General features: G+C 58.8%; 215 protein-coding genes, 3 tRNA genes, 1 other RNA gene, 7 pseudogenes and 1 other annotated feature (1 of these 227 running past the window's edge). Of the genes and pseudogenes, 127 read left to right on the forward strand and 99 right to left on the reverse strand.

Translation table 11 applies throughout. The features are described 5' to 3' along the window. Positions 1-5: 5 nt before the first annotated feature. Entirely contained in the window at positions 6-464 is a 459-nt protein-coding gene (locus MKR05_RS07360) for a YchJ family protein (protein WP_032428898.1), read from the reverse strand. 112 nt (positions 465-576) lie between these two features. Here MKR05_RS07360 and rssA point away from each other — a divergent pair, with 112 nt between their 5' ends. The 3 genes from rssA (at position 577) to galU (ending at position 3,682) form a co-directional block, all read left to right on the forward strand. Further along, positions 577-1,479, forward strand: a complete 903-nt coding sequence (gene rssA / locus MKR05_RS07365; RefSeq protein WP_004203175.1) for a patatin-like phospholipase RssA — start codon at positions 577-579, stop codon at positions 1,477-1,479. Positions 1,480-1,568: 89 nt separating this feature from the next. Then, complete coding sequence (gene rssB / locus MKR05_RS07370; protein ID WP_032453277.1) at positions 1,569-2,582, forward strand: two-component system response regulator RssB; 1,014 nt, start codon at positions 1,569-1,571, stop codon at positions 2,580-2,582. 197 nt (positions 2,583-2,779) lie between these two features. Continuing rightward, positions 2,780-3,682: a UTP--glucose-1-phosphate uridylyltransferase GalU gene (galU, locus tag MKR05_RS07375; RefSeq protein ID WP_048297758.1), complete on the forward strand. Its 903-nt coding sequence runs from the start codon at positions 2,780-2,782 to the stop codon at positions 3,680-3,682. Between the two features lie 122 nt (positions 3,683-3,804). Here the strand turns inward: galU and hns are convergent, their stop codons facing one another. Continuing rightward, positions 3,805-4,212 (reverse strand): histone-like nucleoid-structuring protein H-NS, encoded by a 408-nt coding sequence (gene hns / locus MKR05_RS07380; RefSeq protein WP_002910103.1) that lies wholly within the window; start codon positions 4,210-4,212, stop codon positions 3,805-3,807. Positions 4,213-4,634: 422 nt separating this feature from the next. Then, entirely contained in the window at positions 4,635-4,766 is a 132-nt protein-coding gene (locus MKR05_RS26965; protein WP_032428897.1) for a hypothetical protein, read from the reverse strand. Positions 4,767-4,773: 7 nt separating this feature from the next. Between MKR05_RS26965 and tdk the strand changes: the two genes are divergently transcribed. Next, a complete protein-coding gene (gene tdk / locus MKR05_RS07390; protein ID WP_032429180.1) occupies positions 4,774-5,391 on the forward strand; it encodes a thymidine kinase in 618 nt (205 codons plus the stop codon). A 146-nt stretch (positions 5,392-5,537) separates the two neighbouring features. Here the strand turns inward: tdk and adhE are convergent, their stop codons facing one another. Further along, a complete protein-coding gene (gene adhE, locus MKR05_RS07395) occupies positions 5,538-8,213 on the reverse strand; it encodes a bifunctional acetaldehyde-CoA/alcohol dehydrogenase (protein WP_023290125.1) in 2,676 nt (891 codons plus the stop codon). Between the two features lie 77 nt (positions 8,214-8,290). On the opposite strand from adhE, the gene MKR05_RS07400 reads away from it, so the two are divergent. The 8 genes from MKR05_RS07400 (at position 8,291) to MKR05_RS07435 (ending at position 16,553) form a co-directional block, all read left to right on the forward strand. Further along, on the forward strand, positions 8,291-8,506 hold the full coding sequence (locus MKR05_RS07400) for a hypothetical protein (protein ID WP_032428896.1): 216 nt from the start codon (positions 8,291-8,293) through the stop codon (positions 8,504-8,506). A 183-nt stretch (positions 8,507-8,689) separates the two neighbouring features. Further along, positions 8,690-9,337, forward strand: a complete 648-nt coding sequence (locus MKR05_RS07405; protein WP_002910095.1) for a YchE family NAAT transporter — start codon at positions 8,690-8,692, stop codon at positions 9,335-9,337. Positions 9,338-10,081: 744 nt separating this feature from the next. Further along, positions 10,082-11,716, forward strand: coding sequence for an oligopeptide ABC transporter substrate-binding protein OppA (gene oppA / locus MKR05_RS07410; RefSeq protein WP_023290124.1), 1,635 nt, complete (start codon positions 10,082-10,084; stop codon positions 11,714-11,716). Positions 11,717-11,801: 85 nt separating this feature from the next. After that, on the forward strand, positions 11,802-12,722 hold the full coding sequence (gene oppB / locus MKR05_RS07415) for an oligopeptide ABC transporter permease OppB (RefSeq protein ID WP_002910089.1): 921 nt from the start codon (positions 11,802-11,804) through the stop codon (positions 12,720-12,722). Positions 12,723-12,736: 14 nt separating this feature from the next. Further along, on the forward strand, positions 12,737-13,645 hold the full coding sequence (gene oppC, locus MKR05_RS07420; protein ID WP_004145396.1) for an oligopeptide ABC transporter permease OppC: 909 nt from the start codon (positions 12,737-12,739) through the stop codon (positions 13,643-13,645). 11 nt (positions 13,646-13,656) lie between these two features. Continuing rightward, entirely contained in the window at positions 13,657-14,670 is a 1,014-nt protein-coding gene (locus MKR05_RS07425; protein ID WP_023290123.1) for an ABC transporter ATP-binding protein, read from the forward strand. Next, positions 14,667-15,671, forward strand: coding sequence for a murein tripeptide/oligopeptide ABC transporter ATP-binding protein OppF (gene oppF / locus MKR05_RS07430; RefSeq protein WP_002910083.1), 1,005 nt, complete (start codon positions 14,667-14,669; stop codon positions 15,669-15,671). Before MKR05_RS07425 ends, oppF begins: the two co-directional genes overlap by 4 nt. Before the next feature lie 54 nt (positions 15,672-15,725). Continuing rightward, the gene (locus tag MKR05_RS07435; protein WP_101866244.1) at positions 15,726-16,553 is read left to right on the forward strand and encodes an ion transporter; all 828 of its coding nucleotides are present in this window, start codon (positions 15,726-15,728) and stop codon (positions 16,551-16,553) included. A 63-nt stretch (positions 16,554-16,616) separates the two neighbouring features. On the opposite strand, the gene MKR05_RS07440 is transcribed toward MKR05_RS07435, so the two are convergent. Next, complete coding sequence (locus MKR05_RS07440; protein ID WP_002910079.1) at positions 16,617-16,946, reverse strand: HI1450 family dsDNA-mimic protein; 330 nt, start codon at positions 16,944-16,946, stop codon at positions 16,617-16,619. 34 nt (positions 16,947-16,980) lie between these two features. After that, a complete protein-coding gene (gene cls, locus MKR05_RS07445) occupies positions 16,981-18,441 on the reverse strand; it encodes a cardiolipin synthase (protein ID WP_023290121.1) in 1,461 nt (486 codons plus the stop codon). Between the two features lie 143 nt (positions 18,442-18,584). Between cls and MKR05_RS07450 the strand changes: the two genes are divergently transcribed. Beyond that, on the forward strand, positions 18,585-18,758 hold the full coding sequence (locus MKR05_RS07450; RefSeq protein ID WP_023290120.1) for a YciY family protein: 174 nt from the start codon (positions 18,585-18,587) through the stop codon (positions 18,756-18,758). 276 nt (positions 18,759-19,034) lie between these two features. Here MKR05_RS07450 and MKR05_RS07455 read toward each other — a convergent pair whose 3' ends face one another. Then, positions 19,035-19,682: a YceI family protein gene (locus MKR05_RS07455; protein WP_165476264.1), complete on the reverse strand. Its 648-nt coding sequence runs from the start codon at positions 19,680-19,682 to the stop codon at positions 19,035-19,037. Positions 19,683-20,366: 684 nt separating this feature from the next. Further along, on the reverse strand, positions 20,367-20,663 hold the full coding sequence (locus MKR05_RS07460; protein WP_002910042.1) for a YciI family protein: 297 nt from the start codon (positions 20,661-20,663) through the stop codon (positions 20,367-20,369). A gap of 210 nt (positions 20,664-20,873) precedes the next feature. Here MKR05_RS07460 and tonB point away from each other — a divergent pair, with 210 nt between their 5' ends. Further along, positions 20,874-21,620, forward strand: a complete 747-nt coding sequence (tonB, locus tag MKR05_RS07465) for a TonB system transport protein TonB (RefSeq protein ID WP_077271430.1) — start codon at positions 20,874-20,876, stop codon at positions 21,618-21,620. A gap of 43 nt (positions 21,621-21,663) precedes the next feature. On the opposite strand, the gene MKR05_RS07470 is transcribed toward tonB, so the two are convergent. From MKR05_RS07470 to pfkB, 3 genes are all read right to left on the reverse strand, one after another. Further along, positions 21,664-22,536 carry a fructosamine kinase family protein gene (locus MKR05_RS07470; RefSeq protein ID WP_072413343.1) on the reverse strand — a complete coding sequence of 291 codons (873 nt, stop codon included), beginning with the start codon at positions 22,534-22,536 and terminating at the stop codon, positions 21,664-21,666. Between the two features lie 105 nt (positions 22,537-22,641). Beyond that, positions 22,642-22,926 carry a type V toxin-antitoxin system endoribonuclease antitoxin GhoS gene (gene ghoS, locus MKR05_RS07475; RefSeq protein WP_023290116.1) on the reverse strand — a complete coding sequence of 95 codons (285 nt, stop codon included), beginning with the start codon at positions 22,924-22,926 and terminating at the stop codon, positions 22,642-22,644. Between the two features lie 93 nt (positions 22,927-23,019). After that, positions 23,020-23,952, reverse strand: a complete 933-nt coding sequence (gene pfkB, locus MKR05_RS07480; protein ID WP_131095994.1) for a 6-phosphofructokinase II — start codon at positions 23,950-23,952, stop codon at positions 23,020-23,022. Positions 23,953-24,307: 355 nt separating this feature from the next. Between pfkB and MKR05_RS07485 the strand changes: the two genes are divergently transcribed. From MKR05_RS07485 to ihfA, 10 genes are all read left to right on the forward strand, one after another. Then, the gene (locus tag MKR05_RS07485) at positions 24,308-25,066 is read left to right on the forward strand and encodes a YdiY family protein (protein WP_004203142.1); all 759 of its coding nucleotides are present in this window, start codon (positions 24,308-24,310) and stop codon (positions 25,064-25,066) included. Between the two features lie 269 nt (positions 25,067-25,335). Further along, positions 25,336-25,569, forward strand: a complete 234-nt coding sequence (locus MKR05_RS07490; protein WP_023290114.1) for a hypothetical protein — start codon at positions 25,336-25,338, stop codon at positions 25,567-25,569. Between the two features lie 431 nt (positions 25,570-26,000). Continuing rightward, positions 26,001-27,929, forward strand: coding sequence for a threonine--tRNA ligase (thrS, locus tag MKR05_RS07495; RefSeq protein ID WP_017900777.1), 1,929 nt, complete (start codon positions 26,001-26,003; stop codon positions 27,927-27,929). A gap of 3 nt (positions 27,930-27,932) precedes the next feature. Then, positions 27,933-28,475: a translation initiation factor IF-3 gene (gene infC / locus MKR05_RS07500; RefSeq protein ID WP_004189469.1), complete on the forward strand. Its 543-nt coding sequence runs from the start codon at positions 27,933-27,935 to the stop codon at positions 28,473-28,475. A 92-nt stretch (positions 28,476-28,567) separates the two neighbouring features. Then, positions 28,568-28,765: a 50S ribosomal protein L35 gene (rpmI, locus tag MKR05_RS07505; RefSeq protein WP_001124225.1), complete on the forward strand. Its 198-nt coding sequence runs from the start codon at positions 28,568-28,570 to the stop codon at positions 28,763-28,765. A gap of 50 nt (positions 28,766-28,815) precedes the next feature. Next, positions 28,816-29,172, forward strand: a complete 357-nt coding sequence (rplT, locus tag MKR05_RS07510) for a 50S ribosomal protein L20 (protein ID WP_000124850.1) — start codon at positions 28,816-28,818, stop codon at positions 29,170-29,172. Positions 29,173-29,290: 118 nt separating this feature from the next. Further along, positions 29,291-29,415, forward strand: a sequence feature (Phe leader region). Beyond that, complete coding sequence (gene pheM, locus MKR05_RS07515; RefSeq protein ID WP_001386830.1) at positions 29,296-29,340, forward strand: pheST operon leader peptide PheM; 45 nt, start codon at positions 29,296-29,298, stop codon at positions 29,338-29,340. Its footprint overlaps the feature before it by 45 nt. 63 nt (positions 29,416-29,478) lie before the next feature. Then, positions 29,479-30,462: a phenylalanine--tRNA ligase subunit alpha gene (pheS, locus tag MKR05_RS07520; RefSeq protein WP_002909105.1), complete on the forward strand. Its 984-nt coding sequence runs from the start codon at positions 29,479-29,481 to the stop codon at positions 30,460-30,462. A gap of 15 nt (positions 30,463-30,477) precedes the next feature. Next, the gene (pheT, locus tag MKR05_RS07525; RefSeq protein ID WP_112201451.1) at positions 30,478-32,865 is read left to right on the forward strand and encodes a phenylalanine--tRNA ligase subunit beta; all 2,388 of its coding nucleotides are present in this window, start codon (positions 30,478-30,480) and stop codon (positions 32,863-32,865) included. 4 nt (positions 32,866-32,869) lie between these two features. Continuing rightward, the gene (gene ihfA, locus MKR05_RS07530; RefSeq protein WP_002909098.1) at positions 32,870-33,169 is read left to right on the forward strand and encodes an integration host factor subunit alpha; all 300 of its coding nucleotides are present in this window, start codon (positions 32,870-32,872) and stop codon (positions 33,167-33,169) included. Positions 33,170-33,221: 52 nt separating this feature from the next. On the opposite strand, the gene MKR05_RS07535 is transcribed toward ihfA, so the two are convergent. The 3 genes from MKR05_RS07535 to MKR05_RS07545 are packed head-to-tail and all read right to left on the reverse strand — an operon-like array spanning position 33,222 to position 35,789. Further along, entirely contained in the window at positions 33,222-33,575 is a 354-nt protein-coding gene (locus MKR05_RS07535; RefSeq protein ID WP_072419980.1) for a RidA family protein, read from the reverse strand. Then, positions 33,572-34,825 carry a D-amino acid dehydrogenase gene (locus MKR05_RS07540; protein ID WP_131095993.1) on the reverse strand — a complete coding sequence of 418 codons (1,254 nt, stop codon included), beginning with the start codon at positions 34,823-34,825 and terminating at the stop codon, positions 33,572-33,574. Before MKR05_RS07540 ends, MKR05_RS07535 begins: the two co-directional genes overlap by 4 nt. Before the next feature lie 49 nt (positions 34,826-34,874). Beyond that, positions 34,875-35,789, reverse strand: coding sequence for a LysR family transcriptional regulator (locus tag MKR05_RS07545; RefSeq protein WP_131095992.1), 915 nt, complete (start codon positions 35,787-35,789; stop codon positions 34,875-34,877). A 276-nt stretch (positions 35,790-36,065) separates the two neighbouring features. On the opposite strand from MKR05_RS07545, the gene MKR05_RS07550 reads away from it, so the two are divergent. After that, entirely contained in the window at positions 36,066-37,499 is a 1,434-nt protein-coding gene (locus MKR05_RS07550; protein WP_131095991.1) for a gluconate:proton symporter, read from the forward strand. 121 nt (positions 37,500-37,620) lie between these two features. Further along, on the forward strand, positions 37,621-38,598 hold the full coding sequence (gene btuC / locus MKR05_RS07555; RefSeq protein ID WP_023290108.1) for a vitamin B12 ABC transporter permease BtuC: 978 nt from the start codon (positions 37,621-37,623) through the stop codon (positions 38,596-38,598). A gap of 45 nt (positions 38,599-38,643) precedes the next feature. Here the strand turns inward: btuC and MKR05_RS07560 are convergent, their stop codons facing one another. Next, positions 38,644-39,444, reverse strand: coding sequence for a MetQ/NlpA family ABC transporter substrate-binding protein (locus MKR05_RS07560; protein ID WP_023290107.1), 801 nt, complete (start codon positions 39,442-39,444; stop codon positions 38,644-38,646). Positions 39,445-39,680: 236 nt separating this feature from the next. Between MKR05_RS07560 and MKR05_RS07565 the strand changes: the two genes are divergently transcribed. The 4 genes from MKR05_RS07565 (at position 39,681) to selO (ending at position 43,083) form a co-directional block, all read left to right on the forward strand. Beyond that, positions 39,681-40,232 (forward strand): glutathione peroxidase, encoded by a 552-nt coding sequence (locus MKR05_RS07565; protein ID WP_004203124.1) that lies wholly within the window; start codon positions 39,681-39,683, stop codon positions 40,230-40,232. Continuing rightward, the gene (btuD, locus tag MKR05_RS07570; protein WP_032453263.1) at positions 40,232-40,981 is read left to right on the forward strand and encodes a vitamin B12 ABC transporter ATP-binding protein BtuD; all 750 of its coding nucleotides are present in this window, start codon (positions 40,232-40,234) and stop codon (positions 40,979-40,981) included. Before MKR05_RS07565 ends, btuD begins: the two co-directional genes overlap by 1 nt. An 81-nt stretch (positions 40,982-41,062) precedes the next feature. Continuing rightward, a complete protein-coding gene (locus MKR05_RS07575) occupies positions 41,063-41,527 on the forward strand; it encodes an NlpC/P60 family protein (protein WP_002909082.1) in 465 nt (154 codons plus the stop codon). 113 nt (positions 41,528-41,640) lie between these two features. Continuing rightward, positions 41,641-43,083, forward strand: coding sequence for a protein adenylyltransferase SelO (selO, locus tag MKR05_RS07580; RefSeq protein WP_131095989.1), 1,443 nt, complete (start codon positions 41,641-41,643; stop codon positions 43,081-43,083). Between the two features lie 29 nt (positions 43,084-43,112). Here selO and hemP read toward each other — a convergent pair whose 3' ends face one another. The 4 genes and pseudogenes from hemP to MKR05_RS07600 all read right to left on the reverse strand — a co-directional run. Continuing rightward, entirely contained in the window at positions 43,113-43,292 is a 180-nt protein-coding gene (gene hemP / locus MKR05_RS07585; protein WP_086076121.1) for a hemin uptake protein HemP, read from the reverse strand. A 155-nt stretch (positions 43,293-43,447) separates the two neighbouring features. After that, positions 43,448-44,494 carry a 3-deoxy-7-phosphoheptulonate synthase AroH gene (gene aroH, locus MKR05_RS07590; RefSeq protein ID WP_032453261.1) on the reverse strand — a complete coding sequence of 349 codons (1,047 nt, stop codon included), beginning with the start codon at positions 44,492-44,494 and terminating at the stop codon, positions 43,448-43,450. A 154-nt stretch (positions 44,495-44,648) separates the two neighbouring features. Then, positions 44,649-45,482 carry a pyruvate, water dikinase regulatory protein gene (locus tag MKR05_RS07595; protein WP_002909061.1) on the reverse strand — a complete coding sequence of 278 codons (834 nt, stop codon included), beginning with the start codon at positions 45,480-45,482 and terminating at the stop codon, positions 44,649-44,651. 147 nt (positions 45,483-45,629) lie between these two features. Then, positions 45,630-45,746, reverse strand: a pseudogene (locus tag MKR05_RS07600) (hypothetical protein); the annotation flags it as partial. A 75-nt stretch (positions 45,747-45,821) separates the two neighbouring features. On the opposite strand from MKR05_RS07600, the gene ppsA reads away from it, so the two are divergent. Further along, the gene (gene ppsA / locus MKR05_RS07605) at positions 45,822-48,200 is read left to right on the forward strand and encodes a phosphoenolpyruvate synthase (RefSeq protein ID WP_004203115.1); all 2,379 of its coding nucleotides are present in this window, start codon (positions 45,822-45,824) and stop codon (positions 48,198-48,200) included. An 86-nt stretch (positions 48,201-48,286) separates the two neighbouring features. Here ppsA and rprA read toward each other — a convergent pair. Together rprA and ydiK are read right to left on the reverse strand one after the other, a co-directional pair. Then, positions 48,287-48,394: antisense sRNA RprA (gene rprA, locus MKR05_RS07610), an RNA gene on the reverse strand. Positions 48,395-48,583: 189 nt separating this feature from the next. Then, on the reverse strand, positions 48,584-49,696 hold the full coding sequence (ydiK, locus tag MKR05_RS07615) for an AI-2E family transporter YdiK (protein WP_107112517.1): 1,113 nt from the start codon (positions 49,694-49,696) through the stop codon (positions 48,584-48,586). A gap of 218 nt (positions 49,697-49,914) precedes the next feature. On the opposite strand from ydiK, the gene MKR05_RS07620 reads away from it, so the two are divergent. The 3 genes from MKR05_RS07620 to MKR05_RS07630 all read left to right on the forward strand — a co-directional run bounded on the left by MKR05_RS07620 (position 49,915) and on the right by MKR05_RS07630 (position 53,830). Then, positions 49,915-52,971: an FAD-binding and (Fe-S)-binding domain-containing protein gene (locus tag MKR05_RS07620; protein ID WP_238875690.1), complete on the forward strand. Its 3,057-nt coding sequence runs from the start codon at positions 49,915-49,917 to the stop codon at positions 52,969-52,971. Further along, positions 52,968-53,378: a 1,4-dihydroxy-2-naphthoyl-CoA hydrolase gene (gene menI / locus MKR05_RS07625; RefSeq protein WP_023290099.1), complete on the forward strand. Its 411-nt coding sequence runs from the start codon at positions 52,968-52,970 to the stop codon at positions 53,376-53,378. Before MKR05_RS07620 ends, menI begins: the two co-directional genes overlap by 4 nt. Before the next feature lie 203 nt (positions 53,379-53,581). Then, positions 53,582-53,830 carry a GlsB/YeaQ/YmgE family stress response membrane protein gene (locus MKR05_RS07630; protein WP_004203110.1) on the forward strand — a complete coding sequence of 83 codons (249 nt, stop codon included), beginning with the start codon at positions 53,582-53,584 and terminating at the stop codon, positions 53,828-53,830. Positions 53,831-53,928: 98 nt separating this feature from the next. On the opposite strand, the gene MKR05_RS07635 is transcribed toward MKR05_RS07630, so the two are convergent. Further along, a complete protein-coding gene (locus MKR05_RS07635) occupies positions 53,929-54,249 on the reverse strand; it encodes a hypothetical protein (protein WP_023290098.1) in 321 nt (106 codons plus the stop codon). A gap of 597 nt (positions 54,250-54,846) precedes the next feature. On the opposite strand from MKR05_RS07635, the gene MKR05_RS07640 reads away from it, so the two are divergent. Together MKR05_RS07640 and MKR05_RS07645 are read left to right on the forward strand one after the other, a co-directional pair. Continuing rightward, complete coding sequence (locus MKR05_RS07640; RefSeq protein ID WP_032453251.1) at positions 54,847-55,827, forward strand: DUF1852 domain-containing protein; 981 nt, start codon at positions 54,847-54,849, stop codon at positions 55,825-55,827. A 23-nt stretch (positions 55,828-55,850) separates the two neighbouring features. After that, positions 55,851-56,882 carry a methionine synthase gene (locus MKR05_RS07645; RefSeq protein WP_023290096.1) on the forward strand — a complete coding sequence of 344 codons (1,032 nt, stop codon included), beginning with the start codon at positions 55,851-55,853 and terminating at the stop codon, positions 56,880-56,882. A 64-nt stretch (positions 56,883-56,946) separates the two neighbouring features. On the opposite strand, the gene MKR05_RS07650 is transcribed toward MKR05_RS07645, so the two are convergent. The 5 genes from MKR05_RS07650 to MKR05_RS07670 all read right to left on the reverse strand — a co-directional run bounded on the left by MKR05_RS07650 (position 56,947) and on the right by MKR05_RS07670 (position 62,056). Continuing rightward, positions 56,947-58,179 (reverse strand): MFS transporter, encoded by a 1,233-nt coding sequence (locus tag MKR05_RS07650; RefSeq protein WP_072421788.1) that lies wholly within the window; start codon positions 58,177-58,179, stop codon positions 56,947-56,949. Positions 58,180-58,190: 11 nt separating this feature from the next. Further along, positions 58,191-58,952: an ABC transporter ATP-binding protein gene (locus MKR05_RS07655; RefSeq protein ID WP_023290094.1), complete on the reverse strand. Its 762-nt coding sequence runs from the start codon at positions 58,950-58,952 to the stop codon at positions 58,191-58,193. Then, the gene (locus MKR05_RS07660; protein ID WP_023290093.1) at positions 58,952-59,989 is read right to left on the reverse strand and encodes an iron ABC transporter permease; all 1,038 of its coding nucleotides are present in this window, start codon (positions 59,987-59,989) and stop codon (positions 58,952-58,954) included. The genes MKR05_RS07655 and MKR05_RS07660 overlap by 1 nt, the downstream gene beginning before the upstream one ends. Next, positions 59,989-60,987, reverse strand: a complete 999-nt coding sequence (locus tag MKR05_RS07665) for an ABC transporter substrate-binding protein (RefSeq protein WP_032453249.1) — start codon at positions 60,985-60,987, stop codon at positions 59,989-59,991. The genes MKR05_RS07660 and MKR05_RS07665 overlap by 1 nt, the downstream gene beginning before the upstream one ends. Before the next feature lie 157 nt (positions 60,988-61,144). Beyond that, entirely contained in the window at positions 61,145-62,056 is a 912-nt protein-coding gene (locus tag MKR05_RS07670; RefSeq protein WP_117128989.1) for a LysR family transcriptional regulator, read from the reverse strand. Positions 62,057-62,152: 96 nt separating this feature from the next. Between MKR05_RS07670 and MKR05_RS07675 the strand changes: the two genes are divergently transcribed. From MKR05_RS07675 to MKR05_RS07690, 4 genes are all read left to right on the forward strand, one after another. Next, positions 62,153-63,148: an NAD-dependent epimerase/dehydratase family protein gene (locus tag MKR05_RS07675; RefSeq protein WP_131095987.1), complete on the forward strand. Its 996-nt coding sequence runs from the start codon at positions 62,153-62,155 to the stop codon at positions 63,146-63,148. Between the two features lie 97 nt (positions 63,149-63,245). After that, positions 63,246-63,860, forward strand: a complete 615-nt coding sequence (locus MKR05_RS07680; protein ID WP_064154446.1) for a TetR/AcrR family transcriptional regulator — start codon at positions 63,246-63,248, stop codon at positions 63,858-63,860. A gap of 74 nt (positions 63,861-63,934) precedes the next feature. Further along, a complete protein-coding gene (locus MKR05_RS07685; RefSeq protein ID WP_131095986.1) occupies positions 63,935-65,044 on the forward strand; it encodes an efflux RND transporter periplasmic adaptor subunit in 1,110 nt (369 codons plus the stop codon). Then, a complete protein-coding gene (locus MKR05_RS07690) occupies positions 65,041-68,142 on the forward strand; it encodes an efflux RND transporter permease subunit (protein ID WP_131095985.1) in 3,102 nt (1,033 codons plus the stop codon). The genes MKR05_RS07685 and MKR05_RS07690 overlap by 4 nt, the downstream gene beginning before the upstream one ends. A gap of 49 nt (positions 68,143-68,191) precedes the next feature. On the opposite strand, the gene lldD is transcribed toward MKR05_RS07690, so the two are convergent. Beyond that, positions 68,192-69,376, reverse strand: coding sequence for an FMN-dependent L-lactate dehydrogenase LldD (gene lldD / locus MKR05_RS07695; protein ID WP_048297731.1), 1,185 nt, complete (start codon positions 69,374-69,376; stop codon positions 68,192-68,194). Between the two features lie 289 nt (positions 69,377-69,665). Continuing rightward, positions 69,666-69,755, reverse strand: a pseudogene (locus tag MKR05_RS07700) (hypothetical protein); the annotation flags it as partial. Between MKR05_RS07700 and MKR05_RS07705 the strand changes: the two are divergent. The 8 genes from MKR05_RS07705 to MKR05_RS07740 all read left to right on the forward strand — a co-directional run bounded on the left by MKR05_RS07705 (position 69,754) and on the right by MKR05_RS07740 (position 77,041). Further along, positions 69,754-69,951 carry a hypothetical protein gene (locus MKR05_RS07705; protein WP_004203090.1) on the forward strand — a complete coding sequence of 66 codons (198 nt, stop codon included), beginning with the start codon at positions 69,754-69,756 and terminating at the stop codon, positions 69,949-69,951. The pseudogene MKR05_RS07700 and the gene MKR05_RS07705 sit on opposite strands and share 2 nt — an antisense overlap. A gap of 479 nt (positions 69,952-70,430) precedes the next feature. Continuing rightward, positions 70,431-70,808, forward strand: a complete 378-nt coding sequence (gene sufA, locus MKR05_RS07710; RefSeq protein ID WP_004143232.1) for a Fe-S cluster assembly scaffold SufA — start codon at positions 70,431-70,433, stop codon at positions 70,806-70,808. A 2-nt stretch (positions 70,809-70,810) separates the two neighbouring features. Continuing rightward, a complete protein-coding gene (gene sufB / locus MKR05_RS07715) occupies positions 70,811-72,298 on the forward strand; it encodes a Fe-S cluster assembly protein SufB (protein ID WP_023290077.1) in 1,488 nt (495 codons plus the stop codon). 16 nt (positions 72,299-72,314) lie between these two features. Beyond that, on the forward strand, positions 72,315-73,061 hold the full coding sequence (gene sufC, locus MKR05_RS07720) for a Fe-S cluster assembly ATPase SufC (RefSeq protein WP_032453238.1): 747 nt from the start codon (positions 72,315-72,317) through the stop codon (positions 73,059-73,061). After that, entirely contained in the window at positions 73,036-74,310 is a 1,275-nt protein-coding gene (sufD, locus tag MKR05_RS07725; RefSeq protein ID WP_131095984.1) for a Fe-S cluster assembly protein SufD, read from the forward strand. The genes sufC and sufD overlap by 26 nt, the downstream gene beginning before the upstream one ends. After that, the gene (gene sufS, locus MKR05_RS07730) at positions 74,307-75,527 is read left to right on the forward strand and encodes a cysteine desulfurase SufS (protein ID WP_044523815.1); all 1,221 of its coding nucleotides are present in this window, start codon (positions 74,307-74,309) and stop codon (positions 75,525-75,527) included. Before sufD ends, sufS begins: the two co-directional genes overlap by 4 nt. 11 nt (positions 75,528-75,538) lie before the next feature. Further along, positions 75,539-75,955, forward strand: coding sequence for a cysteine desulfuration protein SufE (gene sufE / locus MKR05_RS07735; RefSeq protein ID WP_023290073.1), 417 nt, complete (start codon positions 75,539-75,541; stop codon positions 75,953-75,955). A 99-nt stretch (positions 75,956-76,054) separates the two neighbouring features. Further along, positions 76,055-77,041 (forward strand): L,D-transpeptidase family protein, encoded by a 987-nt coding sequence (locus tag MKR05_RS07740; RefSeq protein ID WP_064158386.1) that lies wholly within the window; start codon positions 76,055-76,057, stop codon positions 77,039-77,041. Between the two features lie 61 nt (positions 77,042-77,102). Here MKR05_RS07740 and MKR05_RS07745 read toward each other — a convergent pair whose 3' ends face one another. Both MKR05_RS07745 and pykF read right to left on the reverse strand, forming a co-directional pair. Then, positions 77,103-77,339 carry a major outer membrane lipoprotein gene (locus MKR05_RS07745; protein ID WP_002908860.1) on the reverse strand — a complete coding sequence of 79 codons (237 nt, stop codon included), beginning with the start codon at positions 77,337-77,339 and terminating at the stop codon, positions 77,103-77,105. 313 nt (positions 77,340-77,652) lie between these two features. Beyond that, positions 77,653-79,065: a pyruvate kinase PykF gene (gene pykF, locus MKR05_RS07750; protein WP_023290071.1), complete on the reverse strand. Its 1,413-nt coding sequence runs from the start codon at positions 79,063-79,065 to the stop codon at positions 77,653-77,655. A 137-nt stretch (positions 79,066-79,202) separates the two neighbouring features. Between pykF and MKR05_RS07755 the strand changes: the two genes are divergently transcribed. Next, positions 79,203-79,334 (forward strand): hypothetical protein, encoded by a 132-nt coding sequence (locus MKR05_RS07755; RefSeq protein ID WP_032428887.1) that lies wholly within the window; start codon positions 79,203-79,205, stop codon positions 79,332-79,334. A 236-nt stretch (positions 79,335-79,570) separates the two neighbouring features. Further along, positions 79,571-79,783, forward strand: a complete 213-nt coding sequence (gene fumD, locus MKR05_RS07760) for a fumarate hydratase FumD (protein ID WP_004203074.1) — start codon at positions 79,571-79,573, stop codon at positions 79,781-79,783. 17 nt (positions 79,784-79,800) lie between these two features. On the opposite strand, the gene MKR05_RS07765 is transcribed toward fumD, so the two are convergent. Next, complete coding sequence (locus MKR05_RS07765) at positions 79,801-80,439, reverse strand: TetR/AcrR family transcriptional regulator (RefSeq protein WP_023290070.1); 639 nt, start codon at positions 80,437-80,439, stop codon at positions 79,801-79,803. A 126-nt stretch (positions 80,440-80,565) separates the two neighbouring features. Here MKR05_RS07765 and MKR05_RS07770 point away from each other — a divergent pair, with 126 nt between their 5' ends. The 4 genes from MKR05_RS07770 (at position 80,566) to MKR05_RS07785 (ending at position 85,465) form a co-directional block, all read left to right on the forward strand. Then, positions 80,566-82,419, forward strand: coding sequence for a bifunctional sugar phosphate isomerase/epimerase/4-hydroxyphenylpyruvate dioxygenase family protein (locus MKR05_RS07770; RefSeq protein ID WP_085550993.1), 1,854 nt, complete (start codon positions 80,566-80,568; stop codon positions 82,417-82,419). 71 nt (positions 82,420-82,490) lie between these two features. Beyond that, complete coding sequence (locus tag MKR05_RS07775) at positions 82,491-83,813, forward strand: MFS transporter (RefSeq protein WP_023290068.1); 1,323 nt, start codon at positions 82,491-82,493, stop codon at positions 83,811-83,813. A gap of 15 nt (positions 83,814-83,828) precedes the next feature. Continuing rightward, positions 83,829-84,665: a shikimate dehydrogenase gene (locus tag MKR05_RS07780; RefSeq protein ID WP_032453232.1), complete on the forward strand. Its 837-nt coding sequence runs from the start codon at positions 83,829-83,831 to the stop codon at positions 84,663-84,665. Positions 84,666-84,721: 56 nt separating this feature from the next. Further along, complete coding sequence (locus tag MKR05_RS07785; protein WP_064154457.1) at positions 84,722-85,465, forward strand: substrate-binding domain-containing protein; 744 nt, start codon at positions 84,722-84,724, stop codon at positions 85,463-85,465. Here MKR05_RS07785 and MKR05_RS07790 read toward each other — a convergent pair. From MKR05_RS07790 to MKR05_RS07805, 4 genes are all read right to left on the reverse strand, one after another. After that, entirely contained in the window at positions 85,449-86,198 is a 750-nt protein-coding gene (locus tag MKR05_RS07790) for an ABC transporter ATP-binding protein (RefSeq protein WP_032456241.1), read from the reverse strand. The genes MKR05_RS07785 and MKR05_RS07790 overlap by 17 nt on opposite strands. Then, positions 86,195-87,202: an iron ABC transporter permease gene (locus tag MKR05_RS07795; protein ID WP_004203061.1), complete on the reverse strand. Its 1,008-nt coding sequence runs from the start codon at positions 87,200-87,202 to the stop codon at positions 86,195-86,197. Before MKR05_RS07795 ends, MKR05_RS07790 begins: the two co-directional genes overlap by 4 nt. Further along, positions 87,192-88,250 carry an ABC transporter substrate-binding protein gene (locus MKR05_RS07800; protein ID WP_131095982.1) on the reverse strand — a complete coding sequence of 353 codons (1,059 nt, stop codon included), beginning with the start codon at positions 88,248-88,250 and terminating at the stop codon, positions 87,192-87,194. The genes MKR05_RS07795 and MKR05_RS07800 overlap by 11 nt, the downstream gene beginning before the upstream one ends. 92 nt (positions 88,251-88,342) lie before the next feature. Next, positions 88,343-89,155, reverse strand: a complete 813-nt coding sequence (locus MKR05_RS07805) for a DNA-binding transcriptional regulator (protein WP_087827104.1) — start codon at positions 89,153-89,155, stop codon at positions 88,343-88,345. A gap of 177 nt (positions 89,156-89,332) precedes the next feature. Here MKR05_RS07805 and MKR05_RS07810 point away from each other — a divergent pair, with 177 nt between their 5' ends. From MKR05_RS07810 to MKR05_RS07845, 8 genes are all read left to right on the forward strand, one after another. Then, positions 89,333-90,997, forward strand: a complete 1,665-nt coding sequence (locus MKR05_RS07810; protein ID WP_104467213.1) for a bifunctional 3-(3-hydroxy-phenyl)propionate/3-hydroxycinnamic acid hydroxylase — start codon at positions 89,333-89,335, stop codon at positions 90,995-90,997. Between the two features lies 1 nt (position 90,998). Beyond that, positions 90,999-91,943 carry a 2,3-dihydroxyphenylpropionate/2,3-dihydroxicinnamic acid 1,2-dioxygenase gene (gene mhpB / locus MKR05_RS07815; RefSeq protein ID WP_131095981.1) on the forward strand — a complete coding sequence of 315 codons (945 nt, stop codon included), beginning with the start codon at positions 90,999-91,001 and terminating at the stop codon, positions 91,941-91,943. A 17-nt stretch (positions 91,944-91,960) separates the two neighbouring features. Continuing rightward, complete coding sequence (mhpC, locus tag MKR05_RS07820; RefSeq protein ID WP_048297720.1) at positions 91,961-92,827, forward strand: 2-hydroxy-6-oxonona-2,4-dienedioate hydrolase; 867 nt, start codon at positions 91,961-91,963, stop codon at positions 92,825-92,827. A gap of 9 nt (positions 92,828-92,836) precedes the next feature. Further along, complete coding sequence (mhpD, locus tag MKR05_RS07825; RefSeq protein ID WP_023290062.1) at positions 92,837-93,643, forward strand: 2-keto-4-pentenoate hydratase; 807 nt, start codon at positions 92,837-92,839, stop codon at positions 93,641-93,643. After that, complete coding sequence (gene mhpF, locus MKR05_RS07830) at positions 93,636-94,586, forward strand: acetaldehyde dehydrogenase (RefSeq protein WP_101997024.1); 951 nt, start codon at positions 93,636-93,638, stop codon at positions 94,584-94,586. The genes mhpD and mhpF overlap by 8 nt, the downstream gene beginning before the upstream one ends. Then, entirely contained in the window at positions 94,583-95,599 is a 1,017-nt protein-coding gene (gene mhpE, locus MKR05_RS07835) for a 4-hydroxy-2-oxovalerate aldolase (protein ID WP_101977390.1), read from the forward strand. Before mhpF ends, mhpE begins: the two co-directional genes overlap by 4 nt. A gap of 71 nt (positions 95,600-95,670) precedes the next feature. Then, a complete protein-coding gene (mhpT, locus tag MKR05_RS07840; RefSeq protein ID WP_131095980.1) occupies positions 95,671-96,852 on the forward strand; it encodes a 3-(3-hydroxy-phenyl)propionate transporter MhpT in 1,182 nt (393 codons plus the stop codon). A gap of 102 nt (positions 96,853-96,954) precedes the next feature. Continuing rightward, positions 96,955-97,680 (forward strand): polyphenol oxidase family protein, encoded by a 726-nt coding sequence (locus MKR05_RS07845; RefSeq protein ID WP_131095979.1) that lies wholly within the window; start codon positions 96,955-96,957, stop codon positions 97,678-97,680. A 12-nt stretch (positions 97,681-97,692) separates the two neighbouring features. Here MKR05_RS07845 and MKR05_RS07850 read toward each other — a convergent pair whose 3' ends face one another. Both MKR05_RS07850 and MKR05_RS07855 read right to left on the reverse strand, forming a co-directional pair. Then, complete coding sequence (locus MKR05_RS07850; RefSeq protein ID WP_131095978.1) at positions 97,693-99,273, reverse strand: rhodanese homology domain-containing protein; 1,581 nt, start codon at positions 99,271-99,273, stop codon at positions 97,693-97,695. Positions 99,274-99,278: 5 nt separating this feature from the next. Next, positions 99,279-99,881, reverse strand: coding sequence for a cysteine dioxygenase (locus MKR05_RS07855; protein ID WP_117128979.1), 603 nt, complete (start codon positions 99,879-99,881; stop codon positions 99,279-99,281). A gap of 106 nt (positions 99,882-99,987) precedes the next feature. On the opposite strand from MKR05_RS07855, the gene MKR05_RS07860 reads away from it, so the two are divergent. The 7 genes and pseudogenes from MKR05_RS07860 to MKR05_RS07890 all read left to right on the forward strand — a co-directional run bounded on the left by MKR05_RS07860 (position 99,988) and on the right by MKR05_RS07890 (position 107,031). Then, on the forward strand, positions 99,988-100,881 hold the full coding sequence (locus MKR05_RS07860) for a LysR family transcriptional regulator (protein WP_131095977.1): 894 nt from the start codon (positions 99,988-99,990) through the stop codon (positions 100,879-100,881). Between the two features lie 144 nt (positions 100,882-101,025). Beyond that, positions 101,026-102,121 (forward strand): annotated as a pseudogene (locus MKR05_RS07865) (LLM class flavin-dependent oxidoreductase). Further along, the gene (locus tag MKR05_RS07870) at positions 102,108-103,259 is read left to right on the forward strand and encodes an acyl-CoA dehydrogenase family protein (RefSeq protein ID WP_065881363.1); all 1,152 of its coding nucleotides are present in this window, start codon (positions 102,108-102,110) and stop codon (positions 103,257-103,259) included. Before MKR05_RS07865 ends, MKR05_RS07870 begins: the two are co-directional and overlap by 14 nt. 5 nt (positions 103,260-103,264) lie before the next feature. Then, positions 103,265-104,239, forward strand: a complete 975-nt coding sequence (locus tag MKR05_RS07875) for an ABC transporter substrate-binding protein (protein WP_048335943.1) — start codon at positions 103,265-103,267, stop codon at positions 104,237-104,239. Then, positions 104,236-105,273, forward strand: a complete 1,038-nt coding sequence (locus MKR05_RS07880) for an ABC transporter substrate-binding protein (RefSeq protein ID WP_023290054.1) — start codon at positions 104,236-104,238, stop codon at positions 105,271-105,273. Before MKR05_RS07875 ends, MKR05_RS07880 begins: the two co-directional genes overlap by 4 nt. Then, entirely contained in the window at positions 105,254-106,249 is a 996-nt protein-coding gene (locus MKR05_RS07885; RefSeq protein WP_101996957.1) for an ABC transporter permease, read from the forward strand. The genes MKR05_RS07880 and MKR05_RS07885 overlap by 20 nt, the downstream gene beginning before the upstream one ends. Next, positions 106,243-107,031 (forward strand): ABC transporter ATP-binding protein, encoded by a 789-nt coding sequence (locus MKR05_RS07890; protein WP_060592572.1) that lies wholly within the window; start codon positions 106,243-106,245, stop codon positions 107,029-107,031. The genes MKR05_RS07885 and MKR05_RS07890 overlap by 7 nt, the downstream gene beginning before the upstream one ends. Positions 107,032-107,287: 256 nt before the next feature. Here MKR05_RS07890 and MKR05_RS07895 read toward each other — a convergent pair whose 3' ends face one another. Further along, positions 107,288-109,360 (reverse strand): TonB-dependent siderophore receptor, encoded by a 2,073-nt coding sequence (locus MKR05_RS07895; RefSeq protein WP_101867063.1) that lies wholly within the window; start codon positions 109,358-109,360, stop codon positions 107,288-107,290. A gap of 504 nt (positions 109,361-109,864) precedes the next feature. Here MKR05_RS07895 and MKR05_RS07900 point away from each other — a divergent pair. The 9 genes and pseudogenes from MKR05_RS07900 (at position 109,865) to MKR05_RS07940 (ending at position 117,907) form a co-directional block, all read left to right on the forward strand. Further along, positions 109,865-110,686 carry an ABC transporter ATP-binding protein gene (locus MKR05_RS07900; protein WP_131095976.1) on the forward strand — a complete coding sequence of 274 codons (822 nt, stop codon included), beginning with the start codon at positions 109,865-109,867 and terminating at the stop codon, positions 110,684-110,686. Continuing rightward, positions 110,683-111,708: an iron ABC transporter permease gene (locus tag MKR05_RS07905; RefSeq protein ID WP_101866784.1), complete on the forward strand. Its 1,026-nt coding sequence runs from the start codon at positions 110,683-110,685 to the stop codon at positions 111,706-111,708. Before MKR05_RS07900 ends, MKR05_RS07905 begins: the two co-directional genes overlap by 4 nt. Then, positions 111,705-112,757, forward strand: a complete 1,053-nt coding sequence (locus MKR05_RS07910) for an iron ABC transporter permease (protein WP_048297701.1) — start codon at positions 111,705-111,707, stop codon at positions 112,755-112,757. The genes MKR05_RS07905 and MKR05_RS07910 overlap by 4 nt, the downstream gene beginning before the upstream one ends. Beyond that, complete coding sequence (locus MKR05_RS07915) at positions 112,747-113,724, forward strand: ABC transporter substrate-binding protein (RefSeq protein ID WP_165476265.1); 978 nt, start codon at positions 112,747-112,749, stop codon at positions 113,722-113,724. Before MKR05_RS07910 ends, MKR05_RS07915 begins: the two co-directional genes overlap by 11 nt. Then, positions 113,687-114,623 (forward strand): annotated as a pseudogene (locus MKR05_RS07920) (MurR/RpiR family transcriptional regulator). The gene MKR05_RS07915 and the pseudogene MKR05_RS07920 overlap by 38 nt, the downstream one beginning before the upstream one ends. A 92-nt stretch (positions 114,624-114,715) precedes the next feature. Then, the gene (locus tag MKR05_RS07925; protein ID WP_008804504.1) at positions 114,716-115,483 is read left to right on the forward strand and encodes a basic amino acid ABC transporter substrate-binding protein; all 768 of its coding nucleotides are present in this window, start codon (positions 114,716-114,718) and stop codon (positions 115,481-115,483) included. A 63-nt stretch (positions 115,484-115,546) separates the two neighbouring features. Continuing rightward, a complete protein-coding gene (locus tag MKR05_RS07930) occupies positions 115,547-116,311 on the forward strand; it encodes an amino acid ABC transporter permease (RefSeq protein ID WP_004151161.1) in 765 nt (254 codons plus the stop codon). Then, positions 116,298-117,020, forward strand: coding sequence for an amino acid ABC transporter ATP-binding protein (locus MKR05_RS07935; RefSeq protein ID WP_002908374.1), 723 nt, complete (start codon positions 116,298-116,300; stop codon positions 117,018-117,020). Before MKR05_RS07930 ends, MKR05_RS07935 begins: the two co-directional genes overlap by 14 nt. A 299-nt stretch (positions 117,021-117,319) precedes the next feature. Beyond that, complete coding sequence (locus MKR05_RS07940) at positions 117,320-117,907, forward strand: DUF1062 domain-containing protein (RefSeq protein WP_165476267.1); 588 nt, start codon at positions 117,320-117,322, stop codon at positions 117,905-117,907. A 129-nt stretch (positions 117,908-118,036) separates the two neighbouring features. On the opposite strand, the gene MKR05_RS07945 is transcribed toward MKR05_RS07940, so the two are convergent. The 3 genes from MKR05_RS07945 to MKR05_RS07955 all read right to left on the reverse strand — a co-directional run bounded on the left by MKR05_RS07945 (position 118,037) and on the right by MKR05_RS07955 (position 120,219). Then, a complete protein-coding gene (locus tag MKR05_RS07945; protein ID WP_032453198.1) occupies positions 118,037-118,429 on the reverse strand; it encodes a VOC family protein in 393 nt (130 codons plus the stop codon). 40 nt (positions 118,430-118,469) lie between these two features. Next, complete coding sequence (locus MKR05_RS07950) at positions 118,470-118,904, reverse strand: VOC family protein (protein WP_072413319.1); 435 nt, start codon at positions 118,902-118,904, stop codon at positions 118,470-118,472. A 115-nt stretch (positions 118,905-119,019) separates the two neighbouring features. Further along, entirely contained in the window at positions 119,020-120,219 is a 1,200-nt protein-coding gene (locus tag MKR05_RS07955; protein WP_044523748.1) for an MFS transporter, read from the reverse strand. Between the two features lie 296 nt (positions 120,220-120,515). On the opposite strand from MKR05_RS07955, the gene MKR05_RS07960 reads away from it, so the two are divergent. Beyond that, positions 120,516-121,673: a M20 aminoacylase family protein gene (locus MKR05_RS07960; protein WP_284118130.1), complete on the forward strand. Its 1,158-nt coding sequence runs from the start codon at positions 120,516-120,518 to the stop codon at positions 121,671-121,673. 47 nt (positions 121,674-121,720) lie between these two features. On the opposite strand, the gene fdhF is transcribed toward MKR05_RS07960, so the two are convergent. Both fdhF and MKR05_RS07970 read right to left on the reverse strand, forming a co-directional pair. After that, entirely contained in the window at positions 121,721-123,871 is a 2,151-nt protein-coding gene (gene fdhF, locus MKR05_RS07965; protein WP_023290034.1) for a formate dehydrogenase subunit alpha, read from the reverse strand. A gap of 246 nt (positions 123,872-124,117) precedes the next feature. Continuing rightward, positions 124,118-125,197 carry a malate/lactate/ureidoglycolate dehydrogenase gene (locus MKR05_RS07970; protein ID WP_023290033.1) on the reverse strand — a complete coding sequence of 360 codons (1,080 nt, stop codon included), beginning with the start codon at positions 125,195-125,197 and terminating at the stop codon, positions 124,118-124,120. A gap of 303 nt (positions 125,198-125,500) precedes the next feature. On the opposite strand from MKR05_RS07970, the gene MKR05_RS07975 reads away from it, so the two are divergent. From MKR05_RS07975 to MKR05_RS07985, 3 genes are all read left to right on the forward strand, one after another. Further along, the gene (locus tag MKR05_RS07975; protein ID WP_072421560.1) at positions 125,501-126,589 is read left to right on the forward strand and encodes an ABC transporter substrate-binding protein; all 1,089 of its coding nucleotides are present in this window, start codon (positions 125,501-125,503) and stop codon (positions 126,587-126,589) included. A gap of 74 nt (positions 126,590-126,663) precedes the next feature. Continuing rightward, positions 126,664-128,433 (forward strand): iron ABC transporter permease, encoded by a 1,770-nt coding sequence (locus MKR05_RS07980; protein WP_004189548.1) that lies wholly within the window; start codon positions 126,664-126,666, stop codon positions 128,431-128,433. Beyond that, positions 128,426-129,496, forward strand: coding sequence for an ABC transporter ATP-binding protein (locus tag MKR05_RS07985; protein WP_284118129.1), 1,071 nt, complete (start codon positions 128,426-128,428; stop codon positions 129,494-129,496). Before MKR05_RS07980 ends, MKR05_RS07985 begins: the two co-directional genes overlap by 8 nt. Before the next feature lie 7 nt (positions 129,497-129,503). On the opposite strand, the gene MKR05_RS07990 is transcribed toward MKR05_RS07985, so the two are convergent. Further along, the gene (locus tag MKR05_RS07990) at positions 129,504-129,875 is read right to left on the reverse strand and encodes a VOC family protein (protein ID WP_205425480.1); all 372 of its coding nucleotides are present in this window, start codon (positions 129,873-129,875) and stop codon (positions 129,504-129,506) included. Between the two features lie 501 nt (positions 129,876-130,376). On the opposite strand from MKR05_RS07990, the gene MKR05_RS07995 reads away from it, so the two are divergent. The 12 genes from MKR05_RS07995 (at position 130,377) to ccmI (ending at position 140,886) form a co-directional block, all read left to right on the forward strand. Further along, positions 130,377-131,132 (forward strand): gluconate 2-dehydrogenase subunit 3 family protein, encoded by a 756-nt coding sequence (locus MKR05_RS07995; protein ID WP_004175724.1) that lies wholly within the window; start codon positions 130,377-130,379, stop codon positions 131,130-131,132. A 2-nt stretch (positions 131,133-131,134) separates the two neighbouring features. Then, on the forward strand, positions 131,135-132,919 hold the full coding sequence (locus MKR05_RS08000; protein WP_002908285.1) for a GMC family oxidoreductase: 1,785 nt from the start codon (positions 131,135-131,137) through the stop codon (positions 132,917-132,919). Positions 132,920-132,929: 10 nt separating this feature from the next. Then, a complete protein-coding gene (locus tag MKR05_RS08005) occupies positions 132,930-134,270 on the forward strand; it encodes a cytochrome c (protein WP_205425479.1) in 1,341 nt (446 codons plus the stop codon). A gap of 83 nt (positions 134,271-134,353) precedes the next feature. Further along, positions 134,354-134,977: a cytochrome c biogenesis heme-transporting ATPase CcmA gene (gene ccmA, locus MKR05_RS08010; RefSeq protein ID WP_284118127.1), complete on the forward strand. Its 624-nt coding sequence runs from the start codon at positions 134,354-134,356 to the stop codon at positions 134,975-134,977. Further along, positions 134,974-135,633: a heme exporter protein CcmB gene (ccmB, locus tag MKR05_RS08015; protein WP_284118126.1), complete on the forward strand. Its 660-nt coding sequence runs from the start codon at positions 134,974-134,976 to the stop codon at positions 135,631-135,633. Before ccmA ends, ccmB begins: the two co-directional genes overlap by 4 nt. Before the next feature lie 49 nt (positions 135,634-135,682). Continuing rightward, positions 135,683-136,420: a heme ABC transporter permease gene (locus MKR05_RS08020; protein ID WP_023290025.1), complete on the forward strand. Its 738-nt coding sequence runs from the start codon at positions 135,683-135,685 to the stop codon at positions 136,418-136,420. After that, positions 136,417-136,647: a heme exporter protein CcmD gene (gene ccmD, locus MKR05_RS08025; protein ID WP_048297689.1), complete on the forward strand. Its 231-nt coding sequence runs from the start codon at positions 136,417-136,419 to the stop codon at positions 136,645-136,647. The genes MKR05_RS08020 and ccmD overlap by 4 nt, the downstream gene beginning before the upstream one ends. Then, positions 136,631-137,089 (forward strand): cytochrome c maturation protein CcmE, encoded by a 459-nt coding sequence (gene ccmE, locus MKR05_RS08030; protein ID WP_032453185.1) that lies wholly within the window; start codon positions 136,631-136,633, stop codon positions 137,087-137,089. Before ccmD ends, ccmE begins: the two co-directional genes overlap by 17 nt. Next, the gene (locus MKR05_RS08035) at positions 137,086-139,038 is read left to right on the forward strand and encodes a heme lyase CcmF/NrfE family subunit (protein WP_132133381.1); all 1,953 of its coding nucleotides are present in this window, start codon (positions 137,086-137,088) and stop codon (positions 139,036-139,038) included. Before ccmE ends, MKR05_RS08035 begins: the two co-directional genes overlap by 4 nt. Continuing rightward, complete coding sequence (locus MKR05_RS08040) at positions 139,035-139,589, forward strand: DsbE family thiol:disulfide interchange protein (RefSeq protein WP_032453183.1); 555 nt, start codon at positions 139,035-139,037, stop codon at positions 139,587-139,589. Before MKR05_RS08035 ends, MKR05_RS08040 begins: the two co-directional genes overlap by 4 nt. A gap of 11 nt (positions 139,590-139,600) precedes the next feature. Next, on the forward strand, positions 139,601-140,047 hold the full coding sequence (locus MKR05_RS08045; protein WP_072199226.1) for a cytochrome c-type biogenesis protein: 447 nt from the start codon (positions 139,601-139,603) through the stop codon (positions 140,045-140,047). Then, positions 140,044-140,886: a c-type cytochrome biogenesis protein CcmI gene (gene ccmI / locus MKR05_RS08050; RefSeq protein ID WP_048335929.1), complete on the forward strand. Its 843-nt coding sequence runs from the start codon at positions 140,044-140,046 to the stop codon at positions 140,884-140,886. Before MKR05_RS08045 ends, ccmI begins: the two co-directional genes overlap by 4 nt. Before the next feature lie 1,217 nt (positions 140,887-142,103). Here ccmI and MKR05_RS08055 read toward each other — a convergent pair. Beyond that, positions 142,104-142,328, reverse strand: a complete 225-nt coding sequence (locus tag MKR05_RS08055; RefSeq protein WP_131095972.1) for a hypothetical protein — start codon at positions 142,326-142,328, stop codon at positions 142,104-142,106. Positions 142,329-142,354: 26 nt separating this feature from the next. Here MKR05_RS08055 and MKR05_RS08060 point away from each other — a divergent pair, with 26 nt between their 5' ends. Next, complete coding sequence (locus MKR05_RS08060; RefSeq protein WP_072072792.1) at positions 142,355-142,717, forward strand: TonB family protein; 363 nt, start codon at positions 142,355-142,357, stop codon at positions 142,715-142,717. A gap of 188 nt (positions 142,718-142,905) precedes the next feature. Continuing rightward, positions 142,906-143,841 carry an ATP-grasp fold amidoligase family protein gene (locus tag MKR05_RS08065; RefSeq protein ID WP_023290018.1) on the forward strand — a complete coding sequence of 312 codons (936 nt, stop codon included), beginning with the start codon at positions 142,906-142,908 and terminating at the stop codon, positions 143,839-143,841. On the opposite strand, the gene ccrB is transcribed toward MKR05_RS08065, so the two are convergent. Continuing rightward, positions 143,838-144,899: a HAMP domain-containing histidine kinase CrrB gene (ccrB, locus tag MKR05_RS08070; RefSeq protein ID WP_023290017.1), complete on the reverse strand. Its 1,062-nt coding sequence runs from the start codon at positions 144,897-144,899 to the stop codon at positions 143,838-143,840. The two genes, MKR05_RS08065 and ccrB, sit on opposite strands and share 4 nt — an antisense overlap. Continuing rightward, positions 144,896-145,600 carry a response regulator gene (locus tag MKR05_RS08075; RefSeq protein WP_004151175.1) on the reverse strand — a complete coding sequence of 235 codons (705 nt, stop codon included), beginning with the start codon at positions 145,598-145,600 and terminating at the stop codon, positions 144,896-144,898. The genes ccrB and MKR05_RS08075 overlap by 4 nt, the downstream gene beginning before the upstream one ends. A 252-nt stretch (positions 145,601-145,852) precedes the next feature. Between MKR05_RS08075 and MKR05_RS08080 the strand changes: the two genes are divergently transcribed. From MKR05_RS08080 to MKR05_RS08095, 4 genes are all read left to right on the forward strand, one after another. Beyond that, positions 145,853-146,272 carry a transporter gene (locus MKR05_RS08080; RefSeq protein ID WP_186976555.1) on the forward strand — a complete coding sequence of 140 codons (420 nt, stop codon included), beginning with the start codon at positions 145,853-145,855 and terminating at the stop codon, positions 146,270-146,272. Between the two features lie 229 nt (positions 146,273-146,501). Then, entirely contained in the window at positions 146,502-147,377 is an 876-nt protein-coding gene (locus MKR05_RS08085; protein ID WP_048297681.1) for an ABC transporter six-transmembrane domain-containing protein, read from the forward strand. Between the two features lie 46 nt (positions 147,378-147,423). After that, positions 147,424-150,540 (forward strand): multidrug efflux RND transporter permease subunit KexD, encoded by a 3,117-nt coding sequence (gene kexD, locus MKR05_RS08090; protein WP_284118122.1) that lies wholly within the window; start codon positions 147,424-147,426, stop codon positions 150,538-150,540. Positions 150,541-150,614: 74 nt separating this feature from the next. Next, entirely contained in the window at positions 150,615-151,151 is a 537-nt protein-coding gene (locus tag MKR05_RS08095) for a GNAT family N-acetyltransferase (protein WP_048297679.1), read from the forward strand. Positions 151,152-151,328: 177 nt separating this feature from the next. Here the strand turns inward: MKR05_RS08095 and MKR05_RS08100 are convergent, their stop codons facing one another. The 3 genes from MKR05_RS08100 to budA are packed head-to-tail and all read right to left on the reverse strand — an operon-like array spanning position 151,329 to position 154,591. Further along, positions 151,329-152,099, reverse strand: coding sequence for a (S)-acetoin forming diacetyl reductase (locus MKR05_RS08100; RefSeq protein WP_180265612.1), 771 nt, complete (start codon positions 152,097-152,099; stop codon positions 151,329-151,331). Positions 152,100-152,122: 23 nt separating this feature from the next. Continuing rightward, on the reverse strand, positions 152,123-153,802 hold the full coding sequence (alsS, locus tag MKR05_RS08105; RefSeq protein ID WP_023290012.1) for an acetolactate synthase AlsS: 1,680 nt from the start codon (positions 153,800-153,802) through the stop codon (positions 152,123-152,125). A gap of 9 nt (positions 153,803-153,811) precedes the next feature. Continuing rightward, a complete protein-coding gene (gene budA / locus MKR05_RS08110; RefSeq protein ID WP_002908205.1) occupies positions 153,812-154,591 on the reverse strand; it encodes an acetolactate decarboxylase in 780 nt (259 codons plus the stop codon). Between the two features lie 106 nt (positions 154,592-154,697). On the opposite strand from budA, the gene MKR05_RS08115 reads away from it, so the two are divergent. After that, positions 154,698-155,570, forward strand: coding sequence for a LysR family transcriptional regulator (locus MKR05_RS08115; protein WP_004145376.1), 873 nt, complete (start codon positions 154,698-154,700; stop codon positions 155,568-155,570). Between the two features lie 19 nt (positions 155,571-155,589). On the opposite strand, the gene MKR05_RS08120 is transcribed toward MKR05_RS08115, so the two are convergent. Genes MKR05_RS08120 through MKR05_RS08145 form a run of 6 tightly spaced genes read right to left on the reverse strand, consistent with a single transcriptional unit; the run spans position 155,590 to position 161,314 of the window. After that, positions 155,590-156,360, reverse strand: a complete 771-nt coding sequence (locus MKR05_RS08120) for a 3-hydroxybutyrate dehydrogenase (protein ID WP_023290011.1) — start codon at positions 156,358-156,360, stop codon at positions 155,590-155,592. Positions 156,361-156,383: 23 nt separating this feature from the next. Further along, the gene (locus MKR05_RS08125) at positions 156,384-157,778 is read right to left on the reverse strand and encodes a GntP family permease (RefSeq protein ID WP_197743183.1); all 1,395 of its coding nucleotides are present in this window, start codon (positions 157,776-157,778) and stop codon (positions 156,384-156,386) included. 44 nt (positions 157,779-157,822) lie between these two features. Beyond that, complete coding sequence (locus MKR05_RS08130) at positions 157,823-158,746, reverse strand: 3-hydroxyacyl-CoA dehydrogenase family protein (protein WP_049014245.1); 924 nt, start codon at positions 158,744-158,746, stop codon at positions 157,823-157,825. 11 nt (positions 158,747-158,757) lie between these two features. Continuing rightward, on the reverse strand, positions 158,758-159,939 hold the full coding sequence (locus MKR05_RS08135) for an acetyl-CoA C-acetyltransferase (RefSeq protein ID WP_226327381.1): 1,182 nt from the start codon (positions 159,937-159,939) through the stop codon (positions 158,758-158,760). A gap of 9 nt (positions 159,940-159,948) precedes the next feature. Continuing rightward, the gene (locus MKR05_RS08140; protein ID WP_021312467.1) at positions 159,949-160,605 is read right to left on the reverse strand and encodes a CoA transferase subunit B; all 657 of its coding nucleotides are present in this window, start codon (positions 160,603-160,605) and stop codon (positions 159,949-159,951) included. Position 160,606: 1 nt separating this feature from the next. Next, a complete protein-coding gene (locus MKR05_RS08145) occupies positions 160,607-161,314 on the reverse strand; it encodes a CoA transferase subunit A (protein WP_023290007.1) in 708 nt (235 codons plus the stop codon). 140 nt (positions 161,315-161,454) lie between these two features. On the opposite strand from MKR05_RS08145, the gene MKR05_RS08150 reads away from it, so the two are divergent. Continuing rightward, complete coding sequence (locus MKR05_RS08150; RefSeq protein WP_284118120.1) at positions 161,455-162,345, forward strand: LysR family transcriptional regulator; 891 nt, start codon at positions 161,455-161,457, stop codon at positions 162,343-162,345. Positions 162,346-162,392: 47 nt separating this feature from the next. On the opposite strand, the gene MKR05_RS08155 is transcribed toward MKR05_RS08150, so the two are convergent. Next, positions 162,393-162,533: a hypothetical protein gene (locus MKR05_RS08155; protein ID WP_002908189.1), complete on the reverse strand. Its 141-nt coding sequence runs from the start codon at positions 162,531-162,533 to the stop codon at positions 162,393-162,395. Positions 162,534-162,822: 289 nt separating this feature from the next. Here MKR05_RS08155 and MKR05_RS08160 point away from each other — a divergent pair, with 289 nt between their 5' ends. Beyond that, a complete protein-coding gene (locus MKR05_RS08160) occupies positions 162,823-163,731 on the forward strand; it encodes a DUF535 family protein (RefSeq protein ID WP_044523663.1) in 909 nt (302 codons plus the stop codon). A gap of 60 nt (positions 163,732-163,791) precedes the next feature. On the opposite strand, the gene MKR05_RS08165 is transcribed toward MKR05_RS08160, so the two are convergent. Both MKR05_RS08165 and MKR05_RS08170 read right to left on the reverse strand, forming a co-directional pair. Beyond that, a complete protein-coding gene (locus MKR05_RS08165; RefSeq protein ID WP_064158412.1) occupies positions 163,792-165,009 on the reverse strand; it encodes an MFS transporter in 1,218 nt (405 codons plus the stop codon). 253 nt (positions 165,010-165,262) lie between these two features. Then, the gene (locus MKR05_RS08170) at positions 165,263-165,724 is read right to left on the reverse strand and encodes a helix-turn-helix domain-containing protein (RefSeq protein WP_064158413.1); all 462 of its coding nucleotides are present in this window, start codon (positions 165,722-165,724) and stop codon (positions 165,263-165,265) included. Positions 165,725-165,784: 60 nt separating this feature from the next. On the opposite strand from MKR05_RS08170, the gene MKR05_RS08175 reads away from it, so the two are divergent. The 4 genes and pseudogenes from MKR05_RS08175 (at position 165,785) to chrA (ending at position 169,214) form a co-directional block, all read left to right on the forward strand. Continuing rightward, entirely contained in the window at positions 165,785-166,021 is a 237-nt protein-coding gene (locus MKR05_RS08175) for a tautomerase family protein (RefSeq protein ID WP_004202976.1), read from the forward strand. 198 nt (positions 166,022-166,219) lie between these two features. Then, positions 166,220-167,413 carry an MFS transporter gene (locus MKR05_RS08180; protein ID WP_284118119.1) on the forward strand — a complete coding sequence of 398 codons (1,194 nt, stop codon included), beginning with the start codon at positions 166,220-166,222 and terminating at the stop codon, positions 167,411-167,413. 175 nt (positions 167,414-167,588) lie between these two features. After that, positions 167,589-167,879: pseudogene (locus tag MKR05_RS08185) on the forward strand (chromate resistance protein ChrB domain-containing protein); the annotation flags it as partial. Next, a pseudogene (chrA, locus tag MKR05_RS08190) lies at positions 167,848-169,214 on the forward strand (chromate efflux transporter). The pseudogenes MKR05_RS08185 and chrA, both read left to right, overlap by 32 nt. A gap of 89 nt (positions 169,215-169,303) precedes the next feature. On the opposite strand, the gene MKR05_RS08195 reads toward chrA, so the two are convergent. The 11 genes from MKR05_RS08195 to MKR05_RS08245 all read right to left on the reverse strand — a co-directional run bounded on the left by MKR05_RS08195 (position 169,304) and on the right by MKR05_RS08245 (position 178,631). After that, positions 169,304-169,603, reverse strand: a complete 300-nt coding sequence (locus MKR05_RS08195) for a hypothetical protein (protein WP_109547243.1) — start codon at positions 169,601-169,603, stop codon at positions 169,304-169,306. A gap of 41 nt (positions 169,604-169,644) precedes the next feature. Beyond that, positions 169,645-170,076: a hypothetical protein gene (locus MKR05_RS08200; protein ID WP_032453166.1), complete on the reverse strand. Its 432-nt coding sequence runs from the start codon at positions 170,074-170,076 to the stop codon at positions 169,645-169,647. 1 nt (position 170,077) lies between these two features. Beyond that, positions 170,078-170,554 (reverse strand): hypothetical protein, encoded by a 477-nt coding sequence (locus tag MKR05_RS08205; protein ID WP_109547594.1) that lies wholly within the window; start codon positions 170,552-170,554, stop codon positions 170,078-170,080. A 391-nt stretch (positions 170,555-170,945) separates the two neighbouring features. Beyond that, entirely contained in the window at positions 170,946-172,367 is a 1,422-nt protein-coding gene (locus tag MKR05_RS08210; protein ID WP_284118118.1) for an FAD-binding oxidoreductase, read from the reverse strand. A gap of 26 nt (positions 172,368-172,393) precedes the next feature. After that, complete coding sequence (locus MKR05_RS08215) at positions 172,394-173,209, reverse strand: ABC transporter permease (protein ID WP_023289996.1); 816 nt, start codon at positions 173,207-173,209, stop codon at positions 172,394-172,396. Position 173,210: 1 nt separating this feature from the next. Then, positions 173,211-174,041: an ABC transporter ATP-binding protein gene (locus MKR05_RS08220; protein WP_023289995.1), complete on the reverse strand. Its 831-nt coding sequence runs from the start codon at positions 174,039-174,041 to the stop codon at positions 173,211-173,213. Further along, on the reverse strand, positions 174,038-175,021 hold the full coding sequence (locus MKR05_RS08225; protein WP_048297670.1) for an ABC transporter substrate-binding protein: 984 nt from the start codon (positions 175,019-175,021) through the stop codon (positions 174,038-174,040). The genes MKR05_RS08220 and MKR05_RS08225 overlap by 4 nt, the downstream gene beginning before the upstream one ends. Continuing rightward, positions 175,021-175,902, reverse strand: coding sequence for a creatininase family protein (locus MKR05_RS08230; RefSeq protein ID WP_032453162.1), 882 nt, complete (start codon positions 175,900-175,902; stop codon positions 175,021-175,023). The genes MKR05_RS08225 and MKR05_RS08230 overlap by 1 nt, the downstream gene beginning before the upstream one ends. After that, positions 175,899-176,378 carry a RidA family protein gene (locus MKR05_RS08235; RefSeq protein ID WP_101991779.1) on the reverse strand — a complete coding sequence of 160 codons (480 nt, stop codon included), beginning with the start codon at positions 176,376-176,378 and terminating at the stop codon, positions 175,899-175,901. The genes MKR05_RS08230 and MKR05_RS08235 overlap by 4 nt, the downstream gene beginning before the upstream one ends. Further along, positions 176,368-177,651, reverse strand: a complete 1,284-nt coding sequence (locus tag MKR05_RS08240; RefSeq protein WP_135718772.1) for an amidohydrolase family protein — start codon at positions 177,649-177,651, stop codon at positions 176,368-176,370. Before MKR05_RS08240 ends, MKR05_RS08235 begins: the two co-directional genes overlap by 11 nt. An 11-nt stretch (positions 177,652-177,662) precedes the next feature. Next, positions 177,663-178,631: a PDR/VanB family oxidoreductase gene (locus tag MKR05_RS08245; protein ID WP_065812963.1), complete on the reverse strand. Its 969-nt coding sequence runs from the start codon at positions 178,629-178,631 to the stop codon at positions 177,663-177,665. A gap of 205 nt (positions 178,632-178,836) precedes the next feature. Between MKR05_RS08245 and MKR05_RS08250 the strand changes: the two genes are divergently transcribed. From MKR05_RS08250 to MKR05_RS08265, 4 genes are all read left to right on the forward strand, one after another. Then, positions 178,837-179,736, forward strand: coding sequence for a LysR family transcriptional regulator (locus tag MKR05_RS08250; RefSeq protein WP_004202952.1), 900 nt, complete (start codon positions 178,837-178,839; stop codon positions 179,734-179,736). A gap of 295 nt (positions 179,737-180,031) precedes the next feature. Next, positions 180,032-181,021 (forward strand): ABC transporter substrate-binding protein, encoded by a 990-nt coding sequence (locus tag MKR05_RS08255; RefSeq protein WP_023289990.1) that lies wholly within the window; start codon positions 180,032-180,034, stop codon positions 181,019-181,021. Between the two features lie 11 nt (positions 181,022-181,032). Continuing rightward, entirely contained in the window at positions 181,033-182,451 is a 1,419-nt protein-coding gene (locus MKR05_RS08260) for an amidohydrolase family protein (RefSeq protein ID WP_238875674.1), read from the forward strand. 20 nt (positions 182,452-182,471) lie between these two features. Next, positions 182,472-183,461, forward strand: a complete 990-nt coding sequence (locus MKR05_RS08265; protein ID WP_023289988.1) for an isopenicillin N synthase family oxygenase — start codon at positions 182,472-182,474, stop codon at positions 183,459-183,461. Between the two features lie 15 nt (positions 183,462-183,476). Here the strand turns inward: MKR05_RS08265 and MKR05_RS08270 are convergent, their stop codons facing one another. From MKR05_RS08270 to MKR05_RS08280, 3 genes are all read right to left on the reverse strand, one after another. Next, positions 183,477-184,259: a DeoR/GlpR family DNA-binding transcription regulator gene (locus MKR05_RS08270; RefSeq protein WP_117128954.1), complete on the reverse strand. Its 783-nt coding sequence runs from the start codon at positions 184,257-184,259 to the stop codon at positions 183,477-183,479. A 92-nt stretch (positions 184,260-184,351) separates the two neighbouring features. Further along, positions 184,352-185,689, reverse strand: coding sequence for an aspartate aminotransferase family protein (locus MKR05_RS08275; RefSeq protein ID WP_077272025.1), 1,338 nt, complete (start codon positions 185,687-185,689; stop codon positions 184,352-184,354). Beyond that, positions 185,679-186,734, reverse strand: a complete 1,056-nt coding sequence (locus MKR05_RS08280; protein ID WP_238875673.1) for a phosphotransferase enzyme family protein — start codon at positions 186,732-186,734, stop codon at positions 185,679-185,681. The genes MKR05_RS08275 and MKR05_RS08280 overlap by 11 nt, the downstream gene beginning before the upstream one ends. Before the next feature lie 428 nt (positions 186,735-187,162). Between MKR05_RS08280 and MKR05_RS08285 the strand changes: the two genes are divergently transcribed. From MKR05_RS08285 to MKR05_RS08305, 5 genes are all read left to right on the forward strand, one after another. Next, positions 187,163-187,933: an SDR family oxidoreductase gene (locus MKR05_RS08285; RefSeq protein WP_077255375.1), complete on the forward strand. Its 771-nt coding sequence runs from the start codon at positions 187,163-187,165 to the stop codon at positions 187,931-187,933. 14 nt (positions 187,934-187,947) lie between these two features. After that, on the forward strand, positions 187,948-189,474 hold the full coding sequence (locus MKR05_RS08290; RefSeq protein ID WP_023289983.1) for an APC family permease: 1,527 nt from the start codon (positions 187,948-187,950) through the stop codon (positions 189,472-189,474). Positions 189,475-190,860: 1,386 nt separating this feature from the next. Continuing rightward, positions 190,861-191,820 (forward strand): SIR2 family protein, encoded by a 960-nt coding sequence (locus MKR05_RS08295; RefSeq protein WP_238875672.1) that lies wholly within the window; start codon positions 190,861-190,863, stop codon positions 191,818-191,820. 635 nt (positions 191,821-192,455) lie between these two features. Continuing rightward, complete coding sequence (locus MKR05_RS08300; protein WP_023289981.1) at positions 192,456-193,349, forward strand: hypothetical protein; 894 nt, start codon at positions 192,456-192,458, stop codon at positions 193,347-193,349. A 231-nt stretch (positions 193,350-193,580) separates the two neighbouring features. Continuing rightward, positions 193,581-195,317 (forward strand): LA2681 family HEPN domain-containing protein, encoded by a 1,737-nt coding sequence (locus tag MKR05_RS08305; protein WP_238875671.1) that lies wholly within the window; start codon positions 193,581-193,583, stop codon positions 195,315-195,317. A gap of 335 nt (positions 195,318-195,652) precedes the next feature. On the opposite strand, the gene MKR05_RS08310 is transcribed toward MKR05_RS08305, so the two are convergent. After that, positions 195,653-196,588 (reverse strand): LysR family transcriptional regulator, encoded by a 936-nt coding sequence (locus MKR05_RS08310; protein WP_248569050.1) that lies wholly within the window; start codon positions 196,586-196,588, stop codon positions 195,653-195,655. A gap of 120 nt (positions 196,589-196,708) precedes the next feature. Here MKR05_RS08310 and MKR05_RS08315 point away from each other — a divergent pair, with 120 nt between their 5' ends. From MKR05_RS08315 to MKR05_RS08325, 3 genes and pseudogenes are all read left to right on the forward strand, one after another. Continuing rightward, positions 196,709-198,241 (forward strand): MFS transporter, encoded by a 1,533-nt coding sequence (locus tag MKR05_RS08315; RefSeq protein ID WP_238875669.1) that lies wholly within the window; start codon positions 196,709-196,711, stop codon positions 198,239-198,241. A gap of 159 nt (positions 198,242-198,400) precedes the next feature. After that, a pseudogene (locus MKR05_RS08320) lies at positions 198,401-198,514 on the forward strand (LuxR family transcriptional regulator); the annotation flags it as partial. 822 nt (positions 198,515-199,336) lie between these two features. Then, positions 199,337-199,474, forward strand: coding sequence for a hypothetical protein (locus tag MKR05_RS08325; protein ID WP_229583961.1), 138 nt, complete (start codon positions 199,337-199,339; stop codon positions 199,472-199,474). A gap of 8 nt (positions 199,475-199,482) precedes the next feature. Here MKR05_RS08325 and MKR05_RS08330 read toward each other — a convergent pair whose 3' ends face one another. From MKR05_RS08330 to MKR05_RS08370, 9 genes are all read right to left on the reverse strand, one after another. After that, positions 199,483-199,971, reverse strand: a complete 489-nt coding sequence (locus tag MKR05_RS08330; protein WP_023289975.1) for a DinB family protein — start codon at positions 199,969-199,971, stop codon at positions 199,483-199,485. Positions 199,972-200,088: 117 nt separating this feature from the next. Next, on the reverse strand, positions 200,089-200,619 hold the full coding sequence (locus tag MKR05_RS08335; protein ID WP_044523602.1) for an anti-virulence regulator CigR family protein: 531 nt from the start codon (positions 200,617-200,619) through the stop codon (positions 200,089-200,091). A 367-nt stretch (positions 200,620-200,986) separates the two neighbouring features. Further along, the gene (locus tag MKR05_RS08340; protein ID WP_064154500.1) at positions 200,987-201,958 is read right to left on the reverse strand and encodes an ABC transporter ATP-binding protein; all 972 of its coding nucleotides are present in this window, start codon (positions 201,956-201,958) and stop codon (positions 200,987-200,989) included. After that, positions 201,955-202,935, reverse strand: coding sequence for an ABC transporter ATP-binding protein (locus MKR05_RS08345; RefSeq protein ID WP_072413297.1), 981 nt, complete (start codon positions 202,933-202,935; stop codon positions 201,955-201,957). Before MKR05_RS08345 ends, MKR05_RS08340 begins: the two co-directional genes overlap by 4 nt. Continuing rightward, on the reverse strand, positions 202,932-203,882 hold the full coding sequence (opp4C, locus tag MKR05_RS08350) for an oligopeptide ABC transporter permease (RefSeq protein ID WP_072413296.1): 951 nt from the start codon (positions 203,880-203,882) through the stop codon (positions 202,932-202,934). Before opp4C ends, MKR05_RS08345 begins: the two co-directional genes overlap by 4 nt. Beyond that, positions 203,879-204,838, reverse strand: a complete 960-nt coding sequence (locus tag MKR05_RS08355; RefSeq protein ID WP_008804589.1) for an ABC transporter permease — start codon at positions 204,836-204,838, stop codon at positions 203,879-203,881. The genes opp4C and MKR05_RS08355 overlap by 4 nt, the downstream gene beginning before the upstream one ends. Positions 204,839-204,882: 44 nt before the next feature. Beyond that, positions 204,883-206,586 (reverse strand): ABC transporter substrate-binding protein, encoded by a 1,704-nt coding sequence (locus MKR05_RS08360; protein WP_238875667.1) that lies wholly within the window; start codon positions 206,584-206,586, stop codon positions 204,883-204,885. Between the two features lie 344 nt (positions 206,587-206,930). After that, entirely contained in the window at positions 206,931-207,614 is a 684-nt protein-coding gene (locus MKR05_RS08365; RefSeq protein ID WP_087824061.1) for a CatA-like O-acetyltransferase, family 1, read from the reverse strand. A 31-nt stretch (positions 207,615-207,645) separates the two neighbouring features. Further along, positions 207,646-208,029: a VOC family protein gene (locus tag MKR05_RS08370; RefSeq protein ID WP_238875666.1), complete on the reverse strand. Its 384-nt coding sequence runs from the start codon at positions 208,027-208,029 to the stop codon at positions 207,646-207,648. Between the two features lie 90 nt (positions 208,030-208,119). Between MKR05_RS08370 and MKR05_RS08375 the strand changes: the two genes are divergently transcribed. Next, positions 208,120-208,890, forward strand: a complete 771-nt coding sequence (locus MKR05_RS08375; RefSeq protein WP_032453133.1) for a DeoR/GlpR family DNA-binding transcription regulator — start codon at positions 208,120-208,122, stop codon at positions 208,888-208,890. 3 nt (positions 208,891-208,893) lie between these two features. On the opposite strand, the gene MKR05_RS08380 is transcribed toward MKR05_RS08375, so the two are convergent. Continuing rightward, positions 208,894-209,523 carry a LysE family translocator gene (locus MKR05_RS08380; protein ID WP_032453132.1) on the reverse strand — a complete coding sequence of 210 codons (630 nt, stop codon included), beginning with the start codon at positions 209,521-209,523 and terminating at the stop codon, positions 208,894-208,896. Between the two features lie 249 nt (positions 209,524-209,772). On the opposite strand from MKR05_RS08380, the gene MKR05_RS08385 reads away from it, so the two are divergent. After that, positions 209,773-210,408, forward strand: a complete 636-nt coding sequence (locus MKR05_RS08385) for a carbonic anhydrase (RefSeq protein ID WP_023289965.1) — start codon at positions 209,773-209,775, stop codon at positions 210,406-210,408. Positions 210,409-210,455: 47 nt separating this feature from the next. Here MKR05_RS08385 and MKR05_RS08390 read toward each other — a convergent pair whose 3' ends face one another. From MKR05_RS08390 to MKR05_RS08405, 4 genes are all read right to left on the reverse strand, one after another. Further along, positions 210,456-211,472, reverse strand: coding sequence for an NAD(P)-dependent alcohol dehydrogenase (locus tag MKR05_RS08390; RefSeq protein ID WP_199912730.1), 1,017 nt, complete (start codon positions 211,470-211,472; stop codon positions 210,456-210,458). A 152-nt stretch (positions 211,473-211,624) separates the two neighbouring features. Next, the gene (locus tag MKR05_RS08395) at positions 211,625-211,834 is read right to left on the reverse strand and encodes a YdgH/BhsA/McbA-like domain containing protein (protein WP_004202908.1); all 210 of its coding nucleotides are present in this window, start codon (positions 211,832-211,834) and stop codon (positions 211,625-211,627) included. Between the two features lie 84 nt (positions 211,835-211,918). After that, entirely contained in the window at positions 211,919-212,635 is a 717-nt protein-coding gene (locus tag MKR05_RS08400) for a hypothetical protein (RefSeq protein WP_087824059.1), read from the reverse strand. Between the two features lie 45 nt (positions 212,636-212,680). Then, positions 212,681-213,115 carry a winged helix-turn-helix domain-containing protein gene (locus MKR05_RS08405; protein WP_023289962.1) on the reverse strand — a complete coding sequence of 145 codons (435 nt, stop codon included), beginning with the start codon at positions 213,113-213,115 and terminating at the stop codon, positions 212,681-212,683. Between the two features lie 400 nt (positions 213,116-213,515). Here MKR05_RS08405 and MKR05_RS08410 point away from each other — a divergent pair, with 400 nt between their 5' ends. Next, positions 213,516-213,665 carry a hypothetical protein gene (locus tag MKR05_RS08410; protein ID WP_023289961.1) on the forward strand — a complete coding sequence of 50 codons (150 nt, stop codon included), beginning with the start codon at positions 213,516-213,518 and terminating at the stop codon, positions 213,663-213,665. A gap of 87 nt (positions 213,666-213,752) precedes the next feature. Here MKR05_RS08410 and MKR05_RS08415 read toward each other — a convergent pair whose 3' ends face one another. Together MKR05_RS08415 and MKR05_RS08420 are read right to left on the reverse strand one after the other, a co-directional pair. Beyond that, positions 213,753-214,589 (reverse strand): MBL fold metallo-hydrolase, encoded by an 837-nt coding sequence (locus tag MKR05_RS08415; protein WP_238875665.1) that lies wholly within the window; start codon positions 214,587-214,589, stop codon positions 213,753-213,755. Positions 214,590-214,596: 7 nt separating this feature from the next. Then, positions 214,597-215,112 carry a hypothetical protein gene (locus MKR05_RS08420; RefSeq protein WP_102006352.1) on the reverse strand — a complete coding sequence of 172 codons (516 nt, stop codon included), beginning with the start codon at positions 215,110-215,112 and terminating at the stop codon, positions 214,597-214,599. Between the two features lie 156 nt (positions 215,113-215,268). Here MKR05_RS08420 and MKR05_RS08425 point away from each other — a divergent pair, with 156 nt between their 5' ends. Next, positions 215,269-216,153 carry a LysR substrate-binding domain-containing protein gene (locus MKR05_RS08425; protein WP_044523585.1) on the forward strand — a complete coding sequence of 295 codons (885 nt, stop codon included), beginning with the start codon at positions 215,269-215,271 and terminating at the stop codon, positions 216,151-216,153. Here MKR05_RS08425 and MKR05_RS08430 read toward each other — a convergent pair. Continuing rightward, positions 216,150-217,076, reverse strand: a complete 927-nt coding sequence (locus tag MKR05_RS08430) for an AraC family transcriptional regulator (protein WP_248569049.1) — start codon at positions 217,074-217,076, stop codon at positions 216,150-216,152. The genes MKR05_RS08425 and MKR05_RS08430 overlap by 4 nt on opposite strands. A 98-nt stretch (positions 217,077-217,174) precedes the next feature. Here MKR05_RS08430 and MKR05_RS08435 point away from each other — a divergent pair, with 98 nt between their 5' ends. Further along, a complete protein-coding gene (locus MKR05_RS08435; RefSeq protein WP_032453128.1) occupies positions 217,175-217,927 on the forward strand; it encodes an SDR family oxidoreductase in 753 nt (250 codons plus the stop codon). A gap of 121 nt (positions 217,928-218,048) precedes the next feature. On the opposite strand, the gene MKR05_RS08440 is transcribed toward MKR05_RS08435, so the two are convergent. The 3 genes from MKR05_RS08440 to MKR05_RS08450 form a co-directional block, all read right to left on the reverse strand. Continuing rightward, positions 218,049-218,125 (reverse strand) — tRNA-Val (locus MKR05_RS08440). A gap of 4 nt (positions 218,126-218,129) precedes the next feature. Beyond that, a tRNA-Val gene (locus MKR05_RS08445) sits at positions 218,130-218,206 on the reverse strand. Positions 218,207-218,210: 4 nt separating this feature from the next. Continuing rightward, positions 218,211-218,287, reverse strand: a tRNA-Val gene (locus tag MKR05_RS08450). A gap of 253 nt (positions 218,288-218,540) precedes the next feature. Here MKR05_RS08450 and MKR05_RS08455 point away from each other — a divergent pair. Beyond that, positions 218,541-219,119 (forward strand): TIGR00730 family Rossman fold protein, encoded by a 579-nt coding sequence (locus MKR05_RS08455; RefSeq protein ID WP_117145434.1) that lies wholly within the window; start codon positions 218,541-218,543, stop codon positions 219,117-219,119. Between the two features lie 139 nt (positions 219,120-219,258). Here the strand turns inward: MKR05_RS08455 and asr are convergent, their stop codons facing one another. Both asr and mdtK read right to left on the reverse strand, forming a co-directional pair. After that, a complete protein-coding gene (asr, locus tag MKR05_RS08460) occupies positions 219,259-219,666 on the reverse strand; it encodes an acid resistance repetitive basic protein Asr (protein WP_044523578.1) in 408 nt (135 codons plus the stop codon). Positions 219,667-219,843: 177 nt separating this feature from the next. Then, a complete protein-coding gene (gene mdtK / locus MKR05_RS08465; protein WP_023289948.1) occupies positions 219,844-221,217 on the reverse strand; it encodes an MdtK family multidrug efflux MATE transporter in 1,374 nt (457 codons plus the stop codon). Between the two features lie 229 nt (positions 221,218-221,446). Between mdtK and MKR05_RS08470 the strand changes: the two genes are divergently transcribed. Next, on the forward strand, positions 221,447-222,082 hold the full coding sequence (locus MKR05_RS08470; protein WP_023289947.1) for a riboflavin synthase: 636 nt from the start codon (positions 221,447-221,449) through the stop codon (positions 222,080-222,082). Positions 222,083-222,118: 36 nt separating this feature from the next. Here MKR05_RS08470 and cfa read toward each other — a convergent pair whose 3' ends face one another. Next, positions 222,119-223,267, reverse strand: coding sequence for a cyclopropane fatty acyl phospholipid synthase (gene cfa, locus MKR05_RS08475; RefSeq protein WP_023289946.1), 1,149 nt, complete (start codon positions 223,265-223,267; stop codon positions 222,119-222,121). Between the two features lie 294 nt (positions 223,268-223,561). Beyond that, the gene (gene punC, locus MKR05_RS08480) at positions 223,562-224,743 is read right to left on the reverse strand and encodes a purine nucleoside transporter PunC (RefSeq protein WP_032453123.1); all 1,182 of its coding nucleotides are present in this window, start codon (positions 224,741-224,743) and stop codon (positions 223,562-223,564) included. A gap of 112 nt (positions 224,744-224,855) precedes the next feature. On the opposite strand from punC, the gene punR reads away from it, so the two are divergent. Then, a protein-coding gene (punR, locus tag MKR05_RS08485; RefSeq protein WP_101996387.1) for a DNA-binding transcriptional activator PunR crosses the window boundary here: on the forward strand, positions 224,856-225,208 show its 5' end (the start). Its footprint extends 559 nt past the window's final position; the window shows 353 of its 912 coding nt (coding positions 1-353); the start codon lies at positions 224,856-224,858; its stop codon lies off the right edge, out of view.

The raw sequence follows: 225,208 nt of genomic DNA on the forward strand, positions 1-225,208 counted from the left end.
TAGCGTTACTGGCCGCAGCATTTTTTAAATTTTTTACCTGAACCGCAAGGGCAGGGGTCGTTACGGCCAATCAGCGGCCGTGTCCCGTCGATATAGTACCACTGTCCATTTTCTTTTAAGAATCTGGAACGTTCAATAATGGCGCCCGGGCGGTTATTGTCATTAAAGCGGGCGATAAAGCTGACAAAGCCTTCATTGGCGGCTCGTCCATCATCGCTGGCGAACAGGGTTAAGCCCAGCCATTCGGTGTGGGCAAAGCCTTTCTCCAGTTCGGCGCGAAACTGCTGCGCCTGACAGGACGGATGCCAGGTTTTGATCAGATAGTCGGCATCTTTCATGACGAACGCGCTGTAACGGGAGCGCATAAGCTGTGACGGGCCTGGTGCAAGCTCAGCGCCGGACAGATATCGCTGGCAACATGAGCTATACTCCAGTGCGCTGCCACAGGGGCATAATTGCGACAAAACTGCCTCCATGGAAGAAAGAGTAACGGCGCTTCTACGCCAAAGGGCTTTATGTTAACTGAGCCGTGACAATGTTGCCACGCTCAGAGTGGAAGGATAGTTATCAGTACTAATGAGAAAGCTTAAAATTGGTCTGGCGTTAGGTGCGGGCGCCGCCCGCGGATGGTCGCATATTGGCGTCATCAACGCCCTCCAGCAGGCCGGCATTGAGATTGATATCGTGGCCGGTTGCTCTATCGGTTCGCTGGTAGGGGCGGCGTATGCCTGTAACCGACTCCCGGCCCTTGAGTCCTGGGTCTGCTCTTTCAGTAACTGGGACGTTCTGAAACTGATGGACCTCTCCTGGCGCCGCGGTGGACTACTGCGGGGTGAAAAGGTGTTCAATCATTATCGCCGCATCATGCCCGTGACCGATATCGAACACTGCGAACGGCGATTTGCCGCCGTCGCGACAAATTTAAGCACTGGCCGGGAGCTGTGGTTTACCGAAGGCGATCTGCACTTAGCGATTCGAGCCTCCTGCAGTATGCCGGGGTTAATGTCGCCGGTCAGGCATAACGGTTACTGGCTGGTTGATGGCGCGGTGGTCAATCCGGTTCCCGTATCGCTTACGCGGGCAATGGGGGCGGATATCGTGATTGCCGTGGATTTGCAACATGATGCCCACCTTATGCAGCAGGATTTATTCTCCCTCGAAACGCCGCGGCGGGAAGCCGAAGCGAAGGAGGGGCCATGGCATACTCGTCTGCGCGCACGCTTGACGCAAATGAGTTCCCGCCGTACGGCCGTGACGCCGACGGCGATGGAGATCATGACCACCTCTATCCAGGTCCTGGAGAACCGTCTTAAACGCAATCGTATGGCGGGTGACCCGCCGGATATCCTGTTGCAACCGTACTGTCCGCAAGTCTCGACGCTTGATTTCCATCGCGCCGGCGAGGCGATTACCGCAGGGCAGTTGGCGGTAGAAAAGAAAATGGATGAATTATTACCCTTAGTGCGTACCGCGATTTGACGCACGAGTACCTGACTTAAGCAAATTCTGACAGGCGATAGTGAGAATAGCGTGCCACTATTGAATTATCGTCAGCCAGGGGAGATATCATGACGCAGCCATTGGCGGGAAAACAGATTCTGATAGTTGAAGACGAACCCGTTTTCCGCTCACTCTTGCATGGATGGCTGACCTCGCTGGGAGCAACAACCTTCCAGGCGGAAGATGGCAAGGATGCCCTGCATAAAATGACGGAGGTGCATCCGGACCTGATGATTTGCGACATTTCGATGCCGAGAATGAACGGTCTGGAGCTGGTGGAGACGTTGCGTAATCGCGGCGAGCAGCTACCGATCCTGATGATTTCCGCTACCGAAAACATGGCCGATATAGCCAAAGCGTTGCGGCTTGGCGTTCAGGACGTGTTGTTAAAGCCAGTAAAAGATTTCGATCGCCTGCGCGAAACCGTTTATGCCTGCCTCTATCCTGCGATGTTCAGTTCACGGGTGGAAGAGGAAGAGCGTTTATTTGAGGACTGGGACGCGCTGGTCAGTAATCCCACTGCGGCTTCACGATTACTGCAGGAATTACAGCCGCCGGTGCAGCAGGAAATGTCGCACTGCCGCATTCATTATCGCCAGCTGGTGTCGGCGGATAAACCCGGTCTGGTACTCGATATCGCCCCGCTCTCGGACAATGATTTGGCCTTCTATTGTCTGGATGTCACACGGGCAGGAGATAATGGCGTCCTGGCCGCTTTATTATTGCGCGCGTTGTTCAATGGCTTGCTACAGGAGCAGCTGGCGCATCAGGGACAACGGCTACCAGAAATGGGGAGTCTGCTAAAACAGGTGAATCAGCTCCTGCGTCAGGCAAACCTTCCCGGCCAGTTTCCTTTGTTAGTGGGGTATTACCACAGCGGACTGAAAAATTTAATTCTGGTGTCGGCGGGACTTAATGGCACGCTGAATACCGGTGAGCATCAAATTCAGATTAGCAATGGCGTTCCTTTGGGCACCCTGGGTGATGCTTACCTTAATCAAATTAGTCAACGCTGTACCTCATGGCAGTGCCAAATTTGGGGGGCGGGAGGCCGTTTACGCTTAATGTTGTCTGCGGAGTGAGCAATTGCGTTTATATCTAAGCAGACGGGATTACCCGTTGTCCTTTAGCGGTGGTAACATCGAGCAGTTTTATGCGTAAAAGTCCTAATTCGAGGCTATCGGAAGCTTTTCAGACCAGTGAATACGCGGTTGACTGATATACTCGACACGTTATTTGTAACGAGAAGTTTAAAAAACAAACAGTCCAGGAGATTTCAATGGCTGCCCTTAATTCTAAAGTCAGAAAAGCGGTTATCCCGGTTGCGGGATTAGGCACCAGGATGCTGCCGGCCACCAAAGCGATTCCAAAAGAAATGCTGCCGCTGGTAGATAAGCCGTTAATTCAGTACGTTGTTAATGAATGTATCGCTGCAGGAATTACTGAAATTGTTCTGGTAACGCACTCGTCCAAAAACTCTATCGAAAACCATTTCGATACCAGTTTTGAGCTGGAAGCGATGCTGGAAAAACGTGTGAAACGCCAGCTGCTGGAAGAAGTGCAGTCTATTTGTCCGCCGCACGTAACCATTATGCAAGTTCGTCAGGGCCTGGCAAAAGGTCTGGGACACGCGGTGCTTTGCGCCCATCCGGTGGTGGGTGATGAGCCGGTCGCAGTTATTCTGCCAGACGTTATTCTGGATGAATATGAATCCGATCTGAGCCGCGATAACCTCGCAGAGATGATCTCTCGTTTCGATGAGACCGGCGCCAGCCAGATTATGGTTGAGCCTGTCGACGACGTGACCGCTTACGGTGTCGTTGACTGCAAAGGTGAATCTCTCAAGCCGGGAGAAAGCGTGCCGATGGTTGGCGTGGTCGAGAAGCCAAAAGCTGACGTTGCGCCGTCCAACCTGGCGGTGGTGGGGCGCTATGTCCTCAGCGCCGATATCTGGCCGCTGCTGGCGAAGACTCCTCCGGGTGCCGGTGATGAAATTCAGCTGACTGACGCGATTGATATGCTGATCGAAAAAGAGACGGTCGAAGCTTATCATATGAAAGGCAAGAGCCATGACTGCGGTAATAAGCTTGGCTACATGCAGGCGTTCGTCGAATATGGTATTCGCCACAAAACGCTGGGTGACGATTTTAAAACCTGGCTGGAAACCGCGGTTGCGAAGTAATCCGCAGCGCTGCTGAAAGCACAAAACCGGGAGTCGCAGATGCGCTCCCGGTTTTTTATATCGGCCCCAGGGGCAAAAAAAATCCCGCCGCAGCGGGATTTTTTATATCGTAACAACGGAGATTAGATCAGGAAATCGTCCAGTGATTTACCTTGCTCATCCATTGCTTTTTTGATCACCGCCGGGGTACGGCCCTGGCCGGTCCAGGTTTTTGTTTCGCCGTTTTCGTCGACATAGCTGTATTTAGCCGGACGTGCAGCACGCTTGGTTTTGGTACCGGCTTTAACGGCTGCCATGGTGCTCAGCAGTTCATTCGGATCAATACCGTCAGCGATCAGCATTTCACGGTATTGCTGCAGCTTACGCGTACGTTCTTCAATTTCTGCCGCGGCGGCGTTTTCTTCTTCACGGCGCTCGTTAACAACGACTTCTAATTTTTCCAGCATTTCTTCGAGCGTTTCCAGGGTGCATTCTCTTGCCTGCGCACGAAGAGTACGGATGTTGTTCAAAATTTTAAGTGCTTCGCTCATTGTAGTAATCTCAAACTTATATTGTGGGGTGGTTTGTTGAACTAATAATAGAGCGATAAAATGCGTTGTGCAATAGGGGGGAATGTAAGGAATTCAAAATTACTGGTTATTTGTCGCGAGAATTAATTAATTTAAGTTAAAATTCCCGTGCCGCTTCACATCTTTCATCCTTATAGCGATGAGCAGAAGGTAAGCTAAAACACTGAGACGGTATGCTTTTTCTGAGGTTCGGTGAGAAAAATTATCCTTTACATGGGTAAATAACCCTTGTCAGTATTAGCGCATTTTTGGTTATGAGGCTTAATATAAAACAACGCGCGGCGCCGCTTATAGCCCCATAGGTAACCGCCCTATAAGCACGAAAAGACAATGGTTACCCCGCCAGTAGCGTAACGAGGCGTACAAATAATGGCCCTGAAAATTCAATTCATCCTCTTAATCCTTTGGCTTTGCAGGCTCTTCAGCTGCGATACAATACCCCTGCCGAATGGGCGGCTGTACGCATAAAATATGGTACAATCGCCGCCGCGATAAAACACTTTGATTGGGGTCACGCAGCCGATGGCACAACTTTATTTCTACTACTCTGCAATGAATGCAGGTAAGTCGACCGCTCTGTTGCAATCTTCGTACAATTACCAGGAGCGGGGGATGCGTACCGTCGTTTATACCGCTGAGATTGATGACCGCTTTGGCGCCGGAAAAGTCAGCTCGCGTATCGGTCTCTCCTCGCCGGCCCGATTGTATAATCCACAGACGTCGCTATTTAACGATATTGCCGCAGAGCACAAGCTAAAGCCGATTCACTGCGTGCTGGTGGATGAAAGCCAGTTTCTGACGCGCGAGCAGGTTCATGAGCTGTCTGAAGTTGTCGATACGCTGGATATTCCTGTGCTTTGCTATGGCTTGCGGACAGACTTTCGCGGTGAGCTCTTTACCGGCAGCCAGTATTTACTGGCCTGGTCAGATAAGCTGGTGGAGCTGAAAACCATCTGTTTCTGCGGCCGGAAGGCCAGTATGGTGCTGCGCCTCGATCAGGAGGGGCGTCCTTACAACGAGGGCGAGCAGGTCGTCATCGGCGGCAATGAGCGGTACGTGTCAGTTTGTCGTAAGCATTATAAAGAGGCGCTGAGCGTCGGCTCGTTAACTCAGGTACAAAACCAGCACCGCCCCAGCTAATACGCGCAGAAGCTCGTCCAGGCGCCTGTGGGCGCCTTTTTATTGCCTGCGCTCCATTGGGCCAGCAGGCGTTAAAGCTTGGCTGTCGGTGGGCAAAAAAAAGCCCCGTCAGATGACGGGGCTTGCAGAACGTCTATGCTTGTCGATTAAGCGGATTTTTTCGCTTTTTTCTCAGCTTTCACCGGAGCTGCTTCGGCTTTCGCGGCTGCTTCACCTTCGACGAACTCGCGACCGTAGTAGGTATCCAGCAGGATCTGTTTCAGCTCGGAGATCAGCGGGTAGCGCGGGTTAGCGCCGGTGCACTGGTCATCGAATGCATCTTCGGACAGCTTATCAACGTGGGCCAGGAAGTCAGCTTCCTGAACGCCAGCTTCGCGGATAGATTTCGGAATACCCAGCTCAGCTTTCACGCTTTCCAGCCATGCCAGCAGCTTCTCGATTTTCGCTGCGGTACGGTCGCCCGGTGCGGAGAGACCCAGGTGATCGGCGATTTCAGCGTAGCGACGGCGAGCCTGCGGACGGTCGTACTGGCTGAACGCAGTCTGCTTGGTCGGGTTGTCATTCGCGTTGTAGCGGATAACGTTGCAGATCAGCAGCGCGTTGGCCAGACCGTGCGGAATATGGAACTGGGAACCCAGTTTGTGCGCCATGGAGTGACACACGCCGAGGAAGGCGTTAGCAAACGCGATACCGGCGATGGTGGCGGCACTGTGTACGCGCTCGCGGGCAACCGGGTTCTTGGAACCTTCGTGGTAGGAAGCCGGCAGGTACTCTTTCAGCAGTTTCAGCGCCTGCAGAGCCTGGCCGTCAGAGAACTCAGAAGCCAGCACGGAAACGTAAGCTTCCAGGGCGTGGGTCACGGCATCCAGACCACCGAACGCACACAGCGATTTCGGCATATCCATCACCAGGTTGGCATCGACGATGGCCATATCCGGGGTCAGCGCGTAGTCTGCCAGCGGATATTTCTGACCTGTCGCATCATCGGTCACAACGGCGAACGGCGTAACTTCAGAACCGGTACCGGAGGTGGTAGTGATCGCCACCATCTTGGCTTTAACGCCCATTTTCGGGAACTTGTAGATACGTTTACGGATGTCCATAAAGCGCAGCGCCAGTTCTTCGAAGTGGGTTTCCGGATGTTCGTACATGACCCACATGATTTTTGCCGCATCCATCGGGGAACCGCCGCCCAGCGCGATGATCACGTCTGGTTTAAAGGAGTTCGCCAGGTCGGCGCCTTTACGTACGATGGTCAGCGTCGGGTCAGCTTCAACTTCGAAGAAGACTTCAGTTTCAACACCCGCAGCTTTCAGTACGGAGGTGATCTGATCGGCATAGCCGTTGTTGAACAGGAAGCGGTCAGTCACGATCAGCGCGCGTTTGTGACCATCAGTAATCACTTCATCCAGTGCGATAGGCAGGGAGCCACGACGGAAGTAGATAGATTTCGGAAGTTTGTGCCACAACATGTTTTCAGCTCGCTTAGCAACGGTTTTCTTGTTGATCAGGTGTTTCGGACCAACGTTTTCAGAGATGGAGTTACCACCCCAGGAACCACAACCCAGAGTCAGGGAAGGAGCGAGTTTGAAGTTGTACAGGTCACCGATACCACCCTGAGAAGCCGGGGTGTTGATCAGGATACGCGCAGTTTTCATCATCTGGCCGAAGTAAGCCACGCGAGCCGGCTGGTTATCCTGGTCGGTGTACAGGCAAGAGGTATGACCGATACCGCCCATGGCGACCAGTTTTTCAGCTTTGGTCACGGCGTCTTCGAAATCTTTCGCACGGTACATCGCCAGCGTCGGAGACAGTTTTTCGTGAGCAAACGGCTCGCTTTCGTCAACGTCGGTGACTTCGCCAATCAGAATTTTAGTCGTGGCCGGTACGGTGAAGCCTGCCAGTTCAGCGATTTTCGCCGCAGGCTGACCAACGATAGCGGCGTTCAGCGCGCCATTTTTCAGGATAATGTCCTGAACGGCTTTCAGCTCTTTACCCTGCAGCAGGTAGCCGCCGTGGCTGGCGAAACGTTCGCGAACCGCGTCATAAACGGAATCAACCACCACAACGGACTGCTCAGAAGCACAGATAACGCCGTTATCGAAGGTTTTAGACATCAGAACGGAAGCAACGGCGCGTTTGATGTCAGCCGTTTCATCAATCACCACCGGGGTGTTACCGGCACCTACGCCGATAGCAGGTTTACCGGAGCTGTATGCTGCTTTCACCATGCCTGGACCACCGGTCGCAAGGATCAGGTTGATGTCCGGGTGGTGCATCAGGGCGTTAGACAGCTCAACAGACGGCTGATCGATCCAGCCAATCAGGTCTTTCGGCGCGCCGGCAGCGATGGCAGCCTGCAGGACGATGTCAGCCGCTTTGTTGGTGGCTTCTTTAGCACGCGGGTGCGGAGAGAAAATGATGGCGTTACGCGTCTTCAGGCTGATGAGCGATTTGAAGATGGCTGTTGAAGTCGGGTTAGTGGTCGGTACGATACCGCAGATGATGCCGATAGGTTCAGCGATAGTGATGGTACCAAAGGTGTCGTCTTCTGACAGGACGCCACAGGTTTTTTCGTCTTTATAAGCGTTGTAAATGTATTCGGAAGCGAAGTGGTTTTTGATCACTTTGTCTTCAACGATGCCCATGCCGGATTCGGCAACGGCCATTTTGGCGAGAGGGATTCGAGCATCTGCAGCGGCCAGCGCGGCGGCGCGGAAGATTTTGTCGACTTGTTCTTGAGTGAAACTGGCATATTCACGCTGGGCTTTCTTGACACGCTCAACAAGCGCGTTCAGTTCAGCGATATTAGTAACAGCCATAATGCTCTCCTGATAATGTTAAACTTTTTTAGTAAATCAGTCGCTCGATTCGACATTATAGACAGGCTGTAAACAGCTTGCATGTAAATGTTTATGTAGGAAAATCAGGACGCTGTTTTACCGATTTACTAAAAAAGCTTTCTCTTTTTAACTTTCAGGTACTGCTGCCTTCCACTCTGTTGGTGTCATCAAGATTACTCACTTCTGAGTACAAATTACGTGATTTAGATCAAGTATTGGCACTGCTGATACCTTTCAGCTGGCTGCTTTTTGACCGGTTCGATCAAGTGTAATGGGAGGGTTTTGAAATTAAAAAAACGATTAGCATTAAAACTACAAATAGCTAACATTCGATACATATCACCGGGTTATGCATATTTATAATGAATATTGCATGCAAAAAGCGTATGTTTCGCGCAGTTATTTTATGCTGTTAACAGTCAACCGCCAATTTTGATGATGCTGCGGAGCCCATTGTGACTCAATCACTGTTCGATTTTTCTGCATATTTCAAGTTTTTCATCGGCTTATTTGCCCTGGTTAACCCGGTGGGCATTATTCCGGTGTTCATTAGTATGACCAGCTACCAGCCGGCAGCAGTGCGCAATAAGACCAACCTGACCGCCAACCTGTCGGTGGCGATCATCCTCCTGACGTCACTGTTTCTCGGCGATGGCATTCTGCAGATTTTTGGTATCTCCATTGATTCCTTCCGTATCGCCGGCGGCATCCTGGTGGTGACCATCGCGATGTCGATGATCAGCGGTAAGCTCGGCGAAGATAAGCAGAACAAGCAGGAGAAGTCGGAGACGGCGGTAAGGGAGAGCATCGGCGTCGTTCCTCTCGCGCTACCGTTAATGGCCGGACCGGGGGCAATCAGTTCCACTATCGTATGGGGTACGCGGTATCACTCCTGGGTGCATCTCGTCGGTTTTTCACTGGCGATTGCGGTCTTTGCCCTCTGCTGCTGGGGGATTTTCCGCATGGCGCCATGGCTGGTGCGTCTGCTGGGGCAGACAGGGATTAACGTTATCACCCGTATTATGGGCCTGCTGCTGATGGCTCTCGGCATTGAGTTTATTGTGACGGGGATTAAAGCGCTCTTCCCGGGGCTGCTGAGTTAGTTCGTTGCCACGCAGGCGGGGAGGCTCCCTTCACGCCTGCGCGATTATTAGCAAAACCTATTAACCAGCGCGGAACCGGCGGTAGGAATACTATTTTGCGATATCGCTATTATTTTCATGTTTTTCATTAAGATATGAAATATTTCTCTTAACATTCCCCTCACGTCTCTCCCTCCTGTGATGTTATTTTCTTCACATCATTCTCTGGCGCTTGCTGTCGGATCATCGAAATGATATTAGTAATTTTAACAAGGCTGCAGATGAATGTGCTAAAAAGTAATCTATTGTTAAATTTTTGTACAAAAAATCATCTTGTGGTCGCTGCTCAGTATGATGACTGATGTAAATTTCGTAATAATATGATTAATAAGAATATTTTTGTATCGGCGTATTGTGGCAACCGCTAGTGACGCTGGCAAAGCCGGCAATAAAAGAGAATCCGGTAACATATTTGCAAATTGCATTGGCGGAGGTGTTTACCTTTTGGTACTTTCCGCCGTTATCGTCTGCTGAATTATGCGTGTAAATGAGAATCATTTTTAATCGTCTCATTGCGCCTGAACTGCCCTCCAGCGAGGGGGAACGAATCGACGTTAAGACTGCCGTTCGAGCGGTCGTAATAAATAAGTCGGTGATAGCAATCTGCCAATCGCAAACACTCCTGCGTTGGACAGATCCCGAAAACGGGGAAAAAAACAGGCTGGTTAAAAAACCAGTAATTATAATGACTGGAGTTACAACACAATGACCATCATCACTAAAAAACGTTTGATCGCCGCAGGAGTGCTATCCGCGCTCATGGCTGGCAATATGGCTATGGCAGCGGATGTCCCGGCCGGTGTGCAGCTTTCGGATAAGCAAACGCTGGTGCGAAATAGCGGCGCCGAGCCGCAATCGCTGGACCCGAATAAAATTGAAGGGGTGCCCGAGGCGAATATTAGCCGCGACCTGTTCGAAGGCTTGCTGAATACCTCGCCGAAAGATGGCCACCCGATCCCTGGTGTGGCAGAGAGCTGGGATAATAAAGATTTCAAAGTCTGGACCTTCCATCTGCGTAAAGATGCGAAATGGTCTAACGGCGAGCCGGTTACCGCCCAGGATTTCGTTTATAGCTGGCAGCGTCTGGTAGACCCGAAAACAGCGTCTCCTTATGCCAGCTACCCGCAGTATGGTCATATCCTCAACGTTGATGAAATCATTGACGGCAAGAAAGCCCCAGGCGAGCTGGGCGTAAAAGCCATTGACGACCATACGCTGGAAGTCACCCTCAGCGAGCCGGTACCCTATTTTTACAAACTGCTGGTTAACCCGGCGATGTCTCCAGTCTATAAACCAGCGATTGAAAAGTTTGGCGAGAAGTGGACGCAGCCTGGCAATATCGTCACCAACGGCGCCTACACCCTGAAAGACTGGGTGGTCAACGAACGTATCGTGATGGAGCGCAACCCGCATTACTGGGATAATGCCAAAACCGTTATCAACACCGTCACCTGGCTGCCGACCTCTTCTGAAGTGACCTATGTTAACCGTTATCGCAGCGGTGAACTGGATATGACCTATAACCAGCTGCCGATCGAGCTCTTCCAGAAACTGAAAAAAGAGATCCCGAACGAGCTGCACGTTGACCCGTATCTGTGTACTTATTACTACGAAATTAACAACCAGAAAGCGCCGTTCACCGACGTGCGCGTGCGTACCGCGCTGAAGCTGGGTCTGGATCGCGATATCATTGCCAATAAGGTGAAAGGACAGGGCGATCTGCCGGCCTACGGCTACACCCCGCCGTATACCGATGGCGCGAAGCTGACCGAGCCGGAATGGTTTACCTGGTCGCAGGAAAAACGGAATGAAGAAGCGAAAAAACTGCTGGCCGAAGCCGGCTATAGCGCCGATAAACCGTTGACCTTCAACCTGTTGTATAACACCTCTGATTTGCACAAGAAGCTGGCGATTGCCGCCGCCTCGCTGTGGCGTAAAAACCTGGGCATTGACGTGAAGCTGGTCAACCAGGAGTGGAAGACGTTCCTCGATACCCGTCATCAGGGCACCTATGACGTGGCGCGTGCGGGCTGGTGCGCTGACTATAACGAGCCAACCTCTTTCCTGAACACCATGCTTTCTGACAGCTCAATGAACACTGCGCACTATAAGAGCCCGGCGTTCGACAAAATTATGGCTGAATCCGTAAAAGCATCCGATGAAGCACAGCGCACGGCGGCCTATGCGAAAGCAGAGCAGCAGCTGGATAAAGACAGCGCGATCGTACCGGTCTATTACTATGTTAACGCCCGCCTGGTGAAACCGTGGGTCGGTGGCTACACCGGTAAAGACCCGATGGATAACGTCTATACAAAAGACCTTTACGTTATCAAACATTAATGGCAATACGTGGAGCGGGCCTGTGCTCGCTCCATCGTGTCTTATTTGAGAGCAGTGCAAAGGCACACGCCAGAAGGTACGGGCAATGTTAAAATTTATCTTACGTCGCTGTCTGGAAGCGATTCCGACGCTATTTATTCTTATCACCATCTCATTCTTCATGATGCGTTTGGCTCCGGGAAGTCCTTTTACCGGGGAACGCACGCTACCGCCGGAAGTCATGGCGAATATTGAAGCAAAATACCATTTAAACGACCCCATCATGACGCAGTACTTCAATTACCTGAAGCAGCTGGCGCATGGCGATTTTGGTCCCTCCTTTAAATACAAAGATTATTCGGTCAACGATCTGGTGGCGGCCAGCTTCCCGGTTTCCGCGAAACTGGGCTTCGCCGCCTTTTTGCTGGCGGTAGTGATCGGTGTCGCTGCGGGCGTTATTGCCGCTTTGAAGCAGAATACCCGCTGGGACTATGCGGTGATGGGGGTAGCCATGACCGGCGTGGTTATTCCGAGCTTTGTGGTGGCGCCTCTGCTGGTGATGATCTTTGCCATTACCCTGCACTGGTTGCCGGGCGGAGGCTGGAACGGCGGGGCGCTGAAATTTATGATCCTGCCAATGGTGGCGCTTTCCCTGGCCTATATCGCCAGTATCGCGCGTATTACCCGCGGCTCAATGATTGAAGTGCTGCACTCTAACTTTATCCGCACCGCGCGGGCGAAGGGGCTGCCGATGCGCCGCATTATTTTGCGCCATGCGCTGAAGCCGGCGCTGCTGCCGGTGCTCTCCTATATGGGGCCGGCTTTCGTGGGCATCATTACGGGCTCAATGGTCATTGAAACCATTTACGGCCTGCCGGGGATTGGTCAGCTGTTCGTTAACGGAGCGCTTAACCGCGACTACTCGCTGGTGCTCAGCCTGACGATCCTGGTTGGCGCCCTGACTATCCTGTTCAACGCCATCGTTGACGTGCTGTACGCCGTTATCGATCCGAAGATTCGCTACTGAAGCCGGAGTTCGCCATGATGTTAAGTAAGAAAAATAGCGAGGCGCTGGAAAACTTCAGTGAGAAGCTGGAAGTGGAGGGGCGTAGCCTCTGGCAGGATGCGCGTCGCCGCTTTATGCATAACCGCGCCGCGGTCACCAGCCTGATTATGCTGGTGCTTATTGCGCTGTTCGTGACCTTCGCGCCGATGGTGTCGTCATTCTCCTATTTCGACACCGACTGGGGCATGATGTCTAACGCCCCGGACATGGCCTCTGGCCACTACTTCGGGACCGACTCCTCCGGTCGCGATCTGCTGGTGCGCGTGGCGATCGGCGGGCGTATTTCGCTGATGGTCGGGGTGGCGGCGGCGCTGGTGGCGGTGATCCTCGGCACGCTGTACGGTTCGCTTTCCGGTTATCTCGGCGGCAAAGTGGATTCGGTGATGATGCGTCTGCTGGAGATCCTCAACTCCTTCCCGTTTATGTTCTTCGTTATCCTGCTGGTGACCTTTTTTGGCCAGAATATCCTGTTGATTTTTGTCGCTATCGGCATGGTCTCCTGGCTGGATATGGCGCGTATCGTACGCGGACAGACCTTGAGCCTGAAGCGCAAAGAGTTTATTGAGGCGGCGCAGGTCGGCGGGGTCTCCACAGCGAGCATCGTGCTGCGCCATATCGTTCCTAATGTGCTGGGCGTGGTGGTGGTGTACGCCTCGCTGCTGGTCCCCAGCATGATCCTCTTTGAATCCTTCCTCAGCTTCCTGGGGTTGGGGACGCAGGAGCCGCTCAGCAGCTGGGGGGCATTGCTCAGCGATGGCGCCAACTCAATGGAAGTCTCGCCCTGGCTGCTGCTGTTCCCGGCGGGTTTCCTGGTGGTGACCCTGTTCTGTTTCAACTTTATCGGCGATGGTCTGCGTGATGCCCTCGACCCGAAAGACCGCTAAGGAGCGCTGCCATGACCATGATTGAAACGGCAAAAGCGCCGCAAGCGCAGAGCCACAGCGGCCTGCTGCTGGACGTGAAAGATCTTCGCGTCACCTTTAAAACGCCGGATGGCGATGTCACCGCCGTCAATGATCTGAACTTCACCCTGCAGGCGGGGGAGACGCTCGGTATTGTCGGGGAGTCCGGCTCCGGTAAATCGCAGACCGCCTTCGCCCTGATGGGACTGCTGGCGGCCAACGGCCGAATCGGGGGTTCCGCCACCTTTAACGGTCGGCAAATCCTCAATTTGCCTGAGCGTGAGCTGAATAAACTGCGCGCCGAGCAAATCTCGATGATTTTCCAGGATCCGATGACCTCTCTGAACCCGTATATGCGGGTGGGCGAGCAGTTAATGGAAGTCCTGATGCTGCATAAAGGGCTGAGCAAAGCCGAAGCGTTTGAAGAATCGGTGAAGATGCTCGACGCGGTAAAAATGCCGGAAGCGCGCAAGCGCATGAAGATGTTCCCACATGAATTCTCCGGCGGGATGCGGCAGCGCGTGATGATTGCCATGGCGCTGCTCTGCCGGCCCCGGCTGCTGATTGCCGATGAGCCGACCACCGCCCTGGACGTCACCGTGCAGGCGCAGATCATGACGTTACTGAATGAGCTGAAACGCGAATTTAATACGGCCATCATTATGATCACCCATGACCTCGGAGTGGTGGCGGGGATCTGCGATAAAGTGCTGGTGATGTATGCGGGCCGCACCATGGAGTATGGTCAGGCGCGCGATGTCTTCTATCAGCCGTCTCACCCTTACTCTATTGGGCTGTTGAATGCGGTTCCTCGTCTGGATGCCGAAGGCGATGCGTTGTTGACCATTCCGGGTAACCCGCCAAACCTGCTGCGTTTGCCGAAGGGCTGCCCATTCCAGCCGCGCTGTCCGCACGCAATGGAACAGTGCAGCAGCGCGCCGCCGCTGGAGTCGTTCGCGCCAGGCCGCCTGCGCGCCTGCTTTAAACCGGTGGGGGAGCTGCTATGAACGCCGTAACTGAACAACGAAAAGTCCTGCTCGAAATTGCCGACCTGAAGGTGCATTTCGATATTAAAGATGGCAAACAGTGGTTCTGGCAGCCGTCGAAAACGCTGAAAGCCGTAGATGGCGTGACGCTGCGTCTCTATGAAGGTGAGACCCTCGGCGTAGTGGGGGAGTCCGGCTGCGGTAAATCGACTTTCGCCCGCGCCATTATTGGTCTGGTGAAGGCTACCGATGGCAAAGTGGCCTGGCTGGGTAAAGATCTGCTGGGCATGAAGCAGGAAGAGTGGCGCGACGTGCGCAGCGATATCCAGATGATCTTCCAGGATCCGCTGGCCTCGTTGAACCCGCGTATGACCATCGGAGAAATCATCGCTGAGCCGTTGCGTACCTATCATCCGAAGATGCCGCGTCAGGAAGTGCGCGATCGCGTGAAGGCGATGATGATGAAAGTCGGGCTGCTGCCTAACCTGATCAACCGCTATCCGCACGAGTTCTCTGGCGGTCAGTGTCAGCGCATCGGCATTGCGCGGGCGCTGATCCTCGAGCCGAAGCTGATTATCTGCGACGAGCCGGTGTCCGCGCTTGACGTGTCCATCCAGGCTCAGGTGGTCAACTTGCTGCAGCAGCTGCAGCGTGAAATGGGATTGTCGCTGATATTTATCGCCCACGATCTGGCGGTGGTTAAGCACATCTCCGATCGCGTACTGGTGATGTATCTGGGCCATGCGGTGGAGCTGGGAACCTACGATGAGGTGTACCATAATCCGCTACACCCCTATACCAAAGCGCTGATGTCGGCGGTGCCGATCCCCGATCCGGACCTCGAAAAAACGAAAACCATCCAGCTGCTGGAGGGCGAATTACCCTCGCCGATTAATCCGCCGTCGGGCTGTGTCTTCCGCACCCGCTGTCCGCTCGCCGGACCGGAGTGCGCCAAAACCCGCCCGGTGCTGGAGGGCAGTTTCCGCCATGCGGTTTCCTGCCTTAAGGTAGACCCGTTATAATCTCAGGGGCTGACGCAGGTCAGCCCTTTTTTTTGCGAGGTTAACGAAGTGGGTATGCTTTCTGCCGCTCGCCTGCGGCTTTATCATTTGCTTTTCGATCAAAACCGACGTTCCGGCCGCCGCTTCGAAGGGCTGTGCGGACTTTTTGCCTTGCTCAGCGTGGTGGTGATATTTGTCGAATCGGGGCTGGGCACGCAATATCATCTGACATTAGATGAATGGCATGTTTTCGTCTGGCTGGAGCTGCTGGTGACCGCGGTCTTTACCCTGGAGTATCTGCTGCGTATTGCGACATGGCCCAATCCGCTCCATTACATTTTCAGCTTCTGGGGGTTTATTGACTTAGCGACCATCCTGCCGCTATACGTGATGTGGCTGTGGCCGGAAATTAGCCTCAATTATGTCTTTGCCTGGCGGGCAATGCGGGCGATCCGCGCGTTGCGTATTCTCAAACTGTTGCGCTTTATGCCTTCGCTCAATGTGTTCTGGCGGGCGATTGTCAGCGCTCGCCATCAACTGATCCTGTTCTATTCGTTTATCGCCATTGTGATGGTGATTTTCGGCTCGTTAATGTACCTGATAGAAGGGCCAGAGTATGGTTTTACCACGCTCAACGCTTCGGTCTATTGGGCCATTGTGACCATCACCACCGTCGGCTACGGGGATATTACGCCGCACACGCCGCTGGGCCGCATCCTGGCCTCCATTCTCATCCTGATCGGCTACTCCATTATTGCCATTCCGACCGGGCTTATCACCACCCATATGACCAGCGCCCTGAACCGGCGGCGCCAGCAGCGGGTATGCCCGCAGTGCCAGCAGGGCGACCATGACGATAACGCCCGGTTTTGCCACGCCTGCGGTCATGTCTTACCGAAGTAAACTCTCGGCATAAAAAAAGCCTGCCGGGTGGAACGCGGCAGGCTTTTCACTGGCGGGTCAGCGTTATTCACGCCACAGAATATGACACAGCTTGTGATCTTTCTCGCGGCACAGCAGCACGCGGGCGAAGATATCATTGATTTCCCCGCCGTCGGTATCCGCCAGGCCAATCACCACTTCGGCGAAGAAATCCGGGTTCAGATCGTAATCCACATGCTCTTCCCAGTCTGCGGATGGGTCGAACAGCTCGGCGCCGCCGCGCTCCTCAAACTGCAGGTTAAACAGAATGATGTCCGCCGGGTCGAGGTTATCGGCCGCCAGTTCGAGGAAGATGTCGTATGCCTGCTCAAGCGTTTCGTCTTCGGTCAGGCGGTTGTTTAAATCCATATCCATGATTGCTACTCATTCGGTATCTGATGGGCACGTTTTACAGCAACGGGCTGAAGAAGTAAAACAGTCGCTCGGCGATCCGCTGCCACAGCGGACGTTTTAACCAGAGACGGGCGTCCAGCAGGCGCGAGCGCGAGATATAGTCATCCTGAACCGCCGCCAGATCGCTGCCGAAGCCGGCGTCATCAATGACCAGCGTGATTTCAAAATTGAGCCACAGGCTGCGCATATCCAGATTCACGGTTCCCACCAGGCTCAGTTCGCCATCGACCAGCACGCTTTTGGTATGCAACAGGCCGCCTTCAAACTGGTAAATCTTCACCCCTGCCGCCAGCAGCTCGGTGAAAAAGGCCCGGCTGGCCCAGCCCACCAGCAGCGAATCGTTCTTGCGCGGTAAAATAATACTCACGTCCACGCCGCGCTGGGCGGCGGTACAGATCGCGTGCAGCAGGTCGTCGCTGGGTACGAAGTAGGGCGTGGTCATGATCAAATGCTCTTTCGCCGCGTAGGCGGCGGTGAGCAGCGCCTGATGGATCAGATCTTCCGGAAAGCCCGGACCGGAGGCGATGGTGTGGATGGTATGCCCACTGGCCTCTTCAAACGGCATGATATTGACGTCCGGCGGCGGTGGCAGAATACGCTTTCCGGTCTCGATCTCCCAGTCACAGGAGTAGACGATGCCCATCGAGGTCGCCACTGGGCCTTCCATGCGCGCCATCAGGTCAATCCACTGCCCGACCCCCGAGTCCTGCTTAAAGTAGCGGGGATCGACCAGATTCATGCTGCCGGTGTAGGCGATATAGTTATCGATCATTACCATTTTACGATGTTGGCGCAGGTCCATCCGGCGCAGAAACACACGCATCAGATTGACCTTGAGAGCCTCGACCACTTCAATGCCGGCGTTACGCATCATCGCCGCCCATGGGCTACGGAAAAAGGCCACACTGCCCGCGGAGTCGAGCATTAACCGGCAGTGAACCCCGCGACGGGCGGCGGCCATTAGCGATTCGGCGACGCTGTCGGCCATACCGCCTGGCTGCCAGATATAGAAGACCATCTCTATGTTATGGCGAGCCAGTTGAATATCCCGGATCAGGGCCTGCATGACGTCGTCAGATTCCGTCAGCAACTGCAGCTGGTTGCCTTTTACGCCGCCAATGCCCTGGCGCCGTTCGCAAAGCTTGAACAGGGACTCGGCCACCGGGCTGTTATCTTCGGCAAAGATATGTTTGCAGGCTTTGAGGTCGTTTAACCATTTGGCCGTGGAAGGCCACATCGCCCTCGCGCGTTCTGCCCGCCGCTTACCAAGATGCAGCTCGCCAAAGGAGAGATAGGCGATGATCCCCACCAGCGGCAGGATATAAATGATCAATAACCATGCCATGGCGGACGGCACAGCGCGGCGTTTCATTAGAATTCGTAATGTTACACCGGCGATCAACAGCCAGTACCCCAGAATGACCAGCCAGTTCACCACCGTGTAAAAGGTTGTCATAGATGTAAAATCCTTTTGAATGACGTTATGTGATGAGTTTACGCATCAGTATTTTTCTGGCAAATAAAAACGCAGCGAAAGCGGTGGTCAGTCGCCGGCAGAGGTTTATAATGGGGGCTGTTTTCACTCGTAGAGTCGTTGCAATGAAGCGTAGTAGAACGGAAGTAGGGCGCTGGCGCATGCTGAGACAGGTGAATCGCCGTAAAGCGCGCTGGCTGGAAGCCCAATCACGCCGCAATATGCGGATCCTCGCTATCAGGAAGGGACTGGTGAAACGGCAGCGTCATGCTCTGCTGTTTATCTTCCCCGACTGTTAAACGAGCAGAACAACGGCACCGAACGCGGTGCCGTTGTCGTTTTCCCGCTCTGCGCGGCATTCCCTTTTAACATCGCCAGATCGCCTATTGAAATATCTATGCGATGCCTGTCAGGGTATGAGGGGGATTATCGACAGAACGCCTTTTTCCGCAACAGGCATTCACCGCCGTGTGGAAGTCCGGACAGGGCGTGGGGTCGTCGATCGTTTTTCAATGTCATGCTCACTATCAGGATACCCACCCTGAATAAAACGCACCGCTTTTGCGGGCGTTAATTTATTTGGCATAGGCTTCCGTGGATAACGTGATAGTCACGTTATCACTCACCGCCGGAACATATTTATCAAGCTTGAAGTCTGAACGTTTTATTACCCCTGTGGCATCAAAACCAATGGCCTGTTTTTTCACCATCGGATGCATATCCTGTTTATTCAAAGTGGCATGCAATACAACCGGTTTGGTGATGCCCTTAATGGTCAGGTTACCTTCAACATCATATTTATTGCCGCCTTTACTTTCCACTCGGGTGCTCTGAAAAGTGGCCTCAGGATACGTGTTGACATCGAAGTACTCTTTGCCTAAAAACTCATCCGTTAACGCTTTGACATGAGTGTCAATGGTTTTGACTGGCAGCGTGACGTGCACAGAGGATTGCTCCGGGTTGTCTTTGTCAAAAGACAGTTTCCCTGAAACATCAGAGATATACGCTGTAGGATTAGAGAAGCCAAAATGGTTCCAGGCAATAACAACGGAAGTATGCTGCGGATCCAGGCTATATTCTGTCGCTGCGGCTTGTGACACAGGAATATATAAGGCAAGCAGAGAAAGCAATGCGGTTTTTTTCAGGGTATTCACATAAAAATCCTCATAAGCGTCAGGTACATAAATGGTAGCCCAAAAAAATGCGGCACTTATTGAAAACATTTGTTATTCCCGTTCAAATTTTTTAATCAACCAAAAATCACCCTACAATTACTCTGCGTGAAGTTTACCCGGCGAAATTAATCGACTTTAAAAAATGATCATCTGCAACGTAAATCTGGTTGCGTAGTTTTTAGACGTTCATTCCATATTGATATGTGCCTGTATCAGCGCACTCCGTTTATTTTCAGACGCTTCCAAGCCACCGCGATCCTGAATGCAGTAAGATGGCGATATGGGGTTCCACACCTGAGGAACGGGATATGCATGCTTATTTATTCCAGGCCTTTATATCTGTTGGTCAGCATCTATCTCTCTTTAACGATCTTCTTTCAACTGTATTTTGGATTTACCGGGCGATGTCAGGATGTGCTGGTTGTAAAGCAAGCGCTAAATCCAATGCAAGACCTCTGTTGCAGACTGATTCAATACATTTACAATTCAAAATCATGCCCGGCGTCGACGTTTAGTCAGCAATTTCTATGGCCGCAGAAGGCGAGGTGAGGGTCGATGATGTCGTCGAAGGAGAAGGGATGTGCTCATCTTCCTGGCGTCTCAGGCGGATAACAGCCAACGCTTGCGTGCGGTTAAAAAGGGCGACATTTTAATGTGATGTAGCAAAATGCGCCCTTTCATCTGATGGCCTGGTGCGTTGTTGCCATTAACCAGAAAAAGAAAAGGGTATTTTCAAAATACCTTCTTATATGGTTTAACAGAGACCTGGCGGTAGACGCCGGCGGCGATATACGGATCGTCATTAGCCCAGGCCTGAGCCGCTTCCAGCGATTCAAACTCAGCGATCACCGTTGAGCCGCTGAATCCGGCTGCGCCCGGTTCGTTGCTGTCAACGGCCGGCATTGGCCCGGCGGTAAGCAGCCGACCTTCGTCATGTAAAAGTTGTAGACGCGCAAGGTGCGCGGGGCGAACCGAGAGCCGCTTTTCCAGAGAATCGGCGATATCTTCAGCGTAGATAACGTAAAGCACGGCAAAGCTCCTTATCATTAAACAGGCGAATTACGTTAAGTTAAACGACGATGGACTGCAATGCAAAGATGCGCCCCGGCGTCGAATGCCCCGCCGCCGCGGCTTTTTTCCGCAAATGGTGGCAAAAATTGACTCAGGTTAAGACGGCTTATTGAATATGATTGCTATTTGCATTTAAAATCGGAGCATCATTTTTCAACAGAAACGACTATGAGCGCAATGACCCTTGATTTACCTCGCCGCTTCCCGTGGCCAACGCTGTTATCCGTGGCTATCCACGGTGCCGTTGTGGCGGGGCTGCTTTATACCTCGGTACATCAGGTTATTGAACAGCCTTCCCCGACGCAGCCGATAGAGATCACGATGGTGGCGCCGGCCGATCTTGAGCCGCCCCCGGCGGCGCAACCCGTCGAGCAGCCCGTTGTTGAACCTGAACCGGAGCCGGAGCCTGAGGTGGTCCCGGAGCCGCCGAAAGAGGCGCCGGTGGTGATCCATAAACCAGAACCTAAGCCGAAGCCCAAACCTAAACCGAAGCCCAGGCCGGAGAAAAAGGTTGAGCAGCCGAAGCGGGACGTCAAACCGGCCGCGGAGCCGCGTCCGGCTTCACCGTTTGAAAACAACAATACGACGCCAGCGCGCACCGCGCCGAGCACCTCCACCGCAGCGGCCAAACCCACCGTCACTGCCCCGAGCGGCCCGCGGGCGATCAGCCGCGTTCAGCCGACCTATCCGGCGCGCGCTCAGGCGCTGCGCATTGAAGGAACGGTGCGGGTGAAGTTTGACGTCACGCCTGATGGCCGAATTGATAATCTGCAGATCCTCTCCGCCCAGCCGGCGAATATGTTTGAGCGCGAGGTGAAAAGCGCGATGCGCAGATGGCGTTACGAGCAGGCAAGACCGGGAACCGGCGTGACGATGACCATTAAATTCCGTCTCAACGGCGTCGAGATTAACTGATAATGCAGGGCGGCGGACCGGGGAGGTCCGCCGTAAGCCTTGTCTAACGCGTTTTTTCCATCAAGACATCGTCCAGCGCCTGCTGGACCGTCACCAGGTGCTGACCACCGAACAATATCGCCCGGTTCAGCAGGGTATAAAGCTGGTAGATCGGCTGACGCTCGAGAAAACCAGCCGGCAGCGGTGAGACGGACTGATAGCCGTCATAGATCTGCGGGGGTTGTTCCGGGTGCATCGGCAGCATAGCTAAATCACATTCGCGATCGCCCCAGTAGCAGGCCGGGTCGAAGATGTAGGGGCCATCCGGCCCTAAGGCGCAGTTGCCGGACCACAGGTCCCCGTGTAGCAGCGAAGGTTGCGGCTGATGGTTGGCCAGCCGCTGCTGTACCACATCGACTAAGGTATCGATATCGCCAAAGTGCAACCCTTTCTCCGCCGCCAGCTCCAGCTGCCAGCCGATACGCTGCTCGGCGAAGAACACCGACCAGCGACGTTGCCAGGCGTTGGGCTGCGGCGTGGTGGAAAGATCGTTATCAAAATCCAGACCGAACTGCGGCTGATCGCTCCACTGATGCAGGCGGGCTAACTGCTGGCCAAGCAGGAAAGCGTTATGCGCATCCAGCGGACGGGGAGGGAGGTATTCCATGACCACGAAGCTGTAGTCGCGATCGCTGCCGACGGCAAAGACCTGTGGTACGCGAACAGTTTTGCTTCGCGACAGCAGCTCCAGCTGATCGGCCTCGGCGGTGAAGATAGGCAGGAGTTCCCGTTCGTCGCATTTCACGAAGTAATCTTTGCCGCCGAAACGCAAATGCCAGGCGGAATGGATCTCTCCGCCGGGCAGCTCGGTTTTCAGTTCGATTTCAGCGTCTTCGGTATGCCAATCGCGTAAAAGAGTACTGATTGCTTGCCACATGCTGTCTCTCCCCATGTTTTCCACCATATCATAAGGTTAGCGCATTACTACCGGGTAAACCTGGAACTGACGCACAACTGACGCTTTACGTTGCGCTAAACGCACTTATTGAGCTTTTAACCATTCAGCGAATGTGCTGACGGCGATCTCCGCCGGGCGGCCAAGGGCCGCTTCCGCCAGTCCGGCGCTAAGGGCCTTCACTTCCTCGGCTGCCTGGGCGCTCAGCAGGCCAAAGGTATTGGTGCCCAGCTCATGGGGAGTGCCCTCTTCATCATTGAGCGTCAGTACAAACCCTGCCCGGGTAAAATGGTTGCTGACCTCATTGATCTCCGTTAGCGCCTGTTCGTGGAAGTTCACGCTGACGACCCAGGCGGTAATATCATTGCTCATTTCTACACCCCGTTGTTATGCATGGCCTTTCCAGCATAGACCATCCTGCAAATATCGTGGTTCCCCTCCGCCAGCGCGGAGGGGCAGGGGAGATCAACGCCCGCAGAGATAATCGTAGATTTTTTGCGTATTGGCCTGCGAGCAGAGGCGGGTGCCCTGGTTGATGGTCGCGGCGCTACCGGCGGCGACGCCAAAGCGTACCATGTCTTCGAGGCTGGCGTTCTCCGCCAGACGTAAGGTCATGGCGCCCACCATGCTGTCGCCGGCGCCGACGGTGCTCTGGCTTTTCATTGGCGGCGGCACCACCTGAACACTGCCGCTGGCGTCAACCCCCAACGCCCCCTGCGGACCAAGGGAGACCACCACCCGGTGAACTTTACCGGACCGGATCAACGACTGAGCGGCAAGGCGGACGTCATCGGGCTGGCTCAGATCGCGCTGCACGAGGGCGCTGAGCTCTTTCTGGTTTGGCTTCACTAATTCAATATTGCCGACGTCCAGCGCGGCGGCCAGCGCGTCGCCGGAGCTGTCGATAATGCAGCGCAGGCCCTGCTGTTGCGCATGCTTAACCAGCTGCATCAGATTTTCGACGCTGATTCCTGGCGGCAGACTGCCGCTGATCACCAGCAGAGAGCCGGGATCGATGGTCAGGACTTTCTCTTCCAGACGGCGGAATTCATCGTCTGTCAGCGCGGCGCCGGGCATCACAAAGCGATACTGTTCGCCGCTGGCGGCTACGTGAACGTGCAGGTTCTGTCGCGTCCAGTCGCGGGTTTCGACGGTCTCGACCGGCACCTGCTCATCGGCCAGCAGGGCGGCAAGGTGCTCGCCGGTGGCGCCGCCAATAGGGAAAATGGCGGTGGCTTTCCCGCCGAGAAAGGTCACGGCGCGGGCGACGTTGATCCCGCCGCCGCCGGGTTCAAATACCGGCGCGCTGCAGCGGAGTTTCCCTTCCGGGTAGATCTGCGGGGTCTGGGTGGCGCTATCCAGCGAGGGGGCCAGCGTGAGCGTATAAATTTTGGTCATTCCTTCTCCTCCTTAATACGGCGACTGTACTTTATTTAAGCATGGCACGATGATCCAGGGAGGGAAAGTGCTGTCCCTGAGAGATTTGCAAAGAAGCCTGTATTTTCATTATGAAATAAAGATTGTTTCCGGAGCTGTCTTATTCAAAAAACGAAAGAGTAAGTGATTGCTATGTTATTCGTGCTTTTTTATAATTTGCTACCTTTCTTAGGACCTGCACTCCGCGATCCTCGCGAAAGTTTCCGGGACCCACAGGTCTCTTTTATGTTGTACGGACGCTAAATTCAATGAGCCGGCAAAGTGACGCCTGTTCATCATTTGTACTGTCCTAAAAAATGTATTTTAGAGAGTTATAATGAAGCTTTTAAAGACAGTACCCGCAGCGGTCATGCTGGCGGGGGGGCTTTTTGCGTCTGTTGGCGCAATGGCCGATGATTCTGTATTTACCGTCATGGATGACCCTTCCGCTGCCAAAAAACCGTTCGAAGGAGTGGTCAACGCAGGTTACCTGGCGCAGTCCGGCAACACCAAGAACTCCTCAATGACGGCCGATTCCACCCTGACCTGGTATGGCAATACCACCGCCTGGTCGCTGTGGGGCAACGCCAGCAACACCTCGTCCAACGATGAGCGCTCCTCAGAGAAATATGCTGTCGGTGGCCGTAGCCGCTATAACCTGACCGATATGAACTACGTCTTTGGGCAGGGCAGTTGGCTAACCGACCGCTACAACGGCTACCAGCAGCGCGATGTTCTGACGGCGGGCTATGGTCGTCAAATCCTCAACGGACCAGTGCATAGCCTGCGGTTTGAATTTGGTCCTGGCGTCCGCTATGACGAATACACCGACGGGGATACCGACACTCAGCCGCTGGGTTACGCCTCCGGAACCTGGGCCTGGCAGATGACCGACAACGCCAAATTTACTCAAGGGGTATCGGTGTTTGGCGCCGAGGACACCACGGTCAACTCAGAGAGCGCGTTAAACGTGGCGATTAACGCCCACTTTGCGCTGAAAGTGGCGTACAACGTCACCTGGAACTCGGAGCCGCCTGCGTCTGCGCCGGAGCATACCGATCGCCGGACCTCGCTCTCCCTCGGGTATAAGATGTAATATTTTCAGGCCGGGTTTCCCGGCCTGATCGTTTTAGATTTAACAATAAGTGACATTATTTTTTCTGGCAATTCGTTTTAGTTTTTATAAAAAGAAACGGGCCTCCATCTTTTCTCCATTATTCTCCGTTTGCTGACAAATATTCATTCTATTTGACACGAAAAGCTAAATATTCGACGGACAAATATGTGATCTGGATCTATACTAAGAGTCACTGACCGAATGGCGACATTGTTCGGTCCGTCTTCCGTAATAAGAGAATAAACATCATGAAAAACAGCCAATTTACCATCGCAGCCCTGGCGCTGTGCGTGCTTTCCTTTGGCGCATCAGCCGCCACGCCAGTTCCGCCGTCGGGTAACCAGGACCATACGCAGGTAGGTATCGCCAAAGCAACCGACGTTGAGGCCGGTTCGAATATTGCCCCCGGTTCCCGTAGTACCGGACAATCCATGAGCGATGCCTTTAATGTGCATACGCTGGTAGCAGGCGAGTGGTCTTAATATCGCAGGCTACTGCTTCACGGGCGGACTATTAAGCCGGGTAGAGTGGTACCGGTTTAACGACCCGCGCTAAACATCACGCAGGCAATATCAAGGCGTCTCTTTTAGTTTGTCCGCATAATATCATCCGGCTTCGCTGGTGATTATTTTCGCGTCTTCCTGGCGGATATTCTGCTTTTATCCGCGCGGCTCTTGTTTTCTCCACATTCCGCCATCATTTATGCTATTACGGCTTTAATCACGTACCAATGATGTGTAAACTACTCCCCGGTGTTATCAGCAGGCGGCAGCAGGCGGGAACGATCGCTCCGGTCGTGCTCCTCTTTTCGCAGAGTGAAGCGGGAACTGCGCCTTAACCTGATGATAATGATGATTATATAGTTTTGTATGTGCTCTTTCGTGCGGGGCACCACTGCAAATAAGGACATAAAATGCCTGTAATTACGCTTCCTGATGGCAGCCAACGCCATTTTGATCACGCTGTCAGCCCGATGGACGTCGCGCTGGATATCGGCCCGGGTCTGGCGAAAGCCACCATCGCCGGGCGGGTAAACGGTGAACTGGTAGACGCTTGCGACCCGATTGAAACTGATTCCACCCTCTCTATTATCACGGCTAAAGATGAAGAAGGGCTGGAGATCATTCGTCACTCCTGCGCGCACCTGTTAGGTCATGCCATCAAGCAGCTGTGGCCCAACACCAAAATGGCTATCGGTCCGGTTGTTGATAATGGCTTCTACTATGACGTAGACCTCGACCATACCCTGACTCAGGAAGATATCGACGCGCTCGAAAAACGTATGCATGAGCTCGCCGAGAAAAACTACGATGTCATCAAGAAGAAAGTGAGCTGGCACGAAGCGCGTGAAACCTTCGTGAAGCGCGGCGAAAGCTATAAAGTTTCTATTCTTGACGAAAACATTGCCCATGATGACAAGCCTGGCCTGTATCATCATGAAGAATATATCGATATGTGCCGCGGTCCGCACGTGCCGAACATGCGCTTCTGCCATCACTTCAAGCTGATGAAAACCGCCGGTGCCTACTGGCGCGGCGACAGCAACAATAAAATGTTGCAGCGTATCTACGGCACCGCGTGGGCAGATAAAAAAGCGCTGAATGCTTATCTGCAGCGTCTGGAAGAAGCCGCCAAGCGCGACCACCGTAAAATCGGTAAGCAGCTCGACCTGTATCATATGCAGGAAGAGGCGCCTGGGATGGTGTTCTGGCACAACGACGGCTGGACTATCTTCCGTGAACTGGAAACCTTTGTCCGTTCGAAACTGAAAGAGTATCAGTACCAGGAAGTCAAAGGTCCGTTCATGATGGACCGTGTGCTGTGGGAAAAAACCGGCCACTGGGACAACTACAAAGATGCGATGTTCACCACCTCTTCTGAGAACCGTGAATACTGCATTAAGCCGATGAACTGCCCGGGCCACGTGCAGATCTTCAACCAGGGGCTGAAATCCTACCGCGATCTGCCGCTGCGTATGGCGGAGTTTGGTAGCTGCCACCGTAACGAACCATCAGGCGCGCTGCACGGTCTGATGCGCGTTCGCGGCTTTACCCAGGATGATGCGCATATCTTCTGTACTGAAGATCAGGTTCGCGATGAAGTGAACGCCTGTATTCGTATGGTTTATGATATGTACAGCACCTTTGGCTTCGAGAAGATCGTCGTCAAACTGTCGACTCGCCCGGAAAAACGTATCGGCAGCGACGAGACCTGGGATCGCGCGGAAGCGGATCTGGCGGTGGCGCTGGAAGAAAATAATATCCCATTTGAATATCAACTGGGTGAAGGGGCGTTCTACGGCCCGAAAATTGAATTTACCCTGTATGACTGTCTCGATCGTGCATGGCAGTGCGGTACGGTACAGCTGGACTTCTCTCTGCCGCAGCGTTTAAGCGCCTCCTATGTGGGCGAAAACAACGAGCGTCAGGTGCCGGTCATGATCCACCGTGCGATTCTCGGTTCTCTGGAGCGCTTCATTGGCATCCTGACCGAAGAGTTCGCTGGCTTCTTCCCAACCTGGATTGCACCAGTGCAGGTGGTGGTCATGAATATCACCGATTCTCAGGCTGAATACGTTAACGAATTGACGCGTAAACTACAAAATGCGGGCATTCGTGTAAAAGCAGACTTGAGAAATGAGAAGATTGGCTTTAAAATCCGCGAGCACACTTTACGTCGTGTCCCGTATATGTTGGTCTGTGGCGACAAAGAAGTCGAAGCCGGCAAAGTGGCCGTGCGCACCCGTCGCGGGAAAGACCTCGGCAGCATGGACGTAAATGAAGTGATCGAGAAGCTGCAACAAGAGATTCGCAGCCGCAGTCTTCAACAACTGGAGGAATAAGGTATTAAAGGCGGAAAACGAGTTCAAACGGCACGTCCGAATCGTATCAATGGCGAGATTCGCGCCCAGGAAGTTCGCTTAACAGGTCTGGAAGGTGAGCAGCTGGGTATTGTGAGTCTGAGAGAAGCTATCGAAAAGGCTGAAGAGGCTGGAGTAGATTTAGTTGAAATCAGCCCTAACGCCGAGCCGCCAGTTTGTCGTATCATGGACTACGGCAAGTTCCTTTATGAAAAGAGTAAGTCTTCTAAGGAACAGAAGAAGAAGCAGAAAGTTATCCAGGTTAAGGAAATTAAATTCCGCCCTGGTACTGATGAAGGTGACTATCAGGTAAAACTCCGCAGCCTGATTCGCTTTCTCGAAGATGGCGATAAGGCCAAAATCACGCTGCGTTTCCGCGGTCGTGAGATGGCCCACCAGCAGATCGGTATGGAAGTGCTTAACCGCGTGAAAGACGATCTGGTTGAACTGGCAGTAGTCGAATCCTTCCCAACGAAGATCGAAGGCCGCCAGATGATCATGGTGCTCGCTCCTAAGAAGAAACAGTAAGGCCATCAAGAAACATTTCCGGTGGGCTTCGGCTCACTGGTTTTGTTCGCCTTTGTTTCGTTTATTAACAATGCGAAGTGGAAGTTATTAAAATGCCAAAAATTAAGACCGTACGCGGTGCTGCTAAGCGCTTCAAAAAAACCGGTAAAGGTGGTTTTAAGCACAAGCACGCTAACCTGCGTCACATTCTGACTAAAAAAGCTACCAAGCGTAAACGTCACCTGCGTCCGAAAGCCATGGTTTCCAAAGGCGATCTGGGCCTGGTTATCGCGTGCCTGCCGTACGCATAAGTCGTTAACGTTTAACTTTTTTAACTTAGAATAGATACAGGAGAGCACACATGGCTCGCGTAAAACGTGGTGTAATTGCACGTGCACGTCACAAGAAAATTTTGAAACAAGCTAAAGGCTACTACGGTGCGCGTTCTCGCGTATACCGCGTTGCCTTCCAGGCTGTTATCAAAGCTGGTCAGTACGCTTACCGTGACCGTCGTCAACGTAAACGTCAGTTCCGTCAACTGTGGATTGCACGTATCAACGCAGCAGCACGTCAGAACGGTATTTCTTACAGCAAATTCATCAATGGCCTGAAAAAAGCCTCTGTTGAAATCGACCGTAAGATCCTGGCTGACATCGCCGTATTCGACAAAGTAGCGTTCACCGCTCTGGTCGAAAAAGCGAAAGCAGCTCTGGCATAAGCCAGTTGAAAGAGGGAGCTTGTCTCCCTCTTTTCGTTTCAACACCATCAATACATTGACTTTTATCGGCGCAGGCTTTTCAATACAGGTCTGACGTTTCTTACCAGACAAGGTAATGCAAGCATGAATGCTGCTATTTTCCGCTTCTTTTTTTACTTTAGCACCTGAACTCAGGAGGCTAGCGCGTGAAAGAAGAAACGGAAAACAGCGCCAGAAAGCCTCCCCTGTGGAGGCTTTTTTCGTATATGGATTCGGAATATTAATTTCACTATAACCGGTGTCTGCACCGACATAATGAGGAAAACCATGTCACATCTCGCAGAGCTGGTTGCCAGTGCCAAGGCAGCCATTAACGAGGCATCAGATGTTGCTGCGCTGGACAACGTCCGCGTGGAATACCTGGGTAAGAAAGGGCATCTGACCCTGCAAATGACCACCCTGCGTGAGTTGCCGCCGGAAGAGCGTCCGGCAGCCGGTGCGGTCATCAACGAAGCGAAAGAGCAGGTACAGCAGGCGCTGAACGCGCGCAAAGCCGAACTGGAAGGCGCGGCGCTGAATGCTCGTCTGGCTGCAGAGACCATCGACGTCTCGCTGCCGGGCCGCCGCATTGAGAATGGCGGTCTGCATCCGGTCACCCGCACCATCGACCGTATTGAAAGTTTCTTCGGTGAGCTCGGCTTTACCGTGGCGACGGGCCCGGAAATCGAAGATGATTACCACAACTTCGATGCGCTGAATATCCCGGGCCACCATCCGGCGCGCGCTGACCACGACACTTTCTGGTTCGATGCCACTCGCCTGCTGCGCACCCAGACCTCCGGCGTGCAGATCCGCACCATGGAAAACCAGCAGCCGCCCATCCGTATTATCGCGCCGGGCCGCGTCTATCGTAACGACTACGATCAGACCCACACCCCGATGTTCCACCAGATGGAAGGTCTGATCGTTGATAAAAACATCAGCTTCACCAACCTGAAAGGAACCCTGCACGACTTCCTGAACAACTTCTTTGAAGAAGATCTGCAGGTACGCTTCCGTCCGTCCTACTTCCCGTTCACCGAGCCGTCCGCGGAAGTTGACGTGATGGGTAAAAACGGCAAATGGCTGGAAGTGCTGGGCTGCGGGATGGTGCACCCGAACGTGCTGCGCAACGTGGGTATCGATCCGGAAGTGTACTCCGGCTTCGCCTTCGGCATGGGCATGGAGCGTCTGACCATGCTGCGCTATGGCGTCACCGATCTGCGCGCGTTCTTCGAAAACGATCTGCGTTTCCTCAAACAGTTTAAATAAGGGCAGGACAGAACAATGAAATTCAGTGAACTGTGGTTACGCGAGTGGGTGAACCCGGCGATCGACAGCGAAGCGCTTTCCGATCAGATCACCATGGCGGGCCTCGAAGTGGACGGCGTTGAGCCGGTTGCCGGCAGCTTCAACGACGTCGTTGTCGGTGAAGTAGTGGAGTGCGGTCAGCACCCGAACGCCGACAAACTGCGCGTCACCAAAGTCAACGTCGGCGGCGAACGCCTGCTGGACATCGTCTGCGGCGCGCCAAACTGTCGTCAGGGGCTGAAAGTCGCCGTGGCGACCATCGGCGCCGTGCTGCCGGGCGATTTTAAAATCAAAGCGGCAAAGCTGCGCGGCGAGCCGTCAGAGGGGATGCTGTGCTCCTTCTCCGAGCTGGGCATTTCCGATGATCATAGCGGAATTATCGAGCTGCCGGCGGATGCGCCGATCGGTACCGATATTCGCGAATATCTGAAGCTTGACGATAACACCATCGAAATCAGCGTCACCCCGAACCGCGCCGACTGCCTGGGCATCATCGGCGTCGCGCGCGATGTGGCCGTGCTGAACAAGGCGCCGCTGAACGCGCCGGAAATCACCCCGGTAGCCGCCACCATTGACGATGTGCTGCCGATTCAGGTTGACGCCCCGCAGGCGTGCCCGCGCTATCTGGGCCGCGTGGTGAAAGGCATCAACGTCAAAGCGCCGACGCCGCTGTGGATGAAAGAGAAACTGCGCCGCTGCGGGATCCGCTCCATCGACGCGGTGGTTGACGTGACCAACTATGTGCTGCTTGAGCTGGGCCAGCCGATGCACGCCTTTGACCGCGACCGTATCGAAGGCGGGATCGTGGTGCGCATGGCGAAAGAGGGTGAAACCCTGGTCCTGCTCGATGGCTCCGAAGCGAAGCTCGACAGCGATACCCTGGTCATTGCTGACCACAACAAAGCGCTGGCAATGGGCGGGATCTTCGGCGGGGAACACTCCGGCGTTAACGACGAAACCCAGAACGTACTGCTGGAGTGTGCCTTCTTCAGCCCGCTGTCCATTACCGGCCGCGCGCGCCGTCACGGCCTGCACACCGATGCCTCTCATCGCTATGAGCGCGGCGTCGATCCGGCCCTGCAGTATAAAGCGCTGGAGCGCGCCACGCGTCTGCTGATCGACCTCTGCGGCGGCGAAGCCGGCCCGGTGATCGACGTGACTAACGAAGCGACCCTGCCACAACGCGCCACCATCACTCTGCGTCGTAGCAAACTGGATCGCCTGATTGGCCACCATATCGACGACGCGCAGGTCACTGACATTCTTCAGCGCCTCGGCTGCGAAGTGACGGTGGGCGAGGGCGAATGGCAGGCGGTGGCCCCGAGCTGGCGTTTCGACATGGAGATCGAAGAGGATCTGGTCGAGGAAGTGGCTCGCGTTTATGGCTACAACAACATTCCTGATGAGCCGGTGCAGGCGGGTCTGATCATGGGTACCCACCGTGAAGCCGACCTGTCGCTGAAGCGCGTGAAAACGCTGCTGAATGACAAAGGCTATCAGGAAGTGATCACCTACAGCTTCGTCGACCCGAAAGTCCAGCAGCTGATCCACGCCGGTGAAGAGGCGCTGATCCTGCCAAGCCCGATCTCCAGCGAAATGTCGGCGATGCGCCTGTCGCTGTGGACTGGCCTGCTGGGGACCGTGGTCTACAACCAGAACCGTCAGCAGAGCCGGGTTCGCATCTTTGAGAGCGGTCTGCGCTTTGTGCCGGACACCAATGCGCCGCTGGGCATTCGTCAGGATGTGATGCTGGCCGGGGCGATCTGCGGCAACCGCTACGAAGAGCACTGGACACTGGCGAAAGAGACGGTCGATTTCTATGATCTGAAAGGCGATCTGGAAGCCGTTCTGGATTTAACCGGAAAATTAGCGGATATCGAATTCCGTGCTGAAGCGACCACCGCGCTGCATCCGGGGCAATCCGCAGCGATTTATCTTAAAGGTGAACGCATTGGTTTCATTGGGGTTGTTCATCCTGAGCTGGAACGTAAACTGGATCTGAACGGTCGCACTCTGGTGTTTGAACTGGAGTGGAACAAGCTCGCAGACCGCGTGGTGCCTCAGGCGCGCGACATTTCCCGCTTCCCGGCGAACCGTCGCGACATCGCGGTGCTGGTCGCGGAAAACGTGGCTGCCGCCGATGTTTTAGCCGAATGTAAGAAAGTTGGCGTAAATCAGGTAGTTGGCGTAAACTTATTTGACGTGTACCGTGGTAAAGGTGTGGCGGAAGGGTATAAGAGCCTTGCGATTAGCCTGATCCTGCAGGATACCAGCCGTACACTCGAAGAAGAGGAGATTGCCGCTACCGTTGCCAGATGTGTAGAGGCATTAAAAGAGCGATTCCAGGCATCATTGAGGGATTGAACCTATGGCGCTTACAAAAGCTGAAATGTCAGAATATCTGTTTGATAAGCTTGGGCTTAGCAAGCGGGATGCCAAAGAACTGGTCGAGTTGTTTTTCGAAGAGATCCGTCGTGCTCTGGAAAACGGAGAACAGGTCAAACTCTCCGGGTTCGGCAACTTCGATTTGCGGGATAAAAACCAACGCCCGGGACGTAACCCGAAGACGGGGGAGGATATTCCCATTACAGCCCGGCGCGTGGTGACCTTCAGACCCGGTCAGAAGCTGAAAAGCCGTGTCGAAAACGCGTCGCCTAAAGACAAATAATCTGAACTAATTAAAAAGGCCGCATTGCGGCCTTTTTCTTTTCTGTCGAATCTTACGCTTTAACGGCGGTGAGCATGATCTCCACCAGGATTTCTGGTCGCGCCATCTCCGCCTGCACGGCCGCGCGCGCCGGGCTATGGCCTTCCGGCATCCACTCCACCCACGCCTCATTGAACGCGGCAAAGTCACGCTCGATATTTTTCAGCCAGATCTGCGCGGAGAGAATGTGCCGCTTATCGCTCCCGGCCGCCGCCAGCAGGGCGTCGATTTTCTCCAGCACTTCGCGGGTCTGCAAGGCGATGTCCTCCTCGTTGCTTTTCGGCGTCTGTCCGGAGAGGAACAGCAGATTGCCATACGCAACGCTGGCGGAAAGACGAGGTTGAGGATGATTGCGAATGATTGTCATGCGGTTTGTTTCCATGTTAGACCTTCTAAAGAAATGTCTGGCATCTGATTGTCGATTAACGCGCCCAGCACCACCGCGCTGCCGGCGGCGAGGGTAAAACCGAGGCTGCCCTGGCCGAGATTCATCCACAGGTTGGGGTAGCCGGCGCGTCCAAGTAGCGGTGGCCCGGCTGGCGTTGAGGGGCGCATGCCGGTCCAGGCTTCGGCCTGGTCCAACCCCTCGAGTTCGGGAAAACTGCGGGAGACGATTTTTTTCAGCGCCTGAATGCGGCTCTCGCGCAGTGTGTCGCCGTCGTAGCCGATGTCCACCATCGCCGCGATGCGCAGCTGCTGGCCCAGGCGGGCATAAACGATTTTGTGCCCGTAATCGGTGACGCTGATGTCCGGCGCAATGCCCGCCTGCTGCGGATAGGGAAGGGTCAGGCTGTACCCCTTCAGGGCGCAGAGCGGCACGCGAACGCCCATGTGCCCCAGCAGCGGACCGCTGCCGTTGCCGGCGGCGACGACGTACTCATCGCCGGTGATGGTCCCGCGGCTGGTCTCCAGGGCGCTGACGCGTCCGCCGCGCCTGGCGAGCCGCTGCACCTCACAGTGGGTCAGCAGGCTGAAGCGGCTGCTGGCGGTGAGCTTGTCGATCAGCGCAAGGCAAAATTGATGGCAATCCGCCGTTTCATCCCCCGGCGAATAAATTCCGCCCTGCAGCGAAGGGCTGATATGTTTTAGCGCCGGTTCCAGCTGCAGGCAGGCTTCAGCATTCAGCGCCTGCTGATACTGAGGATCTATCCCTTTTGCCGCTTTAGTAAAATCATATTCCCGGCGATGGATAATTAATTTTCCGCTGCGCCGCCAGTGAAAATCGGCAAGATTATCCTCTTCCCGCCACGACTGCATGACCTGCCGGCTGAGCAGCGACAGACGCAATATATGAGCGCCGTTTATTTTATTGGTCTGGCTATTACAGGCGCGCAGGAACTGCAGCAGCCAGCGCCACTGCTGTAAAGAGATATTGAGACGCATATTGAGCGGCGAATCGGCTTTGCCCATCCATTTTATCCCCTGCAGGGGAACGCCGCTGTCGGCAAGGGGGGCGACGTAGCGGTAACTTAATTGTCCGCCGTTGGCAAAACTGGTGGCGCTGGCCGGTTCGCCGTTGCGCTCCAGTAATTGCACCTGATGGCCGCGCTTAATCAGTTCCCAGGCCGTGGCCAGACCGACCACGCCGCCGCCGATAATGACAATGAGTTTGTTCATAACCCGATATATCCACCGCTGTTTAATTTATCGGGTTATGTCAAAGCATTTACCCTGGCGGCGCAATTGACTTTTTATGGTCAGGGTATAACCGCAGGTTAATCTCCTTGAGCTGCTGGCGCAGGCGCTGGCAGAGAAAATCGACGAATTTTTGCGCCATCGGGCTCAGGGAAACGTCGGCCCGACGCAGCAGGCAGAGGTTAATGGCCATCGGCGGCGTAATGGGATGGATCATCTCGGGAGCCAGGTTGTGCTGGGCAGAAAAGATATCGGTAATGCTGCAGCCCATGCCGCGCTTCACGAACTCGGTGGCCATGTAGTAGGTCTGGACATTCAGCCGGGTAGTGGAAAAGTCGCGACGGGTGGCGATGGCGGCGGAGAGCGAGTGCGGCCCCGGCGAGATCCAGCGCTGCTGGTCGATCTGGCTGATATCCACCACTCCCTGACGATAATGACGGTCGATATAGACCAGCGGCACTTCGGCAATGAGGGTGGTAAGGATCTCTCCCTGCTGCACCGGCTGCAGCGTCAGCGCTAAGTCTATCTCGCGTAAATCCAGTTTTCTGACCAGCGTCTCGGTGTGCTCGGTGGTGAGCGTCATCACCAGGTTGCTGTTTTGCTGATAAAAATCGGTCACCAGCTCCGGCACCAGGCTTAACCCCAGGCTCGGCAGACAGCCTAAGGTGATTTTGGCGCGCGGATCGCGGGCCAGGTTATCGGCCAGCAGGCGCAGGTTATCAAGGTCCTGATAAATAGTCTGCGCTTTTTCGAAAAGTGTGATCGCCTCGCTGGTCGGCAGCAGCTTGCCGCGCACCCGCTGAAACAGGGTAAAGCCCAGCTTCAGTTCGGCGCTTTTTAGCGCTTTGCTGGCCGCTGGCTGGGAGATATTGAGCGATTCCGCCGCCCGTGACAGAGAGCCGCAGGTCATGACGGCATAGAAGATTTCCAGATGACGCAGTTTCATGAACAGTTAACTCAGGGTTATAGCCTACCGATAAAAAGTCATTTTCTACTAACACTAAGTTAACATAAATTTAATCACCAATCAGCGCATTGGTTACATATTGTGCTGCTGGCCCCGCCTGATGGCGGAATAAAACGCTCTCAGAATCGTTTCCTTTGTACCCCACCAGACCCTCAGGCTGCGGCCAATAATGAAAAAGAGGGAGGATATTTTCTGAGCAGGCCCCCATACACCACCTGACCATCATGGTCGGATTGATTGGCATTAAGGAGTGTTATGAGTGAATCAACGCTCGCAGGCAATACGCTTGTCAGACGAAATATCACGCGAAAAAACGTTATTACCGGTCTGTTATTGCTGCTGTTCGTGTTGATTGCGCTGTGGTGCCACGGTCGACCGGGCAGCGAGCTTGGCCTGCTGGGATTTACGCCGCTGGTGGCGTTAGCGATATTATCGCTGATCGGCGTCGATATTGTGCTGGCGGTCATCTCCTCGATTATTATCGCCATGATCATGACCTCGACCGGTCTGCCGGAAATGGGCGCGATGCTGGCGAAGTCCACCGGGTCATTTATTGCCACCGTCGGGCTTATCATTATGCTCGGCGCCGGCGTGGGGGAAGTGGCCACCCGCACCGGCGCGGCGGTTGAACTGGTGAAATTCGTGGTCCACCGTATTGGGCTGTCGAGCCAGACGCGGGTCAAGTTCGGCATTGTGGTGTCATCGATTTTAATTTGCGGTTCGCTGGGCACCATGGCCGGCGGCAATGCGATTATTGTCGCAGTGATTATCCCCGTAGCGGCGGCGGTACGCTTAACGCCGCCGACGGTAGCCGCGCTGATGATGACCGCCGGTTCCGTTGGACTCTTTACCGGGCCCTTCACCCCCAGCACCGTGACGATCCTCAGCCTCGGCGGTCTGAGCTATCCGGATTATCTGCTGTATGTCGGCCTGCCGATGAGCGCCGTCACCCTGTTAGCCGGCTGGATCATGGCCGGACGGATCCAGAAGATGACCGAAGGCAAACTGCGCTATGAGGTCGATCTCTCGGAAAAGCCGCAAGAGGACCTTAGCGCCGCGCAGCAGCGCCGGCGTAAATTAAGCGCGCTGGCTTTCGCCGCGACCATCATCGTGATGGCGGTGGTTGGGGTGGTGATTAAAGCCGGCTTCAGCTTTGCGATTATCGTCATGCTGCTGGTGGCGCTGATGACCGGGCTGGTGGGCGGCCTGCGGCCGACGCAGATCCTGCAGGCGCTGTATCACGGCTGCGGTCGTCTGGTGTGGATGTTTATTCTCTACTGGCTGTATAACCCGATCCTTGAGCTGATGGATGGCCTGCACGCCTATCAGGGGCTGCTGGAGTATACCCAGCCGCTGCTGGAGGGGATCTCCCCGGCCTGGCTGTGCTTTAGCATCTTCGCGTTCAATATAATCGGCCATGTGCCCGGCGCGGCGGTAGCCCAGATGACCTTTACGCATAAAATCTTTGGCCCAATGCTGATGGCCGCCGGCGTGCCGCCGCAGGGGACCACCGCGGTGCTGCTGGCCTCGTCTCAGGTGGACTGGTTCGGGCCGTTTCCCTCATCGGACATGTTCGGCCAGATGGGGCTGGCGCAGTCTACACATCTGAAGTATATGCTCTATAACGGCTGGGCAATCGTGGTGGCGAACATCATTCTCTTCGCGCTGCTGTTTCAGATTCTGGTGTAAAGCGGGATGGTCGACGGGGGGGAGCGTCCTCCGCGTCGACCTTTGGTCGTGAGGTTTTCCTTTTCTCACCGCGACACCCACCGTAAAATCAGCCTCTTGTTCCCACTGCGTAATGGAATCTATGCTGACTCTCGCCCATCTTCAACAGCGCCGCAGCCGGCGTTGGCTCCTTGGTTTAACGCTGTTGCTGCTGGTCACCCTGCTGATCAGCCTGTGCGCGGGGGATCAATGGATCCCGCCCGGCGAGTGGCTCAGCGCCAAAGGTCAGCTGTTTATCTGGCAGATCCGCCTGCCGCGGACCCTGGCGGTGCTGCTGGTGGGGGCGGCGCTGGCGCTCTCCGGGGCGATAATGCAGGCGCTGTTTGAAAATCCGCTGGCGGAACCGGGTCTGCTGGGCGTCTCCAACGGCGCGGGCGTCGGGCTGATTGCCGCCGTCCTGCTGGGTAAAGGCCTGTTACCGGGCTGGGCGCTCGGGCTGTGCGCGATCCTGGGCGCGCTGCTGATCACCTTTATTCTGCTGCGTTTTGCCCGCCGCCATCTTTCCACCAGCCGCCTGCTGCTGGCGGGGGTGGCGCTGGGGATCATCTGCAGCGCCCTGATGACCTGGGCGGTCTACTTCTCCACCTCTTTTGATCTGCGTCAGCTGATGTACTGGATGATGGGCGGGTTTGGCGGCGTCGACTGGCAGCAGCTGTGGCTGATGATAGCCCTCCTGCCAGCGCTCTGCTGGGTCTGTCTGCAGTCGCAACCCCTGAATTTACTGGCGCTGGGCGAAGTCTCCGCCCGTCAGCTCGGGCTGCCGCTGTGGCTGTGGCGTAAGCTGCTGGTGGTGGCGACCGGCTGGATGGTCGGCGTGAGCGTGGCGCTGGCGGGGGCGATTGGCTTTATCGGCCTGGTAATTCCGCACATTCTGCGGCTATGCGGCTTGAGCGATCACCGGGTCTTGCTCCCGGCCTGCATGCTGGCAGGGGCAAGCGCCTTGCTGGGGGCGGATATTATCGCCCGGCTGGCGCTTTCCGCCGCTGAGCTGCCGATTGGCGTGGTGACGGCGACGCTGGGCGCGCCGGTCTTTATCTGGTTGCTGCTGCGCTCGCGGTGACGGGGATAGCGCGACGCCGTCTGCAGGGACGGCGCCGGCTCGGGCTTACCAGCCTTTGATCGCGTCGCCTTTGTAGACTTCCTTCGCTTTTTCCGCGACTTCACTGGTCTGGAAGGCGGCTTTCAGTTCCTGAATTTTCTTGCTGTCCTTGTTATCCTCGCGGGCGACAATCGCATTCACGTAAGGGGAATCTGGTCCCTCCATGAACAGGCCGTCGCGGGCGGCCGACAGGCCCGCCTGGGCGGAGAAGTTGGTGTTAATGATTGACAGGCTGACGTTCGGGTCATCCAGGGTGCGGGTCAGCTGCGGGGTATCCACCTCCACAATTTTCAGCTGTTTCGGGTTGTCGATGATATCCAGCGTGGTGGGTAAATAGCCGACGCCCGGTTTCAGCTTGAGCAGCCCCTGCGCCTGAAGCAGCAGCAGGCTGCGGCCCAGGGTAGTGGTTTCATTAGAGATGGTCACCGTCGCTCCCTCGGGGAGCTCGCTGATATTTTTGATACGATGTGAATAGGCGGCGATAGGGAAGACAAAGGTTTTACCGACCACTGTGAATTTATAGCCGCGCTCTTTCGACTGCGCCTCAAGGTACGGCAGGGTCTGGAAGGCGTTGGCATCCACATCTTTGTTGTTCAGCGCTTCGTTAGGCAGCACATAATCATTGAAGGAGACCACTTCGACGTCGAGGTGATATTTATCCTTCGCCACTTGCTCCACCACTTTCCAGATGGCTTCGTCCGGCCCGGTATTGATAGCGACTTTCACTTTATTATCTTCATCCGGAGAGCAGGCGCTCAGCAGGGCGACAGAGGCGGCGATTAACGCCAGGCTAAACAACTTCTTCATCAACAAAACTCTCTTAAATTAACAAGTAACGAAACCATATTACATTCATGGAACACTGTACACGTAAATAGGTGCATGCCCAATTGAGAGGATTTCATGTTGCCGACGGGCAGCGAAGCGCTGTTACATCATGCGACAACTCGCGGGGATTGGCAGTAGAATGGCGGGCGCTGAATCCGCTACAGTAGATAGGGATCACCTTCACCGGAAACCGGTTTATCCATTGAGGACAGGCTATGCAACATGACATTCTGAATACCGAAGTGACGACCATTGATGGCGAGAAGACCACCCTGGCATCCTTTGCCGGCAAGGTACTGCTGATCGTCAATGTGGCCTCCAAATGCGGCCTGACGCCGCAGTATGAGCAACTGGAGGACCTGCAAAAGCAGTTTGCCGGCGAGGGCTTCAGCGTGCTGGGCTTCCCCTGCAACCAGTTCCTCGGCCAGGAGCCGGGGAGTGAAGAAGAGATTAAGACCTTCTGCAGCACCACCTACGGCGTCACCTTCCCGCTGTTCAGCAAGATTGACGTCAACGGCGAGCATCGCGCACCGCTCTATCAAAAGCTGGTTGCCGCCGCGCCGAAGGCGGTGGCCCCGGAAGGTAGCGGTTTTTATGAGCGGATGGCCAGCAAGGGCCGCGCGCCGCTGTACGTGGACGACATTCTGTGGAATTTCGAAAAATTTCTCGTCGATCGCCAGGGCAACGTCATTCAGCGCTTCTCTCCGGATATGACGCCGGACGATCCGCAGCTGGTGGCGGCGATTAAAGGAGCGCTGGCGAAATAATGTCGTTTCTGATGCAGCTACAGGATGTAGAAGCGGCGGGGCGTCTGGCCCCGTTTTCTGCGGCCTTTCGCGCCGGGGAGATCGTTCACCTGGTGGGGCCGAACGGCGCAGGGAAGAGCACGCTGCTGGCCCGCATGGCGGGGCTGTCCGACGGCCCCGGCACGATTCATTTTAACGGACGGTTGCTTGACGAGTGGCCGGCGACGGAGCTGGCGCGCCGCCGCGGATATCTGTGCCAGCAGCAGACCCCGCCGTTCGCCATGCCGGTGTGGCACTATCTGGCGCTGCACAGGCAGCAGCAGGGCGACAGCGCCCGGGTGAACGATATCGCGGCCAGGCTTGGCCTTGACAATAAGCTGGGCCGTCAGGTCAATCAGCTGTCGGGCGGCGAGTGGCAGCGCGTGCGGCTGGCGGCAGTGATCCTGCAGATCGATCCCTTAAGCAATCCCGCGGGTCAGCTGCTGCTGCTGGATGAGCCGATGAACAGTCTGGATGTGGCCCAGCAGGCGGCGCTGGATCGGCTGTTACGCGAGCTGAGCGCGGCGGGAATCGCGGTGGTGATGAGCAGTCACGATCTCAACCACACTTTGCGCCATGCCGGACAGAGCTGGCTGCTCTGCCAGGGGGAAGCCATCGCCTGCGGGGAGACCGCCGAGGTGCTGAACGAGGAAAATTTAACCGCTGCCTATGCGATCCCGTTCCAGCGCGTGGAGGTGGCCGGTCATATTATGCTCATCGCGTCACAGTAGCACGCAGTTATCTTGTCACTATATTGATAAACAAGCTAAATTATTGCGATAAAGAGACTAGGGACAGAGGGATCATCTGAAATGCGCTTCTGGTTCATGTTGGCGGCGGCGTTAATTTTAGCCGGCTGCAGCAGCCATCGGGCACCGCCGCCGAATCCTCGGCTGGCTGACTCCATTACGGTGGTGGCGAATCTGAACGAGCAGCTGCGCAGCTGGCGCGGCGCACCGTATCGCTACGGCGGCATGACGCCGCGCGGCGTCGACTGCTCCGGCTTTGTGGTGCGCACGTTTCGCGATAAATTTGCCCTCCAGCTGCCGCGCGAAACCCGCGAGCAGGCGGAAATCGGCACCCGTATTGATAAGCGCGATCTGCTGCCCGGCGATCTGGTGTTCTTCAAAACCGGCTCAGGCGAAAGCGGCCTGCACGTCGGCATCTACGATACCGATAACCAGTTTATTCATGCCTCCACCAGTCAGGGCGTCACCCGTTCCTCGCTGGATAACGTCTACTGGAACAAAAAATTCTGGCAGGCGCGGCGTATCTGACGTCATTCAGCGGCCGGAGGGAAGCGAGCGCTTCCCTTTTTTATGCCGATAACCCTGCACTCCGCCCGTGTTAATCCGCTGTTCCAGGCACTACACTGGAGAGAGGAGGAACCATGACCCTTTCTTTTACCACCCACTGGCGGGATGAACTGCCGGACTTTTACACTTCCCTGTCACCGACGCCGCTCGATAACGCCCGACTCATCTGGCGCAACGCTCCGCTGGCGCAACAGCTGGGCGTCCCTGACGCGTTGTTTGCGCCGGAAAGCGGGGCCGGCGTCTGGGGCGGCGAAGCGCTGCTCCCGGGCATGTCACCGCTGGCGCAGGTTTACAGTGGCCATCAGTTTGGCGCCTGGGCCGGCCAGCTGGGCGACGGACGCGGGATCCTGCTCGGTGAGCAGCAGCTGGCGGATGGCCGCCGTTACGACTGGCATCTGAAAGGCGCCGGCCTGACCCCCTATTCACGGATGGGGGACGGCCGCGCCGTGCTGCGCTCGACGATCCGGGAAAGCCTGGCGTCGGAGGCGATGCACGCCCTGGGGATCACGACGACGCGCGCCCTGGCGATGGTCACCAGCGATACCCCGGTCTACCGCGAGCGCGTGGAGCCTGGCGCGATGCTGATGCGGGTGGCCGAGAGCCATGTCCGCTTTGGTCATTTCGAACATTTTTACTATCGTCGCGAGCCGCAGAAGGTTCAGCAGCTGGCCGATTATGTCATTCGTCACCACTGGCCGCAGCTGCAGGATGAAGCGGACAAGTACCTGTTATGGTTCCGTGACGTTGTCACGCGTACCGCGCAGACCATCGCCAGCTGGCAAACCGTGGGCTTTGCCCATGGGGTGATGAATACCGACAACATGTCGATTCTCGGTTTGACCATCGACTACGGGCCGTATGGCTTCCTTGACGATTTTCAGCCGGACTTTATCTGCAACCACTCCGATTACCAGGGGCGCTACAGTTTTGAAAACCAGCCGGCGGTGGGGCTGTGGAATCTGCAGCGTCTGGCCCAGTCGCTGTCGCCGTTTATCAGCGCCGAAGCGCTGAACGCGGCGCTGGATGAGTATCAGCACGCCTTGCTGACCGCCTATGGCCAGCGGATGCGCGACAAACTTGGCCTGTTCACTCAGCAGAAAGGGGATAACGATCTGCTCGACGGTCTGTTTGCCCTGATGATCCGCGAGAGAAGCGACTATACCCGAACGTTCCGCCTGCTGAGCCACAGCGAACAGCTCAGCGCGGCCACGCCGCTGCGCGACGAGTTTATCGACCGTGCGGCATTCGACAGCTGGTTCGCCGGCTATCGCGCGCGGCTTCGTGGTGAACAGGTGGAGGATGCCCAGCGCCAGCAGCGGATGCAGGGCGTCAACCCGGCGCTGGTGTTACGTAACTGGCTGGCGCAGCGGGCGATCGAGCAGGCTGAGGCTGGCGATATGGGGGAGCTGGAGCGTCTGCATGCCGCGCTGGCCGATCCCTTCACCGATCGCGAGGACGACTACGTCCGCCGGCCGCCGGACTGGGGGAAACGTCTGGAAGTCAGCTGCTCGAGCTAACTCGCCTCGCCCCGCTTGCTGCGGGGCAATTATTTGGTCAGGATCAACTTCCCGGCGTGGGTCTGGCGCAGCAGATAGCGCTGGCCGCCATGCTCAATGACTACCCGTCCTTCGCTGCCTAACAGAACCCGACTGCTGATCTGTCTGTCCGTCGCCATGGGATAGGGGGCATTGTCTTTTGGTTTTTCAGCTGTGGCAGTGTTATCCATACGCGTCATAGCTCTCAAAATAAAAATCAAAGCAACAATGATAATCATTATCAATAATGTTGTTTTTGACGGCAAGCGTTATTTATCGTGTTACCGAATTTGGTAGGGGAATGGCAGAAGGGGATCGCCCACCGCAGGCGCGGCGGGCGGAGCGGTCACAGACGGGTGGCCGTGGCGGCCGCCAGTTCGCTCAATAAACGTTCGCTGTCTTCCCAGCTCAGGCAGGGATCGGTGATCGACTGGCCCCAGGCCAGCGGCTGGCCGGGAACCACTTTCTGGGTCCCTTCCTGCAGGAAGCTCTCCGCCATAATGCCGGCGATGGCGGTAGAGCCCGCGCGAATTTGCTGACAGATATCGGCGCACACCTCCAGCTGACGGCGATGCTGCTTCTGGCAGTTGCCATGGCTGAAGTCGACCACCAGCTGCTCCGGCAGATTGAATTCACGCAGCGCCTCGCCGGCGGCGGCGATATCCTCGGCGTGATAGTTCGGCCGTTTGCCGCCGCGCATAATGATATGCCCGTACGGGTTGCCGCTGGTCTGGTAAATCGTCATCTGCCCCTGCTTGTCCGGAGAGAGGAACATATGGCTGGCGCGGGAGGCGCGGATGGCGTCTACGGCGATGCGCGTATTGCCGTCGGTACCGTTTTTAAACCCGACCGGGCAGGAGAGCGCCGAGGCCATTTCACGGTGGATCTGACTTTCCGTGGTGCGCGCCCCGATGGCTCCCCAGCTGATGAGATCGGCGATAAACTGACCGGTCACCATATCGAGAAACTCGGTGGCCGTCGGCACCCCCAGCTCATTAACCTGCAGCAGCAGGCGCCGTGCCAGTTCAATACCGTGGTTGACCCGATAGCTGCCGTTGAGGTCCGGGTCGGAGATTAAGCCTTTCCAGCCCACCACGGTACGGGGTTTTTCAAAGTAGGTGCGCATCACGATCTCCAGCTGCGGCTGGTAGCGCTCGCGCATGGTCTGCAGGCGGCGGGCATACTCCATCGCCGCGTCGGTGTCGTGAATGGAGCAGGGGCCGATAATCACCAGCAGGCGGCGGTCTTCGCCGTTGAGGATTTTTTCAATGCGGCGACGGGAGGCCGAGACGTGGGCGGCCACGTCGGCGGTGACGGGATGGCGCTGGGCCAGCTCCGCGGGCGTTACCAGGCTTTCAATGCGCGCGGTACGCAATTCGTCTGTTTTATTCATTGGGGTCTCAAAAATCTGTTTCTTCGCCAGCGAAAATGCCGGGAAGTGATGCGCATCACGATAAACCAATCCCTGCTTATTGCAAGAGCAGGGCATGATCCTGTATAGGCCACGGGTGATAGCATAAACAAATTTTCAATAATGTACTAGTGTATTAGTACATCCTGCGATTCAGCCCCATGATGTCCATGATTTTTGTCGCTATTTCCTCAACGGAATAGTTGGTGCTGTTCAGGCAGGGAATTTTATTCTTGCGATACAGCGCCTCCACTTCGGTCACTTCCATCCGACACTGGCGCAGCGAAGCGTAGCGGCTGTTCTCCCGGCGCTCCTCGCGGATCGCCGCCAGACGCTCCGGATTGATGGTCAGGCCGAACATCTTATGCTGCAGGGGTTTCAGCGACGCCGGCAGAACCAGATTGTCCATATCGTCGGCGATAAACGGATAGTTGGCGGCGCGAATGCCGTACTGCATAGCGAGGTACAGACTGGTGGGCGTCTTGCCGCAGCGCGACACGCCGAGGAGGATCACCTGCGCCTGGTCAAGGTTGCGCAGCGAGATGCCATCGTCATGGGCGAGGGTGTAATCGATGGCGGCGATGCGCGCATCGTATTTGATCAGGTTCCCGGGGTTCAGGCCGTGGGTGCGGTGGGCCACTGGCGTCGGGTCGAGGTTGAGCTCCTGCTGCAGCGGGGCCACCAGCGCCTGAACGATATCCTGACAAAAGCCCTCGCTTTGCAGAATGATATCGCGGATCTCCGGAATAACGATGGAATAGAACACCAGCGGGCGGATGCCCGTTTGCTGATAAATGGCGTCGATCTGCTCTTTCACCGCCCGCGCGCGGCTGATATTTTCCACAAACGGCAGGGTCACGCTGCTGATGGCGACCGGGAATTGCGACATGACGGCATGCCCCAGCACCTCCGCCGTAATGGCGGTACCGTCAGAAATATAAAATACGTGGCGATCTACAGCACTTTCCATTTTGACCATCCGGTATAATGAGTTTAATTGCCTGAAAGCGGATATTAAATTTAAGCATATCCCTGTTTGATTTGTCTCTTCTTAAAATTGAAACGCTATTTTTGTTTTTTATGAAAAGGGTGGTTCATTTTCTTTTTTTTGCCGTAATTTCCAGCGTTTTTTGTCATAATTCCTAAAAATCATTGAGTTATCTATATCGGGGGAACAGTCCGAAAAAAGAAAAAATAATTTGCTTGAACGATTCACCGTTTTTTTCAGCACCATAAATATGTCAGGATAATCTTGCAGTCGATCGTGAAATTTTTTTCACTGGTATTAAATCACAAAAGGATTGTCTCGATGTCCAACAATGGCTCGTCACCGCTGGTGCTTTGGTATAACCAACTCGGCATGAATGATGTAGACAGAGTTGGGGGCAAAAATGCCTCCCTTGGTGAAATGATTACGAATCTGTCCGGTATGGGTGTGTCCGTACCTAACGGGTTTGCCACCACCGCTGATGCTTTCAATCAGTTCCTGGACCAAAGCGGTGTTAACCAGCGCATTTATGCGCTGCTGGATGAAACCGACATTGACGACGTTTCCGCATTAGCGAAAGCGGGCGCGCAGATCCGACAGTGGATCATCGATACCCCCTTCCAGAGCGAACTGGAAAACGCGATTCGCGATGCTTATGACCTGCTGTCCGCCGATGACGCCGAGGCCTCATTCGCCGTGCGCTCTTCCGCCACCGCGGAAGATATGCCGGACGCCTCCTTCGCCGGGCAGCAAGAGACATTCCTCAACGTGCAGGGCTTTGACGCCGTGCTCGTTGCCGTGAAGCACGTGTTTGCTTCACTGTTTAACGATCGCGCGATCTCCTATCGCGTGCATCAGGGTTACGATCACCGCGGCGTGGCGCTCTCCGCCGGGGTGCAGAGGATGGTCCGCTCCGATCTGGCCTCCTCCGGCGTCATGTTCTCCATCGATACCGAATCCGGCTTTGACCAGGTGGTGTTTATCACCTCGGCGTGGGGTTTGGGCGAGATGGTGGTGCAGGGCGCGGTGAACCCGGACGAATTCTACGTCCACAAACCGACGCTGGCCGCTGGCCGCCCGGCGATCGTGCGCCGCACCATGGGGTCGAAAAAGATCCGCATGGTTTACGCGCCGACTCAAGAGCACGGCAAGCAGGTGCGTATCGAAGATGTGCCGCAGGCGCAGCGCGATATCTTCTCGTTAACCAACGAGGAGGTGCAGGAGCTGGCGAAGCAGGCGGTGCAGATCGAGAAGCACTACGGCCGTCCGATGGATATCGAGTGGGCGAAAGATGGCCACACCGGTAAGCTGTTTATCGTCCAGGCGCGTCCGGAAACCGTGCGTTCCCGCGGCCAGGTGATGGAGCGTTATACCCTCCACGCTCAGGGGCAGATCATCGCCGAAGGGCGCGCCATCGGCCACCGCATTGGCGCCGGTCCGGTGAAGGTGATCCACGATATCAGCGAGATGAACCGCATTGAGCCAGGCGATGTGCTGGTTACCGATATGACCGACCCGGACTGGGAACCGATCATGAAGAAAGCCTCGGCGATCGTCACCAACCGCGGCGGACGTACCTGCCACGCGGCGATCATCGCTCGTGAGCTGGGTATTCCGGCGGTGGTCGGCTGCGGCGATGCCACCGATCGCATTCAGGAAAACCAGAACGTGACCGTCTCCTGCGCCGAAGGCGACACCGGCTATGTCTACGCCGAGCTGCTGGACTTCAGCGTCAAGAGCTCCAGCGTCGGCGACATGCCGGATCTGCCGCTGAAGGTGATGATGAACGTCGGCAACCCGGATCGCGCCTTCGACTTCGCCTGCCTGCCGAACGAAGGCGTGGGTCTGGCGCGGCTGGAATTTATCATCAACCGCATGATTGGCGTTCACCCGCGCGCGCTGCTGGAGTTTGACGACCAGGAGCCGGGCCTGCAGAACGAAATCCGCGAGCTGATGAAAGGCTACGATTCGCCGAGAGAGTTCTACGTTGGCCGCCTGACCGAAGGGATCGCCACCCTTGGCGCCGCTTTCTATCCGAAACGGGTGATTGTGCGCCTCTCTGACTTCAAGTCGAACGAATACGCCAACCTGGTGGGCGGCGAGCGCTATGAGCCGGAAGAAGAGAACCCAATGCTCGGCTTCCGCGGCGCCGGACGCTACGTTTCCGAAAGCTTCCGCGACTGCTTCGCGCTGGAATGTGAAGCGATGAAGCGCGTGCGTAACGACATGGGGCTGACCAACGTCGAAGTGATGGTGCCGTTCGTCCGTACCGTCGCCCAGGCGAAAGCGGTGGTCGAAGAGCTGGAGCGTCAGGGGCTGAAGCGCGGCGAGAACGGGCTGAAGATCATCATGATGTGCGAGATCCCGTCGAACGCGTTGCTGGCCGAGCAGTTCCTCGAGTACTTCGACGGCTTCTCCATCGGCTCGAACGACATGACCCAGCTGGCGCTCGGTCTGGACCGCGACTCCGGTGTGGTCTCTGAGCTGTTTGATGAACGCAACGACGCGGTGAAAGCGCTGCTGTCGATGGCGATCCGCGCGGCGAAGCAGCAGGGTAAATACGTCGGCATCTGCGGCCAGGGGCCGTCTGACCATGAAGATTTCGCCGCCTGGCTGATGGAGGAGGGGATTGATAGCCTGTCCCTCAACCCGGATACCGTGGTGCAAACCTGGTTAGGTCTGGCGGAACTGAATAAATAAGTTCGCCCTGACAGTACAGATCCCCGGCAGCGATGCCGGGGATTTTTTTTGCCGGTGTCAGGCCGCCCGGCGTCGCGATGCGCAGGACAAAAAAAAGCCCATCGTGGGAGATGGGCAAAGACTACACACAGCAATTCGTTGTTTCACTCAGGGGATTTCCATGCTTATAAATCAAGGTGTTGATTTATAACCGTGAGCTAATAGTAGGCAGCGGGGCCTTTGCCGTCGATCAGATTCCTCTCAATAGTTAAATTGTTGTGAAGGACCGGGAGGGTAAAAGCGGGTGCGGGGCATACAAGGCTGGCGTTTTGCCGGCGATCAATTAATTTTGCTTAACAATTGTCCTGGGGCAAGACAGGCGGGTCCCCCCGCCTGACAGGGCATTACTTGCGCCCGGCCTCCAGCTCGCTGAGCTCTTCAAGCACGACATCGGGGTCTTTCGGCGGCGGCGGCACTTCGTGCACCCAGGCGTCATACAGGCGCCAGGAGACGGCCAGCAGCACCGGACCGATAAACAGGCCGATCATGCCGAAGGCGATCAGGCCGCCAATGACGCCGGTAAGAATGAGGATCATCGGCAGGTCGGCGCCCATACGGATAAGCACCGGACGGATAACGTTGTCCATGGTGCCGACCACGCAGCTCCACACCAGCAGCACGGTGCCCCAGGTGGTGTCCCCGCTCCAGTAAAGCCAGATAATCGACGGCACCAGAACCAGCAAAGGCCCGAGCTGGACCAGACAGGTAAAGATCATCACCACGGTCAGCAGGGCGGCGTAGGGCACGCCGGAGATGGCAAGGCCGATCCCGCCCAGCACCGCCTGAGTGAGGGCCGTCACCACCACGCCCAGCGCCACGGCGCGCACGGCCTGGCCGGCCAGCAGCACGGCGGCGTCACCGCGTTTAGCCGCCAGGCGCGTGGCGAAATAGCGAAAACCGTAGGCTACCTGCTCGCCGCGCCAGTAAAGCAGCGCGCTGAATAACAGCATCAGGCCGCAGTAGACCAGCAGCTTGCCGATGTGCGCCGCCTGACCGACAAACCAGCTGGTGGTGGTGCCAATGTAGGGGCGAACCTTGGCCATAATCGCCGAGCCGCCCATATCCAGCAGGCCATGCCAGGCGGCGTAGAGCTTATCGCCGACCAGCGGCACGCTGTTGAGCCAGGCGAAATCCGGCAGCGTCACATTTCCGCTGCTGATGAGTTTGATCAGCGGAACGCTGTTATCCACCAGGCTGTTGACCAGCAGAGCGATAGGAATCACGAATAGCAAAAACAGCAGCAGGGTCATCGCCAGCACCGCCAGCATCCGTTTGCCGAACAGCACGCGCTGCAGACGCAGCAGCACCGGCCAGGTGGCGATCACCACGGTGCCGGCCCAGGCGAAGGACAGAATAAACGGCTGCACAACCCACAGGCAGGATATGATAATCAGGGCCAGGAACAGCACCGACAGCAGTATTTGCGGTATGTCCCGAGGCTGATGGGGGTTATTCATAGAGAATTTTTACCTTTCCAGTCGCGCCAAAAAGCTGGCGCCGCGTAAATCCATGTACTGATAATAATATCAATAATTTTGCCGGGCTGATTTTGCACAGAAAACACGTGGGCGCATATGAAAAAAATGTGATAAAAAGTTGAATGCGCTACGCAAACGTTTAGTTAGCACCAACACAATATTTTCAAACACAACATAGTCAGGCAGGGTCAAGTGTGATGATCCCACAAATTTCTCAGGCGCCAGGGGTAGTTCAACTGGTGCTGAATTTTTTGCAGGTACTGGAGCAACAGGGTTTTACCGGCGATACCGCCACCAGCTATGCCGACAGGCTGACGATGGCCACCGACAACAGCGTCTATCAGCTGTTGCCGGATGCGGTCCTGTTTCCACGTTCCACGGCAGACGTAGCGTTACTGGCGCGGGTCGCCGCCGAACCACGCTTTAAATCGCTGATCTTCACCCCGCGCGGCGGCGGCACCGGCACCAACGGCCAGGCGCTGAACGGCGGAATTATCGTCGATATGTCCCGCTATATGAACCGCATTATTGAAATCAACCCCGAAGAGGGTTGGGTGCGCGTCGAAGCCGGAGTCATCAAAGATCAGCTGAACCAGTTTCTTAAACCCTATGGTTACTTCTTTGCGCCTGAGCTCTCCACCAGCAACCGCGCCACCCTGGGCGGGATGATAAACACCGACGCCTCCGGTCAGGGATCGCTGGTGTATGGTAAAACGTCGGATCACGTGCTTGGCCTGCGGGCGGTGCTGATGGGCGGGGATATCCTCGATACCCAGGCGGTGCCGGTGGCGCTGGCGGAGACGCTTGGCAATACGCCCTCGACGATAGGGCGGATTTACAACACGGTCTACCAGCGCTGCAAGGCGCAGCGCGAGCTAATCATTGATAAGTTTCCCAAACTCAACCGCTTCCTCACCGGATACGATCTGCGCCACGTCTTTAACGATGAGATGAGCGAGTTCGACCTGACCCGTATTTTAACCGGTTCGGAAGGGACGTTGGCGTTTATCACCGAAGCGCGGCTGGATATTACCCGCCTGCCGAAGGTGCGCCGGCTGGTCAACGTCAAATATGACTCCTTTGACTCTGCGCTGCGAAATGCGCCCTTTATGGTGGAGGCCAAGGCCCTGTCGGTGGAGACCGTCGACTCTAAAGTCCTCAATCTGGCGCGCGAGGATATCGTCTGGCACTCGGTGAACGAACTGATCACCGACGTACCGGATAAAGAGATGCTCGGGCTCAATATCGTCGAATTCGCCGGGGATGACGCGGCGCTGATTGACCAGCAGGTCACCACGCTGTGCCAGCGTCTGGACGAGCTGATGGCCCGCAGCGAGGCGGGGGTCATCGGCTGGCAGGTCTGTCACGATCTTGATGGCGTGGAGCGCATCTACGCCATGCGCAAGAAGGCGGTAGGCCTGTTGGGCAATGCCAAAGGCGCCGCCAAGCCGATCCCCTTTGCCGAGGATACCTGCGTCCCGCCCGAACACCTGGCGGATTATATCGTCGAGTTCCGCGCGCTGCTCGACAGCCACGGCCTGAGCTACGGCATGTTTGGCCACGTCGACGCCGGGGTGCTGCACGTGCGCCCGGCGCTGGACATGTGCGATCCGCAGCAGGAGGTGCTGATGAAGCAGATCTCCGACGATGTGGTAGCGCTGACGGCGAAATATGGCGGTCTGCTGTGGGGGGAACATGGCAAAGGCTTCCGCGCCGAGTACAGCCCGGCATTCTTTGGCGAGGCGCTGTACGGCGAGCTGCGGAAGATCAAAGCGGTCTTCGATCCGGATAACCGCCTGAACCCGGGGAAAATTTGTCCGCCGGAAGGGATTGACGCGCCGATGATGAAAGTCGACGCGGTGAAGCGCGGCACCTGGGATCGGCAGATCCCTATCGCGGTGCGCAGCGCCTGGCGCGGGGCGATGGAGTGTAATGGCAACGGGCTGTGCTTCAACTTTGACGTAAAAAGCCCGATGTGTCCGTCGATGAAGGTGACCAACCAGCGCATCCACTCGCCGAAAGGGCGGGCGACGCTGGTCCGCGAATGGCTGCGTCTGCTGGCGGATCGCGGCGTCGATCCCAATCAGCTGGAGAAGGCGCTGCCGGAGCAGGGCGTTAGCCTGCGCTCGCTGGTGGCGCGCACGCGCAACAGCTGGCATGCGCGCAAAGGGGAATATGATTTCTCGCACGAGGTCAAAGAGGCGATGTCCGGCTGTCTGGCCTGCAAAGCCTGTTCGACCCAGTGCCCGATCAAAATCGATGTCCCGGAGTTCCGCTCACGCTTCCTGCAGCTGTACCACAGCCGCTATCTGCGGCCGGTGCGCGATCATCTGGTGGCGTCGGTGGAATCCTATGCGCCGCTGATGGCCCAGGCGCCGAAGACTTTTAACTTCTTCATGAACCAGCCGTGGCTGAAAAAGCTGTCGGAGAAGCATATCGGGATGGTCGATCTGCCGCTGCTCTCGGCGCCGTCGCTGAAGCAGCAGATGGCCGGCCACCGCTCCGCCAACATGACCCTTGAGCAGCTCGAAGCGCTGAGCGCCGAGCAGAAAGCGAAGATGGTGCTGGTGGTACAGGATCCCTTTACCAGCTATTACGACGCCCAGGTGGTGGCTGACTTTATCCGTCTGGTTGAGGCCTTAGGCTATCAGCCGGTGCTGCTGCCGTTCTCGCCAAACGGCAAGGCGCAGCATATCAAAGGATTCCTGACCCGCTTCGCGCGCACCGCGCAGAAAACGGCAGACTTCCTTAACCGCGTGGCGCAGCTGGGTATGCCGCTGGTCGGCGTCGATCCGGCGCTGGTGCTCTGTTACCGCGATGAATATAAGCAAACGCTTGGCGACAAGCGCGGCGATTTTCAGGTGCTGTTAGTCCATGAGTGGTTGCCGAAGGTCCTGACCGCCGACGCCCGTCCCGATCCGGGCGGCGAGCCCTGGTACCTGTTCGGTCACTGTACGGAAGTGACCGCGCTGCCGGCGGCGACGAAGCAGTGGGCAGAGATTTTTGCCCACTTCGGCGCGAAGCTGGAAAATGTCAGCGTCGGGTGCTGCGGGATGGCAGGCACCTATGGTCATGAAGTGAAAAACCATGCCAACTCGCTGGCCATTTACGCGCTCTCCTGGCAGCAGGCGATGCAGCGGCTGCCGCGTAACCGCTGTCTGGTGACGGGCTACTCCTGCCGCAGCCAGGTGAAGCGGATTGAAGGCAGCGGCGTTCGCCACCCGCTGCAGGCGTTACTGGAGATAATCGGATGATTTGGAAACGTCAGGCCACGCTGGAGCAGCTCAACCGGCTCGGTGAGGGAAACATGGTAGGGCTGTTGGATATTCGTTTTGAGACCTTTACCGACGATACGCTGGAGGCCACCATGCCGGTGGATGGCCGCACACAGCAGCCGTTTGGCCTGCTGCACGGCGGGGCGTCGGTGGTGCTGGCGGAGACGCTGGGGTCGGTGGCGGGTTATCTGTGCAGCGAAGGCGAACAGAAGGTGGTGGGGCTGGAGGTTAACGCCAACCACATTCGTTCGGCGCGCGGGGGCCGGGTGCGGGGCGTGTGCAAAGCGCTGCACGTCGGGACTCGCCACCAGGTCTGGCAAATTGAAATCTTCGACGAACAGTCGCGATTATGCTGTTCATCGCGGCTAACCACCGCGGTAATATAAGTCATGACCGGGAGGCGAATAGCCTCCCTTTTTTCAGGGGAATAAGCGGGGGCGGGGCCGCCAGCGCGAAACATGAGGCCAGCAGCGCTACCGCGCGGCGGCAAGAAATTATCTAATAAATAGATTATTACCGATCCAATCTCGTTATATATGCTACTCTTTTCAATACGAAATGCTTAAAGGTAACAAGAGGACGGTTAACCATGGGTATTCTTTCCTGGATCATTTTTGGACTTATTGCCGGTATTTTAGCCAAGTGGATTATGCCGGGGAAAGACGGCGGCGGGTTTATTGTAACCATTATTCTGGGGATCATCGGCGCCGTGGTCGGCGGCTGGATCAGTACCTTCTTTGGTTTTGGCAAAGTCGACGGGTTTAATTTCGGCAGCTTCGTGGTGGCGGTAATCGGTGCGCTGGTCGTGCTGTTTATCTACCGTAAAGTGCGCAGCTAATTTTCAGCATTCTGTTTTATTCAAGCTAACAAAAGCTGCCGCGATAAGCGGCAGCTTTTTTATTATCGCAGGACTCAGGCAAAGCGCCCACGCCAGGGCTATTTCCCGTCGGCATCCTCCGCAACCGGCACCACCTCAACGTGAACTTCGTAGTGCTTCGCCTGACCGGTGGGGATCAGGGCGGTCAGTTTGTTAATGGTTTCCGCCGGCGTATCGGTCGCGACCGTTGCTGAAAACAGCACCGGCTTGCGCGGCGGAAACGGTGGCGGGAACGGCGGTTGGGGGCCATGACCCATCTCCAGCGGAGGACGACCGCCGTTGTCGACAATGGGCGTCGGGGCGTCGGTTTTATCGGCGGCAAACGCGCTGGCGGCGGCCACGGCGGCGATAGCGAACAGGGCAAGGAGAGCTTTTTTCATCTGGTATTCCTCGATTAACAAGTACCAAAAGAGTAGAGGGCGGCGGCAGGCGGGACAATCCCGTGCGGCGCGAATCCTCCGAATCTCCTTTATTCCTCGCGAATGTGAAGGTCAGATGAGAGCGGGTGTCATTGTGTTCGGGAGCCTCTTAATTCAGCAGTACGCTCATAATCAGCAGCACGGCCATGCACATCGACATAATACTGATATCAACAATCATTCTGTACGACAAAAGCTCCAGCTAAACGGGTACGACGGCTATGTTAAGCACGTATTATAGTGGTTAAAGATTGTACCCTGGCATACATTCACAGGACAAACGTTTATTAGCCTGACGTGGCCTGAACAGCCGCCCCTGACCATGGCATCATGACGATACCTCGAGTACACCTGGCGCTTAGCGGACCAACATGAGGATAGCTCATGTTGCAATGAATTTAAGTCGCTTTCCCTCCATCACCGACTCTGGCAAAAATAGACCCATTAACGAATCAACAACATTTACCGGTTGAAGCGCGCCAGGTCTGACTCTGCGTCGCCTGTGGAAAATACTCCGCTTATTCCGCTTTATGCCCGACACCAGGATGGACAATTGCCATGAATAACGAATTTACCTATACGATTAAGCGCAGCCGGTTTGATGAAAATTATAACCCTGCGGAAAATACGCGTATTACCACCAACTTTGCCAATTTGGCCAGAGGGGAGAGCCGTCAGGACAATCTGCGCAATACGTTAATCATGATGAATAACCGGTTTAATACCCTGGCGCACTGGGATAATCCCTACAACGATCGCTATGCGGTGGAACTGGATATTATTTCTGTCGAGATGAATATTGCTCAGGATGCCGCCAGTTTTCCGGTGATAGAGATCCTGCAAACGCATATTGTCGATAAAAAAACCGGTGAGCGCCATGCCGGTATCGTCGGCAATAACTTCTCTTCGTATGTGCGGGATTATGATTTTAGCGTGCTGCTGCTGGAGCATAATAAAGACCAGAACCGCTTCAGCGTGCCCGAAAACTTTGGCGAGCTGCACGGCAATATCTTTAAGGATTTCGTGCAATCCAGCGCCTATAAGACCAGCTTCAGCAAGGCGCCGGTGATTTGTCTGAGCGTATCCAGCAAAGATGTTTACCGTCGCACTGGCAACGAACATCCGGTCCTCGGCATTGAATATGCCCAGGAAGGCGTCTCGCTGACCGAGCGCTATTTCAGCAAAATGGGGCTGCAGGTGCGCTATTTTATGCCAAAACATAGCGTCGCGCCGTTGGCCTTCTATTTTTCCGGCGATCTGCTCAGCGATTACACCAGCCTGGAGCTGATCGCGACCATCAGCACGATGGAGACGTTTCAGAAAATATACCGACCGGAGATCTACAACGCGAATTCTGCGGCGGGGCAATACTATCAGCCCAATCTCAATCACCTGGATCATTCCGTCACCAAAATTGTTTATGACCGGGAAGAGCGCAGCCTGTTGGCGATAGAGCAGGGTAAATTTACACAACAACATTTTATCAACCCGCACAAGACGTTGCTTGAGCAATGGTCTGCTAACTTCGCGCTTTGCTAAACCAAAATAAAAGGCTACTGATTATGAAAACATGGCTTCCGACATCGACCGCCGGCAGTTTACCGAAACCTTCCTGGCTGGCGCAGCCAGAGACCCTGTGGTCGCCCTGGAAACTGTCCAGCGAAGAATTACTGGCCGGCAAGCGCGACGCCCTGCGTTTGTCCCTCGACGACCAGCTGCGGGCCGGGATCGATATTGTCAGCGACGGCGAGCAAACGCGGCAGCACTTTGTCACCACCTTTATTGAGCACCTCAGCGGCGTTGATTTTGCCAAACGCGAGATCGTGAAAATTCGTAACCGCTATGAGGCCAGTGTTCCAACCGTGGTGGGCGCCGTGGAGCGCCAGAAACCGGTCTTCGTTGAGGACGCGCGCTATCTGCGTCAGCTCACCAGCCAGCCGATTAAATGGGCGCTGCCGGGCCCAATGACCATGATCGACACGCTGTATGACAACCACTATAAAAGCCGGGAAAAGCTGGCCTGGGAGTTCGCCAAAATCCTCAATCAGGAAGCGAAAGAGTTAGAGGCCGCCGGGGTCGATATTATTCAGTTCGATGAGCCGGCCTTCAACGTCTTCTTCGATGAGGTGAACGACTGGGGGATCGCCGCGCTGGAACGAGCCACCGAAGGGCTGAAGTGCGAGACGGCGGTGCATATCTGCTACGGCTACGGCATCAAAGCCAATACCGACTGGAAAAAAACGTTGGGCTCTGAGTGGCGTCAGTATGAGGAGGCCTTCCCACAGCTGCAGAAATCGTCCCTCGATATTATCTCTCTCGAGTGCCACAACTCGCGGGTGCCGATGGATCTGCTGGAACTGATCCGCGGTAAAAAGGTGATGGTCGGAGCCATCGATGTGGCCAGCCATGCTATCGAAACCCCGGAAGAGGTGGCCGCTACTCTGCGCAAGGCGCTGGCGTTCGTCGATGCCGACAAGCTCTATCCGTCCACCAACTGCGGTATGGCGCCGCTGCCGCGCCAGGTTGCGACCGGCAAACTGCACGCCTTAAGCGCCGGCGCCGAGATCGTTCGCCGCGAGCTGGCGGCACAATAAGGCGGGCTGGCCTCCGTGCGCTTCCCCCGGTTAACTTCCTGAGCGGGCCGTTGCCCGCTCAGCGTCAGGTTGCCTCCAGCGGGCGGCAGATCGCCCGCAGGGCCACGGCGCTGCACAACGGAAACAGCGCCAGCAGAAGCCAGGGATAGACCGCCTGCGGCGAGGGGGTGAGCGCCTGGTCCAGCATAGGGCCGAGCAGCAAATTCCCGGCTAACACCGCGCACCCCCCCGCCGTGGCGAGCGCCCCGTAGTGGGCGCCCAGCGTCGACTCCTCGGCGAACAGCGGGATCAGGTCCTTGGCTGAGGGCACCAGCAGCATCTGGCCGAGGGTGAGCAGCGTGACAAAGCAGGCCGACGGCAATAATCGCAGCCAGCCTTCGGCGGGCGACGAGGCGGCGAATAACGCCACGCTGACAAAAGAAGCCGACAGCAGCAGAAAGCCCACCGGCAGAATGCGCAGGGCGCCAATACGTCGGGCGAAACGGGCGAGAGGAAGCTGCAGGGTAATAATCAATAGCGAGGCCAGCATAAAAAGCGGCGCCAGATCCTGCTCACGGCCGCCGGCGCGTTGGATCTCCACCGGCAGGGCGAGGTACAGCTGGTTATAGCTCAACAGCCATGAGCTGTAGGCGATAATAAACGCGACAAAGCGCGGCTGACGCAAAGGGGTCCACCACGGCACCCGGCTGCGCGTTTGTGTCCGCTGCCCGTCGGCGGGCAGACAGAAAAAGAGCACCAGCAGCGCCAGAAGAAATAGCCCCGCGCCGGCGAGGGCGATATGCCGAAAGCCGATCCCGCTCAGCAGCCCTCCGGCCACCGGGCCGATAACCGCCCCCAGTTCACCGCACACCGCAAACAGCGCAAACCACTCGGCGCGGCTGCGGTTTCCGTTGGCCTGGCTGCGGGTACCGGTCCGCGCCAGCAGGGCCTCGATCGACGGGGAAAACAGCGCTCCGCCGACGCCGGTCAGGCAGGCGCCGAGGATAATAGGCTCCAGCGTTGTGCCGCACGCCAGCAGCAGATAGCCGGCGACGCGAACCACGCAGCCGGCGAGGATGATCGCCTTAGCGCCATAGCGGTCGGCCAGCGTCCCGCCGATGATAAACATGCCCTGCTGCGAGAAGGTGCGCAGCCCGAGGATCAGGCCGATAAGCCCGCCGGAGAGCAGCATCTCGTCGCGCAGGAAGAGGGCAAGGAAAGGGACGACCGCATAAAAGCCAATATTAAAAACGAACTGGCTTCCCAGTAAAACGGGAGGCCAGAGGGTCGCCGCAGGGCGCAGGGAGAAGAGAGGCATATACGCCAAACCTAAACGATGAAATGAATGTGCTTTTTACCGTGGTACGGGGAGATCTCGATTTTGGTTTTCACCCGGAAAACGTCCCACAGCAGCGCTTCGGACAAAATCTCCTCCGGCGTCCCGCTGGCGAGGATCTGCCCCTGCTGCATCACGATCAGCGAATCGCAGAACATCGCGGCATGATTAAGATCGTGAATGGCCACAATGCTGGTCACCGGCAGCTCGCTGATCAACTGCATCAGCTGCATTTGATGGTGAATATCCAGATGGTTGGTGGGTTCATCCAGCAGGATCTCGCTCGGGTTCTGCGCCAGGGCGCGGGCGATATGCACCCGCTGCCGCTCGCCGCCGGAGAGGCTCAGCCATCCCTGGTCGCTTTTCTCCAGCATCGCCACCCGCTGCAGCGCGGCGGTGACCGCCTCGTCATCCTGAGCGCTCCAGTTTGAGAACGGCGAGTGATGCGGAATACGCCCCAGGCGCACGACGTCGCGCACCCGCATATTGGCCTCGGTCATGCCGTGTTGCTCGACGAACGCCACCCGGCGGGCGAGCTGCTTTTTCGCCATCCTGGCGATGTCCTGGCCGTCGAGGGTGACGCGACCCGCATCCGGGCGGCGCAGGCCCGCGAGAACCCGCAGCAGCGAGGATTTGCCGCAGCCGTTGGGCCCCAGCAGTCCCACCGTTTCGCCGCGCGACACCCGCAGCGAGACCGTGTTGACGATGACCTTTTTGCCTGCCTTCCAGGTGATATTTTCAGCGCAAATACTCATCACTTATTCCTTGAGCGGTAGATAATCACGGCGAAGAAAGGCACCCCAACCAGAGCGGTCACCACCCCGACCGGCAGACTTTGCGGGGCAATCAGCAGGCGCGAGGCAATGTCCGCCAGCACCATCAGGATCGCCCCCGCCAGCGCGCTGGCGATCAGCAACGTCCGGTGCAACGGGCCAAAGAAGAAGCGCATCACGTGGGGCACCACCAGGCCGACAAAGCCGATCGAGCCGGCCATGCTGACGATGGTGGCGGTGATCACCGCCGCAGTAGTGAAGAGGATCAGGCGCACGCGCGGCACGGCAATGCCCAGCGAAGCGGCGGCATCGTCGCCGAAGGTGAACGCGTCCAGCGCCCGGGCATACCACAGGCAGACCGCCAGGCCCGCAAGAACCACCACCAGGACCAGCTGGAATTCGGGCCAGCGGACGCCGCTGAAGCTGCCCAGCAGCCAGAACATCACATCGCGCGCCTGCTGCGCGCTGGCGGAGGTGCTGATGGTGTAGGCCGTGAGGGCGTTAAATAACTGCGAGGCGGCGACGCCCGCCAGGATGGTGCGCTCATTGCCGCCGCGCGCGCCGTTGGTCAGAAAGGCGACAAAGGCGAAGGCGGCGAAGGCTCCGGCAAACGCCCCGGCGGAGAGGGAGATCGCCCCGGCGCCAAGGCCCAGCACCACGATTGATACCGCGCCGGTGGAGGCCCCGGCGGAGACGCCGAGGACGTAGGGCTCCGCGAGGGCGTTCTTCAGGAGGCTTTGCAGCACGGCGCCGCAGATAGCCAGGCCGGCGCCGCAGCAGGCGGCGACCAGGGCGCGGCTGAGGCGGAAATCCCAGATAACGCTCTCGTAGATACGATTGAGAGGCACCGCGGTTAAGCCGGTTTTATTGCTGATAGCGTAAAAGACGTTGTGCAGCGGGATGGGCAGTTCGCCAACGCTGACGCCTACCGCTATCACCAGCGCCAGCGCGAACACTGCCACGACGCACCAGCCGGTGAGCAGCATGCTGCGGCGCGTCTGAAGCACGGCGACGCTCATCAGTTAAGCCCCATTTTTCTCAGCTGTTCGCCCACCTGTTCCGCGCCGTAGAGGGTGCGGATGGTCGGATTCATCGCCTGGCCGTCCATCACCACGATATGGCCTTTTTTCACTGCCTCCAGCTGGCTGACGGCGGGATCGCTTTTGAGGAATTTGATCTTCTCCTCGGCCTTATCCAGCGCCCAGCGGTTACGATCCAGGCTTGAGACCACGATCACGTCCGGGTTGGCGGCAATGATGCTCTCCCAGCTCACCGTGGGCCATTCGGTCTCGGCGGTAATGGCGTTATGTCCGCCCAGCACGCTGGCGATAAAGCCGGAGGCGCTGTTTTTGCCGCCGACATAGGCATCGGCCGACGGCGAGGCGCTGGAGAACCAGAAGACGAAGGAGAGATCTTTTTTGCTTTTACCGAACTCCTGACGCAGGTCGGCTTCACGTTTTTTGAAATCGGCGATCAGCGCCTGGCCACGATCTTCCACGTTGAAAATGCGGGCAAAATCGCTAATTTCCTGATACAGCCAGGTCATGTCCCACAGCTTCTGCCGGCTGCCGTACATATCGCCGGTAGCCTTTTTGGTGGCGCACATCCCCGGCGACACGTAGCTGTTCACGCCGACGGTCGCGAGATCTTCACGCTTGGCGACTTTGCTTTCCGGCCCCAGCAGCAGCGGCAACTGGGCGGGAACGAAATCGGGATTTTGCGCCAGTACGGATTCCAGGCTCGGGATTTCCACCGTCAGGGTTTTAATCTTCGCGTTTTGCTCAGCCAGCTGCGGTAATACCCTGGTCGGCCAGAAGGCGCTGGCCACCACCTGCTTTTGCAGCCCAAGCAGCAGCAGGATTTCGACCGTATTTTGCCCCAGCGCGACCACGCGCTCCGGCGGCCGGGTGAAGGTCTCCTGATAGCCACAGTTTTCAATCGTCAGGGGGTAGGTTGTTGCCAGCGCGGAACTGACGGCGGTGAACATCAAGCCTAACGCGCAGAGGACCTTCTTCATTAAACGCTATCCTTGTAAACAGGCGAGTGGATGACCAGCAAATGGAAGTAATGCAAATGAAACTCATTATTGAGGCGGGGTTTTATACAATGCCGTATTTACAGTGTCAATGAGTGACTATTTCAGCAGGGAAGGAGTTGCCCGCGAGGCGGGTGGCTCAGCGCGCCAGTGGGCCGCGAATATACGCCTGCAACCCCTCGGCGAGGAAATCAAATACTCGCTTACAGGCGGGGCTATGGCGCAGGTCCTCATGCATCACCAGCCAGGTCTCGAGATGCAGAGAAAAGTCGGCCGCCAGCACTCGCCGCAGGGGAATGATGCCGTCGGCAAGGGGCGCCTGGCAGATGCCGATCCCCGCCCCGGCGCGGATCAGGCTCAGCTGGGCGAGGTCGCTATCGGTGCGCATCGCGAAGGCCTCGCGCTGGAAACGGGGGTAGCGCTCAAGCGCCCGGCGAACGAGGGGCGTGGCGCTGTCGAAACCAATCAGCGCGTGACCGTCAAGCTCCTCAGGCGTAGCGGGCCGACCCCGGCGGGTCAGATAGGCATCGGCGGCATGCAGCCCGAGCTCGATCCTGCCGAGACGCCGCGCGATAAGCTGCTCCTGCTGCGGAGCGACCATCCGCACCGCGATATCCGCCTCCCGGTGAAGCAGATCCTGAAACCGATTGGAGAGCATCAGTTCGATGACGATATTCGGGCACGCCTGCCTGAGCCGGGCAATCAGCGGCGGCAGCACCTCGGCGCCGACCACCTCGCTGGCGGCCACGCGCACCACGCCACGCAGATCGGTTCTGTCGCGACTAAAGTTGGCCGCCGTGCGTGCCAGCGCCCGGGCGGTGTTGGCCATCGCCTCGGCGTGCACCCGCAGCGCCAGCGCCGCGTCGGTCGCCAGCAGGCCGGTCTGCGAACGGGTAAATAAGGCCTGGCCGAGGGCGGCTTCCAGCCCGGCGATATGGCGTCCCGCCGTCGGCTGGGTGATGTTCAAAGTGCGCGATGCGCCCGATAAAGAGCCTTCCTGCAGGACGGCGAGAAAGGTTCGGTACCACTCCCAGGGAATAGAGGTATTCATACAAAAATGTATAGCCGCTCGATGATGATATGCAATTTCATTTGATATGAGCCGCAGGTAGGCTGTCAAGCATCCATTAGCGAACGGGGAAAGACGATGAACAGCAGCGGCAAGGTCCTTATTCTGGGAGCAAGCGGGGGCATCGGCGGGGAAGTGGCCCGCCGGCTGGCGGCGGACAACTGGCAGGTTCGGGCGCTGAAGCGCGGCGCCCAGGTGCGCGATCCCGGAGAGGGGATGCAGTGGATAGCCGGCGACGCGCTGGATGCCGGGCAGGTGGCGGCGGCGGCTGCCGGTTGCGACGTGATCGTCCATGCGGTCAATCCGCCGGGCTACCGGCACTGGCGGCAGCAGGTACTGCCTATGCTGCGCAACACCCTGCAGGCTGCCGAACAGCAGCGGGCGTTAGTTGTCCTGCCCGGCACGGTCTATAACTATGGACCGGATGCCTTTCCGCTGATTGCGGAAGAGGCCGCACAACAGCCGGTGACCCGCAAAGGCGCCATCCGGGTGGAGATGGAGCAGGCGCTGGAGGATTATGTGCAGCGCGGCGGCCGGGCGTTGATTGTCCGGGCGGGGGATTTTTTTGGTCCGCGCGCCGGGAATAGCTGGTTTTCCCAGGGGCTGATCAGGCCCGGTCAGCTTCCTGGCGTCATTCGCCGCCCGGGGGCGATCGGCGTGGGGCACCAGTGGGCCTGGCTGCCCGACGTCGCCGCCACCATCGCCGCGCTGCTGGCGCGCAGGCATGAGCTTGAGCCGTTTGCCCGCTTCCATATGCAGGGCCACTGGGACCCGGACGGCAGCGAAATGAGCCAGGCGATCCAGCGGGTGGTCGCCCGCTATGGCGGCAGGGCGATAGTGAAGTCCTTTCCCTGGTGGCTGGTGAAGCTGGCGGCGCCCTTCAATGCTACCCTGCGCGAAATGGTCGAGATGCACTATCTCTGGCGTCTGCCGGTACGTCTGCGCAACGATAAGCTGGTGGCCTTTTTAGGCGCGGAGCCTCATACCCCGCTCGATCGTGCCGTACATATGACGCTGCAAGGCCTGGGCTGTCTGCCCGCCGGCGCGATAAATAATGAGGCGCGTGAGGCGTAACGCGGCGAGAGAGAGGATCAGAGCGGGGCGTTATTGTGACCAAATCATAAAAACGTCACTCGTTGTCAAACGATAGCGATCGCATTAAGCTAAACAAATGACGAAAAATACCCCCACCCCAGCAAGCCGTGGCCCCCTTGACCACAGCGTTCGCGACCAGATTCTTGACGCGGCCATGGCGCACTTTAGTCGCTATGGCTATGAAAAGACCACGGTCACCGATCTCGCCAAAGCAATAGGCTTTTCCAAAGCCTATATCTACAAGTTTTTCGACTCCAAGCAGGCGATTGGCGAGGCAATCTGCGCCAGCCGGCTGGAGAAGATCATGGTGGCCGTCAGCGAGGCCATCGCCGATGCCCCCTCCGCCAGCGAAAAGCTGCGCCGCCTCTTCCGGGCGCTGACCGAGGCCGGCAGTGAACTGTTTTTCGCGGATCGCAAACTGTACGACATCGCCGCCGTCGCGGCGCGTGATAAATGGCCCTCAACGGAGCAGTATGCCGGTCATCTGCAGCAGCTGATTGGTCAAATTCTTGTCGAAGGCCGCCAGGCGGGCGAGTTCGAGCGCAAAACTCCGCTGGATGAGGCGACCCTGGCGGTCTATATGGTGATGTGTCCTTTCATCAACCCGGTGCAGCTGCAATACAATCTCGACACCGCGCCTACCGCGGCGGTGCTGCTTGCCTCCCTCATCCTGAGAAGTCTCTCCCCCTGATTAGTGACTATTGACTTTATTGGTCACTCGCCTGAGAATGCGCTCACCAACCGGTCTTTTCATTAAGGTGACCCATGCTCAGGCTCAACGCCGTCCATTTTGCCGTCTGCCTCCTGCCGTTGGCCCTCACGGGCTGCGGCGAACCTGCCGACCATGACGATCCCCGCACGCGGCCGCCGCTGGTGCGGGTGGCCACCGTCGAGCGCGCGGAGGCCAGCTCGCGAGCCTTTACCGGCGTGGTGGTGGCTCGTACCCAAAGCGACCTCGGCTTCAGGGTGGCGGGAAAAGTCCTTGAACGGCTGGTAGAGACCGGGCAGAGCGTCCGGCGCGGTCAACTGCTGTTGCGCCTGGATCCGGCTGATCTTGCCCTGCAGGCGCAGTCCCAACAGCGGGCGGTCGACGCCGCGCGGGCACGAGCCAAAAAGGCGGCTAACGATCTGGCCCGCTATCGCGGCCTGGTGGCCAGCGGCGCCGTCTCGGCGGCGGAGTTCGATCAGATCAACGCGGCGGCAGAGGCGGCGAGAGCCGACCTCAGCGCGGCCCAGGCGCAGGCAAACGTGGCGCAAAACGCCACCGGCTATGCCGGACTGCTGGCGGATGCTGACGGCGTGGTGGTGGAAACGCTCGCCGAGCCGGGGCAGGTGGTCAGCGCCGGGCAGGTGGTGATCCGCCTGGCGCGAGCGGGGCAGCGCGAAGCGCGGGTGCAGCTTCCGGAGACGCTGCGCCCGGCGGTCGGCAGCGAGGCGCTGGCGACACGCTATGGCAGCGAATCTCAGCCGGTCACCGCAACCCTGCGCCTGCTTTCGGACGCAGCTGACACTGCTACCCGCACCTTTGAAGCGCGTTATGTGCTGAACGGCGCGCTGGCGAACGCCCCGCTGGGGTCTACCGTAACCCTGCGCATCGGCAACGACCAGGGGCCAGGCGAGGTGCTGGAGGTGCCCCTGGCGTCGGTCTACGATCCGGGCAACGGCCCTGGCGTCTGGCGCGTTGCCTCCCGCCCGGCCACCGTCTCCTGGCAACCGGTGACGGTGATCGGCCTGAATGATGAAACGGCGCGGGTGACCGGTCCGCTGAAGCCCGGGGAGCCGATCGTCGCTCTGGGCGCCCATCTTCTGCACCAGGGCGAGACGGTGCGGCTGGCGGAACGACGCGGGCATACTGCCGCCGGGAGCCAGCCATGAGCGACGGACGTTTTAATCTCTCCGCGCTGGCCGTCCGTGAGCGGTCGGTGACCCTGTTTTTGATTATCCTTATTTCGGTCGCCGGGCTGGTGGCCTTCTTCGGGCTCGGGCGGGCGGAAGATCCGCCCTTCACGGTCAAGCAAATGACGGTCATCACCGTCTGGCCGGGCGCCACCGCGCAGGAGATGCAGGATCAGGTCGCCGAGCCGCTGGAGAAACGGCTCCAGGAGCTGAAGTGGTACGATCGCACCGAGACCTATACCCGCCCCGGGATGGCGCTAATCACCTTATCGCTGCAGGATCAGACCCCGCCTTCCGAGGTGCCGGAGCAGTTTTATCAGGCGCGCAAGAAGCTGGGCGATGAGGCGAAAAACCTGCCTGCCGGCGTCTCCGGCCCGATGATGAATGACGAATTCGCCGATGTCACCTTTGCCCTCTTTGCGCTGAAAGCGCGGGGAGAGCCTCCCCGGCAGCTGGTGCGTGACGCCGAAGCCCTGCGCCAGCAGCTGCTGCATGTTCCCGGGGTGAAAAAAGTGAATATTCTCGGCGAACAGGAGGAGCGCATTTATCTCTCGTTTTCTCATGACCGTCTCGCCACCCTGGGGCTCTCGCCGGAGGCGATTTTTGCCGCGCTGAACAATCAGAATGTGCTGACCGCGGCCGGGGCTATCGAGACCCGCGGCGGGCAGATCTTTATCCGCCTCGACGGGGCGTTCGACCGCCTGCAGCAGATCCGCGACACGCCGATAATTGCCGGGGGCAGAACGCTGAAGCTCGCCGATGTCGCCACGGTTGAGCGGGGGTATGAAGATCCCGCCACCTTCCTGATCCGCAATCAGGGCGAACCGGCGCTGCTGCTCGGCGTGGTGATGCGCGAGGGCTGGAATGGACTGGCGCTGGGGAAAGCGCTGGACGCCGAAACGGCCAGCATCAATCAGAGCCTGCCGCTCGGCATGTCGTTGACGAAAGTGACCGATCAGTCGGTGAATATCAGCGCCGCGGTCGATGAGTTCATGATCAAATTCTTTGTCGCCCTGCTGGTGGTGATGGCGGTGTGCTTTGTCAGCATGGGGTGGCGCGTGGGGGTGGTGGTCGCGGCGGCGGTGCCGCTCACCCTGGCCGTAGTGTTTGTGGTGATGGCGGCCACCGGCAAAAACTTCGACCGCATCACCCTCGGGTCACTGATCCTCGCCCTGGGGCTGCTGGTGGATGATGCCATTATCGCCATCGAAATGATGGTGGTCAAAATGGAGGAGGGGTATGACCGCCTCAAAGCCTCGGCTTATGCCTGGAGCCATACCGCGGCGCCGATGCTGGCCGGCACCCTGGTGACGGCGGTGGGCTTTATGCCCAACGGGTTTGCGCAATCCACCGCCGGGGAGTATGCCAGCAATGTGTTCTGGATCGTCGGTATCGCGCTGATTGCCTCCTGGATTGTGGCGGTGATTTTTACCCCCTGGCTGGGCGTGCACCTGCTGCCGGAGAGGAAGTCCGCGGCGGCGGGCCACGCCGCGCTGTACGACACCCCACGCTATCAGCGCTTTCGCCGGCTGCTGACCCGGGTTATCGCCCGCAAATGGCGCGTGGCCGCCGGGGTGGTGGTGCTGTTTATGGTGGCGTTACTGGGAATGAGCGTGGTGAAAAAGCAGTTTTTCCCCACCTCCGATCGCCCGGAAGTGCTGGTTGAGGTGCAGATGCCTTACGGGTCGTCGATTATTCAGACCAGCGCCGCGACGGCGAATATTGAGCGCTGGCTGCAGCAGCAGCCGGAGGCGAAGATTGTCACCAGCTATATCGGCCAGGGCGCGCCGCGCTTTTACCTGGCGATGGCCCCGGAGTTGCCGGACCCCTCCTTTGCCAAACTGGTGGTATTGACCGACGGCCCGGCCTCTCGCGAGGCGCTTAAGCTGCGGCTGCGGGAGGCGGTGGCCAATGGCCTGGCGCCGCAGGCGCGGGTGCGCGTCACGCAGCTGGTTTTTGGTCCTTATTCGCCGTATCCGGTCGCCTGGCGGGTGATGGGGCCCGATCCGCACACCCTGCGCGACATCGCCGATCGGGTGAAATCGGTGCTGCAGGCCAGTCCGCTGATGCGCACCGTCAATAGCGACTGGGGTTCGCGCGTGCCGGTGATGCATTTCAGCCTCAATCAGGACCGGCTGCAGGCGAGTGGGCTCAGCTCCCAGGCCGTCGCCCGGCAGCTGCAGTTCCTGCTGTCAGGGATCCCCATCACCACCGTCCGGGAAGATATTCGCGCCGTGCAGGTCATCGGCCGCGCGGCGGGGGATATCCGTCTGGATCCGGCGAAAATCGCCGATTTCACCCTGGTGGGCAGCGACGGGCAGCGAGTTCCCTTGTCGCAGATCGGTGAAGTCGAGATCAGGATGGAAGAACCCCTGCTCCGTCGTCGCGACCGCACGCCGACCATTACCGTCCGGGGCGATGTCGCGGATAACCTGCAGCCGCCGGATGTCTCCACCGCGCTGATGACGTCGCTGCAGCCCATTATCGACTCCCTGCCGCCGGGGTATCGCATCGAGACGGCGGGGTCAATCGAGGAGTCCGGCAAAGCCACCCGGGCGATGGTGCCGTTATTTCCGATCATGATCGCCCTCACGCTGCTGATCATTATCCTGCAGGTGCGCTCCCTGTCGGCGATGGTCATGGTCTTCCTGACCGCCCCGCTGGGGCTGATTGGCGTGGTGCCGACGCTGCTGCTGTTCAATCAGCCGTTTGGCATCAATGCCCTTGTGGGCCTGATCGCCCTGTCGGGGATCCTGATGCGAAATACGCTGATCCTGATTGGTCAAATCCACCATAACCAGCAGGCGGGGCTCGATCCGTTCCACGCGGTGGTGGAGGCGACGGTGCAGCGAGCCCGTCCGGTTCTGCTGACCGCGCTGGCGGCGATCCTGGCGTTCATTCCGCTGACGCATTCGGTTTTCTGGGGGACGCTCGCCTATACGCTGATTGGCGGGACGCTGGGGGGAACCATCATGACCCTTATCTTCCTGCCGGCCATGTATGCGATCTGGTTCCGCATCCGCCCGGAGCGCCCGGCTGACGCAGCGCAACGGCCGGCGCTGGACCCGCAGGGGTAATTTCCCTTGCCGGGTCAAGGCACGCGGTCAGGCCCGGCCCCGGGCTGCGTCAGGCAGATAAGGATACCGGGACCGCACGGCTGCGCTGTTGATCTTTTTCCAGCCGGTCGAGGCAATCGAGGCTGATGGCCGAGGGGGAGGTGGCGCCGGTGAGGGTCATGGTGACCTTCATATCCTCGGCAAATAAGCGCAGCAGGTGCGCCACGCCCGCTTCGCCCGCGGCGGCCAGGGCATAAATATAGGCCCGACCAAGCAGGACCCCCTTCGCGCCGAGGGCGAGCAGGCGAATAACGTCCACGCCGGAGCGCACTCCGGAGTCGGCAAGGACCGTCAGATCGTCGCCGACTGCCTCCGCCACCCGCGGCAGCGCCCGGGCGGTGGGGATGGCGCCATCGAGCTGTCTGCCGCCGTGATTGGAGACCACAATGCCGTCGGCGCCCAGCCGCACGGCATTGCGCGCATCCTCGGCATCAAGGATCCCTTTGATGATCAGCTTTCCTGGCCAGCTGTCGCGGATCCACTCCAGATCGTGCCAGGCGATGGACGGGTCGAAGTTGTTGCTGATAAACCCCATATAGTCGTCCATGGTCATTTTGTGGCCGGTATAGGCTTCGATATTACCGAACGACAGAGGCCTGCCCGCCAGGCCGACGTTCATTGCCCAGCGCGGGTGGGTGCAGGCCTGAAGATACTGTCGCAAGGTGGCGTGCGGCCCGGACATTCCTGAGCGGTTGTCCCGATACCGTGAGCCGGGGATCGGCATATCGACAGTGAATACCAGGGTTTTCATGCCGGCGGCCCAGGCGCGCTCCAGCGCGTTACGCATGTAGCCGCGATCTTTCAGGACGTACAGCTGGGACCAGAGCGCGCCGCTGGCGTGGCTCGCCACCTCCTCAATGGAGCAGACCGACACGGTGGACAGCGTGTAAGGGATCCCGGCGCGGGAGGCGGCGCGGGCCGCCTGGACTTCGCCGCGGCGGGCATACATGCCGGTGGCGCCGACCGGCCCCAGCGCCACGGGCATCGCCCATGGGGCATCAAGGATGGTGGTGGCCAGCGTCGGTTCACCCGCCCCGCACAGCACGCGCTGGCGAAGAGCGACCGAGGCGAGCTCGGCGGCATTGGCGTTCATGGTATTTTCCGCCACCGCGCCACCGTCAATATAGTCAAAAAGGAAACGGGGCAGACGGCGACGAGCGGCTTCGCGATAATCGCTGGGGGCTGAAACAATCATAATTATATCCTTATGTCTTTTAACCTAAGTGGATGTTCTGCAGGCAAAAAAACTATAGGCTTCTTAAAATCGTTGGGGAAATGAAATATTAGCATCTCAGCCATTCCCTAATGGAATAATCTGGATTCGTCGCTTAAAGGGTTATTTCTTTTTTTGCCTCAGGCACGCGCGTTATTTTTATTTATTTCCGCGACGCGTGAATTCGGCCAAATAAAAGACCCGACGTGGTGCGACAGCGTTATGCGCTATCGCCATAGCAAGGAAGCGTGGTCAACTCGGCGCCTGCCTTTTCCAGCAGGCGTAAAGAAAGTGAATTTGAAATGGAGCAGTGGCTATCTTTTGCTAGCCTTTCTGATGAGGACAGACGGAGCGACACCATGAAAGATAAAGATGAACAAACGGCATTGATTGGCATGGCTATCGGCGCGGCGGTCATTAGCTTAGTGGCGACCCAAAAGCAGATTAATCAGGGGAGTATCGTGGATGAGCTGGTGCGGCTGGGCAGACAGAAGGGGGATGGGGTGGAGGATGAGGTCTTTGTCCAGGCCGCCCGCCTAGTGAGAAAAGGGACCTAGCCAACCGATAGCCTTCCTGACTACCCGTTTCATCGCGGTTTACATCCCCCCGATCGCGGCCACGTCCCCGCCAGGCCGCGACCGCCCCTGCCGAAAGCGTCGCGCCTTGACGCTTTCTTCTCACGCTTTCTCATTCCGCAGGCCAGCGCCTGTTCAGCGCGCATGGCCGCTTAGTGACGTCGTCACTTTTTCCGTTTCTGCGCCAGGGTGAATCAGGAAGGTGGTCTGCTGCTATCGCATAAATCGGTATTTTCGATACATCTTTGCCATTGCGTGCGGTAACAGAACAATATCAGAATAACATATTATAAATCATATGATTAGGTTCGACTTGCGTACCCTGATAATCCCCGGGCAAGGGTCTATGCTTATAAAAAGCGCTAAATGAGGCAATACCCCTGCTGGAGAAGGGTTGAAGTGATAATCATTATCACTAACATGACGGTATGCCTTGATGGCGCCAACCTGGAGGTCTATCGATGGAAGTACAAGCAGGAACCTTTAATCCCGCCGATTTCAGCTGGCAGGGACTGACCATGACGCCGGCCGCTGCCGCGCATATTCGCGATCTGATGCGTAAGCAGCCGGACAAAAAGGGGCTACGGCTGGGTATCAAAACCAGCGGCTGCGCCGGTTTTGGCTATGTGCTCGAAATGATTGCCGAGCCGGCGCCAGACGATCTGCTCTTTGAATCTGACGGCGCGAAGCTGTTTGCGCCGCTGCAGGCGATGCCGTTCATTGACGGCACGGAGCTGGATTACGTCCGGGAAGGTTTAAATGAAATCTTTAAATTTCATAACCCGAAAGCGCAGCACGAGTGCGGCTGCGGCGAAAGTTTTGGGGTGCAGGCGGAGTAACTATGTCGCGTAATACTGAAGCAACAGACGATGTCAAAACCTGGACCGGCGGCCCGCTCAATTATAAAGAGGGCTTTTTCACTCGCCTGCAGACCGATGAGCTGGCCAAAGGCATTAATGAAGAGGTGGTTCGCGCCATCTCCGCCCGCCGCAATGAGCCGCAGTGGATGCTGGAGTTCCGGCTCAATGCCTACCGGGCGTGGCTGGAGATGGAAGAGCCGCACTGGCTGAAGGCGCATTACGATAAGCTGAATTATCAGGATTACAGCTACTATTCCGCCCCCTCCTGCGGCAACTGCGATGAGACCTGCGCCTCCGAGCCCGGCGCGGTGCAGCAGACCGGGGCCAACACCTTCCTTACCAGCGAGGTGGAAGAAGCCTTTAACCAGCTGGGCGTGCCGGTGCGCGAAGGGCGCGAGGTGGCGGTGGACGCGATATTCGACTCGGTGTCGGTGGCGACCACCTACCGTGAAAAGCTGGCGGAGCAGGGGATCATCTTCTGCTCTTTCGGCGAGGCGATCCACGACCATCCGGAACTGGTGAAAAAGTATCTGGGGACCGTGGTGCCGGGCAATGACAACTTCTTTGCCGCGCTGAACGCCGCGGTGGCTTCGGATGGCACCTTTATCTATGTGCCGAAGGGCGTCCGCTGTCCGATGGAGCTGTCGACCTATTTCCGCATCAACGCCGAAAAGACCGGCCAGTTCGAACGTACCATTCTGGTGGCCGATGAAGGCAGCTACGTCAGCTACATTGAGGGCTGCTCGGCGCCGGTGCGCGACAGCTATCAGCTGCACGCCGCGGTGGTGGAAGTCATCATCCATAAAGACGCGGAAGTGAAATACTCCACGGTGCAGAACTGGTTCCCGGGGGATAACAACACCGGCGGGATCCTCAACTTTGTCACCAAACGCGCCCTGTGCGAAGGGGAGAACAGCAAAATGTCATGGACCCAGTCGGAAACCGGCTCGGCCATCACCTGGAAATACCCCAGCTGCATCCTGCGCGGCGATAACTCGATCGGCGAATTCTTTTCGGTGGCGCTGACCAGCGGTCATCAGCAGGCGGACACCGGCACCAAAATGATCCATATCGGCAAGAATACCCGCTCGACCATCATCTCGAAAGGGATCTCCGCCGGACACAGCCAGAACAGCTATCGCGGGCTGGTCAAAATCATGCCGACCGCGACTAACGCCCGCAACTTCACCCAGTGCGATTCGATGCTGATCGGCCCGGACTGCGGGGCGCATACCTTCCCGTATGTGGAATGTCGCAACAACAGCGCCCAGCTGGAGCACGAAGCGACCACCTCGCGGATCGGTGAGGACCAGCTGTTCTACTGCCTGCAGCGCGGGATCAGCGAAGACGATGCCATCTCGATGATCGTCAACGGCTTCTGTAAAGACGTCTTCTCCGAACTGCCGCTGGAGTTCGCCGTCGAAGCGCAAAAATTGCTGGCCATTAGCCTTGAGCATAGCGTCGGCTGATAATTAAGGAAAAAAGATGTTAAGTATTCAAGATTTACACGTCGCCGTCGAAGATAAAGCGATCCTGCGCGGGCTGAACCTTGAGGTGCGTCCGGGGGAGGTCCACGCCATTATGGGGCCGAACGGCTCGGGGAAAAGTACGCTTTCGGCCACCCTGGCCGGGCGCGAAGATTACGAGGTCACTGGCGGCAGCGTCGAGTTTAAGGGCAAAAACCTGCTGGAGCTCGCCCCGGAAGATCGCGCCGGGGAAGGCATCTTTATGGCCTTCCAGTATCCGGTGGAGATCCCCGGCGTCAGCAACCAGTTCTTCCTGCAGACCGCGCTGAATGCCGTGCGCAGCTATCGCGGCCAGGAGCCGCTGGATCGCTTCGACTTTCAGGATTTAATGGAAGAGAAAATCAGGTTGCTGCAGATGCCGGAAGATCTGCTGACCCGTTCGGTGAACGTGGGTTTCTCCGGCGGCGAGAAAAAGCGCAACGACATTCTGCAGATGGCGGTGCTTGAGCCGGAGTTGTGCATTCTCGATGAATCGGATTCCGGGCTGGACATCGATGCCCTGAAAATCGTCTCCCAGGGCGTGAACGCGCTGCGCGACGGCAAACGCGCCTTCATCATCGTCACTCACTATCAGCGCATCCTTGACTATATCAAGCCGGACTATGTCCATGTGCTGTATCAGGGGCGGATTGTGAAGTCGGGGGATTTCACTCTCGTCAAACAGCTGGAGGAGCAGGGCTATGGCTGGCTTACCGAACAGCAGTAATGCGCTGCAGCAGTGGCACCATCTGTTTGAAGCGCAGGGCGACCAGCGTACGCCGGAGGCCAGCCAGCATCTGCAGCAGCTGTTGCGCCTGGGTCTGCCGACGCGCAAGCAGGAGGACTGGAAATACACCCCGCTGGACGCGCTGATTAACGGCCGCTTCGTCGCCGATGAGGAAGCGTCGATCAGCGCCGAACAGCGTGACGCGCTGGCGCTGCCGCTGGACGCCTGGCGACTGGTGTTTATCGACGGTCGCTATCATCCTGAGCTGAGCGACGATCTCGCCGCCAGCGGCGTGGAGGTCAGTGTCGATAACCAGCGCCAGCATCTGCCGGATGCCCTCCAGCCGGAGGTGTTTCTCCATCTGACCGAAAGCCTGGCGCAGACGGTGACCCGCCTGCGCGTGCCGCGCAACCGTCGCCTGGACAAGCCGCTGCTGCTGATGCATATCACCCGCGGCCTGGCCGGCGATGCGCTGAATACCGCCCACTATCGTCACCATCTGGCGCTGGAGAGCGGGGCGGAGGCGACGATTGTCGAGCACTATCTTAGCCTTGATGAGCAACCGCACTTCACCGGCGGGCGGCTGACCATGACGGTGGCGGACAACGCGCGCCTGCAGCACATCAAGCTGGCGTTCGAGAACGCGCACAGCTACCACTTCGCCCATAACGACCTGCTGCTGGGCCGCGACGCCTCGGCTTTCAGCAGCAGTTTCCTGCTCGGCGGTCAGGTGCTGCGTCATCACACCAGCACGCGTCTGGGCGGCGAAAACAGCGACCTGCGTCTTAACTCGCTGGCGATGCCGGTGAAAAATGAGGTCTGCGACAGCCGCACCTGGCTGGACCACCAGGTGGGGTACTGCACCAGCCGCCAGCTGCATAAAACCATTGTCAGCGATAAGGGCCGGGCGGTGTTTAACGGGCTGATCAACGTCGCGCCGCATGCGCTGAAAACCGACGGCCAGATGACCAACAACAATCTGCTGCTCGGGCGGCTGGCGGAGGTCGACACCAAACCGCAGCTGGAGATTTACGCCGATGACGTGAAATGCAGCCACGGGGCGACGGTAGGGCGCATTGACGAAGAACAGCTGTTCTATCTGCGCTCGCGCGGGATTGAACAGCAGGCGGCGCAGCAGATGATCCTCTACGCCTTCGCCGCCGAGCTTACCGAAGCTATCCACAGCGACGCGCTCAGAGAGCAGGTGCTGGCGCGGATTGGAGAGCGTTTGCCGGGAGGCACAGCATGACATTTTCAGTAGAACGGGTTCGCGCCGATTTTCCGGTACTGAGCCGGGAGGTCAACGGCCAGCCGCTGGTCTATCTTGACAGCGCCGCCAGCGCCCAGAAACCGGAGGCGGTGATTGGCGCCGAAGCGGAATTCTATCGCCACGGCTACGCGGCGGTGCATCGTGGGATCCATACCCTCAGCGCGGAAGCCACCGCGCGGATGGAGGCGGTGCGCCAGCAGGCGGCCATCTTCCTTAACGCCGGCTCGGCGGAGGAGCTGGTATTCGTGCGCGGCACCACCGAGGGCATTAACCTGGTGGCCAACAGCTGGGGAAACGCCAACGTCGGCGCCGGGGATAACATCATCATCAGCGAGATGGAGCACCACGCCAACATCGTACCGTGGCAGATGCTCTGCGCCAGGGTAGGGGCTGAGCTGCGGGTGATCCCCCTCAACCCGGACGGCACCCTGCAGCTGGACGTGGTTCCCGGGCTGTTTGACCAGCGTACCCGCCTGCTGGCGATAACCGAAGTCTCCAACGTGCTGGGGACGGAAAACCCGCTGTCGGCGCTGATTGCCCTTGCGCATCAGCATGGCGCGAAAGTGCTGGTGGACGGCGCCCAGGCGGTGATGCACCACCCGGTGGACGTTCAGGCGCTGGGCTGCGATTTTTATGTCTTCTCCGGCCATAAACTGTACGGCCCGACCGGGATCGGCGTGCTCTACGCCCGGGCCGAGCTGCTGCAGACAATGGCGCCATGGGAAGGGGGCGGGTCGATGATCGCCACCGTCAGCCTGACGGAGGGCACCACCTGGAACCAGGCGCCCTGGCGCTTTGAGGCCGGCACGCCGAATACCGGGGGGATCATTGGCCTCGGCGCGGCGCTGAGCTACGTCAGCCAGCTGGGACTGACCCAGATCGCCGAATACGAGCAGACGCTGATGCGCTACGCGCTGGAGGCCCTGCGCGCGGTGCCGGATCTGATCCTCTACGGTCCGGCGCAGCGCAAAGGGGTGATTGCCTTTAACCTCGGCCAGCATCACGCCTATGACGTCGGCAGCTTCCTCGATAACTACGGGATCGCCGTGCGGACCGGGCATCACTGCGCCATGCCGCTGATGGCCCGCTATCAGGTACCGGCCATGTGTCGGGCGTCGCTGGCGATGTACAATACCACGGAAGAGGTGGACCGCCTGGTGGCCGGCCTCCAGCGGATCCACAAACTATTAGGGTAAAGGACGTGACGATGGCGGCATTACCGGACAAAGACAAACTGTTGCGCAATTTTAGCCGTTGCGCCAACTGGGAAGAGAAGTATCTCTATATCATTGAGTTGGGCCAGCGGCTGCCGCCGCTGAGCGCCGAGGAGCACAGCCCGCAGAACATTATTCAGGGCTGTCAAAGCCAGGTGTGGATCGTGATGGCGCAGGATCCTTCCGGCGTTGTCACCCTGCGCGGCGACAGCGATGCGGCGATTGTCAAAGGGCTGATTGCGGTGGTGTTTATCCTTTATGACCGGATGACCGCCCAGGACATCACCGAGTTTGACGTCCGCCCATGGTTTGAAAAAATGGCCCTCACCCAGCATCTTACCCCCTCCCGCTCGCAGGGCCTCGAAGCCATGATCCGCGCGATACGCGCGAAAGCCGCAAATATTAGCTAGAATAAACAGGTAGATTTCATTCTGTTACGTCCGGCAGGGCGCTGCCCCTGCCGCCGTTCAGTCTCCTGGCGTTTTATCAGCGAAAGAAGGAATCTCAGTATGAAACGCAAAACGATGATCGCTTTAGCCCTTCTCGGCGCCCTTGGCGCCACCCCGGCCGCCTGGGCCGTCGATTACCCGCTACCTCCGGCCAACAGCCGGCTGATTGGCCAGAACCAGTACTGGACGGTTCAGGAGAGCGATCGCAACCTGCAGGCGATTGCCCGCCATTTCGATACCGCGGCGATGCTGATCCTTGAAGCCAACGATACCATCGCGCCGGTGCAGCCGAAGCCCGGGACCCAGGTGCTGATCCCTTCTCAGATGCTGCTGCCCGACGTGCCGCGGGAGGGGATTGTCGTCAACCTCGCGGAGCTGCGGCTGTACTACTTCCCGCCGGGAGAGAATCAGGTCCAGGTTTATCCCCTGGGCATCGGCCAGTTAGGGCTGGAAACGCCGGAGATGACCACCCGCGTCGGGCAGAAGATCCCTAACCCGACCTGGACACCGACCGCCGGCATCCGCGCGCGCTCGCTGGAGAAAGGGGTGACGCTCCCGGCGGTGGTGCCGGCCGGGCCGAATAACCCGCTGGGCCGCTATGCGCTGCGTCTGGCCTACGGTAACGGCGAATATCTCATCCACGGGACTAACGCGCCGGACAGCGTTGGGCTGCGCGTCAGCTCGGGCTGTATGCGGATGAACGCCGATGACATCAAGGCGCTGTTCAGTCAGGTGAAAACCGGGACGCCGGTGCGGATCATCAATCAGCCGGTGAAGTTTGCCGTCGAGCCGGATGGTAAACGTTACGTAGAGGTCCACAGGCCGCTGTCGCAGACGGAAGGGGAAAACACCCGGACCATCGCTTACACGCTGCCAGCGGCGTTTCACGCCTTCGCAGAGGATAAAGCGGTGGATGACCTGCAGCTGAAAAAAGCGATGTCGAGAAGGGCGGGCTATCCGGTGGTGGTATCGACGGGGGCGGGTAGCGCGGCGACGTCGCTGTCGGCGCAGAACAGTTCGTCTGACAACAGCCTGCTCACCCAGTAGCCCTCAGCGCGAGGGCAAAAAAAATGGCGCACAGAGTGCGCCATTTTTATTACCAGAACTCTTACTTACGGTAAGAGTGAGCCTGGTTGTCCAGACGCTGGTTAGCGCGAGCTGCGTCGTCTTTAGCAGCCTGAACGTCGGAACGCATTGCGTTCACGTCGTTGCTCAGCTGGTCAACTTTAGCGTTCAGAGTCTGAACGTCAGAAGACAGCTGATCGATTTTAGCATTGCTGGAGCAACCAGCCAGCAGAGTAGAACCCAGGATTACCGCGCCCAGTACCAGTTTAGTACGATTCATTATTAATACCCTCTAGATTGAGTTAATCTCCATGTAGCGTTACAAGTATTACACAAACTTTTTTGGGATGAGAATATTTTTTTTACCTGAACGCACTTATTTTTGATCGTTCGCTCAAAGAAGCATCGAATTGGTCAAAATCGCTGAAAAAGGCGAGTGAAAACAGCACGCTTCCATCGGATTCATCTTAGATAATCTCTTATTAAATAGTAAATTCCGATTTGCATTTTTAATAGGAAGAGCTAGTCGATGAATAAAAAAAAGCGCCCCGAGAGGCGCTTTATTAAAAAAAAACCAATTAACCTGTAAATTATTACAGCACGTGCACGGAAGCGGTATTAGTGGTGCCGCTCGGGACTAATGCGCCAGAGACCATCACCACCACGTCGCCTTTGCGCGCGAGGCCGCTCTTCAGCGCCAGATCTTTACCCAGGTGATAGAAATCATCCGTAGAGGCAATCTCTTCCACCAGCTGCGGCACAACGCCCTTGCTCAGCACCAGCTGGCGAGCAGTGGTTTCGTTGGTGGTCAGCGCCAGGATGGTGGCATCCGGGAAGTATTTGCGCACAGCGCGTGCGGATTTACCGCCCTGGGTGGCGACCACGATCAGCGGCGCTTCCAGTTTCTCAGCGGTTTCTACCGCGCCGCGGCACACCGCTTCGGTGATGCGCAGTTTACGGTTGTCGTTGTTGAAATCCAGACGGCTGGTCATGACGCGGTCGGTACGTTCGCAGATGGTCGCCATGATGGTGACCGCTTCCAGCGGGTATTTACCTTTCGCCGATTCGCCGGACAGCATTACCGCATCGGTGCCGTCGAGGATGGCGTTGGCCACGTCGCCGGCTTCAGCGCGGGTCGGACGCGGGTTTTTGATCATGGAGTCCAGCATCTGGGTCGCGGTGATAACCACTTTGCGCGCGCGGATACATTTTTCGATGATCATTTTCTGCGCGAAGATAACTTCTTCAACCGGGATCTCAACGCCCATGTCGCCACGAGCAACCATGATGCCGTCAGAGGCTTCGAGGATTTCGTCGAAGTTGTTCAGGCCTTCCTGGTTTTCGATTTTGGAGATGATCTGGATGTTTTCGCCGCCGTGGGCTTTCAGGTGCTCACGGATCTCGACGACGTCGGAACGCTTACGGATGAAGGAGGCCGCGACGAAGTCCACGCCCTGTTCGCAACCGAAGATCAGGTCCTGTTTGTCTTTTTCCGCCAGCGCCGGCAGGGCGATAGAGACGCCCGGCAGGTTCACGCCTTTGTTCTCGCCAAGGTCGCCGTTGTTCAGCACTTTACAGATAACTTTGTTACCTTCGATAGCGGTCACTTCCATGCCGATCAGGCCATCGTCCACCAGAACGGTGTTGCCGACGCTCAGGTCAGAGGTGAACCCTTCATAGGTTACCGCAACGATTTCGCTGTTGCCGATGACCGATTTATCGGTGGTGAAGGTGAAAGTCTGGCCCGCTTTCAGGGAGACGTCGTTGCCGCCTTCCAGCTTGATGGTACGAATTTCCGGTCCTTTGGTGTCCAGCAGAATAGCGGCTTTCTTACCGGTTTTGCTCATCACATTGCGCAGGTTCTGGATGCGCTGACCGTGTTCCGCATAGTCACCGTGGGAGAAGTTCAGACGCATCACGTTCATGCCGGCTTCCAGCATTTTGGTCAGCATCTCTTCAGATTCGGTTTTCGGACCGATGGTGCAAACAATTTTGGTCTTTTTCATGACAGTTTTAGTCTTTAAGTTGTGAAGGATATGGAATTCTCGCTCCGCGGGCGCACTGCCGGGGAGCCAAACCTGTATTACGAAAGTTGCTAAGCCACGCCCTAAGGATAGGTGACAACCCCGAAGCGTGCAGAAGAATGTGTGCTGGCGGTTCAGCCCATGAAATGTGGCAAGGTGTTATGCGTTTTATCATGCAGTCCAATGCGCTGAAACCATTCAAGAAAGAATCGAAGCGCATTATACGCTGGCGAAATCAAAAAGGAAAATAAAAACCTCGTTTCAAATTATGGACAAAACGCGTAACAAAACCGGCACGTTATGCATAAAACTATGCAACACATTTTTTCATCAGGCGGGATGAAAAGGGGCGGCGGAAAGGGAATTTTCTCCCGTCATGAGGCGGTAAAATGCGCCATTGAACCGGTAACGGGAGGATGATTTGCGTTGCCGGAAAAATCTATCAATAATGATTTGATTGATAATGAGAAAATGCGAGCCAGACTCAATGGGAAATAAAGCGAAAGACGACGAGCTGTACCAGGAAATGTGCCGCGTGGTGGGCAAAGTGGTGCTGGAAATGCGTGACCTTGGCCAGGAGCCGAAACACATTGTCATCGCCGGCGTGCTGCGCACCTCGCTGGCGAACAGCAAAATCCAGCGTTCACCGCTCACCGAGGAGGCAATGGCGAAGGTCATTCACGCCCTCTCCGGACACTGACGCCTTTCGCCGGCGGGTCAGGAAATCACGAAGCGGACCACCGCCCGGACGGCAATGTCGCAGTGGTGGGCCACCATCGCTTCATCGTCAATGGCGGGCAGCGGATCGTCAAGGTACAGACTGCTGAAGGTGTAGAAATTCGACACCTGATAAAAGCTAAAGCTGCTGATTAACCGGTGCACATCGCGCGCTTCCAGCCCCGCCTGAAAGACCCCCTGCTGCTGGCCGCGCTGCAAAATGTCTTCCAGAATCGACAGGGCGGTACGATTCAGCGGCTTCAGCTCTCCCGAGGTCTTCAGCCACTTGCCGCGCTGCATGTTCTCCATGCAAATCACCCGCATATAGTCCGCGTGGGTGGCGTGATAGCGCACGCTCCAGCGCACCAGCCGCACCAGCGCCTCTACCGGCGGCACATTCTCCAGCCCCAGCTGCTGCTCGGTTTCGCGGATCCGCGCATACACATGCTGCAGCACCTCCTGATAGAGCTGCTCTTTGCTTTTGAAGTAGTAGACCACCATGCGCTTGGTGGTCTGCGCCTCGGTGGCGATCTGCTCCATGCGGGCGCCTGACAGCCCGTGTTCGGCAAAGACGGCGATAGCGGCGCTGAAGATCCGCTCCTTCAGAGATTGTGCTTCATCATGAGCAACGGCGGTCATGGCAACTCCTTTTTCTTGGGTGACAAAAAATACACATAATGATCACAATTTAGCAACCTGGTATGGCGCAAATGAACCAAATGATACATATTCAAGGCTCACGTCAGCTGTTGACCCGAGGACCTTATGCTGCGCTCTATCGCCACCGTTTCGATTTCCGGCACCCTGCCAGAGAAGCTGCACGCTATTGCGGCGGCGGGGTATCAGGGTGTGGAAATTTTCGAGAACGATCTGCTCTATTATACGGGGACGCCGGCGGAAATCCGCCAGCTGGCCGCCGATTTAGGGTTAAAAATCACGCTTTTTCAACCCTTTCGCGATTTTGAAGGCGCCAGCCGGGCGCAGTTTGCGGCCAATATGGCCCGCGCCAGACGCAAATTTGCGCTGATGCGCGAGCTGGGCTGCGACACGCTGCTGCTGTGCAGCAATGTGCAGCCGGATTGCTCGGCGGATAGCGAACTGCAGGTGGCGGACCTGCGGGCGCTGGCCACGCTGGCGGAAGAGGAGGGGATCGCTATCGGCTATGAGGCGCTGGCCTGGGGAACCCATGTGAACCGCTGGCAGCAGGCCTGGGAGCGGGTGCAGCGGGTGGACAGCCCGGCGCTGGGCCTGGTGCTCGACAGCTTCCATATCCTGGCCCGGGGCGACACCCTCGACGCGCTGCCATCGGTGCCGGTGGAGAAAATCACCTTCGTTCAGCTCGCCGATGCGCCGTATATGAAAATGGATCTCCTGGAGTGGAGTCGCCATTTCCGCTGCTTCCCCGGGCAGGGGGAGCTGCCGCTGGAGGCGTTTGCCGAGCAGATCACCCGCTGCGGCTATCGCGGCCCCTGGTCGCTGGAGATCTTTAATGACGGTTTTCGCGCCTCGCCGAACGGCGCGACGGCCAAAGATGGCTATCGTTCGCTGCTGTGGCTGGAGGAGCAGACTCGTCGCCGGCTCCCGGCGTGCGATGCCGATCTGTTTTCACCGCCGCCACCGCCGGTCTGTCACGGGCTGGAGTTTATCGAATTCGCCGCCAGCGTCGCCGAGGCGCAGCGCCTGGGGCAGCACCTGCAGGCGCTGGGTTTTCAGCACGAGGGAAGCCACCGCTCCAAACAGGTCACGCTGTGGCGCAACGGCGGGGCGCGGATCGTGATAAACCATCAGCCGCACAGCTGGGCCGATCACTTTTATCAACGCCACGGGGTATCGCTCTGCGCGATGGCGCTGCGGGTCGACAGCAGTGCGCCGATTGTCGCTCGCGCCCGCGCGCTGGGGTATGCCACCTGGCAGGGCGACGCCGGGCCGAACGAAACGCCGATCCCGGCGATCTGCGCCCCTGACGGCAGCCTGGTCTATCTCATCGATGCCGGGGAGGCGATCTACGAGCGCGACTTTCTCCTGCGCGATGGCGTGACGGTGCGCGAAGATTACCTCGGCATCGACCATCTGGCGCTGGGGATGGAAGCCGACAGCCGCGACAACTGGGTGATGTTCTTCCGCACGGTGTTTGGTTTTACGCTCGAACATGAGCAGACGCTGCCGGATCCCTATGGGCTGGTGCGTAGTCTGGTGGTGCGCAGCCCGCAGGGGGAGATCCGCCTGGCGCTGAATATCTCCCAGAGCCGGGCGACGCAGATCGCCCGCTCGGTCGCCTGCTACCAGGGGGCGGGGCTGCAGCATGCCGCCTTTGCCTGCCGCGATCTGCCGGCCACCTGCGACCAGCTCGCCGCGGTTGCCGATCATGCGCTGCCGATCCCGGCCAATTACTATGACGATCTGCTGGCGCGCTTTGGCGGCGAGCTGGACGTCGGGCAGCTCCAGCGGCGGCAGCTCCTCTACGACCGCGATCCGCAGGGCGGAGCGTTCCTGCATCTGTATACCCGGCCCTTCATCGCCGGGCGCTTCTTCTTTGAATTAACCGAACGACGGGCAGGCTACGCGCTCTATGGCGCGGCGAATGCGGCCGTCCGTCTGGCGGCGATGCAGTATTGTTAGCCTGAATCAAATAGTTCATTATGCCTGAAACACAATAACAACACCCTCTGTACCCGAGACAGGAACCGACTATGAGCTCATATAGCCCTAACCCGACGGCCGCCGCCCAGCCAGCCGTCACCGCGCGCCGCTCCCGGCGGCGCATCGGCATTCTTGCGCTGCTGGCCATCGGCACCATGATCAACTACCTCGATCGCACCGTGCTGGGGATCGCCGCCCCAAAGCTGACCGGTGAGCTGGGGATCGACCCTGCGCTCATGGGGATCCTCTTCTCCGCTTTCGCCTGGACCTACGCTCTGGCGCAGATCCCCGGCGGGCTGTTTCTCGACCGTTTTGGCAACAAAGTGACCTATTTTCTGTCGCTGACCCTGTGGTCGCTGTTTACCCTGTTCCACGGCATGGCGGTGGGGCTGAAGACGCTGCTGCTGTGCCGTTTCGGGCTTGGCGTCAGCGAAGCGCCGTGCTTTCCGGTGAACAGCCGGGTGGTCAGCGCCTGGTTCCCGCAGCAGGAGCGCGCGAAGGCCACGGCGGTGTACACCGTGGGGGAATACCTTGGGCTGGCCTGCTTTGCCCCGCTGCTGTTCTGGATCATGGACGGCTTCGGCTGGCGGGTGCTGTTCGTCAGCGTCGGCGTGGTCGGCATTCTGTTCGCCCTGGTGTGGTGGCGCTGCTACCGCGAACCGCATGAAGACCCTCGTCTCAGCCAGCAGGAGCGCGAGCATATCGAAAACGGCGGCGGCCTGAGCGCCCCAGCCGACCAGCAGGTGGCGTTCAGCTGGCCGCTGGTCCGCCAGCTGCTGAGCAAACGTCAGATCATCGGCGCCAGTATCGGCCAGTTTGCCGGCAATACGGTGCTGGTGTTCTTTCTCACCTGGTTTCCCACCTGGCTGGCCACCGAACGCCATATGCCGTGGCTGAAGGTCGGTTTCTTTTCCATCCTGCCGTTTGTCGCCGCCGCCGGCGGGGTGATGTTTGGCGGCTGGATCTCCGACAAGCTGCTTAAAGCCACCGGGTCGGCCAACCTGGGGCGCAAGCTGCCGATCGTCGCCGGCCTGCTGATGGCCAGCTGCATCATCTCCGCCAACTGGCTGCAGAGCGACCTGGCGGTGATCCTGGTGATGTCGTTTGCCTTTTTTGGCCAGGGGATGGTGGGCCTCGGCTGGACGCTGATCTCCGACATCGCCCCGAAGGGGCTGGGCGGGCTCACCGGCGGCCTGTTCAACTTTTGCGCCAACCTCGCGGGGATCCTCACCCCGCTGGTGATCGGCTTTATCGTCGCCGGGTTCGGCAATTTCTTCTACGCGTTGATCTACATCGGCGGCGCCGCGCTGCTGGGCGTGGCGGCCTATCTGTTTATCCTCGGCGACGTCAAACGTATTGAGTTATCGCAGTAAGCAAAGGAGCAAGGCATGGTGATTAGTGGGAATACGCGGCTGATAGCGCATCTTGGCTATCCGACCGCCAGTTTTAAGGCGCCGATGATCTACAACCCGTGGTTTGTCGACCAGCAGGTGGACGTGAAGGTGGTGCCAATGGGCGTCAGGCCGGAGGACTATGCCGCGTTTATTCCGCCGCTGTTTACGATGACCAATATCATCGGCGCGCTGGTGACGATGCCGCATAAAATCGCCACCTGTGATCTGGTGCAACGCCTGAGCCCGACGGCGGCTATCGCCGGCGCCTGCAACGCCATCCGTCGCGAGGCGGACGGTAGCCTCTCCGGGGACATGTTCGATGGCGACGGCTTTGTGCTGGGCCTGCGCCGTAAGGGATTTCAGCCTGAGGGGACGCGGGCGCTGGTGGTCGGCAGCGGCGGGGTGGGGTCGGCTATCGCCGCCTCCCTTGCGGCTGCAGGGGTCAGCGCCCTGACCCTGTACGATACCCGTCCCGAGGTGGCGCACGCTCTCGCTGGACGGCTGCATCAGCACTATCCACAGCTCGATATCACTCTGATGCAGCACGATCCTGCCGGACACGAGCTGGTGGTCAACGCCACGCCGCTGGGGATGAAGGTCAGCGATCCGCTGCCGCTGGACGTTGACCGTCTGGCGCCAGGCACCTGGGTGGGGGAGGTGGTGATGACCCAGGAGTATACTCCGCTGCTGAGAGCCGCCCAGGCGCGACAGTGCCACATCCAGCGCGGGACCGACATGCTGTTTGAAATGATCCCTGCCTATCTGCGCTTTTTCGACCTGCCGGTAGCCACCCCTGAACAGCTCCGGGCGCTGGCGGAAATTCGCTACTGACGTGGCGGCAAACCGGGTAATATAGCGCTATATTATCCGGTTTATAGCGACGATCTATAATGTCCACTCCTCTCACGCTGCTGGCGGCGGGAAGCCTGAAAAGCGCTTTTCTGCCGCTGGTGGCGTACTTTCAGCAGCAGACTGGCCTGGCGGTCGATGCGCAGTTTGGCCCTGCCGGCCTGCTGCGCGAGCGGATCGAGGCCGGGACCCCGTGCGCGGTTTTTGCTTCCGCCAACGCGGCGCACCCGCAGGCGCTGCTCCAGGCGGGTCTGGCGCAGGAATGCCATGGATTTGCCGGCAATCAGCTTATGCTGACCGCCAGGCGGTCGCGAGACAACGATGGCCTGGACTGGCTGGCGCTGCTCAGTACGCCCCGCCTGCGGCTGGCGACCTCCACGCCGGGATGCGATCCGTCAGGAGATTACACCTGGCAACTGTTTGCCCGAATCGAGGCGCGCTGTCCTGGGTTGGGCAACGCGATGGCCGGGCGGGCGCAGCCGCTGGTCGGCGGCAGAGACTCACTGAGCGTGCCGCCGGGAGAGATAGCCGGCGCGTGGCTCATTCGCCAGAATCTGGCGGATCTGTTTATCGGCTACGCGCACTATGCCCCCGCGCTGGCCGCCTGCGACGATCTGCGTACCCTGACCATCCCGGCAGCGTGGAATATTCGCTGCGATTACCAGTTGGCGCGCCTCAGTGCCGATCCCGCCGCGCTGGCCCTGTATCGCTTTATCCTCGGCGACGTTGGCCAGGGGTATCTCCGGCAGGCGGGTTTTATGCCGTTCAGCGACGCAGAGTAAACCCCGGCGCCAGCAGAGGGGACGCGGACGCGGGATGGTAGATCAGACGTACCGGCAGGCCGTACGCTTGCCGGAGGTGCGTTTCGCTCAGCACTTCGGCAGTCTCGCCCGCCAGCCACTGGCCCTCCGGCAGAAGCAGCAGCGTATGGCTGGCCACCTGTAGCGCATGATTCGGATCATGAGTGGTGAACAGGACGGTGCGCGTCTGGCGGTGAGCGAGGTCGTCGATCAGCTGGAGCACCACCTGCTGGTTACCGAGATCCAGCGCCGAGCAGGGCTCATCCAGCAGGATATTCTGACTGGCGCTGACCAGCGCGCGGGCAATCAGCACCAGCTGCTGCTGGCCGCCGGAGAGCGCGTCGAAGTCATCCCCGGCCAGGGCGGCAATCCCCAGCTGCGCCAGCGCCTGCTCAACCCGCCGGGCATCCTCCTCGTCCGGCTGGGCAAAGAGATCCACGTGCCGGGCGCGGCCCATCAGCACCACATCGCTCACTCGCCAGCGGAAAGCGGGACGAAACGACTGCGGAACCAGGGCGACGCCGCCCTCGCACTGCGCCCGGCCGCTCAGCGGTGGCAGCACGCCGGTCAGGGTATCCAGCAGAGTACTTTTTCCCCGGCCATTGGCGCCCAGCACCGCCCAGATCTCGCCGGGACGGCAGGCCAGCGTGAGCGGGGCGAAGAGCGGCTGACGGTGGCCGTAACGTAGCGCTTCCAGCGACAATGAGCGGTTCATTGGAGCGTATTCCGGCGTCGGGATTGCACCAGCAACAAGGTAAACAGCGGCGCGCCGAGCAGGGCTGTGATGATCCCGATCGGGATCTCCGCCTGCGTCAGCGTGCGCGCCATATCGTCCACCACCAGCATCAGGGCGGCGCCGAGCCAGAAGGCGGCGGGCAGCAGGCGACGATGGTCGGCGCCCACCAGCAGACGGGCGAGGTGCGGGACCACCAGTCCCATCCAGGCGATGCTGCCGCTGACCGCCACTTGCGCTGCCACCAGCACCGCGCAGCAGACCAGCACGGCGCGACGCAGCGCGGCCACCGGAACGCCAAGACTGCGGGCATCGCGCTCCTCCAGCGCCAACAGATTGATTCGCCAGCGCAGCTTCCACAACACCCCGGCGGCCACCGCCATGGGCAGGATCATGAGCAGTACCTTATGCCAGCTGGCGGTTGCGAAGCTGCCGAGCAGCCAGAAGACAATGTTCGGTAACGTCTCTTCGCTGTCGGCGAGGTACTGCATCAGGCTGACCAGCGCGGCGAAGAAGCCGCTGAGGATGATCCCGGACAGAATCAGCCCCAGCGTGCTGTCCCGCCCCTGCAGGGCGGCGAGGGCGTAAATCAGCCCCAGCGCGACGAGGCCAAAGAAAAAGGTCGAGGCCATCATCAGCAGGCCGCCGACGCCCAACAGGATCGCCAGCGTGCCGCCGAAGGCGGAGCCAGAGGTCACTCCGATGATGTGCGGGTCGACCAGCGGGTTCTGGAACACGCCCTGTAAGGTAGCGCCGCACAGCCCCAGCGCGCCCCCGGCCAGCAAAGCTATGACCACGCGCGGCAGGCGAACCGACCAGACGATCTGTCCGATCACCCCTTCGCCTGGTGGGAGATGGATCAGGGTGTGGCCAACGGCGCTCAGGCTTAACGGGAACTGGCCGAAACAGAGAGAGGCGACTGCGATCGCCAGCGTCGCCAGCGCCAGGCTGCCCTGCAACAGCCAGGGACGGTGGTTAGCGGGCATCTGGCGTCCACGCTACGCGGTAAAAGCGTTGATAGTAATCCCTGGCTTTACTGTCCACATCGATGTTCTGGTAACGCGAAGGGTAGAGTTTTTTCGCCATCCACAGCTCGCCCAGCGCCAGGGCCTCCGGCATCGGGTAACCCCAGGCTTTGGCGTACTCCGGCATCAGCCACACGCGGTGATGTTTCACCGCATCGATCGCCTGCCACTGCGGGTCGTTCTCTATCTGTTTGACCACCTGCGGATAACGGTCCTGGACGAAGATCACCTGCGGGTTCCACGCCAGCACCTGCTCCAGCGACACCTGACGGGCGCCTGTTACGCTGGCGGCCGCCACGTTCAGCGCCCCGGCGTGCGCCATCATCAGACCGGTGTATTTGCCGGCGCCGTAGGTATTCAGATCGGGGTTGGCCATATACACCCGCACCCGCTGGTTCTGGGGAATATCGGCCACCGGCGCATTGGCTTGCTTACGCGCCTCAAAGGTGTAGTGAATCAGCGCCTCGGCCTCGGGCTGGCGTTCGACGACCTCGCCGATAAGGCGGATCCCCTCTACCAGTCCGGCGTTATAGGCCTGCTCCTCGTCAGCCATGGTGGGGTTCATTTTACTTTTTTCCCCAGCGGCATCCTGGCGCAGCGAAATGGCCACCACCGGGATCCCGGCCTGTTGGATCTGCGCGATCATCGCCGGCGGCGCATAGTTGGCGACGAAAACCACCTGCGGACGCAGCGCCAGCAGGCTTTCAATATTGACCTGAGTGAGATCGCCCGGGGTCGCCAGTTGCCCGATCTCGGGCATAAAGCGGGCGAACTGCGGCCCGAGCTGTTTCTTCCAGCTGCTTAAGACGCCGACGATATCCTCAGCGGCATGCAGTTGCACCAGCAGGTTGAGCGTCTGATGCTGCAGAGCCACGACGCGGGTGACGTGGTTGGGGAGGGTGACCTGGCGACCCAGCTGGTCGGTGACAGTGCGGTCGGCGAAGGCCTGACCGGTGAACAGGCTGGCGCTGAGCAGCGTCAGGCCCAGCAGTAAGGGGTGTTTTGGCATGATCTGGCCCGAATGGCGTGAAAAATTCGTTGTGTATTAAATTATATAACGACGCCGGGCGCAATGGTTGATCGCGTTTACCCTCACTACGATCAAGGCATTTCGTACCACACTTCTTGATCCTCCATGCGCGCCTCTATCTGGCCCGCCACCCTCTGCAGCGTAGAGAGATGCTTTTGCGCCGCCTGCTCAATGGTCATGGCGCTGGCGATATAGACCAGGTTGAGGCAGCCGATGACCCGCTGCTGGCTGCAGACCGGCACGGCGATAGAGGCGATTTTCTCCTCCTGCCGCCAGCCGCGGAAATTTTCGCCATAGCCGTTCTGGCGGGTGCGGGCGAGGATCGCCGCCAGCCGTTCCGGTTCGCGAGCCAGCTGATACTCCGCTTCCGGACGGGCGGCCAGCATGCTGAGAATGGCGTCGCGCTCCGCGTCGGGGGCAAAGGCCAGCCACGTCAGACCGGAGGCGGTGAGCAGCAGCGGCAGCCGCCGTCCGACCATCGCCCGGTGAAACGACAGCCGACTGAAGCGGTGGGTGGTTTCGCGCACCACCATGGCGTCGACGTCGAGGGTGGTGATATCCGTCGGCCACTGGACCTCGCGCAGCAGTTCCCCGAGCAGCGGCGTGGCGAGGGCAGAAATCCAATGTTCGTCACGAAATCCGTCGCTCAGCTGGCGGACGTTAATGGTCAGACGAAAGCTGTCATCGGAGCGGCTGCGGCGGACAAAACCTTCCTCCTGCAGCGTCTCCAGCAGCCGGCGCACGGTGGTGCGATGCAGGCCGCTAAACTCCGCCAGCAGGCCGGGCGTCGCGCCGCCGTCGAATTTATTTAACAATTTTAATAACAATAAACCCCGGCTTAATCCGCGCACCGTTTTGTACTCAGTGGCCCCATCATCACGCATAAATCCTTCCTTAAAACGCTTTATAAACAGCGATGTGCACCTGGTGCACATTCAGCGATGTTTTGATTGTAGCCGAAAACACCCGCCCTATACTCAGCCCATTATAAAAATACGTTTACACATGATTAACAAATTGCCTGTCAGCCGGGCAGTTTCCGAGTCGTGAGGTCGCTGAGAATGACAACATCTACACCCGATATTCAACCCGCCGTGCAGCATACCGCCCAGGTCGCCATCGCCGGCGCCGGTCCGGTAGGCCTGATGATGGCCAACTACCTTGGCCAGATGGGCATCAGCGTGCTGCTGGTGGAAAAGCTCGACAAACTGATCGATTACCCGCGGGCCATCGGTATTGACGATGAGTCGCTGCGGGCGATGCAGGCGGTGGGGCTGGTGGATGACGTGCTGCCGCACACCACGCCGTGGCACGCCATGCGCTTTCTGACCCCGAAGGGCCGCTGCTTTGCCGACATCCAGCCGATGACCGATGAGTTTGGCTGGTCGCGGCGCAATGCCTTTATTCAGCCGCAGGTGGATGCGGTGATGTATCACGGCCTGCAGCGTTTCCCGCAGGTCCGTTGCCTCTTCTCCCGCGAGGTGGAAGCCTTTAGCCAGAGCAGTGACGGTGTCACGTTAAATATCAAAGGACCGGACGGCGAGCGGGAGACAGTGCGCGCTGACTGGCTGGTGGCCTGCGACGGCGGCGCCAGCTTTATTCGCCGCACGCTGAACGTCCCTTTCGAAGGCAAGACCGCGCCGAACCAGTGGATCGTCATCGATATCGCTAACGATCCGCTGGCCACCCCGCACGTCTACCTGTGCTGCGACCCGGTGCGGCCCTACGTTTCCGCCGCGCTGCCCCACGGCGTGCGCCGCTTTGAATTTATGGTGATGCCCGGGGAAACCGAAGCCCAGCTCAGCGAGCCGCACAATATGCGCCGTCTGCTGAGCAAAGTGCTGCCGGACCCGGATCGCGTCGAGCTGATCCGCCAGCGGGTCTACACCCATAACGCGCGCCTTGCCGAGCGCTTTCGCATTGACCGGGTGCTGCTGGCCGGCGACGCCGCGCACATCATGCCGGTCTGGCAGGGCCAGGGATACAACAGCGGCATGCGTGACGCCTTCAACCTGGCGTGGAAGCTGGCGCTGGTGGTCAACGGCAAAGCGGGAGAGGCGCTGCTTGACAGCTACCAGCAGGAGCGTCGCGACCACGCGAAGGCGATGATTGACCTGTCGGTCACCGCCGGCCACGTGCTGGCGCCGCCGAAGCGCTGGCAGGGCGCGGCGCGCGATGGCCTCTCCTGGCTGCTGAACTACCTGCCGCCGGTGAAACGTTACTTCCTCGAAATGCGCTTTAAGCCGATGCCGCAGTATCGCGAGGGGGCGCTGCTGACCGACGGCGCAGGCAAAGCCTCGCCGGTGGGCAAAATGTTTATTCAACCGCAGGTGACGCTGGAGAACGGCGAGAGTCTCCTGCTCGATGAGGTTATCGGAGCGAATTTCGCCATTATCGGCTGGGGCTGCAACCCGCAGTGGGGGCTCGACGCCGGGCAGATCGCCCGCTGGCGCGCGACAGGGGTGCGCTTTATCCAGGTCGTGCCGGAGGTGCAGATCCATCGCGAGCAGGATAACGCCCCGGGCACGCTGCGGGTGGGGGATAAGCAAAACCGTCTGAAGAGCTGGTTTGCGCAACATAACACCGCCATCGCCGTGGTCAGGCCGGACCGCTTTGTCGCCGCTCTCGCTATCCCGCAAACCCTCGGCGCGCAGCTGACCGCCCTGGCGGAAAAAATGACCCTTGCGGCCGGGGATACCGGCCACGCTGAAGAGAAGGTGGCCTGATATGCATGCCTATTTACACTGTCTGTCGCACACCCCGCTGGTGGGATTCGTTGACCCGGAGCAGGCGGTCCTCGATGAGGTGAACGGGGTGATTGCCGACGCCCGGTGGCGGATCGCTGAATTCGATCCCGAGCTGGTGGTGCTCTTCGCCCCCGATCACTACAACGGTTTTTTCTATGACGTGATGCCGCCGTTCTGCCTGGGCGTCGGCGCCACCGCCATCGGCGACTTCGCCAGCGCCGCCGGCGACCTGCCGGTGCCCACCGAGCTGGCGGAAGCCTGCGCCCACGCCGTGATCAACAGCGGTATCGACCTGGCGGTGTCGTACAACATGCAGGTGGACCATGGCTTCGCCCAGCCGCTGGAGTTTTTGCTGGGTGGGCTGGATCGCCTGCCGGTGCTGCCGGTGTTTATTAACGGCGTCGCCGCGCCGCTGCCGGGTTTTCAACGCACCCGGCTGCTGGGCGAGGCGATGGGCCGCTTCCTCAACACCCTCAATAAGCGGGTGCTGATCCTCGGCTCTGGCGGGCTTTCGCACCAGCCGCCGGTGCCGGAGCTGGCGAAGGCGGACGCCCATCTGCGCGACCGCCTGCTCGGCAGCGGCAAACAGCTGCCGCCGAACGAACGCGAGCTGCGCCAGCAGCGGGTGATCAGCGCCGCCCGGCGGTTTACCGAAGACCAGCGCTCGCTCCATCCCCTCAACCCGGTCTGGGACAACCGCTTTATGAGCCTGCTGGAGCAGGGGCGGCTGAGCGAACTGGACGCGATCGGCAACGACGAGCTGTCGGCGATGGCCGGCAAATCGACGCACGAAATTAAGACCTGGGTGGCCGCCTTTGCCGCGCTATCCGCTTTTGGCCGCTGGCGCAGCGAAGGCCGCTATTACCGGCCGATCCCCGAGTGGATCGCCGGATTCGGCTCGCTGAGCGCCACCACCGAGATTTGATTAACCGGGAGACTAACATGAGCTATCAACCGCAAACCGAAGACGCCACCAGCCGATTCCTCAACGTCGACGAGGGAGGCCGCACGCTGCGCATCCATATCAATGACTGCGGCGACGGGGAAGAGACCGTGGTGATGCTGCACGGCTCCGGGCCGGGGGCCACCGGCTGGGCCAACTTCAGCCGCAACATTGACCCGCTGGTCGAGGCGGGCTATCGCGTGCTGCTCCTGGACTGTCCGGGGTGGGGGAAGAGCGATTCGATTGTCAACAGCGGTTCGCGTTCGGATCTCAACGCCCGCATTTTGAAAAGCGTGGTCGATCAGCTGGGGATCGATAAAGTCCATCTGCTGGGCAACTCGATGGGCGGTCACAGCGCGGTGGCCTTCACCCTGAGCTGGCCGGAGCGGGTGGCGAAGCTGGTGCTGATGGGCGGGGGAACCGGCGGCATGAGCCTGTTCACGCCGATGCCGACGGAAGGCATCAAACTGCTGAACGCCCTGTACCGCGAGCCGACCATTGAAAACCTGAAGAAGATGATGAGCATTTTCGTCTTCGACACCCGTGACCTCACCGACGCGCTGTTCGAGGCGCGGCTGAACAATATGCTGTCGCGCCGCGACCATCTGGACAACTTCGTCAAGAGCCTCGAAGCCAACCCGAAACAATTCCCTGACTTTGGCCCGCGGCTCGGCGAGATCGCTGCGCAAACTCTCATCGTCTGGGGACGCAATGACCGCTTCGTGCCGATGGACGCCGGACTACGCCTGCTCGCCGGGATCGCCGGCTCTGAGCTGCATATTTACCGCGACTGCGGCCACTGGGCGCAGTGGGAACATGCCGACAGTTTTAATCAGCTGGTGCTCAATTTCCTCGCACGGGCTTAAGGAGTGATGATGACTATTTCTCTTGACGCGCTGGCGCAGCAGTTGCGCGACGCCGAACGAACCGGCCAAGCGATCGCCCCGCTGCGCGATATCCTCGGCGTCGACAACGCCGACGCCGCCTACGCTATCCAGCGCCTGAACGTGCAGCACCATGTGGCCCATGGCCGACGGGTGGTGGGCCGCAAGGTAGGCCTGACCCATCCCAAAGTGCAGCAGCAGCTGGGGGTCAACCAGCCGGATTTCGGCACCCTGTTTGCCGACATGTGCTACGGCGACAACGCCGATGTGCCGTTTGGCCGCGTGCTGCAGCCCAAGGTGGAGGCCGAGATCGCCCTGGTGCTGAAACATGATCTGCCCCATGCCGATACCACTTTTGATGAGCTGTATAACGCCATCGAATGGGTGCTGCCGGCGCTGGAGGTGGTGGGCAGCCGCATTCGCGACTGGTCAATCGGCTTTGTCGACACCGTCGCCGATAACGCCTCCTGCGGCCTGTACGTCATCGGCGGCCCGGCGCAGCGACCGGCTGGTCTGGATCTGAAAGCGTGCGCCATGCAGATGACCCGCAACCAGGAGCTGGTCTCCAGCGGCCGGGGCAGCGAGTGCCTGGGGCATCCGCTGAACGCCGCGGTGTGGCTGGCGCGCAAGATGGCCAGCCTCGGAGAACCGCTGCGGGCGGGGGATATCGTGCTGACCGGGGCGTTAGGCCCGATGGTGGCGATTAACGAGGGGGACAGCTTTGTCGCCCATATTGAAGGTATTGGCTCAGTCGCGGCACGCTTCGTCGCCGCCGGAGAAGGACATCGTGATGCGTAAACGTAAAGTCGCCATTATCGGCTCCGGGAATATCGGCACCGATTTAATGATTAAAATTCTGCGCCACGGCCAGCAACTGGAGATGGCGGTGATGGTCGGCATCGATCCGCAGTCGGATGGCCTGGCCCGCGCCCGGCGCATGGGCGTCGCGACCACCCACGAAGGGGTGGGCGGCCTGATGCAGATGGCGGAGTTTGCCGATATCGACTTTGTCTTCGACGCCACCAGCGCCGGCGCGCACGTCAAAAACGATGCCGCGCTGCGCGAAGCGAAGCCAGGGATCCGCGTCATCGACCTGACGCCGGCGGCGATTGGCCCGTACTGCGTGCCGGTGGTCAACCTTGAGGCCAATCTCCACCAGGGAAACGTCAATATGGTGACCTGCGGCGGGCAGGCCACCATCCCGATGGTCGCCGCGGTCTCGCGGGTGGCGAAGGTGCATTACGCGGAGATCGTGGCCTCCATCGCCAGTCGATCCGCCGGGCCGGGGACGCGAGCGAATATTGACGAATTCACTGAAACCACCTCGCAGGCGATTGAAAAGGTCGGCGGCGCGGGCAAGGGCAAGGCGATTATCGTGCTGAACCCGGCGGAGCCGCCGCTGATGATGCGCGATACCGTGTATGTGCTGAGCGAGATGGCGTCCCAGGAGGCGATTGCCGCCTCGATCGCCGAGATGGCGGCTGCGGTGCAGGCTTACGTGCCTGGCTACCGGCTGAAGCAGCAGGTGCAGTTTGAGGTTATCCCCGAGGATAATCCGGTCAACCTGCCCGGCGTGGGCCGTTTTTCCGGACTGAAAACCGCGGTTTACCTCGAAGTGGAAGGGGCGGCGCACTATCTGCCGGCGTACGCCGGCAACCTCGATATTATGACCTCGGCGGCGCTGGCGACGGCGGAGAAAATGGCCGGGGCAATGAACAGCGCGGCGGGAGCGACAGCATGAACGGTAAAAAACTCTACATTTCGGATGTGACGCTGCGCGATGGTATGCATGCGATTCGTCACCAGTATACCCTGGCGCAGGTGCAGCAGATTGCTGGCGCGCTGGATAAGGCGGGGGTGGACTCCATCGAAGTTGCCCACGGCGATGGGCTACAGGGATCGAGCTTCAACTACGGCTTTGGCGCCCACAGCGATATCGCCTGGATTGAAGCGGCGGCGGAGGCGGTCAGCCAGGCGAAAATCGCCACCTTGCTGCTGCCGGGCATCGGCACCCTGCACGACCTGAAAGCCGCGTATCAGGCCGGGGCGCGGGTGGTGCGGGTCGCCACCCACTGCAGCGAAGCGGACGTCGCGGCGCAGCATATTGCCTTTGCCCGCGAGCTGGGGATGGACACCGTCGGTTTTCTGATGATGAGCCATATGATCTCCCCGCAGGCGCTGGCGCAGCAGGCGCTGAAGATGGAATCCTATGGGGCGACCTGCATCTACGTGGTGGATTCCGGCGGGGCGATGAACATGAACGACATTCGCGATCGCTTCCGCGCGCTGAAGGCGGTGCTGAAGCCGGAGACCGCCACCGGGATGCATGCCCACCATAACCTGAGCCTCGGGGTGGCTAACTCTATCGCCGCGGTGGAAGAGGGCTGCGACCGGATCGACGCCAGCCTGGCCGGGATGGGGGCGGGGGCGGGCAATGCGCCGCTGGAGGTGTTTATTGCCGCCGCCGACAAGCTCGGCTGGCGGCATGGCACCGACCTCTACGCGCTGATGAATGCCGCCGACGAGCTGGTGCGGCCGCTGCAGGACCGCCCGGTGCGCGTCGACCGCGAAACGCTGGCGCTGGGCTACGCCGGGGTCTACTCCAGCTTCCTGCGCCACAGCGAAGCGGCAGCGGCGCGCTATGGCCTCAGCGCGGTGGATATTCTCGTCGAGCTGGGCAAACGGCGGATGGTCGGCGGCCAGGAGGATATGATCGTCGACGTCGCGCTGGATCTGCTTAACCGCCAAAAATAACAACGGGCGGCTGACCATGCATCAGCCGCCCATCACCTGCTCCGTTTGTCCGGCTATCGCAAAGGTACCCTATGACCAAGATAACGACCGCAAACTCCTCGCGCCTGGTGGTCACCATCGGGCTCTGTTTTATGGTGGCCCTGATGGAGGGGCTGGATCTGCAGGCGGCGGGGATCGCCGCCGTCGGCATGGCGCAGGCCTTCGCGCTGGATAAAATGCAGATGGGCTGGATCTTCAGCGCCGGGATCCTCGGCCTGCTGCCCGGCATGCTGGCGGACCGCCACGGGCGCAAACGCATCCTGCTGGGCTCGGTGCTGCTGTTTGGCCTGTTCTCGCTGGCCACCGCGGTGGCCTGGAGCTTCCCGACGCTGCTGCTGGCGCGCCTGCTCACCGGCGTCGGGCTGGGGGCGGCATTGCCGAACCTGATTGCCTTAACCTCGGAAGCCGCTGGTCCCCGTTTTCGCGGCCGGGCGGTGAGCCTGATGTACTGCGGGGTACCCATTGGCGCCGCGCTGGCGGCGGCGCTGGGGTTCTCTGGCCTTGCCGCGGCCTGGCAGACCATCTTCTGGATTGGCGGCGTGGTTCCGCTGCTGCTGATCCCGCTGCTGATGCGCTGGCTGCCGGAATCGCAGGCGTTTCAACGCGTGGAGACCAGCGTGCCGCTGCGCACCCTGTTTGCCCCGGGGCATGCCGCCGCCACGCTGCTGCTGTGGCTGGGCTATTTCTTCACTCTGCTGGTGGTCTATATGCTGATCAACTGGCTGCCGATGCTGCTGGTAGGCCAGGGATTCAGCGCCAGCCAGGCGGCGGGAGTGATGTTCTCTCTGCAGATCGGCGCCGCCTGCGGCACCCTGCTGCTGGGCGCGCTGATGGATAAGCTTACTCCGTTGCGTATGTCGCTGCTGATATACAGCGGCATTCTGGCGTCGCTGCTGGCGCTGGGCAGCGCGTCGTCGCTGAGCGGGATGCTGCTGGCGGGGTTTGTCGCCGGGCTGTTCGCCACCGGCGGCCAGAGCGTGCTCTACGCGCTGGCGCCGCTCTTCTATCCCGCGGCGATCCGCGCCACCGGGGTCGGCACCGCCGTGGCGGTGGGACGCCTCGGGGCGATGAGCGGTCCGCTGCTGGCCGGCAAGATGCTGGCCCTCGGCACCGGCACTGTCGGGGTGATGGCGGCCTCAGCGCCGGGCATTGTGCTGGCCGGCGTGGCGGTGTTCTGGCTGATGCATCGCCAGCAGCGCGCGGCCATTGTCTGAAGCCTGTCCGGCGGTCCGGCGAAAAAATGCCGGGCCGCCGCCTTGCCTCTGCGCGTGCCCTGGCCTAAGGTAAGACATCATTCTCTGTCGCTTATCGTCTCTATGGCTTACCGCTCCCGCTTGCTCGACGCTATCCCTGGCATCCGCCACGCGTTTCTCGATGTCCACGAAACCGCCGCCTTTCCCTATGCCGAAATGGCGCCGGTGAAGCTGGTCCATGGCAATGAGGTTCATCATTATCAGCAGCCGCTGCCGACGCGCCCGCATGCCGACGCGGTGTTTACCGCCGTCGCCGGGCAAAAGGTGGGGGTGGTAACCGCCGACTGCCTGCCGATACTGATCGCCTCGCGCGACGGTCGCTTCATCTGCAGCGTGCATGCCGGCTGGCAGGGGCTGGCCAGCGGCATTGTCGACAACAGTCTGGCGACTTTTCGCCAGCAGGGGGCGGCGCTGGCCGATCTGGTCATCGCCGTGGGGCCGCATATTCACCCTTGCTGTTACGAAGTCTCCGCCGGATTTTATCAGCAACTGCTGGACCAGCCCGGCGGTGACCGGGTGGCCCGGCACCGCCAGCGGCTGTTCCATTCCCGTTCTGGCCCGGTCAGCGATCCGCTCAAAGCCGCGGCGCGCGGCAGCGATAATCTGTGGTTTGATCTGCGCGCTTTCGCTGAGGCGATCTTCGCAGAGGCGGGGGTGGCGTCAACGAGCGTTGAATGGCTGGGGAGCTGCACCTATTGCACGCCGCAGTCGCTGGGCTCCTACCGGCGCCGGACCCATTTTCCGGCGCCGAAGAGCTTTCAGTACTCGTGGATCATGCGTGAGACCTGAGTCGCGCTGGCGTTAGATCACCCGAAAACCATGGGTGCCGTCGCGGGCCAGCTGATCCACCAGGCCGTACTCCCACTCCAGATAGGCCTGCATGGCCTCTGCGGAATTATCGGTCCCTTCATAGGGTCGGCGATAGCGATCCCGGCGCTCGACAGCGAGGCCGGCGTCGCCATGGGCCAGCGGCAGACCGGCGGCGATCCACGCCAGCGTCCCGCCGCGCAATACCTGTACCGGTTTACCGGTTAAGGCCGCCACCTCGGGCGCCGCGTAGCGGGCCAGCAGGCTGCTGCCGCAGGTCACCACGTAACGTTGAGCGGGAGGGATCGCTTCCAGGGCCTGGCGCAGCTGCGAGCGCGTCAGCCACCACGCGCCGGGGATATGGCGGGCGATAAAGTTGGCGCTGGTGGTGAAATCGAGCACCACCGTACCGGGGTCGTCCAGCTGTTGCGCCAGCTGCGCCGGGCTTATCTCCGCCGCCTGCGGGGCGGGGGGCACTTCGGCGGCTGGTACCCCGCGCTCGCTCAGCTGGCTGGCCGACAGGGCGTTCAGCCGCGCCGTCTCCCAGCCCATCTGCGCCAGCCACGAGCCGGTTATCGCCGCCCGGACGCCATCGTCATCCAGCAGCACGATTCGCGCCCCTCGTACGCTGGCGAAGTGATCGGTCTCCTGCACCAGCTGGCCGCCTGGCGCGCTCAGGCAGCCAGGATAGTGGCCTGCCGCGTACTCCTCAGGGCTGCGCACATCAAACAGGAAGGTGGTGCGGTCGCTCTGCTGTAGCCAGCGTTGCAGGGTCGCCTCATCAATGACCGCCACCCCGGCCCGTTCGGCGAGATGCGCCACCTCGGCGGCCCGGGCGCCAGAGGCGCGGGCGGAGGGATCGTATTGCCGCTGCTGCTGGTGCGCCAGCGTCTGGCCGGCCAGCGTCCAGCCGATAGTGCCATTGCGCAGGGCATGGACCGGGTTCGGCACGCCGGCGTTGATCAGCGACTGGGTGCCGATGATGCTGCGGGTGCGTCCGGCGCAGTTGACGATCACCGGCGTTTGCGGGGAGGGCGTCAGGCTCTCCACCCGCAGGGCCAGCTCGCCGCCGGGCACGCTGATGCTGCCGGGGATGCTCATGGTCTGGTACTCATCGAAGCGCCGGGCGTCGACGATCACCACCTCCTGCCGGCTGTCGATGAGCGCCTGAACCTCCCGGGCGCTGAGCGACGGCGTGTGACGCACGCTTTCCACCAGCTCGCCAAAGGCTTTACTGGCGGAGTTGACGTCCTGAAACAGCTCGCCGCCGCTGCGGCGCCAGCCGGCGAGACCCTCGGCCAGCAGGGCCACATCCTGATAGCCCCAGGTCCGCAGTCGTTCGACGGCGATCTCCGCCAGCCCTTCGCCATTGTCGTAGACGGTGATCGGGGTGGTGAAGCGCGGTATCCGCCGGCGCACCTCCAGCTCCAGTTTGCTGAGCGGCAGATTGACGGCAAACAGCGGATGAGCGGTGGCGAAATCGGCCTCTTCACGGACGTCGATGAGCGACAGTTCACGACGGTCGAGCAGCGCCTGGCGGATCCCGGCGGCCTGTCGGTAAGCGTAAGTGGACATAATGGTTATCCTTGGTGTTCGCGGGAGGGATCCCAGATGTTGGGCACATGGCGGTTGGCGTAGCCGGAGATAAACGGTTTTTGTTGGCCTTCCGGGGTATACACCGCGCGCTTCACCGCGCCGATGTTGCCGCCGTAAACATGAATGCTGATGGAGACGCGATCCGCCAGCGCATTGCTGACGCGATGAATATCGCCATCGTCAACGGAGACTTTCTCCACCTGACCTGCCTGCAGGAGCGTCGCGGCGCCCAGCGGCCGCGGTATGCCTTCTGCATCCAGCTGGTAGCGTTGATTCTCCTCCGCGCCGCGCAGCATACCAATGGCCCCCCATACCCGGTGGTCATGGATCGGCGTCGCCTGTCCCGGCCCCCAGACGAAGCTGACGATCGAGAAGCGCTCCCCGGAGTCGGCATGCAGCAGATACTGCTGGTAATGGTGCGGGTGCGGCAGGGTGTACTCTTCCGGCAGCCAGTCGTCGTGACGTACCAGCGCCGCCAGCCGTTGGGCCACGGCGTCAAGCAGCGGCGCGGTCTGGTGGTGTTCACGGTGCAGGCGATCAACCTCATGAATAAAATGGCGTAATTTTTCCAGTCGTGGTCCAGTCATGTGCGGTTCCTGTCAGAGGGACTGGTCAAAACGCTAACAGAGGCGTTAATATTATTTAAATGCAATTTACGCATATATTAATATGCAAATTACACATAAGGATCCTATGCGCATCGACGATATTGACGCTCTGCTGGCCACGGTGCAGTTTTCTTCCCTTAATCAGGCGGCGGACTATCTGGGGATCACCCAGTCGGCTATTACCCGGCGCCTGCAGCGTCTGGAGCAGGAGCTGAACGTCACGCTGTTGGCGCGTCAGACCCGCCCGCTGACCCTGACCGCCGCCGGTCAGCGGGTGTACGAGCAGTGCCTGAGCATTAAGCGCGAGACGAAAAAGCTCTACAGCCTGTTGGATCCGCAAGGCGAGCCGCGCGGCGCGCTGCGTCTCGGCGTACCGCAGAGTATCAGCGAGATCGCGCTGCCGGCGGCGCTGGCGGCGCTGAGCCAGCAGTTTCCCGCACTGTCCCCGCAGGTCGCCTGCGGCTGGAGCGGAGAGCTGCAGCGCCGGCTGGAAAACGGCGAACTGGACGGCATGCTGGCGATGGGCCCCGCCCAGCAGACCCTCGCCGAGGGCTACAGCGGGCGGCTGCTGTGTCCCCTGGAGGTGGTGCCGATTGCCGCCCGGCGTCTGAATCTGCGGGCGTCGTCGCTGCGGGAGTGCGTCGAACAGGGCTGGATCCTTAACCCCGACGGCTGTGGACTACGCGCCGGGCTCATCCGCGAGCTGCAAAGCCAGGGTCTGCGCCTGAAGCTTAACGTTGAGAGCGCGGGCGCCCAGCTGCAGATGGCGCTGGTGGCGCAGGGACTGGGGCTGGGGCTGGTGCCGCGGGCGGCGCTGGCGGCCAGCCCGTGGCGTGACGAGCTCGAGGTCGTCAACCTCAGCGACTTTCAGCCTGCGGTGTCGCTGTGGCTGATCCACGCCCGGTATCTGGCAAACTTGCAGTCGCCGCTGACCTTTTTCGCCAGCAAAGTGGTGCAGCAGCTGACAGTATCCGACTGAAAGCACTATGTATTTTTGTTTAATGCCAGTCTTGCATATTAAGATATGATAAAAATGCATTTTGTTCATTAACACACCCTGTATAGGGTAATGACCAGCGCCGCCGTCGCGGCCACTCCATTACCCTGACGCAAGGAGTTGTTCATGAGCATTCAGTTTCTCGGCATGATTGGCCATCGCCTCTCTTCCGAAACGATTGCCCCGGTGGGGCCGATCTTTGACCGCGACTATATCGTTCGCTTTGCGCAAACCCATGAAGCCGCCGGGTTCGATCGCCTGCTGGTGGGTCACTGGTCCGATCAACCCGACGGCTTTCTGGTGACCGCCCTGGCCGGACTGTCGACGCAGAAAATTCAGTACCTGCTGGCCCATCGCCCCGGTTTTGTCTCGCCGACCCTTGCCGCGCGCAAATTCGCCACCCTTGAGCATCTGCTGGGGGGCCGACTGGCGGTGCATATCATCAGCGGCGGCAATGACGCCGAGCAGCGCCGGGACGGCGATTACCTCGATCACGACCAGCGCTATGCCCGCACCGACGCCTTCCTTGACGTCGTACGCCGGGTGTGGACCAGTGAGCAGCCGGCAGATATTCACAACGATTTTTATCAGGCCGAACAGGCCTGGTCAGCCATTCGTCCACTGCAAAAGCCGCACCTTCCCATCTACTTCGGCGGTTCGTCGGAAGCGGCCATCGCTGTCGCCGGCAAACACGCTGACGTCTTCGCCCTGTGGGGCGAGTCGCTGGCGCAAACCGGCGAGACCATCCAGCGCGTGCGCGCCGAAGCGGCGAAACACCAGCGTGATATTGGCTTCAGCGTCTCGTTCCGGCCGATTATCGCCGACAGCGAAGCCGAGGCCTGGGAGAAAGCCGAGCATATCCTGCACGTCGCCACCGAGCAGGCGGCGCAGCGCGGGGGCGGGTTCAAGGCCAAACCGGACAGCATCGGCGCCCAGCGGCTGCGGGCCACCGCCGCGCAGGGCAGAGTGGTGGACAAACGCCTGTGGACCGGCATCGCCCAGCTGGTGGGCGGCGGGCATAACTCCACCGCGCTGGTAGGCACCCCGGAGCAGGTGGCCGATGCGCTGCTCGACTACTACGACCTCGGGGTGCGCAACTTCCTGATCCGCGGATTCGACCCGCTGAACGATGCGGCAGACTACGGCCGGGCGCTGCTGCCGATCGCTCGTGAAAAAGCCGCGCGGCGTGCGGTGGCGGAGCGCGCATCGTGATCCATCCTGAGCGCGACGACTGGGCGCAGCAGCTGACGGCGGTACGCCAACAGATGGCGGAGCAGGCGGCCAGTCTTGACGCCAGCGGCGACTTTCCCTGGCGCAATATCGACCCGCTGCGCGCGGGGGGCTGGTTAAGCCTCGCCGTGCCGCGTGCTTACGGCGGGGCGGGCGCCAGCCTGGCCCAGCTGCAGCAGGCCATCGCCGCCATCGCCTGGGGTGAGCCGGCGACGGCGCTGATCGTCTGCATGCAGTATCTGCACCATTTGCGGCTGGCGGAAAACGACGCCTGGCACGCGCCGCTGCGCCAGCAGGTTTTTCATGATGCCGTCGAACACGGCGGCCTGATCAACAGTCTGCGCGTTGAGCCGGATCTGGGCTCCCCGGCGCGCGGCGGCCTGCCGGACACCGTGGCGAGCCGCCGCGCGGACGGCTGGGACATCAACGGCCATAAAATCTATACCACCGGCATTGAAGGGCTGCGCTGGCTGGCGGTTTGGGCGAGAAGCGATGAGAACCCGCCGCGGGTGGGCACCTGGCTGGTGCCTGGCGACAGCCCGGGGATTAGCGTGGTGAAAAGCTGGGATCACGCCGGGATGCGGGCTACCGGCAGCCATGAGGTGATTTTTCGCCACGTGCGGGTGGCGGCAGAGCATGCGGTGGATGTCTGGCCGGTCGATGCGCCACCCGCCGCTCAGGCGGAACCGTTGCGCCTGTTCGCCAACCGACAGACGGCATTGCTGGCGGCGATCTATGACAGCATCGCCCGCGCCGCTCACGACTGGCTGGTGAGGTGGCTGGCGGGGCGGGTGCCCGCGGGTCTCGGCCATCCGCTTTCCCGCCTGCCGCGGGTGCAGGAGAAGGTCGGGCAGATCGCCGAACTGCTGTTGGTTAACCGCAGCCTGCTGGAGCAGGCCGCTGCGCTGCGCTTTTCCGCCATTGAGGCCAACCTGGCGAAAGTCACTATCACCGACAACGCCATTCAGGCGGTGAATATCGCGCTCGAGCTGACCGGCAATCATGGCCTCAGCCGACAAAACCCGCTGGAACGCCACTACCGCAATGTGCTCTGCGGCCGGGTGCATACCCCGCAGAGCGACAGCGCCTGGCTGGCAGCCGGCCACTTCGTCTTTCAATCACAAGGATAATCACGATGCGTCTATCATTCTCAGGCCGGGTGGCGGCAGCGCTGATGCTGCTGGCGCTGGGCGGTTACGCGACGGCGCAGGAGCGGCTTACCCTGCGCATCGCCGATCAAAAAGGCGGCATGCGTTCGCAGCTGGAGGCGGCCAACGCCCTGCAAAACCTCCCCTACGACATTAAGTGGGCCGAATTTCCGGCCGCCGCGCCGCTGGCGGAAGCCCTTAACGCTGGCGCGGTGGACGCGGGGATCATCGGCGATGCGCCGCTGCTCTTCGCCCTGGCTAACGGCGCGCCGGTAAAAGCGATCGCCGTGGACAAAAGCAACCCGGCGGGGACCGCGGTGCTGGTTTCTCCCGGCAGCGCGATAAAAACCGCCGCCGGGTTAAAAGGCAAGCGCATTGCCACCGGCAAAGGGTCGATTGGCCATTTCGTGGCGCTGAAAGCCCTCGAGCAGGCGGGGATTTCACCGAAGGAGGTGCAGTGGGTGTTCCTCGGTCCGGTGGACGCCAAAGTGGCGCTGCTTAACGGTTCGGTGGACGCCTGGGCGACCTGGGAGCCCTACACCACCCAGATGGTGAAGACCAACGAGGGGCAGATCCTGGTGAGCGGCAAAGGGCTGCTGCCGGGGAATACCTTCCTTGCGGCAACGGATTCAGCGCTTAACGATCCGCAAAAGCGCGCCGCGCTGCAGGATTATCTCCAGCGCCTGGCCGGCGCCGAGCGCTGGGCCTACGCCAATCTCGACAGCTACGGCAAAACGCTGGGGGAGATCATCCGCTTCCCGGCGGAGATCGCCCGCGCGCAGTTTGCCAACCGTCAGTCGCAGTGGCAGCCGCTGGCGGAGGAAACGGTGACCCAGCAGCAGGCGACGGCCGACTTTTATCTCGCCAACGGCCTGATCCGCACCCGGCTGGACGTGAAGCCGACCTTTGACCCCAGCTTTAGCGTGCCCGCCGGGCCGGCCCACGCGGAGGTAACGCCATGACCCCGTCCGCTTTTTCCCGTCGACGTTTTTTACAGCTCAGCGGTGGCCTGGCGCTGGCCGGGGTTTCCCTGCCGCTGTGGGCTCACGATATGGCGGAGATGGCCAGCGGCGATGCTCATCCGGCGCTGCGCCTGCCGCAGCCGTACAAGATCAAGCTGGCGATCAACAAAAGCGCGGTTTGCCTCGCGCCGGTCGCCGTCGCCGAGCAGCAGAAGATTTTCAGTAAATATAACCTCGACGTTGAGTTTGTTAACTTCGGCAACTCCACCGATGTGCTGCTGGAGGCGATCGCTACCGGCAAGGCCGACGCCGGGGTGGGGATGGCGCTGCGCTGGCTGAAGGCGCTGGAGCAGGGCTTTGACGTCAAGCTCACCGCCGGGACCCATGGCGGCTGTCTGAACCTGCTGACGGCCAAAGCGTCGCCGTTCAACGGCCTTGAGAGCCTGAAAGGGCAAACCATCGGCGTCACCGACATGGCCGGGCCGGATAAAAACTTCTTCGCCATCCTGCTTAAGCGCCACGGTATCGATCCGATAAGCGACGTGCAGTGGAAAGTCTACCCGGCGGATCTGCTCAGCGTGGCGCTGGATAAGCGCGAGATCGCCGCCATCAGCGGCAGCGAGCCGTTCAGCTATCGGCTGCTGGAGACCGGCAAGTATCAGCTGATCGCCAGCAATATGACCGGGGACTATGCCAATCTGAGCTGCTGCGTGCTGGGGGTGAGCGGGAGCCTGGCGCGGGATCATAAACCGGCCGCCGCGGCGCTCACCCAGGCAATCCTTGAAGCGCACAGCTATGCCGCCGAACATCCGGAAAGCGTGGCGCAATCTTTCCTCGCCCATGCGCTCAACACCAGTGAAGCGGAGGTAAGCGGCATTCTGCACGGACAGGGGCACGGCCACCACGCGGTGGGGGAGGCGTTCGTGAAAGAGCTGACGCAGTATGCGGTCGACCTGCAGCGGGTGCAGGTGATCAAACCGGGCACCGATCCCCATCAGTTTGCGGAGAGTATCTATGCCAACGTATTCGCCTGAGCAGGCGCTGGCGCGCCCAACCGGCCGCGCGCCGCTGTGGGGAAAAGGGCTGCTGGCCGCCGCGCTGTGGCTGCTGGGCGGTCTGTTCACCCTGGCCTGGCCCGATGCCGGGCGGCGCTGGCCGTTTAGCGAGGGCTGGGCGCTGGCGCAGTTCGCCTTCGGCGGCGGCTTGCTGCTGCTGGCGCTGAGCTATCGCTACTGGCGAGCGCGCGGCGCGCGCGTGCTGCATGCCGGCAAGTGGCTGGCGCTGCTGCCGGTGCTGTTCGCTGCCTGGGAAGGGCTGACCGCCAAGAGCGGCGTGCTGCCGGTGCCGTTTTTCGCGCCGCCGCAGGCGCTGATCGAGGTGCTGTACGACGACTGGCCGCGTCTGCTCGACAGCCTGCTGCACTCCCTGGGGCTGCTGGGGCTTGGGGTGCTGCTCGGCACCAGCAGCGGGTTCGTCACCGGTCTGGCCATTGGCTGGTCGCAACGGATAGGCTACTGGGTCCATCCGGTGTTACGCCTGCTGGGGCCGGTGCCGTCCACCGCGCTGCTGCCGCTGTGCCTGTTTATCTTTCCGTCAAGCTTCGGCGCCAGCGTGTTTTTGATTGCGCTGAGCACCTGGTTCCCGGTCACGGTGCTGACCTGGTCCGGGGTCATCGGCATTGACAAGGCGTGGTACGACGTGGCGCGGACGCTCGGCGCCAGCCAGCGTTTCCTGATCCTGCGGGTAGCGATCCCCGCCGCGCTGCCGAACGTCTTTGTCGGCCTGTTTATGGGGCTTGGCGCGTCGTTTTCGGTGCTGATTGTGGCTGAAATGGTCGGGGTGAAGTCGGGGATCGGCTTCTACCTCCAGTGGGCCCAGGGCTGGGCGGCCTATCCCAATATGTACGCCGCGCTGCTGGTGATGGCCTTGCTGTGCTCCGGCCTGATCAGCGGATTATTTATGCTGCGCGATAAGCTGCTGAGCTGGCAGCGGGGAGGGATGCAATGGTAACCGCGACGTCAGGTTCGCAAACGATAGCGCGCGGCGCGGCGGTATCGATAAACCATCTTCATCACGCGTTTACGCTCGGCAAACAGGCGGTGCCGGTGCTGGAGAATATCAGCCTGCAGCTGCGGCCAGGGGAAAGCGTGGCGCTGCTGGGCCCTTCCGGCTGCGGTAAATCCACCCTGCTGCGGCTGCTGGCCGGGCTGGAAGCCCCGCAGAACGGACAGATGCAGTTCGACGGCGCGCCGCTCGGCGCTCCGGGGCCGGAGCGCATACTGGTGTTTCAGGACCCGACGCTCTATCCCTGGCTGACGGTGCGGCAGAACGTGCTGCTGGGCCCGCAGGCGCAGGGCAAAAGAGGGCTGGAAGCAAAGGCCGACGCGCTGATTGACCGCATCGGTCTGCAGGCCTTCAGCGAAGCGTGGCCGAGGCAGCTGTCAGGGGGGATGGCGCAGCGCGCCGCGCTGGCGCGCGCGCTGTTGAACGAGCCGCGCCTGCTGCTGCTCGACGAGCCGCTGGGCAAGCTGGACTCGCTGACCCGCATCAGCATGCAGCGGGAGCTGATCGCCCTCTGGCAGCAGCAGGGGTATACCAGCCTGCTGGTGACCCACGATATCGAAGAGGCGCTGCTGCTGTGCGAGCGGGTGCTGGTGATGTCGCCGCGTCCGGGGCGGATTATCGCCGAGTTCGCGCTGCCGCTGGCCTTTCCCCGCCACCGCGATAACCCGCAGCTGCTGCAGCATCGTCAGGATATATTGCGCATCCTCGGCCAGGAGGAGGACTGGTAGGGTAAACGCACTCCCCGGTGGCGGCTGCGCCTTACCGGGCCTGCGAGTTCGAGAGGAAGGGGAAGGACCGTAGGCCGGTACAAGCGCAGCGTCGCCCGGCCATGGACATCCGGAACCATGCGCCACGTTTTGCCCGGTGGCGGCTGCGCCTTACCGGGCCTGCGAACTCCACAGAAGGGGAAGGACCGTAGAACGTAGGCCGGTGCAAGCGCAGCGCCGCCCGGCAATGAGCATCCGGCGCGACGCCATGTACGGCTTAAAAATCCATCTTCACCGTGAACTGTACCTCACGCGGATCGCCAATCTGATTGCCGAGGTTATTGGTGCCGATGGAAGAGGTGTAATAGGTCTTATCAAACAGATTCTTCACATTCACCTGCAGCGTCACCGGATACTGCAGCTTCATCTTATAGGCGGCGAACACGTCCGCCACCGCATAGCCCGGTAGATAATAATCCGCGCCGTTGGTGCCGGAGCGCTTGCTGAGCGCATGGCCGCCGCCGCCCACCGTCAGGGTGTTGCTGTTGTAGACGTTATGAATGTCATAGGTCAGGAACAGCGAACCGGTGTGTTTCGGTACGTTCGGCAGCGGTTTCCCGGCGTAATCCGGATCTTCCAGCACTTTGGCGTCGGTGTAGCCGTAGCTGGCGATCACGCTGAGGTTATCGGTGATGGACCCCGCCAGATCCACTTCCACGCCCTGGGAACGCACCTTGCCCGCGGTTTTGGCCACCGTCTCATCGCCAATGCTCTCGGTGTACAGCACATTGCGCTTATGAATATCAAACAGCGCGATATTGGCGGTAATGCCCTCCAGCAGGTCGAATTTGGCGCCCACTTCGTAGGAGGTGGACTCTTCCGGCGGCAGCTCGCCGATATAGCTGGCGATCGACGACTGCGGCATAAACGACTGGGCGACATTGGCGAACAGCGACACGTTCGGCGTCACTTTGTAGACCAGGCCGGCTTTCGGCGTCCATTTCTCATCGCGGCTGTCGGTATTGACGTTAAACGGTCGGCCTTTACCGGCGTACTGGGTGTAATACTGGTAGCGCACGCCGGCGACGGCGATCCAGTTGTTGGTCAGGTACAGCGCGTCCTGCACGTAAGCGGCATAGCTCTCCTGCTGGATCCGCTGATCGCTGTCGGACGCGGAGACGGTATTGCAGGTGTCGAGGGTGCCGTAGACCGGATGATAGATATTAAAGCCTTTCACGTTCTTGCAGCGCAGCATATCGGTGCGCAGCAGATCGTAATTCTCATAGGCGACGCCGGTCAGCAGTTCGTTATAAAAGCCGCCCACCACCACGTTGCCCTGCAGGTCGGCGCGGGTCGAGTGCATCTTCTGCGTGGAGCCATGGGTTCCATCGACCCGGCGGGTCAGGTTGCCGGTCGCCGAATCATAAGCCATTACTCGCGCCTGGTTATCGTTATAGTGATCCTGGCTGTAGCTGTAATCGAAGCGCGCGGTCCAGGCGTCGTTAAGGCGATACTCGGCGTTGAGCTGGGCGAGGTCGGAATAGCCATCGGTAATATTAAACGCTTCATCGAAGCGGGTTTTGCGATCGACGTTCACCGCATGGCCGGTATTCAGATCGAAAATAGTGCCGCGGTCAAAGGGCGCACTGTAGTCGCGGTGCGAATAGGACGCGGTCACCGTCGCCCGGTCGCCAAACCAGGTCAGGGAAGGGGCGATAAAGCGGCTTTTGTTTTTACCGAAATTGCGCCAGTAATCTTCATTCTGATAGTCCCCAATCAGCCGGTACGCCAGATTCGTGCCTTCGATGGGGCCGGTGACGTCGACGCTGCCGGTACCGCCGCCAAAGCTGGTGGACGTCGCGGAAACCGAACCGGAGAACTGCCGCTCAGGACGTTTGGTGATGACGTTGATCAGCCCGCCGGGGTCGAGAATACCGTACAGCGTCGAGGCGGGTCCCTTCAGGACTTCCACCCGTTCGGTGGCGGCGTTAAAGCTGCGCGGCAGAACGGTGCGCAGACCGTTGGTCATGATCGAGCCGTCGCGGTTAGCGCCGAAGCCGCGGCGGGTAAAGGCGTCCTGGGTGCCGCCGAGGGTGTTGGTTTGCACCACGTTGGCGACGTTATACAGCGCCTCGTCGAGCGAGGTGGCGTGCTGATCTTCGAGAACCCGATCGCTGACGGTATTCACCACCTGCGGAATATCCAGCAGCGGCATCGCGGTCAGCGTCGCGGTAGAGGAGCTGAGCGGTTGATAGCCGCTGGTGGCGCTCTGCTGGGCGCCGTCGGCCACCACGGTGATGGTCTCTTCGGCGTCGTTGTTACCTTCCGCCGCGTTATTTTCCGCGGCCATTAATCCCGGTGAGGCTAAAAAAAGAAGCGAAAAAAGCGCCCGCCCTTGCAACGAGGTGAAGGCGACATGGGGTTGAGTCATTATCTTTTTCTCGTGAACGAATCTGCCTTTGCGGTCAGATAAAGCCAATAAAATCATTGCCCTGAATAATAAAAACACGCGATTTAGCGTCTGAACGCGCCTTTCTACGTGTAATTGAGAATCATTCAATCATGAAGGAATGTAGTAGTAAACGTTATAGAAGATAAAAAATCAGCGGCGGGGTACAGGGCGTTTTAAACACCTCCATCAGGGAATATCCTGCGGTTATCTCTTTGATATTATTTTATTTTTATTCTATTGCGTTGGCGCGGCCTCGCTGTAGTCATCGTCCGCGCCAGAAGACGATGGCGACTATTGACTACTACATTCATCCCCGTCATGATCAAAAGAGAATGAGATTTATTTTGATTTGACTGCAGAATGTCCAGCCTCGCCTGGAACGCTGCGGCGCAGGAGCGAGTTATGCCACAGCGGGTGACACCTGCAGAGCAGGGGATCGTACTGGATGCCCTGTCGGCCGGCTACGGCCAGACCCTGATCGTTGACGACATCAACCTGACCATCCCCACCGGCAAAATGACGGTGCTGGCCGGGGCGAACGGCTCCGGCAAATCCACGCTGCTGTCGACCATCGCCAGGATGCTGAAACCGCTCGGCGGCAGCGTGCGTCTGGACGGGCAAGCCATTCATCAGATGCCGACGAAGGCCGTCTCGCGCCAGCTCGGCATCCTGCCGCAATCGCCGCTGACGCCGGAAGGGTTAACGGTTTTCGAACTGGTCTCGCGCGGTCGCTTCCCGTGGCAGGGGCTGATGCGTCAGTGGTCCGACGCCGATGAGCTGGCGGTGGAAGAGGCGCTGCGCTTAACGGGCACCCGCGAGTTCGCTCATCTGCCGGTGGACAGCCTCTCCGGCGGCCAGCGTCAGCGCTGCTGGATCGCCATGGCGCTGGCCCAGCAAACGGCCACGATTCTGCTTGATGAACCGACCACCTGGCTCGACCTGCGCTATCAGGTCGATATTCTCGAACTGCTCCAGACCCTGACCCGCGAGCATGGCCGTACGGTGGTGACGGTGCTCCATGACCTTAACTTTGCCGTCAACTATGCCGATCTGCTGGTATTCCTTAAACAGGGGCGCATCGCCGGGACGATTAGCGACGGTGAAGTCTGTAGCCCTGAGCTGATTAAAGGCGTGTTTGACGTTGACGTGCAGATGTCGATTAACCCGCAAACCGGCAAACCGTTCTTTATGCCGTTTCGCGCCCGCCAGGCGGCGGCACAATGAGCGTGGTTACCCTGCATCCCGCGCGGCGGCGCGCCCGTCCCCGGCTGGCGCTGCTCCTGCTTACGCTGCTGCTTATTGCCGGCTCGCTGGTGCATCTTGGCCTGGGCGCCCGCTGGATCGCCCCGCAGACGGTGCTGCAGGCGCTGCTGGAGTACAACCCGCGTAACTTCGATCAGCGGATAATCGTCGAACTGCGCCTGGTGCGGCTGGCGGCGGCGCTGCTGACCGGCGCGGCGCTCGGCGTCGCCGGGCTGCTGCTGCAGACGGTGATCCGCAACCCGCTGGGCGAGCCGCATATCCTCGGCCTTAACGCCGGCGCGTCGCTGGCGGTGGTGGCGACCTCTGCGCTGGGGCTCTCCTTCGGCGCTTTCCCCGCCGCGCGGCCGCTGACCGCCGCCTGCGGCGCGGCGCTGCTGTTCGGCGGGGTGATGGCGCTGGCCTCTGCCGGTCGCGGCGGAGCGACGCCGCTGCGCATCACGCTGTGCGGGGTAGCGCTGTCGGCGTTTGCGTCGGCGGTGACGGCGGCGATATTAATTCTCGATGAACAAACGCTGCTGGCGATGCGCACCTGGCTGGCGGGCGATCTGGCCGGGCTGAACTGGAGCACGCTGCGGACGGCGCTGGTCCCGGCGCTGATCGGCCTTGGCGTTGCGCTGTTCCTTGCCCCGCGCCTCAACGTGCTGGCGCTGGGGGATAAGGTAGCGCTGGGCCTCGGCGTGAACCTCGTCCAGACCCGGCTGCTGGGCCTGCTGGCGATTGCGCTGCTCTGCGGCGCGGCGGTGGCGGTGGCCGGGCCGATCGGCTTCGTCGGGCTGGTGGTGCCGCACGTGGTGCGCCGTCTGGTGACGGAAGATATCCGCCTGGCGCTGCCCCTGGCGGCGCCGGTGGGGGCGCTGGTGCTGCTCCTGGCGGATATCGCCGCCCGGACGCTGGTCGCCCCTCAGGAGCTGGCCACCGGGGCGATGACCGCCCTGGTGGGCGCGCCGCTGTTTATCTTTATCGCCGCGAGGTTTTTTAAATGATGCGCGCCGTCCATCGGGCCGGCTTTCGGCCGCTGGTTTTCGCTTCCCGCCAGCTGCTGCTGCGCCCGGCGGCGCTTAACATTGCCGCCTTAATGCTGCTGATGCTGCTGGCGCTGGGGCTGTACAGCCTCAGCCGCGGCAGCTATCCGCTGCCCGCGTCGACGCTGGCGCGGGCCCTGCTGGCGCCGCAGGAGATTGGCGAGCAGCCGCGCTTTATTCTGTTTGATATCCGCCTGCCGCGGATCCTGATGGCGCTGCTGTGCGGGGCTATGCTGGGGCTGGCCGGCGCGGCGATGCAGAGCATCACCCGCAACGGGCTGGCCGACCCGGGGCTGATCGGCGTCAAAGAGGGGGCCAGCATCGTGGTCCTGGCGCTGGTGCTGTTTTTCCCGGCGGTAGGCCTGGTCTGGCGGCCGCTGGCGGGAATGGTCGGCGGCGTGGCGGTGGCCCTGCTGGTCCTGACGCTGGCGCGCGATTGCTCGCGACCGCGCTTTATTTTAATTGGCGTCGGCGTCTCCTGGACCCTGGCGGCGGCGGTCGGCATCTTTATGACCACCGCTGACGTTCGCGACGTGCAGACGGCGATGATCTGGCTGGCGGGCAGCCTGCAGGCCGCCACCTGGCCGCTGCTGGCGGTGGCCTTTTGCTGGGCGCTGCCCGGAGCCATCATCCTGTTCTGTACCGCCCGGGCGGCGGACGCGGCGCTGCTGGGCGACCGGACCGCCATCGGCCTTGGGGTGCGTCTGCAGCAGCTCACGCTGCTGCGATTTTTCGCCCCGGTGCTGCTGACCTCGGCCAGTGTCTCCTGCGTCGGCAGCCTGGGCTTTGTTGGCCTGATGGCGCCGCATATGGCGCGTTTTGTGCTGCGCGGCGGCCAGGTATCGCTGCTGAGCGGAAGCGCGCTGATTGGCGCCTTGCTGGTGCTGGTGACCGATACCCTTGGCCGGCTGGCGTTTGCGCCGCTGCAGATCCCGGCGGGGATTGTTATTGCCCTGGTGGGCTGCCCGTTTTTTGTTGTCTTACTCTGGCGTCGCCGCGATGCCCTTTAACCAGGAAGGTATTATGCGTTGGTTCGTCTCATTGCTGCTGTTGCTGACGGGGGCCGTCAGCGCCGCCGACCCACAAACTCAGACTTTTACCGATGATTTAGGCCGCACGGTCACCGTCCCGCTCCATCCGCAGCGTATCGTTTCGATGCACGATCTCGACATTACCATTCCGCTGATTGAGCTCGGGGCGCCGCCCATCGCCAGCCACGGCCGGACGCGGCCGGACGGCAGCCACTATCTGCGCTCCAGCGCCCAGCTCACCGGCGTCGATTTCGACAATAGCGATATCCGCTTTATTGGCACCGCCGATATCGATCTGGAAGCGGTGGCCGCCGCCAGGCCGGATCTGATCATCACCGAGCCCAGCCGTCACGTGTCGGTGGAGCAGCTGGAGAAGATTGCCCCGACGGTGAGCATCGACCATCTGCAGGGCAGCGCCCCGGAGATTTACCGCAAGCTGGCGCAGCTGACCGGCACCCAGCCGCGGCTGGCGATCCTCGAGCGCCGCTATCAGGAGCAAATCAAGCAGCTGAAAGCGATGGTTAACCCGTCGCAGTACAGCGTCTCGGTGATCCAGGCGAACAACGGCAAGGTCACGGTGCATCATTCTTACCACGCGCTGGGCCGGGTGCTGCGCGACGCCGGGTTCCGCTTTCCGCCGTTGATTGAGCGGATCCCCGACGGCCAGCGAATTGACGTCAGCGCGGAACAGCTGCCGGAGCTGGACGCCGATTTTGTCTTCGCCACCTGGCGGTCGGATACCGGCGGTAAGCCGCAGGATGAGCTGCGGGCGATGGAAGGGGTGATGCCCGGCTGGTGCGACTTTATGCGCGCCTGCCGCACCGGGCGCTATATTTTGCTGCCGCGGGAGGAGGTGATCTCCAACTCCTACGCCGCGCTCTCTCTGATGGTGGCCCAGGTGCAGTCGCATATTACCGGCAGGCCGATCCCGGCGCTGGCCAAATGAAAAGCGCGGTGAAAAAAGAGAAGGGGCGGGTCGACCTGTTCGGCGAACGCTATCGCGCCCGGGCGCATCAGCTCTCTCCCCGCCTGCGGGCCGTGGTCAGCTATATCAACGACAACCGCGAGGTGGTGCTGGAGCAGACGGCGATGGAGATCGCCACCGCGACCCAGACCTCTGACGCCACGGTGGTGCGCGCCATCCAGGCGCTGGGCTTCGCCGGGCTGCGCGAGCTTAAGCAGACTATGGAGCGCTGGTTCGGCACCTCGGTCACCTCGGCGGAAAAGATGCGCTCGACGGTCACCGCACTCGCCAGCGACGTCAATTCCAGTATTGATTTTGTGCTTGAAGGGCACCAGCGGGTCTGCGAGGTCCTGTCGCGGGCCGACAACCGCGCGGCGGTGGCCCAGGCGGTGGCGTTGCTCAGCGACGCGCGCCAGGTGGGGATCTTCGGCATCGGCGCCTCGGGGATCCTCGCCGAGTACACCGCCCGGCTGTTCAGCCGCATTGGCCTGCCGGCTTACGTGATGAACCGCACGGGCTTTAGCCTCGCCGAACAGCTTATCGGCCTGCAGCGCGGCGATGTGCTGATCATGATGGGGCAAAAATCCCCCCATCGCGAAGGGATGACCACCCTGCGCGAGGCGAAGCGGCTGGGTATTCCGACCATCCTGCTGACCCAGGCGGTGGACTCGCGCTTCAGTCAGGAGGCGCAGGTGGTGATCGACGTCCCGCGCGGCGGGGACAGTAGCCGGATGCCGCTGCACGGCACGGTGCTGGTCTGTCTGGAGATGATTGTCCTGTCGGTGGCCTCGACCACGCCACAAAAAACGGTGAAATCCCTGAAGCGAATCAACGACCTGCACCGGGCCATCGGTAAATCCGGCGGTAAACGGACCAGTTGATAAGATAATTCACCAGCGGGAAGGTTTCCGGTTGCATACAAAAGTAAGTGTGTGTATTTTTATGCAAAATAAATGCATAAAAAGGATATCTCATGGTTAAGAATTTGCTCAAAGCGTGTTTCATGATGGCCGCGCTGACGGCAGCCGGACAGGCGGCTGCGGAAACCTACACCGTCGGCTCCGGCGGCACCTACCGGCCATTTGAATTTGAAAACAGCCAGAAACAGCTGGAAGGTTTTGATATCGACATCATCAAAGCCATCGCCAAAGCCGAAGGCTTTGACGTCAAACTGGTCAATACCCCATGGGAAGGTATCTTCGCCACGCTGAACACCGGCGACCGCGACATCATCATCTCCGGGATCACCATCACCGATAAACGCAAACAGATGGTCGATTTCTCCGCGCCGTACTTCCCGGCCGAGCAGTCTATCGTCGTCGCCCAGGATTCGCAGGTCGATTCCCTCGCGGCCCTGAAAAACGAGAAGGTCGGGGTGGTGAACTCCAGCACCGGCGATATCGTGGTCTCTGAGGTACTGGGCAAAAACAGCACGGCGATCAAGCGCTTCGACAATACCCCGCTGATGCTCCAGGAGCTGTTCGAGGACGGCGTCAGCGCCGCGGTGGGTGACGTCGGGGTGGTGAAGTACTACATCAAGCAGCACCCGGAGAAGCAGTTCAAGCTGGTGCCGGATGCCAAATTTGAACGCCAGTATTTCGGTATCGCGGTGGCGAAAGGCAACAGCGAACTGCTGGGCAAAATCAACGCCGGTCTGCAGAAGATTGTTGCCGACGGCACTTACGCCAAAATCTATAAAACCTGGTTCGACGACAACGTGCCGACGCTGCCAGCGCAATAACCCACCTTTTTCAGTGACCACGGCTATCGCCCAGGCGATAGCCGTATTTTTTAGGGAAGGACTATGACGGGATTCCGTTGGGAGATCATCGAGGAGTACGGCCCGCTGTTTGTGGACGGCGCCCTGATGACGATTAAATGTACCATTATCTGCGTGATCCTCGGGACGCTGTGGGGGTTAACCCTCGGTCTCGGACGGATGGCGAAGGCCGAGCACGGGCCATGGAAATATATTCTCCGCTACCTGGTGCAGTTTCCGGTGCGCTTTTACGTTAGCGCCTTCCGCGGTACGCCGCTGTTCGTGCAGATCATGGTGGTGCACTTTGCGCTGGTGCCGCTGTTTATTAACCCGCGCGACGGCCTGCTGGTGACCAGCGGCCTGATGAGCGCCGACTTTGCCCGCGAGCTGCGCGCCAGCTACGGGGCGTTCCTCTCCTGCATTGTGGCGATCACCCTTAACGCTGGCGCCTATGTGTCGGAGATTTTCCGCGCCGGCATCCAGTCGATCGACAAAGGGCAGATGGAGGCCTCCCGCGCGCTGGGCATGCCGTGGTGGAAAACCATGCGCAAGGTGATCCTGCCCCAGGCGTTTCGCCGCATTCTGCCGCCGCTGGGCAACAACGCCATCGCCATAGTCAAAGACTCGTCGCTGGCCTCGGCGATAGGCCTGGCCGATCTGGCCTACGCCGCGCGCACCGTCTCCGGCGCCTACGCCACCTACTGGGAACCCTACCTGACCATCTCCCTGGTCTACTGGGTGATCACCTTCCTGCTGGCGCAGCTGGTTAACCGTCTGGAAAAGAGGTTTGGCAAAAGTGATTCACATTAATAACTTACATAAGCGCTTCGGCGACAGCCACGTGCTGCGCGGCATCAGCTGCGACATTAAACCGCAGGAAGTGGTGTGCATCATCGGCCCCTCCGGATCGGGGAAAAGTACCTTTCTGCGCTGTATGAACGCCCTCGAGACGGTCAGCGAAGGCGAGGTGGTGGTCAACGGCTTTGCCGCCCACGACCGCACTACCGACCTCAACAAGATGCGCGAAAGCGTCGGCATGGTGTTCCAGCGCTTTAACCTGTTCCCGCACATGACGGTGCTGGAAAACCTGATTATGGCGCCCATGAATCTGCGCAATATGCCGCGCCAGCAGGCGGTCGACCTGGCGGAAGCCTTGCTGGCGAAGGTGGGCTTAAGCGATAAGCGCGACGCCTGGCCCTCGAGTCTGTCCGGCGGCCAGCAGCAGCGCGTCGCGATTGCCCGCGCGCTGGCGATGAAGCCGTCGATTATGCTGTTCGATGAGCCCACCTCGGCGCTGGATCCGGAGCTGGTGGGCGACGTGCTGGAGGTGATGAAAAACCTCGCCAGCGAGGGGATGACCATGGTGATCGTGACCCACGAAATGGGCTTTGCCCGCGAAGTGGCCGACCGGGTGATCTTCATCGACCAGGGCGTGATTCAGGAAGAGGGCAAGCCGGGGCAGATCTTTAGCGCGCCGAGCAACCCACGCACCGCCGCGTTCCTCAGCAAGGTGCTGTAAACCGAGCGGGCTGGCGCCAGGCCAGCCCGCTGAGTGTTGTCAGATATATTGATGATGTTTTTCATCATCAGTACAAACATTGACTGAACTCATAAATCCCGTGACGACTCCTTTGTTAATCTCCGGGTATCGCTTTGGGCTTCACCAGGAATATAACGTTGGAAATCTTTTTTTAACCCACTGAAAAATAGCGACTAACTATTTTTCATACGCCAAAAATCATGGTCCGTTAATGACGGACTCGGTTTCGTATGGGTTAAAAAAGGTACGTTATGACAGTTACATGGACGGTCACGCCCGTGGGGTATCAGCACATTGCCAAACGCTGCCCCTCCTGCAATGTAAAACGCGACTTCGCCCCTTCCGGCGCCATCCGGGTGAATTCGCAAAAGAAGCTGCTGGATATCTGGAGCATCTATAAATGCACGCACTGCGATTACACCTGGAATATCGCCCTGTTTTCCAGGCTGCACGTCAGCAAGATTAACCGCGAACGGCTTCAGCGTCTGAGGCAGAACGATGCTGCCATGGTTCGCTATTATGCCGCTGACTTCGCGACGCTGAAGCGCAACGGCGCCGAGCCGTCGGGGCAACCTGATTTTCGTATTCAGGAGCATTGGTCGGTCAGGTTGATGGCTTGCCCGCAAATAATGGTGCGCGTTCGGGTCCTTCAGCCTTTTCGCGTCAGCCTGCTATCAATACTGAAAAAGCAGCTCAAGCTGAGTACGGCTGATATCCGGTGGTTGGTCGCGACAGGGCAGATCAAAGGTATTCCAGTAAAACAGCTCAAGACGAAAAAGCTGAGGGAGATGGAATGTCATTTTCAGCTGGCGGCGGAAACGCTGTATGCGCGACGCCGGATTACGTTATCACTTCGCTGTAGATAACTCGTCGGGAAGATAAGCCGTAGCGCTTTAACCGCGGTTTTTCGTTATTCTCAATGAAATCAGGACGGCGAAGTCGGCCGTCCTGAATTACTCATTACTGCCTGAAAAAGGCACTTCCGCAGCAGCCATTCAAGCTGCCGACGCATAATAAACAAACGCCAGCTTATTGCCGTCGGGATCGCGGACGTAGGCGCTGTGAAAGCCGTCGCCATACTGCGGACGGTGACCGGGCGCGCCTTCGTCACGTCCGCCGAGTTGCAGGGCGAGGGCATGCAGTTCCGCAATATGTTCGACGGAGCGGGCGTTAAGCGCCACCATCGTTCCATTGCCCACCCCGGCAGGCTGCTGATCAAAGGGGACGCCCACGCACAGCCCGCAGGTCTGGTTGCCGTTGAAGGTGCCCCATGAGGCGCCTTGTTCGTTACGGCCGGCTTTGGCGTGCCCCAGCAATGCCATTAACGGGTCATAGAACTCGATGGCGCGTGGTAGATCGTTCGTTCCCAGCATAATGTATGAAAACATAGTGTCCTCCTGTTGCGGGCAAAAGGTGACTTTCGCCCGCTTACTGCGTGAAGCGGATGGCAACAGACCCGGCGCTGCGCTCAGCCTCGCCATGGTACACCGCCTCAATATTATTCCCCTGCGGATCCAGCACAAAAGCGGCATAGTAGCCAGAATGATAGTGTCGTTCGCCAGGCGCGCCGTTATCGCGTCCGCCATGGGTCAGCGCCGCATGGTAAAAAGCGTCCACCATGTGGCGATCTCTGGCCTGGAACGCCAGATGGTGGCGCCCAGTCAGTTTCCCGGCGGCCTCCGGGCTGTGGCGTGAGGCCACCACCAGTTCGTCGGCCAGCAAGTATTCATTGGCGCTGGCGATCGCCGGGATCTCCAGCGCCGACAGTACGGCGGTATAGAAGTTTTTGCTTGCCTCAAAGTCTTCGACAACCAGCAGAATATGATCGATCAATCTGCCACGATGTAAGGTATTGCTTTCCATGGAATGTCCTCCTGGCAGGGGGGCCGGCAATGGTTAACAGCAGTGAGCCAGCAAAAACAGGATGCCCTCCGGTAAGGGCCATAAAAAAGGCTGGCGCCAGGCCAGCCCGTCAGGACTACTGCGCGGACTCCGTCGCTTCGTCCATGTCCTCTTCCTGCTCGCTGGCGAGCAGGGTTTTCTCGTTTTTACACAGACACTGGATCAGCAGGAACAGCCCGCCGCTGGCCACCAGGGTGGCGATCAGGCCATCGTAGCCGGTGATGCCGATCAGCATGCCGCTGACTACCGGCCCGGCAACGCTGCCGGCGGACCAGAAAAAGCCGAACAGGGCGTTAATCATAATCAGCTTCTGTCCGCTAAAGGTTTTCCCCGCCCGCACCAGCGACAGGGTATACAGCGCCCCCGCCGCGGCGCCCAGCAGCAGACAAATGGCCATCAGCTGAATGCGTGAGCCGAGCATCAGCGGCAGGGCCAGCAGCGACAGGCTGAAGACCACCGCGCAGGCCAGATGCACGCGGCGAATGCCGACCCGGTCGGCCAGCCAGCCGAGCGGGGTCTGGAACATCGCATCCCCGGTAAGCACCACGGTCACCAGCAGCACCGCCATTCCTTCATTAAGCCCCTTGTCCATGCCGTACAGGGGCAGCAGGGCGAGGATGCTGGCGTCGAAGAAGGCGAAGCAGAAGACCCCGGAGGCCAGTACCGGCAGGAAGGCGCCGAGGCTGCGCCAGCTGGCGCGCTCCCCAAGGCTTTCGCGGGTGCCGGTGGGCAGATGGCGCAGCATCAGCAGGCAGACGGCGGTGACCGCGACGATCGCCATCAGCGCCGAGGCCTGCCAGGCGGGGCCGACGGAGATCAGCAGCGGTCCGGCCAGCTGACAGCCGGTAAAGGCCGAGGCGTAGATGCCGGTGAGGGTGGCGCGCTGGCTGCCCGCCGCGCCGCCGGTGATCCAGCTTTCGCCCAGTACGATAATGACCCCGGAGGCCAGGCCGGTCAGCAGGCGCGGCAGCAGAAGCAGCGTCATATCGGTGGTCATGCATGAGGCGATGGTCGCCAGCGCCAGCAGGATCAGACTGCCGCTCAGCAGTACGCCCATTTCAACGCGCCGGCACAGCGCAGGAGAGAGGAAAGAGGAGATCATCATACCGGCGGGCGGCAGGGCGGCCAGCAGGCCGACGTACAGCGGCGCAACCTGCTGCTGCGCCAGCTCAAGACTGATTAACGGCACCGTATAGCCGGTGATAAATCCCACGAGCGACGCGGCCATGATCATCGCCAGCGTGGGGGCAAGACGATTCTGGTCTGGGTTAAACATTTTATTTCCGATGACGGAGAGGTCAGTAGTGAATCCTTCGGCAAATTGCCGTCCTGAGTTGCATAATAATTAATCGCCTGGCCGTTGTCACCGTTGAAATCACTACCAAAAAAGGTCCGCCCGGCGGCGGCTGGCGTGTACGCCGCGCCGCCGCCGCATTTCGTGACGTTGTCAGCGTGTTAACGACAGGATATAACGGAGGGAGCGGCAGCGACCCGGCGCCGGTGAGCGACGGGGAAAAACGCAACGCATGACCCAATTATTCAGCATTACGCTATGCAGGAAAGGAGTAATACATGGCCGTATCGCCGTCACTGATCGCCGAAGCCACAGGCTGGCGACGTGAGTTTCACGCCGCGCCTGAGCTCGGATATCAGGAGCAGGAGACCTCGCGCCGCGTCGCCGAGCTGCTGGTCTCGTTTGGCCTGCAGGTTCATCGCGGGCTGGCCGGCACCGGCGTCGTGGCGACGCTGGAAAACGGCCCCGGGCCGGTCATCGGCCTGCGCGCCGATATGGACGCCCTGCCGATCACCGAGCTGGGGAGCGTCAGCTACCGTTCGCGCCGCGCCGGGGTAATGCACGCCTGCGGCCACGATGGCCACACCGCGATGCTGCTGGCGGCCGCGGCCCATCTGGCGCAGACCCGCCAGTTCAGCGGTACCGTCCACTTTGTCTTCCAGCCGGCGGAAGAGAACCTTGGCGGCGCGCGCAAAATGGTGGAAGAGGGGTTATTCGAACGCTTCCCGATGGATGCGATTTACGCGCTGCATAACTGGCCGGGGATCCCCCTCGGCGAAGTGGCGCTCAGCGATGGCGCGATGATGGCTTCCCTCGACGCCTTCGAGATCACCCTGCGCGGCAAAAGTTGCCATGCGGCGATGCCGGAGAGCGGGGCCGATCCCATCGTCGCCGCGGCACAGTTGATTATGGCGCTGCAGACCATCCCCTCCCGTCGCCTGTCGCCACAGGATTCCGCGGTGGTCAGCATCACCCAGATAAACGGCGGCGAGGCGATCAACGTCCTGCCGGACACCGTGGTGCTGCGCGGCACCTTCCGCTGCCTGAGCAATCGCGTTCGCGCCCGCGTGCGGGAGCTTATCGAAAGCTATGTGGCCACCCAGCCTCAGGTGTCCGATGTCCGGGGCGAGATTAGCTGGTTTCCCGGGTATCCGGTGACCAAAAACCATGCGCCGCAGGCGCAGCTGCTGCGCGAGGTGGCGGTCGCCACCCTCGGCGCGGAGGTGGTGCGCTGGAACCAGGCGCCGTCGATGGCCTCTGAGGATTTTGCCTGCATGCTGGAGGTCTGTCCGGGGGCCTATTTCTGGATCGGCACCGATGGTGAAACGCCGTCGAAGCCGTTGCATAACGCCAGCTATGACTTTAACGACGCGCTGATTAGCCACGGGGTGGCGATGTGGGTGGCGCTGGTGGAGAAACAGCTGCCGGCGGCGTAACCCGCCGGCAGCGGCAGGAGGGAAGGGAGCGCGCGCGCTCCCTGAGGTCAGACGTCGGCGGCGGCTTTCAGTCGCGCCTTCATGTCGCTGTAGGCGGTCCAGGCATAGCGCTCCGCCCACTGCTGGTCGGCAATCGCTTCCACTTTCACCGCACAGTATTTGGTCTCCGGCGTTTTGGAGATTGGGTCCAGGTTATCCTGGGTCAGCTCATTACAGGCGCCCACCCACCACTGATAGGTCATATAGACCGCGCCCGGGTTGATGCGATCGCTGAGGTCGGCGCGGGTGATGACCTTTCCGCGCCGGGAGCTTACCCACACCAGCTGTTTGTCGGCGATCCCCAGCCGTTGCGCATCCACGGGATTCATCTGCACCCGTCCCGGCTCGTCGGCCAGCGACTGCAGCGCGGCGCAGTTGCCGGTCATCGAGCGGCAGGAGTAGTGCCCCACCTCCCGCACTGTGCAGAGCACCAGCGGCCATTCATCATCCGGACGCTCCGCCGGCGCGCGCCAGGCGGTGGCGAACAGCTGCCCTTTACCTGATGGGGTGTCGAAGCGGTTGTCTTTATACAGCCACGGCGTGCCGGGGTGGTCGAGGGTCGGGCATGGCCACTGAACATGGCCCATATCGCCCATTTTCTCCCAGGTCACGCCGTAGAACAGCGGGCAGAGCTCGCGCATCTCGTCCCAGATCTGCTGGTTGCTCTCATAGTGCATCGGATAGCCCATTTCGCTGGCCAGCAGACTGATGATCTCCCAGTCGCGCTTCACATTCCCCGCCGGCGGGATCGCCTGTTCAAACCGCTGAAACCCGCGGTCGGCGCAGGTGAAGACGCCGCCGTGCTCGCCCCAGGAGGTGGCCGGCAGCAGGACATCGGCAATCTCCGCCGTTTTGGTCATGAAGATATCCTGCACCACCACGAAGTCCAGCGCCTCGATGCCTTTGCGCACCAGGCCGAGGTCGGCTTCGGTCTGCAGCGGATCTTCGCCCATGATGTAGTAGGCTTTGATCTCGCCCGTCAGCGCCTTATGCGGCACCTCGGTGATGCGGGTGCCGACCTGGTCATCCATCTGCGCCGGGTCGATCCCCCAGGCGGCGGCGAATTTCGCCCGCACGGCCGGGTCGGTGACCTCCTGATAGCCGGGGAACAGGTTCGGCAGCACGCCCATATCGCAGGCGCCCTGTACATTGTTTTGCCCACGGACCGGGCCAACGCCGACGTTCGCCCGTCCCAGGTTGCCGGTGAGCAGCGCCAGGCTTGCCAGGCCGCGCACCACGTCCACCGCCTGGCCAAACTGGGTGACCCCCATGCCCCACATAATGGTGGCGGAAGGGGCGGCGGCAAACATGCGCATTGCCTCGCGGATCGCCTGCGCGCTGACCCCGACAATCCCTTCCACTGCTTCCGGGGCGTAATCTTTCACCGCCTCGCGGTAGGCGTCCAGCCCTTCGGTATAGCGTTCGACATAGGCTTTGTTGTACAGCTCTTCTTCCAGCAATACATAGCCGAAGGCGTTCACCAGCGCCATGTTGCTGCCGTTGTTAAGCTGCAGATGACGGTCGGCTATGCGTGCGGTTTCAATGCGTCGCGGATCGCAGACGATGATTTTAGCGCCGTTTTCCCGGGCTTTGATCACCCGGCGGGCGACGATGGGATGGGAGTCGGCGCAGTTGTAGCCAAAGACCAACAGGCACTTCGAGTTTTCGATGTCGCTTATCGAGTTGCTCATCGCCCCGTTGCCCAGCGCCTGCTGCAGCCCGGCGACGGAAGGGCCATGGCAGACGCGGGCGCAGCAGTCGACGTTGTTGGTGTTCAGCACCGCGCGGGCGAACTTTTGCATCACATAGTTGGTTTCGTTGCCGGTGCCGCGCGAGGAGCCGGTGGTCATGATGGCGCGCGGGCCATGCTTCTCTTTGATCTCCCTGAGCTTGCTGGCGGTATAGCGAATCGCCTCCTGCCAGCTGACCGGCGTAAAGGCGCCGCCTTTCTGGTAGCGGATCATTGGTTGTTTAAGACGGGGCGTCAGGAGCTGCGTGTCGTTCAGAAAATCCCAGCCGTAATAGCCTTTCAGGCACAGCTGGTTCTGGTTGGTGACGCCGTCGGCGGCTTCCGCGCGAATGATTTTATTGTTGTCGACAACCAGTTTAAGTTTGCAACCCGCCCCGCAGTAGGGGCACACGCTCGTGATTTTTTTCATCAGTAACAGACCTGTTAACAGTGAACAGAGGATCGCTGTCGCGTCGGGCCCGACGGGCAACGATCGCGGTATCGCCTGGTGGTGATGCGGACGCAGGCCCGCTGCGCTATGCAGGTCTCGTGCCAGATTTTAATATATTGATTTACAATGAAAAATAACAGGAGAAGGATGACGGGAGCGTGACCTCGTCACTAATGACGATGACGCAGGGCGCCGACGTCAGACGCTCTGCAGGGGATAATGCCGCTACGCGAGAGGGCGGCAGCGGGCGATATGCGACTCGCTCAGGCCGACGTCGCGCGCGGCGGCGCAGATTGCCTGCCAGCTGCCCGCATCCAGCGGGATCCCCTCGGCCAGACGCGCTTCGCGGTTGGCGGCCTCCCATTCGCCGGGGGCCAGCACCGGGGCATCGGGATCGTGCGGCGACTGTTTACACCATGCGATAAAGGCCTCCGTCTGCGCCTGGCTGTCCGGGGCATCGAACGCGTCCGGGCGCAGGATCACGGTGGTCATGCAGTTAAAGATGGCGTCGACGCTGGTCTGCAGGCTTTCCTGATGGGTGGTTTGCCCCCCGGAGAGCGCGCCGCCGAGCACTTCGCACAGTGTCGCCAGGGCATAGCCTTTGTGCTGGGCGAAGGTGAGCAGGGCGCCCAGCGGCGAGGTCTGCATCACCGCCGGGTCGGTGGTGGGCAGCCCCTGGGCGTCGATCAGGCAGCCGGGCGCCACGGCTTCTCCTTTGTGCCAGGCGACGCGGGTTTTACCAAAGGCGATGGCGCTGGTGGCGTAGTCCAGCAGCAGCGGCGGATGGCCCGCGCGGGGAAACACCACGCACAGCGGGTTAGTGCCGAAGCGGCTGTCTTTTCCGCGGAACGGGGCGACCATCGGGTCGCCGATCACGCTGACGAAGTGAATGGAGATCAGCCCGGCGGCGGCGCACTGCTCCGCCCAGTAGCCGATGCGTCCGACGTGATGCGCATTGCGCAGGGCGATAGCCGCCATGCCGTGCTGCTTCGCCTTTTCGATGCCTAACTGCATCGCTTCGTGGGCGACCACCTGGCCGAAGCCGGCGTTGCCGTCGAGGGTGACCACGGCGCCGGCGTCTTTGGTGACCGTGGCGTGGCGGTTGAGCTGCAGAAAGCCGCCGGCGTGGGATTTGACATAGCTTGGGATCATCCCGACGCCATGGGAGTCATGCCCGGCCAGGTTGGCGGCGATCAGATGGTCGGCGACCAGCGTCGCTTCTTCTGAGCGGCTGCCGAGATGGGTAAACAGTGAGACGACAAACTGATGCAGATCCGTCGCCAGAAAGCGGTGTCCTGTTGGCACTGATTCTCTCCTGTAGTCTGTTGTTATTTTGTTATGTTTGCCGTTTTATGCTGCGCCGCCCGGCGCAGAAGGTCAAGGGCGGACTCTCCCGGCGACAGGCCACTGCGCCAGCGCCTGCGTTATACGACAGACGATAAAAAACCGGTCCGGGATCGCGTTTTAATTAACGTCATAAACACCACATTTTTAAATTCTGCCACTGTCACAAAAGCCAGAAAAAAGCCAGCCCCGGCGTTGCAAGGGGAGCTGATACCACTATATGTTAAATTTGTGTTTATTAATTGATGATTAAAGGTTGGTATCATGTATAAGAAAATAAGTGGTTTAGTGGTTTCACTGACGGCCGTTTTCGCCTGTGCCGCCTGGGCGGAGGTGCCTGCGGGCTATCCGGCGGATTATCAAAAAACGGTTGATGCCGCCGTCCAAGAGGGCAAGGTGGTGATCTATTCCACAACCGATACCAAAGCGGCCGGGCCGTTAATTAAAGGATTTGAAGCGCAATATCCGGGCGTAAAAGTCGAATATAACGACATGAACAGCACCGAGCTGTATAACCGCTATATCAGCGAGCAGGCCGCCGGGGGCGGCAGCGGGGACGTGGTGTGGAGCTCATCGATGGATACCGCGCTGAAATTAGCCACCGAGTACGCGGAACAATATGCCTCGCCGGAGGTGAAGCAATTACCCGACTGGGCGGTGTGGCAGCAGAAAGCCTATGGCACCACCTACGAGCCGGTGGTATTTATCTATAACAAACGGCTGATCCCGCAGAATGAGGTGCCGGACTCGCACACCGCGCTGGCCAAATTGATCGCCAGCCAGGCCGATAAATTTAAAGGCAAAGTCACCACCTACGATATCGAAAAATCGGGCCTCGGCTTTATGCTGGCGGTCCAGGACAGCCAGGCCGACGCAAACTATTTTACCGACCTGGCGAATATCGCTAAAGGCGGCCTGACGGTGCAGTCTTCCACCGGCACGATGATGGAGCGTGTCTCCTCTGGCGAAAACCTGATCGGCTATAACATTCTTGGCTCCTATGCCGAAGCGCGGGCGAAAAACGATCCCTCTTTAGGCATCGCCTATCCGAAAGATTACGTGCTGGTGCTCTCCCGCGTCTCGTTTATTAGCCAGGAGAGCGAACATCCCAATGCGGCGAAATTGTGGCTGGATTATGTCCTGTCGGAAAAAGGCCAACAGATCCTCGCCAGCCAGGCGGATATTCCCTCTCTTCGTCGCGATATTGAAGGCAAAAATGATATCGACGGCATGACCACGCTGCTGGGCAAAGCGTTAAAACCGATCCCGGTCAACGAAACGCTGCTGGATTATTTACAGCCGCAAAAACGTCTGCAGTTTATTAAACAATGGCGCAGCGCCGCCGCGAAATAATCCTCCCCCGGGGCATCGCCGATGTCCCTTATTCACACCCGGCGGGTTTATTCACCTGACCAAAGGGATGAACCATGAATGTATTACGCAGAAAGTGGCAGGGGCTGCCGCGCGGCGTGGTGGTGTGCATCACGGCGCTGGTGATTTACGTCCCGCTGTTATTTATTGTGGTGCAGAGTTTTCTCTCCGCGCCGTTCTTTTCCCGCTCCAAATCCTGGAGTCTGGAAGCCTTCGCCTTTATTTTTACCGACCCGGATTTTTATCTGGCGTTAAGGTCAGGGTTTATTCTGGCCTTTGGCCTGGTGATTATCGCCATTCCGCTGGGCGGTATTTTGGCCTTTCTGATGGTACGCACCGATTTACCCGGCCGACGGTTCATTGAGCCGCTGATCCTGGTGCCGATCTTCGTCTCGCCGATGGTGCTGGGCTTTGGCTACGTGGTGGCCGCCGGGCCGGTAGGCTTCTTTTCCCAGTGGGCGCAGCAGCTGATCGGCTTTGTGCCGTGGAATATCTACTCGATGTTCAGCATTGTGGTCATCGCCGGCTTAACCCACGTGCCGCACGCCTATCTCTATATCTCCTCGGCGCTGCGCAGCGTCGGCTCGGACGTGGAAGAGGCGGCGCGCACCGTCGGCGCCACGCCGCTGCAGGTGATGACTTCGGTGAGTCTGCCAATGGTGCGGCCCTCCATTCTTTACGCCTGCGTGCTGCTCTTTTTCCTTGGTCTGGAAGTCTTCGGTCTGATGCTGGTGCTGGGCGACCCCGAGGGCAACATGGTGCTGGCGACCTATCTCTACAAGCTGACCAATAAGCTTGGCACCCCCTCCTACCATCTGATGGCGGCGGTGGCGGTGGTGCTGATCTGCATCACCATCCCGCTGGTCATGCTCCAGCGTCGGCTGATGCGCACCGCCAACCGCTTTGTCACCATGAAGGGCAAGGCGTCGCAGGCGCGGGCGCTGCCGCTGGGCAAATGGCGCTGGGTGGCCGGGGCGGTGGTGGTGGCCTGGCTGACGGTGACCATCGGCGTGCCGCTGCTCGGCGTGGCGCTGCGCGCCTTTATCTCCAACTGGGGCGTCGGCGTGTCGCTGTGGGACGAGCTGTCGCTGACGACGTTCCACAATATCTGGCAGCAGCCCAACCTGCTGCGGGCGATCGTCAACTCGATGGCTATCGGCATCGTCGGCGGCGCGCTGGCGGTGATCTGCTATCTGTTTGTCGGCATCGCCATGCACCGCAAAGCGGACAACGTCACCCGCTTTCTTGACTACAGCGTGCTGGTCCCGCGCGCGGTGCCGGGGCTGCTGGCCGGTCTGGCCTTCCTGTGGGTGTTCCTGTTTGTGCCGATGTGGCTCGATCAGTCGCTGAAGCATGGCTGGCTCTCGGCGCTGCCGGTGGCGGACTGGCTGCGGGAGCACCTTATCGTGCAGCTGCGCGCGCTGCGCAATACCATCTTCAGCGTCTGGCTGGCCTACACCGTGGTATGGATGGCCTATGGCCTGCGGCTCATCTCCTCGACGCTGCTGCAGGTGGGACCGGAGCTGGAGGAGGCGGCGCGCAGCACCGGCGCCTCGCGGGGGCAGATCACCCGCCACGTCACCGTCCCGCTGTCGCGCTATGGGCTGATTGGCTCCTGGCTGCTGATGTTTCTGATCTTTGAGCGCGAATATTCCACCGGCGTCTATCTGCTGTCGCCGGGTACCGAAACCATCGGCTCGATGCTGGTGTCGCTGTGGGCGGCGGGGGCCATCGATATCGTCGCGGCGCTCTCCTTTATCAATATTCTGCTGGTGGTGATTGGCCTTGGCATCGCCCTGCGCTTTGGAGTGAAATTACATGATTGAGTTATCGGTTGAAAATCTGCATCTCACCTATGGCGACAACCCGGTGCTGAAAGGCGTGTCGATGACGCTCGGCCGGGGAGAGGTGGTGTCGCTGCTGGGGCCTTCGGGAAGCGGCAAAACCACGCTGCTGCGGGCGGTGGCCGGGCTGGAGAAGCCGACGAGCGGACGGATCGCCATCGGCAACCGCACGGTGTACGACGGCACGCCGCGCAGCGAAATCCCGGCCGAAGAGCGTAACCTCGGCCTGGTGTTCCAGTCCTATGCCCTGTGGCCGCACAAAACGGTGTTCGACAACGTGGCCTATCCGCTGAAGCTGCGTAAAGTCGCCGCCGGGGAGATAAAGGAGCGGGTGCAGGGCGTGCTGGATCAGCTGGGGCTGGGGCATCTTGGCAACCGCCATCCGCACCAGCTCTCCGGCGGCCAACAGCAGCGGGTGGCCATTGGCCGGGCGCTGGTCTACAACCCGCCGGTGATCCTGCTGGATGAGCCGCTCTCTAACCTCGACGCCAAGCTGCGCGAGGAGGCGCGGGTGTTTCTGCGCGAGCTGATCATCAAGCTGGGCCTCTCGGCGCTGATGGTCACCCACGATCAAAATGAAGCGATGGCCATCTCCGATCGTATTCTGCTGCTGAACAATGGCGTCATCGAGCAGCAGGGGACGCCGCAGGAGATGTACGGCAGCCCGGCGACGCTGTTCGCCGCCGAGTTTATGGGCAGCAATAACCGCCTGCACGGCAAGGTGATGGCGCTGGAGAACGGCAGGGCGCGTATCGAAGGCGCCAGCTGGAGCCTGTGGGGGCGAGCGGGCGAGGGGGTCAGCGTCGGCGAGCCGGCGACGGCGGTGATCCGCGTCGAGCGCCTGCGTCTTGACGGCGCGGCGCAGGATAACAGTCTCCAGCTACCGCTGCTGACCAGCATGTACCTCGGCGACCGCTGGGAGTACCTGTTCCGCACCGAGGGCGACGACTTTCCGCTACGCGCCTACGGAACCGCGCTGCGCGATGCTGAACACTGCCATCTGACGCTTCCGGCGGAGGATGTGTGGATTTTTCCGCAGCGGTAACCGTTTGTTAAGACGCCAGATGGCACACGGCTTCAATATTGTGCCCGTCTGGCGCGATCACAAAGGCGGCGTAGTACCCGGCGTGGTAGTTGGGCCGTAACCCCGGCGCGCCGTTGTCCTTTCCTCCGGCGGCCAGCGCCGCCTGCCAGAAAGCGTCTACCTGCTCGCGGCTGTCGGCGCGAAAGGCGATATGCAGCGGCGCAGGGTTGTCCGCACTTTGATAGAGACACAAAGAGACATCGCCGCTGCCGGCCAGCTCTGCGCCGTAGGTCGGCTCGCCTTCATCGACCAGCGTTACGCCAAGCGGGGCCAGAGCCTGTAAAAAGAACGCTTTGCTGGCGGCATAGTCGCTGACGCCGAATTTCACATGATCGAACATCTCTTCTCTTCTCCTGTGGACGGGGTATCGCCAGCCGAACGCGTTAGCCGGGAAATAGATGCAAAATAGTTAACAACGGGTAGTAACTTTTTTAACAGCTCAAAATGTTTAATTATTCCTAATACGAGTATTTACAGACGTTTAATCTGCCATGTACCATAAACAAAAAATAACATTTGTGATACAAGTCACTCTTTTTTGGCGCATGGGTAAGCTCAGCGCGGTGTGAACGCCGCCGGTTTACCGCCTCAAGGTTATGGCAGCACCCTTCTCACGATGACATTCCGGTGAATTTCTCTCCGATTTCCCGCGTTTCGTTGAGAATCGTCTACTATCCAAACGATAACCCTATAAATGATATCGCCTCTGGCGATGTTTTATCCGACTTGCCGGTCCGGGCCAGACGCTAAGCGGTTTAAAAGCGCAATGGTATCGGTTCCAGCACGACATTCACTGGTTTTGTCAGCGACAAAAACAGTAATTTTCAATGACAGGAATGTGATGATGTCGAGCGAGAAAACTAACAATTCCAGGCGTGATTTCCTGGTGAAATCGATGGCGCTGATCCCGACGGTGGTGATCGGCGGCGCGGGAGCAGGGGCCATTGGCGTGGCCACCAGCGCGACCGCGCAGGCGGCCCCCGCTTCAGAGCCAGCCTCCGGGAACACGGCGGCGGCCAGCGACTGGAAGCCGCAGTTCTTCAACGATCGTGAGTGGGCGTTTATCAACGCCGCTGTCGCTCGCTTAATCCCGGCGGATGAACTTGGCCCCGGCGCTAAAGAGGCCGGCGTGCCGGAGTTTATTGACCGCCAGCTCAATACCCCTTACGCCACCGGCTCCATCTGGTATATGCAGGGGCCCTTCAACCCCGACGTGCCGAAAGAGATGGGCTATCAGCTGCCGCTGGTGCCCAAACAGATCTATAACCTCGGGATCGCCGATGCCGAGGCCTGGTGTCAGGACAAGTATCACAAGACCTTTGCTGAACTGAGCAGCGAGCAGCAGGACGAGGCGCTCGGCCTGTGGGAATCGGGCAAAGCCGAGTTCAAACAGCTACCGGCTTCGCTGTTCTTCACCTATCTGCTGCAGAACACCCGCGAAGGCTTCTTCAGCGACCCGATCCATGGCGGTAACAAAGGCATGGTCGGCTGGACGCTGATTAATTTTCCCGGCGCGCGCGCCGACTTTATGGATTGGGTTGAACGGGGCGAACGCTACCCCTTCCCGCCGGTATCAATTAATGGGGAGAGGGCGTAATCATGGCCACCGTATTGAAAAAAACCGATGTCGCGATCGTCGGCTTCGGCTGGGTTGGGGCGATCATGGCCAAAGAGCTGACCGAAGCCGGGCTCAACGTCGTGGCGCTGGAGCGCGGCCCGATGCGCGACACCTGGCCGGACGGCGCCTATCCGCAGGTGATTGATGAGCTGACCTACAACATCCGCCGCAAGCTGTTCCAGGACCTGTCGAAAAGCACCGTCACCATCCGGCATAACACCAGCCAGCAGGCGGTGCCGTATCGCCAGCTGGCGGCCTTCCTGCCGGGTACCGGCGTGGGCGGCGCCGGGCTGCACTGGTCCGGCGTCCATTTCCGCGTCGATCCCATCGAACTGCGGATGCGCAGCCACTATGAAGAGCGCTACGGCAAAAACTTCATTCCCCAGGATATGATCATCCAGGATTTCGGCGTCACCTACGACGAGCTGGAACCGTTCTTCGATAAAGCGGAGAAAGTGTTCGGCACCTCCGGGACCGCCTGGTCGATCAAAGGCAAGGTGGTCGGCAAAGGCCGCGGCGGCAACGCCTTCGCCCCGGACCGCTCAGATGACTTCCCGCTGCCGGCGCAGAAAAACACCTGGTCGGCGCAGCTGTTTGAAAAAGCGGCGCTCGAGGTGGGCTACCATCCCTACAACCTGCCGTCGGCCAACACTTCCGACTCCTATACCAACCCGTACGGCGCGCAGATGGGCCCGTGCAACTTCTGCGGTTTCTGCAGCGGCTACGCCTGCTACATGTACTCCAAAGCCTCGCCGAACGTGAACATTCTGCCGGCGCTGCGCCAGGAAAAACGCTTTGAGCTGCGGACCAACGCCAACGTGCTGAAGGTCAACCTGACCGACGACAAATCCCGTGCCACCGGCGTGACCTACGTCGACGGCCAGGGACGCGAAATGGAGCAGCCGGCGGACCTGGTGATCATCGGCGCCTTCCAGTTCCATAACGTGCACCTGATGCTGCTCTCCGGGATCGGCAAACCCTACAATCCGGAGACCGGCGAAGGGGTGGTGGGGCGTAACTTCGCCTACCAGAACATGACCACCATCAAGGCCATTTTCGACAAAGACACCTACACCAACCCCTTTATCGGCGCGGGCGGCAACGGCGTCGGCGTCGACGACTTCAACGCCGACAACTTCGACCACGGCGCGGCGGGCTTTGTCGGCGGTTCGCCGTTCTGGGTCAACCAGGCCGGGACCAAGCCCATCTCCGGTTTCCCGGTACCGCCGGGCACCCCGGCGTGGGGCAGCAAATGGAAAGCGGCGGTGGCCGATACCTACACCCATCACCTGTCGATGGATGCTCACGGCGCGCACCAGTCCTATCGGCAGAACTACCTCGATCTTGATCCGAACTACAAAAATGTCTTTGGCCAGCCGCTGCTGCGCATGACCTTTGACTGGCAGGAAAACGACATCAAGATGGCGCAGTTTATGTTCGATAAGATGGCGCCGATCGCCAAAGCGATGAAGCCGAAATATATCCTCGGCAGCCCGAAAAACGCCAACAGCCACTTTGATACCACCACCTACCAGACCACCCATATGAACGGCGGGGCGGTGATGGGGGAAGATCCGAAAACCAGCGCCGTTAACCGTTATCTGCAAAGCTGGGACGTGCATAACGTCTTCGTCATCGGCGCCTCCGCTTTCCCGCAGGGGCTGGGCTATAACCCAACCGGCACGGTGGCCGCGCTGGCGTACTGGTCAGCGAAGGCGATCCGCGAGCAGTATCTGAAAAATCCGGGTCCCCTGGTGCAGGCATAAAGGAAGGCAGATGATGAAAATGCAATGGTTATCGGCCCTGGTGCTTGGGGCATTGAGCTGCGCGGCCTTCGCCGAAGAGGCGCCTGCGGACAGCAATCTGATTAAGCAAGGGGAGTATCTGGCGCGGGCGGGGGACTGTGTCGCCTGCCACACCAACGGCAAAGCGGGCAAACCTTTCGCCGGCGGTCTGCCGATGGAGACGCCGATCGGCACCATCTACTCCACCAATATCACGCCGGATAAAGAACACGGCATCGGCGGGTACACCTTCGAAGAGTTCGACGACGCGGTGCGCAAGGGTGTGCGGAAAGACGGTTCCACGCTCTATCCGGCAATGCCGTATCCCTCATTCGCGCGGATCAGTGAAGCGGACATGCGCGCCATGTACGCCTACTTTATGCATGGCGTGGAGCCGGTGAATGTCGCCAACAAGGACACCGACATCCCGTGGCCGCTGTCGATGCGCTGGCCGCTGGCGTTCTGGCGCGGCATCTTCGCCCCGACGCCGAGCGATTTTGTCGCCAACCCGCAGGTTGACCCGGTGCTGGAGCGCGGTCGCTATCTGGTGGAAGGCCTGGGCCACTGCGGCGCCTGTCATACCCCGCGTAGCCTGACGATGCAGGAAAAAGCGCTCAGCGAAAGCGAAGGCGATGATTACCTGGCGGGCAGCAATGCGCCGATTGACGGCTGGGTCGCCTCCAGCCTGCGCGGTGAAAATCGCGACGGTCTGGGGACCTGGAGCGAAGCCGAGCTGGCTGAGTTCCTGAAAACCGGACGTAACGATAAATCGGTGGTCTTCGGCGGCATGAGCGATGTGGTGGAGCACAGTCTGCAGTATCTCTCTGATGACGACATCACCGCCATCGCCCGCTATCTGAAGTCGCTCCCGCCGCGCGGCGGCAAACAGACCCCAGCCCCGGTGGAAGACAGCGTGGCGAAAGATCTGTGGAAGGGTAACGACAGCAAAACCGGCGCCGCGCTGTATGTCGATAACTGCGCCGCCTGCCACCGCACCGACGGCGCGGGCTATCAGCGCGCCTTCCCGTCGCTGAAGGGCAACCCGGTGGTGCAGACCGAAGATGCCACTTCGCTTATCCACATCGTTCTGACCGGGAGCACCACGCCGGCGGTGAAAGATGCGGTCTCCAACCTGACCATGCCGTCATTCGGCTGGCGTCTGGACGACCAGCAGGTGGCGGATGTGGTCAACTTCATCCGCACCAGCTGGGGCAACAACGCGCCGGCGGTCAGCGCCAGCGATGTGGCGAAGGTGCGTAAGGAGACCGCGGCGCGCGATGAGAAGGCGTTAGGCAACGCCGATATCTCGAAGCTGCCGGGGGCCGGACAGTAACCGTCAGGGTTGCGTCGCCCGCGCGGCGCAACCCATACTTAGCCAGGACGTAAAATACTGTCTGAATCAAGGAGTTTGCCTTCATGCTGTATGCAGAGCGACTGACCTGCATCGTTGACGATCGACCGCTGTTTGCGGAGCTGACGCTGTCCCTTGCTGCCGGCGAGCTGCTGCAGGTCGCCGGTGATAACGGCGCGGGGAAAACCTCGCTGCTGCGGATCCTTTGCGGCCTGGCGCGCCCGGAAAGCGGGGTGGTGAGCTGGCAGGGCCAGCCGCTGGCCCAGGTGCGGGAGTCATTTCACCGGCAGCTGCTGTGGCTGGGCCATAAGCCCGGCGTCAACGCGGCGCTGACCGCCGATGAAAACCTGCGTTTCTTCTTTCCGGCCAGCCGCCTTCAGCAGCGGGAAAGCGCCCTCGCCGCCGTCGGCCTGGCGGGCTATGAAGATCTCCCCTTAAGCCAGCTCTCCGCAGGGCAGCAGCGCCGGGTGGCGTTAACCCGCCTGTGGTTAACCGATGCGCCGCTGTGGATCCTCGATGAGCCGTTCACCGCCCTCGACGCCACGGCGATAGAAACCCTGACCCGACGCCTGGAGCAGCACGCCCGGCAGGGGGGAAGCGCGATCCTCACCACCCATCAGCCGCTGCGGCCGCTGGGCTGCCCGTTGCGCACCATGCGCCTCGGCGACGACGGCGGGAGGCGGCAATGATGAGAGCGCTGTTGGCCCGGGAACTGCGCCTGGCGTGGCGCAGCGGGGCGGAGATCCTCAATCCGCTATGGTTCTTTCTGATCGTCATCACCCTGTTTCCGTTCGGCGTCGGCGCCGCGCCGCAGCTGCTGGCGCAGATTGCGCCGGGCGTGGTGTGGGTCGCCGCGCTGCTGGCGGCGCTGCTGGTGATGGATCGGTTGTTTCGCGACGACTGGCAGGACGGTTCCCTGGAGCAACTGATGCTTCTGCCGACGCCGCTGGTGGCGGTGGTGCTGGTGAAGGTGGTCGCTCACTGGATGATGAGCGGCCTGCCGCTGCTGATCGTCTCGCCGCTGGCGGCGCTGCTGCTGGGGATGAACCTGCACGACGCCGGCGTGCTGGCGCTGACCTTGCTGCTTGGCACGCCGACGCTCAGTTTTCTTGGCGCGGTGGGGGTTGGCCTGACCGTCGGCCTGAAGCGCGGCGGCGTCCTGCTGAGCCTGCTGGTGCTGCCGCTGGCGGTGCCGCTGCTGATTTTCGCCACCGCGGCCTGCCAGGCGGCGGCCGCCGGGCTTCCGGTCGGCGGCTATCTGGCGATGCTGGCGGCGTTCTTAACCGCCAGCGCCACCCTGTGCCCGTTCGCCACCGCCGCCTCGCTGCGGCTGACCGTGCAATAATTCGCTGCGCCTGCGGGCGCGGCCATCATAACCGTGTGAGTAAGCGTCTATGTGGAAAGCGTTACATCAACTGGCGATCCCCGAGCGGCTGTACCGCCTGTGCGGATGCTGGATCCCCTGGCTGGCGGCGTTGAGCGCGCTGTTGCTGGTCATCGGCCTGGGGTGGGGCTTTGGCTTCGCCCCGGCGGACTATCAGCAGGGGGAAAGCTACCGGATCATGTATCTTCACGTCCCGGCGGCGATGTGGTCGATGGGGCTGTACCTGGCGATGGCCGTCGCGGCCTTCGTCGGGGTAGTCTGGCAGATCAAAATGGCCGACCTGGCGATCGCCGCCCTGGCGCCGGTGGGGGCGGTCTGCACCCTGGTGGCGCTGGTCAGCGGCGCGGCGTGGGGCAAGCCGATGTGGGGGACCTGGTGGATCTGGGACGCCCGTCTGACCTCGGAACTGGTGCTGCTGTTTCTGTATGCCGGGGTCATCGCCCTGTGGCACGCCTTTGACGACCGCCGCCTGGCCGGGCGCGCGGCGGGGATCCTCGTGCTGGTCGGGGTGGTCAATCTGCCCATCATTCATTACTCGGTTTACTGGTGGAACACCCTGCACCAGGGCTCGACCAACCTGCAGCAAACCATCGACCCGAGCATGCGTCTGCCGCTGCGGATCTGCATTTTTGCTTTCCTCGCGCTGTCGGTCACCCTGACCCTGATGCGCCTGCGTAACCTGATCCTCCAGCTGGAACGTCGTCGGCCGTGGGTGGTGGCGCTGGCTAACAAAGGAGCCGCCCGATGAGCCCCGCTTTTTCTTCGTTCGCCGCCTTCCTGAATATGGGCGGCTATGCCCTGTACGTCTGGCTGGCGGTGGCCGTGGCCATCGCCGCCTTTGGCCTGCTGACGGTTCATACCCTGTGGGCGCGGCGGGCGCTATTCCATGAGGTGCGACGCCAGCAGGCGCGTGAGCGGCGGATCGCGGCCGCTCGCGAACATGACAAGGAGGCCGCGGATGCAAGCGCGTCGTAAAACCCGGCTGTATATCGTGCTGGCGGTGCTCGCCGGCCTTGGGCTGACCGTCAGCCTGACGCTGTACGCCCTGAGCAGCAATATCGATCTGTTCTACACCCCGGGAGAAATTATCTACGGTAAAACGGAAACCCGGGCGCTGCCCCATACCGGGCAGCGCCTGCGGGTGGGAGGCTACGTTCAGCCCGGCTCCCTGCAGCGCGACCCGCAAACCCTCGACGTGCGCTTTAAGCTGTATGACGCCCGCGGGGTCGTGGACGTCAGCTATAAGGGCATTTTGCCGGACCTGTTCCGTGAAGGACAGGGCGTGGTGGCCCAGGGCGTTCTGGACGGCGAGCGGCATATCACCGCTCAGCAGGTGCTGGCCAAGCATGATGAAAATTACACCCCGCCGGAGGTGAAAAACGCCATGACGCCGGCGAAAGCGGAGGCGCAGCCATGATGCCGGAGCTGGGCAACTTTTTATTGTGTCTGGCGGCGGGGCTGGCGCTGCTTCTGAGCGTCTATCCCCTGTGGGGCGCGGCGCGGCAGGACCGGCGGCTGATGGCCCTGGCGCGGCCGCTGGCCTGCGGGCTGTTCGCCTGCATCGGCGGCGCCTTCCTGCTGCTGGTGCACGCCTTTGTGGTCAATGACTTTACCGTCCGCTACGTGGCGGAAAACTCCAACAGCGCGCTGCCGGTGTGGTATCGGGTGGCGGCGACCTGGGGGGCGCACGAGGGCTCGCTGCTGCTGTGGGTCCTGCTGCTCAGCGTCTGGACCTTCGCCGTCGCCCTCTTCAGCCGCCGGATGCCGCTCGACGCCGTCGCCCGGGTGCTGGCGGTGATGGGGATGATCGCCTTTGGGTTCCTGCTGTTCATCCTCTTTACCTCCAACCCGTTCAGCCGCGGCCTGCCGCAGTACCCCATTGACGGCCGCGACCTTAATCCGCTGCTGCAGGATATCGGCATGATTTTTCATCCGCCGATCCTCTATATGGGGTACGTCGGCTTCTCGGTGGCTTTCGCCTTCGCCATCGCCTCGCTGCTAGCGGGGCGGCTGGACACCGCGTGGGCGCGCTGGTCGCGTCCCTGGACCCAGGCGGCGTGGATGTTCCTCACTCTCGGCATCGTGCTGGGCTCGGCGTGGGCCTATTACGAACTGGGCTGGGGCGGCTGGTGGTTCTGGGACCCGGTGGAAAACGCCTCGTTTATGCCGTGGCTGGTAGGGACCGCGCTGCTGCACTCCCTGGCGGTGACCGAGAAGCGCGGCAGCTTCCGCGCCTGGACGGTGCTGCTGGCCATCGCCGCCTTCTCCCTGTGCCTGCTGGGCACCTTCCTGGTGCGCTCTGGCGTGCTGGTCTCGGTGCATGCCTTCGCCTCGGATCCATCGCGCGGGCTGTTTATTCTGGCGCTGCTGATTGTCGCCATCGGCGGGTCGCTGCTGCTGTACGCCCTGAAGGGCGGCAGGGTGCGGGCGCGGGTGGAACATACGCTGTGGTCGCGCGAGTCGTTCCTGCTGGGCAACAATATTTTGCTGATGGCCGCGATGCTGGTGGTGCTCCTCGGAACGCTGCTGCCGCTGGTGCATAAAGAGCTGGGCCTCGGCAGCATCTCCATCGGCGAGCCGTTCTTTAACACCATGTTCACCGCCCTGATGGCGCCGTTTGCGCTGCTGCTGGGGCTGGGACCGCTGATCCGCTGGCGGCGCGATGACGTCGCCAGGCAGATTAAGCGCCTGGTGATCGCCCTGGTGGTGACGTTGTCACTTTCTCTGGCGCTGCCGTGGCTGCTGCAGGATCGTATCACCGCGATGGCGGTCATTGGCCTGATGATGGCCCTGTGGGTGCTGATCTTCGCCCTGATGGAGGTTCACGAACGGGCCACCCATCGCCACGGCTTCTGGCGCGGCCTGCGGACGCTGACCCGCAGCCAGTGGGGGATGGTGCTCGGTCACGTCGGCGTGGCGGTGACCGTTATCGGCATCACCTTTAGCCAGAGCTACAGCGTGGAGCGCGATGTACGGATGCGCCCCGGCGACAGTATCGATATCCACCGCTATCACTTTGTGTTTAACGGCGTGCGCAATATCGTCGGCCCCAACTGGACCGGCGGGGAAGGCATTATTGCCGTGACCCGCAACGGCCGCCCGGAAGCGACGCTGTATGCCGAGAAACGCTTTTATACCGCCAGCCGGATGATGATGACCGAGGCGGCGATCAGCGGCGGGCTGACCCGCGATCTGTACGCCGCGCTGGGGGAAGAACTGAGCGACGGCAGCTGGGCGGTGCGTCTGTACTACAAACCGTTCGTTCGCTGGATCTGGTATGGCGGGGTGCTGATGGCCCTCGGCGGTCTGTGCTGCATGCTCGACCCGCGCTACCGGATGCGTAAGAAACTGCAGGAGGCCTCATGAACCGGAAGCTGCTGTTTATCCCGCTGGTGCTGTTTCTGGCGCTGGCCGCCGCGCTGTTCTGGCAGCTGATGCGTAACGCCGATGGCGACGACCCGACGACCCTCGAGTCGGCGCTGATCGGCAAACCGCTGCCGGAATTTCGCCTTGAAGCGCTGGATACCCCCGGCCAGACGCTGGACCGACGGACGCTGATCGACGGCAAGCCGCTGCTGCTTAACGTCTGGGCCACCTGGTGCCCAACCTGTCGCGCCGAGCATCAGTTTCTCAACGGCCTGGCGCAGCAGGGCGTGCGGGTGGTGGGGATGAACTACAAAGACGATCGGCAGAAGGCGATCAGCTGGCTGCAGCGCCTGGGTAATCCGTACAGGCTGAGCCTGTACGACGGCAACGGCATGCTCGGCCTGGATCTGGGGGTTTATGGCGCGCCGGAGACGTTTCTCATCGACGGTCAGGGCATCATCCGCTGGCGGCACGCCGGCGACCTGAACGACCGGGTGTGGCGCGAGGAGCTCCAGCCGCTGTGGAATCAATACAACCGGGGGGCGGGCTGATGAGAGGTGTCATAGGCATCCTGCTGGCGCTGATGCTGACCGGCCAGGCGTGGGCCGCCATCGATACCTGGCAGTTTAAAGACGAGGCCCAGGAGCAGGCGTTCCGCGAGATCACCTCCCGGCTGCGCTGCCCGAAATGCCAGAACAACAGCATCGCCGACTCGAACGCGATGATTGCCGCCGATATGCGGCAGAAGGTGTACGAGCTGATGCAGCAGGGGAAAACGAAAGGGCAGATCGTTGACTATATGGTGGCCCGCTACGGCAATTTTGTCAGCTACGAGCCGCCGCTGACCGCGGGCACGGTGCTGCTGTGGCTGGGGCCGGGGCTGTTCGTCCTGGCGGGCGCGGGGGTGATTATCGCCCGCGCGCGTCGTCGCGACATTCCTGACGCGGCGCTCAGCGCCGAAGAGCGCCAGCGGCTGGCGGCATTATTGAAAGAAGGAAAAGAACGATGAGCCTGTTGGTGGTTATCGCCGGGCTGTTGCTGGCTGGCGCGCTGGGGCTGCTGTACTTCCCGTGGACGGGCAAAGGGGCGGTGGACCGCGATACCCTCAACCGCGCCCTGTATCAGTCGCGCCTGCAGGAGCTGGCGCAGGAGCGCGGCGAGGACAACCCGGCGCTGGTCGTCGAGCTCCAGCGCACGCTGCTGACGGATATCCCGCCCCAGGCACAGCCTGGCGAACGGCCGCTAAGCCGCTGGGCGCTGTTTCCGGGCGCGCTGCTGCTGGTGGTCCTGAGCCTGGGCCTGTATCTGAAAACCAGCGATATTGGCCAGGTGCTGCTCTGGCAGCAGGCGGAGCGGCATTATCCTGCGCTGCTGCAGCAGGTTAAGGACCCGACCGCGCCGCCGCTGCGTATGGATGAGCTGGCGGAGCTGCGGCTTGGCCTGCGCAGCCATCTGCAGAATACTCCGCACGACCTCGCCGGCTGGCAGCTGCTTGGGCGGCTGGGGCTGTTGTTGAACGATGGCGAGACGGCGATCGGCGCTTTTGGCCGGGCGCATGCGCTGGCGGCGGACGACCCGGCGGCGGCTTTCGATTATGCCAGCGCGCTGGTGCGGGCGGGGGATAGCGGTCAGGTCCGGATGGGCGAGCTGCTGCTGCGCGACCTGCATCAGCGACAGCCGACCAGCCTGCCGGTGCTGGAGATGCTGGCCCTGAGCGCGGTACGTAATGAAGATTACCCCGAAGCCGTGGCGGCCCTGCAGGCGTTGCTGGCCCGGCTGCCGGAAGGGGATGCGCGGCGCGAGGCGATTGTCCGCCAGCTGGCGCAGGCGCAGCAGCAGGCGCAGTAACTGCCCGGCGGCGCTGAACGTGGGGTCTGCCGCGAGGACGGTACGGACAGCCCTGGTTTTGTAGGTCGGGTCAGGCGCAGCCGCCACCCGGCACAAAATCGGCTCCGTGCCCGCTGTCCTTGCCCGGCGGCGCTACGCTTGCGCGGGCCTACGAAGGGCGCGAATAGAGCGCCAAATCGCGGGCAGCCTTTGTAGGCCGGGTAAGCGAAGCGCCACCCGGCAACATGTTGAGCTCGGAGCCTGATACCTTCCCGGCGGCGCTGCGTTAGCGTGGGCCTGGGGATATGAGCTGACGGGAGGCCTTTGTAGGCCGGGTAAGGCGCAGCCGCCACCCGGCAACATGGGGGGCACGGTGCGATATCTTGCCCGGCGGCGGGGGAGACTGTTATCGGTTTTACAGGTTCTCAGCCCGGGGAAAGCGTTTATCACGCGTGACTTCAGCGTAGTTTGCGCTCCCGGTTAGTCTTCTGCGTTATGCCTGGCATGGCGCAGGGAGCGCACAGGGGGCGGCCAGTCGCCGCCGCCCCCTGTACCCCCGGGCTCCGGCCAGCAAAATCGCCGCTACGCGGTCCCTTCGACTTATCCCTGCAGGCTTCGGGTCGGGCCGAGGCAGCGCCCGTGCAAAACACGGCCCTCAGCCCGCATCCATGCGGGCTGCCCCGGCCTTCCGGGAACGTCTCAGCGATTTTGAGGCCGCCAACACCGGCAGTTTCAGCAACCATGGTGAATATAGTAACGACAGGTCGCACGAACCCTGTAGGCCGGGTAAGGCGCAGCCGCCACCCGGCACAAAATCGGCTCCGTGCCCGCTGTCCTTGCCCGGCGGCGCTACGCTTGCGCGGGCCTACGAAGGGCGCGAATAGAGCACCAAATCGCGGGCCGGGTAAGGTGTAGCTGTCACCCGGCAAAAATACGGCACAAGAGCGGCACAAATACGGCCCAACAGCGTAACCGGGATAAGGCGTCACGCATCGCTTTCCGGGGTTCCCTGCTGGCGCTATGCGCAGCCGCTTCCGTGTTAAGCTCCCAGGTGTCGCAGGAATGACTGAAGAATCTCCCCCTTAGCATCAGCAGCAGGTTGCCGCTTAGGCCCCGGAGATCACTCCATTAACGTTGCAAGCGCGGTAGATCCCGAGCACCGGAGTGAAAAAGGATTAGCTGAACGTCTTCAGCGCGGGACGCGAATCCATGCTAATCACCTGAGGGGGTTAGCTCGCTCATGTTCCCCGACGAGCCGGATAGCGCTGCTGACAGCTGGCAAAAGAGTCGTTGATGTAGTCGCTCAGCGCCCACTTGTCCTGATAGCCAAACGTCCTCGGGAATGGATGCAGTACGAAGCGCCAGGTAAGGAGTTCAATGTGATTGCCGCTGAAGACGCGGTGTTCACGGATCATCTCATCTGGTAACCTGTCACGCGCGCCGTTGGTAACGTGAATATTCATGGTTAATTTTGGAACTCAGACGATTAATGAAAACTAGCAGACTATTCACTTTAATTTTGCCATTGTTACTGACACTCTGCGCCGGCACAGAGGCCAGCGCCAGCACACCTTCAGGCAGCATTTCCTCTGCAAACACATCAATTACCACTCGTGATAAGAACGGAAACCTACTGCCGAGTTTCCTGCGGATTCAGTACGATGTTGATTCAGATGGCAGAGTTCAGAATGTAAAGATACTTGAATCGACAACGACTCCGGAGTTGGAACATCAAGTCATTGATAAAATGATTAAAAAATGGCGTTTTGAAAAGGGCAAGCCGGGAATAGCTCAAAGATTAGTCGTCAAGATCCCACCCAAATCAGACGGCGGTCCCGCGAATAAGCAATAAGCACTTTTGAGGATTAATAGCCTGACGCATCATCTACGCCGGTAAAGTCCCCTGGGTGCAAGGAGCGGATAATGGTCCGGATTAATTTCTATTAATAAAGAAGCATGTCGCTCCATATACTCTCCATGATTTGCAAAAAATAAATCAACAAACCTCTGTCAGAATTTTCTTTCTGAACAGGAGGTACTATGAACAAAATAAACTATCAAATCAAATACATTGAATATTTGTTGAGAAAATGCAGAACCATTTTGACTAATGACATTTCATTTCATGCAGACAGGTTAAGAGAAATATCTGGCACATATCCGGATTTACTCAATCCTGTGACGCTTAATGAGAAAATCTGCCATCGCATTTTATTTATCCACAACCCATTTTATACGATGCTTGCTGATAAACTTCTGGTCAGGGAGTATGTTGAGAAAAGAACTAATTTAATCAAGCTTATTCCTTTAGTAGGTGTTTATAACAGAGTTGATGATATTGATTTCGATAAACTACCCCCTAAATTTGTTTTGAAATGCAATCATGATAGTGGAAGCGCGGTCATATGCACGGACAAAACGAATATTGATCCCGCTAAGGTTAAAAGCAGATTAAAACTATCTCTTAAAAAGAACATGTATTATACGACCCGAGAATGGCAGTATAAAAATATACCACCTGTGGTCCTATGCGAAATGTATCTGGATCTATTTTCCAGTAAACACCGGAGTATAACTCCGGAAATGCTAAGAATACATTGCTTTCACGGTGTGGCATGTTTTATCGAGGCAGACTTTACTGACAGCGATGGAAACGAATTCATTAACGTTTATGACAGAGCGTGGAATTTGCAACCCTTTCAGATGGAATACCCAAATACGCCATTGCCGGTTGATGAACCAGAATCATTTCATAAGTCCGTTATTGCCGCCCAGGACTTAGCAAAAGAAATAGACTACTGCCGCGTCGATCTTATGCTAAAAGGAGAAGATATCTATTTCAGCGAAATAACACTAAGCCCCAAAAGAGGCAAACTTAAAATCACCCCATCAATTTGGGACGCCAAAATCGGCAGTATGTGGGATCTGTCTGTTGCTAAAACAAGTTCAATCGAGCCTGTATATTCATGCCCTTAAACAGGCCATGAGAGTTTGAAAAGTGAGCCATTTTCTGGTGTCATACTATAGCTAACGTCTCCGCCGTGGGCGCACATAATGGCTTTAACTACCGACAACCCCAAACCACAGCCCTCTGGATTAATATTTTTGGCGTATTGTCCTCGCTGAAAAGGCTGGAATAAGGACTTCTGGAGTTCTTCAGGAATTCCAGGTCCTTTGTCCTGAACGATAATAAAATTATCGTTTCCTGTAATACCATTCTTTATTAACAGCGTTTGTGATGTGGAATATTTTAAGGCATTGTCAAAAAGAACGGTGAGGCACTGAATAATGCGTAAGGGATCGCAAACGCAATACTGATGGTTAATCTCAGTGACAATTTTGAAATGCTTTTTATCAAAGTCCGGCCAAAAGGTATCAAGCGCATTTGAAATCGTGGACTTGAGATCGACTTCACTCAGCATCAAGGAGTACCCAGCGCCTCCTGACGAACTCACGACGCGGAGATCCTCAATTAAGTTGGTCAGACCTTCAGTTTGTTTAAGAAGGTTCCTGAATAACGACGGTTCTGGTTCGAAAACGCCGTCAACCAGTCCTTGAAGCCTCCCACGTAAGATAGTCACTGGCGTCCGGAGTTCATGAGCAATTGCAGCATTCCATAAATTTCGCTGCGCATCCAGCGTCTGTAACTTTTCAGCCATCTCATTAAAGTCATTGACGAGCCTATTCATCTCTCCCAACTTAGAACTGCTGTTAAATGCTCTGGCACTAAGGTTTCCCTGAGAGATTTGTTTCAGGCTGTATGCGACGTCATTCAGTGGGTTGAATATTCTGGCAGACAGCTTTACGGTAAAGAAAAGTGCAACGACCAGACTGGTAATGGACGCCATCAGAATCCACATCCAGTCAAGGAATGTCATGGCATCTTCACTACCTTCGTTCATTCCACCCGGCAGGTAATAAATCAGGAAACTATAAAATAAGTAGGAACCGAGTATTGCAATGGCAATAATAACAAACGTTAACAACAACATATATGTCAAAATTTGACGACTCAGAATCGTTTCTTTGTTCATTTTTTGTCACCCAACCGGTAGCCTAATCCTCGGATGCTTTCCGGAATGCCCTTCAATCCGGCATGTTCAAGCTTTTTCCGAAGTTTACTCATATGACTGTCTACAGTACGATCCAGCGAGTCTCCCTCAGGTAAACACGCATCGAGTAACTCTTCACGTGAACAGACTTTTCTCGGGTTTCTCGCCAGATAGGTTAAAAGCTTAAACTCAGTGGTGGTTAATACTGGCGTGGAAACTTCACCTTGTGCAGTGATTTCAACGTAAAACTCATCAGGATAAATCGTTAAAAAAGGCGTTCTTAAAGGCCGTGAATGTGTAGACTCTGCAACCGGTCTGGTTCTGCGAAGCACAGCTTCAACCCGGGCAATAACCTCAGATGGATTAAAGGGTTTTATCACATAGTCGTCAGCCCCGAGTCGTAGCCCCATCAGTTTATCAACGTCTTGATCCAGTGCTGTCACCATGATGACCGGTACATTCGTTTCCTTTCTTAACGTGGTGAGAACATTCCAGCCATCGTACACGGGCAGGTGGATGTCCAACAGCAGGAGATCAGGCTTGTTCAGACGGGTAAGATTGATTGCCTGCTCACCGTCTTCAGCTCTTAAGGTTTTCATACCTGCCTTACGTAAATAGCCTGTCAGTATGGCAGCGATGTCATCATCGTCTTCTGCGACGATAATCAGATTGTTGTTGTTCATATTTTCTTCCACAGTGCTGAGGACAACATGCATTTTACCCTGAAAGCACTTTTATCGTCATGCTTAAAGTTCTTTAACTCAATTACAAACATGAATTTTCAATTTGATATTTTTGGACAGATATTTTTTGGAAAAGTTCATCAAGAAATTTTCTTAAAATTTTACCAGCCACGCTCTCCATATTCACTACACATTTTATAAATAATTAATCAACATCGCTAAGTGATAATCTCCAACCAGGTTAAGTGTTGCATGCAATATGTACTTTGTCTTAGGAGGTTTAGGGTGTTGACTAAATGTTTTTTCCGGCGCGAGAATTTGATGGCCTCACTTTTATTTTGCATCGTTTCATATGGGTTGTTATCTACCTGGCTTTACCTTGTGCATTCAATTAATGAAAAAGTAGAATCCACATTACCCTCATCTTTACTGATTCGTGTTTTGATAATCATTACAGCATTATCATTTATCATTCAGAAAAAACCTGGAGTTATTAAAAGCTTCATTGCAATAACATTCGGTCTGATTTTACTGTTTATACACACCATCATTGTATTGCATCTGCTTTTGAATACTTTTCCAGATATTTATGATTTTGTTTTTTATTATGAATTTTTTTTAATGGTTTTCTTTTGCGGACTACCTTTATGCTTATGTATAAGAATGGTTTGATATTATGCAATGTCAACATGATACATAACCTCAGGAGTGAGTACACATATCCTCCATAAAACATCCATTCACGATTGACATCATCACGTTAAACTTAGCCCATTGATTTATGACTGCTCTGTTATGCTGTCTCGTTTCACTTAGCTAAAAAATAAACCAACGGCAGAACCCTTTACACCCAGATGTTTAATACAAATTTATCATGATTCATAAAGGCAACAACAAACCTATGGCCCCCGGGGTTGCTATCTCACTTAAGACACTTGCCTGGCGGTACAGAAAGAAATTGTGCATTACTTTCATGCTGGTTATTGCTGAAAACGTTGCATTCCTGCTCTACCCCGTTCTGGCGGGCATGGCGATAAATGCCATCCTGGGCGGACAGACGTCACATGCGGCCCTTTATGGCCTGATGGTTCTGTTCATGTGGTGCATGGGAGCCACCAGACGTAGTGTCGATACGCGAACGTTTGCACGTATCTACGCAAGTCTTGCTGTGACTGTAGTATTAGCCCAGCGAAAATATTCACTTAATCACTCGACTATTGCTGCGAGAGTCACTCTGTCCCGTGAATTTGTAGATTTCTTCGAGTTGCACCTGCCGGTATTGATCACCTCGATCATTTCCCTTTTCGGCGCAGCAATTATGCTGTTATGGATTGAGTTCTGGACAGGTATAGCCTGTTTGATCATCGTGGGAATACTGATGTGTTTTGTCTCAAGCTATGCCAGCAAAAATGAGACATTCTACAGACGGCTGAATAATCGCCTTGAGAAAGAGGTCGATTATGTTAATAAGGCGTCTTTTAGTGCTCTTAAGCGACATTATGACACACTTGCCCGTCTGCGCGTGGTGTTATCCGACAGAGAGGCAAGGGGATATTTATCAATAGGCCTTCTGGTTTCGGCTCTCTTTTCCATGACCATTATCAGGATGAGCATGGAATCCGGAATTAATGCCGGACATATTTATTCCGTCATGACCTATATGTGGATGTTTGCAACAAGCCTGGATGACGCACCACAACTTCTTGAGAAATTTTCCCAGCTCAGGGATATCGGTAAACGGGTTTCGACAGACGATGAGACCTCTTTATCAGGATAACCATGCTGAACTTTTACCCTTTGTATGTTGACTGGAAGTACACCTGATGCCGCACTTTTTCATTGAGCGCCCCATCTTCGCATGGGTTATTGCCCTGTTTATTGTTCTGACGGGACTGTTGTCCATACCTCGTTTACCGGTTGCGCAATACCCTGAAGTTGCGCCACCCGGTATTATCATTTCAGTGAGTTACCCCGGAGCCAGTCCGGAAGTGATGAACACATCCGTCGTGTCTCTGATCGAGCGTGAAATTGCGAGTGTTGACAATTTACTCTATTTTGAATCTTCCAGTGACACGACAGGGATGGCGTCAATTACGGTAACTTTCAAACCCGGCACCGACATCAAACTTGCCCAGATGGATCTGCAGAACCAAATTAAAATTGTGGAATCCCGCCTGCCGCAGTCGGTCAGACAGAATGGGATAAATGTTGAGGCAGCTAATTCCGGTTTTTTAATGATGGTGGGGTTAAAATCGCCAAACGGAGACTATCAGGAAGCTGACTTAAGCGATTATTTTGCAAGGAATGTTACTGATGAACTCCGTCGCGTACCTGGTGTAGGTAAAGTCCAGCTTTTTGGCGGAGAAAAGGCACTCCGCATATGGCTGGACCCGATGAAATTACACAGCTATGGGCTCTCTGTTACGGATGTATTAAGCGCCATCAGTCAACAAAACGTGATTGTTTCACCGGGCAGAACCGGAGATGAACCCGCGACGAGCAGCCAAGAGGTGACCTATCCAATAACGGTAAAAGGGCAGCTCTCTTCGGTTGAAGAATTTCGCAATATCACGATTAAATCACAGGTCTCAGCCGCCCGGGTGACACTGGCAGACGTTGCCCGCGTGGAATCCGGGTTGCAAAGTTACGCATTTGGCATCCGTGAAAATGGCGTGCCTGCAACGGCAGCCGCCATTCAATTGTCTCCTGGCGCAAATGCGATTAGTACTGCGTCGGGTATCCGCGCGCGGTTAACAGAACTGTCCGGTGTGCTTCCCGCGGGAATGACATTCACCGTGCCTTTCGATACGGCTCCATTTGTAAAGCTATCGATATTGAAGGTAGTTGAGACATTTGTTGAAGCCATGGTTCTGGTCTTTTTCGTGATGCTGCTTTTCCTTCACAAGATACGCTGTACGCTTATTCCTGCGATTGTGGCACCCGTGGCGCTGCTCGGCACATTTACCGTAATGCTATTAAGCGGTTATTCCATCAATATTTTAACCATGTTTGGAATGATACTGGCCATCGGGATTATTGTTGACGATGCTATTGTTGTGGTAGAGAACGTCGAACGACTGATGGAAGACAAAAAAATGTCTCCACAGGATGCAACGCGAGAAGCGATGCGTGAAATTACGCCGGCAATCATTGGTATTACGCTGGTGCTCACTGCGGTGTTTATACCAATGGCCTTTGCCAGCGGTTCTGTGGGTATTATTTATCGACAGTTCAGCATTTCGATGGCGATATCCATTTTACTGTCGGCATTCCTGGCGCTGACGTTAACGCCTGCGCTTTGTGCAACCCTGCTCAAACCACATGGTATTCATCAGGGTAAAAGCAGCGCATTTTCAGCGTGGTTTAACGCTCACTTTCATCGCCTCACTGCGTTTTACGCCACTGGTCTTGGATTTGTACTGAAGCGTACTGGCCGTATGATGATGATCTACGCTGCATTATGTTTGGCATTGTTTGCCGGGCTGTCCTCCTTACCCTCATCATTTTTACCTGATGAAGATCAGGGTTATTTTATGTCCTCAATCCAGCTTCCTTCTGACGCCACGATGCAGCGGACGCTTAAGGTCGTCGATACATTTGAAGAGGAGATCGCTCATCGGCAGGCGGTAGAAAGTAACATTATGATCCTGGGATTTGGTTTCTCAGGGGCAGGCCAAAATTCGGCCATGGCATTCACCACCCTCAAGGACTGGAAACAACGCAAAGGAACCACGGCACAGGAAGAAGCTGACCATATTCAGTCCCAAATGGCAAACGTGCCGGACGCCGTAACAATGAGTCTGCTGCCCCCGGCAATTTCTGATATGGGAACCTCATCCGGGTTCACTTATTATTTACAGGACCGAGGGGGGAAAGGCTATCAGGCACTCAAAAAGGCGGCCGATGAGCTTATTGTACAGGCAAATCATAATCCTCACCTTGCCGATGTCTATATTGATGGACTTGGTGAGGGAACAAGCCTTTCCCTGCATATCGACAGGGAAAAAGCGGAGGCCATGGGGGTATCGTTTGATGAAATAAATCAAACCATTTCCGTTGCAGCAGGTTCCAATTATGTGAATGACTATACCAATAATGGTCGGGTTCAGCAGGTTATCGTCCAGGCGGACGCGCCATACCGGATGCAGCCTGAACAACTTTTGGTTTTGTCTGTCAAAAACCGTCTGGAGCAGATGCTTCCATTATCCACTTTTGTGTCGCTTTCGTGGAATGTTGCACCGCAGCAACTGATACGCTATCAGGGATATCCTGCCATACGCCTAACCGGGAGTGCCGCACAGGGAAAATCGTCAGGTACCGCAATGGCGGCAATGGACAATCTGGCTAAGCACTTACCACCGGGGTTCGCCGGTGAGTGGGCGGGAAGTTCGTTACAGGAAAAAGAGTCTGCATCACAGCTTCCGGGTCTTATTGTGCTCTCGGTACTGGTGGTATTCATGGTGCTGGCTGCTCTTTACGAAAGCTGGTCCATTCCCTTCGCGGTCATGCTCGTTGTTCCTCTGGGGCTGCTCGGCTCTGTGCTGGCCGTATCCGTTACGAATATGACGAATGACGTCTTTTTCAAAGTGGGTCTGATAACCCTGATTGGACTTTCCGCCAAGAATGCGATTCTGATTATCGAGTTCGCGAGACAATTGCTGAAAGAAGGAAAGAGCCTTATTGACGCGACATTGACGGCTGCAAAGCAACGCTTACGGCCAATTCTGATGACATCTCTGGCTTTTACATTAGGTGTTGTTCCGCTGATGCTTGCCAGTGGAGCCAGCGACAGCACACAACATGCGATTGGTACCGGTGTGTTCGGCGGGATGATTAGCGGAACGCTACTGGCCATTTTCTTTGTTCCGGTATTTTTCGTGACGATCACACGATTTACTGGCATGCGAAAAGACAGACCGGGGAATAGCCGGAACGGCTAATCTCTGCCCTGTGTTCCGGCCAGTTTAAAACAGACTTTTGCTGAACTGGCTGGCATTACATTTTCAAGGACATTATGAACATTATTACCACGCAAAGGTTAATCATTCGCCATTTTAAAAAAGAGGATGCGCCAGCACTGTTCGATTACCTCTCTTCACCACGTACTCCTTGCTTTAAGGATGAAAAGTTACATTCACTCGCTGAGGCAGAGGTCGACGTGGCTAAACGAGCCTCTGACCCAGCACAGTATGCCGTTTGTCTAAAAGAAACCGATACCGTAATCGGACATCTTTTTGCGGACAATAGCAACGAGCCAGACAGCAATACCTGGTCAGTAGGCTGGCATTTTAATCAACGTTATGAACATCAGGGATATGCAAGCGAGTCAGTTGCTGCACTGTTTGATTATTTATTTAAAGTAAAAGGTGCCAGACGTTTGTACGCCTGGGTAGAAGTTTACAACCTGGCCTCTCAAAAACTCTGTGAACGTTTGCATATGCGACAGGAAGGTTGTTTTAAAGAGTTTGTCTCCTTTGAAAACGACGATGGTAAGGCAAGGTATGACGACACATACATCTATGCGTTACTGCATAAAGAATGGACGAAGTAGAGGGTGAAGAAAAATACATGCTCCTCGCTCAAAGCAGGCCTTCATCCCAGTCAGATTGCCCACGTCGTGCCAGAGACCTTCAAATATCGTTGCTGCGTTTTGCACGATGCTCACACCCAAACCAAAAAAAGCCCCTGCATATCAGCAGGGGCAAGCCATGTCAGAGCTTATTATTTATTAGTTAAACACCATCCCGCCGTCGATCAGCAATGACTGACCGGTCATATAATCAGAATCCGGGCTGGCAAGATAGGAGACGCAGGCGGCGACATCTTCCGGTTCGGACAGACGACCAAGGGTGATGCGTTTGGCGAACTCGGCGGTACCGTAACCCAGCGGTTTACCGGCAGCTTCGGACACCTGGCGGTCAATTTCGGCCCACATCGGCGTTTTGACGATCCCCGGGCAGTAGCCGTTGACCGTGATGCCCAGCGGCGCGAGGTCGCGAGCGGCGGTCTGGGTTAAGCCGCGTACGGCGAATTTACTGGAGCTATACACCGCCAGCTCTGGGTTGCCGACGTGGCCGGCCTGGGAACAGGCGTTGATGATTTTCCCGCCGTGCCTCTCTTTCTTAAAGGCCTCGACCGCCGCCTGAATGCCCCAGATCACCCCTTTGACGTTGATGTTGTAGACTTTGTCGACAATCTCCGGGGTAATGGACTCGATCGGCGTGGACGGCGCCACGCCGGCGTTGTTGACGATGACGTCGAAGCCGCCCAGCGTTTTGCGCGCCTGTTCGACGGCGGCAAACACCTGATCGCGGTCGGAGACATCCACTTTCACCGCCATGGCGCGGCCGCCGGCCTGGTTGATTTCGGAGGCGACCGCTTTGGCGGTGGCGTCGTTATAATCGGCAATGGCCACGGCAAATCCATCCTTCACCAGACGAAGGGCGATAGCTTTACCAATCCCCTGGCCGGCGCCGGTAACAAGTGCGACTTTTTTCATTTTCCTTTCCTTATTGTGATGACTTACAGAATCTGACTCAGATGCAGCTGACCCATCAGCAGCGGGTTATCGCGATAATCCACCGGGATGGCCACTACCGCCGGGCCGTCGACGTCCATCGCCGCGCGCAGGGTCGGCTCCAGCGCCTCGGCGCTTTCCACGGCAAACCCTTTGGCGCCGAAGGACTCGGCATAGGCTTTAAAATCCATCGGCCCGAACTCGACGCCGGACAGGCGCTGATATTTTTTCTCTTCCTGGATGGCCACCATGTTGTAACCGTTATCGACCCAGATCAGGTGCAGCACGTTGGCTTTCAGGCGGACGGCGGTCTCCAGTTCCATGCTCGACTGCAGGAAACCGCCGTCGCCGGAGACGGAGACCACTTTGCGCTCAGGATTGACCAGCCAGGCGCCGATGGCCCAGGGCAGGGCGACGCCCATGGTCTGCTGGCCGTTGGAGATCATCACCTGACGGGCGCGGAAGCTGTAAAGGTAGCGGGCGATCCAGATATGGAAGCTGCCCATGTCCACGGTCAGCGTGACGTCGCTGTTGACGATATCCTGCATCGCGCGAACGATACGCAGCGGATGCAGGGCAAACTGATTCAGCTGCGCGCCGCGGCGGTCCAGAAGCTCGCGCTGGTGCTGGCGGTCGCGGAGGATCTCCGCCGCCTGTGGGGAGAGCACCAGCCGGCGATCGATATTTTGCGCCAGCTTGCTGAGGGTGCCGGCGATATCGCCCACCAGCTCGACGTCCGGGGTATAGTTGCGTTCTTCATAGGCGGGCAGGACGTCGATATGCACCAGCGTCGCGTTGCCGCTGTTCCACATCGCCGGTTCATATTCCACCGGGCTGTAGCCGATGCAGATCACCAGGTCGGCGAGCTGCAGCAGACGGTCCCCGGCCTGGTTGTTAAACAGCCCGACCCGGCCGGCAAAGCGAGAGAAGTTATCCTGATTTACCGCCCCGGCGGCCTGATAGGTGCTGGTGACCGGAATATGGCTGGCCTCCAGCAAACGGCGTAGCGCCGCGCTGTTTTCCGGCTGGCTGGCCATCAGGCCGAGCAGGAAGATCGGGTTCTTCGCCTGAGCGATAAGCTTCGCCACCTGGTCGATGGCGGCATCCGGCGCGGCGCCCATCTGCGGGGCCCCGCTGGCCGGCAGCACTTTGCCGCTGACCGGGCCATCGACCACATCCTGCGGCAGACTGACGAAAGCGCTGCCCGGGCGGCCCTGCTCGGCGGCGCGGAAGGCGTTGGAGACCACTTCCGCCAGCGCGTCCGGCGCGGTCACCTCGACGGCGTATTTCGTCACTGGGCTGAACATCGCCACCGTATCCATACTCTGGTGGACCTGTTTGGCCTTATCGGCGCGTTTCACCGCGCCGCCCAGGGCCACCACCGGGTCGCCTTCGCTGTTGGCGGTGGCCATACCGGTGATCAGGTTGGAACAGCCCGGACCGGAGGTGACCAGCGCCACGCCCGCTTTACCGGTAATGCGCCCGACGGCGGCGGCCATAAAGGCGGCGTTAGCTTCGTGGCGTACCGGAATAATGCGAATGGAGGAATCCAGCAGTGAGTCGAATACCTTGTCGATTTTGGCGCCAGGGATGCCGAACACCTGACGTACCCCCTGGGCTTCCAGCTGGCTGACGACGAGATCGGCGCCGTGCGCCCACTGGCGTACCGGATACTGTTTGTCCATGTGACCCCCTTAACTTTCTACGGAACGGATGGCGGCATCGAGATTATCGGGATGCAGATTGGCCTGCAGGAACGCGCTGTCGGCGGGCAGGTCGATCATCAGCTTGTGAATTTCGCCGAAGGTCAATACCCCGTGGTCGAGCTGGTAATCCAGCAGGTGACCGCCGCCTTTGCGGTCATCGGTTATAAAGTGCTCGTGATACCCGGCGACGTTGATCCCCTGCATATGCTGCGGGGTACGGAAGCCGACCAGCACCCCTTCGCGCTGGTTAAAGCGGAACACCGGCTGATCGTCGAGGACGTCGGTCATCGCCCGGTACGGCGGCGTCTGGCGCGGCACGGTGCGGGTATGGGCATGGCGGAAATGGCCGTCGATGCGCAGGGCGCAGAACAGGTTGTCAGAGGGGATTTGCTGGTCGATCACCTCGTGCAACTGCTGGCGGCTCACCGGATGGTCGAAGGTTTTCCGGTACTGCGGCTGGAACCAGGTCATCACCGCGAACGGCGTTTTCTGCTCCGGCTGGGCTTTGCGCGCGCTGCCGTCGGCCCGCAGCTGATAGACCTGACTGCTGAAGGCGATCAGCTCCCCGTCCAGCTCATTAAAGGTGCCGAGACCGAAATCGCCGTGCTTCAACAGGTCCGCGATGGTGGTGCTGCCTTCGTAAACCCCGCTCAGCAGGGCGCTCATGAGCGATGTTTGATAGAGCACGCTCTCGGGATGCTGCGCGGAAAACGCCCGCAGGGTTTCGCACAGACTCTCTTCGCAGGTGCATTCAGCAGAATGATTCATATACCACTTCCTCGTTCAACAAATATAAGAAAGGTTAAATAAATGTTGACCCGATTCAGCTCACAGTTCCAATATAGAAACCATGCTGGTTTGAGACGTTTTCGATATGGAACTTCGTTATCTTCGCTATTTTGTCGCCGTCGCCAGGACGCGGCACTTCACCCAGGCCGCCAAGGAACTGGGTATTTCACAGCCTCCGTTAAGTCAGCAAATTCAGCGGCTTGAGCGCGAGGTGGGGACCCCGCTGTTTCGGCGTTTGACCCGCGGGGTGGAGCTCACCGAGGCCGGTGAGTCGTTCTATGAGGATGCCCGCCAGATCCTCGCCATGAGCGATGCGGCGCTGGAGAAGGCCAAGGGCATTGCCCGCGGGATGAACGGCAGCCTGTCGCTAGGCATTACCAGTTCTGATGCTTTCCACCCGCAAATCTTCACGCTGCTGCACCGTTTTCAGCTCGATCACCCCGGGGTGACCCTGCACCAGATGGAAGACAATATGGCCAATCTGATGACCGCCCTGAGCGAGGCCGAGCTGGACATCGCCTTTGTCCGTCTGCCGTGCGAGAGCAGTAAAGCCTTTAATCTGCGGATTATCGATGAGGAGCCGATGGTTATCGCGCTGCCGCGCGACAACCCGCTGGCGACGCAGCCGACCCTGGCCCTGGAGCAGCTGCGCGACGTGGCGCCCATCCTCTTCCCGCGGGAGGTGGCCCCGGGGCTGTATGAGCTGGTGTACAACAGCTGCCTGCGCGCCGGCATCGATATGGAGCGCGCCTGGCAGTCGTCGCAGATTTCGTCATCGCTGAGCATGGTCAATGCCGGGTTCGGCTTCGCGCTGGTCCCGCAGTCGATGACCTGCATTCAACAGCCGAACGTCAGCTATCACCCGCTCAGCGGGGCGCCGCTGAAGACCGATATCGCCATCGCCTGGCGGCGCTTCGAGCGCTCGCGCACGGTGAAACGCTTTCTGGCGATGTTCTGATCGTCGCGACGCCTGCGGTTTACTGCGCCACCCAGCCGCCGTCCATGTTCCACGCCGCGCCGCGCACCTGGGCGGCGGCGTCGCTGCACAGAAACAGCGCCATTTCGCCCAGCTGCTGCGGGGTGACAAACTCCCCGGAGGGCTGTTTTTCCGCCAGCAGCTGCGCGCTGGCCTGCTGCGGGTCGACCCCTTCGGCGATGCGCTTATCGATCTGCTGCTGCACCAGCGGGGTCAGCACCCAGCCGGGGCAGATGGCGTTGCAGGTGATGCCGCTGCGCGCGGTTTCCAGGGCCACGGTTTTGGTCAGGCCGACCACCGCGTGCTTGGCGGCGACATAGGCCGATTTCTCTTTCGACGCCACCAGGCCATGCACTGAGGCAATGTTGATGATGCGCCCCCAGTCGCGCTGGCGCATGCCTGGCAGCGCCAGGCGGGTGGTGTGGAAGACGCTGGAGAGATTGATCGCGATGATGTCGTTCCATTTGTCCACCGGGAACTGCTCCACCGGGGCGACGTGCTGGATACCGGCGTTATTGATCACGATATCGACGCCGCCGAAGGTGCTTTCGGCATAGCGCATCATCGCCTCGATCTGCCCGACGTCGCGCAGGTCGGCGTCGTGATAGCCGGGGATCTTGCCCAGCGCGGCGACTTCAGCCCGGGCGTGGCTGCTGTCGCCGAAGCCATTGAGCACCAGCTGGGCGCCTGCCTGCGCCAGCACTTTGGCGATCCCTAAGCCGATGCCGCTGGTGGAGCCGGTGACCAGCGCCGTTTTACCGTCTAAATTCATTTTATTACTCCTTCAATCTGGTATCAGACAATGCCGGTCACATAGAACGTGGCAATGACAAACAGCACCGCGAGGCTTTTGATCACCGTGATGGCGAAAATGCCGCCGTAGGCCTGGCGATGGCTCAGGCCGGTGATCGCCAGCAGGGTGATCACCGCCCCGTTATGCGGCAGGGTGTCCATGCCGCCGCTGGCCATGGCGGCGACGCGGTGCAGGACCTCCAGCGGAATATTGGCGGCGTGGGCGGCGGCGACAAAGGTTTCGGACATTGCCGCCAGGGCGATGCTCATTCCCCCGGAGGCCGAGCCGGTGATCCCGGCCAGCACCGTGACGCTGATCGCCTCGTTTAACAGCGGATTGGGAATGGCCGCGAGGGCTTTCGACAGCACCAGGAAACCCGGCAGGGCGGCGATAACCGCGCCGAAGCCATACTCAGAGGCGGTGTTCATTGCCGCGAGAATCGCCCCGCCCACCGCCGTCCGGCTCCCCTCCGCCAGCCGGCCGCGAATATTGCGATAGCCGCAGACCAGCACCAGCACAATGCCGGAAAGCAGCGCTGCCTGCACCGCCCAGATGGCGGTGATTTTCCCCACCTCGGTGACGACAGGCTTCGCCAGACCCGGCAGGGTGAGCTCATGGCTGGCGCCGTACCATTGCGGGATCCAGTGGGTAAACAGCAGATTCAGCACCCCCACCAGCAGCAGCGGGGCGATTGCGATCAGCGGATGCGGCAGGTCGATGTCATCCGGGGTCTCCGGCTCATTTTGCAGATCGGTCCCATAGCCTTCGCCGCTGGCCTGCGCTTTGCGGCGCTGGCGCTCCAGCCACAGCAAACCGAAGAGGATAATGAACAGCGAGCCGATAAGCCCCAGCCACGGGGCCGCCCAGGCATTGGTGCCGAAGAAGCTGGTGGGAATAATATTCTGGATCTGCGGCGTGCCGGGCAGGGCGTCCATGGTAAACGAGAACGCGCCGAGGGCGACGGTGGCGGGGATCAGCCGTTTGGGGATCCCGCTCTGGCGAAACAGCTCGGCGGCGAAAGGGTAAACGGCAAAGGCCACCACAAACAGCGACACCCCGCCGTAGGTCAGCAGGGCGCACACCAGCACGATCACCGGGATCGCGTGGCGGCGGCCGAGGATGCGGATGGCGGCGGCGACAATCGACCGTGAGAATCCCGACAGCTCAATCAGCTTGCCGAACACGGCGCCCAGCAGAAACACCGGGAAATAGAGCTTCACAAAGCCGACCATTTTTTCCATAAACAGGCCGGTAAAGGCCGGGCCGACCGCGCCCGGGTCGGTGAGCAGCACCGCGCCGAGGGCGGCGATCGGCGCAAAGAGGATCACGCTGTATCCACGGTAGGCTGCCAGCATCAGTAACGCCAGCGCGGCCAGGGCTATTATCACACTCATCACGACGTCTCACTCTCATTGTTATTGTAGGGGTACAGAACGCGATACTAGGGTTTCAGGGCGAAGCGCAGCTGGTGTTCCCGGCGCGACTGGATGCGCTGGCGCCGCGCCTCGTCCCAGCGGTAAAAGCCTTGCCCGCTGCGGGCGCCGGTGTCGCCTTGCGCCACTTTCTCCGCCACCAGCGACATCATCTCCGTACCGCTGGCCAGCTCTGGCAGCAGGTGCTGGCAGATATCCTGGACCGTCGCCAGGCCGGTCATGTCCGCCGCCTCCAGCGGGCCGACCATCGCATAGCGACGGCCCAGCGAGGCGCGCATCACCTGGTCCACCACCTCCGGGGAAGCGATGCCGCTGTGGACGATGTGCAGCGCTTCGCGCAGCAGGGCGAACTGCAGTCGGTTGCCGACAAAGCCCGGCGCGGCGCGGTTGAGCACCACCGCTTCCAGCGCGCAGCCGGCGCAAAAGTCGCTTACCTGGCGCGCCAGATGGGGCAGCGTGGCGCTCCCGGGCACCACTTCCACCAGCGGGATCAGGTGCGGCGGATGCCAGAAATGGGCGATCAGCAGGCGTTCCGGAAGGCGCATGCCCTGCGCCAGCCGATCCGGCGGCAGGCCGCTGGTGTTGCTGGCGATAATCGCCTCGTCGGCGATCAGCGTTTCCAGTTCGGCATACAGGGCGTGCTTCAGCGCCAGCCGTTCGGGGATCGCTTCAATCAGCAGCGTGGCGTCGGCCAGCGCCTGCAGCGCCGGGGTGGGGGTTAAACGGCTCAGCACGGCGTCGCGGTCGGCGGGATCCTGCTGACCGCTCGCCTCCAGCTCGCGCAGGATCGCCCCGGCCACCGTGGGCACCTCGGCAAGACGTTGCGGATCGGTGTCATACAGGCGGACGGCGTGACCGTGACGGGCGAAATGACAGGCAATGCCGACGCCCATCAGTCCCGCGCCGAGTACCGCCAGGCGTGGTGTAAACATAGTGGCTCCTGTTAACGTTGAAGGGTCATGGCGATGCCCTGGCCGCCGCCGACGCACAGGGTGGCCAGCCCTTTACTGGCGCCCCGGCGCTGCATCTCATGCACCAGGCTGACGAGGATCCGGCAGCCGGAGGCGCCGATGGGATGGCCGAGGGCGATGGCGCCGCCGTTGACGTTGACCTTCTCGCTGTCCCATTCGAGCAGCTGACCGACGGCCAGCGCCTGGACGGCAAAGGCCTCGTTGGCTTCGATAAGATCCACTTCGTCCAGCGTCCAGCCGGCATGCTGCAGCGCTTTGCGGCTGGCGCTCACCGGGCCGATGCCCATCACCGACGGGTCGACCCCGGCGACCGCCGCGCTGACGATGCGCGCCAGCACCGGCAGCCCAAGCTCGCGCGCTTTATCGACGCTCATCAGCAGGACCGCCGCGGCGCCGTCGTTCAGGGATGAGGCATTCCCGGCGGTGACGCTGCCGTCAGCCGGGCGAAACGCCGGGCGCAGCTGGGCCAGCTGCTGCTCGCTGGTCTCCGGGCGCGGTTGTTCATCGTCGGTCACGACACGCGGCGGCTTTTTGCCCTGCGGAACGCTGACCGGGACGATCTCCTCGCGAAAGCGTCCGGCGGCGATAGCGGCCGCCGCTTTGCGCTGGGAGCTGGCGGCGAAGGCGTCCTGGCGCTCGCGGCTGATATCGAAGGCATCGGCGAGGTTCTCGGCGGTAATGCCCATGTGGTAGTCGTTAAAGGCGTCCCACAGGCCGTCCTGGATCATGCTGTCCTGCAGGCTGGCGTGGCCGAAACGCAGGCCGTCGCGGGCGCCGTGCATCAGATAGGGAGCATTGCTCATGCTCTCCTGGCCGCCGGCGATAACGATCCCGGCGTCGCCGCAGCGGATCGCCTGCACCGCCTGCTGAACCGCTTTCAACCCGGAGCCGCACACCAGATTGACGGTGACCGCCGGGGTGTCCACCGGCAGGCCGGCCCGCAGCGCGGTCTGGCGCGCCGGGTTCTGCCCGCAGCCGGCGGTGAGCACCTGGCCGAAAATCAGTTCATCGACCGCCGCGGCGGGCAGCTGGCAGCGTTCAAGCAGGCTGCGCACCACCGTCGCGCCGAGGTCGATGGCGGAAAGCGGGGCGAAGGCGCCGCGAAAGCTGCCGACCGGGGTGCGTACTGCAGCAACAATGGCAATATCGGTCATGGTCTCTCCTTAGCTGAAGCGCATTTCGCGCACGTCGTCGGCGACGATCAGCCGTCCCGCTGTTTTACGCATCACCTCGTCGGGGCTGACCCCCGGAGCCACTTCGCGCAGGACAAACGCCCCGTCGACAATGTCCAGCAGGGCCAGGTCGGTGAGCACCCGGCGAATGCAGCCCACGCCGGTGAGCGGCAGGGTGCACTGCGGCAGCAGTTTGGATTCGCCGTTCTTTGAGGCGTGGGTCATCACCACGATGATGTTCTGCGCGCCGGCCACCAGGTCCATGGCGCCGCCCATCCCCTTAACCATTTTCCCGGGGATCATCCACGAGGCGATATTCCCCGCGACGTCGACCTCAAAGGCGCCAAGAACCGTAAGATCGACGTGGCCGCCGCGGATCATGGCGAACGACTGGGCGGAATCGAAGATCGCCGCCCCGGTTTGCGCGGTGACGGTCTGTTTGCCGGCGTTAATCATGTCGGCGTCGATGGTTTCCTCATCGGGAAATTCGCCCATCCCCAGCAGGCCGTTCTCCGACTGGAGCATCACTTCAATACCGGCGGGGATATAGTTGGCCACCAGCGTCGGGATACCGATCCCGAGGTTAACGTAGTCGCCGTCGCGCAGCTCCTGGGCGACGCGCATCGCCATTTGTTCACGGGTTAGCATCTCAGTGCCCTCCGGCGCGCAGGGTGCGCTGTTCAATACGTTTTTCGAATTGCCCGACGATCAGCCGGTCGACATAGATCCCCGGGGTGTGAATGGCGGAGGGCGGCAGTTCGCCCGGCGGCACGATCTCTTCCACCTCCACCACCGTAATGCGCCCGGCGGTGGCCATCAGCGGGTTGAAATTCTGCGCGGTGTGGCGGTAAACCACGTTGCCGTACCAGTCAGCTTTCCAGCCCTTCACGAGGGCGAAATCGCCGCGAATGGCCTGTTCGAGAATGTAATTTTTACCGTCGAACTGGCGCACCTCTTTGCCTTCGGCGACAGGGGTGCCATAGCCGGTAGCGGTGTAAAAGCCGGGGATCCCGGCGCCGCCGGCGCGGATTTTTTCCGCCAGCGTTCCCTGCGGGGTGAGCTCTACCGCCAGCTCGCCGCTCAGCACCAGCTGTTCAAAAAGCGCGTTTTCCCCGACGTAAGAGGCCACCACTTTGCTGACCTGGCGCGATTCCAGCAGCATGCCGAGACCGAAGCCGTCGACGCCGCAGTTGTTGGAAACCACCGTCAACCCCTGCACCTGGCGGCGCTTCACTTCGGCGATCAAATTTTCGGGTATACCGCACAGGCCGAAGCCGCCGGCGAGCAGCGTCATGCCGTCCGTTAACCCTTCCAGCGCCGCTTCGTAGCTGGCGACGCGTTTATCCAGTCCTGCCATCTTGTCTCTCCTGCCTTGCGATAGCCTTATCATTGGCGCTGGCGACTGATTTGATAATTTTGAATTTGTGACCCACTCATTTGGAAATCTTATTAATTTCCTGTTAACTAATTTCTTTCAATTAGTTAACAGGATGAAAAATGAGAATGAGTGTCAAACAGTTACGCGCGTTTTTAGCGGTAGCTCACACTCTCAATTTCGCCCACGCCAGCGAAAGGCTGAATCTGTCGCAGCCAGCTCTCAGCCTGACCATCAAAGGGTTGGAGGAGGCGCTGGGGGGCGCGCTGCTGCAGCGCAGCACCCGCAAAGTGACCCTCACCCAGGAGGGGGAACTCTTTCTGCCGATGGCCCGTCAGCTGCTGGCCGACTGGGATAACGTCGAGGAGGCGATGCGTCAGAGCTTTACCCTGCAGCGGGGCAAAATCTCGGTCGCCGCGATGCCGTCGTTCGCCGCCAACGTTCTGCCGGAGGCGCTGAAAGCCTTCCGCGACCGCTATGCCGGGGTGAACGTCACGGTACATGACGTGATAAATGAGCAGGTGATCGAGATGGTGCGCGAGGGGCGGGTGGAAATGGGTATCGCTTTCGAGCCATCGCCCAGCTACAACCTGCTGTTTACCCCGCTGGCGGTGGACCGCTTCGTGGCGATCGTTCCCCGGCAATCGCCGCTGGCGAAGAAAAAAAAGCTCACCTGGCAGGAGTTGTTAACCCTCGACTTTATTACCCTCCAGCGCCCTTCGGCGGTGCGCCTGATGCTGGAGGAGGCGCTGGCGCGCAGCGGGCGTCAGCTGGACGTGGCCCTGGAGAGCCATCAGCTGGTGACGGTGGGGAGAATGGTGGCCAGCGGGCTGGGGGGCAGCGCGGTGCCTGCGCTATGTAAAACGCAGATGGCCTCGCTGGGGGCGGTGTGCATTCCGCTTAGCGATCCGCCGATTGAAAAGTGCGTTGGGGCGATTTATGCCGGACATCTGCCGCTGTCGAAGGCGGCGCAGGCGCTGCTGGATACGCTGAAAGGGTTTTTACCCAGCTGAGGCGGGCGGGAGGCAAAAAAAAACCGGCCCGCGGGCCGGTTTGATAATCAGATTTTGCAGGCGTCGCCGCAATCGTCATCGGCAACGATCGCCTGGGCTTTTTTGTCCGCTTCTTCCAGACGCTCCGCGTTGCGCTCTTCCGCTTCATCCAGGCCGCTGAAGACCAGGTTGTCGAGATCAATTTCCATAAGTTACCTATCGTTGCTGGTTTTGGATCAGCGTCAAGTATAGGGTAAAACCGCCCGCGGATGTACCCGCGCTTCGCGCCGAACGCACAGAGCGTTAAGTCGCTGGGCGGCGGGCATCACCTACCATAATTAATCGTTGACAGGATGGCGTTAATTTTAATTATCGTCGGCAGAACAATTTCCTGCCGCAATATTAAATGAAAGGACAACGAAGGTGTAATTAAGCGTTGACGAATATCTTTTATGTTAATATGGCCGCGATTATGGATGAATCTATGGATCTTAATCAATGGGACATACTGTTGCAGGCGCCATCAAAGAATGGCGTAAACATAATAAAGTGATCGGTCAGGTCAAAATAAACTATAAAAAAATTTTACGAAAATGCAGAGAGCTCTCGCTCGCAGGAGGTAAGTACAGAGAATATCAAGGACTTTGCGCCAAATATCAGTGCGCGCGGTTGACCGCCGTAACCCAGGGGCTGGTGCCTTTCGAGGATAAACCCTTTAAGGCCTATCTTAATAAACGGATGTCAAAACGGCGCAAGCTGGATATTGCCCACGGTTCGCTGAATTTTATCGAGAAAACATTTCAGCCGGATGTGCTGCCGCAGCTCTATAACGTGGCGGATTTTGGCCGGGCGATGTTTGCTATTCCTTTGAAAAATGGCGATAAGCTTGACGTTAAGCTGCTGGCGTCGCCGTTTCAGGAGGAGGGTGAACTGATGCTGCAGCTGTTTCTCGGCGACCGTCGCGTCTATAGCGTCTGTTTTTCCTGTACCGACGATGGCCGCGCCTATATCGGCGGTATTCAGGGCGGGAAAGATATCACCAATGAAGAGGTGAAGGCGCTGACCAAAGAGCTGCATGGCGCGCGGCCGAAAAATATCATCATGAGCGTGCTGTATGGTTTCTTAGGCTATTTCAACATCACCACGGTCTACGCGATCGATTCCGATTACCACGTGAAAAGCGATCTGGTGAAAGCCAGTTACTCATCGCTGTGGCTGGAAATGGGCGGTGAGAAACAGGCTCGCGGCTGGTATAAACTGCCGGCGCAAGAGATCAAAAAAAGTATTGAAGAGGTGAAAAGTAAACACCGCAGCCAGTTTATTAAGCGCGAAGGCATTAAAGAGCTGATTCAGCTCGATATGGCCAACGCCCTGCGGCAAATCACCTTGCGTTCGCGGGTGAATTAACGCCTCTTATACGTCAAGCGGACAGCAGGGGGCTGTTGTCCGCCTGACGAAATCCTTTCTTTACTGGCCGCTTTCGCCGACCGGCGGCGACGCGGAGGCGGCGAGCAGCGGGGCGCTGCGCCACCACACCATCAGCCCGACCAGCGCGATAACGCTCAGCACCCCGAAGGCGGTGGCAAAGGAGTAGCGTCCGGCGATAGCGCCGGTTAACGCCGGACTCATTGCCGCCCCGGCCCCCTGCATCAGCATCACCACGCTCTGTCCGGCGTTGACGTGCCCGCTGCCGCGCAGCAGCGAGACGATAAAGCTGGGCACCGCCACCCCCAAAATCCCTGCCGCCAGACCATCAAGAATTTGCACCGGGACCATCATCGCCGGGGCGTCGCTGGAGGCCGCCAGCGCCGCGCGGATGGGCATGATCAGCAGCGCCAGCAGAATGCATCGCCAGTAACCATATTTGTCGATGCTGCCGGCTACCCGAATGGCCACCGGGATCATCACCACCTGCGAAATAATCACCGTGGCGGCGGCAAACAGCCCCGGATTGAGGTGTCCCGGCGCGGCGGCGATCCGCATGCTCAGCATCGGCAACAGCGCGGCGTTGGCGAGATGGAACAGCATCAGGGTCACCCCGGCGATCAGCAGCGGCGTATGGCGGAACAGGATGGCAAACCCAGGCAGAGAGGGCGGGACGGCCGACTCGAGGCCGCGGGCGGCGTCATCGTCGATATCGCTGCCGCGGATCGCCAGCAGGGCGATGAGGGTGAACAGGGTGGTACCGGCCATCAGAATGAAAATGCCGCCGATGCCCCAGTACCAGGCGATGGCCCCGGCAATCAGCGCGGTGAAGAAATTCCCCGCGTGGTTGAAGGCTTCGTTTTTGCCCATCTGGGCGCTAAAGCCGCGCTGTCGGGTCAGCCCAAGGGTGATCCCGGCGATTAACGGTCCGACAAAGGCCGCGCAGATCCCGCTGGCGACTTGCGAAAGGGCCACCACGCTGGTCTTCTGACTGAACCAGAGCAGCAGGGTGGTCAGGGTTATCACCAGGCAGACCACGGCCAGCAGCACGCGCTTATGCCGCGAGGTGTCGGTGATGAAGCCGGCGGGCAGGGTCGCCAGCAGGCCAGCAACGCCGCCGATGGTCATCAACAGGCCGATATCCTCCGCCTGCCAGTGACGCTGGGTGAGAAAGATCCCCAGAAACGGCCCAAGGCCGTCGCGAACGTCGGCGATAAAGAAGCTGGTCAAACATAAAGCCCGCAGTGAACGAAGCGACATTTTCTACCTTTAGCATGAGCGATCCGCGGATCAGCGGCGGACCAGAGCGGTCATGGCGTGCGCCACGGATAATGGCCGGGATCGGACCCGGCAGAGAGCGTCATCCTTTATCGCACCGTTCGATGAAAGCAAAATGTCCCGCTGTCTTCGGGTAACGTGGCAATGCAACATACCTGCTCGTCGCGGCTTCCGCCAGAGGTCTACGAAAGTTCTGTAACGGGGCAACCGCGCCGCAGCCTGCGCCGCGGGGCTATCAGCGTTCGTCTGCTTTAACGATCTGCAGCGCGGCGGGATTCGCCACGCCGCCGCTGGCGGTGACGAACCCCGGATGGACGGCCTCGCCGCTGACGCTATCCACCAGCGCAATATGCGGCGCGCTGTGCAGCACCTGCTGGTGGCCCCATTCCATCAGGGCGAACAGCACCAGCGCCAGGCTACGGCTTTTATCGGTGAGAACATATTCATAGCGCTCGCGAGCCCCCGCTTCCCGGTAGGGGACTTTGCGGAGCAATCCCATTTCGGTCATCGTTTTCAACCGGGTGGTGAGCGTCTGGCGGGTGATATGGGTATGCGTCTGCATCGTTTCAAAGCGCGTCACACCGTAAAACGCCTCGCGGAGGATCAGCAGCACCCAGCGGTCGCCGAGTATTTTGGCTCCTTCCGCCAGGCCGCACAGCTCCGGATCGAGGTAGGGCAGTGATTTATTTTTTGACATCGCGAGATTGACCTTCTACTCTGAGTTTGAATTTTAGACTTAGATGCTAAGGAGCATAGCGTGCCATTTGTTAACGTGCAAACCATTAAAGGGATCATGACCGCGGAACAGAAAAGTGAGCTGCTGCGGCGGATGACCGATCTGCTGGTGGAGATTGAGGGGCAGGGCGATCCGCAGTTCCGCCAGTCGGTATGGATCCGCATTGATGAACATGACCCGGAACAGTGGAGCCTGGGGGGCGTCCAGCCGACGGCCGCGATGATTGCGGCTAAATTCGCCGCGGCGCGGCGCGACTGATCCCCTGAATAAACCGGGCTGCGAAGCCCGCCCCGGCGATCTGGCGCAGAAGAGGAGTCAGATCGCCGGGTAATATTGTTATTCGCTATGGTGCAAAAGCGTATTTTGCGGCTAAGGTAACGGTCAGGGAACCCAACAAACAGGGCGCGATGCCAGACGGCCAGCCTGGCGTCACTCTCACACCGGTGAAAACAACGGATGTCTACAGAACAGATGCTGCCGCTGGCGGCGCAGAACAAAAATATCATCCGCCTGGCCGCCGCTCAGGCGCTGGCCGGCGCCAACTCGGTGGTGTTCTACGCCACCGGCGCTATCGTCGGCAATACCCTCGCCCCCAGCCCGTCGCTGGCCACGCTGCCGATCACCCTGTTTGTGCTGGGGATGGCGGCCTCGATTTTGCCTTTCGGCGCGCTGGCGCGAAAGCGGGGCCGCAAAGCCGCGTTTATGGCCGGTACCGGCGCCGGGGTGGTCACCGGTCTGGCGGCCGCTCTGGCGGTGGTGCTGGGCTCTTTTCTGCTGTTTTGCTTCGCCGCGATGCTCGGCGGCGCCTATGCCGCGGTGGCGCTCAGTTTTCGCTTTGCCGCCACCGACGGCGTCGCTCCGGAACGTCGCGCCCGCGCGCTGTCGCTGGTGATGGGCGGCGGTGTGGCCGCCGGGATCATTGGCCCGATGCTGGTCACCGGCACCATGCACCTCTGGCCGACCCATACCTTTGCCTTCACCTTTCTCGCTCAGGCGCTGGTGGCGGCGCTCGCCGCCATTCTGCTGGCAGGCGTGACGTCGGCAGAGCCCGCGGCGGCCAGCGTGCGCGGAGGGCGGCCGCTGCGCGAGATTATCCGCCAGCCGGGCTTCGCCACCACGGTGTTCAGCGGGGCGGTGGCCTATATGGTGATGAATTTTCTGATGACCGCCGCGCCGCTCTCCATGCATATGCACGGTCTTTCCCAGCAGGCCGCCAACCTCGGGATCCAGTGGCATGTGATGGCGATGTACGGCCCGGGATTTGTCACCGGCCGGTTGATCCAGCGCTTCGGCGCCGTGCGCATGGCGGCGGCGGGATTGCTGATCACCGGCGCGTCGGTGGCGGTCGGTCTCAGCGGCGTCGGGGTATATCATTACTGGCTGTCGCTGATTTTGCTCGGCATCGGCTGGAACTTTGGCTTCACCGGCGCCTCGGCGAAAATCATCGATTTCCACCACCCGGAAGAGAAGACCCAGGTGCAGTCGCTCAACGATTTTCTGGTCTTCGGCGTGATGATCGTGGGTTCGTTTTCGTCCGGCGTTCTGCTCAACGCCTTCGGCTGGAACGCGGTGCTGTGGGGCTCCCTGGTGCCGGTGGGGCTGGCGCTGTTCACCCTGCTGCTGCGCCCTTTATCGCCACCCCGCGCTTAGCGCCAGGTCTGCCGCTGCGCGGGCCGTCTTTTTGCGCTTTTCGCAAATGCGTTGCCGAACTTTATCAAAGCCAGCGCGTGGGAAAACGTCACATACGCGACATGCTGTAGTAATGTCTACTGCATGAGAATGCATCTCCTGACCCTCAACCTGACGATCTCTCAAGCCGCTGAACCCTGAAGAGCACGTCGGCACGCGGGTGACCTTCGACGTTCTGGCCCGACGCAGTGCTCTGGAGGCCGCGATCCCCGATACCCTGGGGCGGCTTATCCACTTCCTGGACGTCGGTGGGGTACCGACCCCGGAGGCGGCGGGAGTGGAGAGTGTGCTTGCAGGGCTGCGGGAAACCATTACGGACGATCACCAACTGCTGGCGGCAGCCTGCTCGCTGTTCGACGGCCTACTGAGATCCTGTGAAATGAGGTCTGGCAATCATGAGCAAAACGGTGGTTCTTCCGCAGAGTGACAGTCCTACCGTCGTCGCCTCCGTCTCCTTCTGGCAGGCATTTCGCTTCTGGCTGAAGCTCGGCTTTATCAGCTTCGGCGGGCCTGCCGGGCAGATCGCCATGATGCACCAGGAGCTGGTGGATAACCGCCGCTGGATCTCGGAAGGACGATTCCTGCACGCGCTCAACTTTTGTATGGTCCTGCCCGGCCCGGAGGCGCAGCAGCTGGCGACCTATATCGGCTGGCTGATGCATAAAACCTGGGGAGGCGTCATCGCCGGGGTGCTGTTTATTTTGCCCTCGCTGGCGTTACTCATCGCGCTGGGTTGGATCTACCTCGTCTGGGGAGATGTCGCGGTGGTGGCGGGGATTTTTTATGGCATCAAACCCGCCGTGGCGGCGATCGTGCTGCAGGCAGCGCACCGCATCGGCTCGCGGGCGCTGAAAAATGGCGCCTACTGGGCCATCGCCGCCGCTGCCTTTGTCGCTATTTTTGCGCTGAACGTTCCTTTTCCGCTGATCGTCCTGACCGCGGCGATCGTCGGGTTTATCGGCGGACGGATGGCGCCGGCGACATTCGGCAAAGCGGACGCCCACCGTGCGCAGAGTCACCCCGGCGGGGCCGCCATCATTGATGACGCGACGCCGATCCCGGCCCATGCCATTTTCAGCTGGCGGCGTACCGCCCAGGTACTGATCGCCGGGATGCTGCTGTGGCTGGTGCCGATGGCCGCTCTGACGCTAATGCTGGGCTGGGCGCATCCGCTGACCCAGATGAGCTGGTTCTTTACCAAAGCCGCGCTGATGACTTTCGGCGGGGCGTATGCCGTCCTGCCTTACGTTTACCAGGGGGCGGTAACCCACTATGGCTGGCTGACCGCAGGGCAGATGATGGACGGCCTCGCCCTTGGGGAATCCACCCCCGGGCCGTTGATCATGGTGGTGACCTTTGTCGGGTTTGTCGGCGGCTACACCAAAGCGGTATTGGGCGTCGATGATGTGCTGCTGGGGGCATTGCGGCGGCGTGCCTGGTGACATGGTTTACCTTTTTGCCCTCGTTTATCTTTATTCTCGCCGGCGGGCCGTTTATTGAAACCACGCATAATAAAGTGGGATTTACCGCGCCGTTGACTGCTATCACCGCCGCGGTGGTGGGCGTTATCCTGAATCTGGCGCTGTTTTTTATCTGGCATAGCGTCTGGGGACCGTCCGGTTTCGACCCATGGTCTGCGGCCATTGCCCTGGGCGCCGCCGGGCTGCTGTTTCGCTATAAGTGGAAGCTGACCTGGGTGCTGGCCGCCGCCGCCGCGGTGGGGCTTATCGTCCATATGGCGGGACTGTCCGGCGCAGGATAAGGTCGGCGTCGGGCTGAGAGAAACGTCGCCAGATGCGGTAGCGGGGAAGAGGCCAGTGCCTGTGCAGGCACTGGTCGGATGGTGAGCACTTATTTATCTACGGGAGGCTCCACCGCGAGCTGCAATTGACAATATTGTTCAACTCCTTCTTTAAGCATCTTAATAATCATTAGCAGCATGGGTAAGTACGGAACGAACTTAACAAGCAGTGAGCCCGTAGATCCGTCAAGCAGCGTCAGCGCGGCATCCACTTTCTTTTTCCATGTTTTGTTATATTCCACGCAAAAATTCTTTATATCGGCTGGCTGCGTTGAACGGGCAATCTGTTCGAGTTCTTCGATGGCGTTGAGTGCCGCTTTTATTTTCTCAATATCAGTTTGTTGTGTCATATTAGCCTCGTAGTAACAGGAGAAAGAGGATTAACTCATTTTTACTTCCAGGTTTGTGGCTTAAAGAAAAGCCACGGTAAGGTGTAATCGTACAGCGCTTTAACCGGCACTACGGATAAGTGGAAATGCTTATCGTGCGGGCTGGCGCCATGGTAATCGCGCCATACCCATGGCTGGACAGAAGCGCTAATAATATGTTTGTTCCAGATAATGTATTTAATTCGTTTGTCTTTGCTGTCGACCAGTGCATTGACAATCGCCTGAGCATCACACCCCTGAGCGGGATCGTGCGTAATATCGATAGCCGTAACCACACCAATATTTCCATCCAACACCTGCGGGTTATGATCCGAGTTGGTGTGGGCATGATGTTCATCACCAATGGTGCCATCGCTGGCCTTATTGCGGTGCGGAGCATATTGATTAATCTGATCTCTGAGTATCAGCAGACTCTTTGCGACACGCCATACCATGTTATTTACCCTCCGGATTGAAACAGGGGTTTGAGCTGACCGGTTCTGCGCCAGGAACCACGTCCTGATAAACCGGAGATGGGGGGAGAGGATCGACTACTGCATCCGCTTTCACGCTGTTGACTTGTTGCTTCTTCAGGTTCTTCACTTGCAAAAGATAATTAAGGATAGCGTTCCAGAACGCAGACCCGCCGCTCGCCATCAAGCCAATACATAATGTCATCAGATCCGGGTGTTTAAAGGCCGAAAAACTGCCGGCGACGAAGGGTTGCGTCAAAAACGCCGTCACAATTCCGGCCACCACCGCTAATAGCTGCAGGGCAGATTTGCGTTTTCCTTCTATGACTGGATCCTGCTTTTCCAGATTAAGCCAGGGAAAATACCCTTTAATAATCTCTACCACTCTTTCCGAGGCGATACTAATGGCGATCAGCATCGTAATGATGTTTTCAAGTTGCGAAGAAATGGCATCGCTCATATCACCCTCACTATTTCTGTGTTGAATAAAAATAAATGACAACGTTTTTAACAAGTGTTTACTGCACAGGAATAATTCCTGGCGGGTAAGTTTCACGGTCATTTTTTATTGTTCAGGTAGGCAAGGGGCAAGTGATAATTTAATGATCGCGAATAATAAACTATTTGCCAGTACCTGCCAGAAATGACAATTTAACTCGAGAGCAATATTGATCCGTGAATTTAACCCGCGATAATAAATTTATCGTCGCTTTTTTGATGAGTATAACGGAGGAAACAGAGACGCCACTCATTCATATGAATGAGTGGCGTAAAAAAACTCGCCGTGCGGGCAGGGGGAAGAGAAACGGGCCCGCTCCGCGTTAGCCTGCACGCGGAGCGGAGCGGGGCGATCAGGTCGCGGGCGTTTCGCGGGTGGCCCGCGCCAGCGGGTTGCTGTCCAGTTCCAGCTGGTCGCGCAGCGCCCAGCCGCGCAGCTTGCCGGGGTTAAGCAATCCCGCGGGGTCGAGAGATTGTTTCACCGCCACCACGTCAGGGCGAATCACCCCTTGTTTGCCGTCCTCAACCTGCAGCACGTGGGGGTTGTTAATTTTGACGTCGTTATCGCGAAATATCTGCATGATCGCGTTGAGACGTTCGGGCGTGGTATAGCGCACCAGCTGCAGACCGCTGGCGGTAAGGTTGCCTTCGATATCGCGCAGAAATTCAATATGGGACATCACCTCCCCGGCGAAATGCTGTTCCATCTGTAAAATTTGCTGTGGATAGCGCTGCGGATCAAACGCGGTCTGCAGATAGGTCAGCGTATTGTCCTCCTTGAGCGCATACAGGGTGGTGTGGTTCCAGCAGTATTCCATTAACGAGCTATTGCGCGCCCGGGCCTCATCGCTGGCCTGACGGATGGCGTTGGCCCCGCGATGGCGCTGTAACAGGCTGGCGCACACGCCTTCGCTCTCTTCGGCGATCAGGCTGATAACCGCATGCTGCCCGGGGCGGTAACGATCGTTGAGGTGGCTAAAATAGTCAGCGATCGGGGTGGCCAGCAGCGCGACCTGGCGCTTCACCAGCCCCGGCGAGCGGACGCAGGCGTTGGCATAGTTCAGGGCATCGGCGAAATCGTCAAACACGTCCAGGCGTTCTATCCACTGGTGCACGGGAGCCAGCGCCAGCTCAACCTCAAGAATGATGCCGTTGGTGCCGTAGGCATGATGCAGCAGCAGCGCTTCGGGTGCCGGGACGGTCAGTACGCGAGGGACCGGCTCGACGGTCATCACTTTGACGCTGAGCACATTGCCGGGCGCCGCCAGCGGCCCATAGTTGATGGAGCCGATGCCGCCGAACCCGCCGCCGTAGAGGCCGCCCAGGCTCGCCAGGCGGTAGGTCGACGGCATACAGCGCAGCTCCCAGCCCGTCGGGCGGGCGGCGGTTTCGATGTCCGCCAGGCGAATGCCGGCCTGGGCCCTCACCGTGCCGTTGCCGAGGGCGACGATCTGGTTGAGCCCGGTCATATCCACCAGCATCCCTCCTTCGAGAGGGACCAGCTGTCCATAGTTGCCGGTGGCGCTGCCGCGCAAGGTCAGCGGCAGCTGATGCTGCGCACAGGCGGCGACCAGCTGGCGCAGCTCCTCTTCATCGCGCGGGCGAACCACCGCGTCCGCCTGTTTTCCCGCCAGCTGCTCGGCGAGTACCGGACTGAACCAGTGAAAATCGCGGGAAAGCCGTTTGAGTTTCGCCGGCTGCAGGGTCCACTCCAGCGCCGGGAGTGCCTGCTGGATCGCCGCGACCGCTTGTTGACGCTGTTCATCAGTCATCATTCTTTTTCCTGTTCGTCAGCAAAACATTAATGAGATTGCACGGCTTCGCTTTCATGCCAGGCGCTGAGCGCCCGGCGCGAGACCCAGGACATCACGCCGAACAGCGCGATCCCGGCGAGAGAGATCAGCAGCAGCGCGGCAAACATCAGCGGGATATCCAGCTGGTAGCCGGCCTGCAGGATCTGATAGGCCAGCCCGGTATTGGTCCCGCCAGTGCCGGCGACAAACTCCGCCACCACCGCGCCAATCAGCGACAGCCCGCTGGAAATACGCAGCGCGCCGAAGAAATAGGGCAGCGCCGAGGGGATACGCAGCCGCACCAGGGTCTGCCAGCGGCTGGCGTGATTGAGGCGGAAATAGCTCAGCAGGCCGGGGGAGACGCTGCGCAGTCCCTGGGTGGTATTGGAGATGATGGGGAAGACCGCCATCAGAGTGGCGCACACCACCAGCGAGAGGGTGGCGTCCTTCACCCAGATGATGATCAGCGGGGCGATGGCGACGATCGGCGTCACCTGCAAAAACACGATGTAGGGAAACAGGGCGGTCTCCACAAAGCGGTTCTGCACCAGGATAAACGCCACGGCGGCGCCGATGACAATCGACAGCAGAAACGAGATCAGGGTGATCTTGAGGGTGAACAGCAGCGCCAGTAGCAGCGGCGTGAGATGCGTCCACAGGCTGTCCAACATCACCAGCGGCGACGGCACCAGAAAAGCCGGGATGCGGAAATAGCTTACCGCGCCCTGCCAGAGGAGCACCACCGCCACCGCGACGAGGGTCGGATAGAGAATTTTGAGAAAACGCGGATGCTGGATCCACGGCGTTGAGGTTGTGGTCTTCATATTATGGCTCCATACCGGACTGGCTGGCCTGCAACAGACTGTCCTGCAGCTGACGGGCATACAGGGAAAATGCCGGGCTGACGCGGAACGCCTCGCTGCGCGGGAACGGCTCCCGGATGGCGATATCTTCCACCACCCGTCCGGGACGGGCCGCCATCATGATCACCCGCTGCGAGAGAAACACCGCTTCGTGGATCGAGTGGGTGACGAAGACCACCGTCAGATTCTGCTCCTGCCACAGGCGCAGCAGATCGCTGTCGAGCTTGTTCCGCGTAATTTCATCCAGCGCGCCGAAGGGCTCATCCATCAGCAGCAGCTTTGGCCTGGTGACCAGGCCGCGGGCGATGGAGACGCGCATTTGCATGCCGCCGGAGAGTTCGCGCGGCAGGACGTCGGCGAACTTGCCGAGCCCCACCAGCTCAAGGACTTCACTCACCCGGGTGTTGCCCTCCGCGCGCGGCACGCCGGCCAGATCCAGCGGCAGCCTGACGTTATTGCGCACGCTGCTCCAGGGCATCAGGGTGGCCTCCTGGAAGACGAACGAGAGCGGATGCTGCGCTTTTTCCCGGCTGTCGCGCCGCCACAGCATCAGCTTGCCGTCGCTGGGCTCCACCAGGCCGGCGACCATCTTCAGCAGCGTACTCTTACCGCAGCCGGACGGGCCGAGCAGGGTAATGAACTCCCCCTGGTTGATGGTCAGATTGACGGGCAGCAGCGCCCGGGTGCCGTTGCTGTAGATCTTCTCCGCCGACAGCACCTCGATGGCCGGCGTGGCGGAGGCGGGTATAAAGCGGGTGTCGCTCATCACGGTCAGTTTCGGGGCGGTATTCATGGCATCACTCCGGCGTCTTTGACCATCTCCAGGGTGTAAGTCTGCTCAAACGGCACCTTGCTGGCGTCGATCAGGTTGTTTTTCACCAGCATGTCCCAGGTTTTCTTCAGCCGCGGCTCGGTGATGATGCCGATGCCGCCGGTCATGGCGTCGCCGCCGGTCACCAGCTGGTACTGCTTCATCTGGGCAATGCCAAAGGCGATCTGCTCGGCGCTCATTTGCGGGTTCGCTTTGCCGATCAGGTTGTTGCCGGGGCCAGGATCCTGCAGGTAGCTTTTCCACCCTTCCATGGAGGCTTTGACGAAGGCCGCCACCGCCGCCGGACGTTTGCGGATGGTGTCCGCCATACAGATAATCGAGTTGCCGTAGGGCGGGTAGCCCCAGTCGCTGAGCGGATAGACATAGAACGGCTGCCCGCCTTTGGCGACGGAGAACGGCTCGGAGGTCACGTAGCCCTGCTGCACCAGATTTTTATCGGCGAGGAACGGCTGAACGTTAAAGGTATAGGGGCGCACTTTGCTGCCAGCCAGACCCAGCTCGCTCTTCGCCCACGGCCAGAAGGAGGTATAGGCCTCGGTGGCGAGCAGGAAGGTTTTGTCTTTAAGCTCCGCCGGGTTGCTCACTTTGTCATGAGTGATAAACACCGTCGGCGAGTGCTGGAACACGGTGGCGACGGTTACCGCATGCACCCCGGCCTGCCAGGTCTCCAGCGCCTGGCCGTTGTCGCCAAGGGTGCAGTCCGCCTGACCGGCCGCCATCAGCTGCATGACGTTGATCTGCGGGCCGCCCATTTTAATTTCGACATCAAGTCCGGCGTGCTTATACAGCCCGGTGGCCTGGGCCTGGTAAAAACCGCCATGCTCCGCTTGGGCATACCAGTTGGTGAGAAACGTGAACTTCTCCGCCGCGACGCAGGAGGCTGAGGCCGCGAGGGCGGCCACGGTCAGCAGGGTAAAAACTGGCGTTGATCTGGTATTCATCAGGGCTCCTTGGATTCAGCAGCGAAAGAGGGTGGTAGGGACTGCACAAAGCCGTGCCAGTGCTGTTTGCCCCAGGTCGGTTCGCGACGTTCGACCCAGGCCATGCGGTGAATCTCGATGATTGCCTGCGCCCAGCTGGCGGCGAGGGAGTCGAGAAGCCCTTCGCCTTGCTCCCGCGTCGCCGGGGTTGGGTCGCCAATCACCCCGCTGGGGCCAAAGTCATAGGACGCCCACGCCGCCGCCGGGCGGCCTTTCGACAGGGTCGGGCAGGGGAATTCCGGCGGGAAGTTGGCGACCGCCCGCTCCATATGAACGCACTCCGGCGCCAGCGCCAGCATCAGCGCCGTTTCGCTATGCCCGGCGTGCATTGCCATCCGCTGTTCATGCGGGCTGAGGAACTGTTTTTCGCAGTTGGGCACGTTGAACACGTCGTGCGGGATGGCGATGAAATCCCCGTGGCGCAGGCGCATTTCCCGGCAGGCGATCTGCAGGATCTGCGGCTGGCCGCCGTGGCCGTTGATCATCAGCAGCTTGCGAAAACCGGCCCGATAGAGGGATTCGGCGATCTCCAGCAGGGTATGCAGCAGGGTATCGCCGCTGAGGGTCAGGGTGCCGGGAAAATGCAGATGCTCCTCTGACTTACCGTAGACGATCGGCGGGATGGCGTAGGCCGGGATCGCCGCCGGCAGCCGGGCGAGGGCATGGCCCGCCACGCCGGAGGAGATCACGCTGTCCACCGAGCAGGGCAGATGGGGGCCGTGCTGTTCGATCGCTCCGGTGGGGAGGACGATAACCGTATTGCTTTTATCCGGCAGGGCGGCCACGTCCGTCCAGCTCAGAAAAGGGAGAAAGCGCGCTGCAGGAATGTAACCGTTAATCATCGCGGTGCCTCGGAGTGAATTGGCTGGGGTAACCAGACGGTTGCTTCGACTTCAATCAATACCGTGGCGTCGGGCAGCATTTCGCTGACCTGCACCACGGTGGATACGGGCGGCTGGTCGGGATAAAACAGCTTCCTGACCCGGCTGTAATAGGGAAAATGGTCAAGGTTGCGAAAGTACTGCACCAGCTTGATAACGTCGCTCATCTGCCCTCCCGCCGACGCCACGGTGCGGCGGATGCTTTCCAGTACGTACCAGCTCTGGGCGAGGATCGGCCCCTGTTTCGCATCGGTTGAAAATTCCCCGGTCGCCCCCAGCAGCTCCCGCACCGGCTCAGGCACATCCTGAAAGCCGTTGACGATGGTGCCGGTCAGGGGATTGACCGGAATAATGCCGGAGAGAAAAATAAAATCGCCGGCTCTGCGCCAGGCGGCATACCGCGCCAGCGGCGCCCCCGCGCCTTTTTCAAGACTCATGTGCCATCTCCTCCTGCCACACTCGCCGGTGGGTTAACCTGCCGTGGTTAACCACCAGACGGGCGGCGCTGTTTAAAGGCCAGGTAAAACGGTCGCTACCCGGGAAAATCACCACGCTGGCCGCCGCCCCGACGGCAAAAGGGGCCGCGTCTGCCGGCGAACCGGTTAGCGCCGCGCGATCGCAGATCAGCCGAGACTGCCGGTCGAACGGGTCGCTGAGCTGGGCGCTGAACAGGCCGCAGGCCAGGGTGTCCAGCGGGTCGTAGCTTCCCGCCGGACAAAAAGCGTCCTGCACGTTGTCGCACCCAAGCAGGGTGGCCACGCCGGCGGCCTGCGCCTCGTGCAGCAGGGTGATCCCCCGCTGGCGCGGCGTGCGGCCGAACGTCGCATCCTGCAGCAGCAGGTTGGTCATCGGCAGGGCGATAAGGGTGACGCCGTGCGCCGCCAGCTGGCGCAGGATCAGCGCCGCCTGCGCGTCGCTGCCGGCGGCCAGCGCGCAGCCGTGGCTGCAGCAGATATGCCCGGGGAATGGGTGGCGGGAGAGATGATCCGCCAGCCAGGTCAGCCCCTGAGACACCTCGCTGAGCTCCTCATCGATATGCAAATCCAGATCCAGTTCCCAGCGGGCCGCGCTGCGCAGCAGGTTTGCCATGGCCGCGGCGTCCCAGTTGGAGGAGTGAATGAAGCCCCCCAGCAGGCAGCGCTCCCCGCTGTTGGCGACCGTCCGGGCAATGGCCTCGGCGTCCGCCGGATCGCGAAACAGGGGCAGCGGGACCAGCGCCACCCGTTCCAGGGTGATGCCGCCGGTATCGAGACGGGCGATCTCCTGCCAGGCGTCCGGCGCGTCGGCGGTAAACCAGTCGATATGGCTGCGTAAATGGGTCACGCCATTTGCTGCCGCCCGGGCCAGCGCGGCGGACGCCCGACGTTGAATATCCGCCCTGGTCCAGTGTCGGCGATCCTCGTGCATGGCGTGGATCGCCGCCAGCAGCCCGGCCTGCGCCGGACGGCAGCGTTCAATGGTAAAGGTTTTGTCCAGATGGGCATGGGGTTCCACCAGGCCGGGGAGCGTCAGGGCCCCCGCCAGGTCCCACAGGCCGGGAGCCGGCTCGGCGGACGGCGTCACGGCGGCGATCCGTCCATCGCGAAAGGCCAGGTCTGCCAGCCGCGGTTCATCGTTGGCCTGCATCGGCCAGCCGTCGGGCAGCGCCCAGGCCGGAAGTCGGGCGCGGCTGATGCCAGCGAACGGCGCGCAAGAGGAGGGGAACGTCATCGTCAGTCTCCTCACAGATCCAAAACCAGACCCGGCGATTTCGCCCGCGAACAGCAGAGCGTGATCTGGTCGTTGCCGGCTTTCTCTTCCGCCGTCAGCACGCTGTCCCGGTGCTCGGGGAGCCCGTCGAGAACCCCGGTAATACACGATCCGCACATTCCCTGTTCGCAGGAGAGCATCACCTCCACGCCGGCGTGCTGTAATACCTGAGCAATGGTTTGATCCGCGGCGACCTGCAGACGCTGCCCGCTGGAGGCCAGCTCAATATAAAATGCGTTGTTCGCCGCGATATTATTTTCCGCCGCGGGAGTAAAGCGCTCGAATACGAATTGCGACGGCGACCAGCGATATTCCTCCATGACTGACCGCAGTCGCTGAATAAAGCCCTCCGGGCCGCAGGCCACCACTGCGGTATCAGGGTGGGGCGTGGTTAAGCATTCGGGGATCCGCTGGCGAAACGACGCGCCTTCCTCGCTGCAGTGGATCGCCACCGTGCCGCTCGCGGCCAGCTGGGCCAGGCGCGATGTGAAGGCCGTCTGGCGCGAGCTGGCGACATAATAATGCAGCTCCAGCGCCCCTTTTCTGGCGGCAATCGCTTCGGCCATCGCCAGCAAAGGCGTGATGCCGATACCGCCGGCAAACAGCAGGTAGCGCCCGGCCTCCGGCAGGGGGAAATGGTTGCGCGGCGACGATATGGAGAGCCGATCGCCGTGTTTGAGTTGCTGGTGCAAATAGCGTGAGCCGCCGGTGGACGCATCCGTCAGCCGGACGCAAACTTCATAATGATTACCGCGGTCAGGCATGCCGCACAGGGAATATTGCCGCGGGCCAACGCCGGGAATAATAATATCGATATGCGCCCCGGCGGAGTAGGCCGGTAATATTTCCCCGGCCGCCGCCTGCAATATTAAAGATAGATTTCCTTCGCCGTTGGGGCGTATTTCCCCCACCGAGACCGAAATAAGATCGTGGCTGTGCATTACCGTTTTCTCTCCCTCAATCCGCTGTCTGCAGGGCGGCCAGGGGCAGCGAAGGGATACCCGCTCCTTCGCGGTGACTGTCCGGCGTGCAAAAATGGATGAAACGATCGTTTCTCCGCTATGAATGCTACGGTATTGTGATAAAACTGTTGCGTCCAGAGCTTTGATTCGCACAACCCGTTGCAAAAAAGAGAGCACCCAAACGATGTTTGCCTTCTCCCGATTTCTGCTCTATTTCACCGAAGTGGCCCGTCAGGGGTCATTTCGTAAAGCGTCAGAGGCGCTGCATGTGTCTGCGTCTTCTATTGACCGTCAGATTTTGCGCGTGGAACAGGAGCTGGCGATGCCGCTCTTCGAGCGCCATCCCACCGGGCTGCGGCTGACCGCCGCCGGGGAGCTGCTGCTGCACGCGGCCAATAACTGGAAAAAGGACTTTACCCGGGTCTGCGAGCAGCTGGATGACCTGCGCGGACTGCGGCGGGGGCATGTGCGCATCGCCACTATCGATGCCATTAACCGGCATTTCTTTTCGACGATGCTCAAAGAAGTGCACAAACATTATCCCAACATCTCTTTTACATTGACCACCATTAACAATATCCACATCCAGCAGGCGCTGATCTCCGGCGAGGCGGATTTCGGCATCATGCTCAATCCGCAGACCTCCCGCGAACTGCAGGTGCGGGCGTTTGCCGAAATGAATATGGGGATCGTAGTGCCGACCGGCCATCCGCTGGCCAGCCGCAGCGCTGTGCGCTTTAGCCAGTGCATCGACTACCCGTTTATCCTGCCATCCGCCCCGTTGATGATCAGCGAACCGGTGGAGGCGCTGGTGAACATCAGCGGCAACGAGGTGAAGGAGGTGGCGGTATCGAATAACATCCACATGATCCGCACCCTGATCAAAGAGCAGATGGGCATCGGCATCCTGTGCCGGCTGGATATTCTCGATGAGATCGAGTCCGGCCAGCTGGCGTTTGTGCCGCTAACCGATCCGCAGCTTAAGCCTTTCACCCTGGCGCTGTGCGTCTCGCCCGCCCGCCAGCTTTCCCTTGCCGCCTCGATGATGCTGAACCAGCTGGAGATGCTCTTCAGCCAGCTGTGAGAGACCGGACAGGCACTAAAATCATTCATCAACGCACCAAGGTGGTGCATTTATTGTGTGCATGAATCAAAGGTTGCATGCCCAAGGGCGGCGGCGCAGGCGATTTTTCGCGGCCGCTCGCGGGCCATCAAATCTGGCATTGTTTTTGTATAGCTGAGTGTGAGTAGAAGCGGTCAGTACGGGTTATCCATACGGGACATTGCTCAGTCACCATGTCGCGGTTCAATGTTGACCGGGATGGGAGGCTGAGCCACATTCGCTCGCTCCCCCTCCCGGCGTAAAGAGGAGAGGGATAATGAAAACAGGCGCACGCCTTCCCCGGGGCTTACGCTGGCTGGGCCTGATGGCCCTCGGCGGTGTCTCGCTGGCCGTTCAGGCCGAGGAAAAAATCGTTCTGCTGACCTCCTGGTACGCTCAGGCGGAGCAGGGGGGCTATTATCAGGCTCAGGCCACTGGGCTGTACAAAAAATATGGTCTCGACGTCGAGATCCGCTCCGGTGGACCGCAGGTCAACGGCATGCAGTTGCTGTTGTCGAAGCGGGCCGATGTGATCATCGGTTACGATCTGCAGCTGCTGGAAGGCATTCAGCGCGGCTTCCAGGCGAAAGCCATTGCCGCGCCCTTTCAGTACGATCCCCAGGGGCTGCTGACCCACGCCGATGTCACCTCCCTGCAGGGGCTGAAAGACAAAACCATTCTGGTCTCCAGCTCCGGTCAGGCGACATGGTGGCCGTGGCTGAAGGCGCAATACCAGCTGAGCGACGCTCAGGTTCGCCCCTATACCTTCAATATTCAACCCTTTGTCGTCGACGACGCTGTCGCCCAGCAGGCCTATGTCAGCTCCGAGGTGTTTCAGGTGCAGAAGGCCGGGGTGAAGGCGAACTTCTTCCTCTTTTCTGAGCACGGTTATCCTCCCTATGGCGGCATTCTCATCGCCCGCCCGGACACCATCGCTGAGCGTAAAGCGGCGATGGCGAAGTTTGTCCGCGCCTCAATGGAGGGTTGGGTGAGCTATCTCAAGGATCCGGCGCCGGGAAATGCGTTGATTAAGCAGGACAACCCGAAAATGACCGACGATCTGCTCGCCTGGGGCGTGACCCAGATCCGTGAGCATCATCTGATCGACGGCGGGGATGCCGCCAGCCAGGGCTGGGGGACGATGACCGACGCCCGCTGGCAAAAGACGCGCGATTTTATGGTCAGCGCCGGTCTGCTGGCGGCGGCCACCGACTGGAAACAGGCCTATACCACCGACTTTGTCCAGACCATGCAGGTTAAACCCTGAGGAGCGACGCCATGTCATTCATCATTAAAAATGCCCATGCCATCCTCAGCGGTCTGTCCGGAGAGGCGGCGCGGCTGGCCGGGCCGGATATTCGCATCCGCGACGGCAAGATTGCGGCCATCGGCAGCCTGACGCCGCTGCCGGAAGAGCGACTGATTGACGCCCGCGACTGCGTAATCTATCCGGCATGGGTGAATACGCACCATCATCTTTTTCAGTCGCTGCTGAAGGGCGAGCCGCAGGGGCTGAACCAGAGCCTGACGGCCTGGCTGAGCGCCACGCCGTACCGCTTTCGCGCGGCTTTCGATGAACATACCTTTCGTCTGGCGGTGCGCATTGGTCTGGTGGAGCTCCTGCGCTCGGGCTGCGCCAGCGTGGCGGATCACAACTACCTGTACTGGCCGGATATGCCTTTCGACACGTCGGAGATTCTCTTCAGCGAAGGGGAAGCGCTGGGGATGCGCATCGTTCTGTGCCGGGGTGGGGCGACCCAGGGCCGGGCGGTGGAGCAGGATCTGCCGGTGGCGCTGCGTCCGGAAACCTTCAACGGCTATATGGCGGATATTGAACGGCTGGTCAGCCGCTATCACGACCCGCGGCCTGACTCGCTGCGCCGGGTGGTGATGGCGCCCACTACCGTCCTGCACTCCGCGCCGGGCGCCCAGCTGCGGGAGATGGCGAAGCTGGCCCGCCAGCTGGGGATCCGGCTGCACAGCCATTTATCGGAAACCGTCGATTATCTTGACGCCGCGCGGCAGAAATTCGCCATGACGCCGGTGCAGTTCTGCGCGGAGCACGACTGGCTGGGAAATGACGTGTGGTTTGCCCATCTGGTGAAGCTTCTGCCGGAGGAGATTGCCCTGCTGGGCCGCACCGGAACCGGCATTGCTCATTGTCCGCAAAGCAACGGCCGACTGGGCAGCGGCATCGCCGATCTGCTGGCGCTGGAGCAGGCCGGGGTCCCGGTCTCGCTGGGGGTGGACGGCGCTGCCTCCAATGAAGCGGCGGATATGCAAAGCGAAGCCCATGCCGCATGGCTGCTGCAGCGCGCGCGCAAAGGGATGCTGGCGCAGCCGCGCTACGCCGGAGGCACCTTCGAGGGCGGAGCCGATGCGGCCACGGTGGAGGATGTGGTGCGCTGGGGCAGCGCCGGCGGGGCGCAGATCCTTGGCTTAGCGCAGAGCGGCACCCTGCAGGTCGGGATGCAGGCGGACCTCGCCATTTACCGGCTGGACGATCCGCGCTACTTCGGCCTGCATGATATGGCGATTGGCCCGGTGGCCTGCGGCGGCCGCGCCGCGCTGAAGGCGCTGCTGCTGAATGGCCGGCCCATCGTGGAAGATGACGCCATTCCCGGTCTCGACCTTGACGCGATGCGCCACGACGCGCTGGCGGCAGTCCGTACCCTCCAACAGCGCGCCGCTGTTTAACTGATCACAGGATAATGACGATGAACGCAACCACCCAAAATCAACGCTATGCCTTACAGGAACTGGAAAAAGAGGCGCTGATGGGCGCCCAGGGCGAAGAGACCTTTGCCCGCGAAGTGCGCTGTATCGACCTGTCTCACTTTGCCGAAAGAAAAAATGACATTGCCGAACAACTGTGGGAGGCGGCGGTGGAGATCGGTTTCTTCCAGGTCAGCCACCACGGTATTCCGCTGGCGGCGATCCGCCAGGCGTTCAGCACGACCGAGGCGTTTTTCGACCTGCCCGACGAGGTGAAGCGCCAGTATCCGCTGGCCGGCAACGCCGGCTGGGAGAGCAAGGCGCAGGTCCGGCCATCGACCCGCACGCCGGATCAAAAAGAGTCATATCAGATAACCCGTCCGCTGATGGACGGGCGCTGGCCCAGCGATCGGGAGCTGCCAGGCTTCCGACAGACGATGCTCGGATTTGAATCGCAGTGCTGGCAGCTGGGGATGAAGATCCTCTCCTGCTTTGCTTTAAAGCTCGGTTTTCCGGAATCGTTTTTTACCACCGCGCACGATCCGCAGCGTGATACCTATCAGAGCACCTTGCGCATGCTGCACTACTATGCAACCGAGCAGTCGCAGCAGGGGATGTGGCGGGCCGGCGCGCATACCGATTTTGACTGCCTGACGCTGCTGTTCCAGCGCCCCGGTCAGGGCGGCCTGCAGGTCTGCCCTGGCAAGGACCGCGAAAGCCAGCAGTGGACCAGCATTGAGCCAAGGGAAGAGGTCATCACCTGCAATATCGGCGATATGCTGATGCGCTGGAGCGACGACCAGCTGCCGTCTAACTTCCACCGGGTGAGAAACCCGCAGCCCCACGAATATCAGGGGCCGCGCTACAGCCTGGCGTTTTTCTGCCAGGCCAATAAAGATATCGAGATCCTTGGGCCGCAGAGGAAGTACCCGCCCATCAGCGCCGAGGATTATCTGCAGCAGCGGATCCAGGCCAATTTCGCCAAAGGGTAAACGTACCGGCGCGGGTCACTGCTGTTCAGGAGCGGCATGACCACGCGCCACGACCATCTTTTCCCGGCCGAGTACGGTAGCGAGATGGTCGGGCAGGGGCTGGTCAGTAATTAAACGGCTAATGCCCGACCAGCCCGCGTAGTGGTAGGGGTAGGTGAGGCCGAACTTCGAATGGTCGGCGACGACAATGCTCTTCGCGGCGCGCTGGATCATCGCCCGGTAAACCGTTCCGCTGTCGATTAACGCCTCGCTTGGTCCATCGGCGGCGATACCGCTGGCCCCCAGGAGCGTATAGTCCGCCGTGAACTGGCTGAGGAACTGTAGCGTCTGCGCACCGGTCATTGCCCCTTCGGTCGCGCAGTACTCTCCGGGAGCGACGATCACCCGGATGGTTGGATTCATTGACAGCACCGTTGCGACGCCGAAGGCGTGGGTGATGACCGTAATATCCCGCAGCTCGCTGGCCATCCGGCGGGCAACATGTACCGTGGTGGCGCCGGAGCCGATCATAAATATTTTGCCGTCGCGCATACAATGGACGGCATCCCGGGCGATGCGCTCGCGCTCTTCGGTAAACAGCTGATGGCGCTCCGTGACCGTCGGTTCACTGTTCATGGCCCGCACCGCACCGCCGTAAGTTCGGTTCAGAACGCCCCGGCGGGTAAGTTCGTCAAGATCGCGACGGATGGTTTCGGTAGAGACACCGTGGGTGCGCGCCATATCCCCAATCCGCAGGGTCGGGGTCTCAGCCAGTTCGCGCAGGATCTGTTGCTGACGGTCTTCTTTTCTCTTCGACATGAACGCTGGTTACTCTCCCTGAAGTCGCTGATGCCGTTAATATACCTGCACGCCGAGGGCAAACAAACTGGATGTTTGCCCTCCCGGTTAGACTATGCGTTCAGGTGGCCCATTACTTTCGCCAGCCGTTCGAGGAAGAAATCTGCATCATTGCGACTGAAGCACAGCGGCGGACGGATCTTCAGGCTGTTGCCAAAGCGACCGGCCGCGCCAATCAGCACGCCCTCAAGCTTCAAGTGATAGATAACGCGACTCGTCAGCTGCGGATCCGGCTCTCCGCTGTCTGGCCGGGCAAACTCGATGGCGTTGAACAGTCCGGCGCCGCGAATGTCGGCGATGGCCGGGAAATCCTGGGCCAGCTGGCGCAGTCCGGCACGCAGATAGTCCCCGTTGCGCTGGGCGTTGGTCATCAGGGCCTCCTGCTCAATCACCTCCAGTACCGCGAGGCCCACGGCGGCAGCCACCGGGTTACCGCCAAAGGTGTTGAAGTACTCGGTCTTTTCGCTGAACGCCTGCAGAATAGCCGGGCGCGTGATGACCGCGGCCATGGGAAAACCGTTCCCCATTGGCTTGCCGAGCGTGACGATATCCGGTTGCACACTGTGACGCTGGAAGCCCCAGAAATGAGAGCCTGTCCGACCAAAGCCCGGCTGGACCTCATCGGCGATAAACAGTCCGCCCCGCGCCTGTACGCGGGCGACCGCCTGGGCCAGAAATCCTGGCGGATCGGCGAAAACGCCATCGCTGGAAAAAATGGTATCCACCAGTAGCGCCGCGCAGCCGAAGCCCCGCGCCTCCAGCGCGTCCATGGCGCGCTCAACGTCGGCGGCGAAGAGGTCAGACAGCGTCTGGCCCGCGGTCAGCCTGCGCAGGTCAGGGGCGGGAATGGTATGCACCCACGGGGGCAGGAGGGCCTCTTTGTGCCCGGAGGGAGAGACCTCCATCACCGCCGTTGTATTGCCGTGATAGGCACTTTCGGTGACGATGATCCCCTGTCGACCACTGATAAAGCGGGCCATCCGCAGGGCGATGTCGTTGCTCTCGCTGCCGGTGCAGGTGAATATCACATTCGACAGCCCGGCGGGGAAAGTCGCCAGCAGGCTGTCCGCGTACTGCTCCAGTACCGGGAACAGATAGCGGGTGTTGGTGTTCAGTAACCCGGCCTGGCGCACCATCGCCTGGGTGATATGCGGATGACAATGCCCCACGCCCGGCACGTTGTTATACATATCCAGATAACGGTTGCCGGCGGAGTCTTCCATCCAGGCTCCGGAGGCCGACGCCATGACGATCGGTTGTGGATAAAACAGCACCGAACTGGTCCCCTGGGTGGCGTGACGACGGGCAATCTGTCTGCTCAGGTTTTCGTCGGCCACGCCGGTCAGCGCGTCAAAACGGTTCAGTTGAAGAATGGGGGTTTTATTGTTCATCAGCAGGTTCCTTGCAGTTAACGGTAGCGCTAAGCGGTGACGCCTGGAGGAGAAACGCCTGGGCCAGGCGTACGGTGATGGCGCCCCACTGCGGGCTGTAGCGACGGGCGGTGGCTGTCTCGCTATGGCTGGCCAGCCAGGCCGTCAGCTGTAAACGGCGCAGCATCACTAGCACCGGAAGCATCATTTCGTCCTGCTGGCTGAAGGGGCGGACGCTACGGTAACCCGCAAGCCACGCAGCGCGGTAGTCCGCAAGGGCCGGGTCGTCTTCAATGAAACTGACGGCGGTGGCAAAATCCCAGCCAAACCAGCAGATGCCGCAGTCGTCAAAATCAATCACCGTCAGCGAATTCCCATTCACCAGCAGGTTGGCCAGCCGCATGTCGCAGTGCACCAGCCCATAGCGGTCGGCGTCCTGCCCGTACGCTTCCAGTCTGGCGACCACTGTGGCCTCCACCGCCTCCAGCAGCGTAATATCGTCGGCGCTCAGTTGCGTCATTTTCCGCCAGTCCCCCCACCAGGCATGACGTCCGATAATCGTCTCGGTGTTCCACACCTTGCGATGAAAACCCTCAGGTTTTACCCAGCCTTCGCTGTGCCTGTGCAGTTTTCCCGCAACCCTTCCCAGGGCATGGTACCAGCCGGTGAGATGGCTACCGGTATCCGGTTCGCTGCCCGCAACAAAGGTGAATCCCACGACGTGGGTGACCGTTTCGCCGTCGATGAGGCTGGCGATACAGCTCCCATCATCCAGTACAAGCGGTACGGCGATGTTGATACCTCCCCGGGCATGCAGGGCGTTTAGCCACATCAGCTCAGAATGGATCTCCACCGCTGAGCTGTAGTTTGGGCGATGCACTCGCAGCACGATCTTTCTCTGCGCCGCCTTATCGCTGACCAGAAACGTGGCATTTTCTGAAACCGTCAGCAGGCCAATCTCTGCGCCTTCGCTGAGCCCCCAGCGGGGCAGGAGCGGCCGCAGCTTCAGGGTAAGTGTTGTTAAATACTCGTCGTTAAACATGCTGTCCTCAATTTGAAATGACACGCTTAACACATTTTTATGTTGTGGTTGCGGGATTTGCAAGATGTGTGAGGGTTTTTTTGTTTTCTGTTGCGCTTCAATCATGATTTTTGTTTGTTAATTATTTTAATAACAGATAGTTAGTGTGATTTTGTTGGCTGGGTTCAGTCGGTTGCACCATAACAGAACGTATAATGTGTGTTTTTCTCATTCAGGCGTAAAAAACGCGAGCTTATCCTTTTTAATTTGTTGATATATATGGATAAATTAATTGGTTGTTTGCACCAGTTCTGTGCCCAATCATAGCGCATTATTTTTATGCTGAAATCTCACATTAAAATGTTGAACATTCAACATTTACGTGATTATTCTTTTCCTGCCAGCGACGGAGATCGCTGCACGGCCAGGCCATACGGATGGGATCGCAAAACTTTCACAGACGGGGAAAAATGATGTCAGATTTTATGAACAAACATGTGCTGGTGACCGGCGGGAGTAGTGGGATCGGTCTTGGCATTGCACTCGGCTTTGCCCGCGCCGGAGCGAAGGTGACCATTACCGCCCGGACACCATCGCGTATCGATAGCGCGATCGGCCAGGCGGCGGAGCAGGGACTAACGCTACGCGGCCTGACCTGCAACGTCAGTCATGCCGAAGAGGTAAAAGCCTGTGTGGCAGAAGCCGCACAGCAGTGTGGGGGGCTGGATATTGTCTGCTGCAACGCGGGGATTTTTCCTTCGGCGCCGCTGGCAGACATGAGCGAACAGCAGTGGGATGAGGTGCAGGCGATCAACAGTAAAGGGACTTTTTTAACTGTCCAGGCGGCGCTGCCATGGCTGAAACGGGCAGAGTATGGTCGCATCATCCTCACCTCTTCGATTACCGGCCCGGTAACGGGTTATCCGGGCTGGGCTCACTATGCCGCCAGCAAAGCGGCCCAGCTGGGTTTTATGCGTAGCGCGGCGTTAGAACTGGCCGGCGACAACATTACCGTCAATGCCGTCCTGCCGGGGAATATCATCACGGAAGGGTTGAGGGATATGGGCGAGGACTATATCGCCGGGATGGCCAGCGCCGTGCCGCTCAAACGCCTTGGAACGGTGGAAGATATTGCCGCGGCAGCGCTGTTCTTCGCCTCCCGTCAGGCTGGCTACATCACTGGCCAGTCGCTAATTGTTGACGGTGGGCAGATCCTGCCTGAATCCGCCGCGTGCCTGAACTGAACGGAGCGTTCATCATGAGCAATGAAATTCTTGCCAATCCCGCGCCAGCGGCGGAGAAACATGTTGTACAGCGGCTGCGGCCAAATGCGGTAGGCCTTGGCGGGGTGCTGTTTATGACTATCGCCACGGCGGCGCCGATCACTGCGATGCTGGGCAATGTGCCGATCGCGGTGGGCAGTGGTAATGGCCAGTATGCGCCCGCGGGGTTTATGGTCGCCACCCTTATCCTTGCCCTGTTTGCCATCGGCTATGCGCAGATGGCCAGGTACATTACCGCTACCGGCGCATTTTATGGCTTCATTTCACACGGCCTGGGGCGGATCGTTGGCATGGCGTCAGGAGTGACGGTGACCATGACCTACATTGTCTTCGAGGCCGCGCTGGTCGGGATCTTCGCCTTTTTCTGCGAGGATTTAATCAATACGGTCTTCAGCGTACATATCCCCTGGCTCATCTTCGCCTTCGCCATGCTAATGACCACCGGAGTGCTGAGCTATTTCGATATTTCGCTCACTTCCAGGGTGCTCGGCCTGTGCCTGGTACTGGAAATTTTGATCCTCACCGCCGTCGCGGTGGCGGTGCTGATCCATGGCGGAGGGCCACAGGGTTTTGTCCCCGAGTCGATCAACCCGCTGAACGCCTTTACCCCGGCGAAAGGGGTGGTCGGCGCCAGTGCCGGAATTGGTTTATTCTTCGCCTTCTGGTCATGGGTGGGCTTTGAGTCATCGGCAATGTACGGTGAAGAGTCGAAGAACCCGAAAAAGATCATTCCCCTGGCCACTCTGCTGGGCGTGATTGGTATCGGCGTGTTCTACGTGTTCATTTCGTGGATGGCGATTGCCGGAACGGGACCGGAGCGGGCTATTGCCCTTGCGCAGGATCCTAACCGCGCAGGAGAGATTTTCTACGGTCCGGCACGCCAGTATCTGGGGGAGTGGGCGGTCGGGGTGTTTAAGCTGCTGGTGATCACTGGCTCTTTTGCCTGCGGGATGGCGTTTCATAACTGCGCGGCGCGCTATCTCTATGCGCTCGGGCGGGAAAATCTGTTTCCGTTTGCCGGGCGCACGTTGGGTCGTTCACACTCACGCCATGGCTCGCCCCATATTGCTTCTACGGTGCAGACCGTTATCGCCACGCTGATTGTGTTGCTGTTCTTTATCACCGGGAAAGATCCTTACGCGGATATTTACACCCTGCTGGCGCTGTTGGGTACGATGGGCATTATGATTGTCCAGGCGCTTTGCGCCTTTGCGGTGATAGTTTACTTCCACGGCAATAAAGAAAATATTGGCAAAGGACACTGGTTTAAAACGGGCGTTGCGCCGTTGCTTGGGGGGATGGGGATGATCTATATCGTCTATCTGTTATTCAAAAATATGGCGTTTGCCGCCGGCGCTGCCGCCAGCTCCTCCTTTTATCATGCCATTCCGTGGATCGTGTTGGCCTGCTTCTGCTTTGGCGCCGCCATCGCGGTCTGGTTTTACCTCTTTGATACGCAAAAGTACCGGGTCATAGGACGCATTGTACTGACGGATGATTGATGATGCGCACCTGCCGCCGGCTCTCGCTGGCCGCGCGGCAGGATATCCGGCGCTGGGCTTTTCAGCTACCGTGTTAAGTTCGCTGGTGTTGCTGAAATATCTGAAGAACATCCCCCTAAGCGTCAGCTGCAAGCTACCCTGGTAAAGGCCCCGGAAATCACGCCCTTTAGGTCGTAAACGCCGTAAAGCCAGCTCACCGGGGTTAAAAGTTCTTCATTGCTGATAGCGGGTTAAGGCTAACCAGGGCAGGGGGAAGACAGGCAGAGTTTATGACCCCGTAACCAGCTACGCCGGGCTTTCGGCGCCATTTGACTCTACAGACATATGTAACCTTGTCTGGCGCCTCCATGCCGCTGATGTGGCATTCAGAAGCTTCCTGATGCTGTAGGTGTTAACGTCTGCTCTGTGCCAAGAGCGGACGTTGCTGACCTCAGCCTGTATTAATCAATTGATAACAGGTCCGTTACGCAGTGAACGAAATGGATTGATAGCCATCTATCTGCGGTTGTGATAATTATTAATACCATAATTCTTGCATGAGCATGGCGGAAACATGAAAGGCAGTTGCATTTGTAAGCATGCCCAATACGGATGTGATAGTTTGGATGTTTTACCACTGTTAAACCAGTAGAAATGCCCTTGCCGTACACTATGCGCTGTGAGCGCGAAAATTTTCCCTAGCTAGTGGGAAGCGAATTATTGATTTCTGATAAATCCTTGCCCGGAAACATCCGTCACTTAAGTTCTTGTGGTTTGCACCTGATGGAGAAGAGGCCCGTTTTTAACGACGCCATCCAGTGTATGACCACTCTAGATGATGATTTAAGACTGATTCGGATCGGTCATATCGGTGCTCAGATGACATGCTATGACCTATAGATTAAAATGATGTGCCAGCCATCCTGAATTGCAACCCAACCGCATAAGTGCCTTGAATGTGGAGCACAAGTGAAATAATAATGAACAAAACACCTTCATACGAAGATTACCGGAACCATACTGGACTCCATTACCATAGACTATGGAAAGCAACGGGAGACGACTGGAGTTGCCCTGGGTGTGGACGAAGCAAATTTCAGATCATGAGATGGACCCTCAGATTTCCGAACACACAGGTCGCTTTTATGGACTGGGTTGCAGCGTTACACAAACACCACGACCATTCTGTTGACTACATGAGTCTAGGAGTGCCTCGGTTTCCTGAGACACTCATCTGTGATCAGTGTAATTCCGCGGATGGCACAGTAAAGAGGATGCTTAAATTGCCGAAAAATTTCTCGTTTTCTCCACAGGAGATGCGGGTATTCATCGAGGCGACACCGCACGGAAAACATAAAATTGATTATGAACGAGCACTTGATCTCTTCACGATACTAATGAATAGCAATGATCGTGGATCAAGATTATTTTTTAAAAATGAATAACACAGTTAACTGGCTGAAAATAAATGGCGCATATGGGAAACACTATTTTTTTGGTAATGGAATAAACAGACTTTCTAAAAATAACATCACCTGGAGTGATTTGCTGGATAATATAAAAGGTATCAACAAATTCGAGAGTGGGCAACTGCCCAACACTATGGTGTATGAACGAATATTTCTGGAAAAACATGCACCAGATACAAGCGAAAAAAAAGATGAGTTTGAAATAAAAAATGTTATAGCTAACGGACTGCGCAAGCAGGGAACAAATGAGGTTCTTAAGACGTTAGCATTATTACCCATTGAGCATTATCTTACTACTAATTACGACTACGCCCTCGAAAAGGCGCTTAACATCTCACCAGTTAAACTCAGTTCTGAGGATATCTACAGCCTGCGAAGAAAGAGGATGTACGAGTTAGAGAACGATACAAAGTTTCTCTGGAATATACATGGTGAAATAGATAACCCTAGATCCATCATGCTTGGCTTAGATCATTACTGTGGTTCAGTTAGCAAAATCGATGCATATGTTAAGGGTAAGTACTCACATAAGATTAATGGTGTTGACGTTACTGTTAAATCCATGCTAGAAAAAATTAGTGACTCTTCGTTTTGCCACACCTCCTGGGTTGATCTCTTTTTCTCAAGCAATGTCCACATTCTCGGTTTTTCATTAGACTACAGCGAAACTGACATTTGGTGGTTGCTAAACAAACGCGCTCGTTTTTCATCTGAGGCAACAATAAATAACAAAATATATTTTTACACCCACGATATTAGCGATGAGAAAAAAGGGTTGCTTGAAGCATTTAATGTCGAAGTTATTATAATAAAATTAATGGATAATAGCTTCGAGAATATGTATTGGTCTGCCATCAAGAATATAAGTGCTAATATCAATCAGGGTATGGTAGCCTAACTTAACTCATTGCGACTAGAGGAAATAAAATGAACATGATTTCATATTGAAAAATATTAAATCATAACATTAAGACGATGGGATGGTATTAATATATGGTCACTATGACCATAAGAACGAATACAACGGCGGTACTAAAGAACTCGGCGTTCACTGGGATAGATATCCGCAGTCGCGTGGAATACTCAGCCCCTGTGTCATACCAGCTAACACACGTGATGCTATGCTTTCTGGCCTTTTGCATCAGGCGGTGACAAGCGGTGATAATCAGGTGATGTATAACATTACAGAAGCAATTGAGTTCTTTAGTATCTGATATATGCTCTTTCCCTACGTTCGATGGCAAACCTTATCCTGAGAGAAAACTTATGACTTGCTTCCCATTGATTAAGGTACCGGAATTTAAGTGATGCCTTCATCGGTTGTGAGAACAACTGCCAACTTCCGCATCTCGCTCGTCGTAGACATTGCAGTGTGTCAGGTGGTCCGTTTCGTAGCAGAAGCGGACATCCATAGGAGAAATAAGCGATCAGTTCTTAAATTCGTTGTGATTTTTTGACTCTTTGTATTCGCAAAGGGATTTGTGTTGGTTGTATAATTATCTAATAGTCCTATAGTTGAATGGGAGATGTGGGATGAAGTTCTCGTACAGACATGGTTTTGATCCTGAGTATAATAAAGAGCCGATACGGGAAGATGCTCCAGAGTGGCTTCGCTCTTTATTTTTTGTAACTGTCCTCGATAATTTTTTGTACATTGATGGTGATAGCCGCATTGCGAATGATGAGAACAAGCCGCTGGGTATTAAGGCTTTGATCGAGCGACTTTGCGCAGAGAATGGTCAAGAAACGGATCATGAGGATTTCGATTCATGGTACTGCCATGATGCTTTGAAAGCGCGTTTGCAACATATGCGTTGGTTTCAATTTTATGATGCTGTTGAGATTATCGGAGATCTATTAAGAAAAAGAGATGTCGAAAGAGGCCATACTTGTAGTAAGAAGGTATTAGAAGACATTACTTTTACATCATATCGTCAGAAATTGAACGAGTTATTCGCATCTCGAAATATTGACTGGAAAATGAATTCTGCTGGTAGGTTAGAAACACCACTACCAAATGAACTAGAACAAAAAATCGATGAAACTAACAACTTATTGCAAGACCAGTTTGAACCTGCAAGGAGGCACTATGTGAAAGCCCGGGCTTTTGCATTAGGTGCGCATAAAGATCCAGAAAATTCCATAAAAGAATCAATAAGTGCAATAGAAAGCATGTGTCGGACTTATTATCCTTCAGCCTCAACCTTGGGCGAGGTATTAAAATTGATGAAAAAAGAAAACACTATCTCACCTATGCTATTAACTGTAATAGAGAAATTTTACGCTTATACAAATGCAGAGCCAGCAGTAAGACATGGTAGCAACAAGGTTTCTTCTGTCTTGGAATACGACGCTGAATTCGTTTTGCATATATCAGCAGCATTTATTAGAACAATAATACAAAGGAAAGCTGTTTTGGATAACTAAGCCAGACTTACAGCCAACTGACCGTCTCTTATTATTCAAAAATAATAATGTTAGGTCCGCTTATCGCTCGTAGCAGACCTTACGTATCTTCAGTCGGTCCATTCCGTGCCAGTAGCGGACTTTGGAGAAAGCATCAGATGTTAAGAATGAGAAGCTAATAAGCATAAAAAACTCAAATTCGTTTATAGTTTCTGATAGTCCTTAAATACAACAGAATATTATGAGGAATGGATGAAAAATAATGACAAGGCTGAAGTTAGCAAAGATATTTTGGGAAAACTATCCAATAAGGCTGATGAGCTAATTCTGAATGGTAGTTCCCTTGAATTATCAGAATTTGTAAAAGAATTAAATGACAGTTCTATGCATTTTGAAAATAAACTAGATGAATCTAAATTTTTATATATAGTGGGGAATTGTTATCAGGCTCTTTATAAGCATAGAGAAATGGAATGGTATTCTGACGATCTCAGTAAGGCCGTGATAGCTTTCAGAAAATCTTTAAATATTGCAAACAAATTAAAGCACCCAAATAAAGAAATCCTTTATTTTAAAAGTTGCATTGAAACAAACCTTGCAAATTTATTAAGTGCTCAAGGTCGAGCATTCTGCTGCATTCCATTATGGGATAAAGCCATCAGCCAAAACAATCCTATTGCAATGATCTGTAAGGCACAGAACGAGCTATATTTAGCTAAGGTTTTATATGACCCTGGTCATCAAGAATATCATTACTTTGTCGCTTACAAACTTATCGTTCAGGGGTTGAAATACAAAAATTATTTATATGAAGATCAGCAAGTTGCTTTTCATGAAGATGGTGATCTTATGAGCTTCAAACATTGGTTTGAAAGTAATTTTACTGAATCCTCTTTTTACGATTTCGAACAACAAAGTTACGACTTTGACTCAAGAAAGAAGAAGCATTATCTTGCATGGTGTGGAAAAAACAAGCTTTTTATCAATGATTTAAATGACGTGCTTTGTTCTGAAGTTGCTTTTCAAGATATAATTACGCTTCCTAGCTTCAGTTATAAATTGAATCAATCTTTGTCCATACATGAAACGTTAATGTATCATGGTAATTTTGATGAGTTAAAAAAAGATTTTTGTTATGCTCGTTATCTTTACTACACAGCGTTAAACATTCCTCAGGATAGAAACCATTTTTTTAACGACACATATCCTCATGTTGAAGACATGTCACACTCATTAACCAATTTAAAAGCAAATCATTATAAAAGTGCATTTAGAACTCTGTATTCGCTATTTGATAAAGTGTCTTATTTTCTTCATAGGTTTTTAGAGCTTAATGATATCAAAGATGATAACAAAATATCTTTTGATGCAATATTTAGAGATATTTCAAAAAAGAAAGCTTGGGTACCTCACCCACGATTAAAAGAGAGTAAAAATCAGTTCATTCATGCCTTATTTTATATTTTAAAGGATATCAGAGATGTTAAAGATGCAACCCCTACAACCCGTTGGCTTGACCCCGATGCAAAGTCATTTTCTGATATAAGAAACTCTATTGAGCATAGATCATTGAAAATCATCGATGATTTTGGATATACATTAATGCAATCAGAAAAAGAGAGCACCTCAGCTCAATTAAAAAAGTACATAGTCGAAAAGGATCAATGTGAATCGGAATTAAAAAAATTGCATCATGAGAAAAAGAACATCAAAAATGATAGCAATTTGGATGATGTGATAACTCTTGCTGAGAGGAAATCAGAATTAGAAATTAAGAAGAAAAAACTTGAATCATTAATAGATGAGAAACATAGAATGTCCACACATTCTTTGCTCATAACAATTAGTGAGTTTGAATCTAGGACTTTAACCCTTATGAAACTTGCAAGAAATTCAATCATATATTTATCATTAGCACTTCACTTAGAAGAGCAAAGTAAACCACAAACAGACGGACTAGTTATGCCAACTGTTGTACCGTTAAAGTAATATTTCTCAAGATTGAAATCATTAGGTCCGCTTTTCGCTCGCAGCAGACTTTAAACTTACCCAGTACGTCCGATTCGTTCTGTGAGTTCAATCGGTCGATGCAGCGCTTTCCTTAATCAAGGGGGGACGTTGTCATGAAACGAAGAACTCGGATTTACTCCACACCTGTTCGCCTTGGATATACGGAGTCGAGCTCCCGGTAACCGTTCAACCTGATGTGCTGGCGTGAAAGGTGAAGCAGAGGGCCATGTGCTGCGAATCAAGGTTCAGCGGTGCTGACTTTACTGACCTTAAGGGAAGGGGGCGGCTCACTCTGCTTCAGTGGGGGTAGCTAATCACCACAAATTGTTAGACATAAGGGACGGGGCTGCCGATGCGGGTGACAAGGGTATCTCTGCCGCAGCCATAAAATCGATAAAACAGCGTATTCGCGGCGACAGGTAGCGGCTGGCAGGCCACAGGACGGAGAAATGCCCATCCTTGACGCAACAGCCGGGCAACACCTCCTGCAGGTGTCCCTCATTGATGGCCTCACGCACAACAAAATCAGGGACATAGGCGATACCCATCCCCGCCGCGCTTAAGCGAATGGCAGCCTCAATGTTATTGACCCTCATCACGGAAGCGGCCCTGAAATCCCCCGTCAGCCGCATATCGCGCAGTTCCCAGGGCTGGATCAGCCCCGTCGAAGGGAAGCGAAAAAAAATGCACTTGTGCGCCGCCAATTCCGCTGGCGAGCCGGGAACGCCGTATTCCGCCAGATATGCCGGGCTGGCGCAGAGCACAAAACGAAAACCCCCCAGCTTTCTGGCGATCAAGCGGGAGTCCGCTAGTTCACCGCTGCGGATAGCGATATCAAATCCCTCATCGATCAGATTGACCAGCCGGTCACTAAAATCGAGATCCAGTTCAACCTGCGGATAAAGACGGCTAAAGGCGGTGAGGGCAGGGAGCAGCAGGCGGTAGCCGATGACAGGCAGTGAAATTCTCAATTTGCCGGAGGGCTGTGAGAGACTGCTCGTCAGCTCAGACTCGGCCTCCTGGATCTGCTCCAGGATACTCTGGCAGCGGGTCAGAAACGCGGCCCCCTCCGCCGTCAGGCTGACGTTTCTGGTACTGCGGTTAAACAGCCGGACCCCCAGCTTATGCTCAAGCCTGGCGACATTCTTACCCACCGCCGAGGCTGAAATGCCCAGCAGCCTGGCGGCCTGAACAAAGCTTAGCGTTTCGGCGGTGCGGACAAAGGACGTTAGCGAGGTGAGACTGTCCATCGATTATAAACCTTATGTCTCTTAAGAAGATATTTTCAGTCTATTTATCGGCATTAACATCCGCAATAGGATGGCGGCAGTTTATTCATTCCTTCCTTGCCGACTGATGAGGGCCGCCTGATGTTACTCACCGCCAGAACACATTCCCGATCCGCCAGCGCCCTGGCCGCGCTTTCTGTCTTTATGGCGGCCATGCTGCTGCCGTTAAGTTTTACCGGCGGCGTCATGACCACTCCGGCGATACAGCAGTCGCTGGGCGGCTCTCCCGCTGCGCTGTCGTGGCTGACCAATGGCTTTATGCTGACCTTCGGCAGCTTTTTGCTGGCCGCAGGCGTGACGGCGGATGCCATTGACAGAAAACGCATCTTTCTCGCCGGCGCCGCGCTGTTTTGCCTGAGCAGTCTGCTGTTTTGCCTGACGGACGATCTCTTCCTGTCAGGCGCGCTGAGGGCTCTGCAAGGTCTGGCCGCGGCGATGATTTTAGCCAGCGGCAGTGCGGCGCTGGCCCAGTTGTATGACGGCGCTCAGCGGACGCGGGCATTCAGCATCCTGGGCACGGTGTTCGGCGCCGGCCTGGCGTTCGGTCCGCTGCTGATCGGCTTCATGACCGACGCGGTGGGCTGGCGCGGCGTATACGCCCTGTTTGCGCTGCTCTCGGCGATGGTTCTGCTTATCGGTCTGGCGTATCTGCCCGCGGCAGAAAAAAGCGAGCCGCGGACACCCGACAATCTCGGCTTAACCCTGTTTACGCTGGCCCTGATGCTGTTCACTGCCTCGCTGATGGTCATTCCGGCCCGCGGTTTTTTATCGCTGACCACGCTGGCCTTGTTCATCGTATCGGGGGGGCTGTTCGTTGCGTTTGCCGTGCGCTGCCGAAGAGTGAACAACCCGGTGCTGGAACTCTCCCTGCTGCGCCATCCGCGTTTTGTCGGCGTACTGTTGCTGCCTGTCGCCACCTGCTGTTGCTACGTTGTCCTGCTGATTATCGTTCCACTGCATTTTATGGGCGGAGAGGGGATGAGTGAGTCGCAGAGCGCGCTGTATCTGATGGCGCTGACCGCGCCGATGCTGATTTTCCCATCCGTTGCGGCCCTGCTCACCCGCTGGTTTTCACCGGGGCAGGTGGCCACGGGGGGGCTGATGATTGCCTCCGTCGGGTTGCTGTTGCTGGGTGATGCTTTTCACAGCCACCGCCTCCCGCAGCTGGTGCTGGCGCTGATCCTGTGCGGGGCGGGGGCGGCGCTTCCCTGGGGATTGATGGATGGCCTGGCGATATCCGCAGTGCCGGTCGCCAAAGCCGGTATGGCGGCAGGCCTGTTCAACACCGTTCGCGTTGCCGGCGAGGGGATCGCCCTGGCGGTCGTCACCGCGGTATTAACGGCAAGCAATAATCTGACTCTGCAGAGTCGCGTTCACGGGTATGCGCCCGAGGTGATTCACCGCGCCGCAGGCTGGCTGGGGGCTGGTAATATGCCGCAGGCGGCTGCGCTTTTGCCTGACTTTTCCCTTCGGGCGCTGCGCGAGAGCTATGACACTGCTTATACGGTACTGTTTAGCGGGCTGGCGGTCGTCACCCTGCTGTGCGCCCTGATGGTCTGGCGAACGCTATGCCGCAAGGAGGGCGCTATCCAGACCCGCCACAGCGGATCCTGAACACCCATGACGGTGCATTGGCGTCACGCTCCCGGCAATCGTCTTTTCCGGTCTGCTCAGCGAACCGGGACTGTCATTGTTTCTCTGGCGGAACTATGCTGATTAGGGCGGCCACATGCGCCGCTCCGGCAGCGGAAACAGTGACTCACAGGTGGCGGTATGGCGAGCGATCCGGAACTGATTTACATCGAGATCCTTGAAACGGTGCTGATGGCCACCCTGGATCCTGATTTGTGGAAATCGGCGCTGCAGAAACTTGCGTTCCTCACCGGCCATCAGTACGCGGCATTTCTGTTCTACGATAAAGGCAATGCGCACCTGCTGACCGATTCACTCCTGCTGGAGGAGAAGGTTTTCACCGCCTATCGCGACGTGTTTCTGGCCATCGATCCCGCCGAAAAAATACTGACCGCGTTACCGGTCGGGCAGATGTACCGGGACCGCGAGTATTTAGGCGATAAGTTTATTGCCGGCAGCGTCTATTACAATGAGTTTCATCACCCCAACGATCTGAATAATCTTACCAGCGTCAAGCTGTGCACCCTCAATGGCTATGCCACCTATCTGTCACTGATGACGGCCAATACGGCAGCTTATCCGCAGCCGGCGCAGTTTGAGCTGTTCAGGCGCGTGATCCCGGCGCTAAAAACCGCCTGCCAGCTACACGCCCGGTTTGAACAGCTGCGGGACACCATAAAATACCAGAGCGCGGTGATGGACAATGGGATCTACCCGGTATGGCTGGTGGATCATAGCGGTAACATTCTCTACGCCAGCGCGCATGCCGAACGCTACCTGCGCGCCAACGCCCGCCTCTCCTGGTACAGCGGGGGCGATACGCTGTGCCTTAATACCGACAGCAAAAAACTGAAACGGGCTATCGAGCAGGCCACCCGAACGGCAGAGCCGCCAAGGGCAGGGCTGTGCTATACCGCCGGGCGCCAGCCGAAACCGATCCTGGTGATCCCGGCGGCCCGCCTTGCCGGGGTGGCCTGCGTGATTATTCCCGAGCCGTTTCTCACCGGCAGCGCCGTGATGGAGCTGTTTAACGTCAAGCCTGCCGAGAACGCAGTGGCGGAGCTGCTGGTGCGGGGCATGACGCCGGATGAGTGCGCCTTACATCTGGGCGTATCTATCGCCACCATCAGAACCCACCTCAGCGCCCTGTACCGGAAAACCCACACCCGTAATCAGGCAGAACTGTTGCTGATCATCCGCGCGATCCACGGCTGACAGCTTGCTCAGGAATGATGGTCGCGCAGGAAAACGGTCAGCACCTCTTTCGGCGGCACGCCGCCGCATTCGCCAATCATCCAGCCTACCGCGCCGCGGTGATAGGCGCCGTGAAAGAGCATGTGGTTGAGCATCTCCATCGCGGTCATATTGCCGTCGCCGCCGTCGACAAATTTGAAGGCGATACGTTCGTGGAAATCGGCGGGCGTCATGGCGCTGACGTACTGAATGTATTCGTCCGTACAGGCGGTCATGGCCGTTTCCAGCTCATCAACGGTTGGCGTCTCGGGGGTATTTAGCGCGGTGTAACCGTGCGTCTCGCCGCGCAGATTCGCCCGGAAAATCATGTCAACGACATGGATATGGTTCATTAGCCTGAGGGTCAGGTGACGCTTTTCGCCATGTACTGTACCGTCTATCGCGCGGATCGCCTGCAAGGTGGCAAGGTCAATCCAGCGCTTGTATTTCAACAGCGTCACTACGGTGTCTTTGTCCATTGTCGGTCCCGGGTTGGTTGAGCCATTATCTTAGCGATGATGCCTGCGAGTTGTCACTCTCCCGCGCCAGGCACAAAAAAGCCTCGCCGGGGCGAGGCTTTTTAATCAGCAGGTGATTTAGTCAAACACACCGTTAATCACGGCGGTAACGATGGCGGTGCTCAGGGCGACCAGCACCAGGTCATCGCCGACCGCGCGCCATTCATAGCCCGGGTAATAGGGCAGGTCGTTAATCATAGAAGCGGGCAGGGTCTTTTTCGCGATACCCGGAGGTAACGGTTTACCGCGGGCGACATTTTTGGCGATACCCGGAGGCAGCGCCTGATAGCCGACCAGACCGTAGTTCACGGCAAGGGAGCGCGCCCGCGAGAAGCTAATATCGCTGTCGACGTGGTCGGGCTTGCCGTAGTTTTTGCGGTTGCCATGATCGTCATTGGACTGACCTTTATTTTGTCCTTTATTGCCATGGTCGCCGCTGTTACCGCTGTTACCATGATTGCCGCTATTGCCATGGTTACCACTGTTCCCGTGATTACCACCGCCGCCATTGCCATTGCCGTTACCCGGGTTGGCATAGGCCGGAGCCGCCATGACGGCGAGAGAAATAACCGCCGCAAGTGCTGTTTTAATAGTGCGACGCTTAAGCATGATCTTGATTCCTTAATGTGGAGTACACGCATAAAAAATAAGATAAAGCTATGCCCCAGGCAATCTCATATAGTCTTATTTTTTGCCGGGTTTTCACGGGAAGGTCACAAAAGGATAGCGGGGCGCGGACGAGCAGTTCCATTGCTGCGTTTTGACAGACGGGCGACCGCGCCCCGCTAAATGTGTCGCCGGCAGGATCGCTCCCGGGCGTGTCGCAAAAAAATGCCCGAAGCCATCGGGCAAAAATGAATAAAAATATTACGCTTCATTCATAACGCGTCTCACAAGACGGAGCGGATAGTAAATCCTGGCGCCGCTGCGCACAATCGGCCGCTTGTTTAGAAATAAATAACCACGCCGACCGCGCTCAGGACGCGATCCAATGGCAGGCGACCCGATGGCCAGGGGCCACCTCGCGCAGCGCCGGCGCTTCTCTGCGGCACCGCTCGCCGACCTGCGGGCAACGGGATGAAAAACGGCAGCCGGCGGGAGGATTGACCGGATCCGGGATCTCGCCTTGCACCAGCTCCTGCGGTTCGCTGTGCGGGTCGAGGGTCGGCACCGCGGCCAGAAGCGCGCGGGTGTAGGGGTGGAGGGGGCGGCTGAACAGCGCATCGCGGCTGGCGCTTTCCACCAGTTGCCCGAGATACATCACCGCCACATCGTCACATAGATGCTCCACCACCCCGAGGTCGTGGGAGATAAACAGAAACGTGACGCCGCGGTCGTCGCGCAGGTCGGAAAACAAATTGATGATCTGCGCCTGAATGGACACATCGAGGGCCGAGATGGGCTCATCGGCGACGATAAAATCCGGGTTGAGGATCAACGCCCGGGCAATACCGATCCGCTGGCGCTGGCCGCCGGAAAACTGATGCGGGAAGCGGGCGTAGTGTTCCGGCGCCAGGCCGCAGATCTTCATCACGTCGATCACCCGGTCATACAGCTCATCGCGGGCGCAAAGCTTGTGCTGCAGCATAGCTTCGCCTATCGCCTCGCCAATGCGCAGCCGCGGGTTCAGCGAGCTGTAGGGATCCTGAAATACCAGCTGCATCCTCGGCCGAATAGCGCGCAGGGCAGGCGCGGTCAGGTCGGCCAGCTCCTGACCGTGAAATTTCACGCTGCCGGCGCTCTTCTCGTACAGGCCAAGCAGGGTTCGGCCGACGGTGGTTTTCCCGCTGCCGGACTCGCCCACCAGGCCAAAAATGGTGCCCGGACGGATGTTAAAGCTGACGCCGTCCACCGCGCGAAGCTCGCCGGTCTGTTGGCCAAACAGGCCGTCGCGCAGCGGAAAATATTTTTTCAATCCATCCACTTCAATAACAAAGCGTTCGCTCATGCTGTCGCCTCCGCAAATTCGCTGTAAAAGCAGGCGGCCCGCTGGCGCTCGCCGAGCAGCGGCGGAATCGCCTCCCGGCAGCGCGCCGTCGCCCGCTCGCAGCGCCCGGCAAAGGCGCAGCCCGTCGGCAGGGCGGCCAGATCCGGCACCTGGCCGGGAATCGAGTACAGCCGCCGACGCCGCTCGCCCGGCACCGGGCGGGAGGCGATGAGCCCACGCGTGTAAGGGTGCTGTGGATGGCGTAACACCTCCGCGGTGGCGCCCTGTTCCACAATCCGTCCGGCATACATCACCACTACCTGCTCGGCCATCTGCGCGATCACCCCCAGGTCGTGGGTAATCAGCATCATCGCCATCTGGCTGGCCCGCGCCCGGTCCCGCAGCAGACGCAGGATCTGCGCCTGCACGGTCACGTCGAGCGCGGTGGTGGGTTCGTCGGCAATCAGCAGTTTGGGCTGACAGCTCAGCGCCATGGCGATCATCACCCGCTGCAGCATGCCGCCGGAAAGCTGGTGGGGATAGCTGACCATCAGGCTGTCGCCGCGCGCCAGGCCGACCTCGCTGAGCAGCCGGGTAGCCTGCTGCCAGGCGGCTTTCGGCGTGGCGCCGAGGTGGCGGATCGCTGGTTCGCACAGCTGCTCTCCGATGGTCAACACCGGGTTCAGGGCCGACATCGGTTCCTGAAAGATCATTGCCAGCTGGTGGCCGCGCAGGTCGGCCATCTGTCTGGCTTTTAGCCGCAGCAGATCGCGGTCAGCGAAACGGATCTCGCCGCCGTCGATGCGCGCGGCCTGCGGCGGCAGGAGGCCCATCAGCGCCATCGCGGTGACGCTTTTGCCGCAGCCGGACTCGCCCACCACGCCAACGGTTTGCCCGGCCTGAATCGTGAAAGAGACGTCCTGCACCGCGCGCACGCGATGGCGTTCGCCAGCGAAAGAGACGGAGAGATGATTAAAGGAGACTAACGGTATGCTCATTTCAGCCTCGGTTTCATATTGGGATCCATGGCGTCGCGCAGGCCATCGCCCAGCACGTTAATGGCGATCACGGTGATAAAGATGGCGATCCCTGGCGGCATCCACAGCCAGGGACGGCGCTGGAAATCGATCAGGCTATTGGCGGCGTCCATCATATTGCCCCACGACGGCGTCGGCGGCACCACGCCGAGGCCGAGATAGCTCAGCGCGGATTCGCTGAGGATGGCGTTGGCGACAGCCATGGTCGCCATCACCACCAGAATCGGAATGGTATTCGGCAGCAGGTGGCCAAACAGCCGGCGACGCGCCGACAGGCCCAGCACCTGGGTGGCCAGCATAAAATCGCGTTCGCGCAGGGAGAGACATTGTCCGCGCACCAGCCGCGCCAGTCGGGGCCACTCCAGCAGGCTGAGCATCACCACCACCAGATAGATGCGCGAGTCCGGAGAAAAATCGAGCTCGGAAAGCATCGCCCCGGCGACGATCAACAGCGGCAATCCGGGGATGGTCATCACCAGGTCGGCCACGCGCATGATCACTCTGTCGGTTAACCCGCCGACATACCCCGAGAGAGCGCCGAGCAGATAGCCCAGGAACACCGACATCACCATGGTCAGCAGACCGATAATCAGCGAGATGCGCCCGGCCAGCAGCAGGCGGGTGTAAACATCGCGGCCGAGGAAATCGGTCCCCAGCCAGTGTTCGGCACCGGGCGGTTGGTTGATGCTCAGGGCGTCGGTGGCATCCTCTTTCCACGGCGACCAGACGGGCCCCAGCGCGCACCACACCGCCATGACCGCCAGCAGGAACAGGCAGAACATGGCCAGCCGGTTACGGCGCAGCTGTCGCCACCCCTGGCGCCAGGGAGAGGGGGTAATGTGCGCCAGCGCCGGGATAGCCGCCTGGCGCTGGCGACGACGGTAAGCAAAGTAAGACAGAATCATCATGACCTCACCCGAATACGCGGATCGGCCCAGGCGTACAGCACGTCGGCGAGCAAATTACCGACGATCGTTAGCACCGCCAGAAACAGGGTGAACCCCATCAGCACCGGATAGTCGCGGGCGGCCAGCGAGTCGATATGGATGTGGCCCGCCCCCGGCCAGTTGAATACCTTTTCGGTAATGATCGCCCCGGAGAACAGCCCCGGCAGCTCGAAGCCCAGCAGGGTGATGATCGGCAGCAGGGCGTTGCGTAGCGCATGTTTGAGGATCACCGTGCGCTCCTGCAACCCCTTGGCGCGGGCGGTACGGATAAAATCCATTTTCACCACGTCGAGCATACTGGCGCGCACATAGCGCGTCAGGCTGCCCGCCTGCAGCATCACCAGCGCCAGCACCGGCAGCGCCAGGTGGGCCGCCACCTGCAGCACATACTGCCAGCCGCTCTCGTCGCTGCCGGTATTGGTCATCCCGCCTACCGGCAGCCAGTGGAGATCGACGGCAAACCATTTAATCAACAGCAGGCAGAGGAAAAAGGTGGGGAACGACATGGCGGCAAACACCGCGACGCTCACCAGATGATCAAACCAGGAGCCGGGTCGCAGGGCTGACACCACGCCGACCGCCAGGCCAATGCCCCAGTAAAAGACCAGCGCGACGCTGGCCAGCAGAAAAGAGTTCCAGATGTACTGGTTGAGCAGCTGGCTGACCGGGATCTGATACTGCAGCGAAAAGCCTAAATCGCCGCGCAGCAGCTGTCCCAGCCAGTGGAGATAGCGGGTGAACAGCGGCTGGTCGAGGCCATAGATCGCCTTCAGCTCCGCGGCGCGGGCGGCGGTCAGGGTGATATTGCCATCGATAAAGTCGCCGGGGGTTTTGGCAAACAGCATAAAAATAATGAACGAGGCCAGCAGCAGCATCGGCAGCGTTTGCAGCAGGCGCCTCAGGATGAAATTTTTCATGACGATCTCGCATCAGCCGCCGGTTAACCCGGCGGCCAGGGGATTTACTTGACGATTTTCACATCCGGCAGGCTGCCGGTCAGGCCGTTGTAGATATCCGGTTTAAAGCCGGTGACGCGGGCGCTGCTGGCGGAAAGAATGTTGCGATAGCCGAGCAGGATCACCGGCGGATCGTCGGCCAGCACTTTGTACAGCTGGTGATAGATCGGCTTGCGCTGTTCGATGTCGAGCACCGCGTTGCCGGCGTTAATCAGCTTATCGACCTCCGCGTTGTGGTAGCCGGACGCTTTCGCTTCGCTGCTGTAGAAATCCCATACCCCATCGTGCGGGTCGTTGAGGGTGCTGGTGCTGAACGAGGCCAGATCGTAATTTCCGGCTTTGCGCTGCGCCATCAGGGCGTTGAAATCCACCACCTGCGGCTTAAGCAGCACGCCGATCTGCCGCCAGTTCTCTTTGGCGATGGGGATCAACGCATCGTTGAGCACCTTCTTGCTCACCAGCAGGGTCAGCTCCAGACGCTGGCCCTCTTTGACGCGGATACCGTCGGCGCCAGCTTTCCAGCCGGCCTCATCCAGCAGCTTTTTCGCCTGCGCCGGATCGTAAGGGTAAGGATTGACGCCTTCTGCGTTAAAGGCCCAGGAGATAGGAGCGATCGGCTCGATGGCGACTTTGCCGTACCCCTGATAGACCACGTCGATCAGCTTTTGCCGGTCCAGGCCGTAAATCAGCGCCTGGCGCACCCGCTTATCCTGCAGCGCCGGGCGATGAACGTTGAATTCCAACTGGCTGTAGTCGCTGGAGCCGTAAAGGTTAATGTTGGCGAAGCCGAGCATCTTCAGCTGTTCGATATCGTCAGGACGTGAGGTAAAGGCGTCGTAGTCGGTCTCCCCGGTCTGGAACAGCTGGAAGTTGGTCGACGGATTGGTTACGCGATAGATAAAACGCGGCGTTGGCGGCGTCCCACGGTAAAAGTGGCTATTGGCATGGAAGCGAATTTCCTGACCGGGAATATAGGTATCGTACACGTAAGGGCCGTTGCCCAGCGGCTTGCCGTGCAGTGAGCGCAGATAGTCGAGATTTCCCCGCTGATATCCTTTGCCGTACCAGGCTTTCGACAACACCGGCCCGCCAATTTTGGCCAGCGTGGTGGCGCCTGGCTGGGTGGTGGTCACCTGCAGGGTGAGCGGGTCGATGACCTTCAGACCGCTGACGCGGTCAGCCTTGCCGGCTTTGTATTCTGCGCCGCCGGCGATATTGGCCAGAGTGATGTCGGTATCGCCATCATATTTGGGGTCGAGCAGGACCGTCAGGGTAAAGGCGACATCTTCCGCCGTCAGCGGTGAACCGTCGCTGAAGGTCAGGCCAGGGCGCAATTTGATGGTATAAACTTTACTGTCCGGGCTGACCGTCCAGCTCTCCGCCAGCCCCGGGACCAGCTTGCCCTGGCTGTCCCAGTCGATCAGGCGTGAAAAAATGACGTTAGTGACGTTTTCATCCCAGCCGTTGACGAAAAAGTAGGGGTTGAAGATCCCCTGCGGCTCGGAGATCCCGGCCACTACCGTGTCTTTGCGCAGCTTAGCGCTGGCCGGGATCTGACTGGCGTCGGCGGCCGGGGTGATGCCTTCTTTCAGGAGACCCTCAGCAAAGACGGCAGAAGAAAATGCTACCACGCCGCCGAGCAGGGCCACTTTTAGCGCCAGGGCAAAGCGGGTTTTTCTGGTTTTTAATCCTTGTTGTAATCTGGACAAAAGTGCTACCTCATCAAGTGATTGCGTGGTGATTTACAATTCATGACGAAAGATAAGAGGCGCACTTCGCCCTGTCTAACACTGAAACGCTATGATTTATAACCAATTATCCTTAGCAAAGGTTCGGCAATATAATCCCATTCTTTGGCTATGAAGCAGTGGTTTCCGCTGCCCGATGAGAGTGGGCCAGCATGCTATCCGCGACCAAGCCTTTCCATCGCGAGGTTCTGAACAGGCGTCATACCTGCGCGGTATTCGCCGGATGGGCGAGAACGATGAGAGTGGACCCGTACCGACCGCCGTGTACGGCGTAAGGCACCGTGACGGTCGGTTCCGGGCGGACGTTAACGCTCCTTCGCCGCAGGGGGAAGCAGTGAGGGGGCGGTTGCGGCTAGCGGCTGCCAGAGCCGCTCGGGGTCGCGAAACCCCTCTTCGATGAGGGCATAAAAGCGGCTGGCGTGGAGACCGTCGACGAAGGCATGGTTAAATCGCCCGGCCACCGGGATCACGCCGTCTTGCAGTTTCCCCCAGGTGAGCGCCGGAACCGCGGCGCCCACCGCGTATTCCGCATGGGTCATCGAGGTGAAGTGGAGCCACGGCAGACAGCTGGCGCAGATAAAATGTTCGCCATCGACGATGAGCGGCGCAGGTGATGTCTCTCTTGCCGCGACGATCTTTGGCGTTGCCGCGGCGCTGAAGGTGATGAACTCGGGAGCGTTGTCGCACCATACCTGGCGGAAGCCCTCCTCGACGGTCATCACCGGCGTCATGACCGCCAGACTGTCATATTCAATCACCTCGCCATTGCGCATGCGCTGTCGGAGCTGCGGTACCCCGTTGGCCGCGCGCAGCAGGGCATAGAGCGCGAGCTGAAAAAACGAGACCCGACGGTCCTTCGCACATTCGTACAGGCGCTGCGCCTCTATCGGAACGCAGAGATTAAAGCTGGGGTTGGCAAATTGTCGGTAAAAGGTGAAATGGTCCCGACGGGGCCAGGCCGCGGTGTCGATGATCCGGTAATGTGCCATGGATGCCTCCTTATGGCTGGCGGTCTGCTGACTATGCGACGATTTCAATCAGGTTGCCATCGGGATCGGCGATCACCGCCTCATAATAGCCGTCGCCGGTGGTGCGCGGCGGTGAAACCAGTATTCCCGCCGCGCCGGCGCGCTGGGCAAGGGCATCGACCTGTTCTGCGCCGCCCACCGAGAGAGCCAGGTGCGCCCAGCCGGTATGGTTATTATCGGCGCTGGCCTGCTGCAGGCCAGGCTTGGTCATCAGCTCGATCACCACCTCGTCGTCGATGGTGACAAAATAGGAGGCAAAGCCGAGATTGGTCTGGCTGAGGTATTTTTCATTGATGCTGGCGGCAAAGAACTCGACCCAGAAGCGGGCCTGAGCCTCAAGCCGTTGGGTCCACAGGGCGAAATGGGCAATTTTCATGGTAAACCTCCGGGCAGGAACATTGACAATCACGGCAGGGCAGACGATCATGCTTGCTGTTGCTCGTTTATGATGATTTAAGGAGTTTCTTTGCTCGATTATGCTGCTTTTCCTCAACAGCGACAAGCGCTGATTTGCCAGATCCTGCAGGAAAACGGCAGGGTGGTGTGTGCGGAGCTGGCGGCGCGTCTTCAGGTGTCTGAGCACACCATCCGCCGCGATCTGCATGAGCTTAGCCGCGAAGGCGTCTGTAAAAAAGTCTACGGCGGGGCGGTGTTGAGCCTGCCGGAAGCGGGAGATTACAGTGAACGGAAAGATAAAAACCGAGCAACAAAACTCAGGATCGCGCAGCAGTGCGCCCGGCTGGTGAAACCCGGCGGCATCCTTTTCATTGATACCGGCACCACCAATCTGGCGATGGCCGAGGCGCTGCCCGCCGAGCTGGCGCTGACGGTGGTAACGAACTCTCCGGAGATCGCCGCGGTACTGGTGAAAAAGCCGCTCTACGAGGTGGTGATGCTCGGCGGCCAGGTGCAGCGGGCGAGCGGGGGCTGCGTTGGGGCCGCGGCGGTGGCTCAGGTGCAGGGGATGTTATTCGACCAGGGGTTTATCGGCGGCTGCGCCATGGCGCCAGAGTCGGGCCTGACCGGCTTTGACTATGCCGACTGCGAGTTTAAGAAAGCGGTGATTAAGCAGTGCAGCGAAATTATCATCGGCCTGACCTCGGATAAAATTCCGGCGGTGGCGCGATTCGTGGTGGCCGCGAGCAGCGATATCGATGTGCTGGTGGTGGAGGAGAACATCAGTCGCGAATATCGCGTTGCCTTTCAGCAACACGATATTCGCATCCATACCGTGTAGCCGCTAGCGGGTGAGGGAGGTGGCTATAAGCCGCAGTCCCAGCGCCCCCAGCACCGTCGCGGTGGCGATATCGATTCGCCGCTTCAGCCGCAGGTAGACCCGACGCGGACGATCAGCGGAGAGCACCAGCGCCACCAGCGAATACCAACTGACGTCAATCAGGAAACTCATCAGCGGCACGATGTAATAGAAGGCGGTGGGGATCTGCGCCGGCAGCACGGCGGTAAAAATCGAGGCAAACACCAGCGCTGTTTTGGGATTGCTCAACTGAGTATACAGCCCGTCGCGGAAAGTCTTCAGCAACGAACGGTTGCCGTCCATGCCGCTGGCGGAAAAATCCATCGGCTGCGCCGAACCGCGGAAAATCTTATAGCCCAACCATAGCAGGTAGAGCCCGCCCGCTACTTTCAAGCCAATAAACAGCTCCGGCACCGCGGTGAGCACCTTCTGCAGGCCCAGCATCGCCATAATAGAAAAAATGGCGGCGCCGGCGCCGGTGCCCAGGGCGGTCACCAGACCGTGCAGACGCGAGCGGGCGACCGCATTGCGCGCGACAAAAATAAAGCTCGGGCCGGGACTGATCACCCCCATGATCAGCACCGCGGCAAGGGCCATCAGGCTGGATAAGAACATAGCAACTCCTGGTATGTCCGCCGCCGGCAGGCGGTCGGCAACGTGGGGACGGTACGAGCAAACAGAGTAACAAACTGGCTCAGGAAAGCACGTGAAAACCCTGTGGAAAAGGCGAGGCTGAACGGGCATCCGCGGCGCGCGTTTTCTGCGCAACTGTTTGAATAACGATTCCCATTCCTGTCAGCGATGGTAAACTGAATAACTGTGATCTTTGTCATACCGTAATAACTACAGAGAAGAGACACTGCTATGCAACATATCATTGAGGGCTTCCTCAACTTCCAGAAAGAGATCTTCCCCCAGCGTAAAGAGCTCTTCCGCAGCCTGGCCTCCAGCCAGAATCCCAAAGCGCTTTTCATCTCCTGCTCTGACAGCCGTCTGGTGCCTGAACTGGTTACCCAGCAGGAGCCGGGACAGCTCTTTGTTATTCGTAATGCCGGGAATATCGTGCCGTCTTTCGGGCCGGAGCCGGGCGGTGTATCCGCGACCATTGAGTATGCCGTGGTTGCGCTGGGCGTGACGGATATCGTAATCTGCGGCCACTCTAACTGCGGGGCGATGAAAGCGATCGCCACCTGCCAGTGCCTGGAGCCGATGCCGGCGGTGTCTCACTGGCTGCGCTACGCTGATGCTGCGAAAGCGGTGGTGGAAAAGAAAACCTGGGCCAGCGAAACCGATAAGGTCAACGGCATGGTGCAGGAAAACGTCATCGCTCAGCTGAACAACATCAAAACCCATCCGTCGGTGGCGGTCGGTCTTCGCGACCAGACCCTGCGCCTGCACGGCTGGTTCTATGACATTGAAAGCGGCGAGATTCAGGCGCTGGATAAAAACACCAAATCCTTTGTTTCGCTGTCAGAAAATCCGGACGTCTTTTTCGAATAAAGCCGTTCCCAGGGCATGGAGGCCCTGTTCATCTCATCTCCTCACCACTACCACTCCACGCAAATTTTGCCGAAATGGGCGCCGCTTTGCAGATAGCGGAAGGCGTCTGGTAAGGCCGCAAAATCAAACACTTTATCGATGACCGGCCGCGACGCCTGCAGGTTCAGCGCGTTGACGTAGTCCTGTTGTTGCCGGCGATGACCCACCACCAGCCCCTGCAGTCGGGCCTGTTTACTCATCAGCAGATGGGTGGGCACATGACCTTCGAAGCCAGTCAGGACGCCGATCAGCGCGATGTGTCCGCCAACACTGACGGCCTCGAACGACTGGCCCAGGGTGCCCGGTCCGCCGAGCTCCAGGATAATATCGGCCCCGCGATGACCGGTGATGTCCTGCACCGTAGCGCCCCAGGCCGGGGTGGTGCGGTAATTGATGAGATGGTCAGCCCCCAGGGCGCGCGCGCGGGCGAGCTTTTCATCGGATGAGGAGGTGACGATGACCTGCGCGCCCATGCTTTTCGCCAGCTGCAGGGCGGTTATCGACACGCCGCCGGTGCCGAGCGTCAGCACCGTATCGCCCGCTTTTAGCCGCCCCTCCACCACCAGCGCGCGCCAGGCGGTGAGGCCGGAGGTGGTGATCGTCGCCGCCTCCCTGAAGCTCCATCCGTCAGGCGCATGGGTAAAATGACTGGCCGGTCTGACTACATACTGGCAGGCGAACCCCTCGGCGCCGTCGCCCGGCGTCTGGCTGAAGTCCTTCACCTGCGGGCCCGGACGGCCATCCAGCCACTGCGGGAAAAAGCCAGCGACCACCCGGTCGCCTGGCTGAAACTCGCTGACCCCGGCGCCAACCGCTTCGACCACCCCCGCGCCGTCAGCCATCAGGATCCGCCGATCGGCAGTGGGAATCACCCCCGTCGCTACCAGCAAATCGTGATAGTTCAGGGAGGTGGCGTGTAGCACTACGCGGATCTCGCCTGCCGCCGGCGCGCCGGGGTCGGCAAGATCGACAAGCTGCAGATTGTCCAGCGAACCGGGTTTGTTGACGATCCAGGCTTTCATCATGGGGCTCTCTTTTCCAGGGGATGCGCTAAGTATTGGCCCGTCATCGGCTGAACGCCACAGCGCGTCGGTCAGGAAATCACTGCCCGGAGAAAGAGGCGAAAAAAAAGCGCCGTTTTTGACGGCGCTTTTTTAATCGCGAAAGAGGGAAGAGATTATTTGCTCAGCTCAGCCGTCATATGAACGCGATTATTAAACTGGGCGCTGGTGATTTTATAGGACGCACCCTGCTCAGCGGCCTGGGCGGCGATTTTGGCTTCTGCACGGTCCAGGGTGGAAGCGGTGGCGCTGACGCTCTGGGCGAAGCTGACGGAAGAGAACAGCGACAGTGCAGCAACAGCAACGAAAGTTTTGATGGATTTCATGGTCATATTCCTTAATCTGGTGTCTGATATAGGGCTTGTCGCCCTGATGTGATAAAGAATACGCGCAAAGCCTGGCGGTTAAAATCAAAACAATTTGCGAAACTCATTCAAATAATATGAATGATTTTCGGCCGGTCGCGATGCAGCACGTCGTTGCCGGGCTGGCCGTAGCCCTGGTCTATAGCAACTCAGATCGGCGCAGAGGCGGCTAAACGTGGCCTCTGCGGTCATAAAATGATGAAAATGGGTATGGCTGACGAGGCGAAAATTACTTTTGATCCGCTCCAGTCCGTTGTAAACCCGCTTGCGATTGACGCCCAGCGTGTCTGCCATCTGATTAGTCGACTGTCCGCCGACCACGCCACGGATCATCTGCATCTCCAGGTCATTGAGTGGGGCTCGCAGCCGGGAGGAGCGACTCTGACGCTGAAGGCGCGGCGCGAAAGGGCGGCTGCGATCTGCCAGACGGAGCAGAAGGCGGCGGATCTCCTGAACGCTTTCCCGCTGGCTGACCCACAGGAGGGTATCCGCGTAAAAGGCGCGTCCGCGTTTGACGTTGTTGGCGGAGGTAAATCCGACCACCAGGCCGGGATAGCGCTGGGCTAATTCAGCAGCGGCCTGATAATCGTGATAGTTTTCCAGCGCTAAAATAATCACATCCAGCCCGGCCGGATCGGGCAGATGGCTGAGCGGCAGTGAATGAATAATGTTCAGACCGGGCAAGGTTTCCTGAATATCTCTGAAACACTGGGCGAGGCCGATATTAAAATAAATATTATTGCTGTGAATTAAAATATTCAAAGAATAAACCCTGTTACAAGCGATCTAAACGGCGCGGGAAGGAGATTAGCTGCGAACCAGAAGTTTATTCATATCAGCAGGCGAGGTGTTTATATAATTCATCATGCCCGGCGGTTTGAAGGAATAAATTTCGGCTACACAAGCAGGATTAATATAATACCCTGCGCACTTAACGCGGATAATTAACACGCTTTCGACCCCCGCCTGGTTTAAGCGAGATTTTAAGGTCTGAATGACCTGCCATAATCGCTGCGCGGACGGACGGAGATTATTTTTCTCCCAGACGTTAATCATTAACTCTTCATCACTGACCAGACGTTCTCTGCCATGCGCCAGCAAATATTCCAGTAAACACGCCATGGTGCTGCGCAGCTGAACTTGCGTTCGCGTCCCACGTAACGCGATAATTTCCCGATGATGCAGGCAGTAGAAAATATTATCCGCTAACTTATAGCCAAGTAGTTTATAGCCTGTAGTCATCCACCACTCCCTGACAAATCCCCGTATTGCCGGTGCAGAGTACCCGCCTGCGGCGGTCTGACCAAGTGAATTTTATGAGCTAGAATAATCAAAACAATTAACCACATTCGCATACATAACTAGAATAAAAATCTGATAAAATCGCTCACTTCTGTTGGATTATGTGGTATAGGAAAAGTCTTAATCAAGCGGTGCGCGAAGTTAAACGGTTGAAAATATAGGTGGTGGAAACAAAAAATTGCATTTACCTTGATCTAGATCAATTTTATGCCTTTCAGGTGGCAATCACCATTTACATAGCAAAACAAAGATTGAAATAACAACGTTTAAGTGATGATAAGCTGATTCTGAACTTATGGAATTACCCAGGGAACTGTTCATTACTTTTCAGGAGCGTTTTATGGTCATTGCAACTCGTAAGCCTCTGTGCAACAAACGCTGGGCCGCCAGCCCGGCCTCTCAGGATCTTCAGTTGACCCAGCTGCGTCACCCCTGGGTCGCCACCACAGCCAGCTGCAAAAGTAAAAAAGGCTGGAAGCGCCGCGGTTAACGGCTAATCCACTTCCCCGGACACCACGCCCCGGTCGCGTTAATGCCACGACCGGGGTTTTGCTGCGATCGGTGTTCTGCGTGAAGGTCACACCGGGCGCAGGCAGTAGCCTGAGGCGGTATTCTCCACGCTGGCGAAGCCCGGCAGGCCAAGATGCATACCGGCGACGAGCCACCGCTCGCTGGCGGCCTGGCGCAGGAGACTTTCCCGTGTACGCCGGGCCTGGTCAGGATCGACGTCAAAGGCCACCGATGCCTCTGGCCGGGCGCTCTGGATCGAGGGAAAGTGGACGATATCCCCCCAGATCAGCAGCGACGTTCCGCCCGCCTCGAGGCGATATCCGGTATGCCCCGGCGTATGGCCGGGCAGGGGACATGGTCGGATCCCGGCGATCCGCTCATTTTCATCGATAGCACGAATTTGCGTCGCGCAGATCGCCATTACGCGCCGGACGAGCAGCACGTTGCGTTGTCCACGCTCGCTGGCGTTGTCCAGTGTCGACGGCGCCAGCCAGTAAGCGCTTTCCCGCGAGGGCAGGAACACCGTGGCGTTGGGATAAGCCGGTGTACCGGCGGCGGTCAGTAGGCCGCCGATATGGTCCGGGTGCGCGTGGGTGAGAAGGATGGTGTCAATGTCCTCAGGGCGGACGCCGAGCAGCGCCAGATTGGCGATAAGCGCGCCGCCGACGCCGTTGGCCCCGCCGGTGCCGGTATCCACCAGCACCGTGTGCCCGCGTCCGCGGATCAGGTAAGCGCCGATCTCGATGGTTTCCGGCGAGATTACCCCGGCCTGGCGCTGCAGACGCGCCGCCTCTTCAGGGGCAATCCCCGCCAGTAACGTCAGCGGCGCCGTCATCTTGCCATCACTGATGGCGCTTATCGTCAGGTCGCCTGCTGTCAGGGAATAAAAGGGAGCTGGTGTCATGTTGACCTCACGCTTGCTCCGCCGGGTGACGCAACCGGGCGGTAATGGGCTGATAGACAAAGACGGCGGCCGTGGCGGCGTGGGGATGCAGGTCGTCACGCGGGACGATGGCAGCATAGCGGGCATGCCGGGTGGCCAGACCGCCGGGCTGCAGGACGACCGGCGCAACGACGGGCAGGGCTTCCGCGGTATCGCTCAGCAGCAGCACCTCGTCCGGAGCAACCTCCCGCAGCGCGTTAGTTGTGAGATAGAGGTGGCGATGCCAGTCGGCGATCGCCGATTGCCAGCGGGCAAAATGACCGCCGCCGTTGCGGCGATAGGCGTCGCTGTCGATGACGGCGGCATCACGGATATCGTGTAGTGCCAGGTAGCGAGGGCAGCCCTCGCTGAGCGCGCAGAAGCGCTGCGAGGCATGAAAACCGGGCACCGAGACCAGCGCCGGTAATTTTTCCAGATTGTAAAAGGTATTCCACGCCGCTTCGCTTTGCGGGTCGGTGTAGGCGCATTCGACGACATAGAGCATAGTGACCTCGAGAGACAGATGATTCAGCGCATAAGGCGCTTCAGTGAATTTACTTCATCCTATCTGGCGAAAATGGTGCTGAAAAACGATGTTTATTCAAGACTCAGTGATATTCTGTCACTGACTTTCAGTCAGCCCGCACAAGGAGCATTGGCTATGCGTCGTAAAATTCCCAGCAGCGCTGCGCTACTGGCCTTTGAGGCCGCCGCCCGCCACGGCAACTTTGCCCGCGCGGCGGCGGAGCTCGCGTTAACGGAAGGGGCCATCAGCCGGCAGATCGCCCGTCTGGAAGCGCTCCTCGACAGCAAACTATTCGACAGAATCGGGAGCCGGGTACGGCTCAATCCGGCCGGCGCCCGCTATGCCAGACAGGTCCGCGAGATCCTCAGCAGGCTGGAGCGGGAAACCCTCGACGTCAGCGGGATGCCGGCCGATGGCCGCAGTCTGGAGATCGCCGTGCTCCCCACCTTCGCCAGCCGCTGGCTCATACCCCGCCTCGGGCAGTTCACGGCGCAGCATCCGCATATCGTGGTCAATATCGCCGCTCGCAGCGACCCCTTCATTCTGCCGGGCAGCGGATTTGATGCGGCTATCCATTTTGATCACCCGGCGTGGACCGGAATGGATGTGACGTTTTTGTTTGCGGAGTATCTGCTGCCGGTCTGTCATGCTGCGCTGCTGACGGATAACGATCTCCCGGGGCTGCTGAACCGGCTGCCGCGCATTCATCGGCGGCAAAATCCGGATGCCTGGCTGCACTATGCCCGGGAGTGTGGTCTGGCGCTGGATAACCCGGCGCAGGGGCCGCGCTATGATCTGCATGAGATGGCGATCGCTGCGGTACTCAGCCAGCAGGGTGTGGCCCTGGTGCCGAAGATGTATGTGGAGAGCGAGCTGCGTAACGGGACGCTGGTCGCCCCGTGGCCGGGCTCCACGACGCTGGCCAAGCGCTTCTGCCTGATCAAACCCGGCGGCGGCGAGGGGGAGCCTGCGCTGCAGGCGTTTGAGCGCTGGCTGCAGACGACGATTGCGGCAGGTTAGTTTAAGGCGGGCCCGGGCGTACGCTGCGCCGCCCGCTGGCGGGCATATTTGCCAGGCGATGTCCCGGCATAGCGGGTAAAAGCCACGCTGAACGCGCTGGCCGAGCCATAGCCGAGGCGCTCGGCGATATCCGCCATGCTGATGCCCGACTCTCCCAGCCACCGCATCGCCAGGGTCATGCGCCAGTTCAACAGATAGCCCATCGGGGTCATTCCGGTCAGGCCGGTAAAGCGTTCAAATAACGTCGAGCGAGACAGCGCGCAGTCGGCGGCCAGGGCGTTGACGGTCCAGCGTCTGGCGGGGGTCTCATGCAGCAGACGGATGGCCTGGGCGATCCGCGGGTCGCTCAGGCCGCGCACCAGGCCTGGGGTGGCGAGTGTTTCGCAGGAGCGGATGGCCTCGATAAACAGCAGCTCAACCATCCGCGCCAGAACGAAAGATTTACCTGCGCGATCCGCCTGGGCTTCCTCTTTCAGCAGTCCGACAAAGGTGGCCAGCCGCGGCTGGTCGCGAACCACCACCAGGGCGGGCAGCAGCGAGGTCAGCAGGCTGGCGTTATCCGAATCGGCAGCGCAGTGGCCAATCAGCGCCAGCATCTCCGCCGGCTGGTCGAGGGCTCCCAGGCGAAAGTGTTCCTCCGCCAGTTTCACCGGGGTGGTCTCCAGCGCCGGTGAAGGCGGCGGGGTCAGGCTGGTAAGCGCGAAGCGGTACGCCGCCGGGATCAGCATAAAATCCCCGGCGCGCAGGGTCTGCGGCGGATGCTGGTCTATTTCCAGCCGACAGCCTCCTTCCAGCACCACGCCATAGAACGACATGCCCTGGTCCGAGCGAATGACGCGCCATTCTCCCGCCCCCTCAATGGTTTTGGTCAGCACCGCTCTGAGATTTAGCATCGCAATGATTTCCGCCAGCGGGTCGCTCATTTCCGGACTCCTGCTAAAGAATGATGGATTATTGACCCTATATCGTCCGGAGCGGGCTGTCTATGATGAAAAGGAAGAAGCCAATCGGAGACAGAGAGATGCAAACGATTATGATCACCGGCTGTTCATCGGGTTTTGGCCTGGAGACGGCGCGTTATTTTCTTGAACAGGGCTGGAAGGTTATCGCCACGATGCGGGTTCTGCGAGAGGATCTGTTGCCAGCCAGCGACCGTCTGCGGCTGGTGCGCCTTGACGTCACCTCAGCGCAGAGTATCGCCGAGGCGATTGCCGAGGCTGGAGAGATTGACGTTCTGGTCAATAACGCCGGAGTGGGGATGCTCAACGCCCTGGAGGGGGCGTCGCACGAGGCGATAGCGAACCTGTTTGCCACCAATACTCTTGGGACTATCGCCATGACCCAGGCGGTACTTCCCCGGTTCAGAGCGCGCCGTAGCGGGACGATCGTGAATATCACCTCGGCGGTCACCCTACAGCCGATGCCCCTGCTGGCGGTCTATACCGCGAGTAAGGCGGCGGTGAACGCCTTCACGGCGTCCCTGGCGCTGGAGCTGCGGCCCTTCAATATTCGCGTCGGGGTGATCCTGCCGGGACGCGATCCCCAAACCCGCTTCGGGGAAAACGCGCGTCGAACGATGGGCCAGCTCCCGGAGAGCTATGCGGCGCTCGGCCAGCAGATCCTCGACAGCATCCAGGAAAACGCCAGCGTGACGCGGGCTGTCGATGTGGCTCAGGCCGTCTGGCGAATGGTGAACGATCCTGATGCCCCTTCGCGGCTGCCGGCAGGGGATGATGCCCTGGCGATGGCGCAGGCTAGTCGGAGTCGCGAATAATCGGCTTTAGCTTTGTCGTTGGCAGGGTTCAATAACGTTCAGGCGGGAAGCGCAGAAGGCGTGCGTTTTCCGGTCAAGATGCTGCAGGGTAATGTTGAGAGGGAATGATAAGAAACAAGATTGGTGCGTCTGAATGGACTCGAACCATCGACCCCCACCATGTCAAGGTGGTGCTCTAACCAACTGAGCTACAGACGCATTATGGTGCGTTTAATTGGACTCGAACCAACGACCCCCACCATGTCAAGGTGGTGCTCTAACCAACTGAGCTATAAACGCATAATGGTGCGTTCGATTGGACTCGAACCAACGACCCCCACCATGTCAAGGTGGTGCTCTAACCAACTGAGCTACGAACGCAATGTTGTGGTGACAACGGGGACGCATATTAGCGGCAGGCAGGGGATGTGGCAAGAGGTAAACGTCACTTTTCTTGTACATTGCTTGCGATTGCGGATCTTTTACCCATTCCGGCGATATTTTACTGAACCACAAGGATATTTCTTCGCCAGCAGGCGCCTCGCCTCTCTTTTCTCCGCGGGTCTCAACCTGCGCACAAAGGTTGCCGTTGTGTTAAATTATCGCCCACCAGAAGAGAGGAGTAATAACGAAGATGAAATCGATAGGTATTTTCTGCGGTTCTTCAGCTGGCGAACATCCGCTGTATCTCGACACTGCCCGACGGGTTGGCCACACGCTGGCGCAGCAGGGCCTGGCTGTTGTCTATGGCGGCGGCAAAGTTGGCTTGATGGGGGCGGTTGCCGATGCGGCGCTTGAGGCCGGGGGCGTGGTGATTGGCGTGATGCCGCGCGGCCTGGTGGAGCGGGAAATTGCCCATCGCGGGTTGACGGAGCTGCATGTGGTTGAGGATATGCACGAACGGAAAACCAAAATGGCGGCGCTGGCCGACGGCTTTATTGCTCTGCCGGGCGGAGCGGGGACGCTGGAAGAGATTTTCGAACAGTGGACCTGGGCGCAGCTGGGCATCCATGAAAAGCCGTGCGCATTTCTGAATATTAAAGGGTATTACGATCCGCTGCAGGCGATGGTCAATAACATGGTGCGGGAAGGGTTTATGCACCCGCGCTACGCGGAGATGCTGCCGTTTGCTGCCTCGGCAGAGGAGATTATCGCCGGTTTTTGCGACTATACGCCGCCGGCGCGTAAATGGGTTCAGCAGCCCGCTATTTAAACATCAAGCGAAGGGTAAACAGCGCGCAGACGATGAGCAGAACCAACAGCAATTCGAAGCGATAGCGTTGCAGCATGATGTCCTCCTGAAAAAAACCGGCGCTATTCAGCGCCGGTTTATCACCTTAACGCTCTGACCGTTATGCCGCCGGTTGTACCGCCGGTTTGGCTGCGTGGTGCGCCGCTTTGTGGTGCTTCTTCGCCGCCTGGGCTTTCTGCGCTACTGCCGGTTTCGCTGCGGCTTTGTGGTGCTTCTTCGCCGCCTGGGCTTTCTGCGCTACTGCCGGTTTCGCTGCGGCTTTGTGGTGTTTCTTCGCTGCCTGGGCTTTCTGCGCTACAGCCGGTTTCGCTGCGGCTTTATGGTGTTTCTTCGCCGCCTGGGCTTTCTGTTCGGCTGCCGGTTTCGCCGCCGCTTTATGATGTTTCTTGTGATGAACGGTGGTGTGGCTGGCTGCGGCAGCCGGGGTGGTGGTCGCGGCATCGGCGGCGAAAGCAACAGATGACAGACCCATAGCAGCGGCAACAACCAGAGCTAATACTTTTTTCATGCTGAAATCCTCGAATTGGTTTCCTGAGTAACCCCACTGCGGGGCTGTTGGCCACACTATATGCATCTCCGGGGCGCTCATCAGTGAGTCTTTGGTGTCGGGGAGTAACGGAATGTACAACGCCGGAACAAAACTGAAGAAAGAAAAAGCCCGCCGGGGTGGCGGGCTTTGGCAGGATTAGCGCGCGGCGCGCTGTAAGATAGTGCTGGAGGGCTGGCGCTGCAGAAAACGCATCCGCAGCATCATCATAATGGCGGCGGAGGTCAGGCCGATGATAAATCCGCACCAGAAGCCGGCGGGCCCCATGCGGGGGACAATCACGTCGGTCAGCGCCAGCAGGTAGCCGCTGGGCAACCCCAGCACCCAGTACGCGGTAAAGGTGATAAAAAAGATAGACCGCGTATCTTTATAGCCACGCAGGATACCGCTGCCGATCACCTGAATGGAGTCGGAGATCTGGTAGACCGCCGCCAGCAGCATCAGATGCGAGGCCAGCATCACCACCTCAGGGTTATCGTTATACAGCAGGGCAATCTGCTTACGCATCAGCACGGTAAAGATAGCGGTAAACACCGCCAGGCAGACGCCCACGCCCACGCCCGTGCGGGCGGAAACCTGGGCATCGATCGTTGAGCCCTGGCCGAGGCGGAAGCCGACGCGAATGGTGACCGCGGCCGCCAGCGACAGCGGCAGAACGAACATCAGCGAGCTGAAGTTCAGCGCAATCTGGTGGCCGGCGACGTCAATGATCCCGAGTGGAGAGACCAGCAGCGCGACGACGGCAAACAGGGTCACTTCGAAGAACAGCGCCAGGGCGATGGGCAGCCCCAGCTGCACCAACCGCAGCAGAACGGCGAAATCGGGGCCGCTGAAGCCCTCGGCGCAGCGGATATCGCGCATCGAACGCGCCCGGCGCACCCACCACAGCATGCTGGCGAACATCACCCAGTAAACGGAGGCCGTCGCCACGCCGCAGCCGACGCCGCCCAGCTCCGGCATGCCAAAATGGCCATAGATAAAAATGTAGTTCACCGGAATGTTGACCAGTAAACCGATAAAGCCCATGACCATCCCGGGCTTGGTTTTCGCCAGCCCTTCACACTGGTTACGGGCGACCTGGAAGAACAGGTAGCCCGGCGCTCCCCACAGCAGCGCGCGCAGATAGCCAACCGCTTTCTCCGCCAGCAGCGGATCGATGTTGTGCATGGAGCTGATGATATACCCGGCATTCCACAGCACGATCATGATCAGCACCGAGACCAGCCCCGCCAGCCAGAAGCCCTGACGCACCTGCGGCGCGATACGCTCCCGCCGCCCGGAGCCATTGAGCTGCGCCACTACCGGGGTCAGCGCCAGCAGCAGCCCGTGGCCGAAGAGAATGGCCGGTAGCCAGATGGAGGTCCCGATGGCCACCGCGGCCATATCGGTGGCGCTGTAGCCGCCCGCCATCACGGTATCGACAAAACCCATCGCCGTCTGCGCCACTTGCGCAAGAATGACGGGTATAGCCAGAGCTAATAACTGACGCGCTTCAATGAAATACTTCTGCACGTGAACACCTTTGTATTGTTGTTTTTTTGAGACTAAAAAAGCCGCCGTAACTGGCAGCAAGGGGATAAAAATGAGGAAATTCCAGTCTATTGTAGCGAGGATTAGCCATTAAGCCAGTGAAAAAAGAGTCGAGGCACGAAGCGCGCTGGCAACCGCTCAGCCCTCCTGTTATTGTTCCCGATAGCGAAAACGGTAATGATACCGTCATGATTTTCAACAGGAGCCAAACATGTTTACTGGTATTGTTCAGGGAACCGCGAAAGTGGTCTCCATTGATGATAAACCCAATTTTCGCACCCACGTGGTGGAGCTGCCGGCGCATATGCTGGAGGGGCTCGAAACCGGGGCATCGGTAGCCAACAACGGCTGCTGCCTGACGGTGACCGACATCAACGGCGCGCGCATCAGCTTCGATCTGATGAAAGAGACGCTGCGGATTACCAACCTCGGCGATATTCAGGTCGGGGATGAAGTCAATGTCGAACGGGCGGCGAAATTCAGTGATGAAATCGGCGGGCATTTGATGTCCGGCCATATTATGACCACGGCGGAAATCGTGAAGATCCTCACTTCCGAAAATAACCGTCAGATCTGGTTTAAAGTACAGGATCCGACGCTGATGAAATATATCCTTTATAAAGGATTCATTGGTATCGATGGCATCAGCCTGACGGTAGGCGAGGTGACGGCAACCCGATTCTGCGTGCATCTTATTCCGGAGACGCTGCAGCGGACCACGCTGGGGGCGAAGAAGCTGGGCGACCGCGTCAATATCGAGATCGACCCGCAAACCCAGGCGGTTGTCGATACGGTTGAACGCGTGCTGGCGGCGAAAGAGGTCGCGGCTAAGGTCAGTGAAGCCTGACAAAAAATCCCCCGCCGGTGAGCGGGGGCGTGTTTTTTAACGGGCGACGCGCAGTCCGTGTTCAATCCCGCGCGAGAACACCACCTGCCAGAGCTGAATGTCGCGGGCGCGGAAGGCGCCGGCGCAGGCGTTCAGGTAATAACTGAACATGCGTTTGAAACGCTCAGAATAGTTATCGGCAATTTCCGGCCAGCTGGCGAGGAAACGCTCATACCAGGCCATCAGGGTGGTGTCATAATCGGCGCCGAAGTTGTGCCAGTCTTCCATCACAAAGTGCTTCTCGCTGGCATCGGCGATCTGCCGTACCGAGGGCAGGCAGCCGTTGGGGAAGATATATTTATTGATCCACGGGTCAACGTTATGGTCGGTGACTTTGGAACCGATGGTGTGCAGTAAGAAGCGGCCGTTGGGTTTCAAATTACGATCGGCGACCTCAAAGTAGGTGGCGTAATTTTTGGGACCCACGTGTTCGAACATGCCGACGGAGACGATGCGGTCGAAGCTGTCGTGCAGATCGCGATAATCCTGAAGACGAATATCCACGTCAAGGCCATCGCAGCGCGCCTGGGCCATCTTTTGCTGTTCGGCGGAGATGGTCACGCCGACAACGCTCACCTGGTAATTCCGCGCCATATATTCGGCAAGACCGCCCCAACCGCAGCCGATATCCAGCACTCGCATGCCTGGCTCGAGCTCCAGCTTACGGCAGATGAGATCCAGCTTATCCTGCTGCGCGGCTTCGAGGGTCTGCGCCTCTTTCCAGTACCCGCAGGAATATTGCATGTAGGGATCCAGCATCCGGCTGAAAAGATCGTTGCCGAGGTCATAGTGTTCTTTGCCGACGATCCAGGCGCGTTTTTTACTTTGCAGGTTAAACAGGCGAGCGCCTGCGATGCGGAGTGTGTCTTTGAAATGGTGAGGGAGTTGTTTTTCCAGCCCGGCGCGGAGCACTTTATGGAAGAATATATCCAGACGCTCGCAGTCCCACCAGCCGTCCATATAGCTTTCGCCTAAACCCAGCGACCCCTCCTGCAATACGCGTTTAAAAAAAAGAGGGTTTTTAATCCGCAGGTCTGACGGCGCGGAGCCATTGATTTCAATTCCCGCACGGCCCAACAATTCAGCTGCAATCCGGTACCAGTCATCATTTGGTACACTTACTTCTTCTATACACGATGAACTCATAGCTTCTCCATCACGCCCAAGTGATCAGAACCTTAAAACAGCGTAGACGCTTTTTTGGCTTTGTGAGAAATCTCACGGATAATCCGTGAAGTCGCTATCCGACGTAGAACAGAGGAAGGGAGATAACCCTTGCCGAAAGGCCTTCCATGGTGAAACGGAGGCATCCTGCATCCGTTAATCTGTTAAATATTTTTTATTTATGTGAACCCGGATCCAGTATAGGACGCTAAGTACTGGCTTTCAATAAAAATATCTTAGCGTGCTAACCACTGGTCCGGGCTCTGGCGACGGGCGTCAGGCGTGGGAAGAGTGGGCCGCCAGCGCTGGCGTCTGCTGCAGGCGATAACCCACTCCGGCTAACAAAATAGAGACCAGCATCACGCTGGTGGTGGTCAGCAGCGGCGTGGCGATCAGCGCGGAGACTAGCAGGCTGGTCAGGAAGCACAGGCCAAGCTGGAGGGTGTTCTGCAGCGCCGCCGCGCGGCCGGTTGCCTGCGGGAAAGGCTTCAGCGCCTGAGCGACCACGATGGGGTAGATCCCGCCGTTGACCACCGCCATCAGGCAGAACGGGATCATCAACGCCACCAGCGAGGCATGCGTTTGCAGACCCACCAGCCAGGTGGCGGCGACGCTGACGGCGAAGACCACCAGCAGCCACGGGAGCATCTGTTGCCCGGACCATTTTTGCAGCAGCGCGCGACAGCCATAGCCGCCCACCAGAAAAGCGATGGTCTGCGGGATATAGCTCAGGCCGATGGCGGTCGGGCCGTAGCCCATCTCATGAAGGATAAACGGCGAACCGGTAAGCCAGGCGAAGAAGCTGGCGGAGCAGGCGGCGTAGATCAGGACGTTGCCGCTGTATTCCCGGGAGCGCAGCAGCGCCAGAAAAGTGATTTTCTTTTCAGCCACTGTGGCCGACTTAGCGGCGGCCTTCAGGCGCAGGGCAGGCAGCATCAGCAGCAGAGTGATGGCAAACAAGGTGGCGAAGATGGCTTGCCACTCGAAGTGCACCAGCAGCCAGCTGCCCAGCAGCGGGGCCAGCGCAGGGGACAGTCCTACCAGCGGCATAATAGTGGCGAAGATGCGGTTGGTGCGCTGGGCGGGATAGTAATCGGTCACCATCGCCTGCCAGGTGACCGCCGCGGCGCAGACGCCAATCGCCTGCAGAAAACGCAGCGCCAGCATCAGCGTGGCGTTCTGCACCCACAGCATTCCCAGGCAGCCGACCGCGAAAATCGCCAGGCCGCTCAGCAGCACCGGTTTACGCCCGTAGCGGTCTGACAGCGGCCCCCAGAAGAGCTGGCCCAGCGCGAAGCCGGCGAGGAACAGGCTCAGGCTGGCGCTAATGGATGCGGCGGAGGTGTCGAGATCCTGCTGCATGGCGGCAAATGCCGGCAGGTACATATCGGTGGCCAGAAAGCCCAGCACGCTCAGGCCGGCCAGCCAGACTAAAAATCCTTTCCCAGGTTGTGACATAACGTTCTCATTTTTGGAGTACAGGTACGATGCCGCAGAGTGTAGGGAGTGCATTGTGGCTTGTGAAACGCTAATATTTGTCACATGCATTCAAAAATTTTGCAGGCAGAAAATGTGGTCTGAATACTCTCTGGAAGTGGTTGATGCCATCGCCCGTAACGGCAGCTTTAGCGCGGCGGCGCAGGAGCTCCATCGGGTGCCTTCCGCCGTCAGCTATACCGTGCGTCAGCTCGAAGAGTGGCTGGCCGTCCCGTTGTTTGAGCGCCGTCATCGTGATGTGGAGCTGACCCCCGCCGGGGTCTGGTTTTTACAGGAAGGGCGCTCTGTTATCAAAAAAATGCAGATCACCCGCCAGCAGTGCCAGCAAATTGCCAACGGCTGGCGCGGGCAGTTGTCGATCGCGGTGGACGATATCGTGAAACCCGCGCGGATGCGCCAGATGATCGTGGATTTCTATCGCCATTT

This window comes from Klebsiella sp. K5-204, from assembly GCF_030128585.1.
Lineage (GTDB): Bacteria > Pseudomonadota > Gammaproteobacteria > Enterobacterales > Enterobacteriaceae > Klebsiella > Klebsiella quasipneumoniae.

Excerpts from the sequence above, each read along its gene's own strand:
- rssA (WP_004203175.1), top strand. The coding sequence starts at position 577 with ATGAGAAAGCTTAAAATTGGTCTGGCGTTAGGTGCGGGCGCCGCCCGC.
- rssB (WP_032453277.1), top strand. The coding sequence starts at position 1,569 with ATGACGCAGCCATTGGCGGGAAAACAGATTCTGATAGTTGAAGACGAA.
- galU (WP_048297758.1), top strand. The coding sequence starts at position 2,780 with ATGGCTGCCCTTAATTCTAAAGTCAGAAAAGCGGTTATCCCGGTTGCG.
- hns (WP_002910103.1), bottom strand. The coding sequence starts at position 4,212 with ATGAGCGAAGCACTTAAAATTTTGAACAACATCCGTACTCTTCGTGCG.
- tdk (WP_032429180.1), top strand. The coding sequence starts at position 4,774 with ATGGCACAACTTTATTTCTACTACTCTGCAATGAATGCAGGTAAGTCG.
- adhE (WP_023290125.1), bottom strand. The coding sequence starts at position 8,213 with ATGGCTGTTACTAATATCGCTGAACTGAACGCGCTTGTTGAGCGTGTC.
- oppA (WP_023290124.1), top strand. The coding sequence starts at position 10,082 with ATGACCATCATCACTAAAAAACGTTTGATCGCCGCAGGAGTGCTATCC.
- oppB (WP_002910089.1), top strand. The coding sequence starts at position 11,802 with ATGTTAAAATTTATCTTACGTCGCTGTCTGGAAGCGATTCCGACGCTA.
- oppC (WP_004145396.1), top strand. The coding sequence starts at position 12,737 with ATGATGTTAAGTAAGAAAAATAGCGAGGCGCTGGAAAACTTCAGTGAG.
- MKR05_RS07425 (WP_023290123.1), top strand. The coding sequence starts at position 13,657 with ATGACCATGATTGAAACGGCAAAAGCGCCGCAAGCGCAGAGCCACAGC.
- oppF (WP_002910083.1), top strand. The coding sequence starts at position 14,667 with ATGAACGCCGTAACTGAACAACGAAAAGTCCTGCTCGAAATTGCCGAC.
- MKR05_RS07435 (WP_101866244.1), top strand. The coding sequence starts at position 15,726 with ATGCTTTCTGCCGCTCGCCTGCGGCTTTATCATTTGCTTTTCGATCAA.
- MKR05_RS07440 (WP_002910079.1), bottom strand. The coding sequence starts at position 16,946 with ATGGATATGGATTTAAACAACCGCCTGACCGAAGACGAAACGCTTGAG.
- cls (WP_023290121.1), bottom strand. The coding sequence starts at position 18,441 with ATGACAACCTTTTACACGGTGGTGAACTGGCTGGTCATTCTGGGGTAC.
- MKR05_RS07450 (WP_023290120.1), top strand. The coding sequence starts at position 18,585 with ATGAAGCGTAGTAGAACGGAAGTAGGGCGCTGGCGCATGCTGAGACAG.
- MKR05_RS07455 (WP_165476264.1), bottom strand. The coding sequence starts at position 19,682 with ATGTTTTCAATAAGTGCCGCATTTTTTTGGGCTACCATTTATGTACCT.
- tonB (WP_077271430.1), top strand. The coding sequence starts at position 20,874 with ATGAGCGCAATGACCCTTGATTTACCTCGCCGCTTCCCGTGGCCAACG.
- MKR05_RS07470 (WP_072413343.1), bottom strand. The coding sequence starts at position 22,536 with ATGTGGCAAGCAATCAGTACTCTTTTACGCGATTGGCATACCGAAGAC.
- ghoS (WP_023290116.1), bottom strand. The coding sequence starts at position 22,926 with ATGAGCAATGATATTACCGCCTGGGTCGTCAGCGTGAACTTCCACGAA.
- pfkB (WP_131095994.1), bottom strand. The coding sequence starts at position 23,952 with ATGACCAAAATTTATACGCTCACGCTGGCCCCCTCGCTGGATAGCGCC.
- MKR05_RS07485 (WP_004203142.1), top strand. The coding sequence starts at position 24,308 with ATGAAGCTTTTAAAGACAGTACCCGCAGCGGTCATGCTGGCGGGGGGG.
- MKR05_RS07490 (WP_023290114.1), top strand. The coding sequence starts at position 25,336 with ATGAAAAACAGCCAATTTACCATCGCAGCCCTGGCGCTGTGCGTGCTT.
- thrS (WP_017900777.1), top strand. The coding sequence starts at position 26,001 with ATGCCTGTAATTACGCTTCCTGATGGCAGCCAACGCCATTTTGATCAC.
- rpmI (WP_001124225.1), top strand. The coding sequence starts at position 28,568 with ATGCCAAAAATTAAGACCGTACGCGGTGCTGCTAAGCGCTTCAAAAAA.
- rplT (WP_000124850.1), top strand. The coding sequence starts at position 28,816 with ATGGCTCGCGTAAAACGTGGTGTAATTGCACGTGCACGTCACAAGAAA.
- pheS (WP_002909105.1), top strand. The coding sequence starts at position 29,479 with ATGTCACATCTCGCAGAGCTGGTTGCCAGTGCCAAGGCAGCCATTAAC.
- pheT (WP_112201451.1), top strand. The coding sequence starts at position 30,478 with ATGAAATTCAGTGAACTGTGGTTACGCGAGTGGGTGAACCCGGCGATC.
- ihfA (WP_002909098.1), top strand. The coding sequence starts at position 32,870 with ATGGCGCTTACAAAAGCTGAAATGTCAGAATATCTGTTTGATAAGCTT.
- MKR05_RS07535 (WP_072419980.1), bottom strand. The coding sequence starts at position 33,575 with ATGACAATCATTCGCAATCATCCTCAACCTCGTCTTTCCGCCAGCGTT.
- MKR05_RS07540 (WP_131095993.1), bottom strand. The coding sequence starts at position 34,825 with ATGAACAAACTCATTGTCATTATCGGCGGCGGCGTGGTCGGTCTGGCC.
- MKR05_RS07545 (WP_131095992.1), bottom strand. The coding sequence starts at position 35,789 with ATGAAACTGCGTCATCTGGAAATCTTCTATGCCGTCATGACCTGCGGC.
- MKR05_RS07550 (WP_131095991.1), top strand. The coding sequence starts at position 36,066 with ATGAGTGAATCAACGCTCGCAGGCAATACGCTTGTCAGACGAAATATC.
- btuC (WP_023290108.1), top strand. The coding sequence starts at position 37,621 with ATGCTGACTCTCGCCCATCTTCAACAGCGCCGCAGCCGGCGTTGGCTC.
- MKR05_RS07560 (WP_023290107.1), bottom strand. The coding sequence starts at position 39,444 with ATGAAGAAGTTGTTTAGCCTGGCGTTAATCGCCGCCTCTGTCGCCCTG.
- MKR05_RS07565 (WP_004203124.1), top strand. The coding sequence starts at position 39,681 with ATGCAACATGACATTCTGAATACCGAAGTGACGACCATTGATGGCGAG.
- btuD (WP_032453263.1), top strand. The coding sequence starts at position 40,232 with ATGTCGTTTCTGATGCAGCTACAGGATGTAGAAGCGGCGGGGCGTCTG.
- MKR05_RS07575 (WP_002909082.1), top strand. The coding sequence starts at position 41,063 with ATGCGCTTCTGGTTCATGTTGGCGGCGGCGTTAATTTTAGCCGGCTGC.
- selO (WP_131095989.1), top strand. The coding sequence starts at position 41,641 with ATGACCCTTTCTTTTACCACCCACTGGCGGGATGAACTGCCGGACTTT.
- hemP (WP_086076121.1), bottom strand. The coding sequence starts at position 43,292 with ATGGATAACACTGCCACAGCTGAAAAACCAAAAGACAATGCCCCCTAT.
- aroH (WP_032453261.1), bottom strand. The coding sequence starts at position 44,494 with ATGAATAAAACAGACGAATTGCGTACCGCGCGCATTGAAAGCCTGGTA.
- MKR05_RS07595 (WP_002909061.1), bottom strand. The coding sequence starts at position 45,482 with ATGGAAAGTGCTGTAGATCGCCACGTATTTTATATTTCTGACGGTACC.
- ppsA (WP_004203115.1), top strand. The coding sequence starts at position 45,822 with ATGTCCAACAATGGCTCGTCACCGCTGGTGCTTTGGTATAACCAACTC.
- ydiK (WP_107112517.1), bottom strand. The coding sequence starts at position 49,696 with ATGAATAACCCCCATCAGCCTCGGGACATACCGCAAATACTGCTGTCG.
- MKR05_RS07620 (WP_238875690.1), top strand. The coding sequence starts at position 49,915 with ATGATCCCACAAATTTCTCAGGCGCCAGGGGTAGTTCAACTGGTGCTG.
- menI (WP_023290099.1), top strand. The coding sequence starts at position 52,968 with ATGATTTGGAAACGTCAGGCCACGCTGGAGCAGCTCAACCGGCTCGGT.
- MKR05_RS07630 (WP_004203110.1), top strand. The coding sequence starts at position 53,582 with ATGGGTATTCTTTCCTGGATCATTTTTGGACTTATTGCCGGTATTTTA.
- MKR05_RS07635 (WP_023290098.1), bottom strand. The coding sequence starts at position 54,249 with ATGAAAAAAGCTCTCCTTGCCCTGTTCGCTATCGCCGCCGTGGCCGCC.
- MKR05_RS07640 (WP_032453251.1), top strand. The coding sequence starts at position 54,847 with ATGAATAACGAATTTACCTATACGATTAAGCGCAGCCGGTTTGATGAA.
- MKR05_RS07645 (WP_023290096.1), top strand. The coding sequence starts at position 55,851 with ATGAAAACATGGCTTCCGACATCGACCGCCGGCAGTTTACCGAAACCT.
- MKR05_RS07650 (WP_072421788.1), bottom strand. The coding sequence starts at position 58,179 with ATGCCTCTCTTCTCCCTGCGCCCTGCGGCGACCCTCTGGCCTCCCGTT.
- MKR05_RS07655 (WP_023290094.1), bottom strand. The coding sequence starts at position 58,952 with ATGAGTATTTGCGCTGAAAATATCACCTGGAAGGCAGGCAAAAAGGTC.
- MKR05_RS07660 (WP_023290093.1), bottom strand. The coding sequence starts at position 59,989 with ATGAGCGTCGCCGTGCTTCAGACGCGCCGCAGCATGCTGCTCACCGGC.
- MKR05_RS07665 (WP_032453249.1), bottom strand. The coding sequence starts at position 60,987 with ATGAAGAAGGTCCTCTGCGCGTTAGGCTTGATGTTCACCGCCGTCAGT.
- MKR05_RS07670 (WP_117128989.1), bottom strand. The coding sequence starts at position 62,056 with ATGAATACCTCTATTCCCTGGGAGTGGTACCGAACCTTTCTCGCCGTC.
- MKR05_RS07675 (WP_131095987.1), top strand. The coding sequence starts at position 62,153 with ATGAACAGCAGCGGCAAGGTCCTTATTCTGGGAGCAAGCGGGGGCATC.
- MKR05_RS07680 (WP_064154446.1), top strand. The coding sequence starts at position 63,246 with ATGACGAAAAATACCCCCACCCCAGCAAGCCGTGGCCCCCTTGACCAC.
- MKR05_RS07685 (WP_131095986.1), top strand. The coding sequence starts at position 63,935 with ATGCTCAGGCTCAACGCCGTCCATTTTGCCGTCTGCCTCCTGCCGTTG.
- MKR05_RS07690 (WP_131095985.1), top strand. The coding sequence starts at position 65,041 with ATGAGCGACGGACGTTTTAATCTCTCCGCGCTGGCCGTCCGTGAGCGG.
- lldD (WP_048297731.1), bottom strand. The coding sequence starts at position 69,376 with ATGATTGTTTCAGCCCCCAGCGATTATCGCGAAGCCGCTCGTCGCCGT.
- MKR05_RS07705 (WP_004203090.1), top strand. The coding sequence starts at position 69,754 with ATGAAAGATAAAGATGAACAAACGGCATTGATTGGCATGGCTATCGGC.
- sufA (WP_004143232.1), top strand. The coding sequence starts at position 70,431 with ATGGAAGTACAAGCAGGAACCTTTAATCCCGCCGATTTCAGCTGGCAG.
- sufB (WP_023290077.1), top strand. The coding sequence starts at position 70,811 with ATGTCGCGTAATACTGAAGCAACAGACGATGTCAAAACCTGGACCGGC.
- sufC (WP_032453238.1), top strand. The coding sequence starts at position 72,315 with ATGTTAAGTATTCAAGATTTACACGTCGCCGTCGAAGATAAAGCGATC.
- sufD (WP_131095984.1), top strand. The coding sequence starts at position 73,036 with ATGGCTGGCTTACCGAACAGCAGTAATGCGCTGCAGCAGTGGCACCAT.
- sufS (WP_044523815.1), top strand. The coding sequence starts at position 74,307 with ATGACATTTTCAGTAGAACGGGTTCGCGCCGATTTTCCGGTACTGAGC.
- sufE (WP_023290073.1), top strand. The coding sequence starts at position 75,539 with ATGGCGGCATTACCGGACAAAGACAAACTGTTGCGCAATTTTAGCCGT.
- MKR05_RS07740 (WP_064158386.1), top strand. The coding sequence starts at position 76,055 with ATGAAACGCAAAACGATGATCGCTTTAGCCCTTCTCGGCGCCCTTGGC.
- MKR05_RS07745 (WP_002908860.1), bottom strand. The coding sequence starts at position 77,339 with ATGAATCGTACTAAACTGGTACTGGGCGCGGTAATCCTGGGTTCTACT.
- pykF (WP_023290071.1), bottom strand. The coding sequence starts at position 79,065 with ATGAAAAAGACCAAAATTGTTTGCACCATCGGTCCGAAAACCGAATCT.
- MKR05_RS07755 (WP_032428887.1), top strand. The coding sequence starts at position 79,203 with ATGTGTGCTGGCGGTTCAGCCCATGAAATGTGGCAAGGTGTTATGCGT.
- fumD (WP_004203074.1), top strand. The coding sequence starts at position 79,571 with ATGGGAAATAAAGCGAAAGACGACGAGCTGTACCAGGAAATGTGCCGC.
- MKR05_RS07765 (WP_023290070.1), bottom strand. The coding sequence starts at position 80,439 with ATGACCGCCGTTGCTCATGATGAAGCACAATCTCTGAAGGAGCGGATC.
- MKR05_RS07770 (WP_085550993.1), top strand. The coding sequence starts at position 80,566 with ATGCTGCGCTCTATCGCCACCGTTTCGATTTCCGGCACCCTGCCAGAG.
- MKR05_RS07775 (WP_023290068.1), top strand. The coding sequence starts at position 82,491 with ATGAGCTCATATAGCCCTAACCCGACGGCCGCCGCCCAGCCAGCCGTC.
- MKR05_RS07780 (WP_032453232.1), top strand. The coding sequence starts at position 83,829 with ATGGTGATTAGTGGGAATACGCGGCTGATAGCGCATCTTGGCTATCCG.
- MKR05_RS07790 (WP_032456241.1), bottom strand. The coding sequence starts at position 86,198 with ATGAACCGCTCATTGTCGCTGGAAGCGCTACGTTACGGCCACCGTCAG.
- MKR05_RS07795 (WP_004203061.1), bottom strand. The coding sequence starts at position 87,202 with ATGCCCGCTAACCACCGTCCCTGGCTGTTGCAGGGCAGCCTGGCGCTG.
- MKR05_RS07800 (WP_131095982.1), bottom strand. The coding sequence starts at position 88,250 with ATGCCAAAACACCCCTTACTGCTGGGCCTGACGCTGCTCAGCGCCAGC.
- MKR05_RS07805 (WP_087827104.1), bottom strand. The coding sequence starts at position 89,155 with ATGCGTGATGATGGGGCCACTGAGTACAAAACGGTGCGCGGATTAAGC.
- MKR05_RS07810 (WP_104467213.1), top strand. The coding sequence starts at position 89,333 with ATGACAACATCTACACCCGATATTCAACCCGCCGTGCAGCATACCGCC.
- mhpB (WP_131095981.1), top strand. The coding sequence starts at position 90,999 with ATGCATGCCTATTTACACTGTCTGTCGCACACCCCGCTGGTGGGATTC.
- mhpC (WP_048297720.1), top strand. The coding sequence starts at position 91,961 with ATGAGCTATCAACCGCAAACCGAAGACGCCACCAGCCGATTCCTCAAC.
- mhpD (WP_023290062.1), top strand. The coding sequence starts at position 92,837 with ATGACTATTTCTCTTGACGCGCTGGCGCAGCAGTTGCGCGACGCCGAA.
- mhpF (WP_101997024.1), top strand. The coding sequence starts at position 93,636 with ATGCGTAAACGTAAAGTCGCCATTATCGGCTCCGGGAATATCGGCACC.
- mhpE (WP_101977390.1), top strand. The coding sequence starts at position 94,583 with ATGAACGGTAAAAAACTCTACATTTCGGATGTGACGCTGCGCGATGGT.
- mhpT (WP_131095980.1), top strand. The coding sequence starts at position 95,671 with ATGACCAAGATAACGACCGCAAACTCCTCGCGCCTGGTGGTCACCATC.
- MKR05_RS07845 (WP_131095979.1), top strand. The coding sequence starts at position 96,955 with ATGGCTTACCGCTCCCGCTTGCTCGACGCTATCCCTGGCATCCGCCAC.
- MKR05_RS07850 (WP_131095978.1), bottom strand. The coding sequence starts at position 99,273 with ATGTCCACTTACGCTTACCGACAGGCCGCCGGGATCCGCCAGGCGCTG.
- MKR05_RS07855 (WP_117128979.1), bottom strand. The coding sequence starts at position 99,881 with ATGACTGGACCACGACTGGAAAAATTACGCCATTTTATTCATGAGGTT.
- MKR05_RS07860 (WP_131095977.1), top strand. The coding sequence starts at position 99,988 with ATGCGCATCGACGATATTGACGCTCTGCTGGCCACGGTGCAGTTTTCT.
- MKR05_RS07875 (WP_048335943.1), top strand. The coding sequence starts at position 103,265 with ATGCGTCTATCATTCTCAGGCCGGGTGGCGGCAGCGCTGATGCTGCTG.
- MKR05_RS07880 (WP_023290054.1), top strand. The coding sequence starts at position 104,236 with ATGACCCCGTCCGCTTTTTCCCGTCGACGTTTTTTACAGCTCAGCGGT.
- MKR05_RS07885 (WP_101996957.1), top strand. The coding sequence starts at position 105,254 with ATGCCAACGTATTCGCCTGAGCAGGCGCTGGCGCGCCCAACCGGCCGC.
- MKR05_RS07890 (WP_060592572.1), top strand. The coding sequence starts at position 106,243 with ATGGTAACCGCGACGTCAGGTTCGCAAACGATAGCGCGCGGCGCGGCG.
- MKR05_RS07895 (WP_101867063.1), bottom strand. The coding sequence starts at position 109,360 with ATGGCCGCGGAAAATAACGCGGCGGAAGGTAACAACGACGCCGAAGAG.
- MKR05_RS07900 (WP_131095976.1), top strand. The coding sequence starts at position 109,865 with ATGCCACAGCGGGTGACACCTGCAGAGCAGGGGATCGTACTGGATGCC.
- MKR05_RS07905 (WP_101866784.1), top strand. The coding sequence starts at position 110,683 with ATGAGCGTGGTTACCCTGCATCCCGCGCGGCGGCGCGCCCGTCCCCGG.
- MKR05_RS07910 (WP_048297701.1), top strand. The coding sequence starts at position 111,705 with ATGATGCGCGCCGTCCATCGGGCCGGCTTTCGGCCGCTGGTTTTCGCT.
- MKR05_RS07915 (WP_165476265.1), top strand. The coding sequence starts at position 112,747 with ATGCCCTTTAACCAGGAAGGTATTATGCGTTGGTTCGTCTCATTGCTG.
- MKR05_RS07925 (WP_008804504.1), top strand. The coding sequence starts at position 114,716 with ATGGTTAAGAATTTGCTCAAAGCGTGTTTCATGATGGCCGCGCTGACG.
- MKR05_RS07930 (WP_004151161.1), top strand. The coding sequence starts at position 115,547 with ATGACGGGATTCCGTTGGGAGATCATCGAGGAGTACGGCCCGCTGTTT.
- MKR05_RS07945 (WP_032453198.1), bottom strand. The coding sequence starts at position 118,429 with ATGTTTTCATACATTATGCTGGGAACGAACGATCTACCACGCGCCATC.
- MKR05_RS07950 (WP_072413319.1), bottom strand. The coding sequence starts at position 118,904 with ATGGAAAGCAATACCTTACATCGTGGCAGATTGATCGATCATATTCTG.
- MKR05_RS07955 (WP_044523748.1), bottom strand. The coding sequence starts at position 120,219 with ATGTTTAACCCAGACCAGAATCGTCTTGCCCCCACGCTGGCGATGATC.
- MKR05_RS07960 (WP_284118130.1), top strand. The coding sequence starts at position 120,516 with ATGGCCGTATCGCCGTCACTGATCGCCGAAGCCACAGGCTGGCGACGT.
- fdhF (WP_023290034.1), bottom strand. The coding sequence starts at position 123,871 with ATGAAAAAAATCACGAGCGTGTGCCCCTACTGCGGGGCGGGTTGCAAA.
- MKR05_RS07975 (WP_072421560.1), top strand. The coding sequence starts at position 125,501 with ATGTATAAGAAAATAAGTGGTTTAGTGGTTTCACTGACGGCCGTTTTC.
- MKR05_RS07980 (WP_004189548.1), top strand. The coding sequence starts at position 126,664 with ATGAATGTATTACGCAGAAAGTGGCAGGGGCTGCCGCGCGGCGTGGTG.
- MKR05_RS07985 (WP_284118129.1), top strand. The coding sequence starts at position 128,426 with ATGATTGAGTTATCGGTTGAAAATCTGCATCTCACCTATGGCGACAAC.
- MKR05_RS07990 (WP_205425480.1), bottom strand. The coding sequence starts at position 129,875 with ATGTTCGATCATGTGAAATTCGGCGTCAGCGACTATGCCGCCAGCAAA.
- MKR05_RS07995 (WP_004175724.1), top strand. The coding sequence starts at position 130,377 with ATGATGTCGAGCGAGAAAACTAACAATTCCAGGCGTGATTTCCTGGTG.
- MKR05_RS08000 (WP_002908285.1), top strand. The coding sequence starts at position 131,135 with ATGGCCACCGTATTGAAAAAAACCGATGTCGCGATCGTCGGCTTCGGC.
- MKR05_RS08005 (WP_205425479.1), top strand. The coding sequence starts at position 132,930 with ATGATGAAAATGCAATGGTTATCGGCCCTGGTGCTTGGGGCATTGAGC.
- ccmA (WP_284118127.1), top strand. The coding sequence starts at position 134,354 with ATGCTGTATGCAGAGCGACTGACCTGCATCGTTGACGATCGACCGCTG.
- ccmB (WP_284118126.1), top strand. The coding sequence starts at position 134,974 with ATGATGAGAGCGCTGTTGGCCCGGGAACTGCGCCTGGCGTGGCGCAGC.
- MKR05_RS08020 (WP_023290025.1), top strand. The coding sequence starts at position 135,683 with ATGTGGAAAGCGTTACATCAACTGGCGATCCCCGAGCGGCTGTACCGC.
- ccmD (WP_048297689.1), top strand. The coding sequence starts at position 136,417 with ATGAGCCCCGCTTTTTCTTCGTTCGCCGCCTTCCTGAATATGGGCGGC.
- ccmE (WP_032453185.1), top strand. The coding sequence starts at position 136,631 with ATGCAAGCGCGTCGTAAAACCCGGCTGTATATCGTGCTGGCGGTGCTC.
- MKR05_RS08035 (WP_132133381.1), top strand. The coding sequence starts at position 137,086 with ATGATGCCGGAGCTGGGCAACTTTTTATTGTGTCTGGCGGCGGGGCTG.
- MKR05_RS08040 (WP_032453183.1), top strand. The coding sequence starts at position 139,035 with ATGAACCGGAAGCTGCTGTTTATCCCGCTGGTGCTGTTTCTGGCGCTG.
- ccmI (WP_048335929.1), top strand. The coding sequence starts at position 140,044 with ATGAGCCTGTTGGTGGTTATCGCCGGGCTGTTGCTGGCTGGCGCGCTG.
- MKR05_RS08055 (WP_131095972.1), bottom strand. The coding sequence starts at position 142,328 with ATGAATATTCACGTTACCAACGGCGCGCGTGACAGGTTACCAGATGAG.
- MKR05_RS08060 (WP_072072792.1), top strand. The coding sequence starts at position 142,355 with ATGAAAACTAGCAGACTATTCACTTTAATTTTGCCATTGTTACTGACA.
- MKR05_RS08065 (WP_023290018.1), top strand. The coding sequence starts at position 142,906 with ATGAACAAAATAAACTATCAAATCAAATACATTGAATATTTGTTGAGA.
- ccrB (WP_023290017.1), bottom strand. The coding sequence starts at position 144,899 with ATGAACAAAGAAACGATTCTGAGTCGTCAAATTTTGACATATATGTTG.
- MKR05_RS08075 (WP_004151175.1), bottom strand. The coding sequence starts at position 145,600 with ATGAACAACAACAATCTGATTATCGTCGCAGAAGACGATGATGACATC.
- MKR05_RS08080 (WP_186976555.1), top strand. The coding sequence starts at position 145,853 with ATGCAATATGTACTTTGTCTTAGGAGGTTTAGGGTGTTGACTAAATGT.
- MKR05_RS08085 (WP_048297681.1), top strand. The coding sequence starts at position 146,502 with ATGGCCCCCGGGGTTGCTATCTCACTTAAGACACTTGCCTGGCGGTAC.
- kexD (WP_284118122.1), top strand. The coding sequence starts at position 147,424 with ATGCCGCACTTTTTCATTGAGCGCCCCATCTTCGCATGGGTTATTGCC.
- MKR05_RS08095 (WP_048297679.1), top strand. The coding sequence starts at position 150,615 with ATGAACATTATTACCACGCAAAGGTTAATCATTCGCCATTTTAAAAAA.
- MKR05_RS08100 (WP_180265612.1), bottom strand. The coding sequence starts at position 152,099 with ATGAAAAAAGTCGCACTTGTTACCGGCGCCGGCCAGGGGATTGGTAAA.
- alsS (WP_023290012.1), bottom strand. The coding sequence starts at position 153,802 with ATGGACAAACAGTATCCGGTACGCCAGTGGGCGCACGGCGCCGATCTC.
- budA (WP_002908205.1), bottom strand. The coding sequence starts at position 154,591 with ATGAATCATTCTGCTGAATGCACCTGCGAAGAGAGTCTGTGCGAAACC.
- MKR05_RS08115 (WP_004145376.1), top strand. The coding sequence starts at position 154,698 with ATGGAACTTCGTTATCTTCGCTATTTTGTCGCCGTCGCCAGGACGCGG.
- MKR05_RS08120 (WP_023290011.1), bottom strand. The coding sequence starts at position 156,360 with ATGAATTTAGACGGTAAAACGGCGCTGGTCACCGGCTCCACCAGCGGC.
- MKR05_RS08130 (WP_049014245.1), bottom strand. The coding sequence starts at position 158,746 with ATGTTTACACCACGCCTGGCGGTACTCGGCGCGGGACTGATGGGCGTC.
- MKR05_RS08135 (WP_226327381.1), bottom strand. The coding sequence starts at position 159,939 with ATGACCGATATTGCCATTGTTGCTGCAGTACGCACCCCGGTCGGCAGC.
- MKR05_RS08140 (WP_021312467.1), bottom strand. The coding sequence starts at position 160,605 with ATGCTAACCCGTGAACAAATGGCGATGCGCGTCGCCCAGGAGCTGCGC.
- MKR05_RS08145 (WP_023290007.1), bottom strand. The coding sequence starts at position 161,314 with ATGGCAGGACTGGATAAACGCGTCGCCAGCTACGAAGCGGCGCTGGAA.
- MKR05_RS08150 (WP_284118120.1), top strand. The coding sequence starts at position 161,455 with ATGAGAATGAGTGTCAAACAGTTACGCGCGTTTTTAGCGGTAGCTCAC.
- MKR05_RS08155 (WP_002908189.1), bottom strand. The coding sequence starts at position 162,533 with ATGGAAATTGATCTCGACAACCTGGTCTTCAGCGGCCTGGATGAAGCG.
- MKR05_RS08160 (WP_044523663.1), top strand. The coding sequence starts at position 162,823 with ATGGGACATACTGTTGCAGGCGCCATCAAAGAATGGCGTAAACATAAT.
- MKR05_RS08165 (WP_064158412.1), bottom strand. The coding sequence starts at position 165,009 with ATGTCGCTTCGTTCACTGCGGGCTTTATGTTTGACCAGCTTCTTTATC.
- MKR05_RS08170 (WP_064158413.1), bottom strand. The coding sequence starts at position 165,724 with ATGTCAAAAAATAAATCACTGCCCTACCTCGATCCGGAGCTGTGCGGC.
- MKR05_RS08180 (WP_284118119.1), top strand. The coding sequence starts at position 166,220 with ATGTCTACAGAACAGATGCTGCCGCTGGCGGCGCAGAACAAAAATATC.
- MKR05_RS08195 (WP_109547243.1), bottom strand. The coding sequence starts at position 169,603 with ATGACACAACAAACTGATATTGAGAAAATAAAAGCGGCACTCAACGCC.
- MKR05_RS08200 (WP_032453166.1), bottom strand. The coding sequence starts at position 170,076 with ATGGTATGGCGTGTCGCAAAGAGTCTGCTGATACTCAGAGATCAGATT.
- MKR05_RS08205 (WP_109547594.1), bottom strand. The coding sequence starts at position 170,554 with ATGAGCGATGCCATTTCTTCGCAACTTGAAAACATCATTACGATGCTG.
- MKR05_RS08210 (WP_284118118.1), bottom strand. The coding sequence starts at position 172,367 with ATGATGACTGATGAACAGCGTCAACAAGCGGTCGCGGCGATCCAGCAG.
- MKR05_RS08215 (WP_023289996.1), bottom strand. The coding sequence starts at position 173,209 with ATGAAGACCACAACCTCAACGCCGTGGATCCAGCATCCGCGTTTTCTC.
- MKR05_RS08220 (WP_023289995.1), bottom strand. The coding sequence starts at position 174,041 with ATGAATACCGCCCCGAAACTGACCGTGATGAGCGACACCCGCTTTATA.
- MKR05_RS08225 (WP_048297670.1), bottom strand. The coding sequence starts at position 175,021 with ATGAATACCAGATCAACGCCAGTTTTTACCCTGCTGACCGTGGCCGCC.
- MKR05_RS08230 (WP_032453162.1), bottom strand. The coding sequence starts at position 175,902 with ATGATTAACGGTTACATTCCTGCAGCGCGCTTTCTCCCTTTTCTGAGC.
- MKR05_RS08235 (WP_101991779.1), bottom strand. The coding sequence starts at position 176,378 with ATGAGTCTTGAAAAAGGCGCGGGGGCGCCGCTGGCGCGGTATGCCGCC.
- MKR05_RS08240 (WP_135718772.1), bottom strand. The coding sequence starts at position 177,651 with ATGACGTTCCCCTCCTCTTGCGCGCCGTTCGCTGGCATCAGCCGCGCC.
- MKR05_RS08245 (WP_065812963.1), bottom strand. The coding sequence starts at position 178,631 with ATGCACAGCCACGATCTTATTTCGGTCTCGGTGGGGGAAATACGCCCC.
- MKR05_RS08250 (WP_004202952.1), top strand. The coding sequence starts at position 178,837 with ATGTTTGCCTTCTCCCGATTTCTGCTCTATTTCACCGAAGTGGCCCGT.
- MKR05_RS08255 (WP_023289990.1), top strand. The coding sequence starts at position 180,032 with ATGAAAACAGGCGCACGCCTTCCCCGGGGCTTACGCTGGCTGGGCCTG.
- MKR05_RS08260 (WP_238875674.1), top strand. The coding sequence starts at position 181,033 with ATGTCATTCATCATTAAAAATGCCCATGCCATCCTCAGCGGTCTGTCC.
- MKR05_RS08265 (WP_023289988.1), top strand. The coding sequence starts at position 182,472 with ATGAACGCAACCACCCAAAATCAACGCTATGCCTTACAGGAACTGGAA.
- MKR05_RS08270 (WP_117128954.1), bottom strand. The coding sequence starts at position 184,259 with ATGTCGAAGAGAAAAGAAGACCGTCAGCAACAGATCCTGCGCGAACTG.
- MKR05_RS08275 (WP_077272025.1), bottom strand. The coding sequence starts at position 185,689 with ATGAACAATAAAACCCCCATTCTTCAACTGAACCGTTTTGACGCGCTG.
- MKR05_RS08285 (WP_077255375.1), top strand. The coding sequence starts at position 187,163 with ATGTCAGATTTTATGAACAAACATGTGCTGGTGACCGGCGGGAGTAGT.
- MKR05_RS08290 (WP_023289983.1), top strand. The coding sequence starts at position 187,948 with ATGAGCAATGAAATTCTTGCCAATCCCGCGCCAGCGGCGGAGAAACAT.
- MKR05_RS08295 (WP_238875672.1), top strand. The coding sequence starts at position 190,861 with ATGATCGTGGATCAAGATTATTTTTTAAAAATGAATAACACAGTTAAC.
- MKR05_RS08300 (WP_023289981.1), top strand. The coding sequence starts at position 192,456 with ATGAAGTTCTCGTACAGACATGGTTTTGATCCTGAGTATAATAAAGAG.
- MKR05_RS08305 (WP_238875671.1), top strand. The coding sequence starts at position 193,581 with ATGAAAAATAATGACAAGGCTGAAGTTAGCAAAGATATTTTGGGAAAA.
- MKR05_RS08310 (WP_248569050.1), bottom strand. The coding sequence starts at position 196,588 with ATGGACAGTCTCACCTCGCTAACGTCCTTTGTCCGCACCGCCGAAACG.
- MKR05_RS08315 (WP_238875669.1), top strand. The coding sequence starts at position 196,709 with ATGTTACTCACCGCCAGAACACATTCCCGATCCGCCAGCGCCCTGGCC.
- MKR05_RS08325 (WP_229583961.1), top strand. The coding sequence starts at position 199,337 with ATGACGCCGGATGAGTGCGCCTTACATCTGGGCGTATCTATCGCCACC.
- MKR05_RS08330 (WP_023289975.1), bottom strand. The coding sequence starts at position 199,971 with ATGGACAAAGACACCGTAGTGACGCTGTTGAAATACAAGCGCTGGATT.
- MKR05_RS08335 (WP_044523602.1), bottom strand. The coding sequence starts at position 200,619 with ATGCTTAAGCGTCGCACTATTAAAACAGCACTTGCGGCGGTTATTTCT.
- MKR05_RS08340 (WP_064154500.1), bottom strand. The coding sequence starts at position 201,958 with ATGAGCGAACGCTTTGTTATTGAAGTGGATGGATTGAAAAAATATTTT.
- MKR05_RS08345 (WP_072413297.1), bottom strand. The coding sequence starts at position 202,935 with ATGAGCATACCGTTAGTCTCCTTTAATCATCTCTCCGTCTCTTTCGCT.
- opp4C (WP_072413296.1), bottom strand. The coding sequence starts at position 203,882 with ATGATGATTCTGTCTTACTTTGCTTACCGTCGTCGCCAGCGCCAGGCG.
- MKR05_RS08355 (WP_008804589.1), bottom strand. The coding sequence starts at position 204,838 with ATGAAAAATTTCATCCTGAGGCGCCTGCTGCAAACGCTGCCGATGCTG.
- MKR05_RS08365 (WP_087824061.1), bottom strand. The coding sequence starts at position 207,614 with ATGGCACATTACCGGATCATCGACACCGCGGCCTGGCCCCGTCGGGAC.
- MKR05_RS08370 (WP_238875666.1), bottom strand. The coding sequence starts at position 208,029 with ATGAAAATTGCCCATTTCGCCCTGTGGACCCAACGGCTTGAGGCTCAG.
- MKR05_RS08380 (WP_032453132.1), bottom strand. The coding sequence starts at position 209,523 with ATGTTCTTATCCAGCCTGATGGCCCTTGCCGCGGTGCTGATCATGGGG.
- MKR05_RS08385 (WP_023289965.1), top strand. The coding sequence starts at position 209,773 with ATGCAACATATCATTGAGGGCTTCCTCAACTTCCAGAAAGAGATCTTC.
- MKR05_RS08390 (WP_199912730.1), bottom strand. The coding sequence starts at position 211,472 with ATGATGAAAGCCTGGATCGTCAACAAACCCGGTTCGCTGGACAATCTG.
- MKR05_RS08395 (WP_004202908.1), bottom strand. The coding sequence starts at position 211,834 with ATGAAATCCATCAAAACTTTCGTTGCTGTTGCTGCACTGTCGCTGTTC.
- MKR05_RS08405 (WP_023289962.1), bottom strand. The coding sequence starts at position 213,115 with ATGACTACAGGCTATAAACTACTTGGCTATAAGTTAGCGGATAATATT.
- MKR05_RS08410 (WP_023289961.1), top strand. The coding sequence starts at position 213,516 with ATGGTCATTGCAACTCGTAAGCCTCTGTGCAACAAACGCTGGGCCGCC.
- MKR05_RS08415 (WP_238875665.1), bottom strand. The coding sequence starts at position 214,589 with ATGACACCAGCTCCCTTTTATTCCCTGACAGCAGGCGACCTGACGATA.
- MKR05_RS08420 (WP_102006352.1), bottom strand. The coding sequence starts at position 215,112 with ATGCTCTATGTCGTCGAATGCGCCTACACCGACCCGCAAAGCGAAGCG.
- MKR05_RS08425 (WP_044523585.1), top strand. The coding sequence starts at position 215,269 with ATGCGTCGTAAAATTCCCAGCAGCGCTGCGCTACTGGCCTTTGAGGCC.
- MKR05_RS08430 (WP_248569049.1), bottom strand. The coding sequence starts at position 217,076 with ATGAGCGACCCGCTGGCGGAAATCATTGCGATGCTAAATCTCAGAGCG.
- MKR05_RS08435 (WP_032453128.1), top strand. The coding sequence starts at position 217,175 with ATGCAAACGATTATGATCACCGGCTGTTCATCGGGTTTTGGCCTGGAG.
- MKR05_RS08455 (WP_117145434.1), top strand. The coding sequence starts at position 218,541 with ATGAAATCGATAGGTATTTTCTGCGGTTCTTCAGCTGGCGAACATCCG.
- asr (WP_044523578.1), bottom strand. The coding sequence starts at position 219,666 with ATGAAAAAAGTATTAGCTCTGGTTGTTGCCGCTGCTATGGGTCTGTCA.
- MKR05_RS08470 (WP_023289947.1), top strand. The coding sequence starts at position 221,447 with ATGTTTACTGGTATTGTTCAGGGAACCGCGAAAGTGGTCTCCATTGAT.
- cfa (WP_023289946.1), bottom strand. The coding sequence starts at position 223,267 with ATGAGTTCATCGTGTATAGAAGAAGTAAGTGTACCAAATGATGACTGG.
- punC (WP_032453123.1), bottom strand. The coding sequence starts at position 224,743 with ATGTCACAACCTGGGAAAGGATTTTTAGTCTGGCTGGCCGGCCTGAGC.